Here is a 230,686-nt window from a genome sequence, read left to right as displayed (position 1 = left end):
ACGGCCTCGTCCTGCGCGAGGATCTTCAGCCCGTCGCCCGCCGTGATGGCGTTGCCCGCCGAGCCGCCGACGTAGGAGCGGAAGCTCTTCTTGAACCCCCAGGTCAGGCTGCCGCCCTTGATCCCGTCGGCCGGTTCACAACTTCCGCTCTGCGTAGCTGTGTTGGACGGTGTCGGCGTGACGGACCTGGTCGGCGTGGCGGAAACCGTGGGCGCGGGGCTGGACTTGGTCGGCGTGGTCGTCGGCGTCGGGCCGGCGCTCGGCGCGGTCCAGGCGACGGTCACGGGAGTGGCGGGCTTGGCCGCGTCGCGGGCGCCGCCGGAGGTGAACCAGTACGAGGACTGCCCGGTGAGCTGCTGGAAGTCCACGAAGCTCTGCGGGAAGGCGCCCCAATACGCCTCGTTGGCAGCCGACTTGGCGGGCTGGCCGGTGGCGCCGTCCGGGACGTGCACGGAGACGCCGAGATAGTCGGGGGTGACCGTGAAGCCGGACGGACTCACCTTCACACCACGGAGGTTGGCCAGGGTGACGGTCTTCTCGGGCAACGAGACCCACTTGCCCGGGTCGTTCATGTCGGCGCCGTAGCCGGAGGCCGTGGCGCTGAGAGTGCCCGTGCCGTCGGCCTTCACCTCCAGTACGGGGTCGGTGGCGGACCAGTAGGTGAGGCCGCCGTAGAAGACCGAGGTGACCGAGCCGGTCCAGCGGACGGTCGCTGTGCCCGCCTCCGGGTCGGCCGTGCCGGTGCCCTCGGAGAAGACGACGCGGTTGCGGGTCAGGGAGGTGGGGGAGCCGGGGGAGACGGGCTTGCCGTTCGGGTCCTGGCACTTGGTGGCCCAGGCCGGCTGCGTGTACTTGTCGGCGGCGTCCGGCTTCTCCACCGTCACATGGCCCGAACTGGTGCTGTAGAAACCGTCGTTCTCGGTCCACAGGCGGCTGGAGCCGGTGTTGCCGGCCTTGCCGGCCGACAGGAAGTTGCAGCCGCCGAAGAAGGCGCCGCCGCCCTGCTCGCCGCTGAGCCCCCAGGCGAGGGACGCGCCGGACACGCTCACCGGGGCGGCCGAGGCCGGGCTCGCGCCCGCCACCAGCAGGCCCGAGGCAGCGCCGGCCAGCAGGCCGAGTACGGCTGTCGCGGTCTTGGATCTCTTGGTCAGTGTGGTCACTTCTCCCCCGAGGGACGGGTCGTGAGGCCGCGCCTGCGTATGCGCAGCAGCCAAAGGGTGGACAGGACGACGAGGACCACCGCCAGGGCGAGGCCACCGATCACCGCGAGCCGTCCGGAACCGGAAGCGGGGGTGTCGTCGCTCGCCACGGGAGCCGCCGCGACCGAGCGGGAGGGCTCGGGCGTCGTTGCGGCGGCCGTGGTCGCGCTCGGTGCCGGAGTGGCCGGCGTGGGCGTGGCCCGCTTCGAAGGCGTCGGCGTCGGCCGGGCGGACTTCGGCGCAGCCGTGTGCCGGGTGGCCGGGGTGGCGAAGTCGATAGGGGTGAACGTCTCGTTGTGTGCGTTGGCCACACCATGGGCGCCGATGGTGATCACCCCGCACTGGACCTTGCGGCAGTCCACCTGACGGACACTGCCGTCGCGCCCCTTGGCCGGGAAGACCGCGCCCGGCACCACCAGGGTCGCGTCCCACGTACCGTCCGCCTTCACCGTGCCGCCGTTCGCCGCGTACGCCGTGGGGTCGCCGGGGAAGGCCACGAAGCGCTGATAGCCGTGGTTGTCCTTGGTCTCGGAGTCCTGGACGTATGCATAGTCCGCGCCGCTGGCCCCGCCCTCGCTCGGGCGCCACGCCCCGCTGACGGTGCCGAACAGGACGTAGATCCCGCCGAAGCCGTTCTTCACCGACTGGAAGCCGGCGCCGTGCAGGCGGACCCGGGTCGCGTACTCCGGGTCGGCGGTGCCGGGGGGCGTGGTGACCCGGGCGGCGGCCGACGCGGACCGGGCCGGGACGAGGGTGAACAGGGAGGCCAGGGCGAGGGCCAGGGCCGCGCGGCGGCCGAAGCGGGGAGGGGTCATGGGGTTCCTTTGCCGGGCCGTCGGGGGCCGACCAGCACCGCGCCGGTCGCGGGGTGGCGGAGCACCTCGACGGGCAGCCGATAGACGTCTTCGAGCAGCGGCTCGGTCAGCACCCGCTCGGGCGCGCCGCGCGCCACCAGCCGCCCGTCCCGCAGTACGGCGATCTCGTCGGCGTACGCGGCGGCCAACTGGAGGTCGTGCAGCACGGCGAGCACCGCGAGGCCCCGGTCGGCGCGGTCGCGGGCGGTGCGCATCAACCGCTCCTGGTGGCGCAGGTCGAGCGCGGCGGTCGGCTCGTCCAGCAGCAGCACCGGGGTGCGCTGGGCGAGTACGCGGGCGAAAGAGGCCCGTGCCTGCTCGCCGCCGGACAGCGTGGGGTATCTGCGCGCCGCGAAATCCGTCATCCCGGTGGCCGCGAGCGCCTCGGCCACCGCCTCCTCGTCCGCCGTCTCCGCGTCGGTCGACGCCCAGGGCGCCCGGCCCATGGCGACGATGTCCGCCACGGTGAACGGGAAGGAGAGCTGCGGGCGTTGGGGGAGTACCGCACGGCGGCGCGCGAGGTCGACAGGGTGGGCACGCCGGACGTCCAGACCACCGACCCGCACGGTCCCGGCGGTCGGCGTCCGGTCACCGGCCAGCAGCGACAACAGGGTCGACTTACCCGCCCCGTTGGGGCCGACGACGGCCAGCAGGGTGCCCGCCGTAAGGTCGAGGTCCACATCCCGCAGCAGCCACCTCCCGCCTACGCGCAGGCCGATGCCCCGCGCGGTCACGGCGACCGCACCCGGCTCGGGCGGTGCGGGCAACTCCGGGCGCCGGGCCGTCAGTCGGTCCAGCGCGGTCCGCAGGCTCATATCCAGCCTCCCGCGCGGGCACGGGTGTTGCGCAGCAGCCAGAAGAAGAACGGGCCGCCGACCAGAGCTGTCAGCATCCCGATCGGCAGGTCCGCGTACGCGATGGCCGTCCGTGCGACCACATCCGCCAGCGCGAGCAGGACCGCGCCGCCGAGCATGCCGGCCGGGATCAGCGCCCGGTGTCCCGGACCGATCGCCATCCGGATCAGATGGGGCACGACCAGGCCCACGAAGCCGATGACGCCGCTGAAGGCGACCGCCGCCGCGACCATCACCGCGATGAGCACGATGGCCGTCAACCGCAGCCGCTCCACGTCCACCCCAAGATGCCGGGCCGCGCGGTCGCCCAGCGCCAGCAGATCCAGCCGGCGCGCCAGCAGCCACGCCCCGGTCAGGCCCACCACGGCGAACGGCAGCGCGCTCACCACGTACGCCCAGCGGCTGCCGTTGAGGCTGCCGAGCTGCCAGAACACGATCTGGTCGCGCGCGGTCTGGCTGCCGAAGAACATGCAGAACGCGAGTCCGGCACCGGCCACGGCGTTGACCGCGATCCCGGTCAGCACCAGCGTGACCACCTCGGTACGGCCGCCGGAGCGGGACAGCAGATACACCAGCAGCACCGACGCCAGCCCGGCCGCGAAGGCCGCCGTGGGCACGGTGAACTGCCCGAGCACATCGACCCCGGCCACGATCACGAAGGCCGCGCCGACCGCCGCACCGGAGGAGACGCCCACGACACCCGGCTCGGCCAGCGGATTGCCGAACACGCCCTGCATCAGCGCCCCGGACGTCGCCAGTACGGCCCCCACCAGCAGCGACATCACCACGCGCGGCATCCGGATCTGCCACAGTGCCGATTCCGCGAAGGGGTCACCGACCGGGTGCCCGAGCCCGAGCGGCCCGGACAGCCGGTGCAGCGTCGAGGCGGCCACGTCCGCGAGGCCGATCCCGTACTGGCCGAGCGCGGCCGAGCCGAGGCAGACCAGCACCAAAGCGGTGCCGAGCCCGGCGAAGAGGGCGACCCGGGCGGTGAGGCGCCCCGGCGCCCGTTCGCTCGCCGCGGTGTGGAGGGCGGTCATGACGCGCCTCCCAGGGAGTCCGGCGCGTACACCGCGCGGGCCAGCGCGTCGAGGACGCGGGCGGTCAGCGGGCCGAAGGACAGCACCTGGTAGTCGCTCATGTCCACGATCCGGCGGTGCCGCCCGGCCGGGGTCTGCGCGACACCGGGCAGCCGGAGCGCGCCGTCCACCCCGCCGACGGAGCGCAGGCCCTCGCTCATCATCATGATCAGGTCCGGCCGGGCCTTCGCCATGGCCTCGGCGTTGAGCGGGGTGAAGCCGTTGATCCCTGCCTCGCTCGCCACGTCGACCCCGCGCAGCGCCCCGATCAGGGAGTCGGCGCCGGAGCCCTTGCCGAAGAGGTAGTAGACGCCGGCCTGGCCGCGTGCGTAGAGGAAGAGGACGCGCGGGCGGCGGGCGGCCGTGTCGGGGGCGATCCGGTCGATGCGGGCCCGCTCGGCGGCGACCTCCTTGTCCAGCCGGTCGCGCAGCCTCTTGCCCTCGGCCCGTACGCCGAGCGCGGCCGCGACCTCGTCGACCAGCGTGCCCACGGTGCCGAGCGAGCGGCGGGCGCCGACGACCACCACCGGCACACCGGAGTCGCGGAGCTGGAGCACCGCGTCCCAGGGGCCGAGCGTGGTGTCGGTGATCAGCAGGGTCGGGTGCAGGGCGAGGATCGCCTCGGCGTTCAGCCGGTGGCCGCCCTGGGTGACCAGCGGGAGCTTCGCGGCGCCGGGGAACCCGGTCGACTGGTCCCGGCCCACCAGCCGGTCGCCCATGCCGAGCCCGTACACCGTCGCGGCGAGACTGCCGTAAAGGTCGAGCGCCAGGACCCGGTCGGTGCTGCGTACGGTCACCTCGGTGCCCTGGGTGTCGGTGAGCCTGGCCGGAAGGACCGGGTTCGCCTTGCGGGTCACCGGGGTGATGTCGGCGCTGTCGACCGTCGCCGTCGTGGGGCCCTGGTAGGCGCGCGGGTCGGAGAGCGGGGTGACCCGGCTCCACGGGACGTGCCGGCCGCCGGCCTCGGCCCCGGTCGCGTGCGGTGAGGTGCCGGGTCCGCAGCCGGTCAGGAGGAGGGGTAAGGCGAGGAGCAGCGCCATGAGGGCACGGCTCCGCCGCGGGACATGTCTCTTGCCCACCACGGGGCTGCCTCCAGAGGGCGGACGCGTGTCCGCCCGTAGGACATGAGGGGATGTCAGGCGGTGGCCGGGAAGAGGGTGCCGAGGTCGGCGAAGACGGCGTTGTTCAGCGCGAACGCCGACCGGCACTCCTCCACCACGCGCCGTTTCTCCAGCTCGTCCACCGGCAGCGCGTCGAGCCGCGCGCGGTACTCGCGTTTGAAGGCGGCCGGGTTGTCGATGCCCTCGAAGACGTAGAAGCGGACGCCGTCGCCCTTGCTCTCCAGCCCCCAGGTCCGCTCCGCGATGCGCCGGATCATCTGACCGCCCGACAGATCGCCCAGGTAGCGGGTGTAGTGGTGGGCCACATAGCCGGCCGGCCAGCTCGCGGCGACCTCGCGGATACGGGCCGCGTACCGCTCCGTCGCGGGCAGCGGGGCCACCCGGTCGCGCCAGTCCTCGCCCAGGAGGTGCCGCAGGTCGCGCTCCAGCTCCGCCACCCGCCGCAGCTCCGGGCGCAGGAACGGGCCCGCGACCGGATCGTCCTCCAGCAGGGTGGCGGAATCCTCCAACGCGCGGTAGACGAAGAGGAGTTGCTCGGTGTACCTGGTGAAGGCGTCCACGCCGAACCGGCCGCCGAGCAGACCGTTCATGAACGGCGCCTGCTCGGCCTCGGTGTGCCGTTCCTGGCTGGCGGTGCGGATGACCGAGGAGAAGAGGGGTGTCGACAACGCTGCCTCCCTGGCAGAGCCCACGGTCACGCGTACGACCGGAGGCCGCCGCGATGCCGACCCGGTGTCGGCAACATTCTTAGGTTAGCCTAACCTAACGTCATCGGGGAGGGCTGCCAACCCTCTCCCGCCCGAACGCCCCGGTCAGCCCCACCGGCTGACGCCGGGTCGTTCCTTGCGCCCCTCCATCCACCCGCCTAGCTTGGACGCGACACGTCAGGACAGGTAGGTCGCCGATGACGCAGCCGCAGGACCCCCACGACAGCGGAGCCGACGGCCGCCAGATCCAACTGGAGACCCACGGCCTCGACGTCATCGGGGACGCGGACCGCAAGGGCACCCCGCGCACCCTCTTCTGGCCCTGGTTCGGCGCCAACGTCAGCGTCCTCGGCCTCAGTTACGGCGCCTTCGCCCTCGGCTTCGGCATCTCCTTCTGGCAGGCGCTCGCCGCCGGAGTCCTCGGCATCGTCGCCTCGTTCCTGCTCTGCGGCCTCATCGCCGTCGCCGGCAAACGCGGCTCGGCGCCCACCATGGTGCTCAGCCGCGCCGCCTACGGAGTACGCGGCAACCGCCTGCCGTCCGTCATCTCCTGGATACTCACGGTCGGCTGGGAAACCGTACTCGCCTCGCTCGCCACCCTCGCCACCGCCACCGTCTTCGCCCGGCTCGGCTGGGGCGGGGGCACCGAGACCAAGGCCGTCGCCCTCCTCGTCGTCGCCGCGCTGACCGTGGTCGGCGGTGTCATGGGCTTCGACCTGATCATGCGCCTGCAGACCGTGATCACCGTCATCACCGGCGTGCTCACCCTGGTCTACGTCGCCCTCGTCGCCGACCACGTCCACTGGTCGACCGTCAGCGCCGTCCCGGCGGGCTCGCCCCAGCAGTTCATCGGCGCGCTGGTGTTCATGATGACCGGCTTCGGGCTCGGCTGGGTCAACGCCGCCGCCGACTACTCCCGTTACCTCCCGCGTTCCTCCTCCAGCCGGGGCGTCATCGGCTGGACCACCCTCGGCGCCTCCGCCGCGCCGCTGCTCCTGCTGGTCTTCGGCCTGCTGCTCGCCGGTTCCTCCGACGAGCTGAGCCAGGCCATCGCCGCCGACCCCATCGGCGCGCTGACCACCATCCTGCCGACCTGGTTCCTCGTCCCCTTCGCCCTGGTCGCCGTGCTCGGCCTGGTCGGCGGCGCCGTGCTGGACATCTACTCCTCCGGCCTCGCCCTGCTCTCCGCCGGGCTGCACGTGCCCCGCTATCTGGCCGCCCTCGTCGACGGCGTCCTGATGATCGCCGGCTCCCTGTACATCGTGTTCTTCGGCGGGGCCTTCCTGGATGAGTTCATGGGCTTCCTCACCACCCTCGGCGTCCCCATCGCCGCCTGGTGCGGCGTGATGCTGGCCGACCTCGCCCTGCGCCACCGGGACTACGACGAGGGCGACCTGTTCCGCCCCGACGGCCGCTACGGCGACGCCCGCGCCCTGCCGCTCGTCCTCACCGTCGGCGCCACCGCGATCGGCTGGGGTCTGGTCACCAACACCGCCGCGCACTGGCTGAGCTGGCAGGGCTACCTCCTCGGCCCGCTCGGCCTCGGCGGCCGCTCCGGCCGGTGGGCATACGCCAACCTCGGGGTCCTCGTCGCCCTGGCCCTCGCCTTCCTCGGCACCCTGCTGCTGGGCCGGGACCGGGTCCGGCAGCAGGAGGCACTCCCGCCGAGCCCGGCCCCTGCTCCGGGGATGTACGGGGCATGAGGCCGGTACCGGGGCTGCTCGCCGTCATCGACATGCAGCGCGTCTTCGCCGCCCCGGGCAGTCCGTGGGCCACCCCGCGGTACGCCGAGGCCGCGGCGGGGGTGGCGCGGCTGCTGCCGGCGTTCGGGGACCGGGTGGTGTTCACCCGCTTCCTCGCTCCGGCCCGGCCTACGGGGGTCTGGCGCGACTATTACGAGCAGTGGCCCTTCGCTCTCCAGCCCCCGGACGCGGAGCTGTGGCGGCTGACGCCGGAGTTCGCCGGCTTGGACGCTCCGGTCCTGGACGCGGAGACCTTCGGCAAGTGGACCCCGGAACTGGCCGCCCGCCTCGCGCCCGGCTCGCGCCTGGTCCTGGCCGGGGTCAGCACCGAGTGCTGCGTCCTCACCACCGCCCTGGCCGCCGCCGACACGGGCACCGAGGTGGTGGTCGTCGCGGACGCCTGCGCGGGCGTGGACGACGAGGCGCACGCCAAGACGCTGCACGTGCTGGACCTGTACCGGCCCCTGGTCCGCGTCACCACGGTCGACGAGCTGCTGGGCGAAGGCGGGCCCTGAGGGCGGTGTGGCTGTCCGCCGTCCGATCGGGTGAACCGCCGGTGAAGGGCTCCGGGCCGCCGGAAACCCGTGCGCATGGTCCGTGGGGGGATGGGTACGCGGCCGGGAGCGCGCTCGGGCCCCGGTCCAGCGTGAGCCCGTACGACCGCACTACCTGGGGATGTGCCATGGAGACACCCGCACACGACGACCTTCCGACGCCGACGCCCGCCCAGCAGGCGCTGGACGTGCTGGCCGTCAACACCGACGACCAGGCCGCCCTCGAGACCCTCGCGCACAGTGATGTGCTCGTCCCGATGCCCGACGAGGCCGTGGACGCGGAGGGTGCCGACTCCACCATGGTCGCCCTGCCGGTGCTCGAACAGCCCGGCGGTGAGCAGGTGGTACCCGTCTTCACCTCGGAACTGGAGATGGCCGGGCTGCTGCCCTCCGTCTCCCGCTACCGCCTCATCCAGCTCGGCGCCCTCGCCTCCCAGTGGCCCGAGGAGGAGCTGTCGCTCACCATCGACGGCAGCTCGGAGCATGGGCTGACGCTGACCTCGCAGGGCGTGCGTTCACTGCTGGCGCGCTGAATCGCCTGACGTCCTGACGTATGGCGGAGTCGCACATGGTGGCTTCGCCATACGGGTGTGTCTGGGGATGTGTGGTGGGCCTATGTGCGGCGCACCCATGTGGGCCGCACCCATGTGGCCAGCGCCCACGTGCGAGCCCGACGTCAGTCCGAGGACTCCGCCAGCATCCGCTCCAGCACGCCCCGCTGCAGCGGCAGCACCTCCGCGTGCAGCTCGCGGCCGCGACGGGTGAGGCTGACCCACACCCCGCGCCGGTCCTCCGCGCACACCGTGCGCTCGACCAGCCCCTCCTTCTCCAGCCGTCCGATCAGCCGCGAGAGCGCGGACTGGCTGAGGTGGACCCGGCCGACCAGGTTCTGCACCCGGCAGTGGTCGCCCTCGGCGGGCGTCTCCGCGGACAGGATGTCCAGCACCTCGAAGTCGCTGGCACCCAGCCCGTGCGGATGCAGGGCGCGGTCTATCTCGCACATGGTGCGCGCGTGCACCGCGAGGATGTCCCGCCAACGTTCTTCGAGCCGGGCACCCTCGCCCGTCTTCACTGCCATACCCGCACGGTAGCACCGTTCCGGCCAATCGTTGACTGTGCAACTAGTACCGGCGCAAGCCGCCGTACGGGCGACCTGGACCCTCCGGCCTCAGCGCGCCTCCTCACGACCCCCGCGCCGCCCTTCGTCGGGTCCCGGACAACCCCTCCCGAGAGCCGGACGCGCTCACGTCGCCTGCGCCACAGTGGAACCACGGGACACGAGCAGCCCAGGGGCCGGGGGAGGGAGGCGTACGCATGAGGTGCACTCCCTCGGGCCGGATACGGCAGACCCTCCTGCACTGGCTCAAGGACCCGCCCGCCCACTTCCCCCCGGCGAGCCTCGACCCCCTCGGCACCGGCGTCACCCCGCGCGCCGTCGCCGCCAAGCTCGGCGTGCCCCGCCGTACGGCCGCCGCCCACCTCGACTTCCTCACCCGTCTCGGCCTGCTGCGCACCAGGCGCCGGCTGCTGCGCACCTACTACCGCCGCGACGAGGCCCGGATCGCCGAGGTGGCCCAGCTCTTCGAGAAGAACTGGTGAGCCTCACTTCTCGGGCAATACGGGCACCGACGGTAAGAAGTCGTTGTGAGGGAGGTGGGTTCCGCCCGCAGCACGCGTGGCCGCGTTCCGTCCCACACCCCGGCTGCCTCTACGCTGCCGTACGCGCGGGCGGCGCTCCGGAGCGGTCCGCGCCGGTGCCGTACGGGCGCGCCCAGACGTGTCCGCACCGCCGTCGACCCCCTCTCCCCAGAACTGGAATCCATGAGTGCCATCTCTGTCGGTCAGGCCGTCGTCCTCGGAGTAGTGGAGGGGGTGACCGAGTTCCTCCCGGTGTCCTCCACCGGCCACCTCAAGATCACCGAGGGGCTCATGGGCATCCCGGTGGACGACAAGTCCGTGGTCGGGTTCTCCGCGGTGATCCAGGTCGGCGCCATCGCGGCCGTGCTCGTGTACTTCTTCAAGGACATCAAGCGGATCGTCAGCGCCTGGTTCCGGGGCCTGTTCCACCCCGAGGAGCGCTACCGCCACGACTACAAGTTCGCCTGGTGGGTGATCGCGGCCACCATCCCGATCGTCGTCGTGGGACTCGCCGCCAAGCCGCTGATCGACGGCCCGCTCGCCTCCCTCTGGGTGGTCGCCGGCTCGCTGATCGTGGGCTCCGGCGTCATGTGGGCCGCCGACCAGATGGGCCGCCACAAGCGCGGTGAGGACGACACCTCGTTCAAGGACGCGATGCTGGTCGGCTGCTCGCAGATCCTCGCGCTGCTCTTCCCCGGTTTCTCCCGCTCCGGCGCCACCATGTCCACGGCGCTCATCCTCGACCTCGACCGGGTCGCCGCCACCCGCCTCTCCTTCTTCCTCGGCATCCCGGCCCTCACCGGCGCCGGTGTCTACGAGCTGAAGGACGCCCTCGGCGCCGGCGTGAGCGCCGCCCCGCTGGCGGTCGGCACCGTCGTCTCCTTCGTCGTCGCCTACGCCTCCATCGCCTGGCTGCTGAAGTTCGTCGCCAAGCACTCGTTCAACGCCTTCGTGATCTACCGGATCGTCGTCGGCGTGGCGCTGATCGGCCTGCTGGCCACCGGCACGCTCAGCAACTGAGGCGAGCACGCCACCGCACGGGGTGCGGACGTCCGGACGAGCCGGGTGTCCGCACCCCGTCCGCGTCCCGGATCGTCACGCCTTGACAGGTTCTGGCCTCAGACCGCACGATCGCCCAGTGAACCTGTCAGACAGCCAGACAGGTGGCCCGGCCCCCCGACGCGTCAGCGCCCTGGAGGCGGTCCTCGGCCACCTCCGCGGCGCCATCGAGCGCGGCGAGTACGCGATCGGCGACAAGCTGCCCTCCGAGGCCGAGCTGTGCCGCACCCTGGAGGTCTCCCGGCCCGTCGTCCGCGAGGCTTTGCGCGCCCTGCACACCATGGGGCTCACGGTCTCCCGTACCGGCAGGGGCACATTCGTCGTCGCCGACGCCGTGCAGGACCCCACCTTCGGCGACTACGCGGCGAGCGACCTGCTGGAGGTCCGCCGGCACGTCGAGGTCCCGGTCGCCGGGTACGCCGCCCGGCGCCGTACCCCGGAGGACCTGGACCGGCTGACCCTGCTCCTGGACCGCATGGAGCGGGAGACGGACACCGCCGCCTGGGTCGCCATGGACACGCTCTTCCACCTCGCCGTCGCGGAGGCCGCCCACAACCCGGTCTTCCGCAAGGTGATCGAGGAGATCCGCGACGCCCTCGCCCGCCAGTCGGCCTTCCTCACCGAACTGGGCGGCCGTCGCGAGCAGTCCGACCGCGAGCACCGCGCCCTGCTCGACGCGCTCGCCGCCGGTTCCGAATCCGACGCCGTCGCCGCGATGACCCACCACCTCGACCGGGTCGCCACGACCCTCACCCGAATCGTCCGCCCCACGGGCACCGCCACACCCCCGGCGCTGCCCGTACCGGGCGGCCCCGAGACCACCGGAGCCGACGCGTGACCCAGGCCCAGGCCATCCCCGACCCCGCGAGCCAGACAGTGCTCCTGGACGCCCCCGCCCTCCGCGAACCCGGCCACGCCCCCGTCGTCCACCTGGTGCGCGGCGGTGTGATCGAGGGCGTCCACCACGGCTCGGTCGTCGTCCTCGGCGCCGACGGCAAGGTGCGGTTCCGGCTCGGCGACACCGAGGCCGCCTTCTACCCGCGCTCCGCCCTCAAGCCCCTCCAGGCCGTCGCCATGCTGCGCGCCGGCCTGCCCCTCGACGGCGACCTGCTCTCCCTGGCCGCCGCCAGCCACTCCGGCGAGGAACGCCACCTCGACGGCACCCGGCGCATCCTGGACCTCGCCGGACTCACCGAGGCCGAGCTGCGCAACACCCCCGACATGCCGTTCGACCCCGTCGTCCGCGACCTCTGGGTCCGCGAGGGCCGGGGCCCCTCCCGGCTCGCGCAGAACTGCTCCGGCAAGCACGCCGCCATGCTGTGGACCGCCAAGCTCAACGGCTGGTCCCTGGACGACTACCTCGACCCGGCCCACCCGCTCCAGCGGGCCGTCGCCGAGACCGTCGAGGACCTCACCGGCCGGCGGATCGCCCACGTCACCGTCGACGGCTGCGGCGCGCCCCTGTTCGCCGTCTCCCTGCACGGCCTCGCCCGCGCCCTCGCCCGCATCACCACCGCCGCCCCCGGCACGCCCGAGGCGCGCGTGGCGGACGCGATGCGCGAGCACGCCGAGATGGCCTCCGGGGTCCGCCGCGACGTGGCCGCGCTGATGCGGGCCGTGCCCGGACTGCTCGCCAAGGACGGCTTCGAGGGCGTCCAGGTGGCCGCGCTGCCCGACGGGCGCGCCATCGCCGTGAAGATCGCGGACGGCGCCGACCGGGCCCGCGTGCCCGTCGCCGCGGCGGCCCTCGTCCATGCCGGGATCGACCCGGCCCTCCTCACCGAGTTCGCGGGCGCGCCCCTGCTGGGCGGGGGGCGGCCGGTGGGAGCGGTGCGTACGGTACCGGCGCTGGACCCGGCTTCCTGACCGGTCAGGCTCTGGTTCCGGTGTCCTTGCCGCCCTTGCTCCGCAGGGCCAGGGTCACGCCGGCCGCGCCGAGGATGACGATGCCGGCGATGGTCGCGGTGCGCGTCCAGTCGGTGTCGTCGTCCGGGGCCGGGGAGGTGGCCGCCGCGATGGGGATCGCGGAGTGGGTGGGCTCCGGGGTGGCGCGCAGGCCGTCCAGCGAGCCCACCGGGTCCACCCGGCCGGCGGCGGCGAAGCCCCAGTCCAGCAGTTGGCGCGCCTCCTCGTACACGGCGAGTCCGCCGCCCTCCTGAGGGTTCATCACTGTGACCACCAGGGTGCGGCCGCCCCGGCGGGCGGCGGCGACCAGGGTGTTGCCCGCGTTGCTGGTGTAGCCGTTCTTGATCCCGATGATGCCGGGATACGGGGCGACGCCGTCCTCGCCGCTCAGCAGCCGGTTGGTGTTCTCGATGGCGAACGGCCAGCCGTCACCGGGGAACTCCGCCTGCGCGGTGGAGCAGTACCGGGCGAAGTCGGGGTTGTGCAGCCCGGCCCGGCCGAACACCGCCAGGTCGAACGCCGAGGACACCTGGCCGGGGGCGTCGTAGCCGTCCGGGGAGATCACATGGGTGTCCATCGCGCCCAGCGTGCGGGCCTTGGTCTGCATCTTGGCGACGGTGGTGTCCACGCCGCCGTCCAGGGCCGCCAGGACGTGTACGGCGTCGTTGCCCGAGCTGAGGAACACGCCGCGCCACAGGTCCGCCACCTGATAGGTGTGGCCCTCCTCCACACCGACCAGGCTGCTGCCCTCACCGACGTCCGCCAGCTCCTGGTAACTCACCTTGTGCTGCTGGGTCGCGGGCAGCGTCGGCAGGACGGTGAGGGCGAACAGGGTCTTCAGGGTGCTCGCGGGCGGCAGCTTGCGGTGCGCCCCGTCGGCGGCGAGCACATCACCGCTGTCGGCGTCGGCCACCAGCCAGGACAGTGCCGAGACCTGCGGGGTCTCGGGGGCACCGGCGCGCGGGCGCACCTGGACGCCGGAGCCGTAGAGCAGGGACGGCTGCGGGACGGCCGCCCGTGGTGCGGGCGGCGCGGGTTCCCCGCCGCTTCCGGTGGCGGCGGCCGCGGGCGCGAGGGCCAACGCTCCCACCATGCACAGGGAACAGACGGAAACGGTCGCCCGACGTGAGAATCCGGTGCTCATATGATCAACGTAGGAAGGTCGGCGAGGTGCGGCGAGCTGCCCGCGCCGGACGGCTGACCCGAGCAACCCGGATGCCACACTCGGGGGCCATGTGGCGGTGCTCCCTGGGTGGCCGCTGTGGGTGTGCTGTGAACGCACCTCTAGGTGCTCTGATGCCTGACGGGGCGACACGGGGCGGCGACCACATGGTGCGGCGCCACATGGTGGGGCGTCACATGTGCCTTGCCCCCATGACCTGTGTCCGGATGCCGTAACGATCCCGGTCGAGCGGGATACTCGCGTGCGGACTGTGCCCTATCGTCACGACATGTCCACGCCACCGCAGCAGTCCGCGCAGCCGGCCGACCGGCCGCCGCAGCCCGGACCGCCCGCGCAGCCGCCCTCGGTCCCGCCCCAGCCGACCGCGTACCCCTACCCAAGCCCGCAGTCCGCGCCGCCGGTCCCGCAGGCGCCTCCGCCGGGCCCCTTCCAGCCGCCGACGATGCCCGCCGGACCCCAGCCGGGGAACCCCTACGCCCAGCCCCCGCAGTACGGACCGCCGTTCCCGCCCACGACCGCCGGAAACGGCGCTGCCGGACGGGCGGTGCTCTGGGCCGTCGTCGGCGCGGTCGTGGCCTCCGCCGCCTGGGCGGCCGGCGTCTTCCTGATCGGCGCGGCGGCGAACGCGGCCGACCTGCGCGGCTACACGGCCCCCTCCGACCTCTGCTCCCGCGCGGACTACGGCTCCTTCAAGGACGAGTACACCGCGAGTGACTCCACCCCGACCCACAGCTCCCTCAAGGACCGTGCGCTGGACGAGAGTTACTGCAGCGCGAGCCTGAAGAAATCCGGCTCCTCCTACGCCGACGCCTACCTCTCCCTCCAGGTCGACCTGCACAAGAAGACCGACCCGGCGCCCGAGTTCACCGCCACCTGGAAGAACTACGAGCGCACCCACACCGGTTACGACGTCGGCGCGGTCGAGGACATAGGCGACGAGGCGTACCTGGTGACGCAGGACACCACCACCGGCACCTCCTCCACCGGCTCCCGCTACGCCACCCTCGCCGTCCGCGACGGCTGGGTCACCTACACGATGACCTACAGCGCCTACCTCTCCTCCTACGACCCTGACAAGGACCCCCCGAGGATCGACGAAATCTCCGACTGGCTGAAGACGGACACCCGCAATACGTTGGAACGCTTGAAGAACTGAGAGGACTCACGCGGTACGGCACGCCGCCCCCTACGCTGGACCCATGTTCAGCCCCGAGGGTCCCACCGTGCGTGAACTGGCCGTGCAGGCGCTGTCGTCCGTCGAGCGGGGGTACGACCTGCTGGCGCCCAAGTTCGACCGCACGCCGTTCCGGACGCCCGTGTCGGTGCTGGACGCGGTGGCGAAGGCGCTCGGGCCGGTGGGGCCGTTCGAGGACGGGCTCGATCTGTGCTGCGGCACCGGGGCCGGGCTCGCGGTGCTGGGCGGGCTGTGCCGCCGGAGTGTCACCGGGGTGGACTTCAGCGCGGGGATGCTGGAGGTGGCCCGGCGCGGGCTGGGGGAGGGCGTCGCCCTGGTGCGGGCCGACGCTCGCGCGCTGCCCTTCACGGGCGCCTTCGACCTGGTCGTCAGCTTCGGCGCGTTCGGGCACTTCCTGCCCCGCGAGCTGCCCGGCCTCTTCTCCCAGGTCCACGCGGCGCTCCGGCCGGGCGGCCGGTTCGCGTTCCCGGTGCTCGCGCCGCCCCGGCCGTCCAGCCCCGCGTACTGGATGCTGCTCGGTTTCGACGCGGTGATGCGGGTGCGCAACGCCGTGTGGCGACCGCCGTTCGTCATGTACTACCGCGCGTTCCGCCTCGGCGCCGTACGCCGGGAACTGGAGCTGGCCGGGTTCACCGTGGAGCTTCAGCCGCTCCCGGAGTTCGGTCTGCGTGCCGACGGCAGCCCCCGTGCCCGGCTGGTGACGGCGCGGCGCGGGTAGCCGGTACGGGGGCGCTCACGCGCATCGTCGTGTCCACGCCGGGCCGGTGCGCGCCCAGGCCCGCTCCCACTCACCCAGCCGGTGCCGCAGCGCGACCCGCCGCTCCACCGCCCGAGCCAGGAGCACGAGCGCGGCCGTGCCGCCCGCCACGCCCAGGCCGACCGCGACCGTGTGCTGCCAGACCGCCACGTCGTTCGGCGGCGGCGCCACCGCGCGCCCCCGGCTGTCGAACCAGACGGTGACCGTGTCCCCGGCCCGCGTCCCGGCCGGCACGTTGGCGACGCCGGTACGCGTCTGCCGGCCCGACTCCGTCCAGCGGACCTCGGCCCGGTAGCCGTGGCCCCGGTCGCCGTGCACCGTGGGCCGGGACGCGGGACGGCCGGCCACCACGGCCTGCACCGGCTGCCGTTCGGCCCGCTGCTCCTCGGCGTGCGTCCGCGCGCGGTCGTAGGTGAACAGTCCGGCCGCGGTCCCCGCCAGCGGCGCGACCACGCAGAGCAGGACGGCGACGACCACGGCCACCCACGCCTCCACCACGTCCGACCGCCGCCGCAGCGGATTGTGCCGCCGACGCGGGCGGTGCGACCGAGTACGCATGTCCACACCCGTCAGGTACCCAGCCCCGAGCCCCCTCGCGCATCCCGCCCGCCACGAGCTGCCGGCGGCTCAGCCGAAGCGCTCGATGCGGATACGGTCCACCGGCTGACCGGCCGCGACGAGGAGACGGGAGGCGTGTTCGGCGAAGCCGTTGGAGCCGCACACATAGGCTTCCCACCCACCCGGCGGCTGCTCGGCCAGGAGCGGCGCCACATGTGCGGCCGACATACGTCCCACCGGCACACCCGCCGGGGCGCTCCGGGTGAACACGGCCGTGGTCTCCGCGCCCAGCTCCCCGGCGTAGATCAGCTCCTCCGGACTGCGCGCCGACACCAGCATCCGCAACGGCACCGACAACCCCCGGGCGCGATGGTGCCGGACCATCGACATCAGCGGGACGATCCCGGAACCGGCCCCCAGCAGCAGCGCCGGACGGTCGCCCGGCCAGGCGAAGAAGCCGCTCAGCGGCCCCCGCACGTCGATCGTGTCACCGGGCCGCGCCACCGTGTGGAACCAGCCCGACACCTCGCCGTCCGGCACCCGGTCCAGGGTCAGCTCGATGTGCCCGGAGTCGTCCGGCGCGGAGGCGAGGGAGTAGTGGCGCTGCGCCACATAACCGTCCTCGGCGGTCAGCCGCAGCATCAGATGCTGCCCCGGCAGATGCCCCGCCCACCGCGGCACCGCGAGCCGGAACGTCGACGCGTACGGCGTCTCCCGCCGGACCTCGGTCAGCGTGGCCGTCTGCCAGGCGGCCGCCACCTGCTCGCTCACCGCGATACGGCCGGGCACCGCGAAGCGGGCCGGGGGAGCGGCGGGCGTCACCGGCGTCCCGTACATCTGCTCAGTCACCTCGGTACCGCTGTTCCTCCCACGGGTTGCCCCGCTCGTGATAGCCGTTGCCCTCCCAGAAGCCCGGCTCGTCGTGGTCGAGCAGGGTGAGACCGGCGATCCACTTCACGCTCTTCCAGAAGTACAGATGCGGCACGATCAGCCGGGCCGGGCCGCCGTGCTCCGGGGCCAGCGGCACACCGGCCTGGTCCCAGGCGATCCAGGCCCGGCCACCGGTGAGGTCGGCCAGCGGCAGGTTCGCGGTGTACCCGGTGTGCGAGCGGGCCAGCACATGGGTGGCGGACACATGTGGCCCCACCACAGCGAGGAACGCGTCCAGCGAGACCCCGCCGAAGCGCACACCGAACTTGGACCAGCCGGTCACACAGTGGATGTCACCCTCGTACGCCGAACCGGGCAGCGCGTGTGCCTCGTCCCAGTTCCAGGTGTGCGGCCGCTCCACCAGGCCGTCGACGCGGAAGGACCAGTCGGCGGGCGCCAGGTCGGGGGTGACCTCGGCGGACAGGACGGGCCAGTCGTCGCCCGCGTCGTACTGCCCGGGAGGCAGTCCGGGACGGGAGACGCGCCGACGGCCCGTGAAGCCTCGGGTGACGTTCATGGCTCAACCGTACGCTCCCGTCACGAGCGCCCCGCCCCTGGTCAGTGCCCCGGCGCGCGACCTCGGCCACACTCCGGACGTCCGAGGGAATAGCCGCCTCGCCGCCGTACTTGGGGACAAGTGCCGACGCGCCGCCGCGCCCGGTGCAGGACGAGCGAAACGAGGACCTGAGGATGCCCGAGGCGTACGTCTCCACGCGGTACGACGGCCGGGAGGCCGACACCCCGGCCGGTGCGGACTCCGGCCCCGCCGGGACGACGGTCCCGCATCCGCTCGACAACGCCGCCCGCGCCTCCCTCACCGGCCCGCACGCCTACTTCGCCGAGCGGTACGGCCGGGTGCTCCGGTACCCCGTCGAGGTCTCGCCCTGGCTGGCCCTCCCCGACGAGCCCGAGCCCGCCGACTGGGCCGAGATCGCCGCGCTCGCCGGACCCGGCGGCGACGTACCCCTGCTCGGCTACCGGGGCGCGGTGCCGCAGGGCTGGGAGATCACCTTCGACGTGGCCGGCGTGCAGATGGCGGACGACGGCGTGGCCGGCACGCCGGACCCTGAGGCGGTGCCGCTCCGCCCGGCCGACGTGCCCGAGATGCTGGACCTCGTCGCGCGCACCCGGCCCGGCCCGTTCATGGAGCGCACCATCGAGATGGGCACCTACCTCGGCATCCGGCGCGACGGCGCGCTGATCGCCATGGCGGGGGAGCGGCTGCACCCGCCGGGCTGGACCGAGATCAGCGCCGTCTGCACCGACCCCGCCTTCCGGGGCGAGGGCCTGGCCACCCGGCTGATCCTCGCCGTCGCGCACGGCATCCGTGAGCGCGGCGAACGCCCGTTCCTGCACACCGGCGCGGGCAACACCGGCGCCATCCGGCTCTACGAGTCCCTCGGCTTCCGGCACCGGCTGGACACGAGGTTCTTCGGGGTGCGCGTACCGCTGGGCGCGTAGCGGTTACTCGGCGGACCCCGCGTTGTACCGCTCCAGGTAGGCCGCGAAGCGGACCAGGTCGTCCTCCGGCCAGTCGGCGAGGCGTTCCCGGAAGGCGGCCCGGCGGCTGCGGGTGACCTGGGCCAGGATCTCCTCGCCCGCCTCGGTGAGATGGAGCACCTGCACGCGGGCGTCCTCCGGGGCGAGCCGCCGCTCGATCAGCCCGGCCCGCTCCAGCGCGCCGACCTGGCGGCTCACCGTCGACTTGTCCAGCGCGTAGTGCGAGGCCAGGTCGGTCGCCCGGCAGCCCCCGCGCTCCTCCAGATGCCCCAGCAGCGTGTACGACACCAGCGACAGCTCGGGATGCATGCGCCCCGCCGAGGCGCGGGCCCGGCGCGCGAACGACGTCATCTCCCGCTGGATCGTCTCGACGGCCGCGTCCGCCGCCGTCATGAGATCACCTTCGCCATGAGAACCCCTTCACGGAACTCCTCCGACCTGTTCTCAAACTCGTTCACCGACCCGTTCCCCGACCCGTTCGAACGATTCTGGTTGTATAGTACAACTTGAACGTGAGTTGTATAAGACAACCATTGGAGGTTCCGGTCGATGAAGTCACCGGCACTGCGTCATGTGCTCACGCACCTGATCACCCCCCTGCTGATGTGCATAGGTATGGGGCTCGCCTATATGGGTGCCTTCGTCACCCCGGAGCCCCACCACATGCCGGTGGCCGTGGTCGGCGCCGGACCCGAGGCGAAGGTCTTCGCGCAGACGGTGAAGGACACGGCGGGCGACAAGCTCGACGTCCGTACCGTCTCCTCCCGCGCCGACGCCGTCGCGCTGGTCGAGCACCGGGATGTCACCGGCGCCTATGTGCCCAGCGCACATAAGCCCGAGCTGATCGTCGCGACCGCCGCGTCCGACATGGGCGCCACCGCCGTGGAGAAGGTCTTCAGCCCGGTCGCCGCACAGCAGGGCACCCCGCTGAAGGTCACCGACATCGCCGAGCCGGTGTCCGACGACCCCACCGGCCAGGGCCTGTTCTTCCTGCTGATCGCCGTCAGCATCGGCTCCTACGCCTCCGTCGCCGCCATCGGCGCGGCCGGTGCCGCGCTCTCCGTGCGCGTACGGGCGCTCATCGCGGTCGGCACGGCCGCCGTGGTCGGCGGTATCGGCGCCCTGCTCGCCGGGCCGGTCTTCCACCTGGCCCACCACGACCTGGGCACCCTGTGGGCGATGGCGTGGCTGTACTCGGCGGGCATCCTGCTCATCGGCGTCGGCTTGCACACCTTCCTCAAGCGCTGGACCACGCTGGCCATGATGGTGCTGTTCGTGATGCTGAACTTCACCAGCTCCGGCGGGTTGTTCCGGCCCGAGCTGCAGAACGCGTTCTTCGGCACCCTGCACGCCTTCTGGAACGGCGCCGGGTTCGTCGAGGGCATCCGCTCGCTGCTGTACTTCGGCAACGACGGCATCGCCCGCAACGTGTGGACGCTCGTCGTCTGGCTGGTCGTCGGCCTCGCCGTCACCGGGATCGCCGCGCTCTGGGAGCGCCCCGGCCGCCGGGCCCTCGCAGAGGCGCCGGCCGCTCAGGAGACCCCCGCCGCCGAGGCCGAGCGGGAGGCCGAGCGCGAGGCCGAGGAGGAGACCGAGGAGAGCGTGGCCGTCTGAGCCAGGACGGAGGTACGGCCACCGGCCGCGCCAGGGAACCGGTCCGCCCGGAGACCCGGCACGGTATGGTGGCCGTCCGGTCGCGCGGAGTGCGCGGCCGGTGCGACCGAGGAGGTGAGACCCATCAACGCTGTGTCAGCCGGGGCGCTCTCTCCTCGCATCCGTGCCGTGTGACGTACGGACCCACGCGACGGTGACCGCGGGAGCGCCCTGAGGCCCCAGGTCCCCGAAAGGCTCCAGGCTCTTATGCCCGCCGTGCCCGCATCCCCCGCCCCGCTCGCCGACCCCTCGTCCCTCGCCGCCGCCCTGCGCGCCGCCGGCTGTGTCTTCGCCGAGGACGAGGCCCGGCTGATCCTCGCCACCGCACGCACCGCCGAAGAGGCCACCGCGATGGCCCAGGCCCGCGCATCCGGACTCCCGCTCGAACACGTCCTCGGCTGGGCCGAGTTCCACGGCCTGCGCATCAGCGTCGGGCCCGGCGTCTTCGTACCCCGCCGCCGCACCGAGTTCCTCGTCGACCAGGCCCTCCTCCGGGCGCCCGACGCCCGAGTGGTGGTGGACCTGTGCTGCGGCTCCGGCGCGCTCGGCGCGGCCCTCGCCGTCGCGCTCGACGGCGCCGAGGTGCACGCCGCCGACATCGACCCGGCCGCCGTACGCTGCGCCCACCGCAACCTCGCCCCCCATGGGGGCCACGCCCACACCGGCGACCTCTACGCGGCGCTCCCCGCCGGACTGCGCGGCCGGATCGGCATCCTGACCGCCAACGTGCCCTATGTGCCCACCGCCGAGGTCCCCCTGCTCCCCGCCGAGGCCCGCGATCACGAACCCGCGGTCGCGCTCGACGGCGGCCCCGACGGACTCGACGTCCTCCGCCGGGTCGCCACCGGAGCGGCCGAGTGGCTGGCCCCCGGCGGCTGCCTGCTCTCCGAGACCAGCGCCCGCCAGGCGGACGCCGCCCTGGCGGCCTTCACCCACGCTGGTCTGGCCGCACATATGGCCGTCTCACATGAGTGGAACGCACATGTGGTGATCGGGGTGCGGTGATGCGCGCCTATGGGCCTGCGCCCCATGTGCGCCTACGCCAGGTCCCGGGCCCGCGCGATGAGCACCGCCACGTCGTCGTGGTTGTCGGGCTCGTACAGCGTCTCCAGGAGCTCCTGGCAGACCTCCTCCAGCGGGCGCTCCGGGGCACCCTCCAGCAGGGACAACAGCCGCTCCAGCCGCTCGTCCAGCGAGTGACTGCGGGTCTCCACCAGACCGTCGGTGTAGAGCACCAGCTCGTCGCCCGGCTCGAAGTCGACGGTCACGGTGGCGAACTCCACGCCGCCCACCCCCAGCGGCACCCCCGTGGGCAGGTCCAGCAGCTCCGGCGCCCGGCCCGGCCGTATCCGCACCGGCGGCAGATGCCCGGCGTTGGCGATCAGACACCGCCGCTGCCGGGGGTCGTGTACGGCGTACACACAGGTCGCGATGGAGTGCTCGGTCGCCGCCGTGGCCTTGTCGAGCTGCTCCAGCAGCAGTGACGGATCGAGGTCGAGGGAGGCGAGCGTGGTGGTGGCGGTGCGCAGCAGGCCCATGGTGGCGGCCGCGCTGATGCCGCTGCCCATCACGTCGCCGACCACCAGCGCCGTCTTGTCGCCCTCCAGCGGTATGACGTCGAACCAGTCGCCGCCGACCTCACTGGTGGACCCCGCCGGCTGGTAGTGGGACGCCACCTCCAGCCCCGCCGTCACCGGCGGATGGCTCGGCAGCAGGCTGCGCTGGAGGGTCAGCGCGGTGCTGCGGGCGTTCTGGTACCAGCGGGCGTTGTCGATCTGCACCGCCGCCCGCGCCGCCAGCTCCCGCGCCAGCAGCACGTCGTCCTCGTCGAAGGGCTCCGGGTTGCGGGTCCGCTTCAGGTCCAGCGCGCCCAGGATCTCGCCCCGCGCGATCAACGGCACCGCCAGGTACGAGTGCAGCCCCGCCCGGCTCAGCATGACGGCGGCCTCGGGGGAGCGGGCGATGCGCGGCAGGTCGTCGTCCTTCACCCGCGGCACCAGCACCGCCTTGCCGGTCCGTACGCACTCGGTGACCAGCCGGTCCGGGCCGTACCAGGCGATCCCGCCGGGCCGGTCGGCCGCCCGGGTGGCGTCGCCGCCGTCGTCCGGACGGACCGCGAGCGCGCGGATCACGGCGGCCTCGGCCGGGCCGAGCGTGCTGCGTCTGCCCTCCACCACCGCGTCCAGCAGGTCGACGGCGGCCACGTCCGCCAACGCCGGTACGGCCACCTCGGCCAGCTCGCAGGCGGTGCGCTCCAGCTCCAGCGTCGTACCGATCCGGGCGGAGGCGTCCGCGATCAGGGCGAGCCGGCGCCGCGCGTTCTCCGCCTCCACCGCCGCCCGGTGCTGCTCGGTGATGTCGGTCAGCGACAGCGCGATGCCGAGCACATTGCCGAGCGAGTCGTCCAGGCGGTACAGGGACAGGGACCACGTGTGCTCGGCGTCCGGGTCGGCCGGGGTACGGCCCACCACGGTCCGGTCGATCACCGGGTCCCCGCTCGTCAGCACGTCCCGCAGCGCCTCCTCCACCACGTCGGGGTCCAGCAGCGGCAGCACCTCGCGCAGCATGCGGCCCTCGTGCCCCTCGGCCGGGACCCCGCTGAGCCGCTCCAGCGCGGGGTTCACCGAGACGAACCGCAGCCCGGTGTCCAGGACGGCCAGCCCGATGGGGGACTGGTGCACCATCCGCTCGGACAGCGCCACGTCGTGCTCCAGGCGCCGTACCGTCGACTGGTCGGCGGCCAGGCCCAGCGCGTACACGTCGCCGCGGTCGTCCAGCAGACGCATGTTGCGGAACTCCACCAGCCGGGTGGTGCCGTCCTTGCGGCGGATGGGGAAGCCGCCCGCCCAGCTCTGCCCGGTGCGCATCACGTCCTCGAACAGCTCACCGACCAGCCCGATGTGCCGTTCGTGCACCATCAGCCGGGCCGCGTACCGGCCGAGCGCCTCGTCGGCGGTGTAGCCGAACAGCTCCTCGGCCTGCGGGCTCCACAGCACGATGCGGCCCCGGCCGTCCAGCACCACGGAGGCCACGTTCAGCATGTCGAGCAGCCCGCCGGGCCGCACCGGGCCGCGCTCGGGCTCGCCGTTCCCGGCCGCCTGAGTCTCGGCTGCACTCATGCCACGCACCGCCTTCGCCCGTCCGCACGGCACGCCGTCCCCCGTGCCGACTCCCCTTGTTGTACCGCGCTCACACCCGGCGTGCCGAGGGCTGTGGTCCCGCATATGTCCGCATCCACCATCCCTCACTTCCGCCTCCGGTGTACTCCCGCGCCCCACCGGCCCCGTGACGCGTGGGGCCGGCGTCACCCACTGAGGCGGCAGAGTTCACCGTCCTCTTCCTTTGTTGGTCTGTACATGCCTACGCGGCCGGGCCAGACTGTCGGCCGACCGAGTGTCCCCACCCCCCTCACCGAGGAGTCGGCCCATGCCCGCGCCTGCCCGAAAGCGCCGCCACGCCTTATCCGCCGGACTCGTCACCCTGGCCACCGCCGCCGCCGTCTCCCTGGGCGCCGCAGCCCCCGCCTCGGCGGCGGACACCTGGACCGAGACCGGCTCCGACCGCGCCGACCCGCTGACCGAGAGCCAGGGCCTGACCTCCGTGGAGGTCCCGGCGAACAGCCCCAACCGCTACACCGGCATCGGCACCATCCCGGTCGGCGTCTCCAGCCGGGGCTGGAACCACGTCGGCGACCCCGACGCCTCGTACAACGGCTACTACATCGAGCCCTACCAGCGGGACTCGGGCAACTCCAAGATGTACCGGGTGCAGGCGCCCGGCGGTGCCTGGTCGGAGTACGTGCACACGCTCGCCCCCGGCGAGGCCATGAACAACTCCTGGTCCGCCATCTCGCCCGACGGACAGTGGATGCTCTCCGGTGAGTGGGGCACCATGAACCGCCTGCTCGTCTTCCCCACCCCCGGCATCAACCCCGCCACCTCGCCCTCGGCCGACCTGAAGCTGGCGTCCAACGTCACCCTGGACCACCCGGTGCGCGATGTGCAGGGCTGCGACTTCTCCGGGCCCACCACGCTGCTCTGCTCCTCCGACGACCCGGAGGGCACGCTGTTCGGCATGACCAAGCCGCTTCTCCAGATCGACCTCTCGGCGGCGCCGAACGGCACCTCGAACGTGTCCGGCCATGTCACCGCCCTGCGCCAGTTGCCGCTGCGCAGCTCCTGTTCGGGCAGCTTCGAGGCCGAGGGCATCGACTACGACCGGCGCAGCGGCATCCTGCGCGTGATCGTGGTCTCGCCGGGGTTCTGTGTGATCACGGACAGCAAGACGTACAAGTTCACCCGGAGCTGATCTCGCTCGTCTCCTGGGGATGACCTGCGCCGGCCGGGGTACCCGAGCCGTGCGCACGGCCAGGAAAGGAGCGGACATGACGAACACGGAGGCATCGCACCCGGAAACCGTCTCGGTGGAGATCAGCGGGTGTTCGCCGGACGACGCGCGCGTGGTCTTCGATGTGCTGAGCGCCTGCTTCGCGTCGGACCGTGACGCGGGCGAGACCCCGCAGCAGCAGGACGAGGCACGCCCGACGGTGTGGCTCGGCACGTACGACATCGCGGACTCCCACACCGGGAACTGCCCGCCGGCCAAGCTCAGCGCGTCAGTCCAGGCGGATGTGCAGGGCGGGTACTGGGCGGTGAACCGGTTCCGGGAGGCGCTGGACGAGATGTTCACGGTCGAGGAGACCGCCACGGCCTCCGGCGATCAGGAGCGGGAACTCCACCTGCTGCTGGGCAGCCGCTGACCGACCCCCTCGTACGAGGTGCCCCGGCCGACCCCCGTCGGCCGGGGCACTCTGCTGTGTGGGCTCCGCCTATGTGGGCCGCACCTATGGGGGCTGCACCCATATGGCCTCCCCCTGCCCCACGCCCATGTGCCCTCCGTCGCACCCTTATGCAACTAGTTGCAAAAAGGTGAGCGGTTGCTCTACAACAAGAGGCGACCGCATCCCCACGGAGGGCCCGATGAGCCGTTACCCGCACCTGTTGTCCCCGCTCGACCTGGGATTCACCACCCTGCCCAACCGCGTCCTCATGGGCTCCATGCACGTGGGCCTGGAGGAGGCCGAGCACGGCTTCGAGCGGATGGCGGCCTTCTACGCGGCCCGCGCACGCGGCGGAGTCGGCCTCATCGTCACCGGCGGCATCGCCCCCAACGAGGAGGGGCGCCCCTGGGCGGGTGGCGCCAAGCTCACCACCGACGCCGAGGCGGAGGAACACCGCGTCGTCACCGAAGCCGTCCACCAGGAGGGCGGCCGCATCGCCCTGCAGATCCTGCACTTCGGCCGCTACGCCTACCACGCCGACCTCGTCGCCCCGAGCCCGCTCCAGGCGCCGATCAGCCCCCACGTCCCCCGTGAGCTAACCGACGCCGACGTCGAGCGGACCGTCGAGGACTACGCCCGTACCGCCCGCCTGGCCCGGCGGGCCGGGTACGACGGCGTCGAGATCATGGGCTCCGAGGGCTACCTCATCAACGAGTTCATCGCCGCCGGCACCAACCACCGCACCGACCGCTGGGGCGGCTCGTACGAGAACCGGATGCGCTTCCCGGTCGAGATCGTGCGCCGGGTCCGCGAGGCGGTCGGCGAGGACTTCATCATCATCTACCGCCTGTCGATGCTGGACCTGGTCCCCGGCGGCTCCTCCCTGCCCGAGGTCGTCACCCTCGCCAAGGCGGTCGAGGCGGCCGGTGCCACGATCATCAACACCGGTATCGGCTGGCACGAGGCGCGTATCCCCACCATCGCCACCTCCGTGCCGCGCGGCGCGTACACCTGGGTCACCAAGAAGCTCATGGGCGAGGTGTCCGTACCGCTGGTCACCACCAACCGCATCAACACCCCGGAACTCGCCGAGGAGTTGCTCGCGGACGGCCGCGCCGACATGGTGTCCGTGGCCCGCCCGATGCTCGCCGACCCGGACTTCGTCGCCAAGGCCGCCGAGGGCCGTCCCGAGGCCATCAACACCTGCATCGGCTGCAACCAGGCGTGCCTGGACCACACCTTCGGCGGCAAGATCACCTCCTGCCTGGTCAACCCGCGCGCCTGCCACGAGACCGAGCTGGTGCTCACCCCGACCCGGCTGAAGAAGCGCGTCGCCGTCGTCGGCGCCGGACCCGCGGGCCTGGCCTGCGCCGTCTCCGCCGCCGAACGCGGCCACCACGTCACCCTGTTCGACGCCGCGAGCGAGATCGGCGGCCAGCTCAACGTGGCCCGCAAGGTCCCCGGCAAGCAGGAGTTCGACGAGACCCTGCGCTACTTCCGCCACCAGCTCGACACCCACGGCGTCGACGTACGCCTCGGCACCTGGATCACCCCCGGCGACCTCGACGCGTACGACGAGGTCGTGGTCGCCACCGGCGTCACCCCGCGCACCCCCGACATCCCGGGCATCGACCACCCGCGCGTGGTCGGCTACCTCGACGTGCTGCGCGACAACGCCCCCGTCGGCGACCGGGTCGCCGTGCTCGGCGCGGGCGGCATCGGCTTCGACGTGGCCGAGTTCCTCACCGACGCCGGCGACAAGGCGCACGAGGACCCCGAGACGTACTTCCGCACCTGGGGCGTCGACATGGACTACGCGGCCCCCGGCGGCCTCACCGCCCCCAGCCGCCCCGCGTCCCCGCGCACCGTCCACCTGCTCCAGCGCAAGGCCACCAAGGTCGGCGCCGGACTCGGCAAGACCACCGGCTGGATTCACCGCACCGAGCTGAAGCACCGGGGCGTCACCATGGTCCCCGGCGTCCGCTACGACCGGATCGACGACGCCGGACTGCACATCACCGTCGGCGAGGAGAGCCACGTCCTGGAGGTCGACACCGTCGTCCTGTGCACCGGCCAGGAGCCGCGCCGCGATCTGTACGAGGAGCTGATCGCGGCCGGAGTCAGCGCCCATCTGATCGGCGGCGCCGACGTGGCGGCCGAACTCGACGCCAAGCGGGCCATCAAGCAGGGCACCGAACTGGCGGCGGCGCTGTAGGGGGACACTCCATGTGGACCGCGTCCCTAGGATGAGCCCATGTCACTCCCGCACGCCATCCTCACCGCCCTGCTGGAGAAGCCGTCCTCGGGTCTGGAACTGACCCGGCGGTTCGACAAGTCGATCGCCTACTTCTGGCCGTCGACCCACCAGCAGATCTACCGCGAGCTGGGGAAACTGGAGGCCGAGGGGTTCATCCGCGCGCTGCCGTCCGCGCAGCCGGCCCGTGGGCAGAAGAAGAGTTACGAGGTGCTGCCCGCGGGCCGCGAGGAGCTGGCCCGCTGGACCGCCGCGCCCCAGGACCCCAAGCCGCTGCGGGACGCGATGCTGCTCCGGATGCGGGCGGCGGCGGTGGTCGGCACGGCGGGCCTCGTGGCCGACATACGGCGCCATCTGGAGCTGCATGAAAGCCAGTTGGCCGTCTACCAGGAGATCGAGAAGCGCGACTTCCCGCCCGGCCGGGACACCCCGCAGGACCGGCTCCAGCACCTGGTCCTGCGGGCCGGGATCGACCTGGAGACCTTCTGGGCCCAGTGGCTCGCCGAGGCGCTGAAGGAGATCCCGGACTTCGAGCCGGACGGCCCCGAGGGCTGATGCGTCAGTAACGCCGGTACGCCTTGGGCCGGCGGCGCAGGAACCAGGCGCCCGCGATGACCGCCGACCCCACCAGCGCCGCGCCCACTGCGAGGGTGAGCGTGCCGTAGTCACGGGTGGCGCCGCCGAGGCCACCGGCCACACCCCGCGAAGGCGCGGGTGAGGCCGCGCGAGTTGGTGTCGGTGTCGGTGTGGTGGCCGCCGACACGTTGACGACCTGGCTGCCCGCCGAGACGCCGTTGGAGCACTGCACCGTGACCGTGTACGTCCCCGCCGCCACCCCCGCCCAGGCCGCCGACTGACTGACCGTCGTACCGGCCAGCGCCACCTGCCGCCCCTGGGCGAAGCTCGTCTGCTGCCCGCTCATCAGCGAGGCCGTGCCCCAACTCCCGTTGTTCAGGGCGCAGGCGCTGGTCACCACCGACACGTTGGTGCCCGACGTGCTGACCGAGATCCCGGCCGCCGCGGCGGACGGCCCGGCGAGCACCAGCGGCAGCGCGACGGCGGCCAGGGGAGCTGTGGAACGGGAGAGAAGTCGTATGTAGCGCATGGGCTCGCCTCCGGCGGCACGGTGGCGGTACGTCCCGTGCGCCGCCGGGGTCGGGAACATCCGTGCCACCCCAGAAGCAGCCAACGCGGCCCGGCGGGGCGCCGCATGCGCAGGGCGTCCGCCCAGGTGACACGCTCCGCCGTCCGGGCGGTCAGCGGCCCGTGGTGACGGTCCGCTCCGCCGAGAAGCCGCCCCAGGTGCCGTCCGGCAGCCGGGCCCGCAGCCGCACCCGGTGCACCTCCCCGGCCTTCCGCCCGGCGTACAGGCTGTGGCGCGCCCGGCCGGACGGGGGAGTGCCGCCCCACACCAGCGAGCTGTCCGTGCCTCCGTCCAGCCGGATCTGGTACTCGGTGATCACCCCGTCCACATGTGGCGGGTCCCAGGCGAGATCCAGGTAGTACGACCCGGCTGTGTGGCGTGACACCACATCGAACCCGGTCGGCGCGGTGCCCCGGCGGTCGTCGGCACCCGGTGTGGTGAGCCGGACCGGGGCGCTCGCGGGGGAGAGGTTGCCCGCCGCGTCCTGGGCCCGGACGGTGAAGGCGTAACGGGTACCGGGACGCAGCCCGGTGACCACGGTCGCGGTCTGGGTGCCGCCCACGGTATGGATCTTCACCCCGCCCTGCTGGACCGCGTACGACCGCACGCCCCCGTCGTCGTGTGCGGCCGCCCAGGACAACTGGACCGCCCGTCCGTCCACCACCTTGCCGGTAACCCGTCCGGGACGGCTCGGCGCCACATGGTCCGCGGCCACATAGGCGGGCGTCCGGGCCCGTACCTCCCGGCTCGGCGGCCCGAGGCGGCCGTCCGCGCTCCGGGCCCGCACGGTGAAGGCATACAGGGTGGACGGCTTGAGCCTGGTGACATCAACCATGTGCTGTGCGGCCGGTACTTCGGTCACTTTGGTGGGGCCGCGATACACCTCGTAGGTATGGACGCCGGAACCGGCCGCGTTCCACATCACATGGACGCTGGTGGCGCTCCCCGCGTCGGCGGTCACGCCGGTCGGGGCGCCGGGGGCCGGGCCCTCGCCGGACTCGCCGTCTGCCGTACCGCAGGAGACGGCCAGCAGGAGGGCCGCGCAGAGAGACGCCCAGTGGCCGGGGCGGAGGGGAACACGTCGCACGGCGCTGCCTCCCGGAGGCCCGCATCACGGCAAAGGTCCGGACCAATATGGCGCCTGCGGGGCCGTCCCGGCAAGGGGGCCGCGCTGGTGAGGGCGCCGGGGAGTTACGTATGCTGTGGTCTCCCTGAGGCGTGAACTGCCCCTGTGTGGAGCCCAGTTCATGCCCGTGGCGCGGACACGCTGTCGTCGCCGAAACCGCGCCGACGCGGGCGGCCGGGGGGCGGACCCTCACCGGTCCGGCCCTCCGGACCCCCGTGAGCTGCTCCATCCGGCCGCAGAACATGCCCTATCCGGCCGCACGACGCCAGCCGTACGCGTCTCTCGCCACCCGCGTGGGTGATGGTGTCCGGAATGTCCCCTACGGGAGGTTCCCCAGCGTGCCTTTTCCGTCGTTGGTGCCGTTCCTGACCGGTGCCGCCCTGCTCGCCCCGACGTCACCACCCGCCGCTGCCGTACCCCACGGCGTCCGGCACGAGGCGCCGGTGACCGCCGCCGAACTCCGGGCCAGGACGCGGGACTGCGCACAGGTCTCCCACGGCCGCTACCGCGAGGACGCGGGCGGTCCCGCCAAGGTCCGGGTGTGCGGCACCCGCAGCGCGGTGTTCTGGAAGGCGGACCTGGACACCGACTGCGACGGCCGCCCCGGCACCCGCTGCAACCGCCGCACCGACCCGTACTTCTCCCCGGCCACCGCCTTCCCCCAGTCCGACGGCCGCCCCCTCGACGCCGAACGGCTCCCGTACATCGTGATCCCGCCCGCCAGCGCCCTGTGGGACCATCGCGCCCACGGCGTGCGGGGCGGCTCCGTGGCCGCCGTGCTCTACCGCGACCGCGTGCGATACGCCGTCGTCGGCGACACCGGCCCCCGCGACCTCATCGGCGAAGCGTCCTACGCCACCGCCCGTGCCCTCGGCATCGATCCCGACCCGCGCGTAGGCGGAGCCCCGTCCGGGGTCACGTACATCGTCTTCCGCGACACACGGGCCCAGCCGATCGAGGACCACCAGGACGCGGTGGCCCAAGGGGAGGAACTGGCCCGGAAGTTCGTCGGGCGGACGGGCTGACGGTGTGCGGGCCGGCCCCCTGGGGCGGGGACCGGCCCGGCGCTCACACCTTGCGGTAGGCGTACGCCTCGCCCGCGGCGGCCACCACCGCGTCCAGGTCGGCACCCGTCGCGGCCGTCACCACGGCGGCCACCGCGCCCTCCACGAAGGGGGCGTCCACCAGCCGGATGTCCGCCGGGAGTTCGTCGCCCTCGGCGAGCAGCGCCTTCACCGTGAGCACCGCGCTGCCCAGGTCGGTGAGGACCGCGACCCCCGCGCCCTGGTCCACGGCGGCGGCCGCCGCCGATATCAGCTCCGCGCTGGTGCCGAAGCCGCCGCCCTCCGTACCGCCCGCCGCCGCGACCGGTACCGCTTCGGCACCGCCCGCCAGGGCCTTCGCCAGCCCGGCCACCGACTCGGCGACCTCGGCGCTGTGCGACACCAGCACGATCCCGACATGCCGCTCGTCACTCATCGGAGCCTCCCTCCGCCGCGGTCACGAGCGCGGCGATCAACAGGGAGGACGAGGTGGCACCGGGGTCCTGGTGGCCGATGCTGCGCTCCCCGAGATAGCTCGCCCGACCCTTACGGGCCTGCATCGGGGTCGTCTCCACCGCACCGGACTCGGCGGCCCGGCGCGCCGCGTCGAAGCCCTCGCCGAGCGCGTCCACGGCCGGGATCAGCGCGTCCAGCATCGTCTTGTCACCCGGCGCCGCCCCGCCGAGCGCCGTCACCCCGTCCACCCCGGCCCGCAGCGCCTCCGCCAACTGCGCCTCGCTGACCTCGGGCGCGTCCCCGAGCACCTTCCCGGCCCGGCGCAGCAGCGTGCCGTACAGCGGGCCGGAGGCACCGCCGACGGTGGAGATGAGCTGGCGCCCGGCGAGCGAGAGCACGGCACCCGGCGTGCCCGGCGCCTCCTTCTCCAGGGTGGCCAGCACGGCCGTGAAACCGCGCTGGAGATTGCTGCCGTGGTCCGCGTCGCCGATGGCCGAGTCGAGCGCGGTGAGCCGCTGCGCCTCCCGGTCGACGGACGCGGCGGTCGCCGTTATCCAACGGCGGAAGAAGTCGGCGTCGAGCACTGGATCTCCTTGGCTGGTAGGGATGTTGACCACTGACTCCGCCGTATCACATCCCCCAGCGCAGTGCCGGGGTCCGCACCGGCGCGTCCCACAGCCGCAGCAGTTCCTCGTCGACCTGGCACAGGGTGACGGAGGCGCCCGCCATGTCGAGCGAGGTGACGTAGTTGCCGACGAGCGTGCGGGCGACGGCCACGCCACGCTCCGCCAGCACCCGCTGCACCTCTGCGTTGAAACCGAACAGTTCCAGCAGCGGGGTGGCGCCCATGCCGTTGACCAGGACCAGCACCGGGCCGCGCGGCGTCATGTCGTCCAGGATGGCGTTCACCGCGAAGTCGGCGATCTCCCCGGAGGTCATCATCGGGCGCCGCTCGCGGCCCGGCTCACCGTGGATGCCGATGCCCAACTCCAGCTCGCCGGGCGGCAGATCGAAGGTGGGGGAGCCCTTGGCCGGGGTGGTGACGGCGCTCAGGGCCACACCGAAGCTGCGCGAGCTGTCGTTGACCTGGCGGCCGATGGCCTCCACCCGCTCCAACGGCTGCCCCTCGGCCGCCGCAGCGCCCGCGATCTTCTCCACGAACAGCGTCGCGCCGGTGCCGCGCCGGCCCGCCGTGTAGAGGCTGTCGGTGACGGCGACGTCGTCGTTGACCAGGACCTTGCCGACCTGGATGCCCTCGTCCTCGGCCAGCTCGGCGGCCATGTCGAAGTTGAGCACGTCGCCGGTGTAGTTCTTCACGACGAACAGCACCCCGGCCCCGCTGTCCACGGCCGCCGCGGCCCGCGCCATCTGGTCCGGCACCGGCGAGGTGAACACCTCACCCGGACAGGCCGCCGCCAGCATCCCGGGCCCGACGAACCCGCCATGCAGCGGCTCATGCCCCGACCCGCCCCCCGAAACCAGCCCCACCTGCCCGGCCACCGGCGCGTCCCGCCGGACGATCACCCGGTTCTCCACGTCCACATTCAGATCCGGATACGCGGCCGCCATCCCCCGCAGCGCATCGGCCACCACGGTCTCGGGGACGTTGATCAGCATCTTCATCGGTGTCTCCTGGTGAGGCTAGCAGACGGGCCTCTGAGCAGCGTTCTTGCTGGTCAGGCTGGATGAGAGGGGTTTTGATCTTGACGGTCCTTGGCGGCCGGAGGCGGGCTCCGGCGGTCCTGATGCTGACTCCGTGCTGACTTCCTTGATGGGACGTCAGGTGTCGATGAGTGGTCTGTGTCGTCGGGATTGCAGTACTACTGTCGGAAGTATCGGCCTTGCGGCCGCGAAGGTCACGTGGAGTGCGACAGGTGCTTGCCCTCACTCCGCGTGCCTCGGTCGCTTAGGCCAAGGTCAGCGTAAGCACCGCGATGTGTCCGCTGCTGCGCTCGATCTGTATAGGCCCTGATGAGCGTGGGTCGTGCGGTGAGTGTGGCGATCCAGCACAATTGACCCGCCGGCTGGGAAGATCCGTATGGGCCATTGGAGTGATCTTGGCGGTGCGATGTGGGCGCATGGGTGTTCTGGCGAAAGTGACGGGTCCGGCGGTCCTCATCACAAAGTGCCGAGTTCGGCGAAAGTGCTAAAAATTGGTTCCCCGCCGCTGTAAAGCCGCAGTTCACGGGGTGTGCTCCCCGCCCGCGCGTGGATGGTCCCTCCCTGAAGCGCTGGACGCCGCTCTCCGGGACCTCCAACCGGATACGCGGCCTGCTCACCCAGTTCCACCCCTCGCTGGAGCGCGTCCTGGGTCCGCGTCTGGACCACCAGGCCGTGACCTGGCGGTCGGCGCGCTACGGCTCCCCGGCCGCCCTGCGAAAGGCCGGCCGCAGACTCCTCGAGCTGATCCTGCCCAAGGCCTCGCGCATGGCCACCCGGCTGATCGACGACATCTTCGACGCGCTCGACGAACAGACCGTCGTCGTCCCCGGCACCGGCACCCTCGACGCCGTCGTCCCTTCCCTGGCCGCCTCCCACACCCAACGCCGGGCGATGGAAGCCCAGATCAACGCCCTGCTGGAGGCTCACCCTCTTTCCCTGGCCCTGACGTCGATGCCCGGCGTCGGCGTCAGGACCGCCGCCGTCCTGCTGGTCACCGTCGGCGACGGCACCAGCTTCCCCACCGCCGCCCACCTCGCCTCCTACGCCGGCCTCGCACCGACCACGAAATCGTCCGGGACCTCAATCCATGGCGAACACGCACCCCGAGGCGGAAACCGCCAGCTCAAATGTGCCATGTTCCACTCCGCCTTCGCCTGCATGAACGCCGACACCGCCTCCCGCACCTGCTACGACAAGCAACGAGCCCGCGGCAAGACCCACACCCGGGCCCTCCTCCGCCTCGCCCGCCAATGCATCAGCACCCCGTTCGCCATGCTCCGCGACGGCAGCTTCTACAAATCCCGCACGCCCGCGGACGTCGGGCTCGCCGCATGACCTCAGCAAGACCGAATCACCCCAAAACCGACAGCGGTGCCTGACGCAGGACATAGAGGCACCCCCCTTTTCCCCGGCGGTGACATCGACCGGGCGGCGGACTTCCCCCTTCGGTGCCCATCCGTCCTGCTTTACATCCCTCGCTTGCCGGTAGTGCGCGTATCCGAGGGATTAACTGCCTTGTCCGCGGCGGGGCGGCCTTCACATAGTTGCTGTCATGTCAGAGCGGCGTTCCGCGAACGGCCGTGACAACAGTCCTTTCCACGGGGGAAACCGATGGCGCTCCGGGAGTCCGGCCGCGGTCTGCGCGATGTCGCCGCAGCGGCCGACGCTGCCACGCTGAGGGCTTCGGCACGTGGCGCGGAAGAGTGTTCCGTCCGTGCGGACGTGATCCAGGACCTCATCCCCAGCCCTCTCCGCTAAGTCCGGACGGGTCCGGGCGCCCCGGCGTCCGCCCTCCTCCGCCCGCCGAACGGGCGCGTTCCCGCACCCGGGGTCTGGCCCCTGAGGGTGTCGGCCCGTGCCATGGCGGCCGTGCCCCCGGCCTTCTTCGGCCGCGGGTTCCCTCGGCCTTTCCCCGGTCCGCCGGTGTTCCGGCGTCGTCCGCGGCCTCGTCCGCCGCTCCGTGCCCCCGTGCACCCCGGCCCGGGCCGCAGCGCCGGTTTCCCCCTTCCGCTTCCCTCGTCCCCTCCACCGTCGAGCGGAGAACACTCGTGAAGAGCAGTACGTCGTCCATGGCCATCGTCGGGGCCGGCCCCCGTGGGCTCTCGGTTCTGGAGCGTCTGATCGCCCAGGAGCGGAAGTCCCCGTCCGCCGGCCGCATCACGGTCCACGTCGTCGACCCGTATCCGCCGGGACCCGGCCGGGTGTGGCGCACCGACCAGTCCCGAGAACTGCTGATGAACACCGTGGCCTCCCAGGTCACCGTGTTCGCCGACTCCAGCGTGAACCTGGTGGGACCGGTCGAGGACGGGCCGAGCCTCTACGAGTGGGCCCGGGACGTGGCGTCCGGCACGGTCCCCGTTCCCGGGGAGGCCCTCGCGGAGGCCCGTCGCCTCGGCCCGGACACCTACCCCACCCGCGCGTTCTACGGGCACTACCTGGGCCGGGTGTTCCGGACGCTGGTCGCGCAGGCTCCGGAGCACCTGGAGATCCGCGTCCACCGGGCGTACGCCGTCGCGCTGGACGACGAGTCCGGTGTGCACGGCGGACGCCAGACCCTGCTGCTCGCCGACGGCACGCGACTGTCGGGCCTGAACGCGGTGGTGCTGGCGCAGGGCCACGTCCCGGTGCAGGCCACCGCCCTGGAGCAGCGGCTCGGTGCCTTCGCCGCCGAACACGGCCTGGTGTATCTCGACCCGGCGAACCCGGCCGACACGGACCACTCCCGGATCGAGCCGGGCGAGAGCGTCGTACTGCGCGGTCTCGGGCTCAACTTCTTCGACCACATGGCCCTGTTGACCGCCGGGCGGGGCGGCTCGTTCGAGCGGGTGGACGGCCGGCTGGTCTACCGCCCGTCCGGGCGGGAGCCGCGCATCATCGCCGGATCCCGGCGCGGCGTTCCGTACCACGCCCGCGGCGAGAACGAGAAGGGCGCCTACGGACGGTACCGGCCGCGGCTGCTGACGGTGGAGAAGACGGACGAACTGCGTGCGCTCGCGGCCGACGGCGAGTGGATCCGGTTCAGCACCCATCTGTGGCCCCTCATCACCGCCGAGGTGGAGAGCGTGTACTACGCGGCGCTCTTGGTCGACGGGGTCGAGGCGGCCGAACTGGCGGCGTTCACCGACCGCTTCCTGCGCGTCGCCGACTCGGCGGCGGACAAGGCCCGGCTGCTCGACGCCGTGGGGGTTTCTGCCGCCGAGCGCTGGGACTGGGACCGGATCGCCGAGCCGTACCGGGAGGAGGAGTTCGCCACGGCGGAGGACTTCCGCGCCTGGCTGCTGGCGTATCTGCGGCAGGACGTCGTAGAGGCCCGCCGGGGCAATGTCAGTGGGCCGCTCAAGGCCGCTCTCGACGTGCTGCGGGACCTGCGCAACGAGATCCGGCTCGCCGTCGACCACGGCGGTCTGGAAGGGAACTCCCACCGGAACGAACTGGAACACTGGTACACCCCGCTCAACGCCTTCCTGTCGATCGGACCGCCCACCTCCAGGATCGAGGAGCTGATCGCGCTGGTGGAGGCCGGCACGGTCGAGATCGTCGGCCCCGGCATGGTCGTCGAGGCGGTCACGGACGGCGGCGCCGCCTTCGAGGTGAGTTCCCGCCGGACGCCGGGGCGGCGGCACCGGGCCGGCGCGCTGATCGAGGCCCGGCTGCCCGAGCCGGACCTGCGCCGTACCGACGACCGGCTGATGCGGCACCTGCTGACGACCGGCCAGTACGTGCCGTACCGGATCCTCGGTGAGTGCGGCAGCGAGTACGAGACCGGTGCCGTCGCCGTGTCCGGCCGGCCGCATCATCCGGTCGACGCCGAGGGCCGTGCCCATCCGCGCCGGTTCGTGCACGGTGTGCCGACCGAATCGGTGCACTGGGTCACCGCGGCCGGCATCCGGCCGGGCGTCGGCTCGGTCACCGTCGAGGACTCCGACGCGATCGCCGCCGCCGTGCTGACCCTGCTGGCGGACGAGGCCCGCACCCACGCCCCCACCGACGCTCGCAGCGACGCCGGGGAAGCCGTGGCATGAACGACCACACCATCGACACCCACGCCGTCGACGACCGGGACATCGACCAGGACATCGACGCCGGGCTGCTCTCCCCGGTGCGGGTCGGCACCCCCGTTGAGGCGGCCACCGGGGACCGGGCGTGGCTCCAGGCGATGCTCGACGCCGAGGCGGCCCTGGCCAGGGCCCAGGCCCGGCTGGGTACGCTGCCCGCGTCCGCCGCCGCAGCGATCAGCTCCGCCGCGCGTGCCGAGCGGCTGGACGCCCGGACCCTGGCCCAGGCCGCCAGGGAGACCGCCAATCCGGTGGTCGGCCTGGTCCAGGCGTTCACGGCCGTCGTCGCCGCCGACGATCCGACCGCCGCGGCTCCACCAGCCAGGACATCCTGGACACGGGGGCCATGCTGGTCGCCGCCCAGGCGCTGCGGCTGATCCTCGCCGACCTGCGCCGCACGGCCGACGCGCTGGCCGGCCTCGCCCGCGAGCACCGCGACACCCCGATGGCCGGCCGCACACTGACCCTGCACGCCGTGCCCACCGCCTTCGGCCTCAAGGCGGCGGGCTGGCACCACCTGGTGCTGGCGTCCGCCGAGTGGCTGAAGCGGGTCCTGACCCACGGGCTGCCGGTGGCGCTCGGCGGCGCCGCCGGCACGCTCGCCGGATACCTGGAGTACGCGAAGGTCGACGGCGGCGTCCCCGACGACGGGCTCGGCGACTACCTGGACCGGCTGACCGCGGCCTAGGCGGAGGAGACGGGGCTGGCCCGGCCCGTCCTGCCGTGGCACGTGCTGCGCACCCCGGTCGCCGACCTGGCCGCCGCGCTGTCCCACACCGCGGCGTCCCCCGGGAAGCTCGCCGTGGACGTGCAGGTCCTGGCCCGGACCGAGGTGGGAGAGGTCTGCGAGCCCGCTCCGGCCGGCCGCGGGGCCTCGTCCGCCATGCCGCACAAGCGCAACCCGGTGCTCGCGACACTGATCCGCTCCGCCGCGCTGCAAGTCCCCGTCCTGGCGGCCGGCCTGACCCAGTGTCTGACCACGGAGGACGAGCGGTCCGGGGGCGCCTGGCACGCGGAGTGGCTCCTGCTGTGCGAGTGCCTGCGGCTGGCGGGCGGCGCCGCCCACACCACGGTGGAGCTGGCCGAGGGGCTGACCGTACGGCCGGAGTGGATGCGCGCCAACCTGGATCTGACGGGCGGGCAGATCGTCACCGAGCGGATCACCGCCGTCCTCACGCCCCGGACCGGCAAGGCGACCGCCCGCCGGTGCCTCACCCTGGCCTCTGTCCTGGCCGACCGCGACGGCCGGCCCCTGGCCGAGATCCTCACCGAACTGCCCGAGCTGAAGGACGCCTTCGCCGACGGCGAACTCGCCGGCCTGCTGGACCCCGACGGCTACACCGGGGCGGCAGGGCTGCTCGTCGACCGTGCCCTCGGCGGGCAGCCGGACGCCGCCGACGGTCCACGCCCCGGGCCCCTCGGCACCCGAGTGAGCGGCTCACCGGCCTCCCGCACCGCCCCTCCGAGGAAGGCAACAACCCTGTGACCGAACGTCAGCACGGCCCCCGTCCCCGGCCGGATCTGGACGCCCTCTCCGCCCACCGCCCCGGAAAGCCGGACTATGACGACTCCTTCGTCCTGTCCGCCAACGAGAACCCCTGCCCGCCGCTGCCCGGCGTCCTGGAGACCGCGGTCGCCGCGGCGGGCGCCTTCAACCGCTACCCCGACATGGGCGTCGGCGCGCTCACCGCGGAACTCGCGCGGCACTTCGGCGTCCCGCCGAGGTCGGCTTCGCGATCGCGCACGAGCCGGTCGCCGCCGCGCTGCGCAAGACGGCCGTCCCGTTCGGCGTCAGCCAGCTCGCCCGGGACGCCGCCATCGCCTCGCTGCGCGTCGAGGACGCCCTGCTGAAGCGGGTGGAGTCGCTGGTCGGTGAGCGGGCGCGGGTGACCGCCTCGCTGCGCGCGCAGGGCTGGACGGTCGCCGACTCCGAGGCCGACTTCGTCTGGCTGCCGCTCGGTGACCACAGTTTCGACTTCGCCGCGGCCTGCGCCGAGGCCGGTGTGGTGGTCCGCCCGTTCGCAGGCGAGGGCGTACGCGTCTCGATCAGCGAGGCGCATGGTAACGACGCCTTCCTGGTGGCCGCCGGGGTGTTCCGCAAGCGGCTCTGACCACGGTCGCCGCCCGCAGGCAGAGGCCCCGCGCCGCCGGATCGCTCCGGCCGCGCGGGGCCTCTCCTGTCTCAGGGACCGGTTCAGTAGTTCGGCAGCTTGTGGAGCAGTTCGCGCCGCTCCACCACTTCCGGGCGGTAGACGCGCTCGGTCCACTCGGACGGGTCGACGGGCTCCAGGGCGATGGACACGGCGTCCTCGGTGCAGCCGAGGTTCTCCGTCAGCGCCGCGGTGATCGCGGCGACCAGACGGGCCGACTGCTCCTCGCCGACCGGAGTGGGGAAGTGCTTGATGTTGACGTGCGGCACGGTGGTCTCCCTGGATGGTTGTCAGACGGTCCGGGCGGCCGATGCCGGCCCGGTGTTTTCGGCGGGCAGGTCCGTGGGCGCGAGACGGGCGCCGATCAGGCGGGCCAGTTCGTCGACGCCGGGCTCGCGCAGGATGCCGTAATGGTCGACGGCGAGTTCGTGGATCTCCGGCGCGGCGGCCGACCAGCCGGTGCTGTCGTCGAGGAAGGAGTAGTCGTCGTCCGCCGCCTTCACGACGGTCACCGGTGCCTGGATCCGCCGGGACCGCAGCTCCGCGAAGGTGTAGCGGAACTCGTAGGTTCGCCGGACCACCGCGGTGATCCGGCGGACCAGCTCGCCGTCCAGGCCGTCGATGTGCTCGGCCAGATGGGAGACGAAGCTCTCCTCGTCCGTGGTGGCTCGCAGACACGCCTCCAGCGCCGGTCCGGTGACGGTCCCCGTGAAGACCGAGTACAGGATGGTCAGATAGGCGGGGTCGGTGTACGAGGCGTGGCCGCCGCCCGCCGTGCGGAGCTTCGGTGAGCCGGGGGCGATCAGGAACAGCCGGTCGACCCGGCGCCCGTCGCGCTCCAGCAGGTGGACGGTCTCGAAGGCAACCCGCGCGCCGAAGGAGTAGCCGCACAGTGTGTACGGGCCGTCCGGCTGGGCGTCGGTGATGGCCCGCACGTCCCGTGCCGCCATCTCGGCGATGGTGGCGTACGGCTCCTCGCCCGCGTTGACGCCGTGGGCCTGGATGCCGAGGAACGGCCGGCCGGTGTCGAGCCGGCGGGCCAGCGGGCGCAGGTTCATCGGATAGCCGCCGAGGCCCGGCCAGCAGTAGACGGGCCGGCCGGAGCGGGCGGCGCCCAGTGGCACCAGCCGGGAGGCGGAGGCGCCCCGCAGCCCGTCGACCCGCCGGGCCAGCTCCTCGATGGTCGGGGACCCGAACAGCACCTGCATCGGCAGCGCGCAGCCGAACCGGCGGTTGACGCGGTGCACCAGCCCGACCGCGATGAGGGAGTTGCCGCCGCACTCGAAGAAGTCGTCCCGCACGGAGGCGTCCCGCTGTCCCGTCCCGGCCTGCCACAGCTCGCGGACGATCCGCTCGGTGGTGGTCCGCGGCGCGACGAAGGGCCGGTCGGCGGCCGTGAAGTCCGTCTCCGGCGCCGTCTCCAGTGCCCGCAGGTCGACCTTGCCGTTGGCGGTCAGCGGCAGCCGGTCCATCACCACCAGGCGGTTGGGCACCATGTAGTCGGGCAGCAGCTCCACCAGGTCGGCCCTGATCATCTCGGTCGGCCCCTGCATGTGCACGCTGTCCTCGCGCATGCCCCGGTGGGCGAGCTGTCCGGGGCTGACCTTGCCGCCGACGAAGAAGTACGACGGGCCCGTGGGCCGGCCGCAGGACCGCAGCACGGCCTCCATGCGCCTGGCGGCAGGCAGGTTGTGGCCGGTCCTGGAGCTGTATCCGGAGGACATGAAGCCGAAGCCGGCGTCATTCATCTGGAGCCGCTGGAGCCGGCGTCCCAGGTCCAGGTAGGAGTGCGGGTGCTCCGGCCCGGGGCTGACCAGCGTGACGCCGAACGCGGCGCGCTCGTAGACTTGTTGGTTGATGGCGATCACATGCCGCTTGAGCACCAGCTCGTCCGCGATCCGCTCCAGCGTTCCGTCGGTGTAGCGGTACTGGCCGGCCGTCATGCCGGGCACGCGGCCGGGATGGATCTGCACGTACACGTCCAGGGGGACGTCCGGGCGGTCGGCGCGGTACGGCACCAGGTCGAAGGCCCCCAGGTAGTGGTCCTCCTCGGCGCAGTGCAGCCGGCGCATCGCCTCGGGCGTGTACGGGGCGGCGGCGACGTCCAGACCGTGGGCGGGCAGCACCTCTTCCAGCAGGCCGACCATGTGTCCGGCCTCGATCTCCAGTACCTCCTGGACGTTGTTGCGGTACACCGGCTCGATCGCCCGCCTGCGGCCCGCGAAGTGGAACCGGATGCCAGGCCCGCCGGCCTGTCCGTCCCCGGCCTCGATCAGGTACAGCCGGTGCTCCACCGGGTGGTAGTACCAGTGGCCGGGAGCCAGGCCGGCGCAGCCGTCCGGGCCGGTGGTCTCCAGGTAGAGCTGAGTGGCGTACAGCGAGCCGGGGGAGGCGTACCCGTACTTGGGCAGCAGCCGTCCGTCGCTGGTGTATTGGCCGAAGTAGCGCAGGACGGCGCCGAGTCCGGCCGCGGTCAGATGCTCGGGCCGGCGCGGGGCGGTGCCGGGGGTGCGGGCGGCGAGCAGGGCGAGCAGGTCGCTTTGGCGGGTGTCGCCGCCCTCGTAGAAGCGGTAGGTCTTGCGGGCGAACACCCGCCGGCGCTGTGCGGCGGTGGGGGTGCGGCCCGGGAGGTCGACGCGGCGGCGACCGGCCAGATCGGCGATGTCGCGACAGCCGCCGTCGGAGAGCTGGGCGCGCACCTGGAACCGGCCGGACTTGGTGACGTGGTGCCGGTCGTGGTTGCCCTGGTCCATCAGGGCGGCCTCGCGCGGGCTGAGTTCGACGCAGGCCACCAGGTTCTGGTAGCCGGTCGCCGGATCGTCCTTGACCAGCACGGCGGCGTTCCTGACCCAGTCGTGGGCCTCGACGGCGAGCCGTATCTCGTCCAGTTCGACCCGGTAGCCGCGCAGCTTCACCTGCCGGTCCACGCGGCCGCCGAACCGGTAGGTGCCGTCCTCCCGGTGGACCAGGTCGCCGGTACGGTACAGCACGGCGTGCGCGGGGTCGTCGGAGAAGGGGTTGTCCAGGAAGCGTTCGGCGGTCAGGTCGGGGCGGTGCAGATAGCCGCGGGCGACCTGCACGCCGCTGATGTACAGCTCGCCCGTCGCGCCGGGGGCGACCGGCTCCATCCGCTCGTCCAGCACGTGGAAGGCCAGCCCCTCCACGGGGACGCCGATCGGGACGCCGGGCGGGCCGCCGGCGACCGGCGACGGGTCCACGGTGCAGGCCGAGGCGTTGATGGTGCACTCGCTGGGCCCGTAGAGGTTGACCAGTTCGCACTTGCGCAGGGTCTCAGCGAAGCGCTGCGCGAGCCGCCGGGACAGTGCCTCCCCGCCGCAGAACACCCGGGTCAGCGATTCGCAGGCGGGCAGCCGCTCGGTGTCCAGCAGCGCCTGGAGCAGGGTCGGCACGCACTGGAGAACAGTCACGCCGTGCCGGACGACGGTGTCGACCAGGGCTTCGGGGTCGCGGTAGGCGCCGGGGCCGGCCAGCACGATCCGGCTGCCGACGCACGGCGCCAGGATCTCCCACTGGGCGGCGTCGAAGCTCATCGGTGTCTTCTGCAGGACGGTGGTGGACGGGCCCAGGCCGTACGTCCGGGCCAGCCAGCGCATCTGGTGCGCGATGGCGCGGTGCTCGACCATCACGCCCTTGGGCCGGCCGGTGCTGCCCGAGGTGTGGATGACGTAGGCGAGGTCCCCCGGCGCGGGGAAGCCGACCTCGCCGGCGTCGGTGGCGCGGAGGCCGGTCGCCGTGCCGGCCGGTGTCAGGGGGCCGTCGGCCGTGTCGGCCGGGGTGAGGAGGTCCGTGCCGGGCGGCGCGAGGGCGGCGAGCCGGTCCCGGAGGGGCTCCTCGGTGAGCAGCACCGGGGCGCGGGAGTCCTCGGCCATCGCCCGGATCCGTTCGTCCGGGTAGTCGGGCGACAGGGGGAGGTAGGCGGCGTCGGCGAACAGGACGCCCCAGACGGCGACCGGCAGGGCGGTGGAGGGTTCGAGGAAGACGCCGACACAGTCGTCGCGGCGCACTCCGCGGCCGCGCAGCGTTGCCGCCAGCGCCGTGGCCCGCTCGACGAGTTCCGCGAAGGTGAGGCTCTCGTCCCGGTACTCCACAGCGATGGCGTCGGGGCGAATCCGGGCCTGCGTCGAAAGCAGGTCGACAAGGCTTGGTGCTCCGTCCGTTCCTCGCTGCGGAACCACCGGCCCGTTCTCGGTCAGGATTTCCACGACGTCCCCCGTTCGAATGAATTCACATGCGTCGAACAAATCGAAACTATGAGTTCATCCGGTTCTTTTTGGCAAGCGACCGGGTGCCAGGTGTCCGATTGCCCGCCCGGGCATTACGGGACGCATTTTTACAAATGGGGCGAGAAGCTGCGGTGTGCGCCCGCCCGCGGTGGCGCCTCCTGGCCGGTTCTGTGCCCCGATGGCCCCCGTGACGCCTCTCGGGCCACCCGTGGAGGAGGAGTTTTGTCCCACTAAAGCCCGCCATGAACCCCGGAATTTCGCGCACTGCGTCGATCCGAACCATCGCGAACATGGCATCGGCGAGGGGTGGGCGGCAGAGTCGGGACTGTCATCGGGGCGCTGTCGGAGGCTTTTCCGGCGCTTTCGAGAAGAGGTGCCTGACAAAGGGGGAGAACCGTGCTGGATAGTCCGTCCGATGATGGACTCGAAATTCTTCGGGCGAAGCTCGACAGCATCGACATGCGTTTCCTCGAGGAACTCCGGGCCCGTATCGACACCTGTGTGGAAATCGCGCACTACAAGCGCGAGAACGACGTCGGAATGATGCAGCCGCACCGGATCAGGATCGTCCAGGAGCGCGCCGCCCGGTTCGGCGACGAGCACGGGATCAGCCAGGACTTCCTGCGCCGACTCTACGACCTGATCATCGAGGAGACCTGCCGGGTGGAGGACGTGGTCATAGGAGCCGCACCGTGAGAACCCTGCTGATCGACAACTACGACTCCTTCACGTACAACCTGTACCAACTGCTCGGCGAGACCAACGGCCGTCCGCCGGTGGTCGTGAAGAACGGCACGGACTTCTCTACACTGCGCTTCGAGGACTTCGACGCGATCGTGATCTCCCCCGGGCCGGGCCGCCCCGACCGCGAGCGGGACTTCGGCATCAGCCGGCGCGCGATCCTGGAGAGCGGCCTGCCGGTGCTCGGCGTCTGCCTGGGCCACCAGGGCATCTGTTACCTCTTCGGCGGCGAGGTCGTCCACGCGCCGGAGCCGATGCACGGCCGTGTGTGCCCGGTGCGCCACAGCGGCACCGACATCTTCGCCGGCCTGCCCAGCCCGTACGACGTGGTCCGCTACCACTCGCTCGCGGCCGGCCGGCTCCCCGACGAACTGGAAGCCGTCGCCTGGACCGAGGACGGCGTGGTGATGGGGGTGCGGCACCGCACCCGGCCCATCTGGGGCGTCCAGTTCCACCCGGAATCCATCAGCAGCCAGTACGGCCGCGAACTGCTCGCCAACTTCCGCGACCTGGCGCTGGCCCACCACGCCGCGCGGCGCGGCGAGCCGCGCTACACGGTGCATGTGCGCCGGGTGGACGCCGAACCCCGGGCCGAGGCCGCGTACCGGGAGCTGTTCGCCGACCACGACACCGCGTTCTGGCTGGACAGCAGCAGCGTCATCGACGGGCTGTCCCGGTTCAGTTTCCTCGGTGACGGCTCCGGCCCGTTCGCCGAGTACGTGACCTACCGGGTGGAGGACGGCGTCGTCCGGATCACCCGGCCCGGCCGCTCCGACGACGGTGACGAACTCGTCCAGCAGGGCTTCTTCGACTATATCGACGAGCAACTGCGCGCCCGCTCCGTCCCCCGGCCGGACGGCCTGCCGTTCGACTTCAACCTCGGCTACGTCGGCTATCTCGGCTACGAGCTGAAGGCCGAGGCGGGCGCCCGGGCGGCGCACAAGGCGGAGACCCCGGACGCCGCCGTGCTGTTCGCCGACCGGATGCTCGCGCTCGACCACGCCGAGGGCGCCGCCTATCTGCTGGCCCTGTCCGAGGGCGAGGACCACGCCGCGGCCGTCGCCTGGCTCGACCGGACCGAGGCCGCCGTCCTGGCGCTGCCCCGGGCCGACGGCGCACCGCGCGGCGAGGCGGCCGGCTTCCGCGGTGTCGGCATGACCGACCCGGAGGCCGGGCCGGTCGTCCGACCGCGCCACGACAAGCGGGCCTACCTGGACCGGATCGCCGAGAGCCTGGAGGAGATCCGCAATGGCGAGACCTACGAGGTGTGTCTGACCAACGCGGTCGAACTCAAAGCCAGGATCGACCCGTTACGCACCTACTCCCACCTGCGGAAGATCTCGCCCGTGCCGTACGGCGCGCTGCTCGACTTCCCCGGGGTGGCGGTGCTCAGCGCCTCGCCGGAACGGTTCCTCACCATCGGTGCCGACCGGGTCGCCGAGTCCAAGCCGATCAAGGGCACCCGCCCCCGCGGAGCCACCCCGGCGGAGGACGCGGCGCTGCGCGAGGACCTGCTCTCCCAGGAGAAGGACCGCGCCGAGAACCTGATGATCGTCGATCTGATCCGCAACGACCTGAACGTGGTCTGCGAGGTCGGCTCGGTGCACGTGCCCGCCCTGTTCCACGTCGAGACCTACGCGCCGGTGCATCAGTTGGTCTCCACCGTCCGTGGCACGCTGCGGGCCGGCGAGTCGGCGGTGTCCTGCGTACGGGCGGCGTTCCCGGGCGGATCGATGACGGGTGCCCCCAAGCTGCGCACGATGGAGATCATCGACCGGCTGGAGGAAGGCGCCCGCGGCGTCTACTCCGGCTCGATCGGCTGGCTCTCGCTCAGCGGCGCGGCCGATCTGAACATCGTCATCCGCACCCTGGTGGCGACCGAGGACCGGCTCAGCTTCGGAGTCGGCGGGGCGATCATCGCCCTGTCGGACCCGGAGGAGGAGTACACGGAGACGGCCGTCAAGTCGCGTGCCGTGGTCTCCGCCGTCCTTGCCACCGCGCTGGAACCCGCGGGGAGCCGGCCGTGATCCGGCGCTGTGTCGTGGTCGGCGGCGCCGGCGCGGTGGGCCGGCTGTTCGCCGAACGGCTGCTGGCCGGCGGTGCCCGGGTGGCGGTGGCCGACACCGTCGCACCGGGCGCCGAGCCCGCGGGCACCCACTACGTGCGCGGAGACATCACCTCCCTCGGCGCCCGGCTGGAGGCCGACCTCGGTCACGCCGACCTGGTGGTGCTCGCGGTGCCGGACGCCGTCGCGCTGGCGGCCGTCCCCGGCCTGGCCGCCGTGCTGCGACCGGACGCGCTGCTGGTGGACACCCTGTCCGTCAAGCAGCCCGTCACCGCGGCCGTCCGGGCCCACGCCCCGGACGTACAGGCGGTCGGCCTGAACCCGATGTTCGCTCCGGACCTCGGCTTCGAGGGCCGGCCGGTGGCCGCCGTCGTGGTCAACGACGGGCCCCAGGTGGCGGGTCTGCTGGACCTGGTCGGCACCTGGGGCGCCCGAGTGGTGCCGATGGACGCGGCCGAGCACGACCGGCTGGCCGGCGTCTCCCAGGCACTCACCCACGCGGCCGTCCTCGGCTTCGGCCTCGCCCTGACCCGGCTCGGCCCCGACCTGGCGAGGATCCGCGAGATCGCCCCGCCTCCGCACCAGGCACGGCTCGCGCTGCTGGCCCGGATCAGCTCCGGCGCCCCCGCCGTCTACCGGGACGTCCAGGCCGCCAACCCGGAGGCGCCAGCGGTGCGCAAGGAACTCGCCGAGGGCGTGCGCGCCTTCGTCGACCTGGTGGAGCACGGCTCCGAGGCGGAGTTCGCCACCGTCCTCGGCCGGCTCCGGGACGACATGGGCGAGCACGCCCCGCACTACCGCGGCCTGTGCGCGCGGATGTTCACCTCACTCTGACAAGGAAGACGCAGCCCATGGCAACGTTCGCCGCGACCGTCCTCGACCCGACGCAGCGTGAGGAGCTGGCCGCCGACATCACGGTGGGCGGTGGCAACCTCCTGCGGTCGGCCGTCGCCGCCAACCCCCACCCCGAGCTGCCGTTCGTCCACTCCTACCGGGCGATCACCACCACCTCGGGCGAGGAGACCCACGATCTCAGCCTGAACGACATCGACGCGCTCGCGCAGAGCTGGTCGGCGTACTACCTGGCCCAGGGCGTGTCCCGGGGCGACCGGGTCGCAGTCTGGTTCGAGGACTCCTTCGCGTACTCGGTGCACTACTACGCCATCGCGCAGATCGGCGCGGTCGCCGTGCTGATCAACAGCAACGCCACCGGCCCGATCGCCCAGTCGCTGCTGGAGCAGACCGCCCCCGTCGGTCTGTACGCGGACCGGGAGCGGCTCGCCCTGATCGACACCGCGCGCCTGCCCAGCATCGCCTGGACCCGCACGGCCGAAGAGGTGCCCGCGCCGCCGGCCGAGCGGCTCGCCTACGCCGACTACTGGAAGCACCACGCGGACGACCCGGTCGTCATCCTGCACTCCTCCGGCACCACCGGTCGCCCCAAGCCGACCATCCACACCCACAGCACCATCGTGGCCGGTCCCAAGTTCCGTCTGGTGGACCACACCGAGACGCCCGGCGCGCTGATGATGACCGCGCTGCCCCAGTCCCACCTGGGATGCGTCGCCTACACCACGTACGCGGTGCTCGGCGGTACGCCGATCGTGGCGCTCAGCGACCGCAAGGGCGACGAACTGGCCGCCGCCGTGGAGAAGTACCGGCCGACCTCGGTGATGTCCTTCGCGCACGGCTACGCCGAGCTGGCCTCCGCCGATCTGAAGCCGGGCCAGCTCGACTCCGTGCAGGTGTGGGTGTCGATCGGCGACGCGGTCCACCGCGCGCACATCGACAAGGTGCTGTCGAACCGCAGCGCCGCCCTTCCCCCGTCGGCGTTCTTCGACCGCCTGGGCACCACCGAGCTGGGCTGGGGCTGTCTCCTCCAGGTCCACACCGTGGACAACAAGCCGAAGGATCGCTGCGCCGGCAAGCCGGTCGGCGTCGCCGACGTGGCGATCCTGCGCCCCGACGGCTCGATCGCCGACACCGGCGAGGTCGGCTATCTGGCGGCCCGGGGCCCGGCGGTGACGCCCGGCTACTGGGGCGACTCGGCCACCACGTACTCCTTCAAGCTGTCCGGCTACTGGATGCCCGGCGACATGGCGTACCGGGACGAGAACGGCGACTTCTACCTCGTGGACCGGGCGGCCGACGCCATCCACACCCCCGGCGGGACCGGTTACTCGGTCTTCATGGAGGAGGTCGTGCTGCTCCAGGTGCCCGACGTCGAGGACGTCGCGGTGGTGGCCGGCCGGGACGGCGACGCCGTCGTGCCGGTCGCGGTGGTCACCTCCGAGTCCGCGGACGCGGCGAAGCTGCTGCTCCTCGCCAACGAGGCGCTGCGCGCCGCCGGTCACCCGGAGCTCGGTTTCCTGGAGATCGCCGCCTCGGAGGAGGACTTCCCGGTCGGGGTCACCGGAAAGGTGCTGAAGCGTCAACTCCGGCAGAAGTACGCTGCATTGTCCGAGTACCGTCAGTCGGCGGAGGGCAAGTCCTTCGCCGCCGTCATCACCGGAGACACCGCGTGAGCGACAGCACCACCCAGACCGCGAAGGTCGACTTCTACTTCGACCCCGCGTGCCCCTTCGCGTGGATCACCTCCCGCTGGATGCTGGAGGTGGAGGCGCTGCGCGAGATCGAACTGCGCTTCCACGTGATGAGCCTCTACTTCCACAACGAGGGCAACGAACTCCCGGACTGGTACCGCACGCTGGTCGACAAGTCCATCGGCCCGGTCCGGGTGGCCGCGGCGGCGGCCGACCGGCACGGCCCCGAGGTGCTGCGGGACCTGTACACCGCATACGGGATCCGCATCCACGAGAAGAAGATGATGGACTTCGACGAAGTCGTCGCCGAATCCCTCGCCGAGCTGGGCCTGCCCGCCGAACTGGCCGCCGCGGCCCACGACCCGGCGTACGACGAGGCCGTGCGGACCAGCCACGACGCCGGCCATGACCCCGAGGCCGGCGGGTACGTCGGCACGCCGACGATCCACGTGGACGGCACGGCCTGGTTCGGGCCGGTGCTCCGCGCCATCCCGCGCGGGGAGAGGGCCGCCGAACTCTTCGACAGCTTCCGGGTGCTCGCCAACCACCCCGACCTGTTCGAGCTGAAGCGCACCCGCACCGGCGGCCTCGACTACAGCTAGCCCGGCTCGCGGAACCCCTGTGCGAACGGACGGACACACAGACTGATGGACACACAGACGGCACCCGGGCCGCGGCCGGACGCCTTCATACTCACCGGGTCGTTCCTCGTGGTCTGCCGGGCGCCGCTCTACCTGGCGGAACTGGCCCGCCGCGGCCTGAAGATCCTGCTGATCACCCCCTCCTACCGGCGCGAGGACGCCCTCGCCGCCGCCAAGGACCCCGACCACCCCGCGTACGTGATCGACGAGGCCGCCTTCGTCGACGGCGACGTCAGCCGCGACAACTCCTACCTGCCCGGGGTCCTCTCGGTCGCTCCCGGCGCCACCGTCCACTCCGTCACCAGCTCCTGGGAGCGGGCCGGACTCGTCGTCACCACCGGCGCGGACGCCGTCGAGGCGGGCCGCCGGGCGGAATACGCCCTGTCCCTGATCGACGTGCGCACCGGGGGCGGTGCGCGATGAAACTGCCCTCCCCGAGGGAGTACATACCGGCCACCGCGGCCGGGCGCTCCTTCGCCGTCACCTCGCTGATCAACGCCATTGGCACCGGCCTGTACCTGGCCGGCTCGGCGGTGTTCTTCGTCCGCTCCGTCGGACTGACGGCCGCCCAGGTCGGCCTGGGGCTCGCGGTGTCCGGCGTCGTCGGCTTCCTCACCACCGTGCCCATCGGCGCGCTCGCCGACCGGTTCGGCGCCAGGCCCACCCTGGTGGTGCTCCAGTTGTGGCGGGCCGGCGGGTTCGTCGCCCTGGCCTTCGCCGAGGGCATGGTGAGCTTCACCGTGGTGTCCTGCTGCCTGGCGGCGGCGGAGGCCGCCACCCAGCCGATGACCCAGGCCGTCGCCTCGGCCACCACCGAGGGGACCGACCGCACCCGCACCATGGCGATCGTCCGCACCGTGGGCTTCTCGCTGGGCGCCCTGCTGGCCGCGCCGTTGCTGGCCGCCGACCGGGTCTGGACCTACCGCGGCATCGTGCTCGGCACCGCCGCGGCGTTCGTGCTGTCCGCCGCGATGCTATCCCGGGTCCGCACCGTCACCGCGGCCACCGTCCAGAAGAAGGTCAACCCGCTCGCCGCGCTGCGCGACTTCCGGGACTGGCGGTACCTGCTGCTGACCGCGCTCAACGGCGTGCTCAACCTGCACACCACCATCTTGTTGGTCGGCCTGTCGCTGTGGGCGCTCCAGGCCACCGAGGTGCCGGTCGGGTTCCTGCCGGTGCTGATCCTGATCAACACCCTCATGTCGATCGTGCTCCAGGTGTCGATCTCCCGGCTGGTGGACCGCGAGGGCGGGGCCGAACGCGCCCTGCGCCTGGGCGGGCTGGCGCTGACCGCCTGCTGCCTGGCGCTCGCCGTGGCCGGAGCCCCGTCCTCGGCGGCGGTCGCCGGGGCGGTCCTGCTGGCGGCCTGCGTGCTGCTGACCTTCGGTGAGATGTGGCAGGCCGTCGGCAGCTGGGAGCTGAGCTACGACTTCGCCCCCGAGGACCGCAAGGGCGTCTATCTGTCGGTGTTCAGCCTCGGCAACACCGGCCGGCGGATCGTCGGCCCGGCGCTGATCACCGGCGGGGTCCTCGCAGCCGGCCCGGCCGGCTGGATCGCTCTCGGGGCGGTCTTCGGCGTCGCCGGGCTGCTGGTCACGCCCGTCACCCGCATGCTGTGCGGCGTCGCGCCGGCATCCGTCGAGAAGGAGATGGCGTCGTGAGCGCCCCCAAGGACCTGTTGGTGGTCGGCGTCGGCACGATGGGCCGCCCCTACCTGGAGGCGGCGGCCCGGCTCGGCCTGCGGGTGCGCGCCGTGGAGGCCGCGGCCGGCTGGGAGAACCGGCCGGTCGACCTCGCCGAGCGCTTCCACCGGGTCGACGGTCACGAGGAGGAGGACTGGACGGCGGCCGTCGCCCGGGCCGTCGCCGACCGCGCGCCCGACGGGGTGGTCTCCTTCGCCGAACCGCACGTACTGGCCGGCGCGCTGGCACAGGAGCGTCTGGGCCTGCAGGGACCGTCGTTGCACGCTGCGGTGGTCTCCCGCAACAAGGCGTTGCAGCGCGCCGTCTTCGCCGCCCACGGAGTCCGGCAGCCCGAGCACCTGCTCGTGCCGGACGTGGCCGAGGCCCGGTCCTGGATGCTGGAACGGCTGCCCGTGGTGGTCAAGCCCCTCACCCGGGCCGGCAGCGAGGGCGTCGAGCTGGTCCGCACTGCCGAGGAGGCCGCCGAGATCGTCGCCCGCCGCTCGGGCGAGGGCAAGGTCCTGGTCGAAGAGGCCGTCCAGGGACCGGAGTTCAGTGTGGAGGCGCTGGTCCGCGACAGCGAGGTGCTCTTCGAGAACGTCACCGCCAAGGACACCACCCCGCCGCCGTACTTCGTCGAGCTCACCCACCGCTGCGCCCATCGCTTCGAGGACGACGAACTGGCCTCCCAGGTCCGTGCGTTGACCCACGGCGTGCTGAACGCCATCGGCATGCGGACCGGCCTGGTGCACTTGGAGTTCAAGGTAGGCCGGAGCGGTCCGGCGCTGATGGAGATCGCCGTGCGCACCCCGGGCGACTACCTGCCCGACGCGGTCGGCCTCGCCTACGGCTTCGACTTGTACGAGGCCGTGATCAGGCTGGCGCTCGGAATGCCCGTGGACAAGCTGATCCACACCGATCCGGTCTCCTGGCCCGCCACCCACTTCCCGACCGCGGCCCCCGGCACGATCACCGGGATCTCGGGCGTCGAGGAGGTCCTGGCCCACCCGTCGGTCGTCCGGGTCCGGCTGCGCAAGAAGCCCGGCGACACCGTCCTGCCGCTGACGTCGTCCTCCCGGCGGATGGGCCATGTCCTCGTCGACGCGCCCTCCCCGACCGAACGCGAGGACGCGCTGAAGCACGTACGGGAAACCCTGAACATCACCACCGAGCCGCGAGGTATCCGATGACCAACCCACTGCCCGCGGGGGTGGCCGCCTCCTTCGAGGACCTGGTCGGCAACACCCCTCTGCTGCACCTGCGCATGGACGGCGTCCCACCGGACGTGACCGTACTGGCGAAGCTGGAGGCGGCGAACCCGCTGTCCAGCGTCAAGGATCGCCCCGCGTTGTACATGGTCCGTGCCGCCGAGGCATCCGGCGAGCTGGTGCCCGGGGCCACCGTCATCGAGTCCACCTCCGGCAACACCGGCATCGCGCTGGCCGCCCTGGCCGCCGCCCGCCGCCACCCGTGCGTGATCGTGCTTCCCCACAACGCCTCCGCGGAACGGGTCATGACCCTGCGGATGCTCGGCGCCGACGTCGAGTTCACCGACCCGGTACTGGGGTTCGCCGGCTGCGTCGAACGCGCCGAGAAGCTGCACGCCGAGATCGACGGCTCCTGGTACGCCCGGCAGCACGAGAACCCGGCCAACGTCCGGGCCCACTACGAGACCACCGGGCCGGAGATCTGGCGCGACACCGGCGGGCGGGTCGACGTGCTGGTCTGCGGGGTCGGCACCGGCGGCACGCTCACCGGGATCGCCCACTGTCTGCGCGAGCGCAACCCCGCGCTGCGCGTCGTCGCCGTCGAGCCGGAAGGCTCCCCGCTACTGTCCGGCGGCCCGCCCGGCCCGCACCGCATACCCGGCCTGAACGGCGGCTTCCTCAGTCCCGTCACCGATGTCGACTGCATCGACGAGGTCGTCATGGTCTCCGACGCGGACGCCGCCGCCGCGACCCGCGCCCTGGCCGCCGGCAGCGGCCTGCTGGTCGGTGTATCCTCCGGCGCCGCCGCGCACGCCTGCCGGGAACTGACGCGCCGTCACGATCTGTCCGGGGCGACCGTCGTCACCATCCTCCCCGACAGCGGCGAGCGCTACCTGAGCTGGTGGCCCGCGGAGGAGGAACGGTGAAATTCAGCGAACTGCACCGCAACCTCAAGCTGCGCATCGGCGTCGGCTTCTTCCAGCGGTTCTTCGACATCATGCTCGTCCCGCTGATGGTCATCCACTTTTCGCGCCTGTACGACGCGGCCACCGCCGGCCTGATGACCCTGGTCGTGGCGGTCGCGACGGTGGGCTGCAACCTCGTCGGCGGACATCTGTCCGACGTGTACGGCCGCCGCAAGGTGCTGATGGCCGGAGAGGCCGGCGTCTTCCTCGCGTACATCGGCCTCGCCCTGGTCAACTCGCCGCTGCTGCAGTCGGGTCCGGCGACCTACGCGCTCTATCTGTGCGCGGCCTGCATGGCGGGCATCGCGCTGCCCGCCAACGAGGCGATGATCGTCGACGTCTCCACCCCGGAGAGCCGCACCGCCGTGTACACGATCAACTACTGGGTGATCAACGTGGCCTTCATGCTCGGCTCGCTGGTCGGCGGCTTCTTCTACGAGGGCTACTTCGTCCACCTGCTGACCGCGGCCGCGCTCGCCACCGGCGGGATCTTCCTGGTGACCTTCCTGGCGCTGGCCGAGACCGCGCCGCCCCAGGCCGCGCTGAACCCCCGCGGAGTACGGCCGGCTCTGCTGGGCTATCTCGCCGTGACCCGGGACCGGGTGTTCCTGCGGCTCGTCCTGGCGGCCCTGCTGGTCTGGTCCGTGGAGGTCCAGATCTCCTCCTACCTCGCGGTCCGGCTCAGCTCCGACTTCCCCGAGCAGCGGCTGCTCTCGCTGGGCTCCTGGCAGGTGACCGTCGACGGCGTGAACGTCCTGGGCATCCTGCGGGCCACCAACACCCTGCTCGTCGTGGTCTGCGGCCTGTGGGTGGGCAAGCTGCTCGGGCGCCTCGACGAACGGGCGCGCCTGGTGGCCGGAGTGGTGATCTTCACCGCTGGCTACATGGCGTGGGCCCTCGGCGACAACGCCTGGCTGATGATCGCGGCGGCCGTCGTGGTTACGCTGGGGGAGCTGATGAACCAGCCCGTCAACCAGACCCTGGTGGCCGCCCTCGTGCCGGCCGACTCCCGCACCAAGTACATGGCCGCCTACGGACTGCACGTGCGGCTCGGCTACATGGTCGGCTCCCTCTCGGTGATCCTCGGCTCGGTCGTCGACTCCTGGGTCATGGCCCTGCTCTACGCGGCCTTCGGAGCGGCCGCGATCCAGCTCTACCGGGGTTTGTTCAGGATCCAGGACGCCCGCGCCACCGCCGAGGAGCCGAAGGCCGAGGCCGACGCATGACCCCCGCACCCGCCACGAAAGGGAGGGCCGTCCGTGACTGAGCACGCGGCACCCGCGAACAACCGGCTGCTGATGGTGCAGCCGTACACCCAGTTCGTCGAGAAGGCGGTCGCCCTCGGCTTCGAGGTCTGGTCGATCTGGGACCCGACGCTCCAGCCTGCTTCGTATCTGCAAGGCGTGGAGAAGGTCTCCACACAGATGCTGTGGGTGGACTTCTCCGACGAGGCCGCGCTGCGCCGCATGGTCCGCGAGACCGCCCTCGCCCATGACGTCGGCTGCCTGCTCCACTTGGGGGAGGAGGCCACCATGGTGGCCGTCGCCGAGGAGGCCCAGGCCCTCGGCCTCGCCCTCAACCCGCCGGAGGCGCTCCGGCGGGTCAACGACAAGGCGGTGCTGCGCGAGCTGCTCGCCGAGCACGGCCTGTCCCCTGTACGCACCGCCGTCGCCGGCACCCCCGACGAGGTCGGCGCCGTCCTCGCCGGCTTCGAACTGCCCGCTGTACTGAAACCGACCCGGTTGCAGGGCAGTGCCGCGGTACGGCTGGTGACCGGCCCCGACGACCTCGACGCCTGGCGGCGGGAGCTGGCCGGCCACGCCTACCGGGGCCCGGTGCTGGTCGAGGAGTACCTGCGGGGACCGGAGTTCAGCGTCGAGACGCTCACCCACGACGGCCGCCATCGGGTGGTCGGCATCACGGCCAAGCGCAAGACGCCCGCTCCGGTGTTCGTGGAGACCGGCCACGTCTTTCCCGCGCCGCTGCCGGACACCGACGCCGAGGCGATCGGCGCCCTGGTCACCGCGGTGCTCGACGCGGCCGGATACCGGTTCGGCCCGGCGCACACCGAGGTCATCCTCACCGCCGACGGCCCCCGCGTGGTGGAGTCGCAGGCCCGGCTCGGCGGCGACCGGATCCCCGCCCTGATCCGGCTCGCCACCGGCTTCGACATCGAGGGCGCGATCTTCGACCTGCTGGTCGGCGGCACCGCCGAGCCCACCCCGGCCGAGCGTTCGGCGGCGATCTCGTTCTTCACGCTCCCGCCGGGCAGGATCACCCGCCTGGAGGGCCTCGCGGAGATCGACGCGCTCCCGCACGTGCACGGCGTCCGCTTCCCCTTCACCGAGGGCGACGTACTGCCCGAGACCCGGCACTCCGGCTCCCGGCACGGCCATATGATCGTGACCGGCCGCACCGCACAGGAGGCCGAACGCCTCGCCGCCGAGGCGAAGGCGCTGCTGCGGGTGGAGACCGGCTCCGCCGTCCTGAACGCCGTGCACAGCACGCCCGCCGCCCCGATGCTCCCCGAGCGGACCCTGCTCCTGATCGGGCACCAGACCGAACCGGTGCGCATTGCCAAGGAGCTGGGACTGGACGTGATCCTGATCCAGCACAAGGAGAAGTTCCAGCCCGAGCAGGCCGCGCTCGCCGACGTCACCCTGATCGCCGACTACACCGACTGGTCGGTGCTGGAGCCGCTCGCCCGGGCCGCCCACACGATCTGGAACTTCTCCGCCGCACTGTCGCTCACCGAACCCGGACTCGAACCCGCCGGCCGGATCAACGACCTGTTCGGCCTCGGCGGCACCGGCTTCGAGCCGGCCCGGCTGCTCCGCGACAAGCTCGCCATGCGCCGTCACCTCGCCGCCGTCGGCGCCCCCACGGTCGCCGCGGAGCCCCTCACCGACCGGGAGAGCCTGGCCGCGTTCGGCGCCGCCCACGGCTACCCGTTCGTGGCCAAGCCGGTGGACCTGACCGCCGGTTACGCGCTGTTCCGGGTCACCGGCCCGCAGGATGTCGACGAGGTGTGGGAGCGGGTCGGCGAGGCCCGCCGCACCGGCATGGACCGCGGCTCCACGATGTACGCGGTCACCGAGTTCCTGATGGAGCAGTACATCGACGGCCCCGAGTACAGCGTCGAGGGCTTCAGCTTCGCCGGGCGGCACACCGTGGTTGCCATCACCGAGAAGCTCACCGACGGCGGGCACTTCGTGGAGCTCGGACATGCCCAGCCGGCTCGGCTCGGCCCGGCCGACGAGGAACGTGTCGTCGCCGCCGTCGGCGACTTCCTCGACGCGATCGGCGTCACCGACGGCCCCAGCCACACCGAGCTGCGGCTCAGCTCGCGCGGCCCCCTGATCATCGAGGGCCACAACAGGCTGGGCGGCGACCACATCCCGGACCTGGTCGAAGCCGCGTACGGCGTCGACCTCACCCGCTACGCGCTCGCCTGGCCGTTCGGCCTGGTGGAGCCGATGACCGAGCGCCCGAGGCCGATCGCGGCGGGCTGCGTGCGCGGCATCCTCGGCCGGCCCGGCCGGGTCACCGCAATCACCGGCGCGGACGAGTTGCGCGCCCACCCGTCGGTGCTCGCCCTCGATCTGGCGGCCAGGACCGGTTCGGTGATCCGGCCGATCCAGGACAACTGGGACCGGCTCGGCCTGCTGGCCGTCACCGCCGCCGACACCGACACGGCCGTCGCGCTCTGCGAGGAACTGCTCGACACCGTGCTGACCGTGGCGATCGAGGACGAGACGCGATGACCCTCGTCGTCCTGGACCCGGACGGCCGGCACACGGCCGAGTGCCCCGGCTGGCTCGCCGACGCCGGGGACGAACTGCACCTGATCACCGGCCGGACGGGCGTCCACCCGGGCTTCGCCCGCGTGACGGTCGTGGACCGGTACGACCGCGGCACCGCCGCCGAACTGGCCGTGCTCGACACCGCCGCGCGCACGCAGGTCCGCGCGGTGATCGCCCTCGCACCGGTGGACCAGGTGCGCGCGGCGGGCCTGCGCGAACGGCTCGGCCTGCCCGGTCAGTCCCGGGAGGCCGCGCTGACCCTCGCCGACTCGGTGGCGGCGCACACGCTGCTGACCCGGGCCGGGATCGCCACGACCCCCCGGGCGGAGGTACGGCGGGTCGCCGACCTGTACTGGTGGGCGCACCGGTGGGGCTACCCGCTGGCGGTCCGGCCGCGCCGCGGCCCGGACCGGCCGGTGATCGCCGAGCTGTCCGACGAGGCCACGCTGCGCGCCGCGGTGGCGGCCGGGCTGGTGCCCGTCGACCCGGCGCAGGTACCGAGCCTGACCGTCGAACCGGCGGTCACCGGCGAGGTGCGGCGCGAGGAGGGACTGCCGCTCGACGGCGTGCTGCCCGCCGACCCCGGACACCCGTACACGGTGGAGACCGTCCGCAACCCGGACGGCAGGCGGCTGGTGCACGCGCTGCGCTACGACCCCGAGGCGCGCCCGGCCCGCGAACTGGTGCGGGCCCAGGCCGGCGTCGGCGCGCGGTTCCCGGAGGTGATCTGAGATGGCCGTCCTCGTGCTGCACCACCGGGGTTCGCTCGCGGGCACCCCGTACCACGAATGGCTGTCGGACTACGAGGGCGATCTGCTGCTGATCGCCTCGCGCGAGCATCTGGCGCTGGTGTCGGAGCAGTTGCCGCCCGAGGGCGGCGCCTACCGGCGGACCGCCGCCGTGGACGCGTACGAGACCGGGGGCGACCTGGAGTCGCTCGCCCTGGAGTGGGCGCGCGAGCACGAGGTCGCGCATCTCGTCGCCTGCCAGGAGCGCGACCTGGAGCGGGCGGCCGAACTGCGCGACGTGCTCGGGCTGCCCGGGCAGCGGATGGACACCGTGCTTCCCTACCGGGACAAGGCGCTGATGAAGCGCCGGGTCTCGGCCGCGGGTCTGGCGGTGGCGCCCTGCCTGGAGGTGGAGAGCGCCGCCGAGCTGATCGGCTTCGCCGAACGGCACGGCTTCCCGCTGGTGCTCAAGCCGGTGGACAGCGCCGGCTCGGTCGGCCTGCGCATCCTGGAGTCCCGCGAGGAACTGGACGCGCACCTGGCCGACGGCCTCGACCTGTACGGACCGCACCTGCTGAACCTGCTCGCCGAGGCGTTCGTGCCGGGCCGGATGTGCCATGTGGACGGGCTGGTCGTGGACGGCCGGGTGGTGTTCGCCTGGCCCTCGCAGTACCAGTACACGCTGTCCTCGTACCGCACCGACACCGGCGGCCGGCTGGACCTGACCCTGGACACGGACGATCCGCTGACCGGCCGGCTGCTGGAGTTCACCGACCGGGCCCTGGCGGCGCTCGGCGGGCCGGAGGACTTCGCCTTCCACGCGGAGATCTTCCACACTCCCGACGACGAACTGGTCCTCTGCGAGATCGCCTGCCGCACCGGCGGCGCCGCGATCCGCGACATCGTCCGCCTGATGTTCGGAGTGGACCCCAGCGAGGCATGGGTGCGGGCGCAGCTCGGCCTGCCGCTGCCCGAGTGGCTCGGCGTGGAACGGCGCACACCGCAGCGGATGGTGGGACAGCTCGTGCTCATGAAACGTCCCGGTCGGGTGGTGCGGATCGCGGAGGATCCGCCGGACTTCTGCTGGGTCGAGAAGTACCAGGTGTTCGTCGGACCGGGCCAGACGATGGGGGAGGCAGCGTTCTCTGCCGACTTCCTGCTCACCGCGCTGGTCTCGGGCACGGACCGGGCGGAGTGCGAGGCACGGCTGCGGCTCCTGGAGGCGTGGTTCCTCGGGGAGCTGGTGCTGGAGCCGGCCGACGGGGCGGCCTGAGCCGTCGCCCGGTCGCCAGAGACGCGGCCCGGCCGGCACTGCGCGCCGGCCGGGCCGCACCCGTGTTCCCACCGGGTCAGGAGGGGCCGGGGCCGCTCCCCGGGGCGACCGTGCCGTTCTCCGGGGCGACCGTGCCGCTACCCCGGGAGACCGCAGCGCTCTCCCGGGTGGCCGCGGCATTGCTCTGAAGGCCCATCAGGTAGCCCAACTGGAGCCGGTGCTCGGCGCCGTGTTCCTCCTTGAGCCGGGCGACGTGCGCCTGAAGGGAGCGCAGGCTCAGGCCGAGCCTGCGGGCGATCTCCTTGTCCGACCTGCCTTCGATGAGCAGTTTCTGAATCGATCCGCGGATCGCCGGAATGACCTCGGGCGCCGCGTCCGCCGCTCGTACCGGGAGAAAGGGATACGACTCGGCCCGGTCCCAGGCGCGCTCAAAGATGTCGGCGAGAAAGTGCACCATCGCCGGGTGGGTGATCAGCACAGCCGAGGTCCGCGCCGCATTCGCGGGAATCAACGCGGCGCGCCGGTCCACGATGATCATCCGGTCGAAGAACTCCGCCAGCGTACGTACTTGAGCGCCGTACGCAGTGACCGCGCGGACGTACTCCTTCGTCGGTTCGTCGAATCGCGTGCTGTGCTAGTAGAGCGTCCGCATGGAGACGCCGGCCGAGATGCGGTCGCGTACCGTGCTCAGCGCCTCGGCCAGCACCGCGCTCGGGCGTGGCCCGTCGGGCTGGGCGGTGAGGATCTCGAACGTGACACTGCCGAGCAGATCATCGATCGCGTCGTTGATCTCGGGCAGCCCGTCGATGGTCTCGAAACCGATCCCACGTGCGGGAAACGCCGACTCGGACACCCGCACGGTCGCGGCCGGCGCGCGGCCGGCCCTGAGCGACACGGCCCGGGACAGGTCTCCCAGGGCTTCACCGACCCGGACGAGGGCCTCGCGGCGCGGACATCGAGGCCGGCTACGGCCTCGCCCCCACCGAGATCGTCGAGCGGCTGCTCGCCGCCGGAGCGGTCGGCTGCAACCTGGAGGACTCCATCGTCGGACGGCTCAAGGACGCCGAACAGCACGCGGAATGGCTCTCCGAGGTCAGCATCGCGGCCGGCGACCGGCTGGTGCTGAACGCACGGGTCGACACGTTCCTGTTCGGCGACCGCTCGGCGGAGACGGCGGTCAAGCGCGCCTGCCTGTACATCGACGCCGACGCGGACGTCGTCTACCCGATCCTGGCCCCCGAGGAGCTGCTCCCCGATCTGGCCAACGGCGTCAGCAAGCCGCTGAACGCCCTGTACCGCCCCGGCAACGCCTCGCCCAGCCGGCTCGGCTCCCTCGGCGCCGCCCGCGTCACCTTCGGTGGCGGCCTGCACCTGCAGGCCGCCACCGACGTCACCGACCTGGCCCAGAAGATCGGCCAGGCGTACGGCACGAGGTAGCTCCCAGGGCGGTGACGACTACTCGACATCCCTATTTGGTGGCCATCACCAAATACTCGTGTGACCGATTGGTCAGCATCGGGTCGTCACCGCCCGTGGGCCGGTCGTACAGATGAATACGCTCGTCGCCCAGCGTGAGGTGCCGTCCCAGCACCCGCGCCGCGTCCCAGGCGAGCGGCACGAACCGGTCGGCGATCCGCCGGTTCTGAACCGCGATCACGGCCCGCGCCCCCGGCCGCATGGTCTCCGCGATCGCCCCGAACGCCTCGTCCAGCGCGCCGAGATAGTCGTCGTAGTCGCGCAAGGCGTAGAACTGAGCCCCGTCGGTGGCGTCGGTGTTCAGATTGGTCCCGAAGTACGGCAGGTCGCACAGCACCAGATCGACCGAGCCCGCCTCCAGCGGCGGCTTCCGTGCATCGCCGCAGATCATCGTCTGCCCCGGATAGGAGACCAGCCGCTTACGGGCGTCCTCGGCCCGCTCCTCGTTCACCTCGATCCCGAACCCCCGCCGCCCCTCCACCGAGGCGGCCACGAGCGTGGTCCCCCACCCCGCGAACGGATCGAACACCAGCTCCCCGGGCTCACTCAGCTCCCGGATCAACGGCCGTAACTGACTGACCAGCCCCGCCTGCCCGGCCGCCTCGGGAAGCGCATGCTCAACATCGTCGCCCCCCAGTACAAGCCAACTACCGACCCCCACGGCCAATCACACATCCCCTCATGTCCCGGTAGCGGTCAACTCACCACTACACACCGGAAATCCCATGCTACTCAGCGAAAACATCCGCGCGCCTGATCTTCAAGAATCCGTACACACACTCGGGACCGGCCACGGCCAACCGCTGCCCCCGAAATCGTGGTTGCCTCTGTCAGACCTTGACCACGGTGACCCGTCCGCCGACGCACAGGGTGGTGAGGTCCTCCGGATCGGAGGTGAGGACGACGGACGGATCAGGGGCCACCAGAGCAGTGGCGCTGAGCATGACGTCGACGGCGTGCTCGTGGCCGGGCAGGCCGGCGTCGGTGAGAAGGGTCGCGACGTGCCGGGCGATGGGTTTGGCAGCTGCCGGTGGAGGAGCCCGACGCATTCGGCTGGGTCCTGGAGAAGAACCAATGGGAGTTGTACCTGGCCGCGGGGGAGACGCCCGAGGGGTCCTGGATCGTCTTCGACGCCAACAGGGAGGTTGAGCAGACCCTCAGATGGACCAAGCCCCCGGCTTCGCAGCTCGGAACCGACCGACCGGTGGACCTGGCCCGTGATCCCTACCGACGCCCGGCTCCGGCTCGCACACCCGCTTGCCACCGGCCTTCGCAAGCCCCGGGAAAGCCGACCGCGCCGAACAGGCTGGCACCCGCCCGCGTCCGCAGAGGGTTCAGAACCCGCATGCGGAGACCGGCTCTCCGGCCAACGCTCCTAAACCATCCCGCCCCGGGCCCGGGGCTCGACTTCGGGCCCGGGCGGCCAACCCGCCCGAGCCGCAGAACTCGGCCTGGACCGGGACTACCTCCGCAGCTTCAGACGCCGACCGGTTTACCGCGGCAAACCACGATCTAGCTCAGGCTCCCACCAGCCCGATCACGGAGCCGACGCCAGAGGTCAGGTTTATCGCGGTAAACCGGCAGCCCGAGCAGCCGCAGACCATGACCGCGGTAGAGGCGTCCGCTGGCTCGCCCACCGGTGATCTGCCCGCCCAGAATGCTGAAGCCCTACCGGACAACATCCCCGAGCCGCGGGATACTTCATCGCAAGACGCACCTACGGGCCGCCCTTGGCTGAAGCTGTTCCCGTACCACTACGGCGTGGCAGCTGCTCATCTACTCCTCCGCGGAATGCCGCCGGAGGAACGGGCCAAGGTGTGGGACATGCTGGGCAAAGACCATCAGACGCAGGCGGCACACGTCGCCCGCGAGGGCGGCGATGGGGTGCGCCGGGGCCGGCCCTGGAGTCTGCCGCTGGAGGATCGGGTGCTGTTGGTCGCGACCTAGTGGCGCACGAACTTGACGATGCGCCAGCTGGTTCTGCTGTTCGGCATCTCGAAGTCCGCAGCCGACCGGATCATCGATCAGCTCGGTCCGCTCCTCGCATCGCCGCCCCGGCTCTGCTTCGCGAAGGACGCTGTCCTCATTGTGGACGGCACCCTGGTACTCACATGCGACCACACGGTGGCCGAGCAGTCGAAGAACTATCGGTACTCCACCAGCCACCAAGTCGCCGTCGACGCCGACACCCGCCTGATCGTCGTGGTCGGCCGCCCCCTGCCAGGCAACCGCAACGACTGCAAAGCGTGGGCGGAGTCCGGCGCGAAGGCTGCCGTGGGCGAGACACTGACGATCGCCGACGGCGGCTACCCCGGAACCGGACTCGTGATGCCCCACCGCCGCCGCAAGGGCGAGGAGCTGCCTGCATGGAAGGAAGCGCACAACAAGTCCCACAAGCAGGTACGTGCCCGGGTCGAGCACGCTTTCGCCTGTTTGAAAGGCTGGAAGATCCTCCGCGACTGCCGACTCAAAGGCCTGGCGTCCATCACGCGATGCTCGGCATCGTCCGCCTGCACAACCTCGCCATCACCGGATAGACGGTGGAGGGCTCAGGTCGTCTGTCCGCCTGTGTTCATCAGTGGGGCCGGTGTGTGGCGGGGCCACGGTGCGCCCACCCGTTCCGAGGCGGCGGACCGAAACACTTCCGCCAGCGAGCTCCCCGGGTACGTGCCGAACTCCGGCTACTCCCAGCGGTAGTAGCAGGACCAGTTGCTCACCACACGTCGTTCCGTGCGGGCGAAAAACGCAGGATTCCGAGCGATGAACTCACCATAGAGTCCGCGCTGGACCGAGTCCGGGACACCGAGTCCGGGCAGCCCTCGGTAGATCGCCTCAAGGATCTCCACCACGTACTCACCGGCCAACTGCACGACGAACGGGACCACCCACGCCTCGTCCAGCCTCACGATCTGTTCGAGGGGACGCTGACGGACCCTGCCATCGCAGTGCCACGAGTACAGGCAGCGCAAGATCACTTGCTGGGTCCCGGCCAGTGAACGCACCACGTCGGCGTTCGGTTCATCCTGATAGATCCGCGCGGGGATGGTGGCGGTCTCACCCCACACCTCTACCTGGAACGGGTCCGCCGATGAGAGCCTGTGCTCCGGTACGACTGCCAGCATCTTCATCGGTGTCTCCTCATAAGGGTGGCCGGCGGTGCTTCGGGTGACGATCGCGGTACTACTGTCGGCAGTATCAACCTTGTGGCTGGGAAGGTCACGTGGAGTGGGACGGGTGCTTGCACTGGTCCTGCGTGCCTCGGTCGCGCACAGGGGAGGGCCAGCTCCAGCATCGCGGGGTGTCCGCTGGTGCGCTCGGTCTGTAGCCGCCCCGATGAGCATGGGTAGTGCAGCGGTCCAGCGCAATTGCCCCATCGGCCGGGAAAATCCCTGTCGGCCATTGGGGTGATCATGACGGCATCTGCTTGAGGCAGCCAGCGGCATGGCATGTCCAGGCTCCGCGCTTGCCGCGCACCGAATCGGGCGCCGGGCGGAGGATACGGGGCCGGGATGCCGTGTGGAGTGCTCTCGAGTGGATATTCGTATGTCGCCGGTCGTCCGTGCGGACCAGCCGGCGGGCAGCCCCGGCGGAATCCCCGCCGGGTCTTCCTCCAGTTCACCTAGAGCAAAGGAAGCACACCGTGGGCATCATCGCCTGGATCCTCATCGGCCTCATCGCGGGCGCCATCGCCAAGGCGCTCATGCCCGGCAAGGACCCGGGCGGCTGCCTCGTCACGATGCTCATCGGCATCGTCGGCGGTCTGCTCGGCGGCTGGCTCGGCAAGGTGATCTTCGGTGTGCACTCCATCAACGGCTTCTTCCACCTGTCGACCTGGATCGCCGCGGTCGTCGGCTCGGTGATCGTGCTCCTGCTGTACCGCCTCCTGATCGGGCGGCGTTCGCACTGACCGCTTCCACGTGGCCGGAGTCCTCAGGACTCCGTATCCGGACGGCGAAACGGAACGGCATCGGCCCCGGGGTTCGTCCCCGCGCCCGGTGCCGTTCGCCGTTTCCCGACGACGGCCGGACCGCCACCAGGCACTCCGGGTTGATCACGAGCGGTCACGGTGGAGTGGTTTTCCCGGTCCGCCTCACACGGAGAAGCAAAGAGTGTGCCCCCTTAAGGTATATGTCGGGCAAGGAGGCATTGGTGGAGAGGTTGCGACGCGTGTCCGGCAAGTCCCCCTGGGTCTTGGCGGCGTGCGTCCTCGCGGCCGGGGGGCTGCTCACCGCTTTCGCGCCGCGCCCGTACGTGGGGCTTCCCCTGCTGGCGGCGTCGCCGCTGATGGCCGGGGCGATGCTGTCGTTCCGGACGGCTCTGGGCTTCGCGTGCGTGGCGGTCGCCGCCTCGGTGGGCCTTGACCTCTATCGGGAGCGCCCGGCGTCAGCGCTCTGGGTGGATCTGGCCGTGATCGGCCTGATCGGGGCCCTCGCCCTGGCGGTGAACGCTCTGGTGGAGAGCCAACGGCGTGATCTCGCGCAGGCCCGAGGCATCGCGGAGGCGGTCCAGCGGGCCGTGCTGCCGCAACCCCCCGTGCGTGTCGGGCCCCTGGCTGTCGCTTCGGGCTATACCGCGGCCCAGGTCGAGGCGCAGATCGGCGGGGACCTGTTCGCGGTGCAGGACACCCCGTTCGGCGTCCGCATGATCATCGGGGACGTGCGCGGCAAGGGTCTTCAGGCCGTTGCCGCGGTTTCCGTGGCGATCGGCGCGTTCCGCCAGGAGGCCGAGTACGCCCCCGATCTGGCCGCCCTGGCGGAACGGCTCGACGACGCACTGGCCAGGGAGGCCGGCCGGGAACTGGCGCAGGACATCGCCACCGAGGACTTCGCAACGGCCCTGCTGGCGGAGGTCTCCGTGCGGGGCGACGTCGTGCGACTGCTCAACCGCGGCCATCCGGCACCGTACTTGGTGCACGAAGGACAGGTGACCCGGCTCGACGCGAGCGTTCCGCAGATGCCCTTGGGCATGGGCCTGACGGGACTCGTCCCGGGCCCGGACGGTGCGCAGGCCGACGTCCTCTCACTGCCGGTCGGAGCCCTGCTGCTCCTGGTCACCGACGGGGTAACCGAGGCGCGCAACAGCGAGGGTCTCTTCTACGACCCCTGCTCGTCCTGTCTCGTCGGGCGCAGCTTCGACAGTCCCGAGTCCCTGGTTCGCGCCCTCACCACGGATGTCCACCGCTGGACGGGAGGCGGGCAGCAGGACGACATGGCCATCCTCGCCGTCGCCCAGAAACCGGTCGCGCCGGACTGCCCGCGCGGAGCGGGGTCAGTCACGCGAGACTGACAAGGGCACCGAAGTCGGATGGTGAGTGATGCGGAAGCGGCCGCGAGCTGAACCGATCGGCTACCCGGCGGAGCTGGTCGTCGGCCGGCCTCTCACGCAGTTGCTGAGTGACGACCGTACCGCTGACGACGACGTCCTGCTCAGGCACCGGGACGGCGGCCTCGTCGGCTGCCGCATCCGGTTGCGCCGCGAGCAGTCGCCGCGGGCCACAATCCGCTCGTCGGGCAGGCCGGTGACGCGGCGCCACAAGGCGCGCGACTCGTCGTCGGTGCGGTACACGGTGATCCAGATCCGGTCCGGGTCCAGCCCGTAGCCGCCCTCCGCGACCGGGGTGGTGGCCTACCGCGAGTCGGTGCCCAGCCTGCCGGTACTGGCGCTGGCGGTGGTGGTCCGTCCGCCCGACGCGGGCTCAAGAAGCCGGAGGGGCTTCGCGGCCGGGACCGGTGTTGCGCCGGGTGCCGGGTCGCGGCGGGATGGTTGAGTGGTGGACGGGGGTGAATTCCGTACCCAGGCATGCAGGCCGGTACCCGGACGTGAGGAGGGGCCCGATGACGGCGGGGTGGTGCTCGCGCACAGTACGAGCGGCGGTGTTCGCGGCCGTCTGTGTGGTGTTGGCCGCCCTGGGGCACGTCATGATGTCCGGTACCCACGTGCCCGCCCAGGCGTTCGCCCTCGGAGCGGTCGCCACCGGTGCCGTCGGATGGGCCCTGGCCGCCCGCGAGCGGGGCCTGCCGTTGATCGTGACGATCGTCGTGGCCACGCAGATGGCTCTGCACACGGCGTTCTCGTATGCCCAGTCGATCACCGGGGGGACGCCTGCTCCTGGCGGGGGCGGCGGGACGGGAGCCGACATGGCTTCCATGCGGATGGGCCACATGTCGATGGGCCACATGGGCATGGGCCACATGGGCGTTGACCACATGTCGATGGACCACATGTCGACGGGCCATTCGCTCCTGGGCCATGTGGCCGCCCACAGTGGCGGCTCCTCCTACGGCATGCTCGCCGCACACCTGCTAGCCGCCTTCCTCACAGGGCTGTGGCTGGCATACGGGGAGAAGGCGGCGTTCCGCATCATGCGGGCGATCGCCGGCCGGCTGGCCGCCCCGCTCCGACTGCTGCTCGGCTTCCGGGTCACCGCGGACCACCCCCGGATTCGGATGCCCCGCTCCCGCTCCCGTCGGGTGCGGAGGCTGCCGCTCGTTCACGCGATCACCTCTCGGGGACCTCCACAGGGGACCGCTGTCATCTGAGGACAGCCGGTTTCCCGAGGCCGCGTCACGCACCTCGGGCCCCCGGCCGTACCCGCATGCGCGTACGCATACGAGCGTCGCGCCCGAGGTACGGCCGCCTTCCCCCACGGAATCCGAGAAGGACACCAGGTGATCACTTCCGTCCTGCCCATCTCCCCACCCACCACCGCTCCCACGGCTCCGGACGACGACCCGGCGACTGTGCTGGCCTTGGCCGCCAGAAACGGTGACGCGCACGCCGTGGAGCAGTTCGTCCGAGCCCTGCACCGTGACGTCCAGCGGTACGTCGCCCGGCTGTGCGGCGACCCGCAGTCGGTGGACGACCTCGCGCAGGACACGTTCCTGCGCGCGCTCGGCAGCCTCCACCGGTTCGAGGGACGTTCGTCGGCCCGGTCCTGGCTGCTGTCCATCGCCCGCCGGGCCGTCATCGACAGCTACCGCCACGCCGCCGCGCGGCCACGCCTGTCCGACGCGCCGGACTGGCAGATGGCCGTCGAACTGGCGCAGCCACGCGGCCTGCCGGGATTCGACGACGGCATCGCCCTCCTCGACCTGCTGGACGCCCTGCCGGCGGAGCGGCGCGAGGCGTTCCTCCTCACCCAGGTGGCAGGTCTGCCGTACGCCGAAGCGGCCGAGGTCAGCGCCTGCCCGGTCGGCACGGTCCGCTCCCGCGTCGCCCGTGCCAGGGCGACCTTGATGGACCTGCTGGACGAGGCGGAGCATCCGGCGTCACTGCTCGCCGCCTGAGCCGACCGCGCACGGGGATGCCGCGCCGGGGACGACCGTTCCTGGCACGGCATCCCCGTGCGACCCCCCCTTCGTGTGATCCGGGCCTTCACCGGGAACCCGCCCGCCGAGCGGACCGACTCTGCGGAGGACGGCCCGCTGAACACGGCGGTCGGTCCATCCGTGATCCGGGGCGTACGCACGCCCCACCCAGACCCAGGAGTGGCGCCATGGCACGAATGAAGTTCACCGTCACCGGCATGAGCTGCGGGCACTGCGCGGCGAGCATCAAGGAGGAACTGACCGGGGTACCCGGCGTCAGCGAGGTGGACGTGGACGTGGCCGCGGGGACCGTCGCCGTGGAGGGCACGGATCTGGACGACGCCCTGCTGCGCGCGGCGATCGTCGAGGCGGGCTACGAGGTGCCGGGCACCGTGGCCGCCTGACAGGTCACCGCCGCGGACGGAACTGCGGTCCGTAGGTCTCGCGGGTGCCGTCGACCGGAATCTCCATCAGTTCCTCGGCCGGCGCCTGGAGCCTGCGCATGCCCCGTACCGCCGTCCGCAGGCTGTGCCGATCGCCCTCGGCCCACGCGGAGTCGAGCGACTCCAGTACACCGGCGTAGGTGCCGTCGAAGGCGTCGAGCAGCCGCTGGGCCTCGGCGGGCGGATTCTGCCAACCGCCCGCCGGGACCCTCGCCATGGGCCGGGTGTCCGGGAACGGCACCACGGGACCGGTGAAGCGCCATTCGCCCCCGGTCTCGCGCAACTGGCGGCCGTGGTAGATCTCGGCGAAGGCGTAGTAGTGCGCCATGTGACCGTCGCTCGGCGCGTCCGCGGGGGAGTGCGAGGTGCCTTCGCCCTGCTCCTTGATGATCTCGATGGACCGTTCGACGTCCTCGAGAGTCCGGACGGGCCTGAGCGTGTCCTCACCGATGCGTTCGTGCAACTGCCGGTCCAGGTGCAGATCGGGAGCCACGGCCAGGAACGCCGACAGCACCTGCTCGTAGAAGAGCCCGATGCTCAACGGGTCGTCCGCACGGTCGGTGAGGGGCGCGCCGGGTGCCTCGATGGCCATCATCACGTCGCGGACGAACGGCTTGGTCAGGCCGGAGAGGCAGACCTCGACCCCTGGGTGCACACCGCCGGGCAGCGGCCCCGGATACGCGGGTGCCGAGTCCCTGATCCGGGGGCGTCCGCCCAGCGCAACCAGCAGGTTGCACACGATGCCGAGGTGGTACATCTCGTCGGAGACGATGCGCCTGATCAGCCGCGCGGCGTCGCACTTGCGGTTCCTGACCGACCACCATCCGCAGAGATACGGGGGGATGGTGGCGAACTCGATCTCCACCGCGACCTGGAGCGCGGACCGTAGCCAGGCGATGTCCCGCCGCTTCGCCGGAACCGCCACCAGACGCACGGCGGCGCCGTGTCGCGGGGGAACCGCCCGCTGAGCCGCCGGGCGTCCGGGAGTGTGCGCCGGGCCGGCCAGCGACACCGGAGCGCTCGCGGCCAGGGCGGCGGACGCGAGCACACTGCGCCTGCGCAGCGGATTGCCCGAGCCCGCCGAGTCCTCGGGGGGCCTCTCCGTATTCGTCACCGCAGCCTCCGCATACGCCCCTGAAACAGGCAATCGACCTTGGACCAGGTGCGCGAAGCTAGCAGCGGCATCCCGCCCTGTCGGGCGCTCCGCGACCGGCGACTCGCCCTTCCACGCGATCGGCGCACGGGAGGGAACCCGGCGCGCGACGGTTCCGACTACATGTCGAATGAGGTGCTTCCGACTAGAGGCGACGCCGGTGCACCACCGGGCGACCGGAACCTTGTTCAACGTGGTCTCGAAGGCGCGGCGAGTGTTCTCGGCGAGTAACGCGGCGCCCCCTACGTCGACTTGGGCGGTCCGCCCGGTGCCGGGATGCGTACGGCGAGGAGGGCGATGTCGTCGCCGGGGGCCGGTCCCGCCACATGATCGGCGAGCCGGGTCAGGAGGGCGTCCAGGTCATCGTCGCGGTGTGTACCAAGGAGGGTCCCGGTGCGCTCGGTGAGGGCGTCCAGGTCGTGGCCGCGGTGTTCGACCAGCCCGTCCGTGTAGAAGAGGAGCAGGCTGCCCGGCTCCAGGGTGCGGCGGTGGGCACGGCGCGGGGGCAGGCCGAGCGCGGGATGCATCATGGGGCCGTGGGCGTCGAGCCGCTCGACGGTGCCGTCGGCCAGAGCGAGCAGCGGGGGCAGATGACCGGCGTTGGTCCAGCTCATCTCCCAACTCCCCTCCGGGGCCGAGCGGTCGGGGCGCAAGTGGGCGTGAACGAGGGTGCCGCTGGAAGCGACGTCCAGGGCGAGGTTGGCGTGTTCGAGAGCCGCGACGATGTGCGCGGGGCTGCTGCCGGGGTGATCCAGATCGGCCTGGCGCAGCATGCTGCGGGTCTGGCCCATGAGGGTGGCGGCGTGCATGTTGTGCCCGGTGATGTCACCGATGGTGAGCGCGACGGCAGCGGCCTTCTGCTCACCCTCCGCACCGCGGGCGAGGGTGTAGAGGTCGTACCAGTCACCTCCGACCAGCTCCGCCGAGGCCGCCGGCCGGTACAGGGCCGCGCTCTCCAGGCCGTCCACGCGGGGCAGGTCGGTGAGCATGGCCTGTTGCAACTGGTGAGCCACGTCGATGCGATGTTCGACGAACAGGGCCCGCTCGACCGCGCGGGCGGTGTAGCCGGCGATCACCGACAGGACGGCCTGCTCCATGACGTCGATGTCGTAGGGCCGGTCCCAGCCCAGTACGAGCGTGCCCAGAGGGACGGCGGTGCCGGGCAGCGGGACGCAGACGGCTGTGTGCAGGCCGAGTTCCCGGTAGGCCGCGATCGCGTCGTCGCCGTAGCCGGCGGCCGGGTCGCCGGGGTCGTGGATGACGATGGTGCGGTTCTCGAGTGCGGCGCGGGCCGTGGGCCAGGCCGCGCTCAGAGGGTACGTCTCGTGGGTGTGTTCGACGGGAGGAGCGTTGCCCGTCCGGTCCACCAGACGCCGCATCCGGTCCGACTCCACCAGGGCCAGGCCGACGTAGACGGGCTTGAGGTCGCTGGTGATGAGGTCGCGGACCTGCTGGCGTACGTCGGCCAGGCTGCTGGTGTCGGCGAGCGCGTCCGCCGCGCGCAGCATCAACTGCGAGCGCTCCAGGGAGGTACGGGCCCGCTGATGGGCGGTGTCGGCGGCCCGGCGGGCCTCGGCCTCCCCGCGGCGGGCCGCCTCGCGCTGGCGGGAGACGATCCGAAGCCGCAGCTCCGTGCTGCACGCGGCCGCCAGATCCTTGAGGATCTCCAGTTCGTCCGGGCTCCAGACGTGGGGCTGTGTGTCGATGGCGCACAGTGATCCCAGGACGTGCCCGTCGTCGTCCGTGAGCGGCATCCCGGCGTAGCCGATCACACCGAGGTCCTCGATCGCCGGGCTCCGCGCCGTGCGGTCGGTGGTGCGTATGTCGGAGACGGCGAAGGGCTCGCGGTCCTCGATGACGTACTGGCACACCGAGTGCGTCAGCGGGGTCTGCCGTGCCCCCGCCCACGGCTCGTCCAGACCGACCATCCCGGGGAAGACCTGCCGCGCGTCCTCCACCAGCGACACCAGCGCGACAGGCACGCTCAGCAGCTTCGACACCAGGCGGGCGAAACGGTCCATCCCCGCGTCGGCCACGGACGACAAGCCGGTGTCCCGCAAGGCTCCCAGCCGCTCCGGATCTCCGATCGCGGACGCCTTCTCCTGTCCCGTCACTCATCTGCTCCCGGTCGCGCACCATCCCGCCCACGCCGGGACCGTCAAAGTCGTTGACGGGCGGCAACAGTAATCGACGCTCCCACACGCGACAAGCGGCCACAAAACCGGCCGTCGACGCAGCTCGCGCACAGGCGCCGGGGGGGGGGGAACCCGCCAGCGCGCCGAGGACCAGCAGGATCGGCAGCAGACGCCGTTGACGATGGCGGCCGAGCTGCCCACCAGCGCGGCCGGGACGGACTCGCCGGCGACGGTGAAGCCCAGCATGTGGGCGCCTGCGAACAGGCCGACGCAGAACATGGTGACCACGGAGACGGTGCGTGTGCCAGGTGCCGACGTGCAGTTGAGCGACAGGTGGACGGACGGCGCACATCGGCCAAGGGGGCCGAAATCGCTGTCTTTTCAAGTACTTCGAGGCGGACGGACTCTGGGGAGGAGGGATGCGCACGGAGGGTATCGAGGGGGAGCCGCGATGTCCGGACCGCTCTATGTTCCCGTTCTGCCGACGCGCCCGCATGCGGCTCAAGCCTGCGAGCGGCTGCGGCCTGATGTCCGTGCCGCTGTCCGGCCGCTGTGGAACCTGCCTCCGTTGCCCGGAGCCGCCTCGGAGACACTGGCCGCGCTCGTCCGCAAGTACGTCGATCCGGTGAGCGCTGTGAGCCGTTACGGCGGGTGGATCGACGCGCCCTTCGGGGAGGATGCCCAGACCGCCGACCTTGCCCAAACGCTGTCCGTCTACTGAGAGTTGGCGTACCTCTCGCCCGTCACCGGGCCGGAGAGGAGCGAGGCGCAGCAGGCGGCGGCCGTCGGGACGGCCCGGCGGTTCGAGCACGGACTGGGTGTACGGGTGCGGGTGGCGGGGGAGTGGGACGGCCGCCTCGGGGAGGGCGTCCGCGATCTGCTCGCCCGGTGCGGTCCGGCGGTATCGGTGGACCTGCTGCTGGACATGGGCGCCGTGTTCGCCGACCGGCCCGACGCGGGAAAAGAGGCGCTGCGCGCTCTGGACGCGCTGATGCCGCTGGCCGACTGGCAGAGTGCCGCGCTGCTCGGAGGGGGCTTTCCCCGAGTGACCGCCGACATGCTGGAGCAGGGTACGTGGGACGAGCCGCGGGCGGAGTGGCACATGTGGCACGAGGTCCGCGCGTCGGAGAGGGCCTATGCTCCTCGGCTTCGGTACGGGGACTATGGGACGCAGTCCGCTGCCGCGCTGGCGCAGGTCCCGGTCACCGGACGGAAGGGCGGGCCGCCGTGGGGCGTGCTCGCCTACACCACGGAGAACTCGTACCTCCTGTTCAAGATGCTGACCCGAGGGCCCGACCGCATCGCCGTCAACCGCAGTGCCGCCCGCCAGGTCACCGAACTGCCCGAGTTCCGGGAAGCGGGAGGCGGGCAGGGCGAGGCGTGGCTGAGCGCCTGCGCGCACGGGCCGTCGTGGACCGGCGAGGGCGTGGGCGGGCCGGCGGAGTGGCTGCGGGCGGGGAATCTGCAGCACATGACGTACGTCGTGCACAGCCTGCCCGGTGCTTGAACTCGCCCAGGGTGCGTCACCGCTGAGGGACGGTGTCGCCGATGACGGCGGCCAGGCGGTGGAGCTGGGCGGCGAGTTCGTGGCGTTCCCGGGGGGTGAAGTGGGAGAGGGCTTCGGTCTGGCGGGACCTCAGTTCCGTGCGCATCGCTGATAGGCGGTCCGTGCCGTCGTCGGTGAGACGGATGAGGACCTGGCGTTCGTCGTAGGGGGAGCGCTGCCGGGTGACGACGCCCGCTGCTTGGAGCTGCTTGAGCATGCGGGTGGCGGTCGGGACGCTGACCTCGGCGGTGCTGGCCAGTTTGCCGACCGGGAGGCCATCGTCGGACGTGGCGAGGGGTTCCAGCAGGGTGAGCTGGGCCATCGACAGGCCGGCCCCCGAGCGGCCAACGGTGGCCGCACGTGATCGGCGCATCGCGTAGAACAGCCGGTCAGCGGCCTGCGCCAGCTCCTGTACGCCCGCCTCGTCCGCTTCGTGTTTGCTCGCGTCTCGCATAACTGTTAGCTTACTAAATGAAGTCGTTAGCAAGCTAAGCTTTAGGAGGCTTTGAGTCATGGACTTCCCCGCACGCATCGACGTCCACCACCACATCGTCCCGCCGGTCTGGGCCGAGACCCTGGCCGCGCGCGGCCTGACTTCCGGCGGCTGGGCCATCCCCGCCTGGAGCCCCGAGAGCGCGATCGCGATGATGGACCAGCAGGGCATCGCCACCGGCGTCATGTCCGTCACCTCGCCCGGCGTCCACCTCGGTGACGACGCCGACGCCCGCGACCTGGCCCGCGCCGTCAACGAGTACGGCGCCGAGGTCGTCAAGGACAACCCCGACCGCTTCGGCCACTTCGCCGGCATCCCGCTGCCCGACATCGACGCCGCCATGGCGGAGGCCGTGTACGCGCTCGACGTCCTCGGGGCCGACGGTGTGGTCCTGATGTCCAACGCCCACGGCAAGTACCTCGGCGACCCGGACTTCGAGCCGCTCTGGGCCGAGCTGGACCGCCGCGCCGCCAATGTCTTCGTGCACCCCGCCCAGCCGCCGATGCCCCTGCTGCCCGGCACCCCGGCCCCGCTCGCGGACTACGTCTTCGACACCACCCGTACCGCGCTGAACATGGTGCTGAACGGTGTCATGGACCGGTACCGCAAGGTCCGCGTCATCCTGTCCCACGGCGGCGGCTTCCTGCCGTACGCGGCGTACCGGTTCACCGGTCTGACCTCCACGGTCGTCGACAGGAACCGCAACGCGGACGACCTCCTGCGCGACCTGAAGCGGTTCTACTTCGACACCGCCCTGTCAGCCAGCCCCTCCGCCCTCCCGGCCCTGCTCGCCTTCGCCGAGCCCGGTCACGTCCTCTACGGCAGCGACTGGCCCTTCGCCCCGCAGGAGGCCGGCACCTACTACAACCACTTCCTGGAGACCTACCCGGACTTCACCCCGGGCCAGGCCGAGTCCATCGACCGCGGAAACGCCGAGGCACTCTTCCCGCGCCTCGCCCGCTGATCTTTCCGCCTCTTTACGTGAGGCGCGGAAAGATCCTCTTGGCGTTCCCGTGGTCGAAAGCCGTCTTCTGCTCGTCCGTGAGGCCGCTGCGCGTGTCGAGCAGCCGGTTGAACGCCGCTGCGACGGGCGCGGGGGCGTAGGGGAAGTCGCTGCCGAAGAGGATGCGTTCGTGGTGCGCGAAGGCAAGGAAGCTGGGGAAGGCGTCCGGCCCGGAGGACAGGGCGGTGTCCCAGTAGAACAGCCGGAACTTCGCCAGCAGTTCCTCGGTGGTGGGCCCGTCGGGTTCGAGGGCCGGCTGCAGCTCGCAGAACCTCATCACGGCGTACGGGACGAACCCGCCCGCGTGCGCCAGGATGATCTTCGCGTCCGGGTACTGGTCCAGCACCCCGGTGAACGCCATCTGCACGGCGTTCCGGGTGGTGTCGAACGGATAGTCCACCAGCGGGCCGGGCACGTCCGGCAGGAGCGGGATCAGCGGGTGGCCCGGATGGATGAACACCACGGCCGACCGCCGGTTCAGCGCCTCCCAGAGGGGCGCGTACTTCGGGTCGCCGAGGTAGACACCCTCGTAGTTGCTCAGGAGGACCACCCCGTCCGCGCCCAGCTCGTCCAGCGCGTACTCGGCCTCCGCCACGGCGCCCTCGACGTCCGGCAGGGGGACGGTGGCGAAGTTCCCGAATCGGTCTGTGTACCGGCCGACCAGCTCCGCGACGTACTCGTTGACCCTGCGCGCCATGTCGCGGCGCCCCTGGCCCTCCCAGCCGACCACGCTGGGCGCCGTCAATGACAGGACGCTGGTGGCGATCTGCTGGTCGTCCATGTACGCCAGGTGCGCCTCCGGGCTCCACGCGGGGGTCGCCCAGCCCGACGGATCTCCGCCGTGGCTGGGCAACGCCTCGCCCCAGAACGGGGGCACCACATGCGTGTGCACATCGACACGAGCTGCGTCCGGCATCAGCGTCTCCCTCTCCGCCCCCGGCGAACGATGCCCTCGGAACCTAGCCCGCCCGCCTCACTCCCGCCATCCGAGGCCGCTGGCCGGACTCAGTCGGACACCCCCGCCCGCCACTGCTCGAACGCAGTGAAGTGTTCCAGCATCGTGGCGAGATGGTGCTCCCCCTCCGCGTAGAGGGAGCCGATGTGGGAGAGGGGGACGACCGTGGGCAACGGGTCTTCGCCCGCCTCCTCGTCGGCTGAGAGGGCGTCGGCCTCGAAGGCCGTCAGGTGGGCGCGTGGGTAGGTGAGGCGGGGGGAGCCGGGCCAGTCCTCGCCGGGGTGGGGGCCGTCCGGGGACCAGGCCCAGACGGCGCCGTGATCGCGGACGGCGATCTCCCCCAGGTACCAGGCGGCCGCCATCAGGACGGGGTCGTCCGGGTGCTGGTAGATGTCCTCCCACGTGCCGTAGCGGGAGCGCAGAAGCTGTTCGAGGCGGTCGAGCGACGGGGGGGAGTGGTCCCAGTCGCCCCCCGTCTCGGCGGCCAGGGAGTCGAAGGCGGTGCGTGCCGCTTCCAGCCATGCGGTCAGGCGCGGGTTCTGGAGCCAGGCGGGGTCGTCGATGGTGCGCATGACCATGACTCTACGGCGGGCCCCTGCGACCGGTACGACCGGATGTAACGATCCTGTGCGCGGCGCGATTTGACGCAGACATGCAACGCGACGCGATGGCTAGAGTGAGGAAATCGGCGCCACAGTCACGGGGGCCCTGGCGCCGACCGTGAACCCGTATTCGCAGGGCTCCCGTTCGGAGAACCCTCGTGACTCAAGTGATAACGGCGTCGCGCCGCCGCGTGTGGCCGCATGCCGCGCTCGCCTTAACCGCGGCGGGCGTTCTGACGCTGACCGGCCTGCCGGGTCTGCACGGCGACCTGGCGTACGCGGCCAAGGGGAAGCGCTGCGACAGCCTCCCGGGCGTCACCAGCACCCGGCCGGGCACCAACAACCTGCCGTGGGACCGCGGCCTCAAGGTCCGTGCCCCGAGTGACCGGGACTCCTACACCTACGACGCGCCCCGCCAGAGCTTCGACGGACTCACGCTCCCCGGCGACGCCGCGAACCCCACCGACGAACAGGCCGCACAGCGCGCCAAGTTCCTCGCGAAGTTCGACAAGCCCTACACCTCCTACCCGGAGAACAGCGAGGAGCGCGTCTTCGCCCGGTACAAGAGTTACCTGAACAACGGGAACCCGAAGTACAAGACCTTCGCGGACTGGCTCGAGGGCGGCTACATCATGCCGCACAACAACAACAAGCGCGGCGCGGCCTACGAGACGAAGGTGATCAACGATCTCGGCCTGGTGGGCGAGGACTGGCTCTGCCAGGAAGAGATCGCCATCAAGGACAAGAACGGCAAGCCCATCATGGTCAGTGATGGCAAAGGCGGCCAGAAGCCGCTGGTGCGCAAGTTCGACGCCGTGAACTACAAGACCGGCCAGTTCCTGGAGTTCAAGGCCGGACCCGGCCGCGACACCGGCCAGGACCTGGCGAACAAGAGGTTCCTGGAGGACCCGCGCTTCCAGAACGGCGAGCTGTCCCGGAACGGCCGCATCTCCTACGTCAACGGCCAGTCCAAGGACTCGGCGACCACCAAGTACCTGGGCAGAATGGCCGAGCAGTACAAGGGGACCGACGGCCAGCCCCGCGTCCGCGCCTACGAGCACCTCTCCACGGACGTCCCCAAGTACAAGTCCGTCAGCTACAAGCACGTGTCCGGCACCACCAGACCGGACCCCAACTTCGCCGCCAACGGCAACAACCGGCTCGGCGGGGCGGCCTCACGCACCATCGGCCAGTCCCCGGCGACCCCGAAGGACATGGCCGACCGCATCCGCCGCCTCGGCGGCAGCGGCCCCGCGCGCTTCGGCGTCCGCGGCCCCGGCGGCGTGGACTTCTCCACCCTCGACCTCGCCTACGTCGGCAAGCCCGTCAAGGGCAAGGGACTGCCGTACGCCTTCTCCGCGGACAAGGTGCAGGACGAGACCCAGGACAAGGGCTGGGGCGGCAAGGCCAAGGCCCAGCTCATCTCCGACTCCTTCTTCACCTGGCTCGCGCTCACGCCCGACAAGTTCTGGGTCAACCTGAACCCCGACCAGCCCGACCAGATCATGGACAAGACCTTCGGCAAGACCGACGCCGGCCGTGTCCTGCTCCAGGCCGACCTCCAGATGAAGCACGACTACGCCAAGGACGTCGACTACCGCAAGGACCCGGGCAAGCAGTACGCCGAGGCCATGCGCGCCGCCAACATCCCCTGCGGCGACACCATCCGGCTCTGGATCACCCCGAAGACGGCCAAGGTCCGCGCCGACGACGGCGGCCTCTACATCCTCGACACCCCGCTGAAGGTCAACGTCGACCACATCGACCGTGAGACCCCCGACCCCAACGGCAACGACTGCAAGCTGACCCAGGCCCAGCGGGACACCGCGAACGGCCTGCTCAAGCAGTACATCATTCCGGGCGTCGAGAAGAAGGTGAACACCTCCGCCGACTACGCCGACCTGCGCCGTGTCTACAGCGCCCGCGTGGCCGCCGAGTACGTCCGCCAGAGCGACGCCGAGCAGGCCGGGGACTACCACGCGGTCATCAACAGCGGCAACGTCTCCCGCTGGCCCGTGCGTTCGCCCAACCGGTCCTGGACGCCCAAGCAGACCTGGGACGACTACATGAAGTCCTTCACCAAGGGCGACTACTCGCTGCCGTGCGAGGTGGGCGGCCAGCAGAAGATGTGCGTGATGGGCGGCGTCGACTTCGGCAAGGCGCCCAAGCAGAACATCACCCGCGTGGAGTTCAAGGCCCAGCACCCGAACCTGGAGAAGACGACGAAGATCGCCACCGAGGGGCAGACGGAGAGCGCCGACAACCCGGCGCTGGCCCTCCTCGGCGGTGGCAGCGCGTCCGCCGGTGACGGAGGCGGGTCGACGCCGACTCCTACGCATTCGTCCGAGCCGACCCATCGGCCCACCACGTCTCCGACGGACCACAGCAGCACGCCTCCGGCGAACCACACCCCTTCGCCGAGTCCCTCCACCCCGGCCGGCGGTGTCACGCCCCCGGCCACCCCGCCCTCCGACGGCAACGGGGGCGGTGGCCTCGCCGCCACCGGAACCCGGGTGCTCACCGTCGCCGGGCTCGCCGCAGCGCTTCTCGCGGCCGGACTCGGTCTGCTCTGGGCCAAGCGCCGCAGGGCGGGCCGGGAGTAACGGCACACGACGGTAATCCCGGCCCCGCATCCACAGCACCTCGGATGCGGGGCCGGGCTGTTGTGCGCGTGAGACGTCGCCGGAGGTGACCGGCCAAGTCCGCTACGGGGCCCAGGGCTTGAGCATGTCCTTCATCGAGTCCGTCAGGGCGAGTTGCAGCAGCGGGCCGTAGGTGATGCGGCCGACGCCGAGGCGGCGGAAGCGGTCCAGGTCGTGCTTGACCGGGTGGGCGGTGGAGTTCACGGGGATGGAGACGGCGCCGGTCACCGCGGTCAGCAGGTCGTCGTCGTCCTGGATGCGGACCGGGTAGACGCTGTCGGCGCCGGCCTGCTCCATGGCCCGCAGGCGCTCGATCGCCTCGTCGAGGACGGCTGCGGGGTCGTCCGCGTGCAGGAAGAGGTCGGTGCGGCCGTTGACCCAGACCGGGACCCCCGCCTTGTCGGCCGCCGCGCGGAGGCCGGCGATGTAGGTGGCGTGCTCCTGTGTGCCGCGCACACGTCCGCCGTCCGAGTGGACGGTGTCCTCGAGGTTGAGGCCGACGCCGCCGACCTCGATGAGTCCGGCGATGAGGTCCGCGGGCTCCTGGCCGTACCCGGCCTCCAGGTCCACCGATACGGGGATGTCGACCGCCGCGACGATCGGCCTGACGGCGGCGAGCACCTCCTCGAAGGTCTGCCCCTCGTGGTCCTCGGCCCCTCGGGAGTCGGCGAGCGGATGGCTGCCGATCGTCAGCGCGGGGAAACCGGCGTCGGCCGCCGTCCGCGCGGACCAGACGTCCCAGACGGTCGGCAGCACGAGCGGCTTGTACTCGGCGTGCAGCTTCTTGAGGCGGTGGGCGCGCTCGACGGTGGTGTGTAGGTCCATGTCGAGGACGCTACCCCTGGATCGGGGTCGGGAACGGGTTGGCGGGGCGTGGGTCGTTCGGTGGGGGAGGGGGTGGTCTCAGAGCGGGTTGGACGCGGTAAAGTCGAATACGATTCGAGATCGTAAGCTGGCGAAGCGAGGAAGAAGATGGCAGACGGAGTCGTACGCGAGGAGAGCCGTGATGTCGTGGTCGTCGGTGCCGGAATGGCCGGGCTGATGGCGGCCACGGCTCTCGACGGCAAGACCGATGCCGTCGTACTGGAGGCGTCGGCGCGGGCGGGCGGACGCGTCGAGACGGTGCGCAAGGGCGACTACTGGATCAACGTCGGGACGCAGTTCACCGAGGGGACCGGGCCGCTGATCGACGCGCTGCGTCACCACGGCATCGAGATGGGCTCGTTGGCCGACAAGAGCGTGGCGCTGGTGCTCAACGGGGGGCTGGTCGACACGTCCAAGCTGTTCTCGCTCATGTTCCGTACGCGGATGAGCCTGATGGACCGGGTCGGGATGGCGTTGGTCGGTGCTCGTATCGTCTCGGCGGTGCCGTTCCTGGAGTCGGACAGGGGGTTCGCGAAGCGGGTGCGTGCCAAGCTCGACCGGCGGCTCGCGTCGGATCTTCTGCGGGGTGTGCGCTCCGAGTTGACCCGCGAGGTCGTCCGGTCGTGGTCGGGGCAGTGGATGGGGTGTGAGCCTGGAGAGACGGCGGCGACGCAGCTTGTGGCGTCGATCGGAGTCGCGCTGGCTGATCCGGCCAAGGTGCCGAACTTCGCGCTGCCGCTGGGGGGTAACCAGACGCTGACCGACATCCTCGCCGCCGACCTCGGCGAACGCCTACGGCTCCAGGCGGGCGTTCGGTCCGTGGAGGCGGACGGGGACGGGGTGGTCGTCCATTACGCCGACGCGGACGACGGCCTGGTCCGGGTGCGCGCGAAGCGGGCGATCGTCGCGGTGCCCAGCGATGTCGCGACGCAGATCCTTCCGGGGCTTCCGCAGACGTACCGCAACGCGTTCGACGACATTCGGTACGGCCGTTACGTCGTCGTCGGCTTCTTCACCGAGGAGGAAGGGCCTCAGCCCTGGGACGACTTCTTCGGCGTGTCCACGCCCCAGCTCTCGTTCCAGGCGATGTTCAACCACGCCGCCGCCCTCCGCAAGGGTGGCGTACGACAGCCGGGCGGCGCCCTGGCGTGTTTCGCGGGCGGCGCCGCGGCCGACAGCCTCTTCGAGCTGTCCGACGAGCAGATCACAACTCGCTTCGCACGGGACCTGATCTCGGTCTACCCCCAGCTCCAAGGCAACCTCGGCGAGGGCATCGTGCGCCGACACCACCGCGTGGTCCCCTTCTGGGCCCCGGGCCGCCGCGCATCTTTGCCGACACTGCGGGCCCCTCTCGGCCCGATCCACCTGGCCGGCGACTACCAGCTCGACATGCCTTCACTGGCTGACGCGGCGACTTCGGGGGAGAGGGCGGCGAAGGCGGTCCTTGCGAGCCTGAAGGGCTAGCCTCGGCCGACCGTACCTGGAGATCGGGCGAAGTCGGCGAGCGTGCGAAAGGCTTCCTCCCGGAGGCCGATCCGAGGGTTGACGTGGTGCAGCAGCCCGACGCCGGGGTGATGGGCGGTGACGTATGTCTGATCCAGGTCGCTCTGTTCGTCATCGACCCAGGCGAAGGGGCGGCCGTTGGCGTAGTCGACCAGGGGGCCGGTCTTCCAGTGGACTCCGTCGGGGCGTTCTTGGAAGAGGGCGTCGCCGAAGTTGACGAAGGGCAGTTCCGGGAGGTCGAGTACTGGGGCGATCCACCGGTTGGCGTCGCCCATCCATGTGGTGGCCCAACACAGCTCGAATCCGAGCCCGAGCAGCGATCGCCCATGGTCCGGGTTGAGCCAGACCCGCAGAGGGCGCCGTCGGGATAAGGGGCTCCTGTTCTGCCCATGGGCGAGGGGCACTCTGAGCGTGGTGTAGCCGGCGGGACGCCTCTCCGGCTTGGCCGCGTACGGGTTCAGCGGGCCGTCCACGTCGAGGAACAGTAGTGGTCGGTTCACGGATTCCCCCCGTCTCGGCATCGGGCCTGCTCGAGGGGATCGTAGCGAGGGCTGTTGTTCTCAAACCGTCCGGAACAGCCCCGGCTCGGTCTCCGTTATCAGGCCCTTGGCTGTTAGGCGGGTCAAGTGGTGTGTGGCTGTGCGGCGTTCTACCGGGGTCACATGTGGGCCCGACACATGTGGTCGGTACACAAGGCGGTGTTCGGCGATTTCAGGGATCGTTCGTGGCTCGGTCAGGAAGGCCAGTAGTGCTGCGTCCCGTCGTTCGACCACTTCGGCGAACTCGGCCAGCCCGCGACGGAATTCCGGGGCGCCCTCGATCACGCCCTTCTGGTGGGCGGTGCCGTACCAGCGGGCGTCGATGTCCGCGCACCGGCGCATGGACGCCTCGAAGTCCGTCAGATCGCTGCGGGTGTCGCCGTAGAAGGGGCCGAACGAGGTGAGGTCGATGTCCGCGACGAACAGGAAGCCGTCCGGCTCGATCAGGAAGCCGCTGTGGCCCGGTGTGTGACCGGGGAGGTGGACCACGGTGACCGTGCGGCCGCCGAGGTCGAAGACGGTGCCGTCGGCGAAGCCGAGGGCGCCCGGGCGCCCCGTCACATGGAAGTCGTCGCGCAGCATCCGGTCGGCGGCGTCGGCCTCCTCGGGCGGGTAGCCGAACCCCGCGACCAGGACCTCACGGGAGCGCAGCGGGCCGAGGTCGGCCTCGTGGATGTGCACGGGTACGTCGTAACTGCCCAGCCCCGCCATGTGGTCCTCGTGGGCGTGGCTCACCAGGACCACATCGGCGGGCGGCGCGCCATGGACGAGCGACAGCGAGGGGTCGACAACCAGTGTGGCGTCCGTCCCCCGGACGAGGAGCGAGTTGGCGTACGGATACGCGCCGCGCCGGGCGCCGACCAGTACCGTGACCTCGCCGTAGGTCTCCTCGGTGTACTCCCCGCCCATGTGCGGCCACCCCACCCTTCAGCTCACGCACCTGGATTCTTGATCAAGTCCGCCGCCTTCTCCGCCGCCATGATGACCGGCGCGTTCGTGTTGCCCCGAGTCACCGACGGGAACACCGACGCGTCCACCACCCGTAGCCCTGGCACGCCGAGCACCCGCAGCTCGGGGTCGACCACCGAGCCGATCGCGCAGGTCGATGTCGGGTGGTAGAGGGTCTGTCCGGCCCGTTGTGCCCACGCGAGCAGGTCGGCGTCGGAGTCGGAGGGAGGTGCGTCGAAGGGGGCGGTGACGAGGTCCGACACCGCCGGCTGGGCCGCGATCTCCAGCGCGATCCTGATTCCGGCGACGATGGCGTCCCGGTCCTCCGGCGTGGTCAGGTAGTTGTGCACGATCCGGGGTGCCGCGTCCGGGCGTGGGGAGCGCAGGGTCACCGCGCCACGGCTGGTCGGGGCGAGCACGCAGGGGCCGAAGGCGAAGCCGTGTTCGGCGACCGCGCCCAGGCCCTCCTGGTGGAACAGGCCCGGAGCCGCGTGGAACTGAACATCCGGCGCGTCGAGTTCGTCCCGGCTCCGGAAGAAGCCCCCCGCCTCCCCGATGTTGGAGGTCAGCGGCCCGCGCCCCTCGCTCTGGAGCAGCGCCGCGTTCTCCTCGGTCGCCGCCGCGATCAACGACTCGGTGTTCGTACGGAAGTTGAGCAGCGCCATGTAGTGGTCCTGAAGACCCGCGCCGACCGGCAGATCCCGCACCACCCCGATCCCGAACGCGGACAGCACCGCACCGGGTCCGATCCCGGACAGCATCAGCAGCTTCGGTGACTCGTACGCGCCCGCCGACAGGATCACCTCCCGCTCCGCGCGCACCACTTCGACCGTGCCGCCGCGCTCCACCTCCACGCCCGCTGCCCGGCCGTCCTCGATCACCACCCGGTGGGCGCGCGCCGAGGACAGCACCGTCAGGTTCGGTCGCTGCAGCGCCGGATGCAGATAGGCGACGGCGGCGCTGCACCGCATGCCACCGCGCTGAGTCAACTGGTACCTGCCGACGCCCAGTTGGCGCTCACCGTTGAAGTCGTCGTTCGTCTTGTACCCGGCCTGCACCGCCGCGTCCACGAAGGCGGAGGCGAGCGGATGCCCGGATCGCCCGTCGCTGACCGTCAACGGCCCGCCCACGCCGTGGAATTCGTCCTCGCCGCGCTCGTTGTCCTCGGCGCGCCGGAAGTACGGGAGCACGTCGGCGTACGACCACCCGTCGGCCCCGCCCGCCGCCCAGCCGTCGTAGTCGGCGCGGGCGCCCCGGATGTAGATCATCGCGTTCATGGAGCTGGACCCGCCGAACACCCGGCCCCGTGGCAGATAGGCCCGCCGGTCGCCGATGCCCGGCTCGGGCTCGCTGTCGAGGTCCCAGTCCAGCTCGGTCTTCATCAACTGCGAGAAGGCGGCCGGGACATGGATCTCGGGCGCGGTGTCGGGACCGCCCGCCTCGATCAGCGCCACCCGCACCTCGGGGTCCTCCGACAGCCGCGCGGCCAGCACGCAGCCCGCCGATCCGGCACCGACGACCACGTAGTCGTACGAACTCATTCGATCTCCTTCTAGGAAAACGGGAGTTGTGCACAAGCGGTGCCGAGGACGCGGGTGAGGAAGCCGAGTTGGTCGGCCAGCGCGCGTTCCTGCCAGGGTCCGTCGTAGACGTCGAAATGGTCCAGGGGGTACTCGGCCAGCCGCGCCCGCGGACCGGCCAGACGGGCGGTGCGGCGGGTGGCGCCGGGCGGGGCGACCCGGTCGTGCAGGCCGACCTGGAACAGCACCGGGCAGGCCAGCCGCCCGGCGTGGACGACCGGCCGGTTGGCGCCGACCTTCAGCGCGGCGCGGGCGCAGACCTCGTTGCGCCAGGTCGGACCGGCCATGACGGTGCTGATCCGCTCGATGTCCGGGGTGGTCATCATCGCCGTAGCCCCCGGCGGTCCGACGACCGGCAGATGGTGCGGCCGCCGCCCGGTGAGGGCCCGTGCCACGTCCCGCAAGCCGTGTCCGGCCAGCTCCAGGAGTCGGCCCACTCCGGCGAGACGGACGACGTGTGCCAGCGTGGCGAGCCCGTCCGTGGCGGGCGTCAGCGCGACCGCCGCCGCGATACGGCCGTCCTGCGCGGCGACGGCGAGGACATGGCCGCCCGCGTACGACGTGCCCCACAGGACGATCCGGTCCGGGTCGACGCCGGGCAGGTGCCGGGCGGCGGCGAGGGCCGCGTGGTAGTCCTGCCGCTGCCGCCGTACCGACACGTCCTGCCTCGGCGTGCCGCCGGAGTCGCCGAAACCCCGGTAGTCGAAGGCGAACACGTCCATCCCGGCATCGGCGAAGCCCTCCGCGTACCCCGTCAGGCCGCTGTCGCGGGTGCCGCCGAAGCCGTGGGCCATGACCACGCACGGGCGCCCGGCCAGGCCGGTCAGCGCGTCGCTCCTGGCCGGGAGGTGTGTGGCGCCGCAGGTGACGCCGTGGCTGGGGAAGGTGACCTGGCGGCTCACCGGGCGCGCCTCGCCCCGGTGAAGTGCAGAGCCGCGTCCGCCACCGGCCCGTCGCGCAGCCGCTCCACGTCCTTCTCGTACGCCATCTCCACCGTCCACGGGCCACGGGTGCCGGCCCTGGGGAAGGCCCCGATCCCGCGCTCGACGTAGCCGGCGGAGAGGTTCATGAAGGGGACCCGTTCCATCGCGGGGTCGTGCAGCACGGGGGTGACGGTGTCGTAGCCGTGGGCGTCCATGTGGTCGAGCAGGCGGCAGAAGTGCTCCCAGACCAGGTCCACTTTCAGGGTCCAGGAGAGGTTGGTGTAGCCGAGCGCGAAGGCCAGGTTGGGCACGCCGGACAGCATCATCGCCTTGTAGGCGGTCGTGTCGGACAGATCGACCGGACGCCCGTCCACCTGGAGCCGCATCTTGCCGAAGGGCGACATGTTGAGGCCGGTCGCGGTCACGATGATGTCGGCGGCCAGTTCCCGGCCCGACTCCAGCAGGATGCCCGACGCGGTGAACCGCGAGATCCGGTCGGTGACGACGGAGGCCCGGCCGCTCGACAGCGCCTTGAACAGGTCGCCGTCGGGCACCACACAGAGCCGCTGGTCCCAGGGGGCGTAGCTGGGGGTGAAGTGCGTGTCGACGTCGAAGTGTTGGGGGAGTTCCCGTCGTACGCGGGCGATGAGCAGCCTGCGCGCGAGCTTCGGCGCCCGCCTGCACAGCTTGTACATGCTCCGGGTCAGCCAGATGTTCTTGCGCCGGACGAGCTTGTGCGCCCGCCGCTGGCCGAGCACCTTGCGCAGTACACCGGCGACCACGTCCTCGGACGGCAGCGAGAAGATGTACCCCGGCGACCGCTGGAGCATCGTCACGTGCCCCGCCCGGCCCGCCATCGCCGGGATCAGCGTGACCGCCGTGGCGCCGCTGCCGATCACCAGCACCTGCTTGCCGGCGTAGTCCAGGTCCTCCGGCCAGTGCTGCGGATGGACCACGCGGCCCCGGAAGTCCTCGACCCCGGCGAACTCCGGGGTGAACCCCTCCCCGTGGTCGTAGTAGCCGGTGCCCAGCAGCAGGAAGCGGGCGGTGAACGTCAACTGCTCACCGCTGTCCGCCCGTTCGGCGGTGACCGTCCAGCGCCGCTCGGCCGTCGAGAACTCCGCGCCGACCACCCGGTGCCCGAACCGGATGTGCCGGGCGAGCCGCTTGTCGGCGACGGTCTGCTGCAGATAGTCGAGGATCAGGTGGCCGTCGGCGATGGCCTTGCGGTGGGTCCACGGTTTGAAGCCGTATCCGAAGGTCGACATGTCCGAGTCCGACCGGATACCGGGATACCGGAACAGATCCCAGGTTCCGCCGATCGACTCCCGCGCCTCCAGGATCGTGAACGTGGTGCCCGGCCGCTGGGACGCCAGATGACCGGCCGCACCGATACCGGAGATCCCGGCTCCGACGATCAGCACATCGACGTCGGCGGCCGGCGGCGAGCCGTTGGACCTGTTGCTCATGGTGCCTCCTCGCCGCCGTCGTGGCGGACTGGGTCGTACTGACAGCCGTACTGCGGCGGGCCGCCCGCCGGGGATCGCATGGCGAGGGACCTAAAGTCGAATCGCAGTCGAGTTTACGAGTCGTCCATAGGCTGTCAACCTCACCCGCCGCGAACTCCGCTGATATGATCCCGAATCGTGTTCGACAAGGATTCGGCGACTCCCACCCGGCCCCCCGTAGTCCAGCGGCGCGGGGTGGAGCGCAGACGTGCCATTCTCGACGCGGCGGAGGCGCTGCTGGCGGAGCAGGGGTACGAGGCGGCCACGCTCAAGGCGATCGGGGAGCGGGCGGGGATTCCGACCGCGTCGATGTACCACTACTTCCCGGACCGGCATCAGGTCGACGCCGAGCTGCTCCAGCACCATGTGCAGCAGCTGGACGCCATTCTGAACGGCGTGCTGGAGGACCCCGAGCCGGGCACACTCGAAGGAATCGGCGACGCCCTGATCGACGCCGTACTCGCGTACTTCCGCGACCACCGGAGCTGCACCGAGCTGTGGTTCGCTGGGCGCAACGAGACGCTGGACGCGCTGGTCCGGGGCTTCGACGAGGCCCAGGCGGAGCGGCTCTGGCTCCTCCTGGTCGAGCGGAACCTCATCGCGGCCGACACCCCGCGCCACGTCGCGCAGATCGCCTTCGAGGTCGCCAACCGGTTCTTCGACATCGCGTTCCGCCGCTCCCCGGACGGCGACGACGTGACGATCAACGAGGGACGCCGCATGCTCACCGCGTACTTCCGGACCTACGCCCCCGCAGCAGGGCGCTCCGCGTGACCCGCTCGCGGAGCTGCCTTTTCTTCGGGGTTCGTCACCGCGGCCGGGGAGGCGTTGCCGCGCAATGCCGACGGCAAGCTGCTGGCCTGCAGGTCCCCGCCACGCAGCTCTACTCGGCCATTTCCCCGGGGGAAAGACGGGTGATCTTCTTGCCCGCCTCGGTTTCCACCAGGGTCACTGCACCGATCCAGTTGCCGTCATCCGGGTACTCCCAGTTGGCCGCGTCCTCCAGGACCGCCGGAAGCTGCTCACGAGGCACCAGTTCCCCGTGCTGGATGCCCTGCTTCCCGGACGGGGACGTCCACGGCGCGACCCGACGAACCTCGATCCATCCACGATCGATGAGAGTGAGCAGGATCCCTGCCAGTTCCTTCACGGGCCGGGACTGATCGGCATCGTCGAGATCTCCCCAGACGCCGGCCAGGATGTCGATCTCATACGAATTGACCATGAACGCTTCCTCGGACTTGGTCAACGCCTGCCACTCACGCTCGCTCATTCACCGATCATCGCAGGATGATCAGTGATCGTTTGCGATCGCGGAACTAGACCAGTGCCTCGACGATTTCGTGGCGTGGGGTGCCGACGCGTTCGAGGGCGGTGTAGAACGCCTCCGGGTCGGCCCAGTCCTCGGGGGCGAAGGCGCCGGAGCGCTTGCCGGCCTCGTCCAGCGCCAGGACCATGAACGCCGCGCAGGCGGTGCCGGTCAGGCTGCCCATGCTGCTGGCCAGGTAGGAGTCGGGGCCGCTGACCACCGTGCGGCGGACGGCGACGGCCGGGCGCCCGTTACGGGTGCCGGTGACGCGGGCCAGGAGGCCGCCGCGCCAGGGGTAGGTACGGCGCAGCGCGGAGGCCAGCAGGAACCGGGACAGCGCGCCCGCGCCACTCTCGCCCCGGCGGACCTGACCGGCCATGCCGCGCAGGGCGTGGCGGAGAGCCGTGGCGTCGTTGACGCGGTTGTGGAGGACGGCCTGGATGAAGTCGACGGCCTGCTCGACGCTGATCCTGCCGTTCTGAATGGCCAGTCCGAGGCCGCGCGCGAGGCCGTTGAAGGGGGCGGGGTCGAGACCGCCCACGCAGCGGATGCGCTGGGCCTGGGGGTAGCGGCGGGGGAGGGTGACCGGCTCCGGGTGCGCGGTCTCGTAGAGAAGGATCTCGCCGACGCCGCCGCCCATGGGGACGGTGGTGGTCTCCACGTACGACTCGTGGACGACGGAAGCGCCGTTCTCCCAGGTCAGGCAGTCACCGGCGGCTATGTGCATGAGGTGTTCGAGGACCGCACGGCCGACCTCGGGGCGTTCGTCGCCCACCAGCCACGCCAGGTCGATGTTCTCGACCGTGTCGAGTTCGTTCGCGGCGTCCACGACGAGGACGTTGCTCATGCCGGGGGAGGCGCCGCAGCCGACGTAGACCGGGATGCCCGCCTCGCGCGCCCGGTCGGCCAGGGAGAGGGCGTGCTGGGTGCTCTCCACGTCGTCGTCGAAGTCGAGATACGGCACCCCCGCCTCCAGGCAGGCCGAGATCACCGGCTCCGAGGTGCGGATGTACGGGCCCGCGCCGAGGACGACGAGGGCGGCGCCGTCGACCATGTCCAGCAGGTCGGCACGGTCGTACAGGTCCAGCCGCCTAGTCGTGGCCCGGCCCCTGGGCAGCCGCTTGATGAGCGGCGCGAGCAGCTCGGGCCGGATGTCGCACAGGACCAGCTCCCAGTCCCCGTCGGCCCTGGCGAACCGCTCGATGGCCACCCGGCACATCTCACCCGCCGCGCCGATGAACACGACCTTCCGCGCCGTCATGCGGCACCTCCGACGGGTCCGCGCGTATCGACGTCAAAACAGTGAGCCACAGCTTGCTCCGTTCCGTTGCATCCGGAAAATCCGATGTCGAATCGTGTTTCAGTTTAAGGGCGGGTCCTCTGCCGTCAAGGGGCCGGAAACATCGAGCCTTGTCGAGCAATGCTCAACAAGCTAAGGTCGGCGCCCATGGCCGCCCCCACCCGTGCCCGGCTGAGGCCGGAAGAGCGCCGGGCGCAGCTCATCGGGATCGGGCTGCGGCTGCTCACCACCCGCCCCATCCACGAGATGTCCATCGACGAGGTGGCCGCCGAGGCGGGCATCTCGCGCGGGCTGCTGTTCCACTACTTCCCGACCAAGCGGGACTACTACGTGGCGGTCGTGCGAGCCGGCGGGGACCGGCTGCTGCTGCACGCCCGTGCGCCGGAAGACGGCGCGCCGGGGGAGCGGGTGCGCGGGATAGTCGACGGCTTCGTGTCCTTTGTGCAGCGGCGCCGGGACAACTACGTCGCCGTGGTGCGGGCAGCGGCCGGGGGCGACGAACGCGTGCTGGAGGTCTTCGAGGACAACCGCCGCGTCCTGACCGACCGGATGCTGGACGCCGCGGGGGTCCACGATCCGACGCCGCTGCACCGGCTCGCCGTCCGGGGCTGGCTGGCCATGGCGGAGGAGATGGCCATCGGCGCCGTCGACGACGTCATCACCACCACCGGCCTGGTCGACCTGCTCGTGAGCGCTCTGGAGCAGGTGACGGAGCGGTTCACCCCGCGCAGCACCTGACAATCGACAGAAGGGGAGCGGGAGTTCCGCCATGCCACTGATCTGCCTCGTCCGTCACGGCCAAGCCTCCGCCGGGGCGGACGACTACGACGTCCTCTCCGAGCCCGGCCAAGTCCAGGCCGCCGCCGTCGGCCGGGAACTCGCCCGCCGGGGCCTGCGGGACCCGTACCTCGTCTCGGGCACCCTGAGGCGCCAGCGCGACACCGCTCAACTCATCGCGGAGGCGGCCGGGTTCGGGCAGCCGCTCCAGCAGGACGCACGCTGGAACGAGTACGACCACCTCGACCTGATCGCCCGCTACGCCCCCGCGCCCGGGCAGACCACCTCGATACAAGACCTGCTCGACCACGCCCTGTTGGCCTGGATGCGGGACCCCGCCGCGACCGACGCCGACGGCGAGACCTGGGCCGCGTTCACCGGGCGTGCCACGGCCGGACTGGCCGAGCTGTCCGCCGCGCTCGGCCGGGGGCGGGACGCGGTGGTCGTCACCTCGGGCGGTTCTCGCCGCACTGTGCGGGGAGTTGCTCTCACTGCCCCACGAGGGAGTCGTCGCCCTGAACCGGGTGGCCGTCAACGCTTCCGTCACCACCCTCGCGGTGGGGGCGTCCGGGACCACCTTGCTGACCTTCAACGAACACGCCCATTTCGCCGGTGACAGCCGGGAGTTGCTCACCTATCGATGAGGGGCAGGTCACGGGGCCTCCTGAACTCGCCTACGGCGTCCCGCCCTTGCGGAGTTCGGCGCGCCGGATCTTGCCGGTCTGGGTCTTGGGCAGGTCGGCGAGGAAATGGACCCGGCGGGGACACTTGTAGGCGGCCAGCCGATCGCGGGAGAAGGCGATCAGCTCCTCCTCGGTGGCGCTCAGGCCCGACTTGAGTGAAACGCAGGCGACCACCGTCTCCCCGCGATACTCGTCCGGCCACCCGACCACCGCGGCCTCCAGCACCGAGGGGTGCTCATACAGCGCGTCCTCGACCTCGCGCGGCCAGACCTTGTACCCCGACACGTTGATCTGGTCCTTGAGCCGGTCCACGAGGTAGAACCCAGCCCTGCTCGTCGCGCTCGTCTCCCACGCCATGGAAGACCTGTGGCGACGCAGCACCGCGGCGCTGGAGGAGGCCGGCGACGGCATCCCGCGCCGGTTCGACCTGCTCGTGGAGTGCCTCGTGCTGTTCCACGCTCACCAGCGTGACCTGGCGTTCATCGCCTACAGCGAGATCCGCAGCCTCACCGGGGACGCCCGCACCACCTACATCGCCGCCCGCGACCGCCAGCAGCGGTTGATGGACCACGTCATCGAGGGCGGAGTCGCGCAGGGGGTGTTCGCCACGCCGTACCCGCGCGAGGCCAGCAGGGCGATCGTCACCATGTGCACGGGGGTCTCGCAGTGGTACCGCGCCGGGGGCGAGCACTCCCCGACGGAACTCGCGGAACGGTACGGGGCCATGACGCGGATGACGGCGGGTGCGCGAGCGGCCTAGACCTTCACGCGCCTCCTGGCCCGCGGGCCTCACCGTCCCTCGGTGGTCACATCGTTGCCGCGTCCCCTGCCCTACGGGACGCGGAGGGCGCTGCCTGGTCAGGTGGTGCCCTCTGGCCTAGAACGGTCCCCGGCAGGGAACATGTCGACATAGCGTCATGGTCATCCCGCACGGTCCGTCTCGTTCCGGGCCCGGTCCCCGCCAGGAGATCACGAAGTGTCCTACGACAGCTCCGAGTTACCCCCCGACCGCCGCGAACCCAGTTGGTCGACGGGACACGGGTCCCCGGAGCCGCCGGGCCCTCGCTCCGGTCCCCACCGCACCCTGCGCATGCTGCGCCGCGCCTACCGCTGGCAGCGGCGCGTGGCGTCCCTCACCGCCCTCGGCTACTTCGCCGTCTTCCTCACGCTGACCGTCAAGGCCCCCTGGCTGATGACCCGTCCGGGGCCGGGCGGCCTGCCCACCGGGCTCGTCCTGGCCCTCGTACAGATTCCCGTCACCTGGCTGGCCGTCCTGCTGTACGAGGCCACCGCCTACCGACTCGTCGACCCGCTGGCCCGCCGCGCCCGCCAGTCCTACCCGGCGCCCGTGCACCGGGAAGGAGGCCGGTGACGGAGTTCAGCGGTCCCGCGCAGTCCTGGTCCCTGGCCGCCTTCTGCTCCGTCGTCGCGCTGACCCTGCTGCTCTGCGTCCTCACCGGTCCGGACGCGGACGACCTCGCCGAGTTCTACACCGGCTACAAATCCCTCTCGCCGCTGCGCAACGGGCTCGCCATCGCCGGGGACTACATCTCCGCCGCCACCGTGCTCACCATCGGCGGCATCGTCGCGCTGTGCGGGTACGACGGGGTGGTGCTCGCGCTCAGTGCCGTACTGTCCCTGCTCCTGCTGATGTTCCTGCTCGCCGAGCCGCTCCACAACACCGGCCGGTACACCATGGGCGATGTGCTCGGCCACCGCCATCCCGCCCGTTCCGTACGTATCGCGGCCTGCGCGGTCACTCTGCTCGCGCTCGTCCCGATGATGATCGTCCAGCTCGCCGGGGTGGGTGAACTCCTCGCCTACGTCATGGGGTTCACCGAGCCCGCCGCGAAGAACGGCTGTGTGGTCGGGGCCGGGATACTCATGATCAGCTACGCGGCACTGGGCGGCATGCGCGGTACGGCGCTCGTGCAGATCTTCAAGACGGTGATGCTGCTCGCCTCCGGGCTCGTCGTCAGCGGGCTGATCCTGCACGCCTTCGGCTGGAGCGCCGGGGAGCTGTTCCGCACCGCCGCGCGCGAGAGCGGGGCCGGGCCCGCCTACCTGCGCTGGGGACTGCAGTACTCCAGCAGCCCGCATCCCGCGCTCGACCTGGCGAGCACCCAGTGCGCGATCGTGCTGGGCGCCGGGTGTCTGCCGCACGTCACCATGCGCATGTACACCGCCGGGACGCCGCGCCAGGTGCGGCGGGCCATGTCCTGGGCGGTCTCCTCGGTCACCCTGTTCATCCTGATGCTCGTACTGATCTGCACCGGGGCGACCGCCCTCCTCGGGCACGCGCGCATCACCGGGGCCGATCCGCACGGCACGACGGCCTATCTCCTGGGCGCCCGCGCCGCGTTCGGCAGTGGTCTCTCGCGTTCCGAGAGTCTGCTGTTCGCGACCGTCACGACCGCCGTGTTCCTGACCCTGCTCGCCTCCGTGGCAAGCATGACGCTGGCCTGCGCGAATGCCCTCGCCCACGACCTGACGGCCTCCCGCCGCACCCCGTTGGCACCGGTGCGGGAACTCGCCCTCGCCCGCTCGTGCGCCCTGCTGGTCGGCATCCCCGTCATCCTGGTGGCCGCCCTCGCCCAGCACCGCAGCCTCCAGCCGCTGGCGACCCTCTCCTTCACCCTCGGCGCCTCGGCGATCGCGCCCGCGCTCCTCTACACCCTCTTCTGGCGCCGCTACACCCGCGCGGGCCTGCTCGCCACCCTCATCGTCGGCTCGCTGACCGTCCTCGCCCTCACCCCGGGCACCACGCTGGTCTCCGGCACCCCCCTCTCCGCCTTCCCCGAGGCCGACTTCGACTGGTTCCCCTACAACACCCCGGCCCTCGCCTCCATCCCGGCAGGCTTCCTCGCCGGCTGGCTCGTCTCCGTACTCTCCAGCAAGCCGGCCGCCGAACGGGAGCGTGCGCGCTACGAATCCACCGAACACCGCCTGCTCACGGGGCCCTCGGCACGGGACCGGCCGGCGGGGGGTACGGATGGCTCTTGAGGAGTTTTGGCAACGGGCGCGGAGGGCTTCCGCGAAGTGCCCAGCGGCTGCGCGGCGTTGACGCGAGGTCGGCGACTGCGTGCCCGCCTCGCGGCTTAGTGCGTCACCGCCTGCGGGATGAGGTCTTCCGACTCGCCAGGCTCCACCGGCCTGCTCGCCAAGGTGAAAACAATGCGGGTGCCCTCCGTGTGGGTGAGGTCGACCGCGATGGTGCCGCCGTGGAATTCGACGATCTTCTTGCACATGGCGAGGCCGATGCCGCTGCCCTGGTAGCGGTCCTTGGTGTGGAGGCGCTGGAAGATGACGAAGACCTTCTCGGCGTACTCGGCGGCGATGCCGATGCCGTTGTCCGTGACGGCGAACCGCCAGTAGTCGCCGTCCTGTTCGGCGGAGATGTGGATGACCGGGGTCTCGCCGGGGCGGCGGAACTTGATGGCGTTGCCGATCAGGTTCTGCCAGAGCATGCCCATCTGGGTGGAGTCGGCGATGAGGGTGGGGAGTTCGTCGCGGGTGATCACCGCTCCCGACTCCTCGATGCTGACGCTGATCGCGGTGAGGGTGCGCTTCATCACGACGTTGAGGTCGACGCTCTGGTGGGTGTTGTGGACCCGGCCCACGCGGGAGAAGTCGAGCAGGTCGTTGATGAGGGTCTGCATGCGGTTCGCGCCGTCGACGGCGAAGTCGATGTACTGGTCGGCCCGTTCGTCGAGCTGACCGCCGTACCGCCGCTGGAGCAACTGTGTGAAGCTGGACACCTTCCGCAGCGGCTCCTGAAGGTCGTGCGAGGCGACGTACGCGAACTGCTCCAGCTCCGCGTTGGACCGCTTGAGGTCGGCGGACTGCTCGTCCAGCCGCAGCCGGGCCTCCTCGCTGAAGTCCAGCGCCCGTACCAGACGCCTGCGCATGGACTCGATCTCGTCGCTCAACTGCCGCAGGTCGGCGGGGCCGGTCGGGGTGATCGGGTGCCCGAAGTCGCCCTCCGCGATGGTCCGGGCGTCCGCGCCGATCCGCTCCAGCGGCCCGGTGATACCCCGGCGCAGCGCCTCGGAGACGATCATCGCGAGGGCCACGATGACGGCCGCGATGGCGGCGAAGATCCAGTTGCGCAGGCGCATCGTGGCGGCCAGATCCGCCCTGGACGACGCGCGGTCGTCGCGCAGCCGGTCCTGCTGGTTGGCCATGGCCGCGCGCATGGCGTCGAAGGTCGTCTTGCCCTTGGCCGCGTTCTCCTGGGCCACGGGCGAGGGCTTGCCGGCCGGGGAGGCGGCGACCGGCCGCGCGATCTGCGCCTGCCACGTCTCGATCCGGTCCTCCACGGCCTTCAGGTCACGCAGGCGCGCGGGGTTGCCCCTCAGGAGGTCCGACAGTTCCTTCGTGTACGTCTTCTGCTGGCTGAGCCCCTGCCGGTACGGGTCCAGGAAGTCCGTGGTGCCGGTGAGCCCGTAGCCCCGGATGCCCGTCTCCTGGTTGAGCAGCGCCGACTCCAGCCGGATCGAGGTCGTCAGCGCGGGGGACTTCACGTCCACGAGGTTGTCGCTGATCGTCGCGGTCCGCGCCAGGGCCCAGGCGCCGGTCGCGCCCAGGAGCACCAGGACGGACATCGCCACGGTGACTCCGAGGCGAAGCCAGCGGCGAGTCGTCCACGCGGACAGCTCCCGCGTGTGCGGCGGCCTCTCAACGACGGTCATCCTCTGTTCTCCTCCGGTGACGGCCGCGATCGCAGCGGCGCAGGCATACCTTAAGCGACGATGACAACTGTTGTTGTCGCGGGTGACGCCGAGGGCTTACTCTGCTGGTCATGCCTGGCAAGAACTTCGTCGTGCCGACCGCCCCGCAGGAGATGACCGCGCTCGCGGACGCGGCGGTCGACGAGGTCGCGCGGCGGATCGTCCATGAGGTCGCGGAGGGAAGTTCCCGTATTCCCTCGCCGGACGATCCCACGCACGCGCTGACCCGGCTGCACGTACTGACGCATCTCCAGCGGGCCGCCGAGCGCCTCCAGCGTGCGGCGGCCGTGGACGCCGCCCGCGCGGGTGCCGGCTACCCCCAGCTCGGCGAGGCCAGCGACATGACGCGCCAGGGCGCCCGGCGCCGCTGGCCGGGACTCTTCACCCACTCCCATGAAGCACCCACGGAGCATCCGATGATGACCACCCCCACCCGCCCCTTCGACGTCCTGCTCGTCGAGGACGACGTCGCCGACGCGATGCTCATCGAGGAGGCTCTCTCCGAGCGCGGCGCCCGGAACCTGGTCCAGGTCACCGATGGAGTCGCCGCGCTGGAGCACCTGCGCTCCCCGGACAGCGTGCGCCCCGACCTCATCGTGCTCGACCTCAACATGCCCCGCATGAACGGCCGCGAGCTGCTCCAGGTCCTCAAGGCCGACGAGGAGCTGCAGACCATCCCCGTCGTCGTCCTCACCACGTCCTCCGCCCCGGAGGACGTGGCCGGTGCCTACCAGGGCCACGCCAACGCCTACGTCACCAAGCCCGTCAACCTCGCCGAGTTCGAACAGGCCGTCCAGAGCATCGACGCCTTCTACCTGGAAACGGCAACGCGCCCGCCCCGCGCCTGACGGCATCCGTTGACCACGGTCGTACGGACCCGTCGGCCCGTACGACCCGGCACCGACTACTTCGGCTCCCCCACATGGAGGGCGTCGGGCGGTTCGGGTGGGTGACCGATCCGGAGGGCAAGCGGGTCGAGCTGTGGCAGCCCGCCTGACGGCGGGCCGTCAGTCCAGGGCTACGTTCTTCGTCTCCGGGGCCCAGGCCACCGATGCCGCGAGGCCGATTGCCAGGACTACGGTCAGGGCCAGCATGGTGGGGGAGAAGCCGATGTGGTCGAGGCTGAGGGGGAGGAGGAAGGTGCCGATCGCGGAGCCGATGCGGCTCATGCCGTTGAGAAGGCCGACGCCGGAGCTGCGGAGGTCGGTGGGGAAGAGTTCGGCGGGGTAGACCTGGTCGAGGTTGACCGCCGCCGACATGGTGAAGGTGAAGACCAGGAACAACGGGAAGAGCAGGGCCTTCGGCGCGTCCGGCCAGACCGCCATCGGGGCGAGCGCGGCGATCAGGACGACGAAGGACCAGATCGTCAGCCCCCGCCGGGTCATCTTCGCCACGAACCACAGGCCCGCGACACTGCCGCCCAGCAGGAACAGGTTCAGGATGCCGTCGCTGGTGGTGTCCTCCTCGCCGACCCCGATCTTGGCCAGCACCAGCGGCAGGAACGTGTAGATGGCGAAGTACGGCACCACCTGGGCGTTGTAGAAGATGACGCCGAACGCCGTGCGCCGCCAGTACTCGGGGCCGAAAAGGTCGCGGTAGCGCGCCCGGGGACGCTCGGCGGCGGTGTGCGCGTGCGCGACCAGGGACGCGACCGCGTCCTCGTTGCCACCGAGCCTGCGCACCACGGCCCGCGCCCGCTCCAGATGCCCGCGCGCGACCAGCCAGCGCGGAGACTCCGGCACACCGAGCCGCAGCAGCACGACAGCCAGCGCCGGCAGACTGCTGGACGCGAGCAGCCATCGCCACGCCTCGCCGCCGAGGCCGACCACCCAGTTGCCGAGGAAGAACGCCACCACGTACCCCACCGTCCACATCACGGTCAGGGACGCGAGCAGACCGCCCCGGTAGCGGCGCGGTACGAACTCGGCGACCAGCGTCGGGCCCAGCGCGTAGTCGGCGCCGATACCGATACCGATCAGCAGACGCAGGACGAACAACTGGGTGGGACCGGTCACGAAGAACTCGGCGGCCGACGCGACCGAGATGAGCAGGAAGTTGTACGTGTAAAGGCGCTGGCGACCGATCCGGTCGGCACCCCAGCCGACGACCACGCTGCCGAGGAAGATCCCGATCAGCGCCGCCGCGCCGAGCAGCCCCTCCCACACGGAGCCGAATCCCAACTGCCGGGCGATCAACGGCAGCGCGATGCTGATGATGCCGAGTTCATAACCGTCGGAGTAATTGGCGCAGAACGTGAGCGCCGTGATGCGCAGATGGAAGCGGTTGAGGGGAGCGTCGTCGAACGCGGTCGCCGCCTCCTCGCTCCCCGAGGGTCCGGGGTTCTCACTCCCGGAGGAAGAGGTCTTGCTCTGCGGCATAGTCTTCGAAACCTTCCAGTCGTTGCCGGGCCGAGGCACCGGCCGCGTCGGCCATCGCCTCCACCAGCGCCACGGTCAGCGAGACGACCGCGGCGTGCGAGTCGAACACGAACTCGGAGGCGACTCCCGCGCTCAGCACGTCGTCGGCGAGGGGGGTGAGCGCCGTGACGAGCCGGTCCGTGATCAGAAGCGTGTGCAGGCCCAGGGTGCGAGCCTGTTGGAGCGCGGTCGCGCACTCCCGCGGGTAGCGGGGGAGCGCGACCATCACCAGTGTTTGGGCGCCACACCGGTGGGCGTGCCGCAGATGGTCGCCGAACACACTGCCCGAGTCGGTCAGCAGCCGGACATCCGGATGGATCTTGGTGGCAAGGTAGGCGAACGAGGCGGCCTGCGCGGCCGACACGCGGTACCCCACGACGACCAGCGGAACGGACGCCATCAGCCGCTCGGCGATCGCCCGCAGCCGGGTCTCGTCGGCGAGCTGGGACCGTAGCGCGGCGAGGTTGCGCAGGTCGGCGTCGACGGCGGCCTGGAACTTGTTGCCGCCGCGCTCTATCACCGGCTCCGTCGTCGCGTTGCGGAGATAGCGCCGGAACTCCCCGTACCCGTCGAAGCCGAGCAGCGCGACGAAACGGGTCACCGACGGCTGGCTGACCTGCGCGTGCTCGGCCAGCTCGGCGCTGGTCAGCGCGGCGGCGTCGCGCGGGCGCTCGGCCAGGTAGCTGGCGATGCGCCGTTGCGCGGGCGTGAGGCGGTGCGCGGTGAGCAGCTCGTGCAGCGACCGGGGCACCGGGTTCTCCTTCTCGCCTTCTCGCCGGCGGGTTCTTGCCAGCACGATGAATCAATAGTTACATGCTATTCGCAGGAATGAATGAACTGTTGTCAAGAGGGGTGGCGATGACCGACTCCAGCCGCATCCTGATCAGCGGCGCCGGACTGAGGTGCGTCGATGTGGTCCGGGTGGCCCGGCGCAGCGCGTGGCCCAAGCTGGCGCCCGACGCGCTGACCAGGGCGGAACAGAGTTACGAACTGGCCGTGGAGCTGGGCGCGAAGGGCGCGGTGTACGGCCGGACCACCGGCGTCGGCGCCAACCGCCACATCGTCGTCGACCCCGACGGCGCCGACCTGCACGGCCTGCGCCTGCTGCGCAGCCACGCCGGCGGCACCGGCGCGCCGCTGCCCGACGACGCGGTGCGCGCGGTCATGGCCGTACGCCTCAACCAGCTCGCCGCCGCCGGCAGCGGGGTGCACCCCCGGCTGCTCCGGGCGCTCGAACAGGCCCTGCGCGTCGGCGCGTTGCCCCTCGTGCACACCCGTGGCGCGATCGGCACCGGTGACCTCACCGCGCTGGCCGAGATCGCGCTGACCCTCGCCGGGGAACTGCCCTGGGAGTCCGGCGGCATCGACCCCGTCGCGATCAGCCCCGGCGACGCGCTCGCCTTCATCTCCAGCAACGCCGCGACCCTCGCGGAGGCCGTACTCGCCTGGCACGACCTGTCCCGGCTGCTCGCCGCGAGCCATGTGGTGACCGCGCTGACCTTCTGCGCGCTGGGCGGCTCGGCGGAGGCGTACGACGAGCGCGTGCACGCCTCGCGTCCGCATCCCGGCGCCGTACGGTGTGCCGCCGAGCTGCGCCGGCTGCTCACCTCGGGCGGCGACCTGCCGCCCGGCCGGCGCCTCCAGGACCCGTTCGGCCTACGGGCCTTCCCTCAGGTGCAGGGGCCCGCGCTGGAGGCGGCCGCGCATGTGGAACAGGTGCTGGAGGTCGACATCAACGCGGCGGCGGAGAACCCGCTCATCGACACGGAGACCCAACAAGCCTTCCACCACGGCCAGTTCTCCACCGCGCCGGTCGCGCTCGCCTTCGACTACCTGCGCGCCGCGCTCCACCACACCGCCGAGCTGTCCGCCGCCCGCCTCAGCGACCTCGTCGAACCCGACCTCAGCGGCCTCCCGCCCTTCCTCGCCGAGGGCCCGGCGGGCAGCTCCGGCGTCATGATCCTCGAGTACGTCGCCCACGACGCCCTCGGCACCCTCCGCCACGCCGCCTCCCCGGTCACCCTCGGCACCGCCGTCATCTCCCGCGGCCTGGAGGACCACGCCAGCTTCTCCACCCACGCGGTCCGCAGCACGGTCGCCGCGACGGCGGCCTACCGCACCGTCCTGGCCTGCGAACTCCTCGGCGCGGTACGCGCGTTGCGCATGTCCGCCACCGAACTCCCCGACACCCCCCTCCGCCACGCCTTCGCCCTAGCCTCGGCGGGCCTCCCGCATGTGGCGGAGGACCACCCCTTGAGCACGGAAATCCAGCAGGCGGAAAGGCTGTTGGACCGGCTGGCGGTGCTGTAGGCGCGGATCACCCGATCGCCCATCCCGGTCTGTCGAACTGGGACCGCGTCGAGCATAGGTACTCGGTCTGCGATGAGTTTCACTGGTCCCGGCAGTCTCATCACTGTTGTCGACCGCCCAGGAGGAACGCGTGGGTCAGCTAGTGCGGGTGCAGAACTTCACTGTTTCCAGTGATGGGATCGCGGCCGGGGAAGAGCAGACGTTGGAGAGGCCGTTCGGGCATGTTGATCCCGGGAGGCTGTTCTCATGGGCCGGGGCTACGGCGAGTTGGCCGATGCGGACCGATGGGGGCGGGAGCCGGGGGCTGGACGACTATCTGACGCGGGACTTCGCGCGGAACATCGGCGCGGAGATCATGGGACGGAACAAGTTCGGGCCGCAGCGGGGGCCTTGGGAGAATCTGGAGTGGGAGGGCTGGTGGGGTGACGAACCGCCGTTCCACACACCGGTGTTCGTGCTGACGCACCACAAGCGGCCCTCGATCACCCTGTCCGACACCACGTTCCACTTCGTGGAGGGGGAACCGGCGGAGGTGCTCGCGCAGGCCAAGGAGGCGGCGCAGGGCAAGGACGTACGGCTCGGGGGAGGAGCCACCACCATCAGGGAGTTCCTCGACGCCGACCTGGTCGACACCCTGCACGTGGCGGTCTCGCCGGTGAAGCTCGGCTCGGGCGTACGGCTCTGGGAGTCCCCGGACGAACTGCTGGACCGGTTCCACCTGGACGTCGTCCCCAGTTCGAGCGGGGTGACCCACCACCTGTTCTGGCGCAAGTGAACAGCGCTCAGGGCAGCTCCCGTACGGGGCTGCCCTGAGACGCGGGTGTCGTCCTTACTCCTTGTCCGCTCCGGTCAGGGCGTCGGTGACCATACGGGTGGCGAAGTCACGGTCGTTGGACATCCGGTTGATGTGCTCGGCGAGCAGAACGGCCGTACCCTCCAGTGGATTCATCTCGGCGTCCGTCCAACGCCCGTACTGCGCCCGCCACAGGCTCGGACTCAGTCCGAGACCCGAGGAGATGAGCAGCCCGGCCATGATGGGGATGACCTCGGGACGGAACGTTTGCGGCATCTTGCGCATCGTGCCCACGAGGGTGGGCACCACGGTCTCGAGGACGTCCTGCTCGTGCGCCTCGCAGGCCAGCCGCAGCCACTTCATGTACAGATAGATCAGCGTGCAGGTGCCGTCCAGCAGCGCGTCCAGCCCCGAGGGGCCCAGGGACGCGGCGAACTGGTCGAGCAGCCGCTGATATTCGGGATCGACCTCAGCCTTGTCGTCATAGATCGCCTGGAGCCGAGAGTCGATCATCAGGAGCGCTCCACCCACGTCGCCGACGGGCGCTTCCGAGGGATCGCAAGGTGATGACACAGGACTCCTCTCACGGGGCCGCGACGGTCCGCGCGGCGTTCTTTCACGGTAGACCGCCGACCGGACGACGGGTGAGGAATCCAGATGAATCACCGATACGTGGCCGACCCTCACCGTGGCGGGGTACGCCGGCGGTCGTGTTCGTCCTCCCAGACCATGAGCAGCACTTGGGGATCGGCGCCGCACGCCCTGGCACAGGTGATGATGAAGCGACGGCTGGGGAAGCGCTGCCCGGCGAGGACGTCGGCGACGTGATCGAGACCCGCCCCGGTCTGCCGGGCCAGGGCCTCCGGACTGACGCGGGCCTGTCTGCGGACCCGCTCGATGACGTGTCCGATGTGGGCCGCGCTGTTCGCGGCGTGGCTGGATTCAGCGGGCATCGTGGGCCTCACGGGCGCCGGAACCGTCGGGACGTTCCGCCTCAGGAGTGAGCTGGTCGCGCGGATCACGGGCGTGCGGGCATCGCTGTCCGGCCATGCGCAGCAGCACCAGACAGGCACCGGCCGCGGCGAGCCAGTGCTCGGACTGGTGGGTGAGGAACAACTGCCCGGCGGGGCCGACGGCGGCCTCCAGCGCGTCGATCACGCAGAGCGGGCACCGTCGGCCCCAGCGCGCCGGCCGGGGGCGGGCGTGGCGCGGTTTACGGCGCCGTCGCCGAGGGGAGGGGGTCATCGCGGCCTCCTAGGAGGAGTCGTGGATACGGGGCCCCGGCCGCTGACGGCCAAATCATGCACCGGGGCCCCATGCCGCTCGACACGTCGCCGAGCACGACCGGACGTTAAGTCGAACTAGGGCCATTTGGAATCCACTTGAGCAGCGGAATGCGGCATTTCCCTTGCTGTCGGCGCGGTATTGCCAGAGGGATAAGCTGTCCTCTCCGGGAGCCACGTTCGATTTTCGGTGAGAGTGCGCCCTGTTTGTGCGCCCCGTCTGTTCCAGTTGAGAGCCCCGGTGTCGAAACCCGGCTCGTCTTCTCCGCTATGACTGTACGAATGCCGCCCGCATACTCCATGCCTGGCGCATATTCCCCCGTCCATTTCCAAGGGACTGAAAGCACAGGCAAAGCGGCCGTCCGGGTGACGCACTTGCATGCGAGAGGCCGACAGTTGAATCGAGACATTGTTGATTGCAGCGTGCATACATGACGCGGTGAGCGGTGAACCTCTCAACGTCTGAGCCGGTATGCAATTGCATCCCGGCAACGGGGAGTTCATTCACCGCAGGAGGTCGTCCGGTGAGGAAACCGACGGTTGTGGAGCGGCACGGCTCGAACGGGGCCGGCGTCGCGTGGCGGAAGAGTTCGTACAGCCTGCCGGAAGGCTCGTGCGTGGAGATCGCAGAGCCGTCCGGCGAGCGGGTGCTGTTCCGTGACTCCAAGACCCAGAACGGCCCGGTCATGGCGGTCTCGCGGGGGACCGCTGCCGCCTTCACCGCCGCGCTCGACCGCGGCGAACTCTGAGGTAGGTGCGGGGAGGCACCGGCCGCAGGCCCGGCCGGTGTCCTTCGGCGTCAATTTGGTACGGGCCCGCTCGGAAGGCTGTGAATACCGTTCACCTCTGGACATCGCTGCTGAACGGTCGGTATGGATAGGGACAATGCAAGTGCATTCCGCCCCTGGCGAGGACGGGTGAGCGTGGATGCCTGGGAGGGAACACAGTGGGGGACCAGGCCGCACAGGGGCACGAGCAGGGCAACAGCGAGGTGTTCTTGGGGCAGGACCAGCCCCACAGTGCGCGGATGTACGACTACTACCTGGGCGGTAAGACGAATTACAGCGTGGACCGGGAAGCGGCCCAGGCGGTGATCAAACTGTTCCCGGCGATCGAGACCGTGGCCCGGGTGAACCGTGCCTATATGCACCGGGCCGCGCGGTATGTGGCGCAGCGGTGCGGCATGCGGCAGTTCATCGACGTGGGTACCGGTATCCCGACCGCGCCCAACCTGCACGAGGTGGTCCAGGACGTCGCACCTGAGTGCCGGGTCATGTACATCGACAACGACCCCATCGTGCTCGTCTACGCGGACGAGTTACTCGCCGGGACTCCCGAGGGACTCACGGGCTATGTCCAGGCGGACGCCACCGATCCCGCCGCGGTCCTCGCGGCGGTGGAGGCCGAGGGCGTCGTGGACCTCGGCAAGCCGGTGGTCCTCAGCCTCCACGCGCTGCTGCACTTCATCCCCGACGACCGGGACCCCTACGGCATCGTCCGCGGCTTCATGAACCACCTCGCCCCCGGCTCCTACCTCAGCCTGACCCACTGCACGGGTGACTTCGCCCCGGAGACCTGGGCGGCCATCATCGACACGTACGTCCAGCGGGGGACGCCCGCGCAGGTACGCAGCCGGGCGGAGGTCGTGCGGTTCTTCGAGGGGCTCGAACTCGTGGAGCCGGGGGTGGTGTTGGCCCACCAGTGGCATCCGCGGGTGGGAAGCGGGCCGGGGGTGCTCAGTGATCGGCTTGTGTCGTTGTATGCGGGGGTTGGGCGGAAGGTCTGACGGGGTCACTTGTAGCGGACCAGCAGGTGCTGCAAACGTCGCCGCATGGCATGGGAGTCCAGCGAGCGAGCAGCGAGTGCGTCGAACGCCTTCACGCGCCGGTCCACCATCGCTTCGTCCTCGATGACCAGGCCACCGTCGTACCCCTCGGTGAAGACGATCGTGGGGAGAAGGCGGCCGGCGAAGTCGAAGATGGTCGTGGGGCCGAGTTCGACGTGTACGTCGAAGTCGTACAGGGGGGCGAGGCGTAGCTGAATCCGGGGGCTGTGCGTCAGGTCGATCAGGTGTTGCAACTGCCCGCGCATGATGGCCGCTGATCCGACGGCACGACCGAGTGTGGCCTCGTCGACGACGCAGAGCAACTTCTTGTCCGAAGCGGTGAACTGCTCCTGGCGCTTGGTGCGGAACCTGACCAGCTCGTCGTGTGTGCTCGCGGGGCCCCGGCCTCGTTCGATCAGCGCCCGAGCGTATTCCGGAGTCTGCAACAGGCCGTGCAAGTAGGTGGGTTCGAAGGACCTCACCCTGCTTGCCATGTCCTCGAAGCTGACCACGGCCTGGAGGTACTTCGGCGTGACCGCGGACCAGGGCTGCCACCAGGTGGGCCGGTGAGCGGCCGCTGCCAGCTCTCGCAGATTTGCCTGTTCCTCCGCAGTCGTGATCCCGTAAGTCCGGAAGAACTCCGGCAGTTCACGCTCCTTGGGCGAGTGCATGCCAGATTCGATCCGGCTCACCTTCGAGGAAGACACCCCGAGGCGACCGGCCGCTTCACCCAGACTCAGGCCGGCGCATTCCCGGCTGAGGCGCAAGGCGTTCCCCAGCACCTTGCGTGCGGCGCCGGGCGCTGTCTCGTTCTGGAGGTAGCGCACCACTCCCCTGCGCCCTGCCTTGTGGCCGGAGCCGTCATCGGCCGGCGCGGGAACGGGCAACTGCTTGGACACTTGTGCTCCTTGATTCCTTACACGAAGCGTGTTGCTGCTGGCACACATAGTGCCCGCCGATGCCCGCGCCGGAGGGTGAATCGCAACAATGTCCAATTAGTGCTCACATGCCCGCCGAAACCCGCCCGCCACCGACCCCACTCAGAGTCGGATGGCAAGGCGGATCACGTCAACGTAGCGAACCATGGCGGGAGTTGGCGCTAACACCGCCCCGCTACGACTTCCCCTTCTTCTTGAGCGCCGCAGGCTTGTGCACCGCCGTCCGCCCCGACTTGTCGCTGCGGACCTCGTACTGCGGGTCCTCGGGGGACGCGTCGACGGTGCGGCCGGCGGCCTCGGTGCGGTCGGTGATCTTCTTTTCGACCTTGCCGGTGGTCTCGGTGCCGTGGGTGCTCCAGGCGACCTTGTCGCCCTTGGCGGGGCGGTCCTTGTCGGAGGCGTTCATGGGGGCTCCTGGGTGTGAGGGTGTCCTTCCACCCTGGCCGGGCGCTAGCCCGTTCGCACCCGGGCGCGGGGTTGCGGGCGTGTCGCGGGGTACACGGTGGGGCGTAGGACCGTGGCCGATCAAGGAGGAAGTGGCGATGGACAGCGTGCGCGAGATCATGACGGGAAACCCCACGACGGTGGACGGCCGGGAGTCCGTCACGTCCGTGGCGCGGACGATGCGTGACGACGGGGTCGATGTCGTGCTCGTGGTGGAGGGCGGCGCGCTCCGGGGGCTCGTCAGCGATCACGATCTCGTCGTGAGCGCGCTCGCGGAGGCGGCCGACGCCGAGAAGATGACCGTGGCCGAGGTGGTGCGCGGGGGTCTCGTCACCGTGGACATCGACGACGGGCTCGACAACGTCGCCCGGCTGATGGAGGAGAACTCGGTCCGGCAGGTCGCCGTCATCGAGAGTGGTTCCCCGGTCGGCGTCGTCCACGCCAGTGACCCCCGCCTTCAGGGCCGCTCCGGTCGTATCGACTCACCCACCCCGGAACACGCGCGCAAGTCACGCGGCGACAGCTAGGCGGTTCCCGGCGGCGAGCGGCAGGCGCCCGGAGCGCGTTCCCGCTCGCCGCGCATCCTCCCGCCCGCCCTCGTACATTGAGCCGGACACCGCTGGGAGGACTGTCATGCGGCATACCGTCACGGTTGCGGGCCCCGCTGCGCCCGATGTGGTCTGGGAGCGGTACGCGCGGTACGAGGAGTGGGCGCACTGGGCGCCGCACCTACGGGCGGTCCGCACAGAGGGCGACGTCATCCGGCCGGGTGCCCGGGGTGAGGTCGAGGTCGCGGGGTTCCTGCGCGGGCGGTTCGAGGTCACCGAGGTCAACGAGGCGGAGGGCGCCTGGGCCTGGAAGGTCAACTTCCTCGGTATACCGGTAGTGGTGGGGCACACCATGCAGCCGCAGGGTACGGGTACCCGGGTCGCGGTTCACCTGACCGCGCCGGTACCGGTACCGCTGGTCTACGCACCCATGGTCGACTGGGCCCTGCACCGGCTGACCCGCGTCTGAGTCAGAGCCCGCGCCGCACGCAGGACTCAGCGCCCCCGCCGCACCTGCGCCGCCCGCCGGGCCTCCGCCAGCTTGCGAGCCTCGCTCGTCTTGCGCGACGGCCGCCCGCCGGAGGCGTCCTTGGTGGAGCCCATCCCCCGGAACGGCGCGTTGGTGTTCTTGGGACGGGACGACGGGCCGCCGTCGAGCGGGGTGCCCGACGGCCTGCGGGCGCCGGTGATACGGGTCAGGGCGGCCTCGCCGGAGCGCACCTTGGTGACCGTCGGCTCGATGCCCGCCTCGGACGTCACCTTGCTCAGCTCGCGCCGCTGGCCCGACAGCACCAGTGTGACCACGCTGCCGGAGCCGCCGCCGCGCGCGGTGCGGCCGGCGCGGTGGAGGTAGTCCTTGGCGTCGGCGGGCGGGTCGACGTTGACCACGAGGTCGAGGTCGTCGATGTGCAGGCCGCGCGCCGCGACGTTGGTGGCCACCAGCGCGGTGATCTGCCCGTCCTTGAACTGCGCGAGGGTACGGGTGCGCTGCGGCTGGGACTTGCCGCTGTGCAGGGCCGCCGCGTGCACCCCGCTGGCGCGCAGGTGCCGGGTGAGCTGGTCGACGCCGTGCTTGGTGTCCCGGAACAGCAGCACCCGGCCGTCGCGCGCGGCGATCTCCGTGGTCACGGCGTACAGGTCCGGCCCATGCACGACCAGGACGTGGTGGTCCATCGTCGTGACCGTGCCCGCCGAGGGGTCGACCGAGTGCGAGGCCGGGTCCTGGAGGTGGTCGCGGACCAGGCCGTCGACATCGCCGTCCAGGGTCGCGGAGAACAGCATGCGCTGACCGTCGGGCCGTACCTGCTCCAGCGCCTCGGTGACCTGCGGCAGGAAGCCCATGTCGCACATCTGGTCGGCCTCGTCGAGGACCGTGATCCCGACCCGGCCCAGACGGCACGCCTTGCGCTCGATGAGGTCGTGCAGCCGGCCGGGGGTGGCGACGACGACCTCGGCGCCGTCGCGCAGCGCGGCGATCTGGCGGCCGATCGACATGCCGCCGACCACCGCGGCCATCCGCAGCCCCAGCGCCTCGGCGTACGGGGTGAGCGCCTCGCTCACCTGCTGGGCCAGCTCGCGGGTGGGTACCAGGATCAGGGCCAGCGGCTGCTTGGATTCGGCCCGGCGTCCCGCCGTACGCGCGAGCAGCGGGAGGCCGAAGGCGAGGGTCTTGCCGGAGCCGGTGCGGGCGCGTCCCAGGATGTCGCGGCCGGCGAGGGCGTCGGGGATCGTGGCCGCCTGGATCGGGAAGGGCTCGCGCACGTCCAGTTCGGCGAGCTTGCGCTGCACCGCGGGCGGCAGGTCCAGGTCGGCGAAGGAGGTGACCGACGGCTGCGACTCGGCGGGGTCCGGGTGGTTCATGACAAGCCTTCCGCAAGAGGGGACGTACCGAGGAAGGCCCGGTAGGACGAGGACGGCGACCGGACGGGCGGGGTCACCGACCGTCACTACCGTGCAAAAGTTTCACGCTAACACAAGGGGCGTACCGGGGTCCGGTCGGCCTGGTACCAGGGTCCGTCCCGTCTGGTACCCCGATCCGCTCGGGCAGGAGCGGACAGGAGGTGCACGGCATAGTGGTATGAGCTGATGCAAAAGACGCGCCCCGTGTACTCGTACCGGGGCGGTCGACGGGAAGGCGACAGGTATGGGTGCCAAGGACCTGTGGGAGCACGGGCCCGGCCCGGCCGAGGACCGGGCGGCCAGGGTGCCCGGCGGCCTGCTCGACCTGCTGCACGCCTCCGCCGTGGTCACGGACGCCGGGGGCCGCATCGTCCTGTGGAGCCCCGAGGCCCAGCAGTTGTTCGGCTACGACGCGACCGAGGCGCTCGGCAGGTCCATGGCCGAGCTGCTGGCGCTGCCCGAGGACGCGCAGCGCATCCGCGAGCTGTTCCGGCAGGCGCAGGTCGGCACCAGCTTCGCGGGGGTCTTCCTCGCGCGGAGCAAGGACGGTTCGACCCGTTCGGTCGAATACCGCAAGGGCCGTCTGCACGACCCCGACGGGAACGTGCTCGGGCTGACACTCGCCGCCGACGTCGACACCGTGCGCCGGGTGGAGAGCGACCTGGCCCTGTCCGAGCTGCTGATCAACCAGTCGCCCGTCGGCCTCGCCGTCTTCGACACCGAGCTGCGCTGGATGCGTATCAACGACGCCCTGACCACCGCGAACGGCGTGACGGAGGAGGACGTGGTCGGGCGGCGTCTCGAGGACACGCTGCCGGGCGTGGACACCCAGGCCATCGAGTCCGCGATGCGGCGGGTGCTGCGTACCGGCGAGCCGATCCTCGACCACCGCACCATCGGCCGCGTCCCGGCCGACCCGGAGCACGACCACGCCTGGTCGGAGTCGTACTACCGGATCGAGGACCGGCGCGGGAAGGTGCTGGGCGTCGCGGTCTCCGTCGTGGACGTCACCGCGCGCCACCTCGCCGCCGCCGAGATCGCGGCCGCGCACCGGCACCTGGCGACCCTCTCCGAGGCCAGCGCCGACATCGGCAGCACGCTCGACCTGCGGCAGACGGCGCGCGAGCTGGCCGAGGCCGTCGTGCCCCGGTTCGCGGACCTGGCGACGGTCGACCTGCTGGAGTCCGTCGCCACCGGACGGCGTACCGCGCCGGGTGACCAGGCCCGGTTCGTCACCGTCGCGGTCGCCCCCGCCGACCCGGACGACGACATGGGCGGCGCCGCGCTGTGGGAGGACCTGGACACCGAGGAACCGGCGCCGATGATGCGCCGCAGCGTGCGGGAGGGAACCCCGGCGATGATCCCCCGTGTGGACTCCGCCGCGCTGCGCCGGATCTCGGGCGACGAACAGGCCGTCGCCGCGCTCCGCAAGGCGGGCGTGCGCAGCTACCTCGTGGCGCCGCTGGTCGCGCGCGGCACCGTGCTCGGCGTGCTCAGCCTGTACCGCACGGGCAACACCCGCCTCTTCGACAGCCGTGACCTGCAGATGGTGTGCGAGATCGTCGGGCGGGCCGCCATCAGCGTGGACAACGCCCTGCTGTACGGGCGTGAGCGGGACACCGCGCTCACCCTCCAGCGCAGCCTGCTCCCGCAGACCCCGCCCGACCAGCCGGAGGGGCTGGAGATCGCGGTCGGCTACCGTCCCGCGGGCAGCGGCACCGAGGTCGGCGGCGACTGGTACGACGTACTGCCGCTCAGCGACGGCAAGGTGGGCCTCGTGGTCGGCGACGTGATGGGCAGCGGTGTCCGGGCCGCCGCCATCATGGGCCAACTGCGCACCACCACACGGGCGTTGGCCCGCCTCGACCTGCCGCCCGCCGAACTGCTCGGCCACCTGGACGAGACCGCCGCCACCCTCAGCGAGTCCTTCGCCACCTGCGTCTACGCGGTCTGCGACCCCAGGCGCGGCACCTGCACCTTCTCCAGCGCGGGCCACCTCCCACCGGTCCTCGTCCACCCGGACCACGAGGCCACCCTCCTCACCGTCCCCACCGCCGCACCCCTGGGCGTCGGCGGAGTGCCCTTCGGCACGCTGGAGGTCAAACTCCCCGAGGGCTCCCTGCTCGCCCTCTACACCGACGGCCTGGTGGAGACCCGGTACGACGCCATCGACGTCGGACTCCACGCCCTCTGCCGCACGTTGGAGCGCGCGACCGGCTCCCTCGGGCAGACCTGCGACATGCTCCTCGACACGGTCGACCACACGTCGGCGGACGATGTCGCGCTGCTGCTGGCGCGGTTCGGCGGGGCGTAGGCCCGCATACGGATGCCGGGCACGCCAACTGATGGCGTGCCCGGCGGAGTTCTCAGGAGCGGGCGGTGTCCGCGCCCTTCAGGCCGAAGATGTCGACCGCGTGGTAGTAGGTCCAGGCCGTGGAGTTGCAGGAGGTCTTGGTGGCGCCGGAGTAGTTGTTGCAGACGCGCTTTAGGTCCTCGTAGAAGGCGGAGTCGATACGGGACTTGTTCGCCGAGAAGGTGCCGGCGGCCTTGTAGTTGCGGTAGCCGAAGTCGTGGCGGGCGCACGCGGTCTGGAAGGGGAAGCCGAAGGGGTTGTCGGGGGAGGAACTGCAGTAGTCCGTCGACCAGTCGAAGCCGTAGGCGGCCCAGGCGCCCTGGTTGCCGCGCGCGGAGACCCAGGAGTTGTAGCTGGCCGCGCTGGTCTGGGTCCAGGAGCTGAGCACCTGCGGCTTGTCGGCGGGCGCCGCCGAGGCGTCACTGGCGAGTACCAGCACCGCGGGGAGTGCCAGAGCGGCACCGGCGGCGGCGAGGGAGACGGCGTGGGGACGGCGCATGGAAGACCTCCGGAGTGTGGGGCCCAGCAAGCCTCGCGGGGTTTGCGAGGCGGGGTCAGCTTGGACCACCACTTGGCGGCCTGAACAGTCCATGTCAAAGAATTCTTCGCGCGAATTCAACAAACTGTCAGCGCGAACCGGGCCCAACTCGGCCAATTCGGCGGGTACATCGCGGGGTGGTGACGCGGAGATAAGGTAAGGCTAACTTTAGTTCGTGCGGTGACGATCCCCGGTGTGGATGGAGGCTTGATGACGGACTTCGTGAGCGTCGAGCGGGAGCGCACGGATCAAGTACGTGCCCATAAAACAGGATTGACGCTCCATCACGTACGGCTCGGTGCGGGCGGGCCCCTCGCCCGGCTGCGGGTCGCCGACGGCCGGGTGACGCACATCCACCTGGACGCGGACACGGCCCCCGTCGAGCACGGCGACCAGGTGCTCGACCTGGACGGCCGTGTCCTCCTGCCCGGCCTGTGGGACGCCCACGTCCACCTCGCGGAGTGGGCCGCCGCCCGCCACCGGCTCGACCTCGCCGGCACGGGCTCCGCACGAGCTGTCGCCGGCCTCGTCCGGGAGCGCGGCGGGGCCAACGACCGTACGGTGCTCTACGGTTACGGCTTCCGCGACGGCCTCTGGCCCGACGCCCCGCACAAGAGCCTGCTCGACGCGGTGCTGCCCGACCGCCCGGTGGCCCTGGTCAGCGCCGACCTGCACGCCGTCTGGCTGAACTCCGCCGGCCTCGCTCTCGCCGGGCGCACCGACCACCCCACCGGGCTGATCCGGGAGCACGAGGGCCACGAGGCGCTGTCCGCGCTGCCCGCCGCCCCGGCCGCGACGGTGGACCGCTGGATCGCCGACGCCTGCCGGGCCGCCGCCGCGCGCGGGGTCACCGGCGTCATCGACTTCCAGTTCGGCGACACGGTCACCGACTGGGAGCGCCGCTCCGCCGACACCCCGCCGGCCGTGCGGGTCGCGGCCGCCGTCTACCCGAGCGGACTGGAATCCGCCCTGGTCAGAGGGCTGCGCACCGGGAGTGAGATCGGCGCCAACGGGGGACTGGTGCGCGTCGGCCCGCTCAAGCTGTTCACGGACGGCTCCCTCAACACCCGTACCGCCCTGTGCCACGACCCCTATCCGGGGCTGGAGGGCACCGACGGCGCCCACGGCATCGAGCAGACCGCGCCCGACGAGCTGATACGCCTGATGCGGCGGGCCTCGGCCCACGGCATCGAGCCCGCCGTGCACGCCATCGGGGACCGCGCCAACACGGTCGCCCTGGACGCCTTCGCGGTCGTCCGCTGCCGGGGTCGCATCGAGCACGCCCAGCTCCTCGACCCCGAAGACCTGCCCCGTTTCGCCGAGTTGGGCGTCATCGTCGGCGTACAGCCCCGGCATGCCACCGACGACCGCGATGTGGCCGACCACCACTGGGCCGGCCGCACCGCCCGCGCCTTCGCCTACGCCGACCTCCTCGCCGCCGGGGCCCGGCTGGAGTTCGGTTCGGACGCGCCGGTCTCCCCGCTGGACCCCTGGCTGGGCATCGCCGCGGCCGTCAGCCGCACCGACGACGCGCGTCCCGCCTGGCATCCGGAACAGCGCCTCTTGGTGCCGGACGCGCTGGTCGCCGCCGCGCGAGGGCGGCGCGCCGTCCGGGTCGGGGACCCGGCCGACCTGGTGGTCGTGGACGTGGACCCGCTGGACGCGGACGCGGACACGCTGCGCACGATGCCCGTGCACGCCACGATGACGGACGGCCGCTGGACGCATGGACCGTACTGAGACCCCGGCCCCCTACGCGATGCCCGATCCGGCCGTGCTGCCCGCCGACCGGTCCGGCTGGGTCATCGAACCGGCCCGCGCGGCCCTGCTGATCCTCAACCCGCAGAACCACTTCCTGCGCGTCCTGCGGGAACGGTCCGCACCGGTGTCCCAACTCGTCGCCGGCATAGCCTTGTTGTGCGAGTCGGCGCGGGCGGCGGGGATACCGGTCCTCTACACCCTCGCCAGTGCCGACGGCCGGGCCGCCGGGCGGGGGACGGCCTTCGGGCACCCCGCGCTGCTCCGGGACGGGGACGCGCGCGAGGTCGCGGAGGAGATCCGGCCGCAGGTGGGGGACAGCCTGCTGACGGCCAAGCGGTTCAGCGCGTTCGCCGGGACCCGGCTGCGCCACCGCCTCGCCGAGCTGGGCCGGGACCAGCCGGTGATCACCGGGGTGTTCGCGCGGACCCAGGTGCTGCTCACGGCGGCCGACGCCGCGATGCAGGACATGGAGCCCTTCGTCGTCGCGGACGCGGTGGCCGACCGGGCGCCCGGCCAGCACCGGATGGCCGTGGACTGGATCGCCGCGACCTGCGGCGCGGTCCGCAGCGTGACGGGCGTGGCGGACGTCTTCGGCGGCCCGCCGGCCCCCTGAGAGCAGGACCCCGGAGCCCCGGCGGGACCGTCCGCCAGGGCTCCGGGGAGTTTGTCAGGCCGGAACGCGGCCCGCCAGCACGGAACGGTGGATCTCCTCCGCCCGGACGGCGACCGTCGACAGCAGGGTGCTGGTCAGCCCGTGAGTGTGCTCGGTGCCGCCCTGGAGGTAGATGCCCGCCGTGACCTCCGGCGCCGTCTCGACCCGATGATCGCGGCCCACCCGGATCTCGTCCTCGTCGTCCCGCAGGCAGAGCTTGGCCGCCTCGCCGAGCAGCGGGGTCAGATCGCGGGGGCGGTAGCCGGTGGCGAGGACCAGCACATCGGTGGGGAGCACCTGGCGTTCACCGGTGGGCAGGAACTCCACGGTGACGTCCAGCGCGCCGCCCGCGCCCGCGTCGACCGAACGGACGCGGGAGACGTTGAGGAAGCGCAGCCGCTCCCGCCCGGACACCTTCTCCCGGTACGCGGTGGCGTACAGCGCCTCGATCAACTCCATGTCCACCACGGAGTAGTTGGTCGAGCGGTGGTAGTCGAACAGCGACTGCTTGACCTCCGACGGCGCCGAGAAGTAGACGTCCACCGCCTCCGGGTCGAAGATGCGGTTGGCGAACGGGCTGTCGTCGGCCGGGGTGTAACCGTACTTGGCGAAGACCGAGCACACCTCCGCCTCCGGGAAGGTGCGGTGCAGATAGTCCACCGCCTCCGCACCGCTCTGCCCGGCCCCGAGCACGACCACGCGCCGCACCGGGGCCCCGGAGTCGGCCAGTTGGACCGAGCGCGGGATCAACTGACTGTTGTGCCAGACCCGTTCGCCCAGTTCCAGACCGGGCGGCACATGCGGCTCCAGGCCCATCGCCAGGCTGATGTTGCGGGCCCGGTGGGTCACCGTCCCGCCGGAACCGGCGGTGTCGCGGCAGGTGACGTCGAAGTACGCCACCTGACCGTCGTCGTCGCGCACCGGGTCCACGGCGACGGCCTCACTGCCGTACGCGACCAGGTGGGACACCCGCTCGGCCGCCCACTCGAAGTATTCGTGGAACTCCATGCGCAGCGGGAACAGCGTCTTCTGGTTCAGGAAGTCGATCAGCCTGCCCCGTTCACGCAGGAAGCACAGGAAGCTGTAGTCGCTGGTCGGGTTGCGCAGCGTGACGAGGTCCTTCAGGAAGGACACCTGCATCGTGGCGTCGTCGATCAGCATGCCCCGGTGCCAGCCGAAGCCCGACTGGCGTTCCAGGAACAGTGCGTTGAGACGGTGGCCTGCTGAACGGCCCGCGTTGTGTTCCTCAACCGCTATGGACAGAGCGAGATTTGACGGTCCGAATCCGATACCGAGCACGTCGTGGACGACGTCGGAACCCATGCGGGGTGACTTCACCTTGGCATCGCCTCCCTCAGGCAGGCCCATGCTAGATAAGGTAAGGCTTACCTAGCAATGGAGTCTGTGAAGGGAAGGGCTGTATGCGGGTCGTCATGCTCGGCTACCAGACCTGGGGTCACCGCACGCTGCAGGCGCTGCTCGACTCCGAGCACGAGGTCGTCCTCGTCCTCACCCACCCGAAGAGCGAACACGCCTACGAGAAGATCTGGGACGACAACGTCGCCGAACTCGCCGAGAAGCACGGCGTCCCCGTACTGCTGCGCAACCGCCCCGACGACGCCGAACTCCTCGCCGCCGTACGGGAGTCACGACCGGACATCATCGTCGCCAACAACTGGCGCACCTGGCTGCCCCCCGAGCTGTTCGACCTGCCCGAGCACGGCACCCTCAACATCCACGACTCGCTGCTGCCCTCCTACGCCGGCTTCTCCCCGATCATCTGGGCGCTGCTCAACGGGGAGGAGCGGGTCGGCGTGACCGCGCACCGGATGAACGGCGAACTCGACGCCGGGGACATCCTGGTGCAGCGCTCGGTGCCGGTCGGCCCCACCGACACCGCGACCGACCTGTTCCACCGCACCGTCGACCTCATCGCGCCGCTGGTGCGCGAGTCGCTGGACCTCATCGCCTCCGGCCGGGACGCCGGCCGGTGGATACCGCAGGACCGCTCCCGCGCCAGCTTCTTCCACAAGCGCTCCGCCGAGGACAGCCGCATCGACTTCAACTGGCCCGCCGAACGCCTGGAGCGCCTCGTACGCGCCCAGTCGGACCCGTACCCCAACGCGTACGCCTACCACCGCGGGGAGCGGCTGCGGATCGTCTCCGCCGCCGTCTCCGAGGGGCGGTACGGGGGCACGCCGGGGCGGATCTTCATCCGCGAGGGTGACGGGGTGGTCGTCGTGGCCGGCGCCGAGGCGCACACCGGGCGCTGCCGGGGGTTGCTGGTGAAGCGGGTGCGCACGGACGACGGCACCGAGTACGCGGCCGCCGACTACTTCCGCACCATGGGCGGATACCTCACCTCGCGCCCCTGAGCCGCGCGCGGCGGCGGCCGGTCAGTCGACGGCCGCCGCCGGGACGGCGTCCGCGAGGCCCGCGCCGTCGTCGTGGTGGCGGCCGAGCGGGATGACCAGCGGGGTGCCGCTGACCGGGTCCGGCGCGATCCGGCAGCGCAGCCCGAACACGTCGTCCACGGTCCGCTCGGTCACCACCTCGGCGGGCGGGCCCTCGGCGACGATCCGGCCGGCCTTCATGGCGATGACGTGATCGGCGTACCGGCACGCCTGGTTGAGGTCGTGCAGCACCATCACCACGGTGCGGCCCTCGCGCCGGTTCAGGTCGGTGATCAGGTCCAGTACGTCGATCTGGTGGGCCAGGTCGAGATAGGTGGTCGGCTCGTCCAGCAGCAGTACGGGCGTGCCCTGGGCGACGGCCATGGCGATCCAGGCCCGCTGCCGCTGGCCCCCGGACAGCTCGTCCACCGGGCGGTCCGCGAGATCGGTGAGCCCGGTCGCGGTGAGCGCCCCGCGCACCGCCTCCTCGTCCGCCGCCGACCACTGCCGCCACCAGGTCTGGTGCGGTGAGCGCCCCCGGCCCACCAGGTCGGACACGGTCAGCCCCTCCGGCGCCACCGGCGTCTGCGGCAGGATGCCCAGCTTGCGTGCCAGCTCCCGCGTCGGCACCTCGCGCAGGGCCACCCCGTCCAGCTCGACCACACCCTGACGCGGCGTCAGCAGCCGGGCCAGCGCCCGCAACAGGGTGGACTTCCCGCAGGCGTTGGCGCCGACGATCGCCGTGATCCGGCCGGTCGGCACCGTGAGGTCCAGGTTCTCCACGACCGTCCGCCCGTCGTAGGCGAGCCGCAGCCCACGGGCACCCAACTCCGGTCCGCTCACGGGTGACTTGGTCGTGCGCTGGACGCGCGGTTCGGTGGTCGGCATGTGCATCAGCCTCCAGAGCCCGCGCGGTTGGCGCGGATGAGCAGCCACAGCAGGACCGGCGCGCCGAGGGCGCCGGTGACGATCCCGACCGGCAGTTCCGTACCCGGCACCGCCTCGCGGGCGAGGAGGTCGGCGCCGAGCACGGTGAACGCGCCGGTGAGACCGGAGACAAGAGGGGGCGGCGAGGAGGTGCCCGCCACCCGCTGGGCGATCTGCGGACAGGCCAGCGCGACGAACGCCACCGGCCCCGCGGCCGCCGTACCGAAGGCGACCAGGCCCACGCCGGTCAGCAGCAGCGCCAGCCGGACCGGCTGCACGGGGGTGCCGAGCCCGGCGGCCACGTCGTCGCCGAGCTGGAGCGTGCGCATCCAGCGGCCCAGGCCCAGGGCGAGCGGCAGCAGCGCGGCCGTGGCGAGCGCCAGGGTGTCGACCTGCTCCCAGGTACGGCCGTTGAGGTTGCCGACCAGCCAGCCCACGGCCTCCTGCGCCTGGAACCGGTCGCCCCGCGCCACAAGGAAGTCGGTCGCGCTGGTGCAGATCCAGGAGACACCGATGCCGACGAGGATGATCCGGTACCCGGTCGCGCCGCCCTTCCACGCCAGCGCGTACACCAGCAGCGCGGTCACCAGCGCGCCCAGCAGACCCAGCGTCGACAGGCCGAGTCCGCCCGTCCAGCCGAGGACCACGGCGGCGACCACCGCCGTCCCCGCGCCCTCGGTGAGCCCGATCATGTCGGGGCTGGCCAGCGGGTTGCGGGTCATGGTCTGGAACACCGCGCCGGACACCCCGAAGGTCACGCCGACGAGCAGCCCGGTCAGGGCGCGCGGCAGCCGGAGGTCCTGGACGACGGTGACCGTGCCGGGGTCGCCCGCGCCGACGAGCGCCCGGACCACGTCGGGGAGGGACACCGGGTAGTCCCCGAGGGCCAGGCCCCAGCAGAACAGCAGGAACGCGCCGATGGCCACGGCCACGCCGGTCAGCAGCAGCCGGGGACGCAGCATCCCGGAGACCGGGGGGACGGCGAGCCGGAAGGGCCGGTCGCGCAGGACGGGGGACGCGGTGAGCTTCCCCGGAACGGTGATCTTCGTGGGGGCGGCCATGCTCACACCTCCGCGAGCTTGCGGCGGCGGACCAGGGCGATGAAGAACGGGCCGCCGAGGAAGGCGACCAGCACACCGGCCTGGATCTCGGTGGGACGGGCCACCGTCCGGCCCAGGATGTCGGCGGCGAGCAGCAGCGCGGGCGCGATCGCGGCGGACAGCGGCAGCAGCCAGCGGTAGTCCGGGCCGATCCCGGCGAACTGGGCCAGCAGCCGCGCGATGTGCGGCACGACCAGGCCGAGGAAGACCACCGGGCCGATGACCGCCACCGAGGCGCCGGTCAGCAGCACCACCGCCGTCACCCCCTGAAGCCGGACCAGACCGAGCCGGCGGCCGAGCGAAGCGGCCACGTCGTCCCCGAGCGCCATGCTGTTGAGCGCGGGCGCACTGGCCAGCGCCAGCACGGCGCCGACCGCGAGGAAGGGCAGGATGCGCAGCAGGTCGCCGGTGTCCTTGTCGGCCAGCGAGCCCGCCGACCAGAAGCGGTACCGGTCCAGCGCGTCCTGGTCGGTGAGCACCACGGCGCTGGTCAGCGAGGACAGCATCGAGGTGACGGCCACCCCGGAGAGCGCCAGCTTCACCGGAGTTGCCCCGGACCGGCCCAGCCGCCCCAGGAAGAACACCAGCACGCTCGCGGCGAACGCCCCGGCGAACGCGAACCACACATAGCCGTACAGCGAGCCCACCCCGAACACCGCGACCGCCACCACGATGGCGAACGACGCGCCCGCGCTGACCCCGAGGATGCCGGGGTCGGCCAGCGGGTTGCGGGTCAGCGCCTGCATCAGCGCACCCGACATGCCGAGCGCCGCGCCGGTCGTCAGGCCGAGCAGGGTGCGGGGGACGCGGACCGACCAGATCACGTTGTCCACCAGCCGGCTCGGCGGATGGCCGAGGACTGACCGGACGACCTGGCCGAGCGGCACGTTGAGCGCGCCCAGCGCCACCGACAGCACGGACAACAGCACGAGCAGCGCGACGACCAGGGCCACCAGCCCGGTGGTGCGGAGTCCTCTTCCTTGGCTTCTTCCCAGTGCCACGTGCCGGTCTCCATACCGTCGTCCGAGGTGCCGCCGAGCACCGGTGAGCGAGTCATCTCCGTTACTGGAAAGCCCAGTTGGGGAGTGCGACGACAGCCCTGGCAGCGACTTAGGTGAGCATAACCTCAGCCGCTGTGAGATGGGCCGCCGAATCCGCAAGGGGGACTGTTGAGTTAGGCAAACCTCACCTTACTATGCGAGCGGTCGCGGCTCCGCTGAGCCGTTCCACACCTATGGGGAGGCACGGGCGCCTGTGTCGGACAACTCGCTTCGTTCTCACGCACCTTCCTCGGTACCGGCTCCGGCTCGGGAGGCGTACTGGCGGGGGAAATTCGCCGCACCGGCACCCGAGACCCCGTTGCCGCTCGACCGGCCCTACCCCAGCCGCACCGCCGACCCGGCACCCCGCACCCGGAGCACGTCTCAACTCGGCCTCGACGCAGGGGAGAACACCCTTCTCGCCGCCTTCGTGGCCCTGCTGCACCGGTACGCGGCGGCTCCCGCCACCGAGGTGACCCTCGCCCACGACGGGCTTCCGCTGCGGATCACCGTGGACGGCAGCGCTCCCTTCTCCAAGCTGTGCGCACGCCTCGCCGCAGCGCGGGCCGAGGCCGAGGAACACCGGCTGCCCACCGTCGAACTGCTCCGGCTGCTCACTCCCGAACCGACCCGAGGCGGGGGCGTGTTGTGCGCCACCGGGTTCGGGCCCGCGCCCTGGGCCGACGGCGGCCCACTGGACCTCGCGCTGTCCGTGGCCGACGGCACGGTACGGATCGACCACCGTGCCGACCTGTTCGACGCGGGCACGGCCGACCGTATCCTCGGCCACTACCGCACCCTCCTCGCGGACGCCGTGGCCCGCCCGGAGACCGCCGTGGCCGACCTCGACCTCCTCACCGACGACGAGCGGCGCCAGATCCTCACGGGCTGGAACGACACCGCCCATGACGTGCCCGCGCACACCTGGCCGCGCATGTTCGCCGGCCAAGTCGCCGCCCGCGCCCAGGAAGTGGCCCTCATCCACGAGGACGTCCGCCTCACCTACGCCGAACTCGACGCTCAGGCAGCCAGGTTGGCGCATGCCCTGGTCGCACGCGGTGCCGGTCCGGAGCAGGTCGTCGCGCTCGCCGTACCCCGCTCGGCCGACATGATCGTGGCGCAGGTCGCCGTCCTCAAGGCGGGCGCCGCCTATCTGCCCGTCGACACCGACTACCCGGCCGACCGCATCGCCTACATGCTGGACGACGCCCGCCCGGTCTGCCTGGTCACCACCGCCGAGATGCTGCCCGACCTGCCGCCCGGCACCGACCCGCTCCTCCTCGATGCCCTCCAGACCCTCGCCGAACTGGCAGAACACCCCACTCACGACCCGGCCGTGGCAGCCGAGTTGACGCCCGCGCACGCTGCGTACGTCATCTACACCTCCGGCTCCACCGGCCGCCCCAAGGGCGTCGTCCTGTCGCACGCCGGTGTGGCCAAGCTCGTCGCCACCCAGCGCGAGCGGTTCGGGATCGGCCCGCACAGCCGGGTGCTCCAGTTCGCCTCGCCCAGCTTCGACGTGGCCTTCTGGGACCTGTGCCTCGGCCTGCTCTCCGGCGGCCGCCTCGTCGTCGTCCCCGCCGACCGCCGGCTGCCGGGCGAGCCCCTCGCCGAGTACGCCCGCGAGCACGGCATCACCTTCATGATCCTGCCCCCCGCCCTGCTGGCCGCGCTGCCCGAGGACGTCCAACTCCCGCCGGAGGCAACCCTCCTGGCGGGCACCGAACGCGTCTCACCCGAGCTGGTCGGCCGGTACGCGGGCGGCAGGATGATGTTCAACGCCTACGGCCCCACCGAGGCCACCACCAACTCCACGCTCGGCCGCTGCGACCCGCACACCCCGCCCGGCACCATCGTCCCCATCGGCGTCCCCGACCCCGGCACCCGCGCCTACGTGCTCGACGACCGGCTGCGGCCCGTGCCCGCCGGGGTCACCGGCGAGCTGTACCTCGGCGGCGCCGGACTCGCGCGCGGCTACCTCGGCCGGCCCGGCCTGACCGCCGAGCGCTTCGTCGCCGACCCCTTCGGCGCCCCCGGCGAACGGCTCTACCGCACCGGCGATTTGGTGCGCTGGAAGGCCGACGGGCGGCTGGAGTTCCACGGCCGCGCCGACAGCCAGGTCAAGATCCGGGGCTTCCGGATCGAGCCCGGCGAGATCGAGTCCGTCCTGCGCGCCCACCCGGCCGTCGACCAGGCCGCCGTCGTCGTCCGCGAGGACCGGCCCGGCGAGCGCCGCCTGGCCGCCTACGTCGTCCCCGCCCTGGACGCTCCCGCCGAGGGAGGCGTCGAGGACTGGAAGGACCTGCACGAACTGCTGTACTCGGCGGCCGGCGCCGAGGACTTCGCGGAGAACTTCGCGGGCTGGAACAGCATGTACGACGGGCAGCCCATCCCGCTCGCGGACATGCGCGAGTGGCGCGAGGCGACCGTCGCCCGCATCCGGGAACTGCGCCCCCGCCGCGTGCTGGAGATCGGTGTCGGCAGCGGCCTGCTGCTGTCCCGGCTCGCCCCGGACTGCGAGGCGTACTGGGGCACCGACCTCTCCGAGGAGGCCGTACGCGCGCTGACCGCACAGGTGGCGGAGGTGCCGGAACTGGCGGACCGGGTAACCCTGTTGGCGCGGCCCGCGCACGACCTCGCCGGGCTGCCCGAGGGATACTTCGACACCGTCGTCGTCAACTCCGTCGTCCAGTACTTCCCCGGCGGCGACTACCTCACCGGTGTGCTCCGGGACGCGGCCACCCTGCTCGCGCCCGGCGGTGCCCTGTTCATCGGGGATGTGCGCAATCTGCGGCTGCTGCGCACCCTGAGCGCCGCCGTCGAGGGGCACCGGGCCGAGGGCGACGACAAGGAGGCGCTGCGCGCCGCCGTGGACCGGGCGGTCGCCTGGGAGGGCGAACTCCTCGTCGACCCGGACTACTTCGCCGCCCTCGACGGCTTCACCGCCGACATCCGGATCAAGCGCGGCACCCACCACAACGAACTCACCCGCTACCGGTATGACGTGGTCCTGCGGCCGGGAACTCCGCACGCGCACGACGTGCCCGAGACGCCCTGGCCCGGCCTGGGCTCGCCCGAAGCCCTTGCCGACCTGCTCGCCGCCACCGACCGCCCGCTGCGCGTCACCGGCATCCCCAACGCCCGCCTCGCCGACGACCTCGGCGCCCTCGCCGCCCTGGACGACAGCAGCCGGACCGCCACCGGCCCCTACGGCATCGACCCCGAGACCCTGCACGAGATCGCCGCCCGGCACGGCCGCCGCGCGCACCTCACCTGGGCCGGCGACGCCGAGGACGGCGCCCTCGACGCCCTCTTCACCTCCCAGGACGCACCGGCCCCGTACCGCAGGGGCACCGGCCACCCCCTCACCAACCGCCCGGCCCCCTTCCGCAACGTCACCGCGCTCATGGCCGCCCTGCGCACCCACGCGGCCGGCTCGCTGCCGGACTACATGGTCCCGGCGGCCTTCGTCCCGCTGGACCGGCTGCCCGTCACCCCCAGCGGCAAGCTGGACGCCGCCGCGCTGCCCGTCCCGGACCGCACCCTCGCCACCGGCGGGCGCCCGCCGGCCACCGCCCGGGAGCGGCTGCTGTGCGAGCTGTACGCCCGCGCGCTGGACATGCCCTCGGTCGGCGCCGACGACGACTTCTTCGCGCTCGGCGGCGACAGCATCGTGGCCGTCCGCCTCATCGTCCTGGCCCGCCGCGCCGGACTGGAACTGACCCCGCGCGACGTGTTCCGCCACCGCACCGCCGCCGAACTCGCCACCGTGGCCCGCACCGGCACCACGGAGTCCGGGACCGAGGTGCCCTGGCGGCTCCCGGCACCCGAGGAGATCGCCGCCGATCTCACCGTGGAGGAGGTTCTCCCGCTCGGCCCGCTCCAGGAGGGCTTCTTCTTCCACGCCCTGGTCGACGGCGCCGAACACGACGCGTACGTGGTCCAGCAGGTCATCGAGCTGTCCGGCCCCGTCGACGGCACCCTGCTGCGCGCCGCCGCCGAACGGCTGCTGGACCGGCACGCCCCGCTGCGCGCCTGCTTCCGGCAGACCCCCGACGGGCGCCCGGTCCAGATCATCGCGTCCGGGCTCGCCCTGCCCTGGCACGAGACCGACCTCACCGCCGAGCCCGACCCCGCCACCCGGCAGGCCCGCGCCGACGCCGTCGCCGCCGGTGAACGGGCCCGGCGCTTCGACCTCGCCCGGCCGCCGCTGATGCGCTGCGCGCTGATCCGGCTCACGGACGAGCGCAGCCGACTCGTCCTGACGTTCCATCACATCGTGGCCGACGGCTGGTCGCTGCCCGTCCTCCACCGTGAACTCCTCGCCCTGTACGGCGAACGCCCCGAGCCGTTGCCCGAGGTCACCCCCTACCGGGCCTACCTGCGCCGTGTCGCCGGCGCCGACCGCGAGGCCGCCCGCGCGGCCTGGGCCGACGCGCTCGCCGGGGTCGAGGAACCGACCCTGCTGGTGCGCACCCCGGCCGGTCCCGGACCCGTCGAACCGGCGCAGATCCGGGTGGAGTTGACCGAGCGCGTCACCGCCCGTCTCGCCGCCCGCGCCCGCGAGCGCGGAGTCACGCTGGGCACCCTCGTCCAGGGGGCGTGGGGTCTGCTGCTCGGATGCCTGACGGATCATCAGGATGTGGTTTTCGGTACGACCGTCGCCGGGCGCGATGCCGCCGTGGACGGTATCGAGTCGATGATCGGCCTGTTCATCAACACCCTGCCGACCCGCCTGCGCTGGGCGCCCGGTGACACGCTGGGCGCGGTGCTGGACCGGCTGCAGGAGGAGCAGAGCGCCCTCCTGGACCACCAGCACCTCGGTCTCGCCGACATCCAGCGTGCCGCAGGGCACACGGGCGGGGGTGAACTCTTCGACACCCTCGTGGTGTTCGAGAACTACCCCGGTGGCGAGGGGACTTCGGGCATCACCGATCCGAGCGGAACGGTCGCCGTCGCCGGGCACGCGTTCCACGATGCCGTGCACTATCCGCTGGCCCTCATCGTCAAGCCCGGCCGCCGGCTCGACCTCCGGCTCAAGCACCACACCCGGCGCCTGGACGCAGAGGCCGTGCAGGCCCTCGCCGACCGGCTCACCCTGCTGCTGCACGCCCTCGCCGACGACCCCGGCACCCGCGTCGCGGACCTCACCCTGCTCACCCCGCGCGAGCTGGCCCACGCCCACCCGGCGGGGGAGACCCGTACGGTCCCGGACACCACGCTCGCCGCCGCCATCACCGCGCAGGCCGCCCGCACCCCGGAGGCCACCGCCGTCGTGTACGAGGGCAGCACGCTGACCTACGCCGAACTCGACGCCCAGGCCGAGCACTTGGCGGCGCGGCTGCGGGCGCGGGGTATCGGACGGGAGCGGTTCGTCGCCGTCGCCGTACCGCGGTCGGCCGAGCTGATGGTGGCGCTGCTGGCCGTGCTGAAGGCGGGGGCGGCGTATCTGCCGCTCGACCTGGACTATCCCGCCGACCGGCTGGCGTACACCCTGGCCGACTCGGGCGCGACCACCGTCCTCACCACGACCCGAGACGCCGGACGGCTGCCCGAGGCCGACGGGCTCGACGTGCTCATGGTGGACGACCGTACGGAGGAACCCCTCGGGGATGTTCCGCCCTCGGACCCCGCCCGCCCCGACGACCCCGCCTACCTCATCTACACCTCCGGCTCCACCGGCCGCCCCAAGGGTGTCGTCGTCACCCACCGGGCCATCGTCAACCGGCTGGCGTGGATGCAGGGCGCGTACGGGCTCGACGCCGGTGACCGGGTGCTCCAGAAGACCCCGGCCGGGTTCGACGTGTCGGTGTGGGAGTTCTTCTGGGCGCTGTGCGAGGGCGCCACCGTGGTCCTCGCCGCGCCGGACGGGCACCGCGACCCCGTCTACCTGGCCAGGCTCATCCGGGACGCGGGCGTGACCACGTTGCACTTCGTGCCCTCGATGCTGGAGGCGTTCCTCGCCTCCGACGAGGTCACCGCCGACCCCGCCTGGGCGGCCGGCCTGCGCCGCGTGTTCAGCAGCGGCGAGGCGCTGTCCGGCGCCGCCGCCCGCCGCTGGCGCGCGCTGACCGGGGTCCCGCTGCACAACCTGTACGGGCCCACCGAGGCCGCCGTCGACGTCACCCACCACGCCTGCGACGACGCCCCCGACACCGTCGTGCCCATCGGCCGGCCCGTGTGGAACACCGGCCTGCGCGTCCTGGACTGCTGCCTGCGCCCGGTACCCGACGGCGTCCCCGGCGAGCTGTACCTCACCGGCGTCCAGTTGGCCCGCGGCTACCACCGGCGCCCCGCGCTGACCGCCGACCGCTTCGTGGCCGACCCCTACGGGACGCCCGGCACCCGGATGTACCGCACCGGTGACCTGGTGAGCCGCCGCGCCGACGGCACCCTCGACTACCTCGGCCGCACCGACCGCCAGGTCAAGCTGCGCGGCAACCGGATCGAGCCCGGCGAGATCGAGGCCGCCCTGACCCGGCACCCGGCCGTCGCCCGAGGCGCGGTCGTCGTCCGCGACCACCGCCTCGTCGCCTACGCAGTCCCCGTACCCGGCGCCACCGTCGACGCCGCCGAACTGCGCGCAGCCCTCGCGGGGGCCCTGCCCGCGCCGCTGGTCCCGGAGGCGTACGTCGTCCTGGACGACCTCCCGCTCACCCCCAGCGGCAAGCTCGACCAGGCCGCGCTGCCCGCCCCCGAGGCCGAACGCGCCGTCCGCCGAGAGCCCGCCGGGCCCGTGGAGCAGGCGCTGACCGGGATCTTCGCGGCCGTCCTCGGCATCGCGGACGTCGGCCCGGACGACGACTTCTTCCGGCTCGGCGGCGACAGCATCAGCTCCATCGGCGTCGCGGCCCGCGCCCGCGCGGCCGGTCTCGACGTCAGCCCCCGTGACGTCTTCACCCACCGCACCCCGGCCGCCCTCGCCGCCGGGACCGGCACCACGAGCGAAACCCCGGCCGCTACGGCCGCCGCCTTCACGCTCACCGACGCCGAACACGCCCGCGTCCGCGCCCTGGCCGCCCCGGCCGAGGTCGCCGACGTCTGGCCGCTGGCCCCGCTCCAAGAGGGCCTGTTCTTCCACTCGGCGTACGACGAGGGTGCCCTCGACGTTTACACCGTCCACGAGACCTTCGACTTCGCCACCCCGCTGGACACCACCCGGCTGCGCGCCGCCGTCCGCACCCTGCTCGACCGCAACCCCGGCCTGCGCGCGGGCTTCACCAGCGACGGCCTCGACCAGCCGGTGCAGTTCATCGTCGCGGACCCGGAGATCCCGCTGGAGACGGTCGACCTCTCCCGGCTCACGCCCGCCGAACAGGACGCCCGAGTGGCCGAGTTGACCGGCGCCGAGCGGTCCCGCAAGTTCGACCTGTCCAAGCCGCCGCTGTTCCGGCTGCTCCTGCTGCGGCTCGGCGCGGAGCGTGGCGACCGGCTCGTCATCGGACGCCATCTGATCCTCTGGGACGGCTGGTCCGCCTGGCTCTTCCTGGACGAGCTGTTCGGGCTCTACGAGACCGGCGGCGACCCCAGCTCCCTTGCCGCGCCCGGCAGTTACCGCGACTACCTCACCTGGCTCGCCGCCCAGGACGACACCGAGGCCACCGCCGCCTGGCGCACCGCGCTCGCCGGACTGGACGAGCCCACCCTCCTCGCGCCGACCGCCCCCGACGGCCTCGAACCGGTCATCCCCGACCAGCTCGACACCCACCTGAGCGCCGAGCTGGGCGAACGGCTGCGGGACACCGGCCGCGCGCACGGCCTCACCCTGAACACCCTGCTCAACGCGGCCTGGGGGCTCACCCTCGCCACCGCGACCGGCCGTGCCGACGTCGTCTTCGGCACCACCGTCGCCGGACGGCCCAGCGAGGTCCCGCACGTCGGCGACATCATCGGCCTCTTCCTCAACACCGTCCCCACCCGCATCGCGCTCGACCCCGCCGAGCCGGTCCTCGGGCTGCTGCACCGCATCCAGGGCGAACGCCTCGACCTCATGCCCTACGAACACCTCAGCCTCGGCGTGCTCCAGGCCGAGACCGGGCACCGCAAGCTGTTCGACACCCTCTTCGTGCTGCGCAACAACGACACCGAGGAACGCCTCGACGGGCTCCGCACCCGGCACGGCGCCACCGCCGTCGCCAACGTGGACGCCACCCACTACCCGGCCAACCTCGTCGTCACCCCCGGCCACCGCATCACCGTCACCCTCACCCACCGGCCCGACCTCGTCCCCGCCGACCGGGCCCGCGCGCTGCTCGACCGGTTCACTCTGCTCCTGGACCGGCTCACCACCGACCTCCACGCCCCGGTCGGCTCGCTGGACCCGCTGCTGCCCGCCGAGCACACCGCCCTGCGCCGCGAACAGGAGGCGAGCCGGGTCCCCGAGCCCGAGGACACCATCGCCGACCTCCTCGCCGCCCAGGCCGCCCGCACCCCGGACGCCCGCGCCCTGGTGTGCGGCGAGCAGACGCTGACGTACGCCGAACTCGACGCCTCCGTCAACCGGTTGGCGCGGCTGCTCATCGAGCGGGGCGCAGGTCCGGAGCGGATCGTCGCCCTCGGGCTGCCGCGCTCCCTGGACACCGTCGTCGCCCTCTTCGCGGTCCTGCGCACCGGCGCCGCATATCTGCCGCTGGAACTGGACCACCCCGCCGACCGGCTGTCCGGGATGCTCGCCGACGCCCGGCCGCTGCTCCTGCTCACCACCGGCGCGGTCTCCGCCACGCTCGACGCCGACACACCCCGGATCTTGCTCGACGACCCCGACACGCGCGCCGACCTGGCCGGACGGCCGGACACCCCGGTGCGGCGCCGGTTCAGCCTCGGCCACCCCGCGTACGTCATCTACACCTCCGGCTCCACCGGCCGCCCCAAGGGTGTCGTCACGCCGTACCGGGGCCTGACCAACATGCAGCTCAATCACCAGAAGGAGATCTTCGCGCCGGCCATCGCCTCGGCGGGCGGGCGGCGGCTGCGCATCGCGCACACCGTGTCCTTCGCCTTCGACATGTCCTGGGAAGAGCTGCTCTGGCTGGTCGAGGGACATGAAGTGCACGTCTGCGACGAGGAGTTGCGCCGTGACGCCGAGGCGCTGGTCGCCTACTGCGAACGGCACCGGGTCGACGTCGTCAACGTCACCCCCACCTACGCCCGCCTGCTGATCGAACAGGGCCTCCTCGAAGGCCACGTACCCCCGCTGGTGCTGCTCGGCGGCGAGGCCGTGCCGGAGACGGTGTGGACGGCGCTGCGGGACACCGAGGGCACGTACGGCTACAACCTGTACGGGCCCACCGAGTACACGATCAACACCCTCGGCGGCGGCACCCTGGACAGCGCCACCCCCACCGTCGGCCGCCCCATCCGGGGCACCCGCGCCCACATCCTGGACGCCTGGCTGCGCCCCGTACCCGAGGGCGTGCCCGGCGAGCTGTACATCGCCGGGATCGGGCTGGCCCGCGGCTACCTCGGCCGGCCCGCGCTCAGCGCCGAACGCTTCGTCGCCGACCCCTTCGGCGCGCCCGGCGAGCGCATGTACCGCACCGGCGACCTGGTGCGCCGGAACCCGGACGGCAACCTGGACTTCCTCGGCCGCACCGACGACCAGGTCAAGATCCGCGGCTACCGCATCGAACCCGGCGAGATCGAGGCCGCCCTCAGCCGCCACCCCCAGGTCGCCCAGGCCGCCGTCGTGGTCCGCGACGAACGCCTCGTCGGCTACGTCGTCCCCGCCCCCGCGGGCACCGACGACCGCACCGCCGCCGAGGCCGCGCAGGTGGGGGAGTGGCAGGAGATCTACTCCGACGAATACGAGGAGATCGGCACCGCCGTCTTCACCGAGGAGTACGCCGGCTGGGACAGCTCCTACGACGGCCGGCCCATCCCCTTCGAGGAGATGCACGAGTGGCGCGAGGCGACCCTCGCCCGCATCCGCTCCCTGAACCCCCGCCGCGTCCTGGAGATCGGCGTCGGCTCCGGCCTCCTGCTCTCCCGGCTCGCCCCGGAGGCCGAGGCTTACTGGGCGACCGACTTCGCCGCCCCCGTCATCCGCAAGATCGGCCAAGAGCTGCGCCGGGAGCCGGAGTTGGCCGCCAAGGTGGAACTCCGCTGCCGGCCCGCCGAGGACCTGAGCGGGCTGCCGGCCGGCTACTTCGACACCATCGTCATCAACTCCGTCGTCCAGTACTTCCCCAGCCTCGACCACCTGACCGGCGTGCTGCGCGGTGCCCTCGACCTGCTCGCGCCCGGCGGCGCCCTCTTCGTCGGTGACGTACGCAACCTGCGGCACGCCCGCGTCTTCCACACCGAGATCCAGCGCGCCCGGGGCACCGCCGACGAGGACCTGGAGCGGGCGGTGGAGCGCGGGCTGCGGCTGGAGAAGGAACTCCTGGTCGACCCCGACTACTTCACCACCCTCGGCCACGGCGTCGACCTCCGCACCAAGCGCGGCCACCACCACAACGAACTCACCCGGCACCGCTACGACGTCGTCCTCCACGCCGGTGAACCCGACGTGGACCTCGGCGACTTGCCGACCGTCGACTGGACCACCGCCCACGCCGTGGGGGACCTCGTGCGCGGGAACCGTACGACCGAGGACATCGGTGAGCTGCTCACCGGCATCCTCGCGACCACCGGACGCTTCGGGGACCGCCCGCGCGGCGCCCGGCCCGAGGGCCTGCGCGTGACCGGCATCCCCGACGGGCGGACCACCGAGGGTGGCGTCGACCCCGAGGACCTGCACCACCTCGCCGCCGGGTCCGGCCAGCGGGTGCTCACCACCTGGTCGACGGTGACCGGCACCTACGACGCGGTGTTCCTCCCCGCCGAACCCCGCCTCACCGCAGGGCTGTTCCGGCCAGACGGCACCCGCCCCCACGCCAACGACCCCACCGCCGCACGCGAGACCAGCGCCCTGGTGCGCAGGCTGCGCGAGGAACTCGGCCGTGAGCTGCCCGACTACATGGTCCCGGCGGCCTTCGTCACCGTCGACACCCTGCCGATGAACGCCAACGGCAAGCTCGACGTGCGCGCGCTGCCCGACGCCGAACCCGCCGTCGCCCTCGGCGGCGGACGTGGGCCGCGCACCCGGCGCGAGGAAGTCCTGTGCCGCCTCTTCGCCGAGGTGCTGGGACTGCCCGAGGTCGGCGCCGAGGACAACTTCTTCGACCTGGGCGGCCATTCGCTCCTCGCCACCCGGCTGGTCAGCCGCGCCCGCACCGACCTGAGCGCCGAACTCGCCATCCGCGACCTGTTCGAGGCCCCCACCCCGGCCCTGCTCGCGGGCCGCGCCGACAACGGCAAGCCCGCCCGGCCCCCGCTCACGGCCGCTGCGGAACGCCCCGAGCGGGTCCCGCTGTCGGCCGCGCAACGGCGGCTCTGGCTGGTCGACCGGCTCGCGGAGCAGGCCGGGGGAGTGGCGTACAACTTCCCGCTCGTGCTGCGGCTGCGCGGCCCGCTGGACCTGCCCGCGCTGCGGGCGGCGCTGCGTGATGTCGCCGCCCACCACGAATCGCTGCGCACCCTCGTCGGTGAGTACCAGGGCGAGCCGTACCAGCGCGTCCTCTCCGTCGAGGAGGCCGAGGTGCCGTGCACGGTGACCGACGCCACGGAGAACGGCCTGCCCGCGCTGATCGCCGCCGCGCAGCGCCGGCCGTTCGACCTGACTCGTGAACTCCCGCTGCGCGCCGAGGTGTTCCGGATCGGCGCCGAGGACCATGTGGTCGCGGTCGTGCTGCACCACATCACCACCGACGAGTGGTCCGACCGGCCCTTCCTGGCCGACCTGGACACCGCGTACGCGGCCCGCGCGGCCGGCACCGCCCCCGAGTGGGCTCCGCTGCCGGTCCAGTACGCCGACTACACGCTCTGGCAGGAACAGCTCCTCGGGCAGCTCGGGGAACAGCAGACCGCCTACTGGACCGAGGTGTTGAGCGGGCTCCCGGAGGAGCTGCCGCTGCCGCTCGACCGGACGCGCCCCGCCGAGCCCACCGGGCGGGGAGCGGTCGTACGGCGGGCGGTGCCCGAGGAGACCGGGCACGCGCTGCGTGAGCTGTCCGCCGCCACCGGCACCAGCATGTTCATGCTGCTCCAGGCCGCCACCACCGCGCTGCTGCACCGGCTCGGCGCCGGCGACGACATCCCCCTCGGCGCCCCCATCGCGGGCCGCACCGACAGCGAACTGGACGACCTGGTCGGCTTCTTCGTCAACACCCTCGTCCTGCGCACCGACCTGTCCGGCGACCCCACCTTCGCCGAACTCCTCGGCCGGGTGCGGGAGTCGTCACTCGCCGCCTTCGAGCACCAGGACCTCCCCTTCGACCGGGTCGTGGAGGCCGTCAACCCACCGCGCGTGGCCGGGCGCAACCCGCTGTTCCAGGTGATGATGGGCTACCACCACCGCCCCGACGGCGACCCCGCCACCCTCCTCGGGCTGCCCGCCGAGTGGTACGACATGGACACCGGCGCCGCCAAGTTCGACCTGCACTTCACCTTCGTCGACGGCGCGGACGGCATCGTCCTGCTGCTGGAGTACGCGACCGACCTGTTCGACGCCGCCACGGTCGAGCGGCTCGCGGGGCGGATGCTGCGGCTGCTGGAGCAGACAGCCGCTGAACCCTCGCTGCCGGTACGGGAGTTGGACGTACTGGAAGAGGCTGAGCGGAGGCGTGTCCTTGGCGACTGGAACGACACCGCCCGGCCCGTCGCCGCGAACACCCTGCCCGAGCTGTTCCGCGCCCAGGCCGCCCGCACCCCGGACGCCACCGCGCTGGTCTTCGAGGGTGAGCGGCTGACGTACGCCGAGCTGGACGCCCGCGTGGAGCGCACCGCCCGCGTGCTGGCCGGCCTGGGCGCCGGGCCCGAGCGGACGGTGGCCGTCGCCCTGCCGCGCTCGGTGGACCTCGTCGTCGCCCTGCTCGCCACCCACCGCGCCGGGGCGGCCTACCTCCCGCTGGACCCCGACTACCCGGCGGACCGCCTCGCCCTCATGGTCGAGGACGCCCGCCCGGTCTGTGTGATCCGCGACGCCCTGCCCACCGGCCCCGAGGCCGACCTGCCCACGTCGTACGACCCCCGCAACCCCGCGTACGTCATCTACACCTCCGGCTCGACCGGCCGCCCCAAGGGTGTGGTCGTGCCACATGTGGGCATCGTCAACCGGCTGCTGTGGATGCAGGACACATACGGGCTGACCGGCGAGGACCGCGTGCTCCAGAAGACGCCGTCCAGCTTCGACGTGTCGGTGTGGGAGTTCTTCTGGCCGCTGATCACCGGCGCCACGCTGGTGGTCGCCCGGCCCGAGGGGCACCGGGACCCTGCCTACCTGGCCCGGCTCATCCGTGAACAGGGCGTCACCACGGTCCACTTCGTCCCGTCCATGCTTCAGCTCTTCCTGGAGGAGCCGTCCGTCGCCGAGTGCACCGGGCTGCGCCGGGTGATGTGCAGTGGCGAGGCGCTCCCCGCCGCCCTCACCCGCCGCTTCCACGAGGTGCTGACCGCCGGTCTCCACAACCTCTACGGCCCCACCGAGGCGTCCGTCGACGTCACGGCGACCGAGATCGGCCCCGGCGCGACCACCGTGCCGATCGGCCGCCCGGTGTGGAACACCCGCACCTACGTCCTGGACGCCGGGCTGAAGCCGGTACCGCCCGGCGTGGCCGGTGAACTGTACTTGGCAGGCGTGCAGTTGGCCCGTGGATACCTGGACCGACCGGGCTTGACCGCCGAACGCTTCGTGGCCGACCCCTTCAGCGGGCCCGGTGCCCGGATGTACCGCACCGGGGACCTGGCCCGCTGGACGGCGGACGGTGCGCTCGAGTACCTGGGCCGTACCGACGACCAGGCCAAGGTGCGCGGCTTCCGGGTCGAGCCCGGCGAGATCGAGGCCGTGCTCACCGCCCACCCGTCCGTCACCGGCGCGGCGGTCGTCGTACGCGATCAGGCGCTCGTCGCCTATGTGGTCCCGGACCATGGAACGCTGGACACGGCTGTGCTGCGCGCCCATGTGGCGGCCACCCTCCCGGCCCACATGGTCCCGGCCGCCTACGTCACTCTCGACGCGCTGCCCCTCACCCCCAACGGCAAGCTCGACCGCCGTGCGCTGCCCGACCCCGACTTCCGTACCGACGGCGCCCTGCCGCGCACCCCGCGCGAGGAGATCCTCTGCGGGCTCTTCGCCGACGTACTCGGTCGGGAGCGGGTCGGCGTCCACGACGATTTCTTCGCCCTCGGCGGTCACTCACTGGCCGCGATGCGCCTGGTCAGCCGGGTCCGCGCCGCCCTCGGGGCCGACCTCTCGCTGCGCGCGGTCTTCGACGCCCCGACCCCGGCCCGGCTCGCCGCCCGCCTGGACGTGGCCCGCACCGGCGCCCGGCCCGCCCTCGGTACCGGGCGCCCGCACCCCGAGCGGCTGCCCCTGTCCTCCGCCCAGCGGCGGCTCTGGCTGCTGCACCAGGTCAACGGCCCCGACCCCGCCTACAACATTCCGGCCGTCTGGCGGCTCACCGGCACCCTGGACCGGGACGCCCTGCAAGCCGCCCTGAACGACGTGGCCGCACGGCACACCCCGCTGCGGACCGTGTTCCCGGCGGTGGACGGGGTCCCGTACCAGCGCGTACTGGACGAGGTCAGGGTGCCGTTGCTCGACGGTGACGACCTGGCGGCCGAGGCCGCGCATCCCTTCGACCTGACAGCGGAACTCCCGGTACGGGCCGTGCTGTTCGAGGCCGGCCCCGAGGAGCACGTCCTGCTGCTCCTGCTCCACCACATCGCCACCGACGAGTGGTCCGACCGTCCGCTGCTCGCCGACCTCGGCACCGCCTACGCGGCCCGCGCCGAGGGCAGGGCCCCCGACTGGGCGCCGCTGCCGGTGAGTTACGCCGACTTCACCCTGTGGCAGCGCGACTTGCTGGCGGCCACCGAGGCCGACCTGCTGGGCCACTGGACGGACACGCTCGCCGGCATTCCGGCCGAGCTGAACCTGCCCACCGACCGTCCCCGCCCGGCCGAGTCCAGCGGGCGCGGCGGTACCGTCGGCTTCACCGTGCCGATCGAGTCGGCGCACGCCCTCCGTGCCCTCGCCCGCGATCACGGGGTCAGCATGTTCATGGTGGCCCAGGCCGCCGTGGCCGCGCTGCTGCACCGGCTCGGCGCGGGTGACGACATCCCGCTCGGCGCCCCGGTGTCCGGCCGCGCCGACGAGTCGCTGGAGGACCTGGTCGGGTTCTTCGTCAACTCCCTTGTCCTGCGCACCGATCTGTCCGGCGGCCCGACCTTCGCCGAACTCCTCGCCCGCGTCCGCGAGACCGGCCTCGCCGCCTACGAGCACCAGGACCTCCCCTTCGAGCGGCTGGTGGAGGCGCTGAACCCCGAACGCTCCCTGGCCCGGCACCCGTTGTTCCAGGTGATGGTCGTCCACCTCACCGGCCGGACCGACGGGCCCGTACTGCCCGGCCTCACCGCCCACCGCGAGACCGTGGGCCAGGACAGCGCCAAGTTCGACCTCAGCTTCGACTTCGTGGAGCAGGAGGACGGTATCCAGGGCTGGATCGAGTACAGCGCCGACCTGTTCGACGAGCCCACCGTCCAGCTCCTCGCCCGTCGGCTGGAGTCCCTCCTGGAACAGGCCGCCGCCGATCCCGGCCGCCGGGTCGGCACGCTCGACGTCCTCCGCGACGACGAACGCGCGCTGGTCCTCACCTGCTGGAACGACACCGCCCGGCCCGTCCCCGACGACACCCTGCCCGAGCTGTTCGGCGCCCAGGCGGCCCGTACCCCCGAGGCCACCGCCGTCGTCTTCGAGGGCACCGCCCTCACCTACGCGGAGCTGGACCAGCGGGTGGACCGCCTCGCCCGCACCCTGGCCGCGCACGGCGCCGGGGCCGAGACCACCGTGGCCGTCGCGCTGCCGCGTTCCCCGGCCCTGGTCGTCACCCTGCTCGCCGTGCACCGCGCGGGCGCCGCCTACCTGCCCCTCGACCCCGGCCACCCCGCCGACCGGCTCGCCCACATGCTCACCGACGCCGGCCCGGCCTGCCTGGTCACCGCCGACGGCATCGACCTCCCCGAGACCGGCGTCCCCCGCCTGCGCGTCGACGCGGACGGCACGCCCGAGCACCCCGCCGACGCCCCGCTGCCCACCGCGTACGACCTCCGCCACCCCGCCTACGTCATCTACACCTCCGGCTCCACCGGCCGCCCCAAGGGCGTCACCGTCCCGCACGCGGGCATCGCCAACCGGCTGCTGTGGATGCAGGACGCCTACCGGCTGACCGGTGAGGACCGGGTGCTCCAGAAGACGCCGGCCGGGTTCGACGTGTCGGTGTGGGAGTTCTTCTGGCCGCTGATCACCGGCGCCACCCTGGTCGTGGCCCGCCCCGAGGGGCACCAGGACCCCGCCTACCTGGCCGCCCTGATCCGCGAACAGGGCGTCACCACCGCCCACTTCGTGCCGTCCATGCTGCGCGCCTTCCTGGACGAGCCCGCCGCCGCGCACTGCACCGGACTGCGCCAGGTGATGTCCAGCGGCGAGGCCCTGCCCGCACCGCTCGCGGCCCGGTTCCACCGCGTACTGCCCGGCAGCCGCCTGCACAACCTGTACGGGCCCACGGAGGCGTCCGTCGACGTCACGGCGACCGAGATCGGCCCCGATGCGACCACCGTGCCGATCGGCCGGCCGGTGTGGAACACCCGCGCCTACGTGCTCGACGCGGGTCTCGGGCCGGTGCCGCCCGGTGTGACCGGTGAACTCTATTTGGCGGGCGCTCAGTTGGCCCGCGGCTACCTCAACCGGCCGGGCCTGACCGCCGAGCGCTTCGTGGCCGACCCCTTCGGCGGCCCCGGCGCCCGGATGTACCGCACCGGCGACCTCGCCCGCTGGACCCCGGCCGGGGAGCTGGAATACCTCGGCCGGGTCGACGACCAGGTGAAGCTGCGCGGCTTCCGTATCGAACTCGGTGAGATCGAGGCCGCGCTCACCACGCACGCGGACGTCGCCCAGGCCGTCGTCGTGCTGCGCGAGGACCGGCTCGTGGGGTACGCCGTGGCCGCCGAGGGTGCCCACCCGGACCCCGCCGAGCTGCGCGGGCACACCGCCACCACCCTGCCCGGCCACATGGTCCCGGCCGCCGTCGTCCTGCTGGACACCCTCGCGCTCACCCCCAACGGCAAGCTCGACCGCCGTGCCCTGCCCGCGCCGGACTTCGCCGCGGAGGTCACGAGCACCCGGCCGCGCACCGAGCGGGAGGAGACGCTGTGCGCCCTCGTCGCGGGGGTGCTCGGGCTCGAACGGGTGGGCGTGGAGGACGACTTCTTCTCGCTCGGCGGGGACAGCATCGTCGCCATGCAGCTCGTCGCGCGGGCCCGTGCCGCCGGGCTGGCGTTCAGCCCGCGTGACGTGTTCCGGCACAAGTCGGCCGCCGGACTGGCCGCCGTCGCCACCACCGCCTCCGAGCACCGGGCCGACGACACCCCGCTGCTGCCCGACCTCACCGACACCGAGCGCGCCGAACTCGCCGCCCTGCCGCCCGGCACCGAGGTCCTGCCCGTCTCCCCGCTCCAGGCCGGGCTGCTCTTCCACGCCGTCCTCGACTCCGGGGACGAGGGACCGGACGTGTACACCGTCCAGGTCTCCTACGACCTCGAAGGCCCTCTCGACGCCGACCGGCTGCGCGCCGCCGCGCAGGGCGTGCTCGACGCCCACGAGAACCTGCGCAGCGGCTTCCGGCACCTGTCCTCCGGGCGCCCCGTCGCCGTCGTCCCGCGCACCGCCGTACTGCCCTGGCGGCAGCTCGACCTCACCGGTGCGGCCGAGGCCGACTGGGAGCGGCTGCTCGGTCAGGAGCGGCGCCGGTTCGACCCCGAACGGCCGCCGCTGCTGCGGCTGTTGCTCGCCCGGACCGGGCCCGGCCGGCACCGGCTCGTCCTCTCCCACCAGCACCTGCTGCTCGACGGCTGGTCGCTGCCGCTGCTCACCGCCGAACTGTGGGCACGCTACGAGGGCCGCACCCCGGCCCCGCCCGCCCCGTACCGCGCGCATCTGCGGCTGCTGGCCGCGCAGGACCCGGCCGTCTCCGCCGCCGCGTGGGCCGACGCCCTCGCCGGGCTCGCCGAGCCCACCCGGCTCGCGCCCGCCGACCCCGACCGGGCCGCCGCCGTCCCGCACACCCACACCGTGGAGCTGGACGCCGACCGCACGGCGGCGCTGGAGGCGTTCGCGCGGAGCCGGGGTGTCACGCTCAACACCCTGGTGCAGGCCGCCTGGGGGGTGCTGCTGGGCTGGCTCACCGGGCGGGACGACGTGGTCTTCGGGGCCACCGTCGCCGGACGTTCGCCCGAACTCGCCGGGTCCGAGGCGATGATCGGCCTGTTCATCAACACCGTGCCGGTGCGGGTCCGGCTGCGCGCCCAGGAGAGCACGGCCGAGCTGCTGGCCCGGCTCCAGGACGAGCAGTCCCGGCTCATCGGGCACCAGTATCTCGGGCTGGCCGACATCCAGCGCGCCACCGGACTCGGTGAACTCTTCGACACCCTGGTGGTGTTCGAGTCGTACCCCGTGGCGGACAGTGCCGAGGACGGCGAGGCGCCCCGCGCGACCATCCGCGACCACCGGGACTCCACCCACTACCCGTTGGCCTGGGCCGTCGAGCCCGCCGAACGGCTGCGCCTGACCGCCGAGTTCCGCCCCGACCTCTTCGAGGCGGCCACCGTGCGCCGCGTCACCGACGCCCTGGCCCACCTCCTCACCGGCATGGCCGCCGACCCGGACGGCCCGGTCGGCAGGCTCGACCTCCTCGGCCCCGAGGACCGGCACACCGTGCTGGACCGGTGGAACGACAACGCGCTGCCCGCCGCCGAACGCCTCGGCACCGTGCCGGAGTTGTTCGCCGCCCAGGTCGCCGCGAGCCCCGACGAGGTCGCCGTCACCGACGGCCGCACCACCTGGACCTTCGCCGAACTCGACGCCCGTACCGACGCGTTGGCGCGCCTCCTCGCCGGACAGGGCGCCGGGCCCGAGCGCATCGTCGCCCTCGCCCTGCCCCGCACCGCCGACCACATCGCCGCCATCCTGGCCGTACTGAAGTCGGGCGCCGCCTATCTGCCCCTCGACCCGGACCTGCCCGACACCCGGCTGACCGGCATGCTCACCGACGCCCGCCCGGTGCTCATCCTCACCACCGAGGACACCGCCCTGCCCGCCACCGACACCCCCGTCCTGCTCCTGGACGCCCCCACGGACGGCCTCCCGCAGGCCGAGCCCACCGCACCCGCCCCCGACCACCCCGCCTACGTCATCCACACCTCCGGCTCCACCGGCCGCCCCAAGGGTGTCGTCGTCACCCAGCGCGGTCTCGCCAACCTCTTCCACAGCCACCGCCACGACCTGCACCAAGCCGCCCGCCGCAGCACCGGGCGCGACCATCTGCGGGTCGGCCACGCCTGGTCGTTCTCCTTCGACGCCTCCTGGCAGCCCCAGCTCTGGCTGCTCGACGGCCACGCCCTGCACATCGCCGACGACGAGACCCGCCGCGACCCCGAACTCCTCGCCGCCTTCATCCGCGAGCACGGCATCGACTTCATCGAGGTCACCCCGTCCCTGCTCGCCCGCATGGCCGACAGCGGCCTGATCGGCCCCGACGGGGACTGCCCGCTCGCCCTGGTCGGGTTCGGCGGCGAGGCCGTACCGGAGTCGCTGTGGACGCGGCTTGCCGCGCTCCCGCACACCGAGGCGGTCAACCTGTACGGGCCCACCGAGGCCACCGTGGACGCGTTGGTCGGCCACGTCCGCGACAGCGCCCGCCCGGTCGTCGGCCGGGCCGTCCACCACTCCCGCGCCTATGTGCTCGACACCGCCCTGCGCCCGGTCCCGCCCGGCGTCACCGGCGAGCTGTATCTGTCCGGACCCGGCCTCGCCCGCGGCTACCTCGGCCGCCCGGAACTCACCGCCGAACGCTTCGTGGCCGACCCCTTCGGCGCGCCCGGCGCCCGGATGTACCGCACCGGGGACCTGGCCCGCTGGACCGAGGACGGCCTGCTGGAGTTCGCCGGGCGCTCCGACGACCAGGTCAAGATCCGGGGCTACCGCGTGGAACTCGCGGAGATCGAGGCCGCGCTGGACACCCACCCGGCCGTCGCGCACTCGGTCGTGGTGGCCCGCGAACACCGGCCCGGCATCCGGCAGTTGATCGCCTACGCCGTCCCCCGCGACGGCATGACGGTCGAACCGGCCGAGCTGCGCGCGCACACCGCCGCCACCCTGCCCGACTACATGGTCCCGGCCGCCGTGGTGGTGCTGGACCGGCTGCCGTCGCTGTCCAACGGCAAGCTCGACCGGGCCGCCCTGCCCGCACCCACCTTCGCCGGGGGAGGACGCGCCCCGGAGAACGACACCGAGCGCACCCTGCGCGACCTGTTCGCGGAGACCCTCGGCCTGCCCGCCGAGGGAGTCGGCACGGACGACGACTTCTTCGCCTTCGGCGGGGACAGCATCGTCGCCATGCAGCTCGTGGCCCGCGCCCGTACCGGCGGGCTGCGGATCACCCCGCGCCAGGTCTTCCGGCACCGCACGGTCGCCGCCCTGGCCGCCGTCGCCGTCACCCTCGACCCCGGTCAGCGGCACGCCAGCCACGACGACGGCACCGGAACCGTTCCGCTCACCCCGATCATGCGGGCCCTGGTGGAGCGCGGCGGACCCTTCGCCGCCTATCACCAGGCCGCGCTGCTGCGCACCCCCGCCGATCTCACCGAACCCGGTCTGCTGGCCGTCCTCGACGCGCTGGCCCAGCGGCACGACATGCTCCGGGCCCGGCTCGTCCGTACCCCGGCGCCCGCGCTCCACGTGCCGCCGGCCACCGACGCCCGCGCCTGGCTGACCCGAGCGGATGTGCGGGGCGCGGACGAGACCGCCCTGCGGGCCACCATCGCGCGGTACGCCGGGACGGCCCGCGACGGGCTCGATCCCGAGGGCGGGGCGATGGTGCGGGCCGTCTGGTTCGACGCCGGGCCAGGTGAGCCGGGGCGGCTGCTGATCCTCGTCCACCACTTGGTGATCGACGGCGTCTCCTGGCGGACCCTGCTGCCCGACCTCGCCGCCGCGTGGACCGCCGTGCGGGAGGGCCGTGTCCCCGAACTCGCCCCCGTGGAGCTGTCGTTCGCCCGCTGGGCGCGGCTGCTGGAGCGCCGGGCCGCCGAGCCCGCCACCGAGGACGAGCTGCCCTGGTGGACCCGCACCCTGGCCGAGGGCGCGGGGCTGCCGTTGGCCCGCCCGCTGGACCCGGCCCGCGACACCGTCGCCACCACCCGGTACCTCTCCCTGACCCTGCCCACCGAGATCACCGAGCCGTTGCTCAGCCGCGCCCCGGCCGCGTTCGGCGCCGGTGTCAACGACGTGCTGCTCACCGCGTTCGCCCTGGCCGTGGGCGACTGGCGGGCCCGCGTCCTGGGCGCCGACCGCCCCGGCGGGCCCGTGCTGGTGGATCTGGAGGGGCACGGCCGCGAGGAGGAGATCGCGGGCGACGCCGACCTGTCCCGTACCGTCGGCTGGTTCACCAGCGTCGCACCGGTCCGGCTCGACCCCGGCCCGGACAGCACCGGACTGGAAGCGGCCCTGTCCCGCGTACGGGAGCACCTCGCCGCCCTTCCGGCGGCCGGGATCGGCCACGGCCTGCTGCGCCACCTCAACCCGGAGACCGGACCCCGGCTCGCCCAACTCGACGATCCACAGATCGAGTTCAACTACATGGGCCGCTTCGACCGCCCCGAGGCCGCCGACTGGTCCTACGCGGCCGAGGAGTCCGCCGCCGACCTCGACGCCGACCCCGGCATGCCGATGTCCCACGCCCTGACCCTCAACGCCCTCACCGAGGACCGCCCCGAGGGCCCCGAACTCAGCGCCCACTGGGCCTACGCGGCCGGACTCCTCACCGAGGAGCAGGTCCGGGACCTGGCCGAGACCTGGTTCCGGGCGCTGGAGGCCCTGGTACGCCGAGCCGCCGAGCGCCGCCCCTGACCACCGTCCCGACCTCAAGGCAAGGAGAACCCCACCATGAGCAACCCCTTCGAGAACCCCGACGGCGTCTACACCGTCCTCGTCAACGACGAGGGCCAGCACAGCCTCTGGCCCGACTTCGTGGCCGTCCCGCCCGGCTGGACGGTCGTCCACGGCCCCGCGCCCCGCCAGGAGTGCCTCGACCACATCGAGACCCACTGGACAGACATGCGCCCCAAGAGCCTGATCGAGGCCATGGCCGACGGGGCCTGACATACGGAAGGGGGCGGGCCCGACGCGGGCCCGCCCCCCTTTTCATGCCGGGAACGTCAGGACGACGGCTGGCCCACCTTCGTCGCCGGCTTGCCGTCCGACGCGGCCGCGAGCTGCGGGACCAGGCGGTCCAGCACGTAGGGGATGCTCAGCACAGTGGACAGCGAGACCGCGTTGCCGTAGTCGCCGGTCTCCTTCACGAACACCTCGCGGCCCTCCTTCACCACCTTCTCGTCGCCGTAGACCGGGTCACGGTGCAGCTTGGTGACCGCCGAGGTGAGGTCCGGGACGATCCACAGCGCCACGCCCTGGTCGAGCAGGTCCAGCCGCTCCTTGCTGATGTTGGCGCCGAACTTGTCCCCGATCACCTTGTCCAGATCCTTGGGCAGGGTGAAACCGAGGTCGGACAGCAGCCGGGAGCGCGGGTCCTGGCTGCCGAACACGAACGTGCCGTCGTACGGAGTGGCCACCACCGCCGTCGACTTCGCGAAGCCCGGATTGGCCTTGCGGGCCGCGGCGAACTTGTCCTGCACGCCCGCCACCAGCTTCTTCGCCTCGGCGTCCTTGCCGAGCGCCTTCCCGATCAGCTCGGTCTGCCGCTGCCACGGCACCCCGAAGTCGTTGAACTCCTTCGGCTGGGCCACCACCGGGGCGAACTTCGACAGGCTCGCGTACTGGGACTTGGTCAGCCCCGAGTAGACGGCCAGGATCAGGTCGGGGCGTAGCGCGGCGATCTTCTCGACCTGCGGGCCGGTGCCGGTGTCCTTCAGGACGGTCGGCGCGGGGGAGGAGCCCAGCTTGTCCTTCGCCCAGGGCCCGACCGCGCCCTTGTAGCCGCCCAGCCACTCGGTCGTGCCCACCGGCACCTTGCCCAGCGCGAGCACGGCGTCCTGGTCGGTGAGGCCGACGGTGACGATCCGCTTGGGCTCGGACTTGATCGTCGTACTGCCGTACTTGTGGCCGATCGTCACCGGGAACGCGCTGCTCGACGAGCCCTTGGCGTCGGGCGAGCCGGAGCCGGCATCGGAGTCGGAGGAGCCGCAGGCGACGGCGGTCACCGCGAGCAGGAGTACGGAGGTGAGCAGGCCGGTCAGCCGGGAGGCTCTGGTGGCGCGGGGCATCGGTGATCCTTCTCTTCGGGGTGAAAGGTCCTGCGCGTGGGGGTTGCGGGGTCAGGGGCCTGCCTCGGCGGGGGAGCGGCTGCCGGACCAGGCGTGCCACAGGGCGGCGTACGCGCCCTCGGCGGCGAGGAGTTCGGCGTGCGTGCCGCTCTCCACCACCCGGCCGTCGCTCAGGACGACGATCCGGTCGGCGGCCGCCGCCTGGCTGAGCCGGTGGGCCACCACGAGGGCGGTACGGCCGCGCAGCGCGCGCTCGGCCGCCTCGTCCAGCAGCCGGGCGCCCGAACTGCCGGCCTCGGCCGTCGCCTCGTCGAGGACGACCACGGGCCGGTCGGCGAGCATCAGCCGGGCCAGCGCGAGCTGCTGGGCGCGGTCGGCGGTGAGCCGGTGCCCGCCCTCGCCGACCACCGTGTCCAGCCCCTCGGGCAGGGCCTCGGCCCAGCCGAGGGCGCCCACCGCGGTCAGCGCCTCGCGCAGCTCCTCGTCGCTCGCGTCCGGGCGGGCCAGCCGCAGGTCGTCGGCGAGGGGGCCGGCGAAGACATGGACCTCCTGGGTCACCAGGCCGACCAGGCGGGAGGCGGCCTCCGGTCCGGCGCCGCCGACGTCGACCCGGCCCACTGTGGGGGAGTGCAGTCCGGCCACCAGCTTGGCCAGCGTCGTCTTGCCCGCGCCGGTGGTGCCGACCAGCGCGACCCGCTCCTTGGGCCGCACCTCCAGGTCCACGCCGTGCAGCACCGGGCGGCCCGGCAGATACGCGTGCGAGACCCCGGTGAGCGTCACCGACGGGTCGGGCGCCGGAAGGTCCGCCTGCTCGGCCTTCGCCGGTGCGGGTTCGTCCACCACGCCGACCAGGCGGGCCAGTCCGGCGGTCGCGGACTGGGCGTCGTCCAGCAGCACCAAGGCGGTGTTGACCGGGCCGAAGAGGCTGTGGAAGTACAGGGCGGCCGCCGTGGCCGTACCCACCGACGCCGAACCGGAGCGCACCAGCAGGAAGCCGGTGACCAGCACGGCGGCCAGCCCGATGTACTCGGCGATGTGCAGCCGGGCGTAGAAGCGCAGCACCAGCCGCACCCCGCGCATCGTCAGCTCCACGGCCGCCCGCGAACGCGCGGTCACCTGGCCGGTGTGGCCGTCCTGCAGCCGGTGCGCGCGGACCGTGCGGGCGCCGCCGATGGTGTCGAGCAACTGCTGCTGCTGGGCCCCGGCCGCGATCCGCTCGCTGGCGTACAGCGGGACCGCGTTGCGCACGTACCAGCGGGCGGTGTGCGCCTGCACCGGTACGGCGAGCAGCGCGGCCAGCAGGAACCGCCAGTCCAGCAGGGCGAGTGCGCCGAGGGTCAGCACGATGGAGAGCGCGGAGCGGGCCAGTTCGGGCAGCGCGCCGCGCACCGCGTCCGCGACCCGGGAGACGTCGCGGGTGACGCGGGCGTTGAGGTCGCCGGAGCCCGCCCGTTCCACCCGCTCCAGCGGCAGCGCGAGGGCCCGCTCCACGAACAGCTCGCGCAGCCTGGCCAGCGCGGTCTCGCCGAGCCGGGACACCAGCGACATGCCGAGCGCGGTGAGCACGCCCTGCGCCACGGCGACCCCCGCCAGCGCGGCCACCGGCCAGGTCAGGGCGCTCGGGGCGCGGTGCTCGGTGACCAGGTCCACGATGTGCCCGAGCAGCGGCTGGGTGACCAGACCCACCGAGGTGGCCAGCACCAGCAGCCCGAACCCGCCGAACTCCAACCCCTTCTGCGGGCGCAGCAGTTCACGCACCACGGCGCGGGTGCGGGCCGGGGTGGCGATGGGCAGGAGCGTCGAGTCGTCGGTCTGCCGGGTGGTCATGCGAGCACCGCCGTCCGGTAGGTGGCGTCGGCCCGTACGAGCTGTTCATGGGTGCCCTCGGCGCCGATCCGGCCGCCGTCGAGGAGGACGACGCGGTCGGTCACGGCGAGCAGGGCGGGGCTGTTGGTCACCACGACCGTGGTGCGCCCCCGCCGTATCTCCTTGAGCCCCTCCGCGATCCGCGCCTCGGTGACCGCGTCCACGGCGGTCGTCGGGTCGTGCAGCACCAGGACGGGTGCCTCGGTGCGCAACGCCCTTGCCAGCAGCACGCGTTGGCGCTGACCGCCGGAGAGGGAGCGGCCGCCCTCGCCGACCTCGGTGGCGGTGCCGTGCGGCAGGGAGCGGGCCACCTCGTCCACCCGGGCGGCGGCGAGCACACGCTCGGTGAGCGGGTTCGGCCCGTCCGTCTCCCCGCCCGGTGTCACGTTCGCCGCGAGGGACCCGCCGAACAGGGCCGCGTCGTGCGCGGCGACCAGCACGGACGCCCGCAGGGCGGCGGGGTCCAGCCGGGTCAGGGGTAGGCCGTCCAGCTCGACGGAACCCGTCTCCGGGTCCGCCTCCCGGCCCAGGCAGCGCAGCAGGGCCTCGGCGCCGGCCGGGTCGGTCACCGCGATGCCGGTCAGGCATCCGGCGGGCAGCTCCAGGTCGACCCCGTCCGGGCCGCCGAGCCGTACCCCGCGCAGCCGGAGCGCACCGCGCACCGGCTCCGGCACCGCTTCCTCACCGCCGTGCACGGCGGGCGCGGCGGACAGCACCTCGGCGATCCGGGCGGCCGAGGCGCGCCCCTGCGCCAGCTCCGCGTTCACCCAGGCGAAGGTCTCCAACGGGCCCAGCAGGAACAGCGCCAGACCCACCGCCGACACCAACTGGCCGAGCGACAGCGACCCTTCGAGGGCGAGCCGGCCGCCCACCAGGGCGATCAGCGCGATGAAGCCGCCCGTCAGGGCCAGCACCAGCCCGGTCTGCCAGGACTCGGCGCGTGCCGCCCGCAGCGTCGCCGCCAGCGACACCCTGCTGGTACGGCGGTAGCGCTCGACCGCGGCCCGCTCCGCGCCCAGCCCCTTCAGCACCCGCAGCCCGGACACCAGATCGGCGGCCACCCCGGAGGCGTGCGCGGCCCGGTCCTGCTCGGCCTCGCTGCGCCGCTCCAAGGGCTTGCTCAGCAGATGCCCCAGCCACAGCAGCACCGGCGTGCCGAGCAGCACGATCAGGCCCAGCGGTACGGACGTCACCAGCAGCGCGACCGCGCTGACCGTGATGCCCGCGACCGCCCACATCCCGCTCATCAGCGCCATGTTGACCGCGCCGACCCGCTTGGCGTCCTCGGTGGCCACGTTCGCCAGCTCGCCGGGCAGCAGCCCCGCCTCGGCGCCGCCGCGCGGGTCGAGCACCCGGCGCACCACCGCGAGCCGGAGCGTGTGCGCGGCCTCCTCGGCGGCGCGCTCACCGGAGCGGGCGCCCAGCCGGAAGCTCCAGGACAGACAGACGTACATGACCGCCAGCACGGCCAGCCACAGCAGCAGCCGCCCGGCGTCCCGGCCGGCCACGGCCTGGTCGATGACCACGCCGATCAGCACCGGCACCAGGGCTTCCCCCAGTTGGTGCACACAGCCGAACCCCGCGCCGAGCGCGACACGCCGCGCCTGACCCCTGACCGAGCGTGCCAGGACATCCCGCCCCGACGGTTCCCCTGATCCCACCAGCCACCCTCCGGAAACCGGTCAACTTAGGCAAGGCTACTCTAAGTAAACGCGGTGCCGTCAATCCCATCTGTCGGCATCCAGGGCCGAGTTGGGTAGCGTGGGGTCCTGAACAGGCGAAATGGAAAAGGGGTGCCCCGTGCGGATCTCCGTCTCCTCCGACATGGACGAACCGGTGGCCCGTCTTCTCGTGGCCAGGCTGCGCGAGCGGGGTCACGAGGTGCGCGAGCACGGCGCGCTGCGGGCCGGGGCCGACCCCCAGTGGGCGGTGTGCTCCGAGGCCGCCGCGCGGGAGGTGGCCGAGGGCGCGGCCGAGCAGGCGGTCGTGTGCTGCTGGACCGGCACCGGCGCCTCGATCGCCGCGAACAAGGTCCCCGGCGTGCGCGCCGCGCTCTGCGCGGATGCCGCCACGGCGGAGGGCGCGCGCCGCTGGAACGACGCCAATGTCCTCGCCCTCAGCCTGCGCCTCACCTCGGAGCCGCTGCTGAAGGAGATCCTCGACGCCTGGTTCGCGGCCGCGCCCAGCAGGGACGAGGAGGACCGCCGCAACGTGGCCCACGTCGAAGAACTCGACGCACGGCCACGCTGAGGCGGTCCCCGCAGGAGGGGTTCCGGGTCAGTGGGCGCCCAGACCGCCCCCGCCGAAGGAGCCGCTGGACCCCTTGCTCCAGCGCGGCCGGTCCTTGTTCTCACTGGGCCTGGTGTGCATGTTGTGGAGTTCGTACGGGGTGAGCGCGCGCCCGCCCTTGGGGGTCTGCGGGATCTCGTCGGGTTCCCGGTTCTCCTGTATCTCCCGAGTCACGCCCTCCGGGGGAAGGTGCGGCTGTTCCTCGGCGCTGGGCCGGGGTGGCTCCCTGTCCTTGATCCGGCTGTTGATCCAGAAGCCGCCCCCGAGCAGCGCCAGCACGCCGACGGCCACGACAAAGAGCACCAGGCTGATGAGCCCGCTCGGTGCCGCCAACTGTGTCATTGCGGTGTCCATAGCAGTGGAGTACCCCGTACAAAGGGTACGAACCGGACACTTTGCGTGGTCGTTCGTAGCACCCGGTGTTGATCGGAACTTTCGGCGCCCACCAGGCCGTTGCCCACGCGTTTATGCCGCCGTGCCACGGCTACCCGCCCCCTGTGACACCTCCGCCCCACCCTTCACGCGAGCAGCTCTACCAGTTCCTGGAGGACCGGTTCGCCTGCGCCCAGGCTTGCTCCGACTGTGCGCGGGCCTGCGCGGTGCGCGCCAGCCTCGTCGGCTCGTACGGCACCGCCGGGCAGGAGCGCGCCCGGCGCCTCGGGATCATGTGCGCCGAGGTGTGCGACACCACCTGCCGCGCGCTCTCCGAGGAGGGCCGCGCGGACGGCGAGGGCACCGAGGACGAGATCAGGCTCCAGCTCGAATGGTGCCGCTCGCTCTGCGTCGAGGCGGCCGAGGCGTTCGACGGCCAGCCCGGCGCCGAGAACGCCGCCAACGCCTGCCGCACCTGCGCCCAGGCGTGCACGGACTTCATGGCGGCCCTCGCCGCCTGACCCTGTCCTTGCGCGGGAAGCACGGCGTAGCCTGCGGGCATGGACGACGCGCGCGGACGCGATCCCGGCCTGTTCACCCCGGCCTCGGTGACCTGGCAGGTGCACGCCGACCCGATGATGTGGATCGCCGGCATCCGTGCGCTCTATCTCCAGGCCCTGCATCCGCGCGCGGTGCGCGGTGTGCTGCAGAACTCCGAATTCCGCCGGGACGCCTGGGGCAGGCTGCTGCGCACCGCGGACTTCGTCGGCGTCACCACCTACGGCACCACCGAGGACGCCGAGCGCGCCGGTGAGCGCGTACGCAAGATCCACAGCATGCTGACCGCGACCGACCCGGACACCGGTGAGCGCTACGGGGTCGGCGAGCCGGAGCTGCTGCTCTGGGTGCACTGCGCCGAGGTCGAGTCCTACCTCCAGGTGGTCCACCGCTCCGGCTTCCCGCTCACCGGCGCCCAGGCCGACCGGTACCTCGCCGAGCACCGGGCCGGCGCCCGCCTGGTCGGCCTCGACCCGGCCGACGTCCCCGCCGACCGAGCGGCGCTCCACGCCTACTTCGAGAAGGTCCGCCCCGAGCTGGCCGCAGGACCCGAGGCCCGCGAGGTCGACGACTTCCTGCGCCGCCCGCCGGTCCACCCCCTCCTCGTCCCCGCCCGCGCCCTCCTCTGGCGCCACGTCGCCGGCCTCGCCTACGCCTCCCTGCCCACCTGGGCCCACGCCCTCTACGGCCGCCCCGCGCCCCCGCCCGCCACGGTCACCCGCCGCCTGCGAACCACGGGTACCCTCCTGCGCGCGATCCCCAACTCCCTGCGCCGCCAGGCCCCACCCCGGCACCTGCTGCACGCGGTCGCCCGCCTGGGCCCCTCCGCGCGCCCCGGCCCGGCTCGGCTTCCGCGCTGAGTCCTTGATCGTCTTTTACCAAGGGCCGGTAAAAACAAGGGGGTTGGTGGGAGGGATAGATCCCGGACAGCTCCCGTTGCGGTCCTTTGCCATCTTTTCGGTCATCGTAACTTCACAGGCGCTTCACATCTGTGATGCACCGTCACGAAGTGAAATGGCCGAAGAATCATGACGATCCACCGGTCTAGGCCCTCGCGGCACAGACATTTCCGGATCGGACGCGGCACCCGCTGGAGCGCGGGTGTCCTGTCCCTGACTTTGAGTATCACCCTCCTCGACACCGCCTACGCGGCGGCCGCCGTCTCCGCGCAGCAGTCCCACCCCGCCAGGGCGGCGAAGAAGCCGGCCGCCACCCAGGCGGCGGACATCCCCTCGGCACGGGTCGCGACCCGGCTCTCGGGCAAGCGGGTGGAGGCGCTCTCCGAGCGGACGGAGACCTCCACCACCTGGGTGAACAAGAACGGCTCCCTCACCACCGAACTCACCGCCGGGCCCGTCCGGTTCAAGGACCCCGGCACCGGCAAGTGGCGCGGTGTCGACCTGGACCTGGTCGACGCGAACGGCGGCATCGAGCCCAAGGCCCACCCGCGCGGCCTGCACCTGGCCGGCCGCACCGCCGCCGCGCCCAAGTCCCTGACGGGCAAGGCGAGTCCGGCGAAGACCACCGACCTCGTGACCCTCGGGAGCGGCGACCGCGAGGTCACGCTCCAGTGGAAGGGCGCCCTGCCGAAGCCCGCCCTGAAGGGCAACCGCGCCACCTACCGCGACGCGGTGCCCGGTGGTGACATGGTCATGACGGCCACGCGTACCGGATTCGAGCAGTTCGTCAACCTCAACACCCGCCCCGACAAGGGCGGTTACCACTACACCCTGCCGCTGAAGGCGAAGGGCCTCACGGCCGCCCAGCAGAAGGACGGCAGCCTGCTCCTCACCGACAAGAGGGGCAAGAAGCAGGCCGTCATGCCCGCCCCGGTGATGTGGGACGCCCGCGTCGACCCCGTCTCCGGACTGCACACCCACCGGGCGCCGGTCCGGCTCACCGTCCGGCGGAGCCACGGCGCGCTGAACCTCACCTTCACCCCGGACGCCACGTTCCTGGCCGACCCGGCGACCACCTACCCGGTCACCGTGGACCCGTCCACCACCGCGCTGTCCAATGTCTTCGACACCTATGTCCAGCAGGGCGAGACCGTCGACTGGTCGAGCGACGTCGAACTCGACCTCGGCAACCCCGGCACCAAGAACGGCGACGGCACCCCCCGTACCGCCCGGTCCTTCATCACCTGGAACACCGCGCCCATCAGCGACTCCCTGGTGTCGAACGCCAAGCTGAGCCTGTGGAACTTCCACTCGGGCAACACCGACTGCAAGAACTACCCCTGGGACGTGTGGGACTCCGGCAAGGCGTCGACCGCCTCCCGCTGGACGGCCCAGCCCGCCTGGAACCAGAAGCTCGCCACCTCCAGCGAGACCCGCGGCAACCCCGGCTGCGCCTCCGCGCCGGACGGCTGGGTCAACGCCGACGTCACCACCCTCGTCCAGAACTGGGCCTCCGCCAAGAACACCACCAGCGGCATGGGCCTCCAGGCACCCGACGAAGCCTCGACCATGCAGTGGAAGCGGTTCAACTCGGCCAACGCCGCCTCGAACGTGCCCAAGCTGACCGTCACCTACAACTACCGGCCCAAGACCGGCACCGACCAGCAGGCCGGACCCCCGTTCTTCAAGGGCACCAACGGGACCTGGTACGTCAACACCACCACCCCGACGCTCACCGACACCTTCGTGGACGTCAACAACGACACCGTCGACGGCACCTTCCAGATCTACGACGCGGCCACCAACACCCAGGTCGGCAACGTCCTGGTGTCGCCGTACGTGCCGAGCGGACAGCCCGCCTCGGTGACCGTCCCGGCCGGGGTGCTCACCAACGGCAAGACCTACAAGTTCCGCACCAACCCCTACGACGGCACCCACTACAACCTCGGCTGGTCGTCCTGGGCCACCTTCACCGTGGACACCACCGCGCCCTCCGCGCCCACCTCGGTGACCTCCACCGACTACCCGACGACCGGCTGGGTCAAGGGCGTCGGCCAGGCCGGTGACTTCACCGTCACGCCCCCGTCGGGCGACCAGAACGGCATCGAGTGGTCGCTGGACGGCGTCACCTGGACCCAGGTGCCCACCGGCGGCACCACCACCCCGGTGAAGATCACGTTGAAGCCGGACACCGCGGGCACCAACGCCCTGTCGGTGCGCACCACGGACAAGGCGGAGAACAAGTCCGACCCCGTCGTGTACACCTTCCACGTCGGACCGGGCGGCGTCACCAGCCCCCGCAACGGCACCCGCACCGCGGCCCGCGTGCCGCTGACCGCCGAGGCGGACGGCAGCCGGTTCACCGGCGTGTCCTTCGACTGGCGGCGCGGTGACGACGCCGACTGGGCCCCGGTCCCGGCCGCCGACGTCACGGTGGGCGGCCAGCCGCTGTCCTCCTGGCCGGCCCCGCTGACCTCCGGCAAGAGCGCCAAGCTGACCTGGAACGCCACCACCACCGTCAAGCCCGACGGCACCGTCCAGTTGCGCGCGAACTTCACCGGTTCCGGCGCCCCGGCCTCCTCCGACGCCATCGAGGCCGTCGTCGACCGCAACGCCGACGGCGCCGCGACCGAGGACGTCGGACCGGGCTCGCTCAACCTGCTGACCGGCAACTACACCCTGTCCGCGACCGACGCCTCGTTCTTCGACATGTCGGTGCAGCGCACCGCGTCCTCCCGCACCCCGCAGGCCGGGGGCGACGACGACCAGGTGCCCGTCTTCGGCAAGGAGTGGGTGTACGGCGCCGCCTCCGACCAGGTCGACAGCCCGTTCTCGTACCTGCGCAAGACCTCCGCGACCTCGCTGAGCGTCGTCTCCGCCGCGGACGGTTCGGAGATCCACTTCACCTCCGCCGGGAACGGCACCGACTGGACGCCGGAGCCGGGCGCCGAGGACTACGCCCTGAAGGGCTCCTTCTCGGGCGGCTTCAGCATCGAGACCAGCGACGGCCAGATCACCACGTTCGTCCGCACCACCGCCACCAGCACCACCTGGCAGGTACGGACCTCCTACACCGACGGCGTCTCCGACTCCACCACCACGACCGTGTCCGAGCCGGTGACGGTCGGCGGGGTGCAGACCGCCCGGCCCAAGTACCTCATCGCGCCGACCTCGGCGGTGCCGGCGGCCACCTGCCAGGCCACCCCGTCCACCAAGGGCTGCCGCGTCCTGGAGTTCGGGTACGCCATCACGACCACCGCGACCGCCACGGTCCCCGGTGACGTGGAGGACCAGGTCGCCTCGCTCAAGCTGTGGTCCACGGCACCGGGCGCCGCCTCCGCGACCGCCACCACCGTCGCCGCCTTCCGGTACGACGGCTCCGGCCGCCTCGTGGAGTCCTGGGACCCGCGGATCTCCCCGGCGCTGAAGACGGTGTACGGCTACGACTCGGCCGGCCGCGTCACCACCCAGACCCCGCCCGGCCGGCTCCCGTGGACGTTCACCTACGGGCAGGCCGGGTCCAACCCGGCGGCCGGTGACGGGATGCTGCTGAAGTTCTCCCGCGCCACGCTCACCTCGGGCAGCGCCACCCAGACCAACGGCACCGCCGAGACCAACGTCGTCTACGGCGTCCCGCTCAGCGGGGGAGCGGCACCGGAGGACCTGGGCGCCGGCGCGCTCGCCTCCTGGGGCCAGAGCGACCTGCCGACCGACGGCACCGCCGTCTTCCCCGCCGACCAGGTGCCCGCGAGCCACGACGGACCGTCCCTGACCTCCGGCTCCTACACCCGAGCCGACATCCACTACCTCAACGCCTCCGGCCGCGAGGTCGACCGGGCCACCCCCGGACACCGCATCGGCGTCACGGAGTACGACGGCTACGGCAACACCGTCCGCAGCCTCACCGCGGGCAACCGTGAACTGGCGCTCGGCACCACCGACACCCAGCGCACCCAGCTCACCGCGCTCGGCATCAACGCCCTGTCCTCGGCCGAACGCGCCCAACTGCTCTCCAGCACCTCGGTGTTCAGCGCGGACGGCGTCCGGGAGACCGACACCTACGGACCGCTGCACCAGATCGCCCTCGCCGCGGACCTGGTGAGCGGCACCACCACGCTCGCCACGGCCGGCACCCGGCTCGCGGCCCGCGCCCACACCGTCCAGGAGTACGACACGGGCCGTCCCACCGACGGCTCGGCGATCGTCGAGGACCAGGTCACCAAGTCCACCGTGGGCGCCCAGCCCCGCTCCTGGCCGACTCTGACCGCCGACCCGCGCGTCACCACGTACGCGATCGACTGGGCCAAGGGCCAGCCCACCGGGACCACAGAGGACCCCGGCGGCCTGAACATCACGTCCACCACCGGCTACGACACCCAGAACCGGGTCTCCGCCACCGCGCAGCCCGCCTCCAGCGGCAGCGACGCCGGTACCACCCGGACCACCTACTACACCGCGACCGGCACCGGCACCTGCGGCAACCGGCCCGAATGGGCCGACCTCGTCTGCCAGACCGCGCCCGCCGCGGCCATCACCGGCGGCGGCTCCAACCCGGCCGCCCTGCCCACCCGCACCTTCGAGTACGGCCAGTACGGGCAGGCCGTCAAGGTCACCGAGACCGCCAACGGCGTGACCCGTACGGTCAGTTCCGGCTTCGACACCGCCGGACGCGCCACCACCCTCACCACCGCGGGCGGACTCGGCGCCGCCGCACCGGCGAGCACCACCTCCTACGACCCCGCCACCGGCCTGCCGGTCAAGGTCACCTCCACGAGCGGCGGCACCATCACCGAGGCGTACGACGCGCTCGGCCGCCGCATCTCCTACACCGACGCCGACGGCGGCACCACCACCACGGCCTACGACGCCCTGGACCGGCCGGTCACCGTCTCCGACGGCGTGCCCTCCACGACCACCTACACCTACGACACCGGCATCGACCCGCGCGGCCTGGCCACCTCCGTCACCGACTCGGTGGCGGGCACCTTCACCACCCGGTACGACGCGGACGGCGCCGTCACCACCCAGACGCTGCCCGGCGGCTACACCATGGCCCAGACCACCGACCCGGCCGGGGCGCAGACCGCCAAGGTCTACACCCGCACCTCGGACGGCACCGTCCTGGTCTCCGACAGCGTCACCCTGACCGTGCACGGCCAGCGCGCCACGCACACCGGCACCCCCGGCGTCACCGCCTCGCAGAGCTTCACCTACGACGCGGCGGGCCGGCTCACCCAGGCCCAGGACACCAGCACCGACGCCTACTGCACCACCCGCACCTACACCTTCGACAAGAACAGCAACCGCAAGACCCTCGCCACCGCCGTCGCCCCGGTCGGCGCCGACTGCACCACCTCGGGAGCCACCACCAAGAGCTACACCTACGACACCGCCGACCGCCTGGTGAACTCCGGCTACGTCTACGACGCCTTCGGCCGCACCACCACCAGCCCCGGCACCACCCTCGCCTACTACGCCAACGACATGGTCCAGCAGATGACCTCGGGCACCCGGCGCCAGACCTGGACCCTCGACTCCATCCAGCGGCTCCGCACCTGGACCGAGGAGAGCAACGCCTCGGGCACCTGGACCCAGAGCGCCACGAAGGTCAACCACTTCGGCGGCGACGAGGACAGCCCCCGCTGGATCACCGAGGACACCGCGGGCGCCGTCACCCGCAACATCACCGGCACCGACGGCAACCTGGCGGCCACCAGCACCAAGACCGGCGGCGTCGTCCTCCAACTGGCCAACCTGCACGGCGATGTCACACTCCAGCTCCCGGCCGACCAGGGCACCGCCCCTACCGTCCTGGACGCCGACGAGTACGGCAACCCGCGCACCGGCCAGGGCGCCGCCCGCTACGGCTGGCTCGGCGGCAAGCAGCGCTCCGCCGAGACCGTCACCGGCATCGTCCTCATGGGCGCCCGGCTCTACGGCCCCGCCACCGGCCGCTTCCTCTCCGTGGACCCGGTGCGCGGAGGCAGCGCCAACGCCTACGAGTACGCGAGCGGTGATCCCGTCAACGGCTATGACCTGGACGGGCGTTGCAACAAGGAGTGCCACGAGGTCCGGGCGTGCATGAGCCTCGGCTACTCCAACTGCGTGTTCGTGATGTACCTGTCGGGCGTGCTGTCCTGGAACATCAAGGGCAACCGAGGCCGCCGCAACGCCGTCCGCCACTTCATCTGGCAGGCCAGCCTCACGTACTTCTTCGGCTGGAACGCGGCGGAGCGGATCGGCAACGCCCATGAATGGGGCGAGCGTTGCCCCCGGCACGGGCGGTGCGACACCCGCGTCGACCAGCACAACAACCGGGTCGCGCGGATCTTCGAGTCCAGCAGCTACAACCGGAGACAGACCCGGTACTGGCTGAACAGGGGCCTGCTGCTCCAGTATCTCTACCAGGTCGGCAGCTACCTCTTCCGTTACGGCTACCTCTGGGGCTAGCCGCCAGCGGCGCACCCCGGTGACACCCGCGCGCCAGACCCCCTACTCAGGAGCAGAGTTGTCCCCCACCGTCCCCTCCCTCTTCCGCCGTGCGGCCCTCCCCACCGCACTCCTGCTGCCCGCCGCCCTGCTCACCGGATGCTCCCTCGTCGACAGCGGCGCGAGCTGCGACGGTTCGGGGGCCGCGCGCAAGGACCTCGCCGCCCAGAAGGTGCTGTCCTCACCGCCCACCGGTGCCACCGACCCCGCCAACTACCGTGGCGCGGGCGTCTCCACGGGCTGCGACGACGACAGCGCGGGCCCGGCCTGGCTGCACGCGGGCCGCGTCTACGCCTTCCCCGGCACCCGCCAGGCCGTCATGGACCACTACACCCGCACCGCCGCCGCCCAGGGCTGGCACACCGGACCCGCCCCGCGTGCCGGAGCCGCCTGCTGGACCCGGACCGACGACGGGCGTTACCTGGTGCTCGACGTCGACTTCCAGCTCGACGCCTGGTCCCCCGTCCCCGACCCCGGCAAGGGCATCGGCTACGAGGTCACCGTCGGCTCGAACGCCGACGGGAGCGAGGCGGGAGCGCACTGCACCGACTAGCCCTCTATCCGGCGAAGATCAACCGTGCTACCAAGAACCATGCCTGCACACGAGGGAACCCGGACCTACGACGCCGTCATCGTCGGCGGGGGACACAACGGCCTGGTCGCGGCCGCCTATCTGGCCCGCGCCGGGCGCTCGGTCCTGCTGCTGGAGCGGCTCGGGCACACCGGGGGCGCGGCCGTGTCCAGCCGGCCGTTCGCCGGGGTGGACGCGCGGCTGTCGCGGTACTCGTACCTCGTCAGCCTGCTGCCCGACAAGATCGTCCGGGATCTCGGGCTGGAGTTCCGGGTGCGGGGCCGGACCATCTCCTCGTACACCCCCGTCGAGCGCGGCGGCCGGGCCACCGGGCTGCTCGTCGGGGGCGGCGAGGAGCGCACCAAGCGGGCCTTCGCCGAACTGACCGGCGGTGAGCGCGAGTTCACCGCCTGGCAGCGCTTCTACGGGATGACCGGCGAGGTCGCCCGGCGGGTCTTCCCGACCCTCACCGAACCGCTGCCCAGCCGCGCCGAACTCCGCGCCCGCGTCGGTGACGAGGACGCCTGGCGGGCCCTGTTCGAGGAGCCGATCGGGGTCGCCGTCGAGGAGAACTTCCACGACGACCTGGTCCGGGGTGTCGTCCTCACCGACGCGCTGATCGGCACCTTCGCCGACGCCCACGACCCCTCCCTCGCCCAGAACCGCTGCTTCCTCTACCACGTGATCGGCGGCGGCACCGGTGCCTGGGACGTCCCCGTCGGCGGCATGGGCGCCCTCACCGACGCCCTCGCGGACGCGGCCCGCGCGGCCGGGGCCGAGATCGTCACCGGGCACGAGGCCGTCCGTATCGACACCGACGGCCGCACCGCCGAGGTCACCTACCGCACCGCCGACGGCGAGGGCGTCGCCGCCGCCCGGCACGTCCTGGTGGGCGCCTCCCCGCGCGAACTCGCCGCCCTCACCGGAGATCCGGCGCCCGAGCCCGCCGAGGGCGCCCAGCTCAAGGTGAACATGCTGCTCACGAGGCTGCCCCGGCTCAAGGACAGCTCCGTCGACCCGCGCGAGGCGTTCGCCGGGACCTTCCACATCGCCGAGGGCTACCAGCAGCTCGCCACCGCCCACGCCCAGGCCGCCGCGGGCCAACTCCCCACCGCGCCGCCCTCGGAGATCTACTGCCACTCCCTGACCGACCCCACCATCCTCGGCCCCGACCTCGCCGGGCGCGGCTACCAGACCCTCACCCTCTTCGGCCTGCACACCCCCGCCCGCCTCTTCGCCCACGACAACGACGCCGTACGCGAGGAACTCCTCAAGTCCACCCTCGCCCAGCTCGACGCCCACCTCGCCGAACCCCTCGCGGACTGCCTGGCCACCGACGCCGACGGCCGCCCCTGCATCGAGGCCAAGACCCCGCTCGACCTCGACCGCGACCTCGGCCTGCCCGGCGGCAACATCTTCCACCGCCCCCTCACCTGGCCCTACGCCGAGGACGGCACCGGACGCTGGGGCGTGGAGACCCGGCACGCCAATGTCCTGCTGTGCGGCGCGGGCGCGGTGCGCGGCGGCGGGGTCAGCGGGGTGCCGGGACACAACGCGGCGATGGCCGTGCTGGGGGAGTGACCCCGGCCGCCGAAGATCTTGACCTCGGGACCGGCCGGCCCGAGGATCGGCTCTCATGACACAGGGACACGGCAGCACCGTCGACGGAGTGCTGCGCCGCAGCGCCCGCCGCACCCCGGCACGCGTGGCGCTGAAGTACGGCGACCGCACCTGGACCTACGCCGAACTGGACGACGCCGTCTCCCGCGCCGCCGCCCTGCTGCTGGCCGAGGGACTGGAGACGGGCGACCGGGTCGCCGCCTACGGCCACAACTCCGACGCCTACCTCATCGCCTTCCTCGGCTGCGCCCGCGCGGGCCTCGTCCACGTCCCGGTCAACCAGAACCTCACCGGCGCCGACCTCGCCTATCTGCTCGACCAGTCCGGCAGCGCCCTCACCCTCACCGACCCGGCCCTCGCCGACCGGCTCCCGGCCGGCACCCGCACCCTCCCGCTGCGCGACGCCGACGGCTCCCTGCTCGCGGGGCTGGCCGGCACCGAGCCGTACGACGGGCCCGAGCCGCGCACCGAGGACCTCGTCCAACTGCTGTACACCTCAGGCACCACCGCGCTGCCCAAGGGCGCGATGATGACCCACCGGGCGCTGGTCCACGAGTACCTCAGCGCCATCACCGCCCTCGACCTGAGCGCCGGTGACCTCCCCGTGCACGCGCTGCCGCTCTACCACTCGGCGCAGATGCACGTCTTCCTGCTGCCCTACCTCGCGGTCGGCGCGACCAACACGATCCTCGACGCCCCCGACGGCGACCGCCTGCTCGACCTGATCGAACAGGGCCGCTGCGACAGCCTGTTCGCGCCGCCCACCGTGTGGATCGCGCTCGCGGCCCGCCCCGACTTCGCCGACCGCGACCTCGGCGGCCTGCGCAAGGCGTACTACGGCGCCTCGATCATGCCGGTGCCCGTGCTGGAGAAGCTGCGCGAACGGCTGCCGAAGCTGGCCTTCTACAACTGCTTCGGACAGAGCGAGATCGGCCCGCTCGCCACCGTCCTCGCCCCGAACGAGCACAAGGGCCGCCTGGATTCCTGCGGCCGCACCGTGCTGTTCGTGGACGCCCGCGTGGTGGACGAGGAGGGCGCGGAGGTGCCCGACGGCACGCCCGGCGAGATCGTCTACCGCTCGCCCCAGCTCTGCGAGGGCTACTGGGACAAGCCCGAGGAGAGTGCCGACGCCTTCCGCGACGGCTGGTTCCACTCCGGCGACCTCGCGGTACGCGACGCCGACGGCTACTTCACGATCGTGGACCGGGTGAAGGACGTCATCAACTCCGGCGGGGTGCTGGTCGCCTCCCGGCAGGTCGAGGACGCCCTCTACACCCACGACGCGGTCGCCGAGGCCGCCGTGATCGGGCTGCCCGACGAGCGCTGGATCGAGGCGGTCACCGCGGTCGTGGTGACCCGTGGCGAGGTCACCGAGGACGCGCTGATCGCCCACGTCCGCGAGCAGCTCCCCGCCTTCAAGGCCCCCAAGCGCGTGCACTTCGTGCCCGGCCTCCCGCGCAACGCCAGCGGCAAGATCCTGAAAAGGGAGCTGCGGAACCAACTCGGCTAGCGAGGGCGGAGGTCCACGATGCGGCGGATCTTGCCGACCGAGCGCTCCAGCGACTCCGGCTCCACGATCTCCACGGACACCGACACCCCGATGCCGTCCTTCGCCGCCGCCGCGATCGACCGGGCCGCCGCCTCCCGCACCTCCGGCGTGGCACCCGGCCGCGCCTCCGCCCGTACGGTGAGCGCGTCCATGCGGCCCTCCCGCGTCAGCCGGAGCTGGAAGTGCGGCGCCACACCGGGGGTGCGCAGCACGATCTCCTCGATCTGGGTCGGGAACAGATTGACCCCGCGCAGGATCACCATGTCGTCGCTGCGCCCGGTGATCTTCTCCATCCGCCGGAACACCCGCGCCGTCCCCGGCAGCAGCCGGGTCAGGTCCCGCGTCCGGTAACGGACGACCGGCATCGCCTCCTTGGTGAGTGAGGTGAACACCAGCTCGCCCCGCTCGCCCTCCGGCAGCACCTCACCGGTGACCGGGTCCACCACCTCCGGATAGAAGTGGTCCTCCCACACATGCAGACCGTCCTTGGTCTCCACGCACTCCTGCGCCACACCGGGACCGATGACTTCCGACAGCCCGTAGATGTCCACGGCGTCGATGGCGAACCGCTCCTCGATCTCCCGCCGCATGCTCTCCGTCCACGGCTCCGCCCCGAACACCCCCACCCGCAGCGAGGTCGAGCGCGGGTCCACGCCCTGCCGCTCGAACTCGTCCAGCAGCGTCAGCATGTACGAGGGGGTGACCATGATGACGCCGGGCCCGAGATCCTGGATCAGCCGCACCTGCCGGGACGTCATGCCCCCGGACGCGGGCACCACCGTGCACCCCAGCCGCTCGGCGCCATAGTGCGCGCCCAGTCCTCCGGTGAACAATCCATAGCCGTACGCCACATGGACGATGTCACCGGGCCGCCCGCCGGCCGCCCGGATCGAGCGGGCCACCATGTCCGCCCACACCGAAAGGTCGTTGTCGGTGTAGCCCACCACCGTGGGCAGCCCCGTCGTCCCACTGGACGCGTGCAGCCGCCGCACCCGCTCCCTGGGCACCGCGAACATCCCGTACGGGTAGTTCGCCCGCAAGTCCGCCTTGGTGGTGAAGGGGAAGTGCGCGAGGTCCGCCAGCGAACGGCAGTCCTCGGGGCGCACCCCCGCCTTGTCGAAGGACTCCCGGTAGAACGGCACCTGCGCGTAGGCGTGCCGCAGCGAGGCGCGCAGCCGCTCCAACTGGAGTGCCCGCAGCTCCTCCGGTCCGAGCCGCTCGCCCGCGTCCAGCAGGTCCGTCTCATCCGCCATCGGGGCATCCCTCCACACGCGACACGCAACACGACACGCAATACGACACGCAATACGGACGACCGATCATTCGGTCGATCGTGCCGAGGCCAGTAATTCAGGCCGTCGGGCCGCGGGCAAGAGGCGGGCCGGGATTTTTCCGTGCGGGACCCGGCGCCCGCGTACACCCACCCGCCACAAGGTCCCCCTCACGTGGCCTGTGCGGGGTCCTGGCCGGTCGCTAGGCTGAGCCGCGGACGACGTAATGGGAGGAGCACGGACGTGGCCGAGAGCACCATCCAGCAGCAGTCGCTCACGGGCTGGGACAAGCCGGACCTGGATCTCAGCGGGGCCGAGTGGCAGTCCAGCAGCGGAGGCCGGGGCGATGTCCAGATCGCCTTCGTCGAGGGCTTCATCGCGATGCGCAACAGCCGCCGCCCGGAGAGCCCCTCCCTGATCTTCACCCCCGCCGAATGGGGCGCCTTCGTCCTGGGGGCCCGCGAGGGCGAGTTCGACCTCACCTGACGCGACCGGGCCGACCCGGACCGGAGCCGACCGGGGGTGTTCCGGCCGCGATTGCCCAACACGCGCCCCGCGGCGCCTCCACCCGAGCGCCGCCTGAGCGAGGCTGGGCCCGACAACAGGCCCGCCCCGGCACGGGGAGGCCGCGTCCCGGGAGGTGAGGAACGATGAGCGCTGTGCCGGTCATCGCCGCGGTCGACGGTTCCGAGGACAGCCTGCGCGCCCTCGACTGGGCCCTGGAGGCCGCCCGCCGCCGCGTCGCACCGCTGCGCGTGGTGCATGTGCGCCAGTACGCGGCCTGGGGCCAGGCCGACATCCTCGTCGCCGGCCCGCCCGACGACAGCGGCGACCCCGTCCTGGACGAGGTCCGCGACCGGCTCGCCGGCCTGCCCGACCTGCCCACCGTGGAGTACGTCGCCGTCGAGGGCGTACCCGGCGCGGTCCTGCCCGAACTCGGCGCCGACGCCCAGTTGCTGGTCCTCGGCTCACGCGGCCGGGGCGGCTTCGCCAGCCTGCTGCTCGGCTCCAACTCCGTCGCCGCCGCCCGCGACACCCCCTGCCCGGTGGTCGTCGTCCCGCGTCCCGGCCGCGAGGTGCACGCCGAGCCACCGGCCGAACCCGGACGCCGGGTCGTCGTCGGACTCCACGTCGACAGCCCCGACGACGGCGTCCTCGGCTTCGCCTTCGCCGAGGCGTCGCTGCTCGGCGCCCGACTCCAGGTGATCGCCGCCTACCCCTGGCCCGTACAGACCTGGTCGGCCCCCGGCCAGCTCGTGCCGCCGCCCATCGACCAGGTCGCCGTGGAGAGCGAGACCCGCGTCCTCGCCGAAGGGTTCCTCGACCCGCTGCGCGCCCAGTACCCCGGCGTCGACGCCGAGGCCGAGGCGCTGCCGGGCGACGCCGCCGGACATCTGGTCGCCCTCTCGGCGGGCGCCGATCTGGTCGTCGTCGGCCGCCACCGGCGCCGGCTGCTCGCACCCGCCCGCATGCTCGGCTCGGTCACCCAGGCCGTCCTGCTGCACGCGGCGAGCCCCGTCGCCGTGGTGCCCTCCAGCCCCGTCGAGGAATGACCCCGCACGGGGGCATGCCGGGAGGGCTCCCGCACGCCGCCGGGCCGCTTCGGGCACGTACCATTGGCGGCATGTCGTTCCTCCGCCGCCGCAGCGCCACTCCCGCCGGACCAGACTTCGACGTGCTGGCCATGGACCCCGGCGACTGGCCCGGCAACCTCGGCGCGGGCCTGCTGCCCGCCCCCGACGGAAGCTGCCAGGGCGTCTTCCTGCGCTACGACCTGTTCGGCGGCCGTGGCCCCGCCATGATCATCGGCAACCTCCCCGAGGGCTCCCCGGCCCGCGAGACCGCCGAGGGCGAGATCCCCTTCGAGGTCGCCCAGCTCCTGCTGGCGCTGGACAACGAGGAGGAGGTCACCGTCGTCGGCTCCGAGGACACCCCCGTCCTCCAGGGCGACAACCTGCTGATCGTCCGCCGCCTCAAGCTCTCCGAGGGCCGGATCTCCTGCGTGCAGTTCGACCGCAGTGACGGCGTCCTGGTGACCATCGCCGCCTGGGACCGCCCCATCACCGACGACCTGTACGCCCTGCTGAAGCCGCTCCCGGCGGAGCTGTTCCAGCAGGGCTGAGGCCCCGCTAGCGGCGGGCGGCCGCCACGTCCACGTCCGCCGCGCGGACGAAGCCGACGCGGTGGCCGTACTGGATCTCGTAGTACAGGTCCTTGCCGGTGATCACCCGGTGCGAGTCCTCGGTGAAGGTGACCGCGTAGTAGTACTCGCCCGGCATCCGGTCACCGACGACGTACTTCTGCCCGGCCGGGACCGTGTACGGCAGCGGCACCACCGACTGCGCCGGGACGCCCGCCGGGTACGCCTCCTTCTCCGGGTAGGCACGCCCGTACACCGGAACGCTCGCCAGACCCGCCTTCGGGGTGATCGTCACCCCGGACGCGGGCACCGCGGTCGCCTTGCGGTGCGGGTTCTGGAACCACGCCTTCTGCCCGAGGTACCAGATCGCCGTCCAGTCGCCCCAGCGGTCCGCGACCGCGTACTGCTGGCCGGTGGAGACCCGCGAGGACAGGTCGTTGACCCCGTCGGTCGGCTCGGTGCCCAGGCCGATGTCCTTGATCAGCGGCGCGTTCACGTCGTGGTCGGAGTACAGCCGCACCTCACCGGAACCGTGCGCCGGGCACGGCTCGCCCTTCGTCGTGCAGCCCGTGTACACCGGCTGGTTGGCCGCGTAGTCCGGCAGGATCGTCACCAGGCCGGAACGGCTGGTGCCGGTGCGCTTGAAGGGGTGGCCGAGCAACTGGAAGTAGTGCCCCCAGTCCCAGTACGGGCCCGGGTCGGTGTGCATACCGGGGATGGTGGACGTCGTCGGGCCGGGCACGTTCTCGTGGCCCAGGATGTGCTGCCGGTCCAGCGGCACGCCGTACGCACGGGACAGGTACTTCACCAGCCGGGCCGAGGAGCGGTACATCGCCTCCGTGTACCAGGCGTCCGGGTCGGTGAGGAAACCCTCGTGCTCGATGCCCACGGAGCGGGCGTTCACATCCCAGTTCCCCGCGTGCCAGGCGACGTCCTTCGCCTTCACATGCTGGGCGATCAGACCATCGGTCGAGCGGATGGTGTAGTTCCAGGACACATAGGTCGGGTCCTGGATCAGGTTCATCACTCCGTCCCAGCCGCCCTCGGTGTCATGGATGACGATGTACTTCACCCGCTGGGCGGCCGGGCGCAGGCCCAGGTCGTGGTTGCCGTAGTCGTTGTCCCCGAACTCCTCGTACGGCGCCGGGACCGACACACAGGACACCGACCTCGGGCACTCGACATCACCGGCGGGCGCGGCACGCAGTCCCGTCCGCTGCAACTGAGCTGTATCGGCCTTGAGTTGCGGGCTCGCCTGCAGCTCGACCCGCTGGCCGGCGTCGGTGGTGCGCTGCTCGCCGGTGCGCAGCACGTCGTACACGTCGTTCGCGTACGCGGCGGCGGTCGCCGTGTCGTCGGCGGCGGAGAAACGGGCCACCGCGCCGTACCAGGCGGCCGGGTCGGCGCTGAGCGGCTCGCCCAGCTCGCGCTGCGCGGCGGCCAGCAGTGCGGCGCCGCCGGCGATGTTGGCCGCCGGGTCACTGCGCAGCTCGGCCGCCGGACGGCCCGTCAGCTCCGCCGCGCGGCGCAGCGTGGTCAGCCGGGCGGGGAGCTTCGAGGGTGCGGGTGCCTGGGCCTTGGGGTGCAGTGCGGGACGGGCGTCGTCACCCCGGGCGTCCTCCGTGCCTTCCGCGTGGTGCTCGGTCGCAGCCAGCGCGGTACGCGCGTCGGTCAGGTGCATCGGGCCGTAGCCGCCGCTGACGCTGGGCGCCCCGGCGTGCGCGTCCCAGCGGGACTGGAGGTAGGAGACGGCCAGCAGGACGCTCTGCGGTACGCGGTACTCGGCCGCCGCACTGCCGAAGGCGCGCTGCAACTGGTCGGCCGGGGGAGCGGTGGGCGCGGCCGGGGCGGCGCCGAGCAGCGGCAGCACCAGGGCGGCCGTGGCGAGCGTTCCGGCGGTCCGCTTCAGGCGTCTGACACCGGGTGCGGACGACGGGTCGGGGGCGAATCCTCGCAATGCGGCCTCCTGTGACGGGCGGGGCGTGGCGGGACGGGCGGCGCCGAGCTGGGTCAGTGGTACCGGCTTGCCGACGATCCGTCAATGATGCCCTCGGGAAGATGATTTCCCACGTCACACAGGGTTTCGGGCGAGTTTCGCGCTGATGGGGCGCGGGCCTGCGGGGCGTCAGTGGCGTATACCACTGGCCCCCCGCCCCACAGGCCCGGCACCCGGAACCGCGATGCGCCGCCGCTCGGGCGCACCGCGGTGCTCTGGGCCCGCTCTAGCGGGTGCCGACCGCCGCGCGCACGGCCCGGCGGGCCATGTGGCAGTCGTCGTGCAGCCGCCGCAGCAACAGCCGCTGTTCCTCACCGGACGGGGCCGCGCCCGAATGGGCCGGGGCCGGGGGAGTGCCGTGCATCGAGCGCTGTACGGCCGTCTCGTAAGCGCGGATCTCACGGGTCAGCACCAGCATCAGGTTGACCAGGAAGGCGTCGCGCGAGGCCGGGCCGCCCGACTGGGCGAGCTGGCTGATCTGACGGCGCGCTTCGGGTGCGTCCCCGAGGACCAGCCAGAGGGTGGCCAGGTCGTACCCCGGCAGGTACCAGCCGGCGTGCTCCCAGTCGACCAGCACCGGGCCGGCCGGTGACATCAGGATGTTGGAGAGCAGCGCGTCGCCGTGGCAGAACTGGCCCATGCCCTGGCGGCCGGCCGCGTGCGCGATGCCGTGCAGCAGTTTCTGGAGGTCGCCCAGGTCGCGGTCGGTGAGCAGGCCCAGCTCGTGGTAGCGGGAGAGGCGGTCCGCGTAGTCCAGCGGGGCGCCGAAGGTGCCCGCCGGGGGCCGCCAGCCGTTCAGCCGGCAGATCGCGCCGAGCGCGGCCCGGATGTCCGCGCGCGGAGGCGCCTCCAAGGGGTGGCGGCGGTGCGCGGCCACCCGGCCGGGCATCCGCTCGATCACCAGCGTGCAGTTGTCCGGGTCGGCCGCGATCAGCCGCGGCACGCGCACCGGCGGACGGTGCCGGACGAAGGAGCGGTAGGCAGCTATTTCGTGCCGGACCCGCTCCGCCGCCGTAGGTGTGTGGTCCAGCAGGCACTTGGCCACCGCCGTGCTGCGGCCGGTCGTCCCCACGAAGGTGACGGACCGGGGGCTGCGGCGGAGCACCTGCACCGGGGCGAACTCCGGACAGATCCGCTGCACCGAGGCGATGGCGGTGCGGAGTTGAGAGCCCTGTGGGCCGGACAGGTCCAGCCGGCCGCTGAGCGGCTGGGAGCCGGGCTGCCCGGGAATGCGTGGTGCCCGGCCCACGCCCAGGAGGGGTGCTCCGGGTCGCGCCGCCGGGTCCAGATACGGTCCGCCGCCCACGGGGCGGGGACGTGGTGGCCGGGGCGGGGCGGACACGGAGGACGATGCTGCGTACATGGGAGATACAGATCCCTTCGTGTGCCTGCTGTGCCTGCCTGTGCGTCGCTTGTCACGAGCCGCGCCACCCCGGCCCGGTCCGCCCAGGCACACCCTGGGGAGTGCCCCTGGGAGGACCGGGCCGGGGTGGCGCTTTCCTACCTGACACCCGACGTCCACTGGCACACCATCTGGCGCACCCTGGCGAACCCTGGCGAATAGTCGCCCGGCAACTTGCACGGGGCTACTGTCAACTCAGCCGAGAACCTGGGGGCTTGACGTGAGCGGACAACCCAACACCCGCTTTGCGGACCTGTTCGGCATGGCCGGCTGGTCCAAGGGCGAACTCGCGCGACTGGTCAACCGGCAGGCGGCGGCCATGGGCCATCCCCAACTGTCGACGGACACCTCGCGGGTACGGCGTTGGATCGACATGGGAGAGATCCCGCGCGATCCGGTGCCGAGGGTGCTGGCGGCTCTGTTCACCGAGCGTCTCGGCCGTGTCGTGACCATGGAGGACCTCGGTCTGGTACGGCACGGGCGTGCGGGGAAACGGCAGGGCGACGGGAAGAGCGAAGATCCCGACGGCGTGCTGTGGGCGCCCGAACGAACCGCCGCGGTCCTCACCGAATTCACGGGAATGGACCTCATGCTCAACCGACGCGGCTTGGTGGGCGCGGGTGCCGCGCTCGCCGCGGGAGCCACACTCAGCAGCGCCATGCACGACTGGTTGCACACCGACCCCACGCTCCGGGCCGACGCCCCCGTCCTCGACAATCCACTGCACGCGGAACCCGCCGGATTCGACCGCTACGAGGCCGCCCCCATCGGGTCCCAGGAGGTCGAGGAACTGGAAGGCTCGGTCAATGTGTTCCGGGCCTGGGACGCCGCCCGTGGTGGCGGCCTCCAGCGCAAGGCGGTCGTGGGCCAGCTCAACGAGGTGGGCGGCATGCTCGCCTACCACCATCCACCCCAGCTCCAGCGGCGCCTGTGGGGCGTCGCCGCCAACCTCGCGGTCCTGGCGGGCTGGATGTCCCACGACGTGGGTCTGGAGCCCACGGCGCAGAAGTACTTCGTCATCGCCACGCACGCCGCGCACGAGGGCGGCGACCGCCCCCGCGCCGGGGAGGCGCTGTCGCGGGCGGCCCGCCAGATGGTGCATCTGGGCCGCCCGGACGACGCCATGGACCTGATGAAGCTGGCCCAGTCCGGCTCGGGGGAGGAGCTGCAGCCCAGAACCAAGGCCATGTTCCACACCATCGAGGCGTGGGCGCAGGCCGCGATGGGCCGTGGCCAGGCGATGCGCCGCACCCTCGGCCAGGCGGAGGACCTGTTCGTCTCCGACCGCCAGGACACCCGGCAGCCGGACTGGATGCAGACCTTCAAGGACGAGGATCTGTACGGCATGCAGGCCCTCGCCTACCGCACGCTCGCCGAGCACGACCCGAGCGCGGCCGTGCACGCTCAGCACTACGCCCAGAAGGCGCTGGCGCTCAGGACCGACGGGCGGGAGCGGTCGAAGATCTTCGACCATCTCTCCATGGCCTCGGCCTGCTTCATCGCGGACGACCCCGAACAGGCTGACCGGTACGCCCGGTTGGCGCTGATGGCGATGGGAGCCAACTCCTCCCGCCGCACCTGGGACCGGCTGCGCGAGATGTACCGGCTCACCGCCGAGTACGCGAGCTATCCGAAGGTCGGTGAACTGCGGGAGGAGATCAGGCAGGCGTTGCCCAAGCCCCGGAGCCGCAACACAGGCGCGGCACCGGCGTAGCAGGGAAGGTCCGCGTCACCCGGAGACCCTGACGGCGAGCACACAGGCGTCGCCATGCTGCCCCACGCCCAACTCCCCGGCCAGCAACCGCACGCACTCCCGCGCGGCACGGGCCGTGCTCAGGCGTGGGCCGAGACCGAGCAGGCGTGCCAGGTCCGGCTCGCCCAGCCGCTCGGTGTGCAGCAGGAGCAAGTCGCCCGGTCGCAGGGTGAGTTCGGCCTGCCCGTAAGGAGAGTCCGCGCCCGGAGGCGGGTCGTCCGGCGCGGTGAGCCGGCGGCCCGTCCCGTCGCGGAACAGCAGCGGGACGGGGCGCCCGGACCGGGCCCAGGTGAAGTTACGGTTCTGCGGCTCGTAATGGCAGCAGACCGCACCACGCAAAGAGGTGGGGGTGTCCAACTGGTCCAGTATGGCCAGTACTTGAGCGGGCCCGGTGCCCGCCAGGGCCAGGCCGTGCACGGCGCCGAGCAGGGTGGCGGGGTCCGGGCCGGTGAGGTCGCCGACGGTCAACAGGGCAGCTCCGCCCGGTAGTTCCAGCACGTCACACCAATCGGCCGCCGCCGTGACGGGCGGTGCGCCGGGCATGTGGTGTGCCGCGAGATCGAGCGTGGGTGGCCCCTGAAGGGGAAATCGGCGGACAGGAGGCGGGCCCGTGGCCAAAGACCGTCCGTGCGGGCGGAGTTCGCTCACGTCCCGGATCACGGCCCACATGGAGACGGCGCCGCCGTCCGTGCCCAGTACGGGCTCGCCCCTCATGTGCACGGTCCGTACCGAGTCGTCGGGCCGCCGTACGCGGAACTCGCCGTCGATCGGGCGGGCGTCCACCAGGCAGCCCGTCACCATCGCGGTGAGACGCGGCCGGTCCTCCTCGTGGACCAGCGCCGGGAGTTCGTCCAGGGTGAGCGCGGGCACGGACGGGTCCAGGCCCAGGATGCGGTACAGCTCCACCGACCAGTCGGCCTCGTCGGTGAGCAGGCCCCACTCCGCCCGGCCGACCTGGCCGGACGGCGCGCCCTCGGGATGCCCGGCGGGCGGGCGGTCCGCGGAGACTGAGGGCGGCATGACGCACTCCGAGGGGACGGTAGGGCCAGGGGGAACGGAGGGACCGCTACGACTGTGGCACAGCGCGCGATGCCCCGTAAGGGATTTGGCAACACACGATACGGGGGTGCTTCGGGCATATGCCAGAGTCTTCCGGGAGTGGTCCGTGCGGTCCCGGAGGATAAGCGCCGCGCCGGTCAAGTCGTAGTAGGAGTACGGGACTTGGCCCATACGTGTGGACCCCGGCGCGGCGCTCGGGCGTGCGTTCGCCGCTCACCTGTTCCTCTGTGTCAGCCGAGGCCGATCGCCTTGTCGGCCTTCGCGCGCGTAGGCTGCCACCACGTCGTCACCGGCTCCCAGACCCGGATCTCCCGGCCGGTGCCGAGGTGCGCGGCCGAGAAGTCACGGCCGAACTGGGACGCCGAGGCCGACACCCCGAGCGAGGGGGACCGCCGCGCCTCCGGGTCGGACGGGTCGCCGATGGTGCGCACGGCGCCGTAGGCCGTCTTGCCGGCGTCCAGCCGGTAGGTGCCCCGGCCGCCCTCCGGCGTCGGCAGCGCGGCGCCGTCCAGCTCACCGAAGGTGATCGTCGGGACCCGGTCCACGAGACAGGCGCGGGAGCCGGAGTTGGTCACCGAGAAGCGGACGACGGTGGTCTTCCCCTTCACCGCCTTGGCCTGGATGTCGAGCGCCTTCGCGGCACACCGGGCGGGCGCGGCCTGGGGCTGCGAGGCCGCCTGGCCGGGCGCGGCGGCCAGCAGCAGGGCGGCGGAGGCGGCGAGGACGGGCACGGTGTGGACGGTACGGATACGCATGAAGGGGTCCCCCTGTCACGATCGGGTCCGGTCGGCGGGCTGGGGCCGCGCCTACCCAGTGTGACGCCGGACATGACCCCGCAGTTGCGGCGTCACCCTTCGCTCACGGGTCCGTCGACAAGGTCGAGCTCCACGCCTTCCCGTCCGCCGGGCACGAGCTGCCGTCGGGCGGCAGCGTGCCGTACATCAGGAAGTCGTCGACCTTGCGGTGCACACACTTGGACGAGGTGTAACCGGTGTGCCCGTCGCCCTTGTTGTCCAGCACCACGGCCGAGGACCCCAGCCGCCGTGCCGTCTCCTCGGCCCAGCGGTATGGCGTCGCCGGGTCGCCGCGCGTGCCGACCAGCAGCATCCGCGAGGACGGCACGTCCTTCACCGACTCCCTGATGTAGTCGGTGCCCTTCGGGCGGCCGTAACACATCAGCAGTTGGGTCAGCCGGTAGCGGCCGAAGACCGGGGACGCGGCGTCGTAGGAGGCGCGCAGGTCGGTGAGGTCCTTGGTGAGACGGGCGGCGGTGGGCCGGTCCGGGTCGTCCGCGCAGTTGACCGCCATCAGCGCGGCCGTGAGGTTGTCGATCGGCACCTGCCCCGGATCGGTCAGCCCGCCGTCGTTCTTGCCGGAGCCGTTCGCCTTGCCGGACCCGTCGTTCGACCGCATCGGCAGCCCGAAGCCGCCCGAGGCGAAGCTGAGCACCCGGCGCGCGTCCCCGTCCTCCACCAGCGTGGCGAGCGCCCGCTCCAGCGACGGCCACAGCTCCTTGCTGTACAGGCCCTGCCCGATGGCGCCCACCAGATCCTGCCCGGAGAAGGTGCCGCCGAAGTCGGTCGGTACGGGGTTCTCGTCCAGCGAGCGCACGAGCTGGACGACCTGGTCGTCCGCCGCCCGCCGGTCCTGGCCGAACGGGCAGCCCATGTCCGTCACGCACCAGTCCAGGAAGCCTTCCAGTGCCGTCTGCTGCCCCTGGGCGCCCGCGACCCCCTGCTCGGACAGCGGCTCGGTCAGCGTGTCGACCCCGTCCAGGGCCATCCGGCCGACCTTGTGCGGGAACTGCGCCGCGTACACCGCGCCGAGCCGGGTGCCGTAGGAGAAGCCCAGGTAGTCCAGCTTCTTCTGGCCGAGGGCCTGGCGGATGACGTCCATGTCGCGGGCCGCGTTCACGGTGCCTATGTGCTTGAGCACCGGCCCGGAGTGCTTGGCGCACAGCTCGGCGGACTGTCGCAGCAGGGTCATGAGCTGCTGCGGGCTGCTGACGTCGACACCCGCGTCCGAACCGGAGGAGTCCGAGGAGTCCGACGGGGGCTCCTCGCCGACGCCGCAGCTCACCGGGGAGGAGCGGCCGACCCCGCGCGGGTCGAAGGAGACCACGTCGGAGCCGTTGGTGAGGTCCATGAACTCCTTGCCGCCGGCCGCGAGCTGGTTCACGCCCGAGGCGCCGGGTCCGCCGAAGTTCAGCAGCACCGCGCGGTGCCCGGAGCCGGTCGCCCGGTAGCGGGCCAGCGCCAGATCCAGCGTGCCCGCCCCGGGGTGCGCGTAGTCCAGCGGGACGGTCACCTTGCCGCACTGGAGATCCCTCGGCATGTCCGGGCCCGCGCAGCGGCCCCAGGCGACCTTCTGTTCGTAGAAGCGGGCCATGCCGGGCCGGTCGGCCTGGTCGGACCGGGACTCGGCGGCCACCGCCGCGGGCAGGCTCGCGCCGACCAGCGCCAGGGCGAGCGCACCCGCGCCCGCGCCGCGCCGTACGACGGACCGTCTGGACTGCTGCTTCACCTTGGCCGGCATCGCTCGCCTCCCAGGGCGCCACCGCCCTGAACAGGGGCGGCGCCGTCCTCACCATAAGCGGGCCCCGCACCGGTCGCCTCCCGGCCGTGCGGCCGTCACCTCCGGCCCGGCGCGGCCGGGGTCACCTCCTCCGGCCGGGTGAACGCTCCACCTATCCGCGTGGGTGCCGTGACAACGGCTTGACGTGCGTTTCGAACGACCGTGCCCCCCGAACGGGTGAAAGCCGCACAGGCCATAACCCGAACGGTCCGTACGCGTTCTATGTGGTGCGGGTGACTGCCCGCTACGACTTCTGGAAGGCAGGGAACCTATGAAACGGGCTACCCGAAACGGTGTGATCGGCGTCGCCGCCGCCTCCGGTGCGATGGCCATGGCCATGCCCGTCTCCGCCGCTTTCGCGGCTGGTGGTGCCACCGCCGACGGCGCCGCTGTCGGCTCGCCCGGTGTGCTCTCCGGCAACACCGTCCAGGCCCCGGTCAGCGTCCCGCTGAACGCGTGCGGCAACAGCGTCGACGTGGTCGGGCTCCTCAACCCGGCCTTCGGCAACTCCTGCGCGAACACCGGCTCCGACAACGGCGGCGCGGTGAGCGACGGGGGCTCCGGCAGCAAGGCCGGGGGCAGCAGTACCGGTGGCAGCAAGGCCGGCGGCACCAGGGCCGGGAACGTGGGAGGTGGCGGCGCCACGGCGCACAGCGTCACCAAGGGCTCGCCCGGCGTGCTCTCCGGCAACGGCCTCCAGTTGCCGGTCGACATCCCGGTGAACGCCTGCGGCAACAGCGTGGACGTCGTCGGCGCCCTCAACCCGGCCTTCGGCAACCACTGCGAGAACCACTCCGAGGCGCCGACCCCGCCGCCGGTGGCGCCGCCCACACCGCCCAAGCACCAGCCCCCGGCCCCGCCGAAGCACCAGCCTCCGGCGCCGCCTAAGACCGTGGTGCCGCCCACCCACGAGACCCCGCCCAGCCTGGCGCACACCGGAGCGGACTTCGCCGCCCCGGCGCTGGTCGGCAGCGCGGCCTTCCTGGTGGCGGGCGCGGCCCTGTACCGGCGTTTCCGCCCGGGCAGCATGGTCTGATCCCGCTCCACCGCACGGCCCCACCGACCCAGCACCACTCGGTGGGGCCTTTGTAGTGCCTGCGCCCGGTACGTGCGGCCCCTGGGCGGTCCCGGCGTGACGCGGGGCCGCCCGATCGGGAAGGATGCGGCGCGAGCGACCCCCCGACACCCCGGAAACGGAGCGCAGCGATGAAGTCACCGGCCCCCCAGGAGTTCACCGTCACCCAGGCCGGCCTGGACGACTGGCCGGTGATCAGCGGCTGGGCGGCGGCCGAAGGCTGGAATCCGGGCCTCTCCGACGGTCCCGCCTTCTTCGCCCAGGACCCCGAGGGCTTCTTCCTCGGCCGCATCGACGGCGAGCCGGTCTCCGCGATCTCCGTCGTCAACTACGGCACGGACTACGCCTTCCTCGGCTGCTACCTCGTCCGCCCCGACCTGCGCGGCCACGGCTACGGCCTCACCACCTGGAAGACCGCGCTCGACCACGCCGGCGAGCGCACCGTCGGCCTGGACGGCGTCGTCGACCAGCAGGACAACTACCGCCGCTCCGGCTTCGAACTCGCCCACCGCACCGCCCGCTACACCGGCCCCGCCCCGGCCGCCGAGCCGCCCACCGGAGTGCGCCACGCCCAGCCCGGCGACCTCGACGCCATCACGCGCTACGACAGCGCGTGCACCCCCGCCGACCGCCCCCGCTTCGTCGCCGAGTGGCTCACCGCCCCCGGCCACCACACCTACGTACGCCATGACGGCGAGCACCTCACCGGCTACGGCGTGATCCGCCCCGGCGCGGACTGCCTGCGCATCGGCCCCCTCTTCGCCGACACCCCCGAGGACGCACGGGCCCTGTTCGCCGCCCTCACCGCCGACCACGAAGGCCGGCAGATCGCCATCGACGTACCGGTACCGAACAAGGCCGGGGTCGAGATGGCCCTCGCGGCCGGACTCACCCCCTCCTTCGAGACCGCCCGCATGTACACCGGCCCGGTCCGCGAGCACGCCGCCGAGCGGGTGTTCGGCATCACCACGCTCGAACTCGGCTGAGCCGAAGGGCGGTTCGCGGAAATCGCGTTGCCCGGCCCCGGCCCGGATGCTGGAGTGACCGCATGGATCACGCCGCGGTACTCGCCCGCTACGACCTCGAGATGCGGCAAGGCGCCCGCCCCGACGCGCCCGGCGCCCGGATCGAGCGGGCGGGTGCCGTGGTGCGCCAGATCGCGGGCGAGCGGGGCTGGAACGGTGTCGTCTGGTCCGGCCTCGACGCGGCCGGAGCGGATCGCGCGATCGAGGAGCAGATCGCGTACTTCACGGGCCTGGGCCGGGACTTCGAGTGGAAGCTCTACGGCCACGACGGGCCGGAGGATCTGGGCGAGCGCCTGATCGCGGCGGGATTCCGGGCCGAGGAGCCCGAGACGCTGATGGTCGGCGAGATCGCGGAACTCGGCCTGGAGGAACGGCTACCGGACGGCGTCCGCCTGGTCCGGGCCGCCGACGCGGCGGGAGTCGGCCTGGTGGTTGCGGTGCACGAGAGGGTCTTCGGCACCGACGGCACCGCCCTGCGCGACCATCTGCTGGCCCGGCTCGCGGCCGACCCCGGCACGGTCCTCGCCGTGGTCGCGCTGGCCGGGGACGAGCCGGTGGCCTCCGCCCGGCTGGAGCTGGTGCCGGGCGGAGACTTCGCCGGACTCTGGGGCGGCGGGACCGTCGAGCAGTGGCGGGGCCGGGGCCTGTACCGCGCCCTGGTCGCCCACCGCACCCGCGTCGCCGCCGCCCACGGCTGCCGTCATGTCCAGGTGGACGCCTCCGCCATGAGCCGCCCCGTCCTGAAACGCCTCGGGCTGCACGCCCTGACCACCACGACGCCGTATCTGTACAAGAGGTGACCTGAGAGGTCAGCGGCGCCGGCCCACCGTACGGTCCAGCGCGGCGATACCGACCGCGGCCAGCGCGATCTGGATCAGCCACTCGATCCAGTCCGGCCCGTCGGTGTCCGCGACACCCAGGCCCGCCGCGATGGCCGTACCCAGCAGGGCGGCCACGATGCCGACGAGGATGGTGACGATCACGCCGATGTGCTGACGCCCCGGCACGACGAGCCGTCCCAGCACACCGATCACGATGCCGATGATGATGGCGCTGATGATTCCTGAAATCTCCATGTCCACCCCTAGTGGTCTCGGCCCCTGCTGCTGTGGCATGTGCCCGCTGCGGACGGAGCCAGTCCACTCCGGCGCCGCCCCCGGGAACTCCCATCGGGAGAGTGCCCGTGGCGGCGGCCGTCGACGCGGCCGGCGGCGGGATTTCAGGAGGCGGGGACCGTCCGTTCCGGGGTGTTCCAGCCGGAGACCCGCACCTGTGGCGCCGAGCCGTGCAGGTCCGCTGTGCGGTAGGTGGCGGTGAGCGTCACCGACTCGCCCGGCCAGAGCCCGACCTGGTTGTCCGACCAGCGCACCGGCAGCACCGGCCGGCCCTTGGCGTCGACCAGATGGACGTCCGTCAGCAGCGAGGGCGTCCGGCCGCCGCCGGTGCGGCGCAGGGTCACCGTCGTGGTCGACAGCGCGCCCGAGGAGCGGGTGGCCGCGGTGGCCGACACCGGTACTTGTGCCATGGCGGAGAGGCCCTTGAGGTCGGCGTAGGCGGTCGTCGGGGTGTAGTACCAGTCGGTGTGCGCCCAGTCGAGGGTGTCGGGCCGGGTGGAGAGCCAGTACACGTTCCGGCTCACCTCCCGGCCGTCGGGGCCGGTGAGCACCAGGCGGAGAAGGTGGGTCCGGGAGGTGCCGCCGATGTCCTTCGGCAGGGTGAATGCGGTGGAGTGCGCGCCGTCACCGGGGACGCGGAGCCCGGTCAGGGTGCGGTCGTAGCGCGGGGTGCCGTCCGGGTCGAAGAGGGTGGCCCGCGCGGTGAGTGAAGTGGCGGGCAGGTGACGGTCGTTGACGACGACCACCGAGCGGTCGTCGTAGGAGTACTGGACGTGCAGTGGCTCGCCCGCCTTCTTGGCGCCGAAATAGGCGCCGTTCTGGTCGAGATAGCGGTCCATGAGCTGCCAGTGCAGCGAGGTCCAGCCGCTGTTCAGCATCCAGTGCACGATCCCGGTGGCCGGCTTGTCGGCGTCGCGGGCGTTGCGGCGGTACGCCTCGAACTCGGCGCGGACGTTTTCGTACTGGGCGAGCTGCGCCTTGCGTACGTAGTCGGTTAGGCCGGCCGGGGCGCCGTAGCGGGCGGTGAGGGCGTCGTTGTAGAGCTTGAGGGTGGAGAAGACGGCCGAGGGGGAGCGGTGGTACTGCTTGGCCGTCGGGGTCTTCCACAGGGTGTCCAGCTCGGCCGGGGTCATCATCCGGCGCAGGGTGTCCAGGGTGGGGATGCTGGGGCCCGCGCTGGTCTCGGAGTTGAAGCCGGTGGCGCCGCCCTCGCGCTTGGCGTACCAGTAGGCGGGCGGTACCCAGTCGTAGGGGCCGCTCATCTTCATGCCCGAACGGCCAAGCCTCGGCGAGGAGTTGTCGGAGGCGGCCGGGACGACGGGGGTGGGCCAGTCGGCGGCCGTGAGGGCGTCCAGGTAGTTCTTCTCGATCGTGGCGTCCGGTGCCGCGTCGCTGCCGATCAGGAACGAGATGACGCTCGGGTGGGCGCGCAGCCGGGCCGCCTCGGCGGCCATGGACGCCTTCGCCACCGCGTGGTCGTCCGCGTCCCACTTCTCCCCGGAGCCGTCCTCGTTGACCTGGCCCTCCCACTTGTCGCAGCACTCCCAGCCGGGCAGCGTGAGGACGCCGAGCCGGTCGGCCAGGTCGAAGAACTCGTCCGGCTCGATGTGCCCCTCCAGCCGGACGGTGTTCAGCCCGAGGTCGAGGACGTACCGCAGCCGGTCCTCCGCATAGCCCCGGTCCCAGCGCAGGAACTGGTCCGGCGACCAGCCGCCGCCCCGGATCAGCAGCGGGCGCCCGTTGATGCGGTACTGGCGGGCGCCGTCCTTGTTCAGGGGTGCCCGGACGTCACGGATGCCGAAGGTCTGGTGCGCGGTGTCGGAGACGGCACCGGCGACGGAGGCGGTGAGCCTCAGGTCGTGCAGCGGCTGGCCGCCCATTCCGGCGGGCCACCACACGCGCGGGGAGCGCAGGCGCAGGCCGGGTACGTCGGCGGGGGAGAAGGCGACGGTGCGCGACTCGTGTGCGGCGAGGGGGACCCGGCGGGCCAGCGTGGTCCCGGCGACGCTGCCGGTGACCAGGGCGGTGACCGCGCGGCCGGTGTCGTTGCGCACCCGCGCCTTCACCGTCAGGTCGGCGGTGGCCAGCGACGGCACGGCCAGGTCGGTCACCACATGGGCGTCGCCCAGCGCGACCGGCCCGCCGCGCCGGACCAGGACGTCGCGGACCAGGCCCATGTTCTGGTCCGGGGGCGGCTGGAGCCAGTCGAGCCAGCCCATGCTGAGGTCCCGGTTCGGATCGTTGGGCCGCACCCGGAAGGCGACCGTGTTCCGGCCCGGTCGCACCAGATCGGTGATGTCCAGCTCGTGCCGCGTGTACGCGCCTTTGACCTGCGCGTCCGTCGCCACCCGGTGGCCGTTGACATGCACCTCGGCGGCCGGGACGACTCCGCTGAAGTCGAGCCGGGTGCGCCGGGAGGTGTCGTCCACGGTGAAGTCGGAGCGGTACCACCAGGGCACCTTGAAGTCGGCCTTCGGGATCTTGCTCAGGTTGGTCGAGCGGAAGGGGTCCGGGTAGCGGCCCTCGGCCAGCAGGGCGGCGAGGACCGTGGAGCGGGGGCCCGCGTAGTGCCAGCCGCGCGCCGGGTAGCCGGGGGAGGAGACGGTGGCCGCCGGGTCGCCGACCTTCGCGGTGGACTGGAGGGCGAAGGAGGCGAGCGGGGTGGCCGAGCCCGCCGTGTCCGGGACGCGGGTCGCTCCGGGGGCCGGGCGCGGGGCGGGGGCGCGGTCCTTCGGGGCCGCCCAGGCGGTGGTGGTGAGGGTGCCGATGAGGCCGAGGAACGCCGCGGCCGTGGCGAGGCGGCGGCCGGGGGCGGGGCGAGCGGACAGGGCGGTCTCCAGCCTCGTGAGGTCAAGGAACGCTATGGCCCGGCTCAAGCTAGAAAGCGCCGCGAACCGTGTCAAAGACCTCCGGCCAGGACGCGCCGCCCGCGCGCACGAGGAGGCCGGTCCGCTCCGGCGGACCGGCCTCGCGTCCTTCGTTGTCGGTGGGAGTCTGCGTACGGTCCTCCTTCCGTCGAACCGAGCGGACTCGACCGCGTCCGGTGGGCCTGCGGTGGAGTGCCGCGTATCGCGTATCCGTCCATTCTGCGCCTTTTATTCCCGTATGTGTAGGGGGGTTCAGGTAATACTTCGACCGAAATCGCATCCCCTTCAGACGGCCGCCTCCAGCGGTTCCCGGCGCTCGATGCCGGAGCGCAGCCGGTGCAGGCCCCGGCGGGCGTGGCTCTTCACCGTGCCGAGCGGCCAGCCCGTGCGGGCGGCGATCTGCGGCTGGGTGAGGTCCTCGTAGAAGGCCAGGTAGAGCACCCGGCGCTGGGCGGCGGGCAGCCGGCCCAGTTCGCGGCGGACCAGGAGCCGGTCGAGCACGGCTTCCGGGTCGGCGGCGGTCTCGGCACCGAGCGCGGCGCGGGACAGGGAGGCGGCCGCCGCCGCGACCAGCTCGCCGCGCCGGGCGCGTGCCGCCAGCGCGTCGAAGATCTTGCGCCGGGTGATGCCCACGATCCAGCCGCCCAGCGGGCCCCGGTCCGGCCGGTAACCCGCACGGCCCCGCCACACCCCGAGGAACACCTGCTGGGTCACGTCCTCCGCCTCGCCGGCGTTCCCCAGCGCGCGCCGGGCGAGGGCGTACACCAGCGAGGACCAGCGCCGGTATACAGCCGCGAGACAGTCCTCGTCCCCCGCGACCAGGCCCCGCGCCAGCTCCTCGTCGTCGCACCCGTCCCCGGCCGGGGCCACGGGCGGCGCGGCGGGGGCGGGCGGGGGCGGGTACGAGGTCATGACCTGGCTCCTCGGGTGGGACGGTCAGGTCATCGTGGGAGCCGGTGCCGGGCGCCGACAACTCGCATCGTTTCTGCGTCGTTCCCGGCGTACAGTCGGCGTATGGACGACGAAGCGCCCGGCGCCGGACTGACCACCGGCGCGCTGGCCCGCAGGCTCGGTGTCTCGCCCACCACCCTGCGCTCCTGGGACCGCCGCTACGGCCTCGGCCCCGCCGCCCGCGCCGACGGCAGACACCGCCGCTGGACCCCGGACGACGTGGCCGTGCTGGAGGCGATGTGCCGCCTGACCTCCTCCGGCGTACCGCCCGCCGAGGCCGCCCGCACCGCCCGCGACGCCACCCGCACGCCCGCCGGGCGGACCCCGGCCCCCGCGCCCCGCTCCCGCGCCCCCGGCGCCCTGCCGCTGGGCGACGTGCGCCAGGAGTGCCGGGGCCTGGCCCGCGCGGCCGTCCGGCTGGACGCCCCGGCCGTGGAGGAGCAACTGGACGGTGTGGTCGCCGAGTACGGCCTCACCGTCGCCTGGCAGGACGTGATGGCGCCCGCCCTGCACGCCGTGGGCCGCAAGTGGGTCTCCTCCGGGGACCGTTACATCGAGGTGGAGCACCTGCTCTCCTGGCACGTCTCCACCGCCCTGCGCCGCCACACCCCCCGGCTCGGCCCGCCCGGCACCCCCGTCACCGGCCCCGTGCTGCTCGCCTGCACACCCGACGAACAGCACACCCTTCCGCTGGAGGCCCTCAACGCCGCGCTGGTCCAACAGGGCGTCCCCACCCGGATGTTCGGCAGCGCCGTCCCCTCCGACGCCCTCGCCGCCGCCGTGCGGCGCCTCGGCCCGGCCGCCGTCGTGCTGTGGTCCCAGTCCCGCGCCACCGCGAGCCTGCCGCTGGCCCGGCATGTCGCGGGCATCGAGTGGGGCGTACGCGGCGCCCGCGGGCAGGCCCTGATGATGCTCGGCGGCCCCGGCTGGGCGGGCCGCTCCAGCCATGGCATGCTCCGCCCGACCGGACTCGCCGACGCCCTGGACACCCTGACCGCCGCCTACGGCACCGAGCCCGGCCGGAACCTCACTCCAGCCCGCGGGCGTGCTTGAACCGGTCCAGCCCGTCCTTGAGGTCGACGATCGGGTCCGGATAGTCCCCGAGCCTCGCCCGGTCCGACCCGCTCAACTTCCACGGTTCGTGCACCGCTTTGCCCTCCACATGCGCCAACTCCTCGACCCAGCGCCGGACATAGGTGCCGTCCGGGTCGTACCGCTTGGCCTGGGTCGTCGGGTTCAGCACCCGGTTGGGGCGGGTGTCGGTGCCCGTACCCGCCGTCCACTGCCAGTTGAGCTGGTTGTTGGCCACGTCCCCGTCGACCAGCAGGTCCAGGAAGTGCCGGGCGCCCACCCGCCAGTCCACGTACAGCGTCTTGGTCAGGAAGCTCGCGGTGAGCAGCCGGCCCCGGTTGTGCATCCAGCCCTCGTGCCGCAACTGCCGCATCGCCGCATCCACGATCGGATAGCCGGTACGGCCCTGACGCCACGCCTCGATGTCCGCCTCGGCCTTCCTGCCGGTGCGCCAACGGTCGCGCCGGGTGCGGTAGTCGGCGCGGGACGCCGCTGGACGCACCGCCAGCAACTGCCGGTTGAAGTCCCGCCAGGCGACCTGCCGTACGAACGCCTCCGCGCCCGCACCGCCCGCCAGCCGGGACCGGTGCACGAGTTCCACGGGCGAGACGGTGCCGAAGTGCAGATGCGGCGAGAGCCGGGAGGTGCCGTCGCCGGCCAGGTCGTCGTGCTGGTCCTCGTACGCGTCGATCCCCGAGCGCAGCCAGTCGGCCACCATCCGGCGCGCCACCACCTCACCGCCCTCCGCGAGCGCCGGCGACGTGCCCGACACCGCCTCGCGGGACGGGAGTTCCTCGGACTTGATGCCGTCCGGCACGCGCACCTTCCGGGGTGCGCCGAGCGGGTCGCGCTGCGAATGCCCCGACCAGTGGCGGAAGTACGGGGTGAACACGGCGAAGTGGTCCGAGGCCGTCGGAGTCACCGAGCCCGGCTCCACGGCGGCGGTCACCGTGTCGTGGACGTGCAGCCTGCGGCCGTCCGCCTCCAGCGCCTCGCGCAGGGCATGCTCGCGGTGGTGCGCGTAGCCGCTGGCGTCGGCGGCCATGTGCACCTCGTCGGCGTCCGCCTCCGCGACCACCTTCAGCACCTCGGCCACCACGTCCCCGGAGCGCAGCACCAGCCGGCCGCCGCGCTCGCGCAGCCCGGCGTCCAGGTCCCGCAGGCAGTCGGCGAGGAACGCCAGCCGGTTGGGCGCGGCGAACCCCGCGCCGTCGATGCCGTCGTCGCGCACGAACAGCGGCACCACCTGCCGGGCCCCGTCCAGGGCCGCGCGCAGTGGCGGATGGTCGTGCAGACGCAGATCGGCGGTGAAGAGGACGACCGAGGTGTTCATCGAACGGCTCCGGAGCAGGGGATGCTTACGGTGGACTCTTCCGGGCGAGCGCCCCGGACGGACGCGGACGTCAACGCCGTGCCCGCTTCTTCAGCCTCCGGTGCTGGAGCCCCAGGTTCTTGATGCCCCGCTTCCGCAGCCCCCGGTTCTTCATCGTCGGCACCGGACCGAAGACCGCGGCCCGCGCGATGTTGCGGGCCATCCCGCCGAACACGATCGCGTGGAACGGCGACACCGACCACCAGTACGCCTGGCCGAGCAGCCCGCGCGGATGGAACAGGGCGCGCTGGCGGTACCGGCTGCGGCCCTCGCCGTCCGGCTCCGCGTACATCTCCAGCCAGGCCAGGCCCGGCAGCCGCATCTCGGCCCGCAGCCGCAGCAGATGGCCCGGCTCGATCTCCTCCACCCGCCAGAAGTCCAGCGAGTCGCCCACCCGCAGCCGTTCCGCGTCCCGGCGCCCCCGGCGCAGCCCCACTCCGCCCATCGCCCGGTCCATCCAGCCGCGCAGGGACCAGGCGAGCGGGAAGGAGTACCAGCCGTTGTCGCCGCCGACCCCCTCGATCACCCGCCACAGCCGGTCCAGCGGCGCGTCCACCACCGTCTCGCGCTCGTCGGTGTACAGGCTGCCGCCCGCCCAGTCCGGGTCGGTCGGCAGCGGATCGCTCGGTGCGCCCGGCACCGACGCCGACGACCAGCGGGTGACCACCTTCGCCTCCCGCACCCGGCGCAGCGCCAGCCGTACCGCCTCGTCGAAGGTGAAGGGATGTCCGGGCGGCTCGGGCAGATACCGCCGGATGTCGTGCTCGCGGCACACCACCTCGTACCGCAGCGACTCAGTCAGCGGACGGGCGATCGACGCGGGCACCGGGGTCACCAGCCCCACCCAGTGGCTGGACAGACCCGGCGTGAGCATCGGCACGGAAAGGATCAGCCGGTGCGGCAGATGGGCGAGCCGGGCGTACCTCAGCATCATCTCCCGGTACGTCAGTATGTCCGGCCCGCCGATGTCGAAGGTCCGGTTCACGTCCTCCGGCAGCCGCGCGGAGCCCACCAGCAGCCGCAGCACGTCCTTGACGCCGATCGGCTGGATACGGGTGTGCACCCAGCTCGGGGTCACCATCACCGGCAGCCGCTCGGTGAGGTAGCGCAGCATCTCGAAGGAGGCCGAGCCGGAGCCGATGATCACCGCCGCGCGCAGGACGGCCGTCGGCACCCCGGACGCCAGCAGGATGTGCCCGACCTCCGCCCGCGAGCGCAGATGCGGGGACAGCTCCCGCTCCGGCACCCCGGCCGGGGTCAGCCCGCCGAGGTACACGATCCGGCGCACCCCGGCCGCCTTCGCCTGCTCGCCGAAGTACCGGGCCGCGCGCCGGTCGGTCTCCTCGAAGTCGTCCCCGCTGCCCAGCGCGTGCACCAGGTAGTACGCCACGTCGACGTCCCGCATCGCCTCGGCCAGCGAGTCGGGGTCCGTCACATCGCCCCGGACCACCTCCACGTCACCGGCCCACGGAAGGTCGCGCAGCTTGCCCGGGGTACGGGCCAGACAGCGCACCTGGTGTCCGGCGGCGAGCAGCTCCGGCACGAGCCTGCCCCCGATGTAGCCGGTCGCCCCGGTCACCAGGCAGCGCAGGCCGCCCTCGGGCTCGTCGTCGTTCATCGTCCTACGGCTCCTCGGCATCGGTGTTCGCCCGTGGTCCGCCACGGCCTCCCTGTGATCCCTTCCCGCCCGGCGCCACAAGTGGATGCGGTTGTGCCGGACGGCGTACAACGGCATGTCCGCGGGATAGCCGGGCAGCCGGTGAGGTACAGGTTCCGTGTCCCGTCCGAACCTTCCGCCGGAGGTGCAGCCGCCATGAATTCGACCGTGCTGGAGCGTTTCCCCGCAGGCTCACCGCGCGGCTCCTGGCCCGCCGAGGAGTACGCCGCCGCCCGCCGGGCGGAGGGTGAACCCGCGACGGTGGTCATGGACCTGAAGTCGGACGCGTTCCTGGTCGTGGTCGAGGGCCGCGCGGACGACTAGGGCGTGAGCGTCCGCAGATGTGCCTGCCGGGTCTCCCTCGTCTGACCCTGGATCAGCAGGAACATCCCTTCGCGGGCGACGCGTTGGGCCTTGGACGTGAGGGCCATCGAGCGCCCGCCGCCTGCTACGACCGCCGCCGTGGTGGCGGTGTTCAGCGCCGCGTACGCCTCCGCCCGGACCGCCAGTCGTTCCGCCACCCGCTCCAGCGGGGCCGGGTGGTCGGCCAGGGCGTAGGCGCGGGTGCGGATGTCCGCCAGATGGGCTCGTAGTGGGGCCGCTGTCTTCTCGTCCAGCAGGGACAGGGCCGCCGAGGCGATGCCGAAGACCGCCGGGTTGGTGTTCAGGGTCTTCGCCCGGTCGGTGGGGGCCCATTCGGCGTACGGGATGCGCAGGGCCACCGAGTCCTCGGGGACGCGCAGGCCGTCCAGCTCCAGGGACACGGTGTGCGCGGCGGTCAGGGCGGCCAGGCGCAGGGGGTCGGAGGGGCGCAGGCCCGGTTGGTCGCGGGCGTCCACGAAGGCGAACACCGCCTCGTCGTCCTCGGTCAGGCCGGCCAGCAGGAGGACGTCGTTCAGGCCCCAGCCGGTGTACCAGGGGACCGTTCCGTCGAAGCGCCAGCCCGTGCCGTCCCGGCGGGCCCGTACGGGTGCCTTCGGGTGGGCGCGCAGTTGGGCGTACGCCACCCCGGACAGCAGCTCGCCGCGCGCCAGCGGGCCCAACAGACGCTTCCGGGCGGCCGGTTCGCCCCGCGTGAGGACTTGTACGGGAGTATGGTGCTGGGACTGGACGAACCAGGTCGAGCCGCACGCGCCCGCCAGGATCTCCGAGACCTGCCGCACCACGGCGGGCGGCGCCGCCGAGCCGCCGTACTCAACCGGGGCGTTCAGGCCCAGCAGCCCAGACCGCTTCACGGCCTCGATGTGACTCGCGGGCACGCCGTCCTGGTCCACCCGCTCCGCCTCGGGCTCCAGCAGCTCGGCGGCGAGCAGGCGGGCGCGGGCGACGAGCGGATGATCGGTGATCGTCATGCGTCCCTTCCTACCCCGGCCGCACTGCCCGGCACCTGTGGCACACTCCGCCGATGACCTCCGAAACGATCACCGCGGCAGCCTCCGGCACCCTCACCCTCGGCGACCTCACCGTCCACCGCGTCGGCCTCGGCGCGATGCGGCTCACCGGCAACGCCGCCTTCCACCTGGGCACCCCCAGCGACCGGGCCCGCTCGCTCGCCGTCCTGCGCCGGGCCGTGGAACTCGGGGTGAACCACATCGACACCGCCGCCTTCTACTTCTCCTCCCTGCGCTCCGCCAACGAACTGATCAACACCGCCCTCGCCCCCTACGCCGACGAGCTGGTCATCGCCACCAAGGTCGGCCCCTTCCGCGAGCAGGACGGCTCCTGGGGCACCGCCGCCCGCCCGGACCAACTGCGCGGTCACGTCGAGGAAAACCTCCGCCAGCTCGGCCGCGACCACCTCGACCTCGTGTACCTGCGCCGGATGCGCCAGGACTCCGTCGCCGAACACTTCGGTGCCCTCGCGGAGTTGCGGGAGGCGGGCCTGATCCGGCACCTCGGCATCTCGGCGATCGAACCCCGGCACCTCGACGAGGCGCTGGCCATCGCCCCGGTGGTCGCCGTGCAGAACCGGTACGGTCTCGACAACCCCGGCCCGGAGGGCAAGGAACTGCTCAAGCTGTGCGGGGAGCGCGGCATCGCCTTCGTGCCGTTCTACTCCGTAGCCGGGGAGACCGGCGAACGGGGCGCCCACGAGCGGGTCGCGTCCGACGCGGACGCCGTGGTCGCGGAGATCGCCGGGGCGCACGGGGTCAGCCCCACCCAGGTCCGGATCGCCTGGACCCTCCACCAGGGCCCGCACGTCCTCGCCATCCCCGGCACCGGCGACCCCGCCCATCTGACGGAGAACATCGCGGCCGGCGCCCTGAAGCTCACCGACGGCGAACTGGGCCGCCTGAACGCCTTCCACCAGTAGCGGAGCACCCCGCCGGACCCCTCTCCGGAGGAGACTGGCGCGCCGGTAGTTTTACGTATAACCTCTCCCGCTAACCACCCCCACCGGAAGGCTCCGATGCGCCGCGTTGCCCTGGTCACCCTCGTCGTGGACGACTACGACGACGCCATCCGCTTCTACACCGAGGCCCTGGGTTTCCGGCTGGCCGAGGACGAGCCCCGTCCGGACGGCTCCCGGTGGGTCGTGGTGGAGCCCGGCGCGGAACAGGGCACCGGCCTGCTGCTCGCCCGCGCGAAGGACGACGCCCAGCGCGCCCGCGTCGGCGACCAGACCGGCGGCCGCGTCGGCTTCTTCCTGCACACCGACGACTTCGCCCGCGACCACGCCCGCATGACCGCCCACGGGGTGACCTTCCTGGAGAACCCCCGCCACGAGCCGTACGGCACGGTCGCCGTCTTCCAGGACCTCTACGGCAACCGCTGGGACCTGCTCCAGCCCGCCGCCTGAACACCGCACGAACCCCATCCGCACGACCCGCCGAGGAAGCACGCCATGACCGCGCCCCGCATCGACACCGAGACCCTCCGCCGGCTCCCCAAGGCCGTCCTGCACGACCACCTCGACGGCGGCCTGCGCCCCGCCACCGTCATCGAACTCGCGGCCGCGGTCGGCCACACCCTGCCCACCACCGACCCGGACGAGCTGGCCGCCTGGTACGTCGAGGCCGCGGGCTCCGGCGACCTGGTCCGCTACATAGGCACCTTCGAGCACACCCTCGCCGTGATGCAGACCCGCGAGGGCCTGCTGCGCGTGGCCGAGGAGTACGTGCTCGACCTCGCCGCCGACGGCGTCGTCTACGCCGAGGTGCGTTACGCCCCCGAGCTGAACACCCGCGCCGGGCTGACGCTGGCCGAGGTCGTGGAGACCGTGCAGGAGGGCCTCGCGGCCGGCATGGCCAAGGCGGCCGCCGCCGGGACGCCGGTACGCGTCGGCACCCTGCTGTGCGGCATGCGCATGTTCGACCGGGTGGGCGAGGCCGCCGACCTGGCCGTGGCCTACCGCGACGCCGGGGTGGTCGGCTTCGACATCGCGGGCGCCGAGGACGGTTTCCCGCCCGCCGACCACCTGGCCGCCTTCGAGCACCTGCGCGCCGAGAGCGTGCCGTTCACCATCCACGCGGGCGAGGCGTACGGCCTGCCCAGCATCCACCAGGCCGTCCAGGTGTGCGGCGCCCAGCGCCTCGGGCACGGCGTCCGCATCACCGAGGACATCGTCGACGGCAAGCTCGGCCGCCTGGCCGGCTGGGTCCGCGACCGCCGGATCGCGCTGGAGATGTGCCCCACCTCCAACCTGCAGACCGGCTGCGCCACCTCCATCGCCGAGCACCCCATCACCGCGCTGAAGGACCTCGGCTTCCGGGTCACCCTCAACACCGACAACCGCCTGGTCTCCGGCACCACCATGACCCGCGAGATGGCGCTGCTGGTCGAGGAGGCGGGCTGGACGGTGGAGGACCTCCGCACGGTCACCGTGAACGCGGTCAAGAGCGCCTTCATCCCATTCGACGAGCGCAAGGCGCTTATCGAGGAGGTCGTCCTGCCGGGTTACGCCGACGCGCTCTGAAGCAGCCCCTTGACGTAGGCGGCCTGTCCGACGTGCTGGAGATCGTCGGACAGGACGCTCACCAGGCGCACGCCCAGCGTGACCGGGGGCTCCCAGCGCTCGTCCACCACCCGCTCCAGGTCCTTGGCGGCCAGCGCCCGCAGCACGCCGAGGGTCTGGTCGTGCACGGCGTCGTAGTACCCGGCCAGCAGCACGGTCGAGGGGACCCGCACCTTCGCGGCCTGCTCGGGGGTGTGGCCGTAGCCGGTGTCGTGGTGCGGCAGCTCCAGGTCGAAGCGGTCGGCCCAGTCCCGCGCCAGCCACACCTGGTCCAGCCCGAAGGCGTCGGCGATGTGGTCGTCCTGCACCCGGCTCAGATGCCACAGCAGCCAGGCGATGGAGTTCGCGCCGGGCGCGGGGGAGTGGTCCAGGTCGTCCGCGCCGAGTCCGTCGAGCACGGTGTGGACTTCTTCCCGGATACGGTCGTAGCCCTCGATGAGGATCTCCTTCGCGTACATGTTCCCACCCTCGCGCATCCCCGCCCCCGGCGCGAGAGCGTGACGTCACCCGGGTTCGCCGGGTTCCGCCTCCGGGGTGCCCAGCAGGGCGATCAGGGCGCGGGCGGCGGGGCTGGTGGCCCGCTCCGGCGGCAGCAGGGCCACCGTCTCGTACGCCGCCTCGTCGACGCCCTTGAGCGGGAGCGCGGTGAGCGAGGTCCGCTTGTGCCGGAAGTGCCGGGGGACGACCGCGATGCCGAGGTTCTCGTCCACCAGGTCCAGCAGGCTGTGCACGTCGTTGACCTCCAGGGCGACCGTACGGCGCACCCCGGCCGCGGCGAACGCGGCGTCCGTGGCCCGGCGCGGACCCCAGTCCGGGTGGAAGTCCACGAACACCTCACCGGCCAGGGCGGCCGGGTCCGGCACCGCGCCCAGTTCGGCGAGCCGGTGCTCGGGATGGCACAGCACGGTCATCGGCTCGCTGGTCAGCGGCACCGAGCGCAACTGGTCGCCGTCGGCCGGGACGCGGTAGGCGAAGGCGAGGTCCAGCCGGCCCGCCGACACCCCCTCCGCCAGCGCGCCCGAACCGCTCTGCCGCAGCCGGATCTCCACGTCCGGGTGCTCCCGCCGGAAGCCCGCCAGCAGCCCCGCCACATGCACCCCGGCGATGCACTGCTCCGCGCCCACCGCCAGCGTGCCGCGCAGCACCCCCTGCACCGCGGCCACCGCCTCGTGCGCGGAACGCACCTGCGCGAGGATGCGCTCGGCCTCCACCAGCAGCGCCCGCCCGGCCTCCGTCAGCGTCACCCGGCGCGTGGTGCGCACGAACAGCGGCGCCCGCAGTTCCCGCTCCAGGGCGCGGATCGACGCCGAGAGCCCCGACTGGGACACCATCAGCCGCTCGGCGGCACGGGTGAAGTGCTGGTCCTCGGCGACCGCGACGAAGTGCTGGAGATGACGCAGTTCCATGATTGAGAAGCCTAGCCGCTGAAATCCATCGGATTCTCCTGTTGGACCGCTGACCGGGCGCCGGGGAAGAGTTGGGGGCAGGCTGCCGGACACCGCCGTGTCCGGCGCCGGGAAGACCGTGTGCCAACCCCTTATGGAGTCGCGTTGTACACCGCCCACCCCGACCGCTACGCCGACCTGCCCTACCGGCGCTCCGGACGCAGCGGACTGAAGCTCCCCGCGCTGTCGCTCGGCCTGTGGCACAACTTCGGCCCCGACCGGCCGGTGGAGACCCAGCGCGCGATCCTGCGCCGCGCCTTCGACCTCGGGATCACCCACTTCGACCTGGCCAACAACTACGGCCCGCCGCCCGGCGCCGCCGAGTCCGCGCTCGGCGAGGCGCTGAAGGCCGACTTCACGCCGTACCGCGACGAACTCGTCATCTCCACCAAGGCCGGCTATCTGATGTGGCCCGGCCCGTACGGGGAGTGGGGCTCGCGCAAGTCCGTGCTGTCCTCGCTCGACCAGAGCCTGACGCGGATGGGCCTGGACCACGTCGACATCTTCTACTCGCACCGCTTCGACCCCGAGACCCCGCTCGAGGAGACCATGGGCGCGCTGCACTCGGCGGTCCAGCAGGGCAAGGCGCTCTACGTCGGCGTATCCAACTACTCCGCCGAGCAGACCCGCGAGGCGGCGCGCATCCTGGGCGAGCTGGGCACCCCGCTCCTCATCCACCAGCCGCGCTACTCCCTCCTCGACCGGCGCCCGGAGGAGCAGGGGCTGCTGGACACCCTGGACGACCTCCAGGTCGGCTCGATCGTCTACTCCCCGCTGGAGCAGGGCCTGCTGACCGGCCGGTACCTCGACGGCATCCCGGAGGACTCCCGCGCCGCGAGCGACAGCCCGTTCCTGAAGTCCGACGCCGTCACCGAGGACCTCGTCGGCCGGCTGCGCGCCCTGAACGAGATCGCCGCCTCACGCGGCCAGACGCTGGCTCAAATGGCGCTCGCCTGGGTGCTCCGGGGCGGACGGATTACTTCCGCTCTTGTCGGGGCGAGCAGCACCAAGCAACTGGAAGACAGCGTCGGCGCCATCCGGAATCTGGAATTCGACGCGGCCGACCTGGCTCGTATCGACGCCGTCACGCAGACTTGAACTCGCCGGAACGGTAGCGGCGGAAGGCGGAAGTTTTTTCCGCCTTCACAATTTCTTCGCGTATTCCGGCGCGGCCGGCGCTGAATTCCTGCCACACCGGGAAGCGGCGCCGCGGCAGAGCCCAGGGGACCCCGCCCCTGGGCTCTTGCCTTGTGGGGACTGGCGAGCGGGGCCTCCGCGCGCCGCCCACGGTCGATAATCCGCCAACTAATGCGGGGCGCTCCCGCGCGTCACATGATTCGGCCAGAATCGGGGCATCGCATATGCCAGGAGAGTGGCCGGAAAGACATGGTGACAGTGTTTCCATTGTGGCGATACTCGAAATGCCAGGGGCACTTCACCGCACAGGAGCCGCACGGAAAAGAGAGGGACCGGTCGGCACACCGGCGAGGCAACGGGGGAGTGATCGTGCACGATGAATTCCTGTGCCATGTCACCGCGTACGGGATCTGCGGCGGTCAGCGGGTAGGCGTACCGCTCGGCACCTACCGCGCGCCCACCCTCGCGCTCGCCCTGTGGTGGCTGCGGGACCGCGCCTCCTGGATCGCCGAACGCCTGGACCCCAGCCCCGAGGGCGAGAAGATCCCGGCGGGCGCCCTCGTCCCCGTCGCGGACACCGTGGCCGACGTCCCCACCCTGCTGCGCGCCTGGTGTTCGGACGACGCCCGGCAGGAACTGGTCGCGGACGAACTGGCCGGCGGACGCCTGGTACGGATCGCCGCGAGCGACGACACCACCGAGTACGAACTCCTCGCCGAGTCGATCGACGCCCTGCGTATGCAGCGCACCGTCCCCGCCTTCGTCGTCCCCGTGGCCTGAGCGCGAAACCGCAGGCCCGGCCCGGTCGCGACACACCGGGAACAGGTCCGCGCACAGCGAACACATTGGGTGGAATGCGTCGGCCGAGTCGGGGTACGAGCAACAGAGGCAACAGGCGACCGGCCGTACCGGGCATTTCGAGAGAGACACCATGACCGAACACCTGGGCGTGGCAGTGGCAGTGATACCGACTGGTTTCGACGTACCCGTGGAACCCCTTCGGCGTGCGGCGCACTACACCGGGGAACCAGGATGCATCGCCGACGCGCGGGCTTTCGCCGGGCGCTTCCTGGAGCAGTTGCGGACCGAGTGGTGCGCCACCGTGGACAGCCGCACCGGCGGGGAGCTGCTGCTCGTCGTCAGCGAACTGGTCACCAACGCCGACCGGCACAGCGGGGGCCCGTACATCCTGGAGCTGGAGGGCACCGACAGCGCGGTCAGCGTCTCGGTGTACGACAGCAGCGTGGCGCTGCCCCGCTTCTTTCCCAAGGACCCCGAGCGGGTCGGCCATCACGGCCTGGAGATCGTGCGTGCGGTCGCCTCGGAGATCACCGTGGACCGCGTACCGGTGGGCAAGCGTGTGCGTGCCGTGATCCGGCTGGACGGCTGAGCGGACCGCTCCCCAGCCTTTCTGAGCCCTCCTGGGCAATGAACGCCGACCGCGATCCGGTCGGCGCCTTCGTGTGTCCGGATTCGGTTCTGCAGCCAGTCCGGGCACCGGCATGACGGTCGCGCAGGCATGACAAAGGGCGGTCCGGCCTTGGCCGAACCGCCCTTCTCAGTTCAAGACGTTCAGGGCGTCAGAGCGTCATGCTCAGGCGCAGCCCAGCTCGCCCAGCATGCCCTGGCGCAGCCGCGCGATGATGCGCTTGATCAGCCGGGAGACGTGCATCTGCGAGCAGCCCAGCTTCTCGCCGATCTCCGCCTGGGTGGCCTCCTCCACGAACCGCATGTGGATGATCTGGCGGTCACGGTCGCTCAGCTCAGCCATCAGCGGGGCGAGGGCGTGGAAGTCCTCCACCAGCCGCAGGCCCTCCTCCTCGACGCCGATGAAGTCCGCCAGGACCGCCTCGCCGTCCTCGCGGCCGTCGCCGGTGAGGGCGGCGTCCAGCGAGCTGGAGTTGTAGCCGTTCGAGGCGAGCTGGCCCTCGACGACCTGCTCCTCGGTGATGTTCATCAGCGTGGCCAGCTCGGCCACGGTCGGGTCGCGGTCCAGGCGGCTCGACAGCTCCTCGCGGGCCTTGGCCAGCTCCACGCGCAGCTCCTGGAGCCGGCGCGGCACGTGCACCGCCCAGGTGGTGTCACGGAAGAAACGCTTGATCTCACCCACGATGTAGGGGAGCGCGAAGGACGTGAACTCCACCTCGCGCGAGATCTCGAACCGGTCGATCGCCTTGATCAGGCCGATCATGCCGGTCTGGACGATGTCCTCCATGTCGTCGCCCCGGCCCCGGAAACGCCCGGCGGCGAAGCGGACCAGCGACATGTTCATCTCGATCAGGGTGTTGCGCGCGTACTGGTATTCGTGCGTGCCCTCTTCCAGCTCCGCCAGCCGGCGGAAGAACTGGCGGGACAGCGCCCGCGCGTCACGCGGGGCGACGGATGCGGGGTCCGCGATACCAGGAAGGATCTCCTCGTCCGTCCTGTCCTGCGCGGTCTTCTCCGCGACCTCTGCCTGTGACCGGATGCCGACGGCGGTGTCCATTACCTCTCCCAAGTAAGTCACGGTTCTACGACTGCTCCGCGGCCCGGTCTCCCGGGGCCACGGTTGCCGCGTGGTCCCCGGATACCCGGAGATCCCCGCCCCATGCACGTCTTCTCTCACGGGCCGGGTACCCCCGGTCACGCGACGCATGCAGACCAATTTCGACGTGGCTCGAAATCGCCGAAGTGGCTCGATCTTATCGGCCCGCGACCGATGAGTCCGGGCCCGGGGGCCGGTCGGTACAGGTGAGCGCGCGACCGGCGCCGCGACCCGTACAGGAGGTCCCCATGTCCCACGGCGGTTTCACCACATGTCTCTGGTTCGACGGCCAGGCGGAGGAGGCGGCGCACTACTACGTCTCCGTCTTCAAGGACTCCGGCATCGGCCGGGTCACCCACTGGAGCGAGGCCGGCCCCGGTGAGGCCGGGACCGTGCTCACCGTCGAGTTCACCGCCAACGGCCAGAAGTTCGTCGCCCTGAACGGCGGCCCCGAGTTCACGTTCAGCGAGGCCGTCTCGTTCATGATCCTCTGCGCCGACCAGCGGGAGATCGACCACTACTGGACCCGGCTCACCGAGGACGGCGGCGAGGGCGGGCCCTGCGGCTGGCTCAAGGACAAGTACGGCGTCTCCTGGCAGGTCTGCCCCGAGCGGCTGCTCGAGATGACCAACGACCCCGACCCGCAGAAGGCCGCCCGCACCTTCGGCGCCATGATGAAGATGGGCAAGCTCGACCTCGCCGCCCTCGAGAAGGCGTACGCGGGCGAATGACCGGCACCGGCGCCCGGTCACACGCCCTCGGCGAGCACTTCGCCGATCGTGTGCCGGGCGTTCTCCGCCAGGACCGGGTTGGTGCGCCAGTAGTAGGGGAGCTGGACCAGGGCGATGGACAGCGCCCAGCCCCGGCCGCGCGCCCACTCGGCGTCGTCCGCGCCCACCGCGTCGCGGAAGACGCCCCGGACGGAGGCGGGCAGCAGGTTCCAGGCCACGATCAGGTCCACGGCCGGATCACCCACCCCCGCGCAGCCGAAGTCGATCACCGCGCTCAGCCGGCCCCCACCGGAGACCAGCACATTGCCGGGGGAGAGGTCGGCGTGCGCCCAGACCGGCGGGCCGGTGTGCACGGGGGCGGCCAGCGCCCGCTCCCAGCGTGCGGTCGCCCCGGCCGTGTCGATGCGGCCCGCCAACTGGGCCAGCGCATCACGGGTCTCCGCGTCCTGGCCGGCGAGCGGACCGCCCCGGTAGCTCCGGGGCGCGTCCGGGGTCGCGGTCCGGCGCAGGGCGGCCACGAACGCGCCCAGCTCCTTGGCCAGTTGCTCCGGCTCCTCCACGGCGCCCGCGACCGGGTTGGCGCCGTCCAGCCAGCGGTACACCGACCAGGGCCAGGGGAAGCCGTCGTCCGGCTCCCCGGAGCCCACCGGCTCGGGGACGGCGACCGGCAGGCCGGGGGCCAGGCGGGGCAGCCAGTCCCGCTCGTGCGTCACGTCCGCCACCGCGCCCGGATGGCGGGGGAGCCGGACCACCAGCTCCGGGCCCAGGCGGAACATCGCGTTCTCCGTGCCGGACGACCGCAGCCGGGTCACCGGCAGCCCCGCCCACGCGGGGAACCGCCGCACCACCAGGCGCTCCACCAGCGGGGCGCCGATGTCGAGTTCACCGTCACGCATCTTCCGAGTACTCACCGGCCCCATCCAAGGGCCGGCGGGTCCCCGCTGTCGACCGAAAAAACACCGTCAACACGAGAGGGCCGACCATGGCCGTGCAATCCGAAGGAACGCCCTGCTGGGCCGACGCGATGTTCACCGACCTGGAGGGGGCCAAGCGGTTCTACGGCGACGTCCTCGGCTGGACCTTCGGCGAGTCGTCGTCCGAGTACGGCAACTACACCCAGGCGTACGCCGACGGCAAGGCCGTCGCCGCGATCGTCCCGCCCATACCCGGCCAGGAGAGCGCCTCGCAGTGGTGTCTCTACTTCGCCTCGCCGGACGCCGCCGCCACCGCCACGAAGGTCAAGGAGAACGGCGGCGAGGTGCTGATGGAGCCGATGCGGATCGGTGACTTCGGCACCATGGCGATCGCCCGCGAGCCCAGCGGTGCCGTGTTCGGCATCTGGCAGGGCGACGCCCACGAGGGCTTCGAGGCGGTGGCCCAGCCCGGCGCCTACTGCTGGACGGAGCTGTACACCCGCGAGCCCGAGAAGGCGGACGCGTTCCTGGCGGCCGTCTTCCCGTACCGGATGAAGGACATGGCGGACGGGCACGTCGACTTCCGGCTGTTCGACCTGGGCGCCGACCCGGTGCTCGGCCGGATGCGGATGGGCGAGGAGTTCCCGCCCGAGGGCCCCTCCTACGTCAACGTCTACTTCACCGTCGACGACTGCGACGCGGCCGTGGACCGCGCCACCGAGCGCGGTGCCGTGCTCCGGTTCGGCCCGATGACCAGCCCCTTCGGCCGGTTCGCCGCCCTCAGTGACCCGCAGGGCGTGACCTTCTCGGTGATCGACGTCACCACGACGGAGGGCGGCATGCCCGAGTTCAAGGACGCCTGACCCGGCCGGTCGGACCCCGCGCGCGGCCATGGCATGATCGGGCACATGCGTGAACGTGTGGTGGCCGCGTGCGACGGGGCTTCGAAGGGAAACCCCGGACCGGCCGGATGGGCGTGGGTGGTCTCCGACGACGACGAGCGGACCCCGGCCCGCTGGGAGTCGGGCCCGCTCGGCCGGGCCACCAACAACGTCGCCGAACTCACCGCGCTGGAACGGCTGCTGACCGCCGTCGAGCCGGACGTGCCGCTGGAGGTCCGGATGGACTCCCAGTACGCGATGAAGGCCGTCACCACCTGGCTGCCCAACTGGAAGCGCAACGGCTGGAAGACCGCCGCGGGCAAGCCGGTCGCCAACCAGGACCTCGTGGTCCGTATCGACGCGCTGCTCGACGGCCGCTCGGTGGAGTTCCGGTACGTCCCCGCCCACCAGGTCGACGGCGACCCGCTGAACGACTTCGCCGACCGCGCCGCCAGTCAGGCCGCCGTGGTGCAGGAGGCCGCGGGCAGCGCCCACGGCTCGCCCGAGCCGCCGCCCTCCCCCGACACCCCGGCCCCCTCCGCCCGCCGAAAGGCGCCCCGGCGCACCTCCGGCGCCTCTGGCTCCGCCTCCTCGCGGACCATCAAGGCCAAGTTCGCCGGCCGCTGCCTCTGCGGCCGCTCCTACGCGGCGGGCGAGTCCATCGCCAAGAACGCGCAGGGCTGGGGCCACCCGGAGTGCCGTACCGCCACCGGCTGACCGGCCCCGCCGGATGCTTCCGGGCCCGGTCGTACGCCGACGCTGCTACCCTGCGAGGCCGATCGACTACGTCCGGTGACTTCCAGGGGTGTGTGCGTGAAGGTCGTCTGCGTCGGAGGCGGGCCTGCCGGCCTGTACCTCGCCATCCTGCTCAAGCGGCAGAACCCGTCCCACGACATCACCGTCCATGAACGCGGCCCCGAGGGCTCCACGTACGGCTGGGGCGTCACCTACTGGCAGGGCCTGATGGCCCGGCTCCGCGCCCACGACCCCGAGTCGGCGGACGCCATCGCCCGGAACTCCGTGCACTGGCACGAAGGCGTCGCCCACGTACGGGACTTGAGTACCCGTCAGCGGGGCGATCAGGGCTCCGGCATCGGCCGCCACCGCCTCCTCGAACTGCTCGCCGAGCGCGCCCGACACCTGGGCGTGCGGCTGGAGTTCCAGAGCGAGATCACCGAACTTCCCGCCGGGGCCGACCTGGTGGTGGCCGCCGACGGCATCGGCAGCGCCCTGCGCACCCGGTACGCGGAACAGTTCGGCACCCAGGTCACCCACGGCCGCAACCACTTCCTCTGGCTCGGCACCACCAAGGTCTTCGACGCCTTCACCTTCGCGTTCGTCGAGACCGAGCACGGCTGGATCTGGGCCTACGGCTACCCCTACGACACCGGGCACAGCACCTGCGTCATCGAGTGCTCGCCCGAGACCCTCACCGGCCTCGGCCTGCACAGCGCCGACGAGGGCGACGGGCTCGCCCTGCTGGAGCGCCTCTTCGCCGGCCTCCTCGACGGCCACCCCCTCATCGGCCGCGCCAACGACGGCACCAGCGTCCCCTGGCTGAACTTCCGCACCCTCACCAACCGCACCTGGCACCACGACGGCCTCGTCCTGCTCGGCGACGCCGCCCACACCACCCACTACTCCATCGGCGCCGGCACCACCCTCGCCCTGGAGGACGCCATGTGCCTCGCCACCGCCCTGGGCGAGCACCCCGCCCTGCCCGACGCCCTCGCCGCCTACGAGAAGCGCCGCCGCTCCGAGCTGCTGTCCGCGCAGAGCGCCGCCCGCTACAGCGCCCGCTGGTACGAGAGCCTGCCCCGCTACATCGAGCTGCCCCCGCACCGCATGTTCGCCCTGCTCGGCCAGCGCCACTCCCCGCTGCTGCCCTACGTACCGCCCCAGCTCTACTACGGCCTCGACAAGGCCGCCGGACAGCTCGGACCGCTGCGCCGGCTCAAGCGCTGGCTCGGTCCCCGCGCCGCCCGCGCGCTGCACGCCGCGCGCACCCCCGACCGCTCCCGCTGACCCCTTGCGCCCCAGCTCAGGGGCACGGGTACCGGTTGGTGAATGGTCATTCACCGGATAGAGTGAATGGCTATTCACCAGTCACGCACATTCACCCGCAGGAGCGTCGATGGACCCCTCCGCCCCCATACCCGAGCCGTCCGGCACCCTCGCGGCGCCGCCCCGGCTGCGGGAGCGCCTCACCATCCCCGTGCTGGCGTCGGGCGGCATCCTCATGGCCGTCATGCAGACCGTGGTCGTCCCGCTTCTGCCGGACCTGCCCCGGCTCACCGGGTCGTCACCGGCCGCCGTCTCCTGGATGGTCACCGCCACCCTGCTCTCCGGCGCCGTGCTCACCCCGGTCCTGGGCCGCGCCGGTGACATGTACGGCAAGCGCCGGGTGCTGACCTCCGCGCTCGCCCTGATGACCGTCGGCTCGGTGCTGTGCGCGCTGTCCTCGGACATCACCGTGCTCATCATCGCCCGCGCCCTCCAGGGCGCCGCCGCCTCCGTCGTCCCGCTGTCCATAAGCATCCTGCGCGACGAACTCCCGCCCCAGCGGCGGGGGTCGGCGGTCGCGCTGATGAGCTCCACCGTCGGCATCGGCGCCGCCCTCGGCCTGCCGCTGGCCGCGCTCGTCGTGCAGTACGCCGACTGGCACACCATGTTCTGGCTGACCAGCGCCCTCGGCGCGCTCGGGGTCGCGGCCACCTGGTGGGCGGTCCGGGAGTCGCCGGTGCGCGAGCCCGGCCGGTTCGACGTGGTCGGCGCGCTGGGCCTGGCCGTCGCGCTGGTCTCCCTGCTGCTCGCCGTCTCCCAGGGCGGCCAGTGGGGCTGGACCAGCCCCGCCGTCCTCGGGCTGTTCGCCGCCTTCGCCGTGGTGCTCGCCCTGTGGTGGCGCCAGCAGCTCCGCACCGCCCGGCCGCTGGTCGACCTGCGGCTGGTGACCCGGCCGAGGGTGGGCCTGTCCCATGTGGCGGCCCTGCTCACCGGCTTCGCGTTCTACGCCAACTCGCTCGTCACCGCCCAGCTCGTCCAGGCGCCCAAGGCCAGCGGCTACGGGCTCGGGCTGTCCATCGTCGCCACCGGCCTGTGCCTGCTGCCCGGCGGCGTCACCATGCTGCTCTTCTCACCGCTGTCCGCCCGGATCTCCGCCCGGCGCGGGCCCAGGATCACCCTCGCGCTCGGCGCCGCCGTCATCGCCTGCGGCTACGCGCTGCGCATCGCCGACAGCCGCGACCTGTGGATGATCATCCTCGGGGCGACCGTGGTGGCCACCGGCACCACCCTCGCCTACTCCGCGCTGCCCACCCTGATCCTGCGCGCCGTACCGGCCGCCCAGACCGCGTCCGCCAACGGCGTCAACGTCCTGATGCGGACCATCGGCCAGGCCGTCTCCAGCGCCGCAGTCGCCGCCGTACTGGTCCACCACACCAGCCTCGTCGGCGGACTGCCGGTGCCCACCCTGCACGGGTATCTGCTCGCCTTCGGCATGGCCGGCGCCGTCGCGCTCGCCGCCTGCGCTGCCGCGCTCACCATCCCCGGCGACAACACCCCCGACGGCACCCCCCGCGCCGAGGGCACCGCCCAGGGGGCCCGCGCCCTGGAGGAGGCGTGACCACCGCACCCGCCCCCGCGCGCCGGGACGCCGAGGCGACCAAGGCGGCCATCCTCAAGGCCGCCCGGCACCTCCTGGCCCGGCACGCGCACGCCGACATCACCCTCAAGGCCGTCGCGGAGCGGGCCGGGGTCAGCGCGCCGCTGGTGGTGAAGTACTTCGGCAACAAGGACGCCCTGTTCGCCCGCGTCATGTCCTTCGACACCGACGCCGACGCCCTCCTCGACGCACCCCTGAACGGCCTCGGACGGCACATGGTCCGGCACGTCCTGGCCAGCCAGCGCGACCGCGGCGCCGACCCGCTGCTGCGCATCGCCTTCGCCCCGCTGCACGGCGACCACGGAGACATCCTGCGCGCCAACTTCCGCGCCCAGGTCACCGACCGCCTCGCCGCCCGGCTCACCGGCCCCGACGCGGGCCTGCGCGCCGAACTGGCCGTCGCCGCGCTGATCGGCGTCGGCGTCATGTACGGCATCGCCCGCGGCCCCCACCTGCGCGAGAGCGGCCCGGACGAGGTCGCCGACCGCTACGGGCCGCTCGTCCAGGCCCAGTTGACGCCCTGACTCACCCCTCGGGCCCCGTCAGCAGCGACTCCGCGCAGCGGCGGAACGCGGCGAGCAGGCGGCCGTTGTCGCCCGCGCGGGTGGCCAGCGCGACATGGCACGGCTCCACGCCGTGCAGCGGGATCGCGGTCAGATCGGGCCGCGCCGGCATCCCCGGCGCGGCCGCCGCGATCGCCAACGCCTGGCCGGACGCGACCAGTTCGAACTTGTCCTCGATGTCCCCGATGAACGGCCCGTCCGGCGCGGGCCGTCCGTCCGGGCGCGGGTCGATCCGCCAGAACGCGTCCCACAGCGGGTCCGGGACGCGGGGGAGGGGCTCGTCCGCGATGTCGTCCAGCGTGACCGACTCCTTGCCCGCCAGCCGGTGGTCCAGCGGGACCACCACCACGCGCGGCTCGTCGTAGAGCACGCTCACCCGCAGCCCGTCGGTGGCGAACGGCAGCCGGGCCACCAGGGCGTCCACCCGGTGGCCGAGCAGCGCCTCCCGCGCCTCGTGCCAGCGCAGGTGCGTGGCCCGCACGTCCGCGTCCGGGAACTTGCGCCGCATCTCCCGCACGGCCGGGGTGACCAGTACGCCCGTCGTGTAGCCGACGGTGATCCGGCTGGGCTCGGCGGCCGCCCGCGCCTCCGTCGCCGCCTGGTGCGCGGCCCGCAGCAGCGCCCTGGCGCGGGGCAGGAAGACCTTGCCCGCCTCGGTGAGCCGGGTGCCCTGCGGGGTGCGGTCCAGCAGTTCCACGCCCAGCTCCCGCTCCAGCCGCCGTACCTGACGGCTGAGCGAGGGCTGGGTGATGTGCAGGGCGGTGGCCGCGCGGCCGAAGTGCCGGTGCTCGGCGACGACCGTGAAGTACCGGACCAGCCGGAGATCGAGATCCGCGAAGTCGGACATGCCCTCCAGCGTACGGCCTGTACACCAGCGGTGATGCCCGGAGCGTATTGCGCCATGCGGAAGAAGCCTTGGACGCGCGGGTTCCGCCCGGCCGACGATGGAGGCACTTCCACCGACCATCCGAGGAGAGCTTCATCATGCGTGTTTTCGTCACCGGGGCCACCGGGTTCATCGGCTCCGCCGTGGTGCCGGAACTGATCGGCGCCGGGCACGAGGTCGTCGGCCTCGCCCGCTCGGACGACGGGGCCGCCGCGCTGAAGGAGGCGGGCGCCGAGGTGTTCCGGGGCACCCTGGACGACCCCGAGGGCCTGGCCCGCGCGGCGGACGGCGCCGACGGGGTGATCCACCTGGCCTTCGTCCACGACTTCGCCGACTTCGACGCGGCCGGCGCCACCGACCTGCGGGCTGTCGAGGCGATGGGCGCCGCCCTGGCGGGCTCCGACCGGCCGCTCGTGGTCACCTCCGGCACCGCGATCGCCCCGGCGGGCCGCCTCGTCACCGAGACCGACGCCCCCACGCCGGGCACCCACCGCACCCCGTCCGAGGAGGCCGCCGTCGCGCTGGCCGAGCGGGGCGTGCGCGGTTCCGTGGTGCGGCTCGCGCCCTCCGTGCACGGGCGCGGCGACAAGGGCTTCGTACCGCACCTCATCCGCATCGCCCGCGAGAAGGGCGTCGCCGCCCACGTGGGGGACGGCGCCAACCGCTGGCCCGGTGTGCACCGGCTCGATGCCGCCCGGCTGTTCCGGCTGGTGCTGGAGCAGGCCCCGGCCGGTACCCGGTGGCACGCGGCCGCCGACGAGGGGGTGCCGTTCCGGGAGATCGCGGAGGTCATCGGGCGTCATCTGGATGTGCCCGTGGTGAGCGTGCCGAGGGAGCGGGCGGGGGAGCACTTCGGGTTCCTCGGCCGGTTCGCCGGGGTGGACAACCCGACCTCCAGCGCCGCGACCCGCGAACGGCTCGGCTGGCGGCCCAGCGAGCCGGGTCTCCTCGCCGATCTGGACGAGGGCCACTACTTCGAGTGAACCAGCACAACAGGGCCGATCAAGTGAGCGGTTTGAAAGAACGTTTGCGCGGTTAATTGCACCGCATGACCGAGGAGGCACCGCGCAGGGGGCGGGACGAGACCAGGGAAGAGCGGGCCGACCGCAAGTGGGGCGAGCTGATCCAGGAGGTACGTGTCGCGCAGACCGGCGTACAGATCCTCTTCGGCTTCCTGCTGACGGTGGTCTTCCAGCCCAAGTACGCCCAGCTCTCCAGCGCCGACCAGATCATCTACATCATCACCGTGGTCCTGGGGGCCTGTGCGACCGGCGCCCTCATCGGCCCCGTCTCATTGCACCGCCTGGTCTCCGGGCGCCGGGTGAAACCGCAGGCGGTAAAGCTGGCAGGGCGGCTGACCTTCATCGGCCTGGTGCTGCTCCTGGCCACCATGGCCTGCTCGCTGCTCCTGATCCTGAGGGTGGCCACCCACGACGGCTATGTGCCGTGGCTGGTCGGCGCCGTCGTCTTCTGGTACCTGGTCTGTTGGTACGGCCTGCCGATATGGGCCCGCCTCCGGCACACCGACCCCGAGGACCGCTAACGCCCGGTACGGGCCGCGAGGGCCGTCAGGGAGCGGTCGTGGGCCCGGCTGAGCAGGAGCAGGGAGAGCACGGAGCCGATCAGCGCGCAGAACATGTCCCACTGGGTGTCCCACACATCGCCCTGGGTCGCGAGGAACGCGTCGGCTCCGTGCCCGCCGATCACGGCGGCCAGCCACTCCAGCAGCTCGAAGCAGGCGCTGAAGGCCAGGCAGGCGCAGACCGTCAGCGGGGCCAGCCAGCGGCTGCCGCGCAACGGTGAGGTACGGGAGAGCAGCTCCCGTACCAGGATCGCCGGGACGAAGCCCTGCATCAGATGCCCGAACCGGTCGTACGGATTGCGGCTCAGGTGCAGGGTGTCCCGCACCCAGTCGCCCGCCGGGACCTGCGCGTAGGTGTAGTGGCCGCCGACCGCCAGCACCAGGGCGTGCGCGGCGAGCAGACCGCACAGCAGCCCGGTGAGCGGGAAGCGCCGCCAGAGCAGCACCACCAGGGGCAGGCCGATCATGACCCAGAAGGTCTCCAGGAGCCACGTCGTACGGTCCCGCGCGCCCCACGCGGAGACGGCCAGACCCACGGTGGCCACGCCCGCGAACACGACGGGCGGCACCGTGCGGCGGACGGTCGGCCGGTCGGGGTGGACTGCGGTCATGGCGGGCTCCAGAGGCTGGACGGTGTCGGTCGCCCCATCGTCCGGCCGCCCGGTGCGCGGGGGCATGAGTACCGGTACTCATGCCCCCGCCGTGCGTCCCTAGGGCTTGTCCCCCACGGCGCCGCGCAGCGCGGTGAGGCAGGAGCCGATGGCCTGCTGCAGCTCCTCCAGGCGCCGGACCATGTCGTCCTCGTAGAAGTCCTGGGCGTCGTCGAAGGTCAGCTCCTCGAAGGCGCGGGTCGCCTTCTGCAGGCTGCCGTAGAACTTGGTGCGCCGCTCCTGCACCCGGAGTTCGGGGTCGGCCTCGACGGTGTCGGCGACCAGCGTCTTCAGCGTGTCGTACGCCTCCACCGCCCACTCGCCGGTGTCCTCGTCGTCCTCCAGCTCGTCGATCAGCGACAGATGGCGCTCGGCCTCCTCGCGCAGCTCGGCGGGGGCCTCGACGGTCTGCCCGGCCGGGGTCCTGATCTGCCCGGACTCCGCGATCTGCCGGACGTAGCCGATCTTGTCGGCGGCGCGGCTCTCGGTGGCGACGGCTTTCTTCAGGTCGTCGGTGCGCACCACGTCCCGCGCCAGCTCGGCCTGCAGCTCCGGGTCCTCCTTGATCCGGTCCAGCAGGGCGGAGCGGGCCGCGCGGGCGGTGGAGGGGTCGGCCAGGATGGCGGCGCGCAGCGCGGTCGGGTTCTCGGCCACCTCCAGCGCCTTGGTCGGCCGGATGCCCTCGGCCTCGGCGGCCTCCGCGATGGCCGTACCGCGCTCGGAGGTGGCGCTGCTGCGGGACGAGTAGTAGCTCAACCAGACGTCGGAGTCCGGGAGTTGGACGTCCTGGCCCGGCTGAAGCGTCTCGAACTGCGGGACCAGGCCGTCGTCGGCGGCCCGGTCCCACGCCCGGTAGTAGCGCATGACCCGCTCCGGGGAGCACTCCGCCAGCTCCGCGAACTCCTTCGCGGACACCTTCGGGGTCTCCCCGGCCGCCTGTCCGCCCGGCCGCACGCTGCGCGCCACCATCAGCGCGAAGGCCCAGCCGCCGGTGCGCGCGTACACCCCGAACTCGCGGGCGTCGCGCGCCACGAGGTCGGACAGGGGCGCCGGTGCGGCGGCGGTCGTCTCGGAGGGGTCGATGGCCAGGGTCACGGATGGCTCTCCTGCGTACGGGGGCTCGATGGTGCGGCCACCCGGCCGGCCGGGCGCCGAGGGCAGCCTATATGGCCCGATAGGCGATGTTTGGCTGCCGCCCGTACCGGCCGTCTCAGCGTTCGCGGTCCGTGAGCGCGTCCAGCAGGGCCCCCAGCTCGGCCGCCGCGCCCGGCTCCAGCGGCAGCCTGTCGAGCAGCGTACGGGCGGCGGCCAGGTGCGCGCGGGCCTCCGCCAGGGCCGCGGCCCGGCCGCCCGCCGCCTCGATCAGCGCCGCCGCCTCCGCCGTACGGTGCCGACGGAGCAGGCCGGGCAGCCGGGCGCCCTCGGGGGCGGCGAGCGCGGCCAGCACCGGGTACGTCCTCTTGCCCTCGCGCAGGTCCCCGCCCACCGGCTTGCCGGTGACCTCGGGGCGGCCCCAGATGCCCAGCACGTCGTCCGCGAGCTGGAAGGCGACCCCCGCGTGCCGTCCCGCCCGGTCCAGCGCGGCGACGACCGGACGCGGAGCCCCGCCCAGCAGCGCGCCGAGTGCGAGCGAACAGCCCAGCAGCGCACCCGTCTTGCCCTCCGCCATCACCCGGTACTCCTCGGGCGTCACCGCCTCCGGGCCGGTCCACGGCCGCGAGGCGAACAGCAGGTCGTCGGCCTGCCCCCGCATCACGTCCGCCAGCGCGCCCGACAGCAGCCGCACCCCGCCGGGCACATCGGCCAGGACGCCGACGGCCAGCGCGAACAGGGCGTCCCCGGCGAGGACGGCGGGACCCGTGCCGTACGCCTTCCACAGCGCGGGGCGGCCGCGCCGGTTGGCGTCGCCGTCCATGATGTCGTCGTGCAGCAGCGAGAAGGCGTGCACCAGCTCCACCGCGACCGCGCCCGGCACCCCCGCCCCGGCGTCCGCGCCGGCCGCCCGCGCCCCGAGCACGGCCAGCGCCTGCCGCACCCCCTTGCCGCCGGCCTCGGCGCCCTCGCGCCAGCCGAAGGAGTACGCGGCCATCTCGGCCAGCCACGGATGCAGCCCGGCGACCGCCTCCCGCAGCGCGGGCCGTACCAAGTCACGGGTGCCGGAGAGGACTTGGGCCGCCGAGATCCGCTCCGCGCGGAACACCGCCGTCACCGGGCGCCCTCCGCCTCGGGCACGAACTCGGCCTGCGCCCGCGCCACCATCTCCCGCGCGTGCCGCAGCCCCGAGCGCTCCAACACCACGGACAGCTCGGCCAGTTCGGCCGCCGTCTCCCCCGGGTCGCGGCCGAGCCGGGCCAGCGACTTGGCCAGACCGAGGCGGGACAGCGCCTCGCCACGGGGTTCGTCCATCGTGCGGAACTCGGACAGCGCCAGGCCGTACAGGTCCCGCGCCTCCTCGTAACGCCCGGCACGGTAGAGGACGTTGCCGCGCATCTTGTGGTTGTAGGCGAGCGCGCTGGACAGGTTCATCGTCCGGCACGTCTCCTCCGCCCGCGACAGCAGCTCCAGCGCCCGGCCGGTGTCCCCGTCGCGCGCCGAGAGGATGTCCGCGAGCCCGCGCAGCGCCCAGGCGTGACCGCGCCGGTCGTCGGCGCGCTCGGCTATCTCCGCCGCCTCCTCGAACAGCGCGTACGCCCCCTCGAAGTCACCGGTGTTGCGGTGCATCTGGGCGATGCCCTCCAGCGCCCACACCGTGTGCCGGGCCTCGCCGCGCCTGCGGGCCTCGGCCAGCAGTTGTTCGTGCAGCCGGCCCACCGCCGCGTAGTCGCCCTGGATGCGCCCCGTCTCCGCGAGCCCGGCCAGCGAGTAGCCCCGGACCACGATGTCACCGCCGCGCTCGCCGAGTTCGGCCGCCAGCCCCAGCAGCCGCCAGGCCAGCGGGAACGCCCCGCGCTGCCGGGCCAGCGTGCCCCCGCTCCACAGCGCCCACGCCATCGCCCCGGTGTCCCCGGCCGTACGGGCCGCGCGGTAACTCGCCTTCCACGCCCGGTCGGCCTCCGCCGTGCTGCCGAGCCGGCGGTGCGCCTCGGCGACCGCGAGACCGCAGCGGGCCACCTCGGCGGGGTGCCCGGCCCGCTCGGCCTCGCGCAGCCGCTCCAGCCCCTCGGCGAGCACCTCGGTCAGCGAGGAATTGACGGACAGGGTGGTCAGGGCGCCCTGATACTCCGGGGCGAAAGCCTTGCCGTACATGTGAACCCTTCTATACACCACGTGTATACGCGCCGCGAATAGCACGCGGGCGAATCGCCCCGGTCCACCGGGGGAGCCGGGGCGTGGTCGGTCGTGGGGCAAGACGCGGGTACGGCGACGGGGGTTGCCCGTGCGACGCGGATCACTCCGAGTGGCGCGGGGAACCCCCGTACAGAATCAGTGCTGTTGGGGCTTCTGCGGGGTGGCCTCGCTGGGCCGGACCACCACGACGCCCTCGCCCTGGAGCATGAGCTGGACGGCTTCGCCCGAACCGCCGCGCAGCATCGAGCCGATGGACTGCGAGCGGTGCAGCGAGGTGCGCAGGTTCGCGGTCCAGCCGACCACCGCGTCCGTGTCGACATACACCGGCGCCTGCTCGGAGACCGGGATCACCAGCGGGTTGCCCTCGCACATCAGGCCGAGTCTGCCGTGCCCGCTGAAGACGCTGTTGAACAGGCCGCCGCCCGCGATGCCGGAGCCCTTCACCGTCTTGATCTCGTAGGACAGCGAGGCGTCGAAACACAGCACGTTGCGGCCGTTGACGGTGAACTGGTCGCCGGGCTCCACCTCGACGATGAAACAGTTCTGCGCCTCGTGCGCGAACCACGCCTCGCCCCGCCCGCGCACCACCATCAGGGGCAGCCCCTCGCCGGTCACCGCGCGCTTGAGCATGCCGCCCACGCCCTGGCCCTTGCGCTCGAACTGGAGGCTGCCCCGGTGGGCGATCATCGCGCCCTGGCGGGCGAGCATCTCACCGTCCACCGCGTATCTGACGCACTTGCCGTTCTCTATCGCCATCCCCGGCTCGACGGCCGGACGGACCATGTGCTCACTGGAAAAGAGGTCACCCTTCATGAGCGCATGGTGTCCCGGACGGACCCGTTCCGCCAAGATCACGCGAGCGACGGGGCGTCCGGGACGGGGAGTTCAGCGCGCCGGGGAGGCCGGGGCGATGTCCGCGTTGCGCTCCACCAGCGCCGGGCCGCGCCGCTGCTTGGCGCTCTTGCCGCAGAACGCCGGCTCCAGGGCGCCCGCCAGCGCGTTGAGGACCTTGCCGTTGTTGGAGGTGGTGGCCACCGCCGTCAGCGCCCGCTTGCCGTCCTTCGTGGCGAACGCGTAGGTGTAGTAGCCCTGTACGGCGCCCGTGTGCCCGTACACCGACACCCCGCAGGACAGGTCCCGGCGGCGCAGACCCAGGCCGTAGGCGGTGGTGGCGTCGACCTTGGTGAAGCGCTCCATCTGCGCCAGTTGGGCGGCGGAGAGCAGCTTGCCGCCGAGCAGCGCCGCGTAGAAGGTGTTGAGGTCCTTGGCGGTGGAGATGACGGCGCCCGCGCTCTGCGCCCAGGACACGGTCTGCTCGGTCGCGTCGACCAGCGGGTCGCCGGACCGGTCCGGGGTCAGATAGCCGCGCGCGAACCGGCCGGGGATCCTGGTGTCCGGGTGGACGTAGAAGGTGTCCCGCAGCGTCAGTGGGCCCATGATCCGGTTCTGGTACGCCTCCTTGACCGGGCGTCCGGTGAGCTTCTCGATGAGCATGCCCGCCACCACGAAGTTGGTGTTGGAGTACGAGTAGGCCGCGCCGGGCGCGTTGACGCGCGGCTTCTTCAGGGACAGCGCGACCAACTGGGGGTAGGTGAACACCTTGTTCCGCACGGCCTCGAAGCCGGAGACGCTCTGGGCGAACATGTCGTTGGTGTAGTCGTACAGCCCGCTGCGGTGGCTCAGCACGTGCCGCACGGTGATGGCGTCGCCCGGCAGCAGCTTCGGCAGGTACCGGTTCACCGGGGCGTCCAGGTCCAGCTTGCCCTCGTCGGCCAGTTGGAGCAGGACGACCGAGGAGAACGTCTTGGTCACGCTGCCGATGCGGAACCGGTCGGCGGTGCTGGCCGCGCGGCCGGTGCCCCGGTCGGCGACGCCCCGGCTGATCAGATGGCTGCGGCCCTGGTCGTCGATCCGGGCCAGCGCGGCCGGGGCGCCCTGGGCGCGGACCGTGCGCAGCACCCCGTCCACGCCCGCCGTGTCGGGCGCGGGGAGCGCGGCCGCCGCACTCTTCTCCCCGGTCGCCGCCTGTGCCGGGACGACGAGGAGCGACAGCGCCACCGCCCCGAGTACCGCGCTCCTGCCCACCGTTGCCGAGACCATCAGGCCACCACTCCCGTCCACACCGCCGTTGCTGCGACATGCGTCACATTCCGGCCTGGAACCTAGGGGATTGACGGCCCGTCTCCCCAGTCGACACACAGTCGGCCATGCGGTGATCACTCCGGGGTGTCCTTTGGGTAAAGGATTGTCCCGGAGAACAGCGAAATGGATCATTCCTTCTTTACGTGGCCATGACTCATCCGAAAGGGTGAACCTTCGGGGCGCGATCCGCCTGCCCCGATGGCCGCCCAACGGCGCCATGTGTCACGGCGTCCGGCATGCCCGGCCGCCGTCGAACGAAGGAACAACCCCTGGTGCGCAGACCGCACATACGCAGTGTGGCCGTCGCCGTCGCGGTGGCGACGGCGGCCACGGGCCTGGCCGGCACGGCCTTCGCCCGCCCCGCGCCCTCGACGGCCCGCACGGCCGCCGAAGGCGTCCGGACCGCCGCACGGACCGCCCCCGTGGTGAACGCCGCCCGCGCGGCCGCCGTCGCCCACGCCGACGCCTCCGGGGTCGGCACGGGTGACGAACTCCGCGTGCAGGACGTCATGTTCGACCCCGAGGGCGGCCGTCACGTCCGCTTCCAGCGCGCCCACAGCGGCATGCCGGTGCTCGGCGGCGACCTGGTCGTCCACCTCGACCGGCAGCTCGCCTACACCGGCGTGACCACCGCGGCCGGCCAGTCCGTCCAGGCCACCGCCTCCGACGCCCGGATCACCCCCAGGCAGGCAGCCGCCAAGGCGGCCGACGCCGCCGAGGGTGACGCCGGGACCGCCGAACTCGTCGTCGACGCGCGCGACGGCGAGACCGCCCTCGCCTACCGGGTCACCGTCACCGGCAGTGCCCTGGACGGCGCGAGCGGCACCCGCACGGTCGTCGTGGACGCCGTCACCGGCGAGGTCCGCAGCAACGCCCCGGACGCGGACGAGTTCCTCTCGCCGAAGCTCCGCAAGGCGCTGCGGGCGCGCGGCGAGACGGTCACCCCGTCCACCTCCGCCCAGAGTGCGCCGAGCCTCCTCGCGGGCATCACCTCGGGTGCCTCGGGCTACCCGGCGACCGCGCGCGGCACCGGCAAGACCCTGTTCGCGGGCAGCGTCCCGCTGACCACCACGCAGACCTCGCGCGGCCACTTCCAGCTCAAGGACCCCACCCGGTACAACACCGAGACGCGGGACGCCAAGGGCAAGTACACCGAGTCCTTCGGCAGCGGCACCGCGATCACCGGTACCGGCAACGTCTGGGGCAACGGGAGCACGAGCAACCGCAACAGCGCGGCCGCCGACGCCCAGTACGGCATCACCAAGACCCTGGACTTCTACAAGAAGACCTTCAACCGGTCGGGCATCGCCAACAACGGCAAGGCCGCCCGCGCGATGGTCCACTGGGGCCGCGGGGTCGGCAACGCCTTCTGGGACCCGGCGTGCGGCTGCATGCTGTACGGCGACGGCGACGACATGATCAAGAAGCCGCTGGTCGTCCTCGACGTCACCGGGCACGAGCTGACCCACGGCGTGGTCGACGCCACCGCCAAGCTGGAGCCGACCTACGTCGACCGCGACGGCAACCAGTACGGCGAACCGGGCTCGCTCAACGAGTCCCTCGCTGACATCTTCGGCTCCAACGTGGAGTTCTTCGCCGCCAACGCGAAGAACCCGCCGAACTACCTGCTGGGCGAGAAGCTGGGCCTGAAGCAGAAGTTCCTGCGCCGTCTCGACCGCCCCTCCCTGGACAAGCTGGAGGGCACCGTCGACTACTGGTCGAAGGCCACGTACGACACCGAGGTGCACGCCGGTTCCGGCGTCTCCTCGCACGCGTACTACCTCCTCGCCGAGGGCAGCGGCAAGAAGAAGATCGGCGGCGTCTCCTACGACTCGCCGACCTACGACGGCGGCGCCGTCAAGGGCATCGGCCGCGCCAAGGCCACGGCGGTCTTCTACCGCGCCCTGACCCGCTACATGGTCTCCACCACCGACTTCCACGACGCCCGTGTGGCGACGCTGAACGCGGCCAGGGACCTGTACGGCGCGACGAGCACCGAGTACCGGACCGTCGACCGGGCCTGGGCCGCGGTCAACGTCAAGGCCGCCAACACCCCGGCGAACCGCTGACGCACCCCGGCTCCGACAAGGCCCCGTCCCGCCCTCGTGCGGGGCGGGGCTGTTGTGCTTGAGCGGACACGGAACGTACCGAGGTGCGGGGCGCGGGCGTCGGCGGGACCATCACAGGCATGGGCCAGACGAAGGAACCGGCCAGGTGAGCGGCCGGGGGAGAGCGTGCCGGGCGGCCGCCGTCCTGCTGCTCGCCCTCGCCGGTCAGGCGACGCCCGCCCCGGCGGCCACCCCGCCGGCCGGGGCCACCGTGCGCGGCTCCGGCGTGGTCACCTGGGCCGCGAGCGCCCAGCGCGTCGGACAGGGCGCCGACCGGGCCTACCGGCTGATCGTGAAGGTCAGCGCGGGCGGGAGCGACCTGCGCGTGAGGCTGTCCAACGCCTACGGGGACCGACCGCTCACCGTCGACTCCGCCCACGCGGGCCTCCAGGCCGAGGGGGCCGCGCTCAAGCCCGGCAGCAACCGGGCGCTCACCTTCGGCGGCAAGCACACCGTCACTGTCCCTCCGGGCGAGGCCGTCTGGAGCGACCCGCTGCCCGGCCGCGTCCCCGCCGGGGCCCGCCTCGCCGTCAGCCTGCGCACTCCGGACGCCCGGGGGCCCGCCACCGGCCACGAGATGGCCCTCACCACCTCCTACCTCGGCCGGGACGCCGACCCCGGCGCTGACGGCGACACCGGCTGGGCGCTGACGACCGGTTCCTGGTGGTATCTCGACGCCGTCTCCGTACGCCCCGCGCACCCCCGTACCGGCGCGGTCGTCGCGCTCGGGGACTCCATCACCGACGGGTGGGGGTCCACGCCCGGACTCGACCGGCGCTGGCCCGACGACCTCGCCCGGCGGCTGCGCGCGGACGGCATGGGCGTCGCCAACGAGGGGATGTCCGGCAACCGGGTCCTCAGCGACAACAACGGCGGCCCCAGCGCCGGGCGCCGCCTGGAGCGGGACGTGCTCTCCCAGCCCGGTGTGCGCACGGTGATCCTCTACGAGGGCGTCAACGACCTCAAGGCGCACCAGGGCGCGAGCGCGGACGAGATCGTCGCGGGCTACCGGGAGATCACGAAGCGGGCCCACGCGGCGGGCCTGTGCGTGGTCGGCGCCACCGTCGCGCCCTTCAAGGGCTGGCTCCAGTGGGACCCGAAGGCCGAGGCGGTGCGCCGGGAGGTCAACCACCGGGTGCGCACCGGCGGCGACTTCGACGCCGTCGCCGACATCGACCGCGCGCTGCGCGACCCCCGCGACCCCGCCCGGCTGCGCCCCGACCTGGACAGCGGCGACCACCTCCACCCCGACGACGACGGCATGCGCGCCATCGCCGGGGCGGTCGACCCGCCGAGCCGGGACTGCCGGCGCTGACGCCGGGTCAGCTCAGCAACCGCGCCCAGTCGGCCGGGACCCGTCCGGCCGGGCCCGGCACCGGCTGGTCGGCCGGGTGGCTCTCGGGCGGGGCCAGCGTGGGGCCGGACTCGTACAGTTCCTTCGTGGCGTAGTTCCAGAACCAGTCCTCGCCCGGCTCGAAGCTGCGCAGCACCGGATGGCCGGTCTCCCGGTAGTGCGCGGTGGCGTGCTTGCCCAGCGAGTCGTCACAGCACCCGATGTGCCCGCACCGCGCGCAGCGGCGCAGATGGAACCACCAACTGTCCGCCTTCTCGCACTCCTCGCACCCCGTACCGCTCGGCGGCACGGACGGGTCGATCGCGGTGTCCTCACTCATGCGCCCTCCTGGGCTCTCGGGGTCTCGCCGGACGTGGCGTCCGCGGTCAGTGGCAGGCGGACCTGGAAGCGGGTGTCGCCGGGGGCCGACTCCAGCCGCAGGGTGCCGCGGTGCTTGTCGACGACGATCCGCCGCGAGATGTCCAGCCCCAGACCGGTACCCGCGCCGACCGGCTTGGTGGTGAAGAACGGGTCGAAGATCCGCTCCCGGATCTCGGGCGGCACACCGGGCCCGGTGTCCGCGAACTCCACCAGCGCCAGCTCGCCGTCCCGCGCCGTCCGCACGGTCAGCGTGCCCCCGCCGCCGTCCTGGGTCATCGCGGACACCGCGTTGTCGATCAGGTTGGTCCACACCTGGTTCAGCTCCGCCGGATAGCCCGGCAGCGAGGGCAGCGTACGGTCGTAACTGCGCACCACCTCGATGTGCGGGCCGAGTTTGCCGGAGAGCATCAGCAAGGTGCTGTCGAGGAGTTCGTGCACGTCCACCACGCGGAACGGCGCCCGGTCGAGCTGGGTGTACTGCTTGGCGGCGTCGACCAGTTGGGAGACGCGGGTGGTGGCGTCCTCGATCTCGTTCATCAACAGCTCGGTCTCGATGGTGTAGTTGAGCCAGCCCACCGCGCCGCCCAGGATCTCCTGGTCCACCGCGCTGGCCACCCGCTCCAGCCAGTCGGCGTCCAGCCCGGCTTGCACGAACACCGGGGCGAGCCGCCAGCCGTCCTCGATGCCGTGGTCGGTCAGCCAGTCCGCGAGCGCGTCCTCCCGGTCGGCCGCCTCCAGCGGACCCAGCACCGGCGCCTTGGCGACCCGCTCGGCGGTGCGCTCCTGGATCTCGATCAGGCTCGCCAGCGCGTCACGGGAGAACGGCCCCTCCGCGATCAGCGCCAGCTTGTGCCGCATCCGCGCCACCCGTTCCCGCAGGGTGGAGGTGGCCCGTACCGCGGCCGCCGCCGGGTTGTTCAGCTCATGGGTGAGCCCGGCCGACAACGAGCCCAGCGCCAGCAGCCGTTCGCGCTGCCCGATGGCCGCCTGGGTGCTCTTGGAGCCGAAGAACAGCCCCTCCAGCAGATGCACCGCCATCGGGAACCAGGCCCGCATGACCTCCGCGAACACCGGCGCGGGCAGCACGAAGAACCGGGTCGGCTCCGTCACCCGCATCGAGTTGTTGTACAACTGCCGCACCCGGTCCCCGAGATACGCCTGCATCGCGCCGCCGTACACCCCGCGCTGGGTGGTCCGGGACACCGCCACGTCCTCGGCGCCGATCCGCCGCGAGAGCACGACCGCGCCCTCGATCAGGACGTAGAAGCAGGTCGCCGGGTCGCCCTCGGTGTACACCGGGCCCGGTTCGAACAGCTCCACCCGGCCCTCCCGGCACAGCCGGCCCAACTGCTCGGGCGACAGCCGCTCGAACAGGAACAGGCTGCCGATCTCGCCGGGGCTGCACGGCAGCGGGCGCCCGTTCACGACTGCTCCAGATACCGGTGGACGAGCATCACGGCCATGGCTCCCTCTCCTACGGCGGACGCGACCCGCTTGGCCGACTCGGCGCGTGCGTCGCCCGCCACGAACACGCCCGGCACACTGGTCTCCAGGTGGTACGGCGGCCGGTCCAGCTCCCAGTCCGCCGGCAGCTCCCCGTCCACGGTCAGGTCCGGGCCGGCCAGGATGAACCCCCGCCCGTCCCGGCGTACGGTCCCGTCCAGCCAGCCGGTCAGCGGGGCGGCGCCGATGAACACGAACATCCACTGCGCCTCGACCTGGTCGGCCTCACCGGTGTCCACCCGGCGCAGGGTCAGCCGCTCCAGCCGGTCCGAGCCGTGCGCCGCCTCCACCTCCGTGCGGGCGCGCACCGCGATGTTCGGGGCCTCGGTGATCTGCTGGACCAGGTAGTGCGACATCGACGCCGACAGATCGGGCCCGCGCACCAGCAGCGTCACCGACTTGGCGAACCGGGACAGGTACATCGCCGCCTGCCCGGCCGAGTTGGCGCCGCCCACGATGAACACGTCGTGCCCCTGGCAGGACGGCGCCTCGGTCAGCGCCGCGCCGTAGAACACCCCGCAGCCGGTGAGCCCCGCGCAGCCCTCGGCGGTCAGGCGCCGGTACTGCACCCCGGTCGCCAGGATCACGCTGTGCGCGCCGATCGCGGAACCGTCCGCGAACCGCACGACCCGCGCCGCGCCGTTGACCTCCAGTCCCGTCACCTCGCGCGCCGTGAGGATCTCCGCGCCGAACCGGGTCGCCTGGCGGCGGGCGCGGTCGGTGAGCTGGGCGCCGGAGACGCCGTCGGGGAAGCCGAGGTAGTTCTCGATGCGGGAGCTCTGCCCGGCCTGGCCGCCCGTCGCCGAGCGCTCCAGCAGCACCGTACGCAGGCCCTCCGACGCCCCGTACACCGCCGAGCCGAGCCCGGCCGGGCCGCCGCCGATCACTATGAGGTCGTAGAAGTCGGCGGTCGGGGTCGTCGCCAGGCCGACCCGCGCGGCCAGCTCCGGGGCCTCGGGCTCGACCAGCACCGCGCCGTCCGGGGTGATCACCAGCGGCAGCCGCAGGCCGTCCTGCCCGGCCGCCGCGAGCAACCGCCGCCCCTCCGCGTCCTCCACCGAGTACCAGCGGTAGGGCACCTGGTTGCGGGCCAGGAACTCCCGTACCTCCGACGACCGCGCCGACCAGCGGTGGCCCACCACCTTCATGAACGGCACCGGCCGGTAGTCCCCGGCCCGCCAGGCCGCCAGCAGGTCGTCCACCACCGGGTACAGCTTCTCCTCCGGCGGGTCCCAGGGCTTGAGCAGATAGTGGTCCAGGTCCACCACGTTGATCGCGTCGATGGCCGCCCCGGTGTCCGCGTACGCCGTCAGCAGCACGCGCCGGGCGCCCGGATAGACGTCCATCGCGCGCTCCAGGAACTCGATGCCGTTCATCACCGGCATCCGGTAGTCCGCCAGCAGCACCGCCACGGAGTCGCCGCGCAGCTTCAGCTCCCGCAGCGCCTCCAGCGCCGACGGTCCGGACTCCGCGCGCACCACGCGGTACGACGCGCCGTAACGGCGCCGCAGATCGCGGGCGACCGCGCGGGACACGCCCGGATCGTCGTCCACGGTCAGCAGGACGGTCCGGGCCGCGTCGGTCGGCTCTGCCATGCGTTCTCACCCCGGGCGGTCGGGTGCGCGTCCCGCCCATCGTATGTGCGTTTGTTCCGATTCGCCCCGGTGTGCTCCGGACGCCGAGTGGCGGGCGCACCCGCCCGCTGTGGCAGGGTCATGGCGACGACGGAACAGGCCGGACGACGAGGAGGCCCAACGCATGACACGCCCGATCACGGCAGGGGTGGACGGTACCGAGGAGAGCCTGGCCGCGCTGGACTGGGCGGCCCGCGAGGCCGTGCGCCGGGGGCTGCCGCTGCGCGTGGTGCACGCCTGGGAGGAGATCGGCGAACTGCCCGCCGACCGGGACACCCAGCGGGCCTGGGTCGAGGAGGGCATCGGCCGCGCCGTCGGCTCCCTCACCGAACGGCATCCCGGCCTGGACGCGACGCTCGAGCTGACCGAGGACGACGCGGTGGACGCGCTCCTCGCGGCCGGCGCGGACGCCGAGGCACTGGTCCTCGGCACCCGCGGGCACGGCGTGGTGGTCGGCTTCCTGCTCGGCTCGGTCGGCCTCCGGGTCGTCGCGGAGACCACCCGGCCGGTGATCCTGGTACGCGCCGGGGACCGCCCGGAGGCCGAGTCCGCCGGACGGGAGATCGTCGTCGGCCAGCACGGCACCCCGGAGGACAGCGCCGCCGCGCTCCGCTTCGCCTTCGAGACGGCGGCCGCCCGCGGTGCCACCCTCCGCGCGGTGCGCGCCTGGACCCTGCCGCCCGTCTTCGCCTACAGCCCCGGCTCGCTGAAGCTGCTGGACGAGGCGGGCGGCCTCGAACCGTACGAGAAGCGGGCGCTGGCCGACGCGCTGGCGCCCTGGCGGGAGCGGTTCCCCGGCGTGCCCGTCGCCGAGCACGTCGAGATGGGCAGCGCCGGGCAGGTGCTGGTCTCCCAGGCCACGCGGGCCCAGCTCCTCGTGGTGGGCCGACGGGCCCGCCGTACGGCGGTCGGCGCCCGGATCGGTTCGGTCGCGCACGGGGTGCTGCACCACGCGGGCAGCCCGGTCGCTGTCGTCCCGCAGGACCGGCCGGGCGCCGACCTGGCCTGACCGCTCAGGACGCCCGGTCGCGGGCCTGCTCGACGGCGGCCCGCACCGGGCCCCGGTACAGCGGGCCGTGGCCGGGCAGCAGGGCATCGCCCGCCAGCTCGGCGATCAGCGCCAGCGAGGTCACGGCCCGGTCCGTCTCGTGGTGGAAGAAGCCGTGCAGCATCTGCGGGCCCCGGACGCGGGAGGTCGCGTGCCCGGTGATCAGGGCGTCGCCGGAGATCACCACGCCCGCCTCGGGCAGGTGGTAGACGCAGTGCCCGTCGGTGTGGCCCGGCGTGTGCACGGGCACCGGGCGCCCCGGCAGATCGAGGGCGCCGCCGGACGCGAACGGCTCGGGCTTCACCACGGGGTTGTGCTCGGTGCCGCCCGCCTTGATGACCTGCGCCGCCCACGGCACGACACCGGGCCGCCAGGCGTTGCGCACCACGTCACCGATGGAGCACTGCTGGAGGAAGTCCCGCCGGGCGTGCGGGACTTCGGCCGGATGCAGCAGCACCGGCGTGCCGTGGACGTCGCGCAGGTACTCGGCCGAGCCCAGGTGATCGTTGTGCGCGTGGGTGATCAGCACCGCCGTCACCGCCTCCGGTGAACTGCCCACGGCGGCAAGGGAGTCGAGCAGTGCCTGCCGGTCTCCCGGATACCCGGTGTCGATGAGCGTGACGTCCGCACCGTCCTTCAGGATCACCCAGTTGACGTGGTGACCCCGCACCAGGTGGACGCCGTCCGCGACTTGCTCTGCCTGTGCCCGCATGTTCCCCTCGGATTCCGGCCGATGACGTGACCGGCGTCAGCCAATCAGATGCCGGGGTCAGCGCACTCCGCGAGGGCGGAACTGGATGCTGATCCGGGGCCCGGCGGCCCGCGCCGACTTGGGGACGCAGTGCTCCCAGGTGCGCTGGCAGGAGCCGCCCATCACGATCAGGTCGCCGTGCCCGAGCGGCCGGCGCACGGCCACCGCGCCACCGCCCGCCGGACGCAGCAGCAGATCGCGCGGGGCGCCGACCGAGAGAATGGCCACCATCGTGTCCTCCCGGCTGCCCCGCCCGATCCGGTCCCCGTGCCACGCCACGCTGTCCCGGCCGTCGCGGTAGTAGCACAGCCCGGCCGTGACGAACGGCTCGCCCAGCTCCGCCCCGTAGTGCGCCGAAAGCGCCTCGCGGGCCTCGTCCAGCACGGGGTGGGGGAGCGGGTCCCGGTCGCGGTAGAACGACAGCAGGCGCGGTACGGACACCACGTTGTCGTACATCCGGCGCTGCTCGGCCCGCCAGGGAACCTCGGCGGCGAGCTGCTCGAACAGCGCGTCGGCCCCGCTCAACCAGCCCGGCAGCACGTCGATCCACGCCCCGGAGCCCAGAACGGTCCGCCCCAGCCCGTCGAGAGGGCCGAGGCGCAACTCGTCGGCCTGGTCGAACAGCGAACCCTGGAGGTGCGTGGACATGGGGCCAGCGTACTCCTGAATCGAAAACGCGTTCTATTGATCTAGAGGGGCTCGCTCACGCGGCTTTGGCGGGACTCTTTCGATACATCGATGTATCGGATACGTTCCTGTATCGAAGTTTCCTGTATCGAGAGCGAGGTGCGGGCGATGACGGCCGGGGAGAAGGCGCCGCGGGTCACCAAGCGGCGGGCGCGGACGCGGGGCGAGTTGCTTGCCGCTGCCTTCGCGGTGTTCGCGGCCAAGGGGTTCGGGCGGGTCTCCATCGAGGAGGTCTGCGAGGCCGCCGGGTACAGCCGGGGAGCCTTCTACTCCAACTTCGCCACGCTGGACGAGCTGTTCTTCGCCCTGTACCAGGAGCGCGCCGACCTCATCGCCTCCCAGGTCGCCGAGGCGCTCGCCCAGGACGGGCCCGCGCTGGACGTGGCCGCCTCCGTGGACCGGGTCGCCGAGGTGCTCCTCCTCGACGTGGACTGGCTGCTGGTGAAGACCGACTTCCTGGTGCACGCCGCCCGCGACCCGGCCGTCGCCGAAACCCTGCTCCGCCACCGGGCCCGGCTGCGCGAGGCCGTCGCCGACCGGCTGCGCCGGGCCGAGGCCACCGCCACCCCGCCCGGCGGGGTGGACGCCGCCGCCCGCGCGGTCGTCGCCGCCTACGACGGCGTCACCGTCCAGCTCCTGCTGGACAAGGACGTCGACGCCGCCCGCGACTGGCTGAAACACCTGCTCACGCCGCTGCTGTCCGGCAGCAGCGACCCCGCATGAACCCGGAATGACCCCTGGAAGGAAGGACGAGGACTCCATGGACGCGGACGTCATAGTCGTGGGAGCGGGCCTGGCCGGCCTGGTCGCGGCGCACGAACTCACCAGCCGGGGCCGCAAGGTGGCCCTGCTGGACCAGGAGAACGCCGCCAACCTCGGCGGCCAGGCGTTCTGGTCCTTCGGCGGCCTCTTCCTGGTCGACTCGCCCGAACAGCGCCGCCTCGGCGTCAGGGACTCCCTCGACCTCGCCTGGAACGACTGGCGGGGCAGCGCCGGCTTCGACCGGCTGGACGACGAGGACTCCTGGGCGGTGCGCTGGGCCCGCGCCTACGTCGAGTTCGCGGCCGGGGAGAAGCGGTCCTGGCTGCGTGGCCACGGCATCGAGCTGCTGCCCACCGTCGGCTGGGCCGAGCGCGGCGACCTGCGCGCCGACGGCCACGGCAACTCCGTACCCCGCTTCCACGTCGCCTGGGGCACCGGCACCGGCGTGGTCGAGCCGTTCGTACGCTACGCCCGGCAGGCCGCGCGGGACGGCCTGCTGACCTTCCACCACCGCCACCGCGTCGACGAACTGCTCCTCGACGGCACCACCGCGCGCGGGGTACGCGGCACCCTGCTCGCCCCCGACGACTCGCCGCGCGGGGTGACCTCCAGCCGGGAGACGGCGGGGGAGTTCGAGCTGACCGCGCAGGCCGTCGTCCTCACCACCGGCGGCATCGGCGCCAACCACGACATCGTCCGCCGTTACTGGCCCGAGCGGCTCGGTACGCCCCCGGCCGACATGGTCACCGGCGTCCCCGCCTACGTCGACGGCCGCATGCTCGACATCAGCGCGGAGGCCGGCGTACGCCTGGTCAACCGGGACCGCATGTGGCACTACACCGAGGGCCTCGCCAACTGGGACCCGATCTGGCCCGGCCACGGCATCCGCGTGCTGCCCGGCCCGTCCTCCATCTGGCTCGACGCGCGCGGCCGCCGTCTGCCCGACCCCTGCCTGCCCGGCTACGACACGCTGAGCACCCTGCGCCACCTGCGCACCACCGAGGACATCGCGGGCCACGACCACTCCTGGTTCGTCCTCACCCGAAAGATCATCGAGAAGGAGTTCGCGCTCTCCGGCTCCGAGCAGAACCCCGACATCACGGCCAAGGACCGCAGGGCCGTCCTCCGCGACCGGGTGCTGGGCAAGGGCGCACCGGGGCCGGTGCAGGCGTTCCTCGACAAGGGCGAGGACTTCGTCACCGCCGGCACGCTGGAGGAACTGGTGGCCAGGATGAACGGCCTCACCGGCGAGACCCTGCTCGACCCCGCCGAGGTACGCCGGCAGATCGAGGCCCGCGACCTCCAGATGGCCAACCCCTACAGCAAGGACTCCCAGGTCCAGGGCATCCGCAACGCCCGCCGCTACATCGGGGACCGGCTCGGCCGGGTCGCCGCCCCGCACCGCATCCTCGACCCCGGGGCGGGCCCGCTCATCGGCGTCCGGCTGCGGGTGCTGACCCGCAAGACCCTGGGCGGCATCCAGACCGACCTCGACTCCCGCGCCCTCGGCCTCGACGGCAGCCCGGTCGACGGGCTCTACGCGGCCGGTGAGGTGGCCGGCTTCGGCGGGGGAGGGGTGCACGGCTACAACGCGCTGGAGGGCACCTTCCTCGGCGGCTGCCTGTTCTCCGGCCGCGCCGCGGGCAGAGCGGCGGCCCGGCAGACCGGCTGACGACGCCGGGTCAGTCGCCGAGGAGGTGCCGGGGGGCGACCGGGAGCGCAGGACAGCCAGGGGTCCGGCGCCCTAGTCTGTGGCGGAGCGATCATCGTCGTCCCGAAGGAGCGCACGTGACGTCCTCCCGCCGCCCGGCCGCACGACGCCGCACCGCCCTCCTCCGCCGCGAGACGGTCCTCGCCACGGTCCCCCTCGCGGTCGCCGCGCTCCTCGGCGCCGCCGCCCCGCTCGGCTCCGGCACCACCGGCGCGCCGGGCGCCGGCGACCCGTACTTCCCGCTGAGCGGCAACGGCGGCTACGACGTACGCCACTACGACCTCACGCTCGGCTACGACACGTCCTCCCGGCACCTCGACGGCACCGCCGTGCTCACCGCCCGCGCCACCCAGCGCCTCAGCCGCTTCGACCTGGACCTGAGCGGCCTCACCGTGACCTCCGTGCGCGTCGGCCGTGAGGACGCCCGCTTCACCCGCAAGGGCCAGGAACTCGTCGTCACTCCGAAGAGCACCCTGCGCGAGGGCCAGGAGTTCAAGGTCACCGTCCGCTACAACGGCAAGCCGAAGCCGGTCACCGAGCCGGACGGCTCGACCGACGGCTGGATTCCCACCGACGACGGCGCCTTCGTCGCGGGCCAGCCGCAGGGCGCCATGACCTGGTACCCGGCCGACAACCACCCGCTGGACAAGGCGTCGTACGACTTCACCATCACCGTCCCCGAGGGCCGTACCGCCGTCGCCAACGGCGTGCTGCGCGGCCAGCGCACCGAACACGGCCGCACCACCTTCCGCTGGCACCAGGCCGAGCCGATGGCCGCCTACCTCGCCACCGCCACCATCGGCACCTTCACGGTGCGGCGCAGCACCCTGCCCGGCGGCATCCAGCTCTACGACGCCGTCGACCCCAGGGAGGCCAGCGCCGCCGACCCGGTGATGAAGAAGCTGCCCTCGGTGCTGAAGTGGGAGGCCGGACTGTTCGGCCCCTACCCGTACCGCGCGGCCGGCTCGATCGTCGACCACGCCCCGGACGTCGGCTACGCCCTGGAGACCCAGACCCGCCCGGTGTACAGTGCGGCGCCCGACCTGGACACCCTCGTCCACGAGACCGCCCACCAGTGGTTCGGTGACTCCGTCTCGCTGACGAAGTGGCAGGACATCTGGCTCAACGAGGGCTTCGCCAGCTACACCGAGTGGCTCTACGAGGAGCAGCACGGCGGCGACAGCGCCCAGAAGACCTTCGACGGCCTGTACGCCCGCCCCGCCGAGGACAAGCTGTGGGCCTACCCGCCCGGCAATCCCGGTGACGGCGGCAAGATCTTCGGCGACCCCGTCTACGACCGGGGCGCGATGGCCCTGCACCAGGTGCGCAAGACCGTCGGCGACCGCGCCTTCCTCCGCATCCTGCGCCTCTGGGCCGCTCAGCACCGCGACGGCCACGGCACGACCGAGCAGTTCACCCGGCTCGCCGAGAAGGAGTCCGGCAAGAAGGTCGCCCCGGTGCTGCACACCTGGCTGTACACCAAGGGCAAGCCGAAGACCGCCTGACGGTCACTGCTCGCGCAGCCCCCACGGGGAGCCGTACGCGGTCAGCAGGTCGAGGAAGGGGTGGGCCGGGAAGGCTTCCGGGCCCAGCACGCCCGCGCCCGACCAGGCGCCGGTGGCGAGGAGTTCGAGGGCGACGACCGGGTTCACGGCCGTCTGCCAGACCACGGCCTGGGAACCGTACTCGGCCATCGACCACTCGTTGTCCACCACGTGGTAGAGGTACACCTCGCGCGGCGCCCCGTCCTTGGTGCCCCGCACCCAGGTGCCCGCGCAGGTCTTGCCGCGCATCCGGTCGCCCAGGGTCGCCGGGTCGGGCAGCCCGGCGGCCACCACGTCACGCGGGGACACCGCGACCGGACCGTCCGGGCCCGGCACGGTCACGGGGGAGGTGCGGTCCAGGCCAAGCTGGTGCAGGGTGCGCAGGGTGTCGGTGAACTCCCGGCCCAGCCCGTACTTGAAGGTGACCCGCCGCGCGTCCGTCCAGCGCGGGATCAGCAGCACCTCCTCGTGCTCGACGTTCACGCACTCCACCGGGCCGATGCCCTCGGGGAAGTCGAACACCTCCGGCTCGCTGAACGGCTCGGTGGTGAACCAGCCGCGCCCCTCCTCGTAGATGACCGGCGGGTTGAGGCACTCCTCGATCGTGGTCCAGATGCTGAAGGAGGGCGCGAAGTCGTAGCCGTCCACGGTGAGGTTGGCGCCGTCGCGGACGCCGATCTCCTCGACGGTGTCGAAGAGTTCGTCCACCGCGTACCGGGCGAACACGTCCGACAGGCCGGGCTCCACGCCCATGCCGACCAGCGCCAGCGCGCCCGCGCGCTCCCAGTCGGCGGCAGCCGCGAACTGCTCGTCGCCGAGCTTCACCCCGCACTCCTCGTACGGGCGCTCCGGGTGCGGCCGGGACAGCGACATCGCCATGTCGACATAGGTGGCCCCGGCCGCGCGGGCGGCCCGGAACAGCGGCATCACGAATCGGGGGTCGGTGGCGTTCAGCAGCACGTCGCAGCCGTGCCGGGCGAGCAGCGCGGCGACCGCCGCCTCGTCGGCCGCGTCCACCCGCTCGGCCACGAACCGGCCCGCGTCCGCGCCGAGGGCCGCGACGGCCGCCTTCGCGCGAGCGGGGTCGTAGTCGGCCACCACCATCAGGTCGAAGAACGGACGGCGGGCCGCGATCCGGGTGACGGCGGTGCCCACACCACCGGCGCCCACGAGCAGTACACGCATGACGGAAACTCCCTGCCTGACACGGACGGGAAACGAGAACGGGACAGGCGCGCCTTGCCGTGAATCCAACGCCCCGCGCCGCGTTAAGGTCAATGGCGTTGGCATAAGCGCCGCCATCATGACCGCAGAGAGGGCCCCGCCGTGCCCAAACCCGTCGTGCCCGAGGAGAGGCGCCGCAGACGCCGGCCCACCCGCGGCGGCACCGTGCTCACCGAGGAACTGATCGTCACCACCGCACTGCGCCTGCTGCGCGAGCACGGCACCGCCGGACTCACCGCGCGCCGACTCGGCCTCGCCCTGGACTGCGACCCCAGCACCCTCTACCGGTACTTCCGGGGCATGGACGACCTCACCCTGGCCATCGGGGACGCCCTCATCGGCCAGGCCCTCGACGGCTGGCGGCGCACCGGCCGCTGGCGTGCCGACCTGCGCGCCATCGGCACCCGCATCCACGCCGCCTACGTCGCCCACCCCCAGGCCGCGCTGCTGACCGTCAGCCGGGTCACCGGCCGCGCCCATGAACTCGCCGTCGACGAGGCCGTCCTCGACGTCCTCGCCCGCGCCGGGTTCCCGCTGCCCGAGGCGGTACGGGTCTACCACGCCTTCATCGACCAGACCCTCGCCTTCGCCGCCCTGGACGCCGCCACCCTGGCCCTGCCCAGCGCCTCCCAGCGGGCCGACGAGGACCAGTGGCACTCCACCTACGCCCGGCTGCCCCGCTCCACCCACCCGCGCATCGCCGAGGCCGCCCCGCTGCTGGCCCGGCAGATGGTGCACAGCGCCTACCCGACCGCGCTGGAGATGCTGCTGGACAGCGCGGCCGCCCGGCTCAGCGGCGCAGCGCCCGCGCCGCCGTCGCGCTGACCGCCTCGGCCAGCGCCGCCAGCGCGGGGGAGTCCAGCCGCCACTGCTGCCAGTACAGCGCCACGTCCAGCCACCGCCCCGGTGCCAGCGGCACGACCCGGCCCGCCGCCAGCAGCGGCTCCGCCTGCGACTCCGGGACCATCCCCCAGCCGAGCCCGCGCGCCACCGCCTGAGCGAACCCCTCCGAGGTCGGCACGTAGTGCCGCACCGGGCCCGCGCCCGGCCCGCCGAGCCCCCGGACGAAGGCGTCCTGGAGGTCGTCCTTGTCGTCGAAGACCATCACCGGCAGCGCGCCCAGCGCCTCGGCGAGCGGTCCGGACGGCAGCCGCGCGGCCAGCTCTGGCGCCGCCACCGGCAGATACCGCAGCCGCCCCAGCGGGCGCACCGAGCAGCCGGGCACCGGCTCCGCCGACCCCGTCACCGCCGCCATCACCAGGCCCTCGCGCAGCAGCGCCGCCGTGTGGTCCTCGTCCTCCCGGCGCAGCTCGAAACTGAGCCCCGGCACCTCGGTGAGCGCGTCCAGGAACCAGGTCGACAGCGAGTCCGCGTTCACCGCGACCGACACCCGAGTCGGCTCCCCGGCCCCGCTCATCCCCAGCTCGTCCCGCGCGTCCCGCTCCAGCCGGGCGAGCTGACGGGCGTACCGCACCAGGACCGCGCCGGAGTCGGTCGGGCGGACCGGCTTGGTGCGCTGGAGCAGCACCCGGCCGGTGCGCTGCTCCAGCGCCTTGACCCGCTGGCTCACCGCCGACGGCGTCACATGCAGCGCGGCGGCGGCCGCGTCGAAGGTGCCCTCGTCCACCACGGCCAGCAGTGTCCGCACCTGGTCCAAGGGAAGCTCGTTCATCACGAGCGCTAATGTTACGTAAGAATCTTTAGCTGTACGCGCGGTGATCCGGTCCATAACGTCGAGGGCATGAACAACGCGCTCACCGCCGCGGCCGCGGGCTTCGGCACCGGTCTCTCCCTCATCGTCGCCATCGGCGCCCAGAACGCCTTCGTCCTGCGCCAGGGGGTCCGCCGGCACGCCGTGCTCGCCGTGGTGGGCATCTGCGCGCTCTCCGACGCCGTGCTCATCGCCCTCGGCGTCGCCGGGGTCGGCGCGATCGTGGTGGCCTGGCCGGACGCGGTACGGGCGGTCGGCATCGTCGGCGGCGTCTTCCTGCTCTGCTACGGCGCCCTCGCCGCCCGGCGCGTCCTGCGCCCCGGCACCGGCGGGCTGAGCACGGAAGGCGAGGCGGCCGGGTCGATCCGGCGCGCGGTGCTCACCTGCCTGGCGATGACCTGGCTCAACCCGCACGTCTACCTGGACACCGTCTTCCTGGTCGGCTCCCTTGCCGCCGACCGGGGCCCGCTGCGCTGGACCTTCGGGCTGGGCGCGGCGCTGGCCAGCCTGTGCTGGTTCGCCGCGCTGGGGCTCGGCGCGCGGCTGCTCGGCCGGGTCCTGGCCCGGCCCGCCGCCTGGCGGGTGCTGGACGGGCTGGTCGCCGTGACCATGCTGGGCCTCGGGGCGATGCTGCTGATCGGTACCTGAGCAGGCAAAGGGTTCGGCTTTCGCCGGGTGTTGCTGCGATAGTGAGGCTCGAAATCGAAAGATGTATCGAGCAACCAGGACCTCCGTGGACACGAGCGAGAGCAGCAGCACCACCGAAGCGGGCAAGGACGAGACGCCCGGAGGAGACCCGCCCGCACGCGGCTGGCGCCGCTGGGCGATGGACACCCGGCCCCTGCGCATCCCGGCCTACCGGCGCCTGTGGTCGTCGACCATCGTCACCGCCGTCGGCAGCCAGCTCACCGCGGTCGCCGTACCCAAGCAGATCTACGACATCACCCAGTCCTCCGCCTGGGTCGGCTACGCCAGCCTCGCCGGGCTCGTGCCGATGGTCGTCTTCGCGCTGTGGGGCGGGGCCGTCGCGGACACCGTGGACCGGCGCAAGCTGCTGCTGGTCACCAACATCGGCATCGCGGTGACCTCGCTGCTGTTCTGGGCCCAGGCCGTCACCGGTCTGGACTCGGTGCCGGTGCTGATGATCCTGCTCGCCGCCCAGCAGGCGTTCTTCGGCCTCAACCAGCCCGCCCGCAGCGCCTCCATCGCCCGGCTGGTGCCGGCCGGGGAACTGCCCGCCGCCAACGCGCTCGGCACCACCGTGATGCAGATCGGCGCGGTGGCCGGGCCGCTGCTCGCCGGTGTGCTGATCCCGGTGATCGGCCTGCCCGAGCTGTACCTCGTCGACGCCGTCGCGCTGACCTTCACCGTATGGGCCGTCTTCCGGCTGCCCGCCCTGCCCCCGCTCGGCGAGACCATCGCCCGCCGCGCCGGGGTGCGGGAGATCGCGGCCGGGTTCCGGTACATCGCCGGGCACAAGGTGCTGCTGCTGTCCTTCCTCGCCGACATCGTCGCCATGGTCTTCGGCATGCCCCGCGCCCTCTTCCCGGAGCTGGCCGCGCAGACCTACGGCTCCTGGGGCTCGGGGTTCGCGCTCGGTCTGCTCTTCGCCGCGATCCCGGTGGGCTCGGTGCTCGGCGGGCTGTTCTCCGGCGTGTTCTCGCGGGCCCGTCGCCACGGCCTCATGGTCATCGGCTCGGTGGTCGGCTGGGGGCTCGCCGTCGTCGGGTTCGGGCTGAGCGGCAACCTCTGGGTGGCCGTCGCCTTCCTCGCCGCCGGAGGCGTGGCCGACATGGTCTCCATGGTCTTCCGGGGCGCCATCCTGCTCTCCGCCGCGACCGACGAGATGCGCGGCCGGATGCAGGGCGTCTTCACCGTGGTCGTCGCCGGCGGGCCCCGCCTCGCCGACGTGCTGCACGGCACCGCCGGCTCGCTCTTCGGCACCCGCGCCGCCGTCGCGGGCGGTGGGGCGCTGGTGGTCGTCGTCATGCTGGCGCTGGCCGCCGCCATGCCCGCGCTGCGCCGCTACCGGATCTGACCCAGAGGCGCTACAGCGGGCTGCTCCGCCGGATCGCGTACTGGTCCATCAGCTTGCCGCGGGTCGTCTCCAGCCGGTGGGCCAGGATCTCGGCCACCGTGCGCACCAGCGACAGCCCGAGCAGCGGGTCCTCCACGCACAGCGCGAGCACGGAGGGCCCGTCGAACTCGTAGGCGCGGACGTTGCTGAACGCCACCGCGCCGAAGTCCCACTCGTACGGCGGGAAGAGCCAGGACCAGCCGAGCAGGTCACCGGCGCCGAGCGTGGCCACGGTGATGTACTGCCGGGAGGTCACCTGCTGGTCCAGGGAGACCGCGCCCGAGCGGATCACCCAGAACCGGTCCGCGACGCCGCCCGCCTCGAACACGCGGGTGTCCTCCGGGAAGGAGACCTCCTTGGCCAGTTCCATCAGCCGTTCCCGCTGGGCCTGTGGCAGGGCGGTCGGCAATTTGATCGCTTTGGTCATACGCGGGGCTCCTCACCGGCGGCCGTTCGGGTGGTTCCCTAAGCCCATTTGAGCCGCTGCCGCCGCGCGGGGCACCTCGAAGGGACGGCCGCGTGCGGGGCCACCGTGCCGAGGGCAGGAAAAAGCCCTGGCTGGACGGGGGAAACCAGCCAGGGCAGTCAGTGCGGAAGCGCGCGGAACACAGGGGTACCGGTCCGGGTCGCGCCCCGATATGGGTGAACGATAAACCACAGGGCGTCCGACCGGTATGTGTTCCGGCATCACGTGACGTGCCTCACTCCCGCCGCTCCCGCCTCGCCGGCGTCCGCCGGATGGCTGCCCGGCGCGACAATCTCCGTCAGCACCCCGGCCACCACCTGGTACGTCAGCGCGCGCTCGGTCGCCTCCCGCGCCCGGTCCGGATCGGTGGCCGTCAGGCTCTGCGCCCGCTCCAGCCACACCCGCTCCTCCTCGGCGGCCAGATCCCGGCCCCGCCGGATGCGCCGCAACAGTTCGTCCGCGTCCACGACATCGCTCATGCCGGGCTCCTACCCGTTCCACGCCCGGTAAAGGCGTACGGGCGGACGGTGTTTGACATCGCCGCGAGCGGTCAGCCGCTAGGAGAGACCCCCGGCCGTCCGGGCACCGCCCCATGAGAGACCGGGCACCGCGCAGGGAGGGACGACGACATCATGCGTGATCAGTACGCGACCAGCACCCCGGCCGTGCCTCGGCAGAGCCGCAGGACCATGGCGTACCGGCCGGCCGACGCCCGCAGAGACGTACGCCGCGCGGTGACCGAACGCTGTCGCGACCGCGCGCTCACCTGCGCCGACGAGACCCTCGAGGACGCCCTGCTGGTCGCCTCCGAGCTGACCGCCAACGCCATCCTGCACGGCGGCGGCATCACCCGCTTCGAGGTCGACGTCGACACCAGCGGCGTACGGCTCTCGGTGAGCGACCGCAGCGACGAACTCCCCGACACCACCGTCCGGTTGGACACCGAGGCCGACCGGAGCCGCACCGGCGGCCGGGGCTGGCCCATCGTCAGCCTGCTCGCGCGTGACGTACGGGTGGCCGGACTCCCGCGCGGCGGCAAGTGCGTCACCGCCGTCGTACCCCTGCGCTGAACACGGCCCCTTCCCGGCCGCGCACCTCCCACCGTCAGGAGCGCTCGTTCATGCCGATCCACCCCTCGCACACCCCTTCCGCCGAGGCCGCCCGGCCTCGGCGGAGCCACGACGACGCGCCCGGCACCGCCGCCCTCTTCGCCCGGCTCGCCGCACTGCCGGACGGCCCCGAACGCGACGCCCTGCGTACCGAACTCACCACCGCCTGGCTGCCCATGGCCCACCGCATCGCCGGCCGCTTCCGCGACCGGGGGGAGAACGCGGAGGACCTGCGCCAGGTGGCCGCCCTCGGCCTGGTCAAGGCCATCGACCGCTTCGACCCGGAACGCGGCGCCTTCGAGAGCTACGCCGTGCCGACCATCACCGGTGAGATCAAGCGGCACTTCCGCGACCGCACCTGGGCGCTCCGGGTACCGCGCCGGGTGCAGGAACTCCGCAACCAGGTCCGCGTCGCCCGCCGCGACCTCACCGAGCTGCCCGGCAGCCGGGCGCCCAGCGTCGCGGGCATCGCCGGGCACACCGGGCTCACCGAGGCGGAGGTCACCACCGGGCTGGAGGCGCTGGACAGTTACAGCACCCTCTCCCTGGACGCCGAACCGGCCGGCGAGGGCAGCACCCTCACCGACAGCCTCGGTGAGCCCGACCCCGCCTACTCCGTCGTCGTGGACCGCGAGGCCGCCCGGCGCAGTCTGAGCCGCATGCCCGAACGCGACCGGGACATCCTCTACATGCGCTTCTTCGAGGACCTCTCGCAGAGCCGCATCGCCGCCCGCCTCGGCATCTCCCAGATGCACGTCTCCCGCCTCCTGCACCACATCTGCGCCCGCGTCCGGGCCGAGGCCCAGGACCCCCGCGCCGACGGGCCGCTCAAGCGGTAGCGGCTGCCGTCACTTCTTCGCCGCCTCCACCTTCACCGGAACGCCCAGGGGGCGGGCGAGGCCGGAGACCGCTTCGTCCAGGCGCTGGAGATGGCGCAGGACGCGGTCGGTGACGCGGCCCCAGCGGGGGGTGGCCAGGGTGCCGGGCTCCAGCATGGACGCGATGCTCGGGCCGGTCTCCAGCTCGGCGGAGGAGTGGGGGTCGCGGACGTGGTCGGCGATCGCCTCGATGTTGTGCACGATCCGGCTGCACACCCCGCGCAGCCGGGGATCGGCCGCGATCGTCGGGTTGCTGGGCAGCAGCTCCGCCGTGGCCGCCAGCGCCCGCCCGTGGTACGCGCAGGTCTCCAGCAGCGCCACCACGTACCGCGCGGTGTCCCGGCGGGAGCGCAAGGGGGTGACCGGGTGGGTCAGCGGCTTGGTCGCGGCGTGCAGGTCGGCCAGCGCCTGGTCCAGCTCGCGGGCCTGGTCCACCAGATCCGTGTGCGGCCGCCCGCTGAGCTGGTCCACGGCCGCCTGCGTCAGCCCGGCGAGCTTGTCCAGCACCTCCACCAGCAGCTCGTTGGTACGCCGGTCGGTGCGCACCGGCAGCACCACCGCCGCGGTGATCACCCCGCAGGCCGCGCCGAGCGCCGTCTCCTCCACCCGCAGCACCAGCACCGACATGCTGTACGTGTTCAGCAGGGTGTAGAGCAGCCCCAGCGCCGCCGTCACGAAGAACGACATCAGCGTGTACGACAGGGGCGCGGTGTAGAACATGGCGAACACGCACACCAGCACCAGCGCGAACGCCGTCCACGTGTGGTGCCCCACCGCACCGGCCAGCCCGATACCGGCGACCACACCCAGGACGGTACCCAGCAGCCGCCGCCCGCCCTTCACCAGGATCTCCCCGGTGGAGGTGGTGTTGATGAACACGATCCAGCAGGTCAGCACCGCCCAGTACCAGCGCTGGTGCGACAGCAGCTCACCGCCCACGATGGCCAGCGACGCGCCCACCGCCACCTGGATCGCCGCCCGCGTCGTGGGGCGCCGCAGCCCGGTCTCCTCGGGCTTCTCCGCGTCCGGCTCCTCGCTGATCTCGATCGCCGCGTCCTCGGCGTCCAGCTCCTCACGGGACCGGCTGGTCGCCGGGGTGTCGTCGGACTCGTCCTGCGGGCCGTCCAGCGCGGTCCGCAGACCCAGCACCGCGCGCGCCGCCTCACCGATGCCGCGGAACACGTCCTGCACGGCCGGGGACGCCTCGGGCAGGTTGTCCTCCTCGCGGTAGCCCAGCAGCCGGTTGCGCACCTGGGCCAGCGCCGTCCCCGAGGTCTCGCCCACCGGGCGCAGCACCAGCAGCCGCAGCGCCTCCAGATCCCGGCGCATCGTCGCCGTCGCGGGGTCCCGTACGGGGAGCATCCGGCCCGGCGGCACCGGCGCGCCCGGCAGATGCAGGGTGAGGGTGTCGGTCCGCTCGGCGCTGCGCGCGGTGAGCAGCATCAGCCCGAGGCGCTCGGCGGCGATCTCGGCGTCCGCGATACGCCGCTGCACCAGCCGGGCCGTCGCGTCGTCGGAGGTGCCCCGCTCCAGCCGGCCCTGGATCATCAGCGCCGTCTCGTGCAGCCGGGCCGTGGCGGTGCGCAGGTCGTCCACGACCTTGTCCACGTCGTCCGGACCCGCGTCCAGCAGTTCGATCAGCGTGCCCAGCAACTGCCCGAGCCGGGCCCGGAATGCCTGCCGCAGCCGGTCCAGCGTGCCCGCCTCGGTCTGCGGCATCAGCACGAACCGCGCGAACGCGCTGCACCCGACCGCCACCGTGATCACGATGTACAGCGAGGGCAGCATCGACGGTGTCGCCCGGACGAACAGCGACAGGAAGTAGACCTGGAACCCGATCAGCCCGAGCCCGGTGGCCCGCTCGCCGAACCGGCGCCCGTAGACGGCCGCGAAGATGATCAGCAGGAAGGAGATGTCGCTGACCAGCGGCCAGCGGTTCAGCACCGCCCCCAGCGACACCGAGGCCAGCGCCACCGGCAGGGACAGCGCCACCGTGACGGCCTGCTTGGCGCGGTCGGTCTCCCGGACGGCGAAGGTCGCCGCCATCGCCGCCATCGCGCCGGCGACCAACTGGGGGACCGGGAAGCGCAGCGAGGCCAGCAGCATCAGGGTGAGGGCGATCGCGGCCACCGTGCGTAGACCGGCGATCAGCCGCAGCAGTCCCGGATCGGACGCGGCGAGCCGGTCCCACAGCCGTACCAGAAGCGCCCGTCCCCTTGCCTTCACGCCGCCGCGCTCTTTCCTTCGTGCCGGATCATGATCTACGACCCAGGATGTCACGCCGCCCTGCCCGGCTCGCGTCTGGCCAGCGGACACCCGCCCGGCGCGCCCCTGAGCCCCGGAATTCCGGAGCCGCCGGAGGCCGCCGCCCCCACGACGGGACGGCGGCCTCCGGCAACCCGGCTCACCCGGTTCAGCCTCCGGTCACCTTCCCCCGCACCTTGCCCTCCGCCTCGGCCGCCCGCACCTCGTCGCGGACCTGGTCCGGCGTCAGATAGGAGTCCGTGTACTCGAAGTCCTTGAGCTGGGCGGGCTTGCGGGCCTGGAAGCCCGTACGGACGAAATCGTCCCCGGCGATGGCGTTCAGCAGCCAGTTCACCAGCACCCGCGCCTTGGCGACCCCGGTGCGCAGCGCGGACCAGTGGTAGCCGCGCGCCACGGCCTGGGCGAGGATGCCGCGCAGCTCGATGCCGAGCGGCCGGGACACCGCGTCCTTGCCACCGAGGTCCACCACGAGACCGAGGTCCTTGTGGACGTACGGCTCCAGCGGCTCGCCGCGCAGCGAGTGGATGATGTTGTCCGCCACCTTCGGGCCCTGCCGCATCGCGTGCTGCGCGGTGGGCGGGCAGATCGCGCCCTTCTCGCCCTTGGCCAGGTCCGGCACGGCCGCCGCGTCGCCGAGCGCGAACACCCCGTCGTGCCCCGGCACGGTCATCTCCGGGGTCACCGCGAGCCGTCCGCGCACCGTCTCCGCGTCCATCGTGCCGATCAGGGGGCTCGCCACCACACCGGCCGTCCAGATCAGGGTGTGCGACGGGATCACCCGGCCGTCGGTGAAGGTGACCTCGTTCTCGGTCACCTTGGCCACCGACACCCCGAGGGAGACGTCGATGCCCCGGTCGCGCAGGATCTTCAGCGCCTGCTTGCCGAGCCGGTCGCCCAGCTCCGGCATCAGCTTCGGCGCGATGTCGATCAGATGCCAGCGGATCAGGCTCGGGTCCAGCCGCGGATAGCGCCGCACCGCCGCATGGGTGAGCCGTTGCAGGCAGGCCGCCGTCTCCGTGCCCGCGTAACCGCCGCCCACCACCACGAACTGCAGCCGCGCCGCCCGCTCCTCGGGGTCGTCGCTGGCGTCCGCGAGGTCGAGCTGCGAGATGACGTGGTCACGGATGTACGCGGCCTCCGCGAGCGTCTTCATCCCGAAGGCGTGCTCGGCGAGGCCGGGGATGTCGAAGGTGCGGGTCACGCTGCCCGGCGCCAGCACCAGGTAGTCGTAGGGCTCGTTGATGATCTCGTCGGTGATGGTGCGGATGACGCACACCTTCGCCGCCAGGTCCACCCCGATCGCGCCGCCCGGAATGATGTCGGTGCGGTACTTCTTGCTGCGGCGCAGCGAGACGGCGATCGACTGCGGCGTCAGCACGCCGGAGGCGACCTGGGGCAGCAGCGGAAGGTAGAGCTGGTAGGAGAACGGCGTCACCAGGGCGACGTCCGCCTCGTCGGGGCCGAGTTTGCGCTCCAGCCGGCGGACGCACTCGACTCCGGCGAAGCCTGCGCCGATCACCAGAATCCTGG

General features: G+C 72.3%; 190 protein-coding genes and 8 pseudogenes (2 of these 198 cut by a window edge). 107 read left to right on the top strand and 91 right to left on the bottom strand.

The window, feature by feature from the left end; genetic code table 11:
• The 6 genes from E5083_RS18450 to E5083_RS18425 form a co-directional block, all read right to left on the bottom strand.
• Positions 1–1,160, bottom strand: partial view of an HtaA domain-containing protein gene (locus E5083_RS18450; RefSeq protein ID WP_135786791.1) — the 5' portion only. Its footprint begins 652 nt before the window's first position; the window shows 1,160 of its 1,812 coding nt (coding positions 1–1,160); its start codon is at positions 1,158–1,160; its stop codon lies off the left edge, out of view.
• The gene (locus E5083_RS18445; RefSeq protein WP_135786790.1) at positions 1,157–2,014 is read right to left on the bottom strand and encodes a hypothetical protein; all 858 of its coding nucleotides are present in this window, start codon (positions 2,012–2,014) and stop codon (positions 1,157–1,159) included. Before E5083_RS18445 ends, E5083_RS18450 begins: the two co-directional genes overlap by 4 nt.
• A complete protein-coding gene (locus E5083_RS18440; protein WP_135786789.1) occupies positions 2,011–2,868 on the bottom strand; it encodes a heme ABC transporter ATP-binding protein in 858 nt (285 codons plus the stop codon). The genes E5083_RS18445 and E5083_RS18440 overlap by 4 nt, the downstream gene beginning before the upstream one ends.
• The gene (locus E5083_RS18435) at positions 2,865–3,947 is read right to left on the bottom strand and encodes a FecCD family ABC transporter permease (protein ID WP_135786788.1); all 1,083 of its coding nucleotides are present in this window, start codon (positions 3,945–3,947) and stop codon (positions 2,865–2,867) included. The genes E5083_RS18440 and E5083_RS18435 overlap by 4 nt, the downstream gene beginning before the upstream one ends.
• Positions 3,944–5,026, bottom strand: coding sequence for a heme/hemin ABC transporter substrate-binding protein (locus tag E5083_RS18430; RefSeq protein WP_135786787.1), 1,083 nt, complete (start codon positions 5,024–5,026; stop codon positions 3,944–3,946). The genes E5083_RS18435 and E5083_RS18430 overlap by 4 nt, the downstream gene beginning before the upstream one ends.
• A gap of 95 nt (positions 5,027–5,121) precedes the next feature.
• The gene (locus E5083_RS18425) at positions 5,122–5,775 is read right to left on the bottom strand and encodes a biliverdin-producing heme oxygenase (RefSeq protein ID WP_208754082.1); all 654 of its coding nucleotides are present in this window, start codon (positions 5,773–5,775) and stop codon (positions 5,122–5,124) included.
• Positions 5,776–6,011: 236 nt separating this feature from the next.
• Here E5083_RS18425 and E5083_RS18420 point away from each other — a divergent pair, with 236 nt between their 5' ends.
• The 3 genes from E5083_RS18420 to E5083_RS18410 all read left to right on the top strand — a co-directional run bounded on the left by E5083_RS18420 (position 6,012) and on the right by E5083_RS18410 (position 8,643).
• Positions 6,012–7,517 carry a purine-cytosine permease family protein gene (locus tag E5083_RS18420; RefSeq protein ID WP_135786786.1) on the top strand — a complete coding sequence of 502 codons (1,506 nt, stop codon included), beginning with the start codon at positions 6,012–6,014 and terminating at the stop codon, positions 7,515–7,517.
• Complete coding sequence (locus E5083_RS18415) at positions 7,514–8,071, top strand: cysteine hydrolase family protein (protein ID WP_135786785.1); 558 nt, start codon at positions 7,514–7,516, stop codon at positions 8,069–8,071. Before E5083_RS18420 ends, E5083_RS18415 begins: the two co-directional genes overlap by 4 nt.
• A 167-nt stretch (positions 8,072–8,238) precedes the next feature.
• Positions 8,239–8,643, top strand: a complete 405-nt coding sequence (locus tag E5083_RS18410; protein WP_030804053.1) for an SseB family protein — start codon at positions 8,239–8,241, stop codon at positions 8,641–8,643.
• A 143-nt stretch (positions 8,644–8,786) separates the two neighbouring features.
• On the opposite strand, the gene E5083_RS18405 is transcribed toward E5083_RS18410, so the two are convergent.
• Positions 8,787–9,188 (bottom strand): MarR family winged helix-turn-helix transcriptional regulator, encoded by a 402-nt coding sequence (locus E5083_RS18405; protein ID WP_135786784.1) that lies wholly within the window; start codon positions 9,186–9,188, stop codon positions 8,787–8,789.
• Between the two features lie 236 nt (positions 9,189–9,424).
• On the opposite strand from E5083_RS18405, the gene E5083_RS18400 reads away from it, so the two are divergent.
• From E5083_RS18400 to E5083_RS18385, 4 genes are all read left to right on the top strand, one after another.
• A complete protein-coding gene (locus E5083_RS18400; RefSeq protein WP_135786783.1) occupies positions 9,425–9,709 on the top strand; it encodes an ArsR family transcriptional regulator in 285 nt (94 codons plus the stop codon).
• A gap of 222 nt (positions 9,710–9,931) precedes the next feature.
• A complete protein-coding gene (locus E5083_RS18395) occupies positions 9,932–10,768 on the top strand; it encodes an undecaprenyl-diphosphate phosphatase (RefSeq protein WP_135786782.1) in 837 nt (278 codons plus the stop codon).
• Between the two features lie 118 nt (positions 10,769–10,886).
• Positions 10,887–11,645 (top strand): FadR/GntR family transcriptional regulator, encoded by a 759-nt coding sequence (locus E5083_RS18390; RefSeq protein ID WP_135786781.1) that lies wholly within the window; start codon positions 10,887–10,889, stop codon positions 11,643–11,645.
• Positions 11,642–12,673: an asparaginase gene (locus tag E5083_RS18385; protein ID WP_244317553.1), complete on the top strand. Its 1,032-nt coding sequence runs from the start codon at positions 11,642–11,644 to the stop codon at positions 12,671–12,673. The genes E5083_RS18390 and E5083_RS18385 overlap by 4 nt, the downstream gene beginning before the upstream one ends.
• A 4-nt stretch (positions 12,674–12,677) precedes the next feature.
• Here E5083_RS18385 and E5083_RS18380 read toward each other — a convergent pair whose 3' ends face one another.
• The gene (locus E5083_RS18380) at positions 12,678–13,856 is read right to left on the bottom strand and encodes a D-alanyl-D-alanine carboxypeptidase family protein (protein ID WP_135786780.1); all 1,179 of its coding nucleotides are present in this window, start codon (positions 13,854–13,856) and stop codon (positions 12,678–12,680) included.
• 307 nt (positions 13,857–14,163) lie between these two features.
• On the opposite strand from E5083_RS18380, the gene E5083_RS18375 reads away from it, so the two are divergent.
• Together E5083_RS18375 and E5083_RS18370 are read left to right on the top strand one after the other, a co-directional pair.
• A complete protein-coding gene (locus E5083_RS18375; protein WP_244317552.1) occupies positions 14,164–15,051 on the top strand; it encodes a hypothetical protein in 888 nt (295 codons plus the stop codon).
• 43 nt (positions 15,052–15,094) lie between these two features.
• The gene (locus E5083_RS18370) at positions 15,095–15,808 is read left to right on the top strand and encodes a class I SAM-dependent DNA methyltransferase (protein ID WP_135786779.1); all 714 of its coding nucleotides are present in this window, start codon (positions 15,095–15,097) and stop codon (positions 15,806–15,808) included.
• Positions 15,809–15,823: 15 nt separating this feature from the next.
• Here E5083_RS18370 and E5083_RS18365 read toward each other — a convergent pair whose 3' ends face one another.
• The 3 genes from E5083_RS18365 to E5083_RS18355 all read right to left on the bottom strand — a co-directional run bounded on the left by E5083_RS18365 (position 15,824) and on the right by E5083_RS18355 (position 17,852).
• Positions 15,824–16,405: an Rv1733c family protein gene (locus E5083_RS18365; protein ID WP_135786778.1), complete on the bottom strand. Its 582-nt coding sequence runs from the start codon at positions 16,403–16,405 to the stop codon at positions 15,824–15,826.
• A gap of 69 nt (positions 16,406–16,474) precedes the next feature.
• On the bottom strand, positions 16,475–17,242 hold the full coding sequence (locus tag E5083_RS18360; protein ID WP_135787039.1) for a ferredoxin reductase: 768 nt from the start codon (positions 17,240–17,242) through the stop codon (positions 16,475–16,477).
• 4 nt (positions 17,243–17,246) lie between these two features.
• Entirely contained in the window at positions 17,247–17,852 is a 606-nt protein-coding gene (locus E5083_RS18355; RefSeq protein WP_135786777.1) for a sulfite oxidase-like oxidoreductase, read from the bottom strand.
• 173 nt (positions 17,853–18,025) lie between these two features.
• Between E5083_RS18355 and E5083_RS18350 the strand changes: the two genes are divergently transcribed.
• Positions 18,026–18,796 (top strand): GNAT family N-acetyltransferase, encoded by a 771-nt coding sequence (locus E5083_RS18350; protein WP_135786776.1) that lies wholly within the window; start codon positions 18,026–18,028, stop codon positions 18,794–18,796.
• Positions 18,797–18,799: 3 nt separating this feature from the next.
• On the opposite strand, the gene E5083_RS18345 is transcribed toward E5083_RS18350, so the two are convergent.
• Complete coding sequence (locus E5083_RS18345; protein WP_135786775.1) at positions 18,800–19,228, bottom strand: MarR family winged helix-turn-helix transcriptional regulator; 429 nt, start codon at positions 19,226–19,228, stop codon at positions 18,800–18,802.
• Positions 19,229–19,384: 156 nt separating this feature from the next.
• Here E5083_RS18345 and E5083_RS18340 point away from each other — a divergent pair, with 156 nt between their 5' ends.
• Positions 19,385–20,449 carry a hypothetical protein gene (locus E5083_RS18340; protein WP_135786774.1) on the top strand — a complete coding sequence of 355 codons (1,065 nt, stop codon included), beginning with the start codon at positions 19,385–19,387 and terminating at the stop codon, positions 20,447–20,449.
• Positions 20,450–20,695: 246 nt separating this feature from the next.
• The gene (locus tag E5083_RS18335) at positions 20,696–21,493 is read left to right on the top strand and encodes a putative protein N(5)-glutamine methyltransferase (protein WP_135786773.1); all 798 of its coding nucleotides are present in this window, start codon (positions 20,696–20,698) and stop codon (positions 21,491–21,493) included.
• A 32-nt stretch (positions 21,494–21,525) separates the two neighbouring features.
• Here E5083_RS18335 and E5083_RS18330 read toward each other — a convergent pair whose 3' ends face one another.
• Entirely contained in the window at positions 21,526–23,607 is a 2,082-nt protein-coding gene (locus tag E5083_RS18330) for a SpoIIE family protein phosphatase (protein WP_135786772.1), read from the bottom strand.
• A 307-nt stretch (positions 23,608–23,914) separates the two neighbouring features.
• Between E5083_RS18330 and E5083_RS18325 the strand changes: the two genes are divergently transcribed.
• The 4 genes from E5083_RS18325 to E5083_RS18310 all read left to right on the top strand — a co-directional run bounded on the left by E5083_RS18325 (position 23,915) and on the right by E5083_RS18310 (position 28,077).
• On the top strand, positions 23,915–24,796 hold the full coding sequence (locus E5083_RS18325) for a hypothetical protein (RefSeq protein WP_135786771.1): 882 nt from the start codon (positions 23,915–23,917) through the stop codon (positions 24,794–24,796).
• Between the two features lie 76 nt (positions 24,797–24,872).
• Complete coding sequence (locus E5083_RS18320) at positions 24,873–25,247, top strand: hypothetical protein (RefSeq protein ID WP_135786770.1); 375 nt, start codon at positions 24,873–24,875, stop codon at positions 25,245–25,247.
• Positions 25,248–25,467: 220 nt separating this feature from the next.
• On the top strand, positions 25,468–27,483 hold the full coding sequence (locus E5083_RS18315; protein WP_135786769.1) for an NADPH-dependent 2,4-dienoyl-CoA reductase: 2,016 nt from the start codon (positions 25,468–25,470) through the stop codon (positions 27,481–27,483).
• A gap of 39 nt (positions 27,484–27,522) precedes the next feature.
• Positions 27,523–28,077 (top strand): PadR family transcriptional regulator, encoded by a 555-nt coding sequence (locus E5083_RS18310; RefSeq protein WP_135786768.1) that lies wholly within the window; start codon positions 27,523–27,525, stop codon positions 28,075–28,077.
• A gap of 4 nt (positions 28,078–28,081) precedes the next feature.
• On the opposite strand, the gene E5083_RS18305 is transcribed toward E5083_RS18310, so the two are convergent.
• Positions 28,082–28,627, bottom strand: coding sequence for a hypothetical protein (locus E5083_RS18305; RefSeq protein ID WP_135786767.1), 546 nt, complete (start codon positions 28,625–28,627; stop codon positions 28,082–28,084).
• A gap of 151 nt (positions 28,628–28,778) precedes the next feature.
• Positions 28,779–29,753 (bottom strand): fibronectin type III domain-containing protein, encoded by a 975-nt coding sequence (locus E5083_RS18300; protein ID WP_135786766.1) that lies wholly within the window; start codon positions 29,751–29,753, stop codon positions 28,779–28,781.
• Positions 29,754–30,130: 377 nt separating this feature from the next.
• On the opposite strand from E5083_RS18300, the gene E5083_RS18295 reads away from it, so the two are divergent.
• Complete coding sequence (locus tag E5083_RS18295) at positions 30,131–30,817, top strand: glycoside hydrolase family 75 protein (protein WP_244317550.1); 687 nt, start codon at positions 30,131–30,133, stop codon at positions 30,815–30,817.
• Positions 30,818–30,860: 43 nt separating this feature from the next.
• Here E5083_RS18295 and E5083_RS18290 read toward each other — a convergent pair whose 3' ends face one another.
• From E5083_RS18290 to dhaK, 3 genes are read right to left on the bottom strand one after another with little or no spacing between them, the layout of a single operon-like run.
• A complete protein-coding gene (locus E5083_RS18290; RefSeq protein WP_135786765.1) occupies positions 30,861–31,271 on the bottom strand; it encodes a PTS-dependent dihydroxyacetone kinase phosphotransferase subunit DhaM in 411 nt (136 codons plus the stop codon).
• Positions 31,264–31,875 carry a dihydroxyacetone kinase subunit DhaL gene (dhaL, locus tag E5083_RS18285; protein ID WP_135786764.1) on the bottom strand — a complete coding sequence of 204 codons (612 nt, stop codon included), beginning with the start codon at positions 31,873–31,875 and terminating at the stop codon, positions 31,264–31,266. The genes E5083_RS18290 and dhaL overlap by 8 nt, the downstream gene beginning before the upstream one ends.
• Positions 31,876–31,921: 46 nt before the next feature.
• Positions 31,922–32,914 carry a dihydroxyacetone kinase subunit DhaK gene (gene dhaK / locus E5083_RS18280; protein ID WP_135786763.1) on the bottom strand — a complete coding sequence of 331 codons (993 nt, stop codon included), beginning with the start codon at positions 32,912–32,914 and terminating at the stop codon, positions 31,922–31,924.
• A 627-nt stretch (positions 32,915–33,541) separates the two neighbouring features.
• Between dhaK and E5083_RS18275 the strand changes: the two are divergent.
• From E5083_RS18275 to E5083_RS32315, 4 genes and pseudogenes are all read left to right on the top strand, one after another.
• Positions 33,542–34,288: pseudogene (locus E5083_RS18275) on the top strand (transposase); the annotation flags it as partial.
• A 713-nt stretch (positions 34,289–35,001) separates the two neighbouring features.
• Positions 35,002–36,975 (top strand): FAD/NAD(P)-binding protein, encoded by a 1,974-nt coding sequence (locus E5083_RS18270; protein WP_381269637.1) that lies wholly within the window; start codon positions 35,002–35,004, stop codon positions 36,973–36,975.
• Positions 36,972–38,494: pseudogene (locus tag E5083_RS18265) on the top strand (nitrosuccinate lyase). Before E5083_RS18270 ends, E5083_RS18265 begins: the two are co-directional and overlap by 4 nt.
• A 238-nt stretch (positions 38,495–38,732) precedes the next feature.
• Positions 38,733–39,119: pseudogene (locus tag E5083_RS32315) on the top strand (aminotransferase class I/II-fold pyridoxal phosphate-dependent enzyme); the annotation flags it as partial.
• 83 nt (positions 39,120–39,202) lie between these two features.
• Here the strand turns inward: E5083_RS32315 and E5083_RS31740 are convergent.
• Positions 39,203–39,427 (bottom strand): tautomerase family protein, encoded by a 225-nt coding sequence (locus tag E5083_RS31740; protein ID WP_030784393.1) that lies wholly within the window; start codon positions 39,425–39,427, stop codon positions 39,203–39,205.
• A 21-nt stretch (positions 39,428–39,448) separates the two neighbouring features.
• Positions 39,449–43,381 carry a non-ribosomal peptide synthetase family protein gene (locus E5083_RS18250; protein WP_244317549.1) on the bottom strand — a complete coding sequence of 1,311 codons (3,933 nt, stop codon included), beginning with the start codon at positions 43,379–43,381 and terminating at the stop codon, positions 39,449–39,451.
• 417 nt (positions 43,382–43,798) lie between these two features.
• On the opposite strand from E5083_RS18250, the gene E5083_RS18245 reads away from it, so the two are divergent.
• Genes E5083_RS18245 through E5083_RS18185 form a run of 13 tightly spaced genes read left to right on the top strand, consistent with a single transcriptional unit; the run spans position 43,799 to position 59,051 of the window.
• On the top strand, positions 43,799–44,098 hold the full coding sequence (locus E5083_RS18245) for a chorismate mutase family protein (protein ID WP_279632491.1): 300 nt from the start codon (positions 43,799–43,801) through the stop codon (positions 44,096–44,098).
• Complete coding sequence (gene pabB, locus E5083_RS18240) at positions 44,095–46,170, top strand: aminodeoxychorismate synthase component I (protein ID WP_135786762.1); 2,076 nt, start codon at positions 44,095–44,097, stop codon at positions 46,168–46,170. Before E5083_RS18245 ends, pabB begins: the two co-directional genes overlap by 4 nt.
• Positions 46,167–47,042, top strand: a complete 876-nt coding sequence (locus tag E5083_RS18235; RefSeq protein WP_135786761.1) for a prephenate dehydrogenase/arogenate dehydrogenase family protein — start codon at positions 46,167–46,169, stop codon at positions 47,040–47,042. Before pabB ends, E5083_RS18235 begins: the two co-directional genes overlap by 4 nt.
• Before the next feature lie 17 nt (positions 47,043–47,059).
• The gene (locus E5083_RS18230; protein WP_135786760.1) at positions 47,060–48,733 is read left to right on the top strand and encodes a class I adenylate-forming enzyme family protein; all 1,674 of its coding nucleotides are present in this window, start codon (positions 47,060–47,062) and stop codon (positions 48,731–48,733) included.
• Positions 48,730–49,353 (top strand): mycothiol-dependent nitroreductase Rv2466c family protein, encoded by a 624-nt coding sequence (locus E5083_RS18225; RefSeq protein WP_135786759.1) that lies wholly within the window; start codon positions 48,730–48,732, stop codon positions 49,351–49,353. Before E5083_RS18230 ends, E5083_RS18225 begins: the two co-directional genes overlap by 4 nt.
• 45 nt (positions 49,354–49,398) lie before the next feature.
• Positions 49,399–49,815, top strand: a complete 417-nt coding sequence (locus E5083_RS18220) for a hypothetical protein (RefSeq protein ID WP_135786758.1) — start codon at positions 49,399–49,401, stop codon at positions 49,813–49,815.
• On the top strand, positions 49,812–51,053 hold the full coding sequence (locus tag E5083_RS18215) for an MFS transporter (RefSeq protein ID WP_135786757.1): 1,242 nt from the start codon (positions 49,812–49,814) through the stop codon (positions 51,051–51,053). Before E5083_RS18220 ends, E5083_RS18215 begins: the two co-directional genes overlap by 4 nt.
• Complete coding sequence (locus tag E5083_RS18210) at positions 51,050–52,264, top strand: ATP-grasp domain-containing protein (RefSeq protein ID WP_244317548.1); 1,215 nt, start codon at positions 51,050–51,052, stop codon at positions 52,262–52,264. Before E5083_RS18215 ends, E5083_RS18210 begins: the two co-directional genes overlap by 4 nt.
• Entirely contained in the window at positions 52,261–53,208 is a 948-nt protein-coding gene (locus E5083_RS18205) for a PLP-dependent cysteine synthase family protein (RefSeq protein ID WP_135786756.1), read from the top strand. Before E5083_RS18210 ends, E5083_RS18205 begins: the two co-directional genes overlap by 4 nt.
• Positions 53,205–54,473, top strand: a complete 1,269-nt coding sequence (locus E5083_RS18200; protein WP_135786755.1) for an MFS transporter — start codon at positions 53,205–53,207, stop codon at positions 54,471–54,473. Before E5083_RS18205 ends, E5083_RS18200 begins: the two co-directional genes overlap by 4 nt.
• Before the next feature lie 33 nt (positions 54,474–54,506).
• Positions 54,507–57,011: an ATP-grasp domain-containing protein gene (locus E5083_RS18195; RefSeq protein ID WP_135786754.1), complete on the top strand. Its 2,505-nt coding sequence runs from the start codon at positions 54,507–54,509 to the stop codon at positions 57,009–57,011.
• Complete coding sequence (locus E5083_RS32035; protein ID WP_135786753.1) at positions 57,008–57,781, top strand: ATP-grasp domain-containing protein; 774 nt, start codon at positions 57,008–57,010, stop codon at positions 57,779–57,781. Before E5083_RS18195 ends, E5083_RS32035 begins: the two co-directional genes overlap by 4 nt.
• A gap of 1 nt (position 57,782) precedes the next feature.
• A complete protein-coding gene (locus tag E5083_RS18185) occupies positions 57,783–59,051 on the top strand; it encodes an ATP-grasp domain-containing protein (RefSeq protein WP_135786752.1) in 1,269 nt (422 codons plus the stop codon).
• Between the two features lie 76 nt (positions 59,052–59,127).
• Here E5083_RS18185 and E5083_RS18180 read toward each other — a convergent pair whose 3' ends face one another.
• Together E5083_RS18180 and E5083_RS18175 are read right to left on the bottom strand one after the other, a co-directional pair.
• The gene (locus E5083_RS18180) at positions 59,128–59,589 is read right to left on the bottom strand and encodes a helix-turn-helix domain-containing protein (protein ID WP_135786751.1); all 462 of its coding nucleotides are present in this window, start codon (positions 59,587–59,589) and stop codon (positions 59,128–59,130) included.
• Between the two features lie 96 nt (positions 59,590–59,685).
• Positions 59,686–59,946, bottom strand: a complete 261-nt coding sequence (locus E5083_RS18175; RefSeq protein ID WP_135786750.1) for a hypothetical protein — start codon at positions 59,944–59,946, stop codon at positions 59,686–59,688.
• A gap of 59 nt (positions 59,947–60,005) precedes the next feature.
• Between E5083_RS18175 and E5083_RS18170 the strand changes: the two genes are divergently transcribed.
• The gene (locus tag E5083_RS18170; protein WP_135786749.1) at positions 60,006–60,488 is read left to right on the top strand and encodes an isocitrate lyase/phosphoenolpyruvate mutase family protein; all 483 of its coding nucleotides are present in this window, start codon (positions 60,006–60,008) and stop codon (positions 60,486–60,488) included.
• A 31-nt stretch (positions 60,489–60,519) separates the two neighbouring features.
• On the opposite strand, the gene E5083_RS18165 is transcribed toward E5083_RS18170, so the two are convergent.
• Together E5083_RS18165 and E5083_RS18160 are read right to left on the bottom strand one after the other, a co-directional pair.
• A complete protein-coding gene (locus E5083_RS18165; protein WP_244317578.1) occupies positions 60,520–61,188 on the bottom strand; it encodes a TRM11 family SAM-dependent methyltransferase in 669 nt (222 codons plus the stop codon).
• A 169-nt stretch (positions 61,189–61,357) separates the two neighbouring features.
• Positions 61,358–61,546 (bottom strand): annotated as a pseudogene (locus E5083_RS18160) (DNA-binding protein); the annotation flags it as partial.
• A gap of 847 nt (positions 61,547–62,393) precedes the next feature.
• Between E5083_RS18160 and E5083_RS18150 the strand changes: the two are divergent.
• Positions 62,394–63,064, top strand: a pseudogene (locus tag E5083_RS18150) (transposase); the annotation flags it as partial.
• Positions 63,065–63,208: 144 nt separating this feature from the next.
• On the opposite strand, the gene E5083_RS18145 reads toward E5083_RS18150, so the two are convergent.
• Entirely contained in the window at positions 63,209–63,655 is a 447-nt protein-coding gene (locus E5083_RS18145; protein ID WP_208754080.1) for a hypothetical protein, read from the bottom strand.
• 512 nt (positions 63,656–64,167) lie between these two features.
• Between E5083_RS18145 and E5083_RS18140 the strand changes: the two genes are divergently transcribed.
• From E5083_RS18140 to E5083_RS18115, 6 genes are all read left to right on the top strand, one after another.
• Positions 64,168–64,434: a GlsB/YeaQ/YmgE family stress response membrane protein gene (locus E5083_RS18140; RefSeq protein WP_135786747.1), complete on the top strand. Its 267-nt coding sequence runs from the start codon at positions 64,168–64,170 to the stop codon at positions 64,432–64,434.
• A gap of 221 nt (positions 64,435–64,655) precedes the next feature.
• The gene (locus E5083_RS18135) at positions 64,656–65,813 is read left to right on the top strand and encodes a PP2C family protein-serine/threonine phosphatase (RefSeq protein WP_135786746.1); all 1,158 of its coding nucleotides are present in this window, start codon (positions 64,656–64,658) and stop codon (positions 65,811–65,813) included.
• 28 nt (positions 65,814–65,841) lie between these two features.
• Positions 65,842–66,126 (top strand): hypothetical protein, encoded by a 285-nt coding sequence (locus E5083_RS31240; RefSeq protein WP_167513571.1) that lies wholly within the window; start codon positions 65,842–65,844, stop codon positions 66,124–66,126.
• Positions 66,127–66,361: 235 nt separating this feature from the next.
• Entirely contained in the window at positions 66,362–67,066 is a 705-nt protein-coding gene (locus E5083_RS18125) for a hypothetical protein (protein ID WP_135786745.1), read from the top strand.
• A 129-nt stretch (positions 67,067–67,195) separates the two neighbouring features.
• A complete protein-coding gene (locus tag E5083_RS18120; protein ID WP_135786744.1) occupies positions 67,196–67,813 on the top strand; it encodes a sigma-70 family RNA polymerase sigma factor in 618 nt (205 codons plus the stop codon).
• A 209-nt stretch (positions 67,814–68,022) separates the two neighbouring features.
• Positions 68,023–68,238 (top strand): heavy-metal-associated domain-containing protein, encoded by a 216-nt coding sequence (locus E5083_RS18115; protein ID WP_135786743.1) that lies wholly within the window; start codon positions 68,023–68,025, stop codon positions 68,236–68,238.
• 4 nt (positions 68,239–68,242) lie between these two features.
• Here E5083_RS18115 and E5083_RS18110 read toward each other — a convergent pair whose 3' ends face one another.
• Positions 68,243–69,391, bottom strand: coding sequence for a ferritin-like domain-containing protein (locus E5083_RS18110; RefSeq protein ID WP_135786742.1), 1,149 nt, complete (start codon positions 69,389–69,391; stop codon positions 68,243–68,245).
• Positions 69,392–69,672: 281 nt separating this feature from the next.
• Complete coding sequence (locus tag E5083_RS18105; protein ID WP_135786741.1) at positions 69,673–71,544, bottom strand: GAF domain-containing SpoIIE family protein phosphatase; 1,872 nt, start codon at positions 71,542–71,544, stop codon at positions 69,673–69,675.
• Between the two features lie 202 nt (positions 71,545–71,746).
• Between E5083_RS18105 and E5083_RS18095 the strand changes: the two are divergent.
• Positions 71,747–73,072: pseudogene (locus E5083_RS18095) on the top strand (beta family protein).
• A 16-nt stretch (positions 73,073–73,088) separates the two neighbouring features.
• Here E5083_RS18095 and E5083_RS18090 read toward each other — a convergent pair.
• On the bottom strand, positions 73,089–73,565 hold the full coding sequence (locus tag E5083_RS18090) for a MarR family winged helix-turn-helix transcriptional regulator (RefSeq protein ID WP_135786740.1): 477 nt from the start codon (positions 73,563–73,565) through the stop codon (positions 73,089–73,091).
• 58 nt (positions 73,566–73,623) lie between these two features.
• Between E5083_RS18090 and E5083_RS18085 the strand changes: the two genes are divergently transcribed.
• On the top strand, positions 73,624–74,568 hold the full coding sequence (locus E5083_RS18085; protein ID WP_135786739.1) for an amidohydrolase family protein: 945 nt from the start codon (positions 73,624–73,626) through the stop codon (positions 74,566–74,568).
• Between the two features lie 13 nt (positions 74,569–74,581).
• On the opposite strand, the gene E5083_RS18080 is transcribed toward E5083_RS18085, so the two are convergent.
• A complete protein-coding gene (locus tag E5083_RS18080) occupies positions 74,582–75,523 on the bottom strand; it encodes an amidohydrolase family protein (RefSeq protein ID WP_135786738.1) in 942 nt (313 codons plus the stop codon).
• Between the two features lie 89 nt (positions 75,524–75,612).
• Positions 75,613–76,134, bottom strand: coding sequence for a hypothetical protein (locus tag E5083_RS18075; RefSeq protein ID WP_135786737.1), 522 nt, complete (start codon positions 76,132–76,134; stop codon positions 75,613–75,615).
• 188 nt (positions 76,135–76,322) lie between these two features.
• Here E5083_RS18075 and E5083_RS18070 point away from each other — a divergent pair, with 188 nt between their 5' ends.
• Positions 76,323–78,767: a hypothetical protein gene (locus E5083_RS18070; RefSeq protein WP_135786736.1), complete on the top strand. Its 2,445-nt coding sequence runs from the start codon at positions 76,323–76,325 to the stop codon at positions 78,765–78,767.
• 102 nt (positions 78,768–78,869) lie between these two features.
• Here the strand turns inward: E5083_RS18070 and E5083_RS18065 are convergent, their stop codons facing one another.
• On the bottom strand, positions 78,870–79,631 hold the full coding sequence (locus E5083_RS18065) for an isocitrate lyase/PEP mutase family protein (protein ID WP_135786735.1): 762 nt from the start codon (positions 79,629–79,631) through the stop codon (positions 78,870–78,872).
• Between the two features lie 147 nt (positions 79,632–79,778).
• On the opposite strand from E5083_RS18065, the gene E5083_RS18060 reads away from it, so the two are divergent.
• A complete protein-coding gene (locus tag E5083_RS18060; RefSeq protein WP_135786734.1) occupies positions 79,779–81,134 on the top strand; it encodes a flavin monoamine oxidase family protein in 1,356 nt (451 codons plus the stop codon).
• On the opposite strand, the gene E5083_RS18055 is transcribed toward E5083_RS18060, so the two are convergent.
• Genes E5083_RS18055 through E5083_RS18035 form a run of 5 tightly spaced genes read right to left on the bottom strand, consistent with a single transcriptional unit; the run spans position 81,131 to position 86,632 of the window.
• Complete coding sequence (locus E5083_RS18055) at positions 81,131–81,673, bottom strand: hypothetical protein (protein WP_135786733.1); 543 nt, start codon at positions 81,671–81,673, stop codon at positions 81,131–81,133. The genes E5083_RS18060 and E5083_RS18055 overlap by 4 nt on opposite strands.
• 60 nt (positions 81,674–81,733) lie before the next feature.
• Positions 81,734–82,621, bottom strand: a complete 888-nt coding sequence (locus tag E5083_RS18050; RefSeq protein WP_135786732.1) for an MBL fold metallo-hydrolase — start codon at positions 82,619–82,621, stop codon at positions 81,734–81,736.
• A 23-nt stretch (positions 82,622–82,644) separates the two neighbouring features.
• Positions 82,645–84,201, bottom strand: coding sequence for a GMC family oxidoreductase (locus tag E5083_RS18045; protein WP_135786731.1), 1,557 nt, complete (start codon positions 84,199–84,201; stop codon positions 82,645–82,647).
• Positions 84,202–84,212: 11 nt separating this feature from the next.
• Positions 84,213–85,142, bottom strand: coding sequence for an alpha/beta hydrolase (locus E5083_RS18040; RefSeq protein ID WP_135786730.1), 930 nt, complete (start codon positions 85,140–85,142; stop codon positions 84,213–84,215).
• A complete protein-coding gene (locus E5083_RS18035; protein WP_135786729.1) occupies positions 85,139–86,632 on the bottom strand; it encodes a flavin-containing monooxygenase in 1,494 nt (497 codons plus the stop codon). Before E5083_RS18035 ends, E5083_RS18040 begins: the two co-directional genes overlap by 4 nt.
• A gap of 177 nt (positions 86,633–86,809) precedes the next feature.
• Between E5083_RS18035 and E5083_RS18030 the strand changes: the two genes are divergently transcribed.
• A complete protein-coding gene (locus E5083_RS18030; protein ID WP_244317547.1) occupies positions 86,810–87,445 on the top strand; it encodes a TetR/AcrR family transcriptional regulator in 636 nt (211 codons plus the stop codon).
• A 109-nt stretch (positions 87,446–87,554) separates the two neighbouring features.
• Here the strand turns inward: E5083_RS18030 and E5083_RS18025 are convergent, their stop codons facing one another.
• Together E5083_RS18025 and E5083_RS18020 are read right to left on the bottom strand one after the other, a co-directional pair.
• Complete coding sequence (locus E5083_RS18025; RefSeq protein WP_135786728.1) at positions 87,555–87,944, bottom strand: hypothetical protein; 390 nt, start codon at positions 87,942–87,944, stop codon at positions 87,555–87,557.
• A gap of 46 nt (positions 87,945–87,990) precedes the next feature.
• Positions 87,991–89,241: a saccharopine dehydrogenase family protein gene (locus tag E5083_RS18020; protein WP_135786727.1), complete on the bottom strand. Its 1,251-nt coding sequence runs from the start codon at positions 89,239–89,241 to the stop codon at positions 87,991–87,993.
• A gap of 186 nt (positions 89,242–89,427) precedes the next feature.
• Here E5083_RS18020 and E5083_RS18015 point away from each other — a divergent pair, with 186 nt between their 5' ends.
• Together E5083_RS18015 and E5083_RS18010 are read left to right on the top strand one after the other, a co-directional pair.
• Positions 89,428–90,018 carry a TetR/AcrR family transcriptional regulator gene (locus E5083_RS18015; RefSeq protein ID WP_135786726.1) on the top strand — a complete coding sequence of 197 codons (591 nt, stop codon included), beginning with the start codon at positions 89,428–89,430 and terminating at the stop codon, positions 90,016–90,018.
• A 31-nt stretch (positions 90,019–90,049) separates the two neighbouring features.
• On the top strand, positions 90,050–90,673 hold the full coding sequence (locus tag E5083_RS18010) for a histidine phosphatase family protein (protein ID WP_244317546.1): 624 nt from the start codon (positions 90,050–90,052) through the stop codon (positions 90,671–90,673).
• A gap of 58 nt (positions 90,674–90,731) precedes the next feature.
• Here E5083_RS18010 and E5083_RS18005 read toward each other — a convergent pair.
• Positions 90,732–91,077, bottom strand: a pseudogene (locus E5083_RS18005) (AMP-binding enzyme); the annotation flags it as partial.
• An 18-nt stretch (positions 91,078–91,095) separates the two neighbouring features.
• Between E5083_RS18005 and E5083_RS18000 the strand changes: the two are divergent.
• The 3 genes from E5083_RS18000 to E5083_RS17990 all read left to right on the top strand — a co-directional run bounded on the left by E5083_RS18000 (position 91,096) and on the right by E5083_RS17990 (position 93,743).
• Complete coding sequence (locus tag E5083_RS18000) at positions 91,096–91,500, top strand: TetR-type transcription factor C-terminal domain-containing protein (protein WP_244317545.1); 405 nt, start codon at positions 91,096–91,098, stop codon at positions 91,498–91,500.
• A 216-nt stretch (positions 91,501–91,716) separates the two neighbouring features.
• Complete coding sequence (locus tag E5083_RS17995; RefSeq protein ID WP_244317544.1) at positions 91,717–92,112, top strand: DUF485 domain-containing protein; 396 nt, start codon at positions 91,717–91,719, stop codon at positions 92,110–92,112.
• Positions 92,109–93,743 carry a sodium/solute symporter gene (locus E5083_RS17990; RefSeq protein ID WP_135786725.1) on the top strand — a complete coding sequence of 545 codons (1,635 nt, stop codon included), beginning with the start codon at positions 92,109–92,111 and terminating at the stop codon, positions 93,741–93,743. Before E5083_RS17995 ends, E5083_RS17990 begins: the two co-directional genes overlap by 4 nt.
• A gap of 95 nt (positions 93,744–93,838) precedes the next feature.
• On the opposite strand, the gene E5083_RS17985 is transcribed toward E5083_RS17990, so the two are convergent.
• On the bottom strand, positions 93,839–95,431 hold the full coding sequence (locus E5083_RS17985; RefSeq protein ID WP_135786724.1) for a sensor histidine kinase: 1,593 nt from the start codon (positions 95,429–95,431) through the stop codon (positions 93,839–93,841).
• 110 nt (positions 95,432–95,541) lie between these two features.
• On the opposite strand from E5083_RS17985, the gene E5083_RS17980 reads away from it, so the two are divergent.
• Together E5083_RS17980 and E5083_RS32155 are read left to right on the top strand one after the other, a co-directional pair.
• Positions 95,542–96,318, top strand: a complete 777-nt coding sequence (locus tag E5083_RS17980; RefSeq protein WP_135786723.1) for a response regulator — start codon at positions 95,542–95,544, stop codon at positions 96,316–96,318.
• 74 nt (positions 96,319–96,392) lie between these two features.
• Positions 96,393–96,467, top strand: a pseudogene (locus E5083_RS32155) (VOC family protein); the annotation flags it as partial.
• 10 nt (positions 96,468–96,477) lie between these two features.
• On the opposite strand, the gene E5083_RS17970 reads toward E5083_RS32155, so the two are convergent.
• Together E5083_RS17970 and E5083_RS17965 are read right to left on the bottom strand one after the other, a co-directional pair.
• Positions 96,478–97,848 (bottom strand): MFS transporter, encoded by a 1,371-nt coding sequence (locus E5083_RS17970; protein ID WP_135786722.1) that lies wholly within the window; start codon positions 97,846–97,848, stop codon positions 96,478–96,480.
• Positions 97,814–98,638, bottom strand: a complete 825-nt coding sequence (locus E5083_RS17965) for a MurR/RpiR family transcriptional regulator (protein WP_135786721.1) — start codon at positions 98,636–98,638, stop codon at positions 97,814–97,816. The genes E5083_RS17970 and E5083_RS17965 overlap by 35 nt, the downstream gene beginning before the upstream one ends.
• A 107-nt stretch (positions 98,639–98,745) precedes the next feature.
• On the opposite strand from E5083_RS17965, the gene E5083_RS17960 reads away from it, so the two are divergent.
• On the top strand, positions 98,746–100,197 hold the full coding sequence (locus E5083_RS17960; protein WP_135786720.1) for an aromatic amino acid ammonia-lyase: 1,452 nt from the start codon (positions 98,746–98,748) through the stop codon (positions 100,195–100,197).
• A 130-nt stretch (positions 100,198–100,327) separates the two neighbouring features.
• A complete protein-coding gene (locus tag E5083_RS17955; protein ID WP_135786719.1) occupies positions 100,328–100,972 on the top strand; it encodes a dihydrofolate reductase family protein in 645 nt (214 codons plus the stop codon).
• Positions 100,973–101,026: 54 nt separating this feature from the next.
• Here the strand turns inward: E5083_RS17955 and E5083_RS17950 are convergent, their stop codons facing one another.
• The 3 genes from E5083_RS17950 to E5083_RS17940 all read right to left on the bottom strand — a co-directional run bounded on the left by E5083_RS17950 (position 101,027) and on the right by E5083_RS17940 (position 102,148).
• Positions 101,027–101,563 carry a hypothetical protein gene (locus E5083_RS17950; RefSeq protein ID WP_135786718.1) on the bottom strand — a complete coding sequence of 179 codons (537 nt, stop codon included), beginning with the start codon at positions 101,561–101,563 and terminating at the stop codon, positions 101,027–101,029.
• Positions 101,564–101,673: 110 nt separating this feature from the next.
• Positions 101,674–101,943, bottom strand: coding sequence for a helix-turn-helix domain-containing protein (locus tag E5083_RS17945; RefSeq protein ID WP_135786717.1), 270 nt, complete (start codon positions 101,941–101,943; stop codon positions 101,674–101,676).
• A complete protein-coding gene (locus E5083_RS17940) occupies positions 101,933–102,148 on the bottom strand; it encodes a hypothetical protein (RefSeq protein ID WP_135786716.1) in 216 nt (71 codons plus the stop codon). Before E5083_RS17940 ends, E5083_RS17945 begins: the two co-directional genes overlap by 11 nt.
• A gap of 571 nt (positions 102,149–102,719) precedes the next feature.
• On the opposite strand from E5083_RS17940, the gene E5083_RS32030 reads away from it, so the two are divergent.
• Both E5083_RS32030 and E5083_RS17930 read left to right on the top strand, forming a co-directional pair.
• Entirely contained in the window at positions 102,720–103,022 is a 303-nt protein-coding gene (locus E5083_RS32030; RefSeq protein WP_341869871.1) for a DUF397 domain-containing protein, read from the top strand.
• Positions 103,023–103,219: 197 nt separating this feature from the next.
• On the top strand, positions 103,220–104,059 hold the full coding sequence (locus E5083_RS17930) for an SAM-dependent methyltransferase (protein WP_135786715.1): 840 nt from the start codon (positions 103,220–103,222) through the stop codon (positions 104,057–104,059).
• Between the two features lie 5 nt (positions 104,060–104,064).
• Here E5083_RS17930 and E5083_RS17925 read toward each other — a convergent pair whose 3' ends face one another.
• Together E5083_RS17925 and E5083_RS17920 are read right to left on the bottom strand one after the other, a co-directional pair.
• On the bottom strand, positions 104,065–104,997 hold the full coding sequence (locus E5083_RS17925) for a helix-turn-helix domain-containing protein (protein WP_244317542.1): 933 nt from the start codon (positions 104,995–104,997) through the stop codon (positions 104,065–104,067).
• A 214-nt stretch (positions 104,998–105,211) separates the two neighbouring features.
• Positions 105,212–105,442: a hypervirulence associated TUDOR domain-containing protein gene (locus E5083_RS17920; protein ID WP_135786714.1), complete on the bottom strand. Its 231-nt coding sequence runs from the start codon at positions 105,440–105,442 to the stop codon at positions 105,212–105,214.
• Positions 105,443–105,578: 136 nt separating this feature from the next.
• Between E5083_RS17920 and E5083_RS17915 the strand changes: the two genes are divergently transcribed.
• Complete coding sequence (locus E5083_RS17915) at positions 105,579–106,007, top strand: CBS domain-containing protein (protein WP_167513570.1); 429 nt, start codon at positions 105,579–105,581, stop codon at positions 106,005–106,007.
• Between the two features lie 106 nt (positions 106,008–106,113).
• On the top strand, positions 106,114–106,497 hold the full coding sequence (locus E5083_RS17910) for an SRPBCC family protein (protein WP_135786712.1): 384 nt from the start codon (positions 106,114–106,116) through the stop codon (positions 106,495–106,497).
• 26 nt (positions 106,498–106,523) lie between these two features.
• On the opposite strand, the gene E5083_RS17905 is transcribed toward E5083_RS17910, so the two are convergent.
• Positions 106,524–107,888, bottom strand: a complete 1,365-nt coding sequence (locus E5083_RS17905) for a DEAD/DEAH box helicase (protein ID WP_135786711.1) — start codon at positions 107,886–107,888, stop codon at positions 106,524–106,526.
• A gap of 283 nt (positions 107,889–108,171) precedes the next feature.
• Here E5083_RS17905 and E5083_RS17900 point away from each other — a divergent pair, with 283 nt between their 5' ends.
• Positions 108,172–110,241: a SpoIIE family protein phosphatase gene (locus E5083_RS17900; RefSeq protein ID WP_135786710.1), complete on the top strand. Its 2,070-nt coding sequence runs from the start codon at positions 108,172–108,174 to the stop codon at positions 110,239–110,241.
• A 52-nt stretch (positions 110,242–110,293) separates the two neighbouring features.
• Here E5083_RS17900 and E5083_RS17895 read toward each other — a convergent pair whose 3' ends face one another.
• The gene (locus tag E5083_RS17895; protein WP_135786709.1) at positions 110,294–110,779 is read right to left on the bottom strand and encodes a phospholipase; all 486 of its coding nucleotides are present in this window, start codon (positions 110,777–110,779) and stop codon (positions 110,294–110,296) included.
• A 249-nt stretch (positions 110,780–111,028) separates the two neighbouring features.
• Between E5083_RS17895 and E5083_RS17890 the strand changes: the two genes are divergently transcribed.
• Both E5083_RS17890 and E5083_RS17885 read left to right on the top strand, forming a co-directional pair.
• Positions 111,029–112,558 carry an amidohydrolase gene (locus E5083_RS17890; protein WP_135786708.1) on the top strand — a complete coding sequence of 510 codons (1,530 nt, stop codon included), beginning with the start codon at positions 111,029–111,031 and terminating at the stop codon, positions 112,556–112,558.
• A complete protein-coding gene (locus E5083_RS17885; RefSeq protein WP_135786707.1) occupies positions 112,545–113,192 on the top strand; it encodes an isochorismatase family protein in 648 nt (215 codons plus the stop codon). The genes E5083_RS17890 and E5083_RS17885 overlap by 14 nt, the downstream gene beginning before the upstream one ends.
• 54 nt (positions 113,193–113,246) lie before the next feature.
• Here E5083_RS17885 and E5083_RS17880 read toward each other — a convergent pair whose 3' ends face one another.
• Complete coding sequence (locus E5083_RS17880; protein ID WP_208754078.1) at positions 113,247–114,554, bottom strand: lysine N(6)-hydroxylase/L-ornithine N(5)-oxygenase family protein; 1,308 nt, start codon at positions 114,552–114,554, stop codon at positions 113,247–113,249.
• A gap of 98 nt (positions 114,555–114,652) precedes the next feature.
• Here E5083_RS17880 and E5083_RS17875 point away from each other — a divergent pair, with 98 nt between their 5' ends.
• Positions 114,653–115,606, top strand: coding sequence for a methionyl-tRNA formyltransferase (locus tag E5083_RS17875; protein ID WP_135786706.1), 954 nt, complete (start codon positions 114,653–114,655; stop codon positions 115,604–115,606).
• A gap of 21 nt (positions 115,607–115,627) precedes the next feature.
• On the opposite strand, the gene E5083_RS17870 is transcribed toward E5083_RS17875, so the two are convergent.
• From E5083_RS17870 to E5083_RS17860, 3 genes are read right to left on the bottom strand one after another with little or no spacing between them, the layout of a single operon-like run.
• Entirely contained in the window at positions 115,628–116,512 is an 885-nt protein-coding gene (locus E5083_RS17870; protein ID WP_135786705.1) for an ABC transporter ATP-binding protein, read from the bottom strand.
• 5 nt (positions 116,513–116,517) lie between these two features.
• Entirely contained in the window at positions 116,518–117,612 is a 1,095-nt protein-coding gene (locus tag E5083_RS17865) for a FecCD family ABC transporter permease (RefSeq protein ID WP_135786704.1), read from the bottom strand.
• Between the two features lie 2 nt (positions 117,613–117,614).
• Positions 117,615–118,604 carry a FecCD family ABC transporter permease gene (locus tag E5083_RS17860; protein ID WP_135787028.1) on the bottom strand — a complete coding sequence of 330 codons (990 nt, stop codon included), beginning with the start codon at positions 118,602–118,604 and terminating at the stop codon, positions 117,615–117,617.
• Between the two features lie 406 nt (positions 118,605–119,010).
• Here E5083_RS17860 and E5083_RS17855 point away from each other — a divergent pair, with 406 nt between their 5' ends.
• On the top strand, positions 119,011–140,691 hold the full coding sequence (locus tag E5083_RS17855) for a non-ribosomal peptide synthase/polyketide synthase (protein WP_135786703.1): 21,681 nt from the start codon (positions 119,011–119,013) through the stop codon (positions 140,689–140,691).
• Between the two features lie 36 nt (positions 140,692–140,727).
• Positions 140,728–140,943 (top strand): MbtH family protein, encoded by a 216-nt coding sequence (locus tag E5083_RS17850; protein ID WP_135786702.1) that lies wholly within the window; start codon positions 140,728–140,730, stop codon positions 140,941–140,943.
• A gap of 56 nt (positions 140,944–140,999) precedes the next feature.
• Here E5083_RS17850 and E5083_RS17845 read toward each other — a convergent pair whose 3' ends face one another.
• Genes E5083_RS17845 through E5083_RS17835 form a run of 3 tightly spaced genes read right to left on the bottom strand, consistent with a single transcriptional unit; the run spans position 141,000 to position 145,591 of the window.
• Entirely contained in the window at positions 141,000–142,064 is a 1,065-nt protein-coding gene (locus E5083_RS17845) for an iron-siderophore ABC transporter substrate-binding protein (protein ID WP_135786701.1), read from the bottom strand.
• Positions 142,065–142,115: 51 nt separating this feature from the next.
• A complete protein-coding gene (locus E5083_RS17840) occupies positions 142,116–143,891 on the bottom strand; it encodes an ABC transporter ATP-binding protein (protein WP_135786700.1) in 1,776 nt (591 codons plus the stop codon).
• On the bottom strand, positions 143,888–145,591 hold the full coding sequence (locus tag E5083_RS17835) for an ABC transporter ATP-binding protein (RefSeq protein WP_135786699.1): 1,704 nt from the start codon (positions 145,589–145,591) through the stop codon (positions 143,888–143,890). Before E5083_RS17835 ends, E5083_RS17840 begins: the two co-directional genes overlap by 4 nt.
• 139 nt (positions 145,592–145,730) lie before the next feature.
• Between E5083_RS17835 and E5083_RS17830 the strand changes: the two genes are divergently transcribed.
• A complete protein-coding gene (locus tag E5083_RS17830; RefSeq protein WP_135786698.1) occupies positions 145,731–146,180 on the top strand; it encodes an RpiB/LacA/LacB family sugar-phosphate isomerase in 450 nt (149 codons plus the stop codon).
• A gap of 27 nt (positions 146,181–146,207) precedes the next feature.
• Here the strand turns inward: E5083_RS17830 and E5083_RS17825 are convergent, their stop codons facing one another.
• Positions 146,208–146,573: a DUF6479 family protein gene (locus tag E5083_RS17825; RefSeq protein ID WP_208754077.1), complete on the bottom strand. Its 366-nt coding sequence runs from the start codon at positions 146,571–146,573 to the stop codon at positions 146,208–146,210.
• A 113-nt stretch (positions 146,574–146,686) separates the two neighbouring features.
• Between E5083_RS17825 and E5083_RS17820 the strand changes: the two genes are divergently transcribed.
• The 6 genes from E5083_RS17820 (at position 146,687) to E5083_RS17795 (ending at position 158,238) form a co-directional block, all read left to right on the top strand.
• Positions 146,687–147,112, top strand: a complete 426-nt coding sequence (locus tag E5083_RS17820) for a four-helix bundle copper-binding protein (protein ID WP_135786697.1) — start codon at positions 146,687–146,689, stop codon at positions 147,110–147,112.
• 39 nt (positions 147,113–147,151) lie between these two features.
• Positions 147,152–148,009, top strand: a complete 858-nt coding sequence (locus tag E5083_RS17815) for an oxygenase MpaB family protein (RefSeq protein WP_135786696.1) — start codon at positions 147,152–147,154, stop codon at positions 148,007–148,009.
• A 258-nt stretch (positions 148,010–148,267) separates the two neighbouring features.
• Positions 148,268–154,498: a DNRLRE domain-containing protein gene (locus E5083_RS17810; protein WP_244317540.1), complete on the top strand. Its 6,231-nt coding sequence runs from the start codon at positions 148,268–148,270 to the stop codon at positions 154,496–154,498.
• A gap of 58 nt (positions 154,499–154,556) precedes the next feature.
• Entirely contained in the window at positions 154,557–155,090 is a 534-nt protein-coding gene (locus tag E5083_RS17805; RefSeq protein ID WP_135786694.1) for a hypothetical protein, read from the top strand.
• A 39-nt stretch (positions 155,091–155,129) separates the two neighbouring features.
• Entirely contained in the window at positions 155,130–156,689 is a 1,560-nt protein-coding gene (locus E5083_RS17800; protein WP_135786693.1) for a phytoene desaturase family protein, read from the top strand.
• Positions 156,690–156,744: 55 nt separating this feature from the next.
• Positions 156,745–158,238, top strand: a complete 1,494-nt coding sequence (locus E5083_RS17795; RefSeq protein WP_135786692.1) for an acyl-CoA synthetase — start codon at positions 156,745–156,747, stop codon at positions 158,236–158,238.
• Here the strand turns inward: E5083_RS17795 and paaK are convergent.
• Positions 158,235–159,530 carry a phenylacetate--CoA ligase PaaK gene (paaK, locus tag E5083_RS17790; RefSeq protein WP_135786691.1) on the bottom strand — a complete coding sequence of 432 codons (1,296 nt, stop codon included), beginning with the start codon at positions 159,528–159,530 and terminating at the stop codon, positions 158,235–158,237. The two genes, E5083_RS17795 and paaK, sit on opposite strands and share 4 nt — an antisense overlap.
• A 261-nt stretch (positions 159,531–159,791) precedes the next feature.
• Here paaK and E5083_RS17785 point away from each other — a divergent pair, with 261 nt between their 5' ends.
• From E5083_RS17785 to E5083_RS17775, 3 genes are all read left to right on the top strand, one after another.
• Positions 159,792–160,034, top strand: a complete 243-nt coding sequence (locus E5083_RS17785) for a DUF397 domain-containing protein (RefSeq protein ID WP_135786690.1) — start codon at positions 159,792–159,794, stop codon at positions 160,032–160,034.
• A gap of 164 nt (positions 160,035–160,198) precedes the next feature.
• Complete coding sequence (locus E5083_RS17780) at positions 160,199–161,101, top strand: universal stress protein (RefSeq protein ID WP_135786689.1); 903 nt, start codon at positions 160,199–160,201, stop codon at positions 161,099–161,101.
• 71 nt (positions 161,102–161,172) lie between these two features.
• The gene (locus tag E5083_RS17775; RefSeq protein WP_086695114.1) at positions 161,173–161,670 is read left to right on the top strand and encodes a hypothetical protein; all 498 of its coding nucleotides are present in this window, start codon (positions 161,173–161,175) and stop codon (positions 161,668–161,670) included.
• Between the two features lie 7 nt (positions 161,671–161,677).
• Here E5083_RS17775 and E5083_RS17770 read toward each other — a convergent pair whose 3' ends face one another.
• Positions 161,678–163,645, bottom strand: coding sequence for an N-acetylmuramoyl-L-alanine amidase (locus tag E5083_RS17770; protein ID WP_135786688.1), 1,968 nt, complete (start codon positions 163,643–163,645; stop codon positions 161,678–161,680).
• A gap of 265 nt (positions 163,646–163,910) precedes the next feature.
• Complete coding sequence (locus E5083_RS17765) at positions 163,911–165,047, bottom strand: aminoglycoside phosphotransferase family protein (protein WP_135786687.1); 1,137 nt, start codon at positions 165,045–165,047, stop codon at positions 163,911–163,913.
• A 259-nt stretch (positions 165,048–165,306) separates the two neighbouring features.
• Here E5083_RS17765 and E5083_RS17760 point away from each other — a divergent pair, with 259 nt between their 5' ends.
• Positions 165,307–166,800, top strand: a complete 1,494-nt coding sequence (locus E5083_RS17760; RefSeq protein WP_135786686.1) for a DNA-binding protein NsdB — start codon at positions 165,307–165,309, stop codon at positions 166,798–166,800.
• A gap of 15 nt (positions 166,801–166,815) precedes the next feature.
• Here the strand turns inward: E5083_RS17760 and E5083_RS17755 are convergent, their stop codons facing one another.
• The 3 genes from E5083_RS17755 to E5083_RS17745 all read right to left on the bottom strand — a co-directional run bounded on the left by E5083_RS17755 (position 166,816) and on the right by E5083_RS17745 (position 170,433).
• Positions 166,816–167,859 (bottom strand): SpoIIE family protein phosphatase, encoded by a 1,044-nt coding sequence (locus E5083_RS17755; RefSeq protein ID WP_244317539.1) that lies wholly within the window; start codon positions 167,857–167,859, stop codon positions 166,816–166,818.
• Between the two features lie 269 nt (positions 167,860–168,128).
• Positions 168,129–168,653, bottom strand: coding sequence for a DUF4232 domain-containing protein (locus E5083_RS17750; RefSeq protein WP_135786684.1), 525 nt, complete (start codon positions 168,651–168,653; stop codon positions 168,129–168,131).
• 103 nt (positions 168,654–168,756) lie between these two features.
• The gene (locus tag E5083_RS17745; protein ID WP_135786683.1) at positions 168,757–170,433 is read right to left on the bottom strand and encodes an alpha/beta hydrolase; all 1,677 of its coding nucleotides are present in this window, start codon (positions 170,431–170,433) and stop codon (positions 168,757–168,759) included.
• A gap of 310 nt (positions 170,434–170,743) precedes the next feature.
• On the opposite strand from E5083_RS17745, the gene E5083_RS17740 reads away from it, so the two are divergent.
• The 3 genes from E5083_RS17740 (at position 170,744) to E5083_RS17730 (ending at position 173,372) form a co-directional block, all read left to right on the top strand.
• Positions 170,744–171,508: a chaplin gene (locus E5083_RS17740; protein WP_135786682.1), complete on the top strand. Its 765-nt coding sequence runs from the start codon at positions 170,744–170,746 to the stop codon at positions 171,506–171,508.
• Between the two features lie 170 nt (positions 171,509–171,678).
• A complete protein-coding gene (locus tag E5083_RS17735; RefSeq protein WP_135786681.1) occupies positions 171,679–172,533 on the top strand; it encodes a GNAT family N-acetyltransferase in 855 nt (284 codons plus the stop codon).
• A 62-nt stretch (positions 172,534–172,595) separates the two neighbouring features.
• A complete protein-coding gene (locus E5083_RS17730; RefSeq protein ID WP_135786680.1) occupies positions 172,596–173,372 on the top strand; it encodes a GNAT family N-acetyltransferase in 777 nt (258 codons plus the stop codon).
• Positions 173,373–173,381: 9 nt separating this feature from the next.
• Here E5083_RS17730 and E5083_RS17725 read toward each other — a convergent pair whose 3' ends face one another.
• From E5083_RS17725 to E5083_RS17715, 3 genes are all read right to left on the bottom strand, one after another.
• A complete protein-coding gene (locus E5083_RS17725; RefSeq protein ID WP_135786679.1) occupies positions 173,382–173,648 on the bottom strand; it encodes a GlsB/YeaQ/YmgE family stress response membrane protein in 267 nt (88 codons plus the stop codon).
• Between the two features lie 143 nt (positions 173,649–173,791).
• A complete protein-coding gene (locus tag E5083_RS17720; protein ID WP_135787026.1) occupies positions 173,792–176,515 on the bottom strand; it encodes a glycoside hydrolase family 2 protein in 2,724 nt (907 codons plus the stop codon).
• Between the two features lie 324 nt (positions 176,516–176,839).
• Positions 176,840–177,466 carry a sigma-70 family RNA polymerase sigma factor gene (locus E5083_RS17715; RefSeq protein WP_135786678.1) on the bottom strand — a complete coding sequence of 209 codons (627 nt, stop codon included), beginning with the start codon at positions 177,464–177,466 and terminating at the stop codon, positions 176,840–176,842.
• 102 nt (positions 177,467–177,568) lie between these two features.
• Here E5083_RS17715 and E5083_RS17710 point away from each other — a divergent pair, with 102 nt between their 5' ends.
• The gene (locus E5083_RS17710; protein WP_135786677.1) at positions 177,569–178,558 is read left to right on the top strand and encodes a MerR family transcriptional regulator; all 990 of its coding nucleotides are present in this window, start codon (positions 177,569–177,571) and stop codon (positions 178,556–178,558) included.
• On the opposite strand, the gene E5083_RS17705 is transcribed toward E5083_RS17710, so the two are convergent.
• Together E5083_RS17705 and E5083_RS17700 are read right to left on the bottom strand one after the other, a co-directional pair.
• Positions 178,533–179,909 carry a cryptochrome/photolyase family protein gene (locus E5083_RS17705; protein ID WP_135786676.1) on the bottom strand — a complete coding sequence of 459 codons (1,377 nt, stop codon included), beginning with the start codon at positions 179,907–179,909 and terminating at the stop codon, positions 178,533–178,535. The genes E5083_RS17710 and E5083_RS17705 overlap by 26 nt on opposite strands.
• Positions 179,910–179,979: 70 nt before the next feature.
• Positions 179,980–181,566 carry an SDR family oxidoreductase gene (locus tag E5083_RS17700; protein ID WP_167513569.1) on the bottom strand — a complete coding sequence of 529 codons (1,587 nt, stop codon included), beginning with the start codon at positions 181,564–181,566 and terminating at the stop codon, positions 179,980–179,982.
• Positions 181,567–181,761: 195 nt separating this feature from the next.
• Here E5083_RS17700 and E5083_RS31235 point away from each other — a divergent pair, with 195 nt between their 5' ends.
• The gene (locus tag E5083_RS31235) at positions 181,762–181,929 is read left to right on the top strand and encodes a hypothetical protein (RefSeq protein WP_167513568.1); all 168 of its coding nucleotides are present in this window, start codon (positions 181,762–181,764) and stop codon (positions 181,927–181,929) included.
• On the opposite strand, the gene E5083_RS17695 is transcribed toward E5083_RS31235, so the two are convergent.
• Positions 181,926–182,957 carry an acyl-CoA dehydrogenase family protein gene (locus tag E5083_RS17695; RefSeq protein ID WP_135786674.1) on the bottom strand — a complete coding sequence of 344 codons (1,032 nt, stop codon included), beginning with the start codon at positions 182,955–182,957 and terminating at the stop codon, positions 181,926–181,928. The genes E5083_RS31235 and E5083_RS17695 overlap by 4 nt on opposite strands.
• Before the next feature lie 53 nt (positions 182,958–183,010).
• On the opposite strand from E5083_RS17695, the gene E5083_RS17690 reads away from it, so the two are divergent.
• The 3 genes from E5083_RS17690 to E5083_RS17680 all read left to right on the top strand — a co-directional run bounded on the left by E5083_RS17690 (position 183,011) and on the right by E5083_RS17680 (position 185,521).
• Positions 183,011–183,919, top strand: a complete 909-nt coding sequence (locus E5083_RS17690; protein WP_167513567.1) for an aldo/keto reductase — start codon at positions 183,011–183,013, stop codon at positions 183,917–183,919.
• A gap of 96 nt (positions 183,920–184,015) precedes the next feature.
• The gene (locus E5083_RS17685; RefSeq protein ID WP_135786672.1) at positions 184,016–184,405 is read left to right on the top strand and encodes a VOC family protein; all 390 of its coding nucleotides are present in this window, start codon (positions 184,016–184,018) and stop codon (positions 184,403–184,405) included.
• A gap of 45 nt (positions 184,406–184,450) precedes the next feature.
• Positions 184,451–185,521: an adenosine deaminase gene (locus E5083_RS17680; RefSeq protein ID WP_135786671.1), complete on the top strand. Its 1,071-nt coding sequence runs from the start codon at positions 184,451–184,453 to the stop codon at positions 185,519–185,521.
• Here the strand turns inward: E5083_RS17680 and E5083_RS17675 are convergent.
• Both E5083_RS17675 and E5083_RS17670 read right to left on the bottom strand, forming a co-directional pair.
• On the bottom strand, positions 185,503–186,018 hold the full coding sequence (locus E5083_RS17675) for a mycothiol transferase (RefSeq protein WP_135786670.1): 516 nt from the start codon (positions 186,016–186,018) through the stop codon (positions 185,503–185,505). The genes E5083_RS17680 and E5083_RS17675 overlap by 19 nt on opposite strands.
• A gap of 45 nt (positions 186,019–186,063) precedes the next feature.
• Positions 186,064–186,966, bottom strand: coding sequence for a LysR family transcriptional regulator (locus tag E5083_RS17670; RefSeq protein ID WP_135786669.1), 903 nt, complete (start codon positions 186,964–186,966; stop codon positions 186,064–186,066).
• A gap of 144 nt (positions 186,967–187,110) precedes the next feature.
• Here E5083_RS17670 and mgrA point away from each other — a divergent pair, with 144 nt between their 5' ends.
• From mgrA to E5083_RS17655, 3 genes are all read left to right on the top strand, one after another.
• On the top strand, positions 187,111–188,103 hold the full coding sequence (gene mgrA / locus E5083_RS17665) for an L-glyceraldehyde 3-phosphate reductase (protein ID WP_135786668.1): 993 nt from the start codon (positions 187,111–187,113) through the stop codon (positions 188,101–188,103).
• A 408-nt stretch (positions 188,104–188,511) separates the two neighbouring features.
• Positions 188,512–188,922, top strand: coding sequence for a hypothetical protein (locus E5083_RS17660; RefSeq protein WP_135786667.1), 411 nt, complete (start codon positions 188,512–188,514; stop codon positions 188,920–188,922).
• Between the two features lie 151 nt (positions 188,923–189,073).
• Positions 189,074–189,532: an ATP-binding protein gene (locus tag E5083_RS17655; protein WP_135786666.1), complete on the top strand. Its 459-nt coding sequence runs from the start codon at positions 189,074–189,076 to the stop codon at positions 189,530–189,532.
• Positions 189,533–189,736: 204 nt separating this feature from the next.
• Here E5083_RS17655 and E5083_RS17650 read toward each other — a convergent pair whose 3' ends face one another.
• A complete protein-coding gene (locus tag E5083_RS17650; RefSeq protein ID WP_135786665.1) occupies positions 189,737–190,627 on the bottom strand; it encodes an RNA polymerase sigma factor SigF in 891 nt (296 codons plus the stop codon).
• A 287-nt stretch (positions 190,628–190,914) separates the two neighbouring features.
• On the opposite strand from E5083_RS17650, the gene E5083_RS17645 reads away from it, so the two are divergent.
• Positions 190,915–191,397, top strand: a complete 483-nt coding sequence (locus E5083_RS17645; protein ID WP_135786664.1) for a VOC family protein — start codon at positions 190,915–190,917, stop codon at positions 191,395–191,397.
• A 17-nt stretch (positions 191,398–191,414) separates the two neighbouring features.
• Here E5083_RS17645 and E5083_RS17640 read toward each other — a convergent pair whose 3' ends face one another.
• Positions 191,415–192,317 (bottom strand): aminoglycoside phosphotransferase family protein, encoded by a 903-nt coding sequence (locus tag E5083_RS17640; RefSeq protein WP_244317537.1) that lies wholly within the window; start codon positions 192,315–192,317, stop codon positions 191,415–191,417.
• 62 nt (positions 192,318–192,379) lie between these two features.
• Here E5083_RS17640 and E5083_RS17635 point away from each other — a divergent pair, with 62 nt between their 5' ends.
• From E5083_RS17635 to E5083_RS17615, 5 genes are all read left to right on the top strand, one after another.
• Complete coding sequence (locus E5083_RS17635; RefSeq protein WP_135786663.1) at positions 192,380–193,174, top strand: VOC family protein; 795 nt, start codon at positions 192,380–192,382, stop codon at positions 193,172–193,174.
• A gap of 33 nt (positions 193,175–193,207) precedes the next feature.
• Positions 193,208–193,909, top strand: a complete 702-nt coding sequence (locus tag E5083_RS17630) for a ribonuclease H family protein (RefSeq protein WP_135786662.1) — start codon at positions 193,208–193,210, stop codon at positions 193,907–193,909.
• A gap of 96 nt (positions 193,910–194,005) precedes the next feature.
• The gene (locus E5083_RS17625; RefSeq protein ID WP_208754096.1) at positions 194,006–195,217 is read left to right on the top strand and encodes an FAD-dependent monooxygenase; all 1,212 of its coding nucleotides are present in this window, start codon (positions 194,006–194,008) and stop codon (positions 195,215–195,217) included.
• Between the two features lie 109 nt (positions 195,218–195,326).
• The gene (locus tag E5083_RS17620; RefSeq protein WP_135786661.1) at positions 195,327–196,814 is read left to right on the top strand and encodes an MFS transporter; all 1,488 of its coding nucleotides are present in this window, start codon (positions 195,327–195,329) and stop codon (positions 196,812–196,814) included.
• Positions 196,811–197,377, top strand: a complete 567-nt coding sequence (locus E5083_RS17615) for a TetR/AcrR family transcriptional regulator (protein ID WP_135786660.1) — start codon at positions 196,811–196,813, stop codon at positions 197,375–197,377. Before E5083_RS17620 ends, E5083_RS17615 begins: the two co-directional genes overlap by 4 nt.
• Position 197,378: 1 nt before the next feature.
• Here E5083_RS17615 and E5083_RS17610 read toward each other — a convergent pair whose 3' ends face one another.
• On the bottom strand, positions 197,379–198,263 hold the full coding sequence (locus tag E5083_RS17610) for a LysR family transcriptional regulator (protein ID WP_135786659.1): 885 nt from the start codon (positions 198,261–198,263) through the stop codon (positions 197,379–197,381).
• Positions 198,264–198,400: 137 nt separating this feature from the next.
• Between E5083_RS17610 and E5083_RS17605 the strand changes: the two genes are divergently transcribed.
• On the top strand, positions 198,401–199,285 hold the full coding sequence (locus tag E5083_RS17605; RefSeq protein ID WP_135786658.1) for an SDR family oxidoreductase: 885 nt from the start codon (positions 198,401–198,403) through the stop codon (positions 199,283–199,285).
• A gap of 65 nt (positions 199,286–199,350) precedes the next feature.
• Complete coding sequence (locus E5083_RS17600; RefSeq protein WP_135786657.1) at positions 199,351–199,845, top strand: DUF6328 family protein; 495 nt, start codon at positions 199,351–199,353, stop codon at positions 199,843–199,845.
• Here the strand turns inward: E5083_RS17600 and E5083_RS17595 are convergent.
• From E5083_RS17595 to E5083_RS17570, 6 genes are all read right to left on the bottom strand, one after another.
• A complete protein-coding gene (locus E5083_RS17595; RefSeq protein ID WP_208754076.1) occupies positions 199,842–200,495 on the bottom strand; it encodes a DUF2238 domain-containing protein in 654 nt (217 codons plus the stop codon). The genes E5083_RS17600 and E5083_RS17595 overlap by 4 nt on opposite strands.
• A 99-nt stretch (positions 200,496–200,594) precedes the next feature.
• A complete protein-coding gene (locus E5083_RS17590) occupies positions 200,595–201,629 on the bottom strand; it encodes a hypothetical protein (RefSeq protein WP_135786656.1) in 1,035 nt (344 codons plus the stop codon).
• A 115-nt stretch (positions 201,630–201,744) separates the two neighbouring features.
• Positions 201,745–202,743 (bottom strand): polyprenyl synthetase family protein, encoded by a 999-nt coding sequence (locus E5083_RS17585; protein ID WP_135786655.1) that lies wholly within the window; start codon positions 202,741–202,743, stop codon positions 201,745–201,747.
• The gene (locus tag E5083_RS17580; RefSeq protein ID WP_135786654.1) at positions 202,740–203,780 is read right to left on the bottom strand and encodes a tetratricopeptide repeat protein; all 1,041 of its coding nucleotides are present in this window, start codon (positions 203,778–203,780) and stop codon (positions 202,740–202,742) included. Before E5083_RS17580 ends, E5083_RS17585 begins: the two co-directional genes overlap by 4 nt.
• A 177-nt stretch (positions 203,781–203,957) precedes the next feature.
• Positions 203,958–204,635: an AIM24 family protein gene (locus E5083_RS17575; RefSeq protein WP_135786653.1), complete on the bottom strand. Its 678-nt coding sequence runs from the start codon at positions 204,633–204,635 to the stop codon at positions 203,958–203,960.
• A gap of 72 nt (positions 204,636–204,707) precedes the next feature.
• Positions 204,708–205,922, bottom strand: coding sequence for a serine hydrolase domain-containing protein (locus E5083_RS17570; protein WP_135786652.1), 1,215 nt, complete (start codon positions 205,920–205,922; stop codon positions 204,708–204,710).
• A 314-nt stretch (positions 205,923–206,236) separates the two neighbouring features.
• Between E5083_RS17570 and E5083_RS17565 the strand changes: the two genes are divergently transcribed.
• Both E5083_RS17565 and E5083_RS17560 read left to right on the top strand, forming a co-directional pair.
• The gene (locus E5083_RS17565) at positions 206,237–208,033 is read left to right on the top strand and encodes a M4 family metallopeptidase (protein ID WP_167513566.1); all 1,797 of its coding nucleotides are present in this window, start codon (positions 206,237–206,239) and stop codon (positions 208,031–208,033) included.
• A 145-nt stretch (positions 208,034–208,178) separates the two neighbouring features.
• A complete protein-coding gene (locus E5083_RS17560; protein WP_135786650.1) occupies positions 208,179–209,387 on the top strand; it encodes an SGNH/GDSL hydrolase family protein in 1,209 nt (402 codons plus the stop codon).
• A 7-nt stretch (positions 209,388–209,394) separates the two neighbouring features.
• Here E5083_RS17560 and E5083_RS17555 read toward each other — a convergent pair whose 3' ends face one another.
• Genes E5083_RS17555 through E5083_RS17545 form a run of 3 tightly spaced genes read right to left on the bottom strand, consistent with a single transcriptional unit; the run spans position 209,395 to position 212,884 of the window.
• Positions 209,395–209,745: a UBP-type zinc finger domain-containing protein gene (locus tag E5083_RS17555; protein ID WP_135786649.1), complete on the bottom strand. Its 351-nt coding sequence runs from the start codon at positions 209,743–209,745 to the stop codon at positions 209,395–209,397.
• Positions 209,742–211,211: an ATP-binding protein gene (locus tag E5083_RS32025; protein WP_135786648.1), complete on the bottom strand. Its 1,470-nt coding sequence runs from the start codon at positions 211,209–211,211 to the stop codon at positions 209,742–209,744. The genes E5083_RS17555 and E5083_RS32025 overlap by 4 nt, the downstream gene beginning before the upstream one ends.
• The gene (locus E5083_RS17545; RefSeq protein WP_135786647.1) at positions 211,208–212,884 is read right to left on the bottom strand and encodes an NAD(P)/FAD-dependent oxidoreductase; all 1,677 of its coding nucleotides are present in this window, start codon (positions 212,882–212,884) and stop codon (positions 211,208–211,210) included. Before E5083_RS17545 ends, E5083_RS32025 begins: the two co-directional genes overlap by 4 nt.
• A 163-nt stretch (positions 212,885–213,047) precedes the next feature.
• Here E5083_RS17545 and E5083_RS17540 point away from each other — a divergent pair, with 163 nt between their 5' ends.
• Positions 213,048–213,932, top strand: coding sequence for a universal stress protein (locus E5083_RS17540; protein WP_135786646.1), 885 nt, complete (start codon positions 213,048–213,050; stop codon positions 213,930–213,932).
• 4 nt (positions 213,933–213,936) lie between these two features.
• On the opposite strand, the gene E5083_RS17535 is transcribed toward E5083_RS17540, so the two are convergent.
• Positions 213,937–214,683, bottom strand: coding sequence for an MBL fold metallo-hydrolase (locus E5083_RS17535; RefSeq protein WP_135786645.1), 747 nt, complete (start codon positions 214,681–214,683; stop codon positions 213,937–213,939).
• Positions 214,684–214,740: 57 nt separating this feature from the next.
• Positions 214,741–215,370 carry an alpha-ketoglutarate-dependent dioxygenase AlkB gene (locus E5083_RS17530; RefSeq protein WP_135786644.1) on the bottom strand — a complete coding sequence of 210 codons (630 nt, stop codon included), beginning with the start codon at positions 215,368–215,370 and terminating at the stop codon, positions 214,741–214,743.
• 147 nt (positions 215,371–215,517) lie between these two features.
• Here E5083_RS17530 and E5083_RS17525 point away from each other — a divergent pair, with 147 nt between their 5' ends.
• The 3 genes from E5083_RS17525 to E5083_RS17515 all read left to right on the top strand — a co-directional run bounded on the left by E5083_RS17525 (position 215,518) and on the right by E5083_RS17515 (position 219,387).
• On the top strand, positions 215,518–216,132 hold the full coding sequence (locus E5083_RS17525) for a TetR/AcrR family transcriptional regulator (RefSeq protein WP_135786643.1): 615 nt from the start codon (positions 215,518–215,520) through the stop codon (positions 216,130–216,132).
• 37 nt (positions 216,133–216,169) lie between these two features.
• Positions 216,170–217,843 carry an FAD-binding dehydrogenase gene (locus E5083_RS17520; protein ID WP_135787022.1) on the top strand — a complete coding sequence of 558 codons (1,674 nt, stop codon included), beginning with the start codon at positions 216,170–216,172 and terminating at the stop codon, positions 217,841–217,843.
• Positions 217,844–217,959: 116 nt separating this feature from the next.
• Complete coding sequence (locus E5083_RS17515; RefSeq protein ID WP_135786642.1) at positions 217,960–219,387, top strand: M1 family metallopeptidase; 1,428 nt, start codon at positions 217,960–217,962, stop codon at positions 219,385–219,387.
• 3 nt (positions 219,388–219,390) lie between these two features.
• On the opposite strand, the gene E5083_RS17510 is transcribed toward E5083_RS17515, so the two are convergent.
• On the bottom strand, positions 219,391–220,611 hold the full coding sequence (locus E5083_RS17510) for a saccharopine dehydrogenase family protein (RefSeq protein ID WP_135786641.1): 1,221 nt from the start codon (positions 220,609–220,611) through the stop codon (positions 219,391–219,393).
• 141 nt (positions 220,612–220,752) lie between these two features.
• On the opposite strand from E5083_RS17510, the gene E5083_RS17505 reads away from it, so the two are divergent.
• Positions 220,753–221,475: a TetR/AcrR family transcriptional regulator gene (locus E5083_RS17505; protein ID WP_135786640.1), complete on the top strand. Its 723-nt coding sequence runs from the start codon at positions 220,753–220,755 to the stop codon at positions 221,473–221,475.
• Here E5083_RS17505 and E5083_RS17500 read toward each other — a convergent pair.
• The gene (locus tag E5083_RS17500) at positions 221,441–222,325 is read right to left on the bottom strand and encodes a LysR family transcriptional regulator ArgP (RefSeq protein WP_135786639.1); all 885 of its coding nucleotides are present in this window, start codon (positions 222,323–222,325) and stop codon (positions 221,441–221,443) included. The two genes, E5083_RS17505 and E5083_RS17500, sit on opposite strands and share 35 nt — an antisense overlap.
• A 66-nt stretch (positions 222,326–222,391) precedes the next feature.
• On the opposite strand from E5083_RS17500, the gene E5083_RS17495 reads away from it, so the two are divergent.
• Both E5083_RS17495 and E5083_RS17490 read left to right on the top strand, forming a co-directional pair.
• Positions 222,392–223,009, top strand: a complete 618-nt coding sequence (locus tag E5083_RS17495; RefSeq protein ID WP_135786638.1) for a LysE/ArgO family amino acid transporter — start codon at positions 222,392–222,394, stop codon at positions 223,007–223,009.
• 61 nt (positions 223,010–223,070) lie between these two features.
• Entirely contained in the window at positions 223,071–224,399 is a 1,329-nt protein-coding gene (locus tag E5083_RS17490) for an MFS transporter (protein WP_135786637.1), read from the top strand.
• Positions 224,400–224,409: 10 nt separating this feature from the next.
• On the opposite strand, the gene E5083_RS17485 is transcribed toward E5083_RS17490, so the two are convergent.
• Positions 224,410–224,865 (bottom strand): cyclic nucleotide-binding domain-containing protein, encoded by a 456-nt coding sequence (locus E5083_RS17485; RefSeq protein ID WP_135786636.1) that lies wholly within the window; start codon positions 224,863–224,865, stop codon positions 224,410–224,412.
• A gap of 260 nt (positions 224,866–225,125) precedes the next feature.
• The gene (locus E5083_RS17480) at positions 225,126–225,383 is read right to left on the bottom strand and encodes a hypothetical protein (protein WP_135786635.1); all 258 of its coding nucleotides are present in this window, start codon (positions 225,381–225,383) and stop codon (positions 225,126–225,128) included.
• 153 nt (positions 225,384–225,536) lie between these two features.
• On the opposite strand from E5083_RS17480, the gene E5083_RS17475 reads away from it, so the two are divergent.
• The gene (locus E5083_RS17475; protein ID WP_135786634.1) at positions 225,537–225,974 is read left to right on the top strand and encodes an ATP-binding protein; all 438 of its coding nucleotides are present in this window, start codon (positions 225,537–225,539) and stop codon (positions 225,972–225,974) included.
• A 50-nt stretch (positions 225,975–226,024) separates the two neighbouring features.
• Positions 226,025–226,852 (top strand): SigB/SigF/SigG family RNA polymerase sigma factor, encoded by an 828-nt coding sequence (locus E5083_RS17470; RefSeq protein WP_135786633.1) that lies wholly within the window; start codon positions 226,025–226,027, stop codon positions 226,850–226,852.
• 9 nt (positions 226,853–226,861) lie between these two features.
• On the opposite strand, the gene E5083_RS17465 is transcribed toward E5083_RS17470, so the two are convergent.
• Both E5083_RS17465 and E5083_RS17460 read right to left on the bottom strand, forming a co-directional pair.
• Complete coding sequence (locus E5083_RS17465) at positions 226,862–229,117, bottom strand: FUSC family protein (RefSeq protein ID WP_244317536.1); 2,256 nt, start codon at positions 229,115–229,117, stop codon at positions 226,862–226,864.
• A gap of 187 nt (positions 229,118–229,304) precedes the next feature.
• A protein-coding gene (locus tag E5083_RS17460; protein WP_244317535.1) for an NAD(P)/FAD-dependent oxidoreductase crosses the window boundary here: on the bottom strand, positions 229,305–230,686 show its 3' portion. 13 nt of this gene lie beyond the right edge of the window; 1,382 of the gene's 1,395 nt are visible here — the last part of the coding sequence; the start codon falls outside the window, past its right edge; its stop codon occupies positions 229,305–229,307.

This window comes from Streptomyces bauhiniae (genome assembly GCF_004784475.1).
Taxonomy (GTDB): Bacteria; Actinomycetota; Actinomycetes; order Streptomycetales; family Streptomycetaceae; genus Streptomyces; species Streptomyces seoulensis.
The sequence above is the reverse complement of the archived record's forward strand: the minus strand, read 5'-3'. Positions and strand labels throughout refer to the sequence as shown.

Excerpts from the sequence above, each read along its gene's own strand:
- E5083_RS18445 (WP_135786790.1), bottom strand. The coding sequence starts at position 2,014 with ATGACCCCTCCCCGCTTCGGCCGCCGCGCGGCCCTGGCCCTCGCCCTG.
- E5083_RS18440 (WP_135786789.1), bottom strand. The coding sequence starts at position 2,868 with ATGAGCCTGCGGACCGCGCTGGACCGACTGACGGCCCGGCGCCCGGAG.
- E5083_RS18435 (WP_135786788.1), bottom strand. The coding sequence starts at position 3,947 with ATGACCGCCCTCCACACCGCGGCGAGCGAACGGGCGCCGGGGCGCCTC.
- E5083_RS18430 (WP_135786787.1), bottom strand. The coding sequence starts at position 5,026 with ATGGCGCTGCTCCTCGCCTTACCCCTCCTCCTGACCGGCTGCGGACCC.
- E5083_RS18420 (WP_135786786.1), top strand. The coding sequence starts at position 6,012 with ATGACGCAGCCGCAGGACCCCCACGACAGCGGAGCCGACGGCCGCCAG.
- E5083_RS18415 (WP_135786785.1), top strand. The coding sequence starts at position 7,514 with ATGAGGCCGGTACCGGGGCTGCTCGCCGTCATCGACATGCAGCGCGTC.
- E5083_RS18410 (WP_030804053.1), top strand. The coding sequence starts at position 8,239 with ATGGAGACACCCGCACACGACGACCTTCCGACGCCGACGCCCGCCCAG.
- E5083_RS18405 (WP_135786784.1), bottom strand. The coding sequence starts at position 9,188 with ATGGCAGTGAAGACGGGCGAGGGTGCCCGGCTCGAAGAACGTTGGCGG.
- E5083_RS18400 (WP_135786783.1), top strand. The coding sequence starts at position 9,425 with ATGAGGTGCACTCCCTCGGGCCGGATACGGCAGACCCTCCTGCACTGG.
- E5083_RS18395 (WP_135786782.1), top strand. The coding sequence starts at position 9,932 with ATGAGTGCCATCTCTGTCGGTCAGGCCGTCGTCCTCGGAGTAGTGGAG.
- E5083_RS18380 (WP_135786780.1), bottom strand. The coding sequence starts at position 13,856 with ATGAGCACCGGATTCTCACGTCGGGCGACCGTTTCCGTCTGTTCCCTG.
- E5083_RS18375 (WP_244317552.1), top strand. The coding sequence starts at position 14,164 with ATGTCCACGCCACCGCAGCAGTCCGCGCAGCCGGCCGACCGGCCGCCG.
- E5083_RS18370 (WP_135786779.1), top strand. The coding sequence starts at position 15,095 with ATGTTCAGCCCCGAGGGTCCCACCGTGCGTGAACTGGCCGTGCAGGCG.
- E5083_RS18365 (WP_135786778.1), bottom strand. The coding sequence starts at position 16,405 with ATGCGTACTCGGTCGCACCGCCCGCGTCGGCGGCACAATCCGCTGCGG.
- E5083_RS18360 (WP_135787039.1), bottom strand. The coding sequence starts at position 17,242 with ATGTACGGGACGCCGGTGACGCCCGCCGCTCCCCCGGCCCGCTTCGCG.
- E5083_RS18355 (WP_135786777.1), bottom strand. The coding sequence starts at position 17,852 with ATGAACGTCACCCGAGGCTTCACGGGCCGTCGGCGCGTCTCCCGTCCC.
- E5083_RS18350 (WP_135786776.1), top strand. The coding sequence starts at position 18,026 with ATGCCCGAGGCGTACGTCTCCACGCGGTACGACGGCCGGGAGGCCGAC.
- E5083_RS18345 (WP_135786775.1), bottom strand. The coding sequence starts at position 19,228 with ATGACGGCGGCGGACGCGGCCGTCGAGACGATCCAGCGGGAGATGACG.
- E5083_RS18340 (WP_135786774.1), top strand. The coding sequence starts at position 19,385 with ATGAAGTCACCGGCACTGCGTCATGTGCTCACGCACCTGATCACCCCC.
- E5083_RS18335 (WP_135786773.1), top strand. The coding sequence starts at position 20,696 with ATGCCCGCCGTGCCCGCATCCCCCGCCCCGCTCGCCGACCCCTCGTCC.
- E5083_RS18330 (WP_135786772.1), bottom strand. The coding sequence starts at position 23,607 with ATGAGTGCAGCCGAGACTCAGGCGGCCGGGAACGGCGAGCCCGAGCGC.
- E5083_RS18325 (WP_135786771.1), top strand. The coding sequence starts at position 23,915 with ATGCCCGCGCCTGCCCGAAAGCGCCGCCACGCCTTATCCGCCGGACTC.
- E5083_RS18320 (WP_135786770.1), top strand. The coding sequence starts at position 24,873 with ATGACGAACACGGAGGCATCGCACCCGGAAACCGTCTCGGTGGAGATC.
- E5083_RS18315 (WP_135786769.1), top strand. The coding sequence starts at position 25,468 with ATGAGCCGTTACCCGCACCTGTTGTCCCCGCTCGACCTGGGATTCACC.
- E5083_RS18310 (WP_135786768.1), top strand. The coding sequence starts at position 27,523 with ATGTCACTCCCGCACGCCATCCTCACCGCCCTGCTGGAGAAGCCGTCC.
- E5083_RS18305 (WP_135786767.1), bottom strand. The coding sequence starts at position 28,627 with ATGCGCTACATACGACTTCTCTCCCGTTCCACAGCTCCCCTGGCCGCC.
- E5083_RS18290 (WP_135786765.1), bottom strand. The coding sequence starts at position 31,271 with ATGAGTGACGAGCGGCATGTCGGGATCGTGCTGGTGTCGCACAGCGCC.
- dhaK (WP_135786763.1), bottom strand. The coding sequence starts at position 32,914 with ATGAAGATGCTGATCAACGTCCCCGAGACCGTGGTGGCCGATGCGCTG.
- E5083_RS18230 (WP_135786760.1), top strand. The coding sequence starts at position 47,060 with ATGGCAACGTTCGCCGCGACCGTCCTCGACCCGACGCAGCGTGAGGAG.
- E5083_RS18220 (WP_135786758.1), top strand. The coding sequence starts at position 49,399 with ATGGACACACAGACGGCACCCGGGCCGCGGCCGGACGCCTTCATACTC.
- E5083_RS18215 (WP_135786757.1), top strand. The coding sequence starts at position 49,812 with ATGAAACTGCCCTCCCCGAGGGAGTACATACCGGCCACCGCGGCCGGG.
- E5083_RS18205 (WP_135786756.1), top strand. The coding sequence starts at position 52,261 with ATGACCAACCCACTGCCCGCGGGGGTGGCCGCCTCCTTCGAGGACCTG.
- E5083_RS32035 (WP_135786753.1), top strand. The coding sequence starts at position 57,008 with ATGACCCTCGTCGTCCTGGACCCGGACGGCCGGCACACGGCCGAGTGC.
- E5083_RS18185 (WP_135786752.1), top strand. The coding sequence starts at position 57,783 with ATGGCCGTCCTCGTGCTGCACCACCGGGGTTCGCTCGCGGGCACCCCG.
- E5083_RS18180 (WP_135786751.1), bottom strand. The coding sequence starts at position 59,589 with ATGATCATCGTGGACCGGCGCGCCGCGTTGATTCCCGCGAATGCGGCG.
- E5083_RS18145 (WP_208754080.1), bottom strand. The coding sequence starts at position 63,655 with ATGAAGATGCTGGCAGTCGTACCGGAGCACAGGCTCTCATCGGCGGAC.
- E5083_RS18135 (WP_135786746.1), top strand. The coding sequence starts at position 64,656 with ATGTCGGGCAAGGAGGCATTGGTGGAGAGGTTGCGACGCGTGTCCGGC.
- E5083_RS31240 (WP_167513571.1), top strand. The coding sequence starts at position 65,842 with ATGCGGAAGCGGCCGCGAGCTGAACCGATCGGCTACCCGGCGGAGCTG.
- E5083_RS18125 (WP_135786745.1), top strand. The coding sequence starts at position 66,362 with ATGACGGCGGGGTGGTGCTCGCGCACAGTACGAGCGGCGGTGTTCGCG.
- E5083_RS18115 (WP_135786743.1), top strand. The coding sequence starts at position 68,023 with ATGGCACGAATGAAGTTCACCGTCACCGGCATGAGCTGCGGGCACTGC.
- E5083_RS18090 (WP_135786740.1), bottom strand. The coding sequence starts at position 73,565 with ATGCGAGACGCGAGCAAACACGAAGCGGACGAGGCGGGCGTACAGGAG.
- E5083_RS18085 (WP_135786739.1), top strand. The coding sequence starts at position 73,624 with ATGGACTTCCCCGCACGCATCGACGTCCACCACCACATCGTCCCGCCG.
- E5083_RS18080 (WP_135786738.1), bottom strand. The coding sequence starts at position 75,523 with ATGCCGGACGCAGCTCGTGTCGATGTGCACACGCATGTGGTGCCCCCG.
- E5083_RS18075 (WP_135786737.1), bottom strand. The coding sequence starts at position 76,134 with ATGCGCACCATCGACGACCCCGCCTGGCTCCAGAACCCGCGCCTGACC.
- E5083_RS18065 (WP_135786735.1), bottom strand. The coding sequence starts at position 79,631 with ATGGACCTACACACCACCGTCGAGCGCGCCCACCGCCTCAAGAAGCTG.
- E5083_RS18060 (WP_135786734.1), top strand. The coding sequence starts at position 79,779 with ATGGCAGACGGAGTCGTACGCGAGGAGAGCCGTGATGTCGTGGTCGTC.
- E5083_RS18050 (WP_135786732.1), bottom strand. The coding sequence starts at position 82,621 with ATGGGCGGGGAGTACACCGAGGAGACCTACGGCGAGGTCACGGTACTG.
- E5083_RS18045 (WP_135786731.1), bottom strand. The coding sequence starts at position 84,201 with ATGAGTTCGTACGACTACGTGGTCGTCGGTGCCGGATCGGCGGGCTGC.
- E5083_RS18035 (WP_135786729.1), bottom strand. The coding sequence starts at position 86,632 with ATGAGCAACAGGTCCAACGGCTCGCCGCCGGCCGCCGACGTCGATGTG.
- E5083_RS18025 (WP_135786728.1), bottom strand. The coding sequence starts at position 87,944 with ATGAGCGAGCGTGAGTGGCAGGCGTTGACCAAGTCCGAGGAAGCGTTC.
- E5083_RS18020 (WP_135786727.1), bottom strand. The coding sequence starts at position 89,241 with ATGACGGCGCGGAAGGTCGTGTTCATCGGCGCGGCGGGTGAGATGTGC.
- E5083_RS18015 (WP_135786726.1), top strand. The coding sequence starts at position 89,428 with ATGGCCGCCCCCACCCGTGCCCGGCTGAGGCCGGAAGAGCGCCGGGCG.
- E5083_RS18010 (WP_244317546.1), top strand. The coding sequence starts at position 90,050 with ATGCCACTGATCTGCCTCGTCCGTCACGGCCAAGCCTCCGCCGGGGCG.
- E5083_RS18000 (WP_244317545.1), top strand. The coding sequence starts at position 91,096 with ATGGAAGACCTGTGGCGACGCAGCACCGCGGCGCTGGAGGAGGCCGGC.
- E5083_RS17985 (WP_135786724.1), bottom strand. The coding sequence starts at position 95,431 with ATGACCGTCGTTGAGAGGCCGCCGCACACGCGGGAGCTGTCCGCGTGG.
- E5083_RS17980 (WP_135786723.1), top strand. The coding sequence starts at position 95,542 with ATGCCTGGCAAGAACTTCGTCGTGCCGACCGCCCCGCAGGAGATGACC.
- E5083_RS17970 (WP_135786722.1), bottom strand. The coding sequence starts at position 97,848 with ATGCCGCAGAGCAAGACCTCTTCCTCCGGGAGTGAGAACCCCGGACCC.
- E5083_RS17960 (WP_135786720.1), top strand. The coding sequence starts at position 98,746 with ATGACCGACTCCAGCCGCATCCTGATCAGCGGCGCCGGACTGAGGTGC.
- E5083_RS17945 (WP_135786717.1), bottom strand. The coding sequence starts at position 101,943 with ATGCCCGCTGAATCCAGCCACGCCGCGAACAGCGCGGCCCACATCGGA.
- E5083_RS17920 (WP_135786714.1), bottom strand. The coding sequence starts at position 105,442 with ATGAACGCCTCCGACAAGGACCGCCCCGCCAAGGGCGACAAGGTCGCC.
- E5083_RS17915 (WP_167513570.1), top strand. The coding sequence starts at position 105,579 with ATGGACAGCGTGCGCGAGATCATGACGGGAAACCCCACGACGGTGGAC.
- E5083_RS17910 (WP_135786712.1), top strand. The coding sequence starts at position 106,114 with ATGCGGCATACCGTCACGGTTGCGGGCCCCGCTGCGCCCGATGTGGTC.
- E5083_RS17905 (WP_135786711.1), bottom strand. The coding sequence starts at position 107,888 with ATGAACCACCCGGACCCCGCCGAGTCGCAGCCGTCGGTCACCTCCTTC.
- E5083_RS17900 (WP_135786710.1), top strand. The coding sequence starts at position 108,172 with ATGGGTGCCAAGGACCTGTGGGAGCACGGGCCCGGCCCGGCCGAGGAC.
- E5083_RS17895 (WP_135786709.1), bottom strand. The coding sequence starts at position 110,779 with ATGCGCCGTCCCCACGCCGTCTCCCTCGCCGCCGCCGGTGCCGCTCTG.
- E5083_RS17890 (WP_135786708.1), top strand. The coding sequence starts at position 111,029 with ATGACGGACTTCGTGAGCGTCGAGCGGGAGCGCACGGATCAAGTACGT.
- E5083_RS17885 (WP_135786707.1), top strand. The coding sequence starts at position 112,545 with ATGGACCGTACTGAGACCCCGGCCCCCTACGCGATGCCCGATCCGGCC.
- E5083_RS17880 (WP_208754078.1), bottom strand. The coding sequence starts at position 114,554 with ATGGGTTCCGACGTCGTCCACGACGTGCTCGGTATCGGATTCGGACCG.
- E5083_RS17875 (WP_135786706.1), top strand. The coding sequence starts at position 114,653 with ATGCGGGTCGTCATGCTCGGCTACCAGACCTGGGGTCACCGCACGCTG.
- E5083_RS17870 (WP_135786705.1), bottom strand. The coding sequence starts at position 116,512 with ATGCCGACCACCGAACCGCGCGTCCAGCGCACGACCAAGTCACCCGTG.
- E5083_RS17865 (WP_135786704.1), bottom strand. The coding sequence starts at position 117,612 with ATGGCCGCCCCCACGAAGATCACCGTTCCGGGGAAGCTCACCGCGTCC.
- E5083_RS17850 (WP_135786702.1), top strand. The coding sequence starts at position 140,728 with ATGAGCAACCCCTTCGAGAACCCCGACGGCGTCTACACCGTCCTCGTC.
- E5083_RS17845 (WP_135786701.1), bottom strand. The coding sequence starts at position 142,064 with ATGCCCCGCGCCACCAGAGCCTCCCGGCTGACCGGCCTGCTCACCTCC.
- E5083_RS17840 (WP_135786700.1), bottom strand. The coding sequence starts at position 143,891 with ATGACCACCCGGCAGACCGACGACTCGACGCTCCTGCCCATCGCCACC.
- E5083_RS17825 (WP_208754077.1), bottom strand. The coding sequence starts at position 146,573 with ATGGACACCGCAATGACACAGTTGGCGGCACCGAGCGGGCTCATCAGC.
- E5083_RS17820 (WP_135786697.1), top strand. The coding sequence starts at position 146,687 with ATGCCGCCGTGCCACGGCTACCCGCCCCCTGTGACACCTCCGCCCCAC.
- E5083_RS17815 (WP_135786696.1), top strand. The coding sequence starts at position 147,152 with ATGGACGACGCGCGCGGACGCGATCCCGGCCTGTTCACCCCGGCCTCG.
- E5083_RS17800 (WP_135786693.1), top strand. The coding sequence starts at position 155,130 with ATGCCTGCACACGAGGGAACCCGGACCTACGACGCCGTCATCGTCGGC.
- E5083_RS17795 (WP_135786692.1), top strand. The coding sequence starts at position 156,745 with ATGACACAGGGACACGGCAGCACCGTCGACGGAGTGCTGCGCCGCAGC.
- paaK (WP_135786691.1), bottom strand. The coding sequence starts at position 159,530 with ATGGCGGATGAGACGGACCTGCTGGACGCGGGCGAGCGGCTCGGACCG.
- E5083_RS17780 (WP_135786689.1), top strand. The coding sequence starts at position 160,199 with ATGAGCGCTGTGCCGGTCATCGCCGCGGTCGACGGTTCCGAGGACAGC.
- E5083_RS17775 (WP_086695114.1), top strand. The coding sequence starts at position 161,173 with ATGTCGTTCCTCCGCCGCCGCAGCGCCACTCCCGCCGGACCAGACTTC.
- E5083_RS17765 (WP_135786687.1), bottom strand. The coding sequence starts at position 165,047 with ATGTACGCAGCATCGTCCTCCGTGTCCGCCCCGCCCCGGCCACCACGT.
- E5083_RS17755 (WP_244317539.1), bottom strand. The coding sequence starts at position 167,859 with ATGCCGCCCTCAGTCTCCGCGGACCGCCCGCCCGCCGGGCATCCCGAG.
- E5083_RS17750 (WP_135786684.1), bottom strand. The coding sequence starts at position 168,653 with ATGCGTATCCGTACCGTCCACACCGTGCCCGTCCTCGCCGCCTCCGCC.
- E5083_RS17745 (WP_135786683.1), bottom strand. The coding sequence starts at position 170,433 with ATGCCGGCCAAGGTGAAGCAGCAGTCCAGACGGTCCGTCGTACGGCGC.
- E5083_RS17740 (WP_135786682.1), top strand. The coding sequence starts at position 170,744 with ATGAAACGGGCTACCCGAAACGGTGTGATCGGCGTCGCCGCCGCCTCC.
- E5083_RS17735 (WP_135786681.1), top strand. The coding sequence starts at position 171,679 with ATGAAGTCACCGGCCCCCCAGGAGTTCACCGTCACCCAGGCCGGCCTG.
- E5083_RS17730 (WP_135786680.1), top strand. The coding sequence starts at position 172,596 with ATGGATCACGCCGCGGTACTCGCCCGCTACGACCTCGAGATGCGGCAA.
- E5083_RS17725 (WP_135786679.1), bottom strand. The coding sequence starts at position 173,648 with ATGGAGATTTCAGGAATCATCAGCGCCATCATCATCGGCATCGTGATC.
- E5083_RS17715 (WP_135786678.1), bottom strand. The coding sequence starts at position 177,466 with ATGACCTCGTACCCGCCCCCGCCCGCCCCCGCCGCGCCGCCCGTGGCC.
- E5083_RS17710 (WP_135786677.1), top strand. The coding sequence starts at position 177,569 with ATGGACGACGAAGCGCCCGGCGCCGGACTGACCACCGGCGCGCTGGCC.
- E5083_RS17705 (WP_135786676.1), bottom strand. The coding sequence starts at position 179,909 with ATGAACACCTCGGTCGTCCTCTTCACCGCCGATCTGCGTCTGCACGAC.
- E5083_RS17700 (WP_167513569.1), bottom strand. The coding sequence starts at position 181,566 with ATGAACGACGACGAGCCCGAGGGCGGCCTGCGCTGCCTGGTGACCGGG.
- E5083_RS31235 (WP_167513568.1), top strand. The coding sequence starts at position 181,762 with ATGAATTCGACCGTGCTGGAGCGTTTCCCCGCAGGCTCACCGCGCGGC.
- E5083_RS17695 (WP_135786674.1), bottom strand. The coding sequence starts at position 182,957 with ATGACGATCACCGATCATCCGCTCGTCGCCCGCGCCCGCCTGCTCGCC.
- E5083_RS17690 (WP_167513567.1), top strand. The coding sequence starts at position 183,011 with ATGACCTCCGAAACGATCACCGCGGCAGCCTCCGGCACCCTCACCCTC.
- E5083_RS17685 (WP_135786672.1), top strand. The coding sequence starts at position 184,016 with ATGCGCCGCGTTGCCCTGGTCACCCTCGTCGTGGACGACTACGACGAC.
- E5083_RS17680 (WP_135786671.1), top strand. The coding sequence starts at position 184,451 with ATGACCGCGCCCCGCATCGACACCGAGACCCTCCGCCGGCTCCCCAAG.
- E5083_RS17675 (WP_135786670.1), bottom strand. The coding sequence starts at position 186,018 with ATGTACGCGAAGGAGATCCTCATCGAGGGCTACGACCGTATCCGGGAA.
- E5083_RS17670 (WP_135786669.1), bottom strand. The coding sequence starts at position 186,966 with ATGGAACTGCGTCATCTCCAGCACTTCGTCGCGGTCGCCGAGGACCAG.
- E5083_RS17655 (WP_135786666.1), top strand. The coding sequence starts at position 189,074 with ATGACCGAACACCTGGGCGTGGCAGTGGCAGTGATACCGACTGGTTTC.
- E5083_RS17650 (WP_135786665.1), bottom strand. The coding sequence starts at position 190,627 with ATGGACACCGCCGTCGGCATCCGGTCACAGGCAGAGGTCGCGGAGAAG.
- E5083_RS17645 (WP_135786664.1), top strand. The coding sequence starts at position 190,915 with ATGTCCCACGGCGGTTTCACCACATGTCTCTGGTTCGACGGCCAGGCG.
- E5083_RS17640 (WP_244317537.1), bottom strand. The coding sequence starts at position 192,317 with ATGGGGCCGGTGAGTACTCGGAAGATGCGTGACGGTGAACTCGACATC.
- E5083_RS17635 (WP_135786663.1), top strand. The coding sequence starts at position 192,380 with ATGGCCGTGCAATCCGAAGGAACGCCCTGCTGGGCCGACGCGATGTTC.
- E5083_RS17630 (WP_135786662.1), top strand. The coding sequence starts at position 193,208 with ATGATCGGGCACATGCGTGAACGTGTGGTGGCCGCGTGCGACGGGGCT.
- E5083_RS17620 (WP_135786661.1), top strand. The coding sequence starts at position 195,327 with ATGGACCCCTCCGCCCCCATACCCGAGCCGTCCGGCACCCTCGCGGCG.
- E5083_RS17610 (WP_135786659.1), bottom strand. The coding sequence starts at position 198,263 with ATGTCCGACTTCGCGGATCTCGATCTCCGGCTGGTCCGGTACTTCACG.
- E5083_RS17605 (WP_135786658.1), top strand. The coding sequence starts at position 198,401 with ATGCGTGTTTTCGTCACCGGGGCCACCGGGTTCATCGGCTCCGCCGTG.
- E5083_RS17600 (WP_135786657.1), top strand. The coding sequence starts at position 199,351 with ATGACCGAGGAGGCACCGCGCAGGGGGCGGGACGAGACCAGGGAAGAG.
- E5083_RS17595 (WP_208754076.1), bottom strand. The coding sequence starts at position 200,495 with ATGACCGCAGTCCACCCCGACCGGCCGACCGTCCGCCGCACGGTGCCG.
- E5083_RS17580 (WP_135786654.1), bottom strand. The coding sequence starts at position 203,780 with ATGTACGGCAAGGCTTTCGCCCCGGAGTATCAGGGCGCCCTGACCACC.
- E5083_RS17575 (WP_135786653.1), bottom strand. The coding sequence starts at position 204,635 with ATGAAGGGTGACCTCTTTTCCAGTGAGCACATGGTCCGTCCGGCCGTC.
- E5083_RS17570 (WP_135786652.1), bottom strand. The coding sequence starts at position 205,922 with ATGGTCTCGGCAACGGTGGGCAGGAGCGCGGTACTCGGGGCGGTGGCG.
- E5083_RS17555 (WP_135786649.1), bottom strand. The coding sequence starts at position 209,745 with ATGAGTGAGGACACCGCGATCGACCCGTCCGTGCCGCCGAGCGGTACG.
- E5083_RS17545 (WP_135786647.1), bottom strand. The coding sequence starts at position 212,884 with ATGGCAGAGCCGACCGACGCGGCCCGGACCGTCCTGCTGACCGTGGAC.
- E5083_RS17540 (WP_135786646.1), top strand. The coding sequence starts at position 213,048 with ATGACACGCCCGATCACGGCAGGGGTGGACGGTACCGAGGAGAGCCTG.
- E5083_RS17535 (WP_135786645.1), bottom strand. The coding sequence starts at position 214,683 with ATGCGGGCACAGGCAGAGCAAGTCGCGGACGGCGTCCACCTGGTGCGG.
- E5083_RS17530 (WP_135786644.1), bottom strand. The coding sequence starts at position 215,370 with ATGTCCACGCACCTCCAGGGTTCGCTGTTCGACCAGGCCGACGAGTTG.
- E5083_RS17525 (WP_135786643.1), top strand. The coding sequence starts at position 215,518 with ATGACGGCCGGGGAGAAGGCGCCGCGGGTCACCAAGCGGCGGGCGCGG.
- E5083_RS17520 (WP_135787022.1), top strand. The coding sequence starts at position 216,170 with ATGGACGCGGACGTCATAGTCGTGGGAGCGGGCCTGGCCGGCCTGGTC.
- E5083_RS17510 (WP_135786641.1), bottom strand. The coding sequence starts at position 220,611 with ATGCGTGTACTGCTCGTGGGCGCCGGTGGTGTGGGCACCGCCGTCACC.
- E5083_RS17495 (WP_135786638.1), top strand. The coding sequence starts at position 222,392 with ATGAACAACGCGCTCACCGCCGCGGCCGCGGGCTTCGGCACCGGTCTC.
- E5083_RS17490 (WP_135786637.1), top strand. The coding sequence starts at position 223,071 with ATGTATCGAGCAACCAGGACCTCCGTGGACACGAGCGAGAGCAGCAGC.
- E5083_RS17485 (WP_135786636.1), bottom strand. The coding sequence starts at position 224,865 with ATGACCAAAGCGATCAAATTGCCGACCGCCCTGCCACAGGCCCAGCGG.
- E5083_RS17480 (WP_135786635.1), bottom strand. The coding sequence starts at position 225,383 with ATGAGCGATGTCGTGGACGCGGACGAACTGTTGCGGCGCATCCGGCGG.
- E5083_RS17475 (WP_135786634.1), top strand. The coding sequence starts at position 225,537 with ATGCGTGATCAGTACGCGACCAGCACCCCGGCCGTGCCTCGGCAGAGC.
- E5083_RS17470 (WP_135786633.1), top strand. The coding sequence starts at position 226,025 with ATGCCGATCCACCCCTCGCACACCCCTTCCGCCGAGGCCGCCCGGCCT.